The sequence below is a fragment of the Anatilimnocola aggregata genome, from assembly GCF_007747655.1.
GTDB classification, from domain to species: Bacteria; Planctomycetota; Planctomycetia; order Pirellulales; family Pirellulaceae; genus Anatilimnocola; species Anatilimnocola aggregata.
On the sequence record NZ_CP036274.1, the window covers coordinates 5,304,204 to 5,534,889 of the forward strand.

General features: G+C 57.4%; 170 protein-coding genes and 1 pseudogene (2 of these 171 only partly in view). 88 read left to right on the plus strand and 83 right to left on the minus strand.

The genetic code is table 11. The annotated features are described in order from the left end of the window. The 3 genes in view from rbsK to ETAA8_RS19800 are tightly spaced (at most 22 nt apart) and all read right to left on the minus strand, a layout consistent with a single transcriptional unit that may run on beyond the window. Window positions 1–818 carry the 5' portion of a ribokinase gene (rbsK, locus tag ETAA8_RS19790; RefSeq protein ID WP_145092236.1) on the minus strand. 115 nt of this gene lie to the left of the window's left edge, so only the first 818 of its 933 coding nucleotides appear in the window; the start codon lies at window positions 816–818; its stop codon lies off the left edge, out of view. A gap of 9 nt (window positions 819–827) precedes the next feature. Continuing rightward, entirely contained in the window at window positions 828–1,568 is a 741-nt protein-coding gene (locus tag ETAA8_RS19795) for a 3-keto-disaccharide hydrolase (RefSeq protein ID WP_145092239.1), read from the minus strand. A gap of 22 nt (window positions 1,569–1,590) precedes the next feature. Beyond that, entirely contained in the window at window positions 1,591–1,869 is a 279-nt protein-coding gene (locus ETAA8_RS19800) for a DOMON domain-containing protein (RefSeq protein ID WP_145092242.1), read from the minus strand. Between the two features lie 67 nt (window positions 1,870–1,936). On the opposite strand from ETAA8_RS19800, the gene ETAA8_RS19805 reads away from it, so the two are divergent. Then, window positions 1,937–2,455 carry a hypothetical protein gene (locus ETAA8_RS19805; protein WP_145092245.1) on the plus strand — a complete coding sequence of 173 codons (519 nt, stop codon included), beginning with the start codon at window positions 1,937–1,939 and terminating at the stop codon, window positions 2,453–2,455. On the opposite strand, the gene ETAA8_RS34780 is transcribed toward ETAA8_RS19805, so the two are convergent. Further along, window positions 2,439–2,579 (minus strand): hypothetical protein, encoded by a 141-nt coding sequence (locus ETAA8_RS34780; protein ID WP_202921112.1) that lies wholly within the window; start codon window positions 2,577–2,579, stop codon window positions 2,439–2,441. The two genes, ETAA8_RS19805 and ETAA8_RS34780, sit on opposite strands and share 17 nt — an antisense overlap. Before the next feature lie 92 nt (window positions 2,580–2,671). Between ETAA8_RS34780 and ETAA8_RS19810 the strand changes: the two genes are divergently transcribed. Beyond that, entirely contained in the window at window positions 2,672–2,911 is a 240-nt protein-coding gene (locus ETAA8_RS19810) for a hypothetical protein (protein WP_145092248.1), read from the plus strand. 25 nt (window positions 2,912–2,936) lie between these two features. Here the strand turns inward: ETAA8_RS19810 and ETAA8_RS19815 are convergent, their stop codons facing one another. The 8 genes from ETAA8_RS19815 to ETAA8_RS19850 form a co-directional block, all read right to left on the minus strand. Further along, a complete protein-coding gene (locus ETAA8_RS19815) occupies window positions 2,937–4,205 on the minus strand; it encodes a DUF1552 domain-containing protein (protein WP_145092251.1) in 1,269 nt (422 codons plus the stop codon). A 43-nt stretch (window positions 4,206–4,248) separates the two neighbouring features. Continuing rightward, window positions 4,249–7,626 (minus strand): DUF1592 domain-containing protein, encoded by a 3,378-nt coding sequence (locus ETAA8_RS19820; protein ID WP_145092254.1) that lies wholly within the window; start codon window positions 7,624–7,626, stop codon window positions 4,249–4,251. 11 nt (window positions 7,627–7,637) lie between these two features. Next, window positions 7,638–7,904 (minus strand): hypothetical protein, encoded by a 267-nt coding sequence (locus ETAA8_RS19825; protein WP_145092257.1) that lies wholly within the window; start codon window positions 7,902–7,904, stop codon window positions 7,638–7,640. A 68-nt stretch (window positions 7,905–7,972) separates the two neighbouring features. Further along, the gene (locus ETAA8_RS19830; protein ID WP_145092260.1) at window positions 7,973–9,067 is read right to left on the minus strand and encodes a WD40 repeat domain-containing protein; all 1,095 of its coding nucleotides are present in this window, start codon (window positions 9,065–9,067) and stop codon (window positions 7,973–7,975) included. Window positions 9,068–9,069: 2 nt separating this feature from the next. Further along, window positions 9,070–10,347 carry a DUF1501 domain-containing protein gene (locus ETAA8_RS19835; RefSeq protein ID WP_202921113.1) on the minus strand — a complete coding sequence of 426 codons (1,278 nt, stop codon included), beginning with the start codon at window positions 10,345–10,347 and terminating at the stop codon, window positions 9,070–9,072. 51 nt (window positions 10,348–10,398) lie between these two features. After that, entirely contained in the window at window positions 10,399–12,036 is a 1,638-nt protein-coding gene (locus ETAA8_RS19840) for a DUF1549 domain-containing protein (RefSeq protein WP_145092263.1), read from the minus strand. 71 nt (window positions 12,037–12,107) lie between these two features. Continuing rightward, window positions 12,108–13,343: a M14-type cytosolic carboxypeptidase gene (locus ETAA8_RS19845; RefSeq protein ID WP_202921115.1), complete on the minus strand. Its 1,236-nt coding sequence runs from the start codon at window positions 13,341–13,343 to the stop codon at window positions 12,108–12,110. A 258-nt stretch (window positions 13,344–13,601) separates the two neighbouring features. Then, the gene (locus ETAA8_RS19850; RefSeq protein ID WP_145092266.1) at window positions 13,602–14,348 is read right to left on the minus strand and encodes a 3-keto-disaccharide hydrolase; all 747 of its coding nucleotides are present in this window, start codon (window positions 14,346–14,348) and stop codon (window positions 13,602–13,604) included. Between the two features lie 112 nt (window positions 14,349–14,460). Between ETAA8_RS19850 and ETAA8_RS19855 the strand changes: the two genes are divergently transcribed. From ETAA8_RS19855 to ETAA8_RS19865, 3 genes are all read left to right on the plus strand, one after another. Beyond that, window positions 14,461–14,922, plus strand: coding sequence for a sulfatase/phosphatase domain-containing protein (locus ETAA8_RS19855; RefSeq protein ID WP_145092269.1), 462 nt, complete (start codon window positions 14,461–14,463; stop codon window positions 14,920–14,922). A 177-nt stretch (window positions 14,923–15,099) separates the two neighbouring features. Next, complete coding sequence (locus tag ETAA8_RS19860; RefSeq protein ID WP_145092272.1) at window positions 15,100–16,458, plus strand: sulfatase family protein; 1,359 nt, start codon at window positions 15,100–15,102, stop codon at window positions 16,456–16,458. 128 nt (window positions 16,459–16,586) lie between these two features. Next, window positions 16,587–18,059, plus strand: coding sequence for a sulfatase family protein (locus ETAA8_RS19865; RefSeq protein ID WP_145092275.1), 1,473 nt, complete (start codon window positions 16,587–16,589; stop codon window positions 18,057–18,059). Window positions 18,060–18,117: 58 nt separating this feature from the next. Here ETAA8_RS19865 and ETAA8_RS35950 read toward each other — a convergent pair whose 3' ends face one another. The 3 genes and pseudogenes from ETAA8_RS35950 to ETAA8_RS19880 all read right to left on the minus strand — a co-directional run bounded on the left by ETAA8_RS35950 (window position 18,118) and on the right by ETAA8_RS19880 (window position 19,780). Next, window positions 18,118–18,249, minus strand: coding sequence for an SUMF1/EgtB/PvdO family nonheme iron enzyme (locus tag ETAA8_RS35950; RefSeq protein ID WP_145092278.1), 132 nt, complete (start codon window positions 18,247–18,249; stop codon window positions 18,118–18,120). A gap of 95 nt (window positions 18,250–18,344) precedes the next feature. Further along, window positions 18,345–18,896 (minus strand): annotated as a pseudogene (locus ETAA8_RS19875) (formylglycine-generating enzyme family protein); the annotation flags it as partial. After that, the gene (locus ETAA8_RS19880) at window positions 18,893–19,780 is read right to left on the minus strand and encodes an alpha/beta fold hydrolase (RefSeq protein WP_145092284.1); all 888 of its coding nucleotides are present in this window, start codon (window positions 19,778–19,780) and stop codon (window positions 18,893–18,895) included. The pseudogene ETAA8_RS19875 and the gene ETAA8_RS19880, both read right to left, overlap by 4 nt. 852 nt (window positions 19,781–20,632) lie before the next feature. On the opposite strand from ETAA8_RS19880, the gene ETAA8_RS19885 reads away from it, so the two are divergent. From ETAA8_RS19885 to sdhB, 11 genes are all read left to right on the plus strand, one after another. Then, window positions 20,633–21,697 (plus strand): integrase core domain-containing protein, encoded by a 1,065-nt coding sequence (locus tag ETAA8_RS19885; protein WP_145092286.1) that lies wholly within the window; start codon window positions 20,633–20,635, stop codon window positions 21,695–21,697. 363 nt (window positions 21,698–22,060) lie between these two features. Then, window positions 22,061–24,469 (plus strand): cytochrome c peroxidase, encoded by a 2,409-nt coding sequence (locus ETAA8_RS19890; RefSeq protein ID WP_202921116.1) that lies wholly within the window; start codon window positions 22,061–22,063, stop codon window positions 24,467–24,469. Next, entirely contained in the window at window positions 24,466–24,867 is a 402-nt protein-coding gene (locus ETAA8_RS19895; protein ID WP_145092292.1) for a TspO/MBR family protein, read from the plus strand. The genes ETAA8_RS19890 and ETAA8_RS19895 overlap by 4 nt, the downstream gene beginning before the upstream one ends. Window positions 24,868–24,911: 44 nt before the next feature. Then, complete coding sequence (locus ETAA8_RS19900) at window positions 24,912–25,850, plus strand: helix-turn-helix domain-containing protein (protein ID WP_145092294.1); 939 nt, start codon at window positions 24,912–24,914, stop codon at window positions 25,848–25,850. Window positions 25,851–25,907: 57 nt separating this feature from the next. Beyond that, window positions 25,908–26,531: a DUF417 family protein gene (locus tag ETAA8_RS19905; protein WP_145092297.1), complete on the plus strand. Its 624-nt coding sequence runs from the start codon at window positions 25,908–25,910 to the stop codon at window positions 26,529–26,531. 23 nt (window positions 26,532–26,554) lie between these two features. After that, window positions 26,555–26,713, plus strand: a complete 159-nt coding sequence (locus tag ETAA8_RS35645) for a TspO/MBR family protein (protein ID WP_145100755.1) — start codon at window positions 26,555–26,557, stop codon at window positions 26,711–26,713. Window positions 26,714–26,828: 115 nt separating this feature from the next. Then, complete coding sequence (locus tag ETAA8_RS19915) at window positions 26,829–27,233, plus strand: response regulator (protein ID WP_202921117.1); 405 nt, start codon at window positions 26,829–26,831, stop codon at window positions 27,231–27,233. Window positions 27,234–27,429: 196 nt separating this feature from the next. Continuing rightward, a complete protein-coding gene (locus ETAA8_RS19920; RefSeq protein ID WP_145092303.1) occupies window positions 27,430–27,972 on the plus strand; it encodes a c-type heme family protein in 543 nt (180 codons plus the stop codon). Window positions 27,973–28,074: 102 nt separating this feature from the next. Then, window positions 28,075–30,297, plus strand: coding sequence for a nitric-oxide reductase large subunit (locus ETAA8_RS19925; RefSeq protein ID WP_145092305.1), 2,223 nt, complete (start codon window positions 28,075–28,077; stop codon window positions 30,295–30,297). Further along, window positions 30,297–30,626, plus strand: coding sequence for a cupin domain-containing protein (locus ETAA8_RS19930; protein ID WP_145092308.1), 330 nt, complete (start codon window positions 30,297–30,299; stop codon window positions 30,624–30,626). The genes ETAA8_RS19925 and ETAA8_RS19930 overlap by 1 nt, the downstream gene beginning before the upstream one ends. Beyond that, on the plus strand, window positions 30,627–31,544 hold the full coding sequence (sdhB, locus tag ETAA8_RS19935; protein ID WP_238397429.1) for a succinate dehydrogenase iron-sulfur subunit: 918 nt from the start codon (window positions 30,627–30,629) through the stop codon (window positions 31,542–31,544). 37 nt (window positions 31,545–31,581) lie between these two features. Here the strand turns inward: sdhB and ETAA8_RS19940 are convergent, their stop codons facing one another. Continuing rightward, window positions 31,582–32,145 (minus strand): Rossmann-fold NAD(P)-binding domain-containing protein, encoded by a 564-nt coding sequence (locus ETAA8_RS19940; protein ID WP_202921118.1) that lies wholly within the window; start codon window positions 32,143–32,145, stop codon window positions 31,582–31,584. Window positions 32,146–32,444: 299 nt separating this feature from the next. Between ETAA8_RS19940 and ETAA8_RS19945 the strand changes: the two genes are divergently transcribed. Both ETAA8_RS19945 and ETAA8_RS19950 read left to right on the plus strand, forming a co-directional pair. Continuing rightward, complete coding sequence (locus ETAA8_RS19945; protein ID WP_145092311.1) at window positions 32,445–33,509, plus strand: integrase core domain-containing protein; 1,065 nt, start codon at window positions 32,445–32,447, stop codon at window positions 33,507–33,509. Window positions 33,510–33,911: 402 nt separating this feature from the next. Continuing rightward, a complete protein-coding gene (locus ETAA8_RS19950) occupies window positions 33,912–37,685 on the plus strand; it encodes a protein kinase domain-containing protein (protein WP_145092313.1) in 3,774 nt (1,257 codons plus the stop codon). Between the two features lie 1,241 nt (window positions 37,686–38,926). Here ETAA8_RS19950 and ETAA8_RS19955 read toward each other — a convergent pair. Further along, window positions 38,927–39,208, minus strand: a complete 282-nt coding sequence (locus ETAA8_RS19955; RefSeq protein ID WP_145092316.1) for a hypothetical protein — start codon at window positions 39,206–39,208, stop codon at window positions 38,927–38,929. 25 nt (window positions 39,209–39,233) lie between these two features. Here ETAA8_RS19955 and istA (ETAA8_RS19960) point away from each other — a divergent pair, with 25 nt between their 5' ends. The 7 genes from istA (ETAA8_RS19960) (at window position 39,234) to ETAA8_RS35655 (ending at window position 46,068) form a co-directional block, all read left to right on the plus strand. Beyond that, window positions 39,234–40,748 (plus strand): IS21 family transposase, encoded by a 1,515-nt coding sequence (istA, locus tag ETAA8_RS19960; protein WP_145086469.1) that lies wholly within the window; start codon window positions 39,234–39,236, stop codon window positions 40,746–40,748. Beyond that, window positions 40,745–41,566: an IS21-like element helper ATPase IstB gene (gene istB / locus ETAA8_RS19965; RefSeq protein WP_145086466.1), complete on the plus strand. Its 822-nt coding sequence runs from the start codon at window positions 40,745–40,747 to the stop codon at window positions 41,564–41,566. Before istA (ETAA8_RS19960) ends, istB (ETAA8_RS19965) begins: the two co-directional genes overlap by 4 nt. A gap of 159 nt (window positions 41,567–41,725) precedes the next feature. Then, entirely contained in the window at window positions 41,726–42,943 is a 1,218-nt protein-coding gene (locus tag ETAA8_RS19970; protein WP_145092319.1) for a calcium-binding protein, read from the plus strand. 776 nt (window positions 42,944–43,719) lie between these two features. Continuing rightward, complete coding sequence (locus tag ETAA8_RS34785; RefSeq protein WP_202921119.1) at window positions 43,720–44,088, plus strand: hypothetical protein; 369 nt, start codon at window positions 43,720–43,722, stop codon at window positions 44,086–44,088. Window positions 44,089–44,382: 294 nt separating this feature from the next. Then, window positions 44,383–44,781: a hypothetical protein gene (locus tag ETAA8_RS19980; protein ID WP_145092325.1), complete on the plus strand. Its 399-nt coding sequence runs from the start codon at window positions 44,383–44,385 to the stop codon at window positions 44,779–44,781. Between the two features lie 311 nt (window positions 44,782–45,092). Further along, on the plus strand, window positions 45,093–45,530 hold the full coding sequence (locus ETAA8_RS35650) for a DUF1559 family PulG-like putative transporter (protein WP_202921120.1): 438 nt from the start codon (window positions 45,093–45,095) through the stop codon (window positions 45,528–45,530). Next, window positions 45,499–46,068: a DUF1559 family PulG-like putative transporter gene (locus ETAA8_RS35655; RefSeq protein WP_202921121.1), complete on the plus strand. Its 570-nt coding sequence runs from the start codon at window positions 45,499–45,501 to the stop codon at window positions 46,066–46,068. The genes ETAA8_RS35650 and ETAA8_RS35655 overlap by 32 nt, the downstream gene beginning before the upstream one ends. Window positions 46,069–46,237: 169 nt before the next feature. Here ETAA8_RS35655 and ETAA8_RS19995 read toward each other — a convergent pair whose 3' ends face one another. Next, on the minus strand, window positions 46,238–47,173 hold the full coding sequence (locus tag ETAA8_RS19995; RefSeq protein ID WP_145092331.1) for a YihY/virulence factor BrkB family protein: 936 nt from the start codon (window positions 47,171–47,173) through the stop codon (window positions 46,238–46,240). 745 nt (window positions 47,174–47,918) lie between these two features. After that, on the minus strand, window positions 47,919–48,680 hold the full coding sequence (locus ETAA8_RS20000) for an SdiA-regulated domain-containing protein (protein WP_202921122.1): 762 nt from the start codon (window positions 48,678–48,680) through the stop codon (window positions 47,919–47,921). Between the two features lie 426 nt (window positions 48,681–49,106). On the opposite strand from ETAA8_RS20000, the gene ETAA8_RS20005 reads away from it, so the two are divergent. Then, window positions 49,107–51,170 (plus strand): alkyl/aryl-sulfatase, encoded by a 2,064-nt coding sequence (locus ETAA8_RS20005; RefSeq protein WP_202921123.1) that lies wholly within the window; start codon window positions 49,107–49,109, stop codon window positions 51,168–51,170. Window positions 51,171–51,325: 155 nt separating this feature from the next. On the opposite strand, the gene ETAA8_RS20010 is transcribed toward ETAA8_RS20005, so the two are convergent. After that, on the minus strand, window positions 51,326–52,741 hold the full coding sequence (locus ETAA8_RS20010; protein ID WP_145092336.1) for a sulfatase family protein: 1,416 nt from the start codon (window positions 52,739–52,741) through the stop codon (window positions 51,326–51,328). Window positions 52,742–53,943: 1,202 nt separating this feature from the next. Further along, entirely contained in the window at window positions 53,944–54,765 is an 822-nt protein-coding gene (locus tag ETAA8_RS20015) for a hypothetical protein (RefSeq protein WP_145092339.1), read from the minus strand. Between the two features lie 296 nt (window positions 54,766–55,061). On the opposite strand from ETAA8_RS20015, the gene ETAA8_RS20020 reads away from it, so the two are divergent. The 6 genes from ETAA8_RS20020 to ETAA8_RS20045 all read left to right on the plus strand — a co-directional run bounded on the left by ETAA8_RS20020 (window position 55,062) and on the right by ETAA8_RS20045 (window position 60,293). After that, complete coding sequence (locus ETAA8_RS20020) at window positions 55,062–55,634, plus strand: hypothetical protein (RefSeq protein WP_145092341.1); 573 nt, start codon at window positions 55,062–55,064, stop codon at window positions 55,632–55,634. A 282-nt stretch (window positions 55,635–55,916) separates the two neighbouring features. After that, window positions 55,917–56,846 carry a D-alanyl-D-alanine carboxypeptidase family protein gene (locus tag ETAA8_RS20025; protein WP_202921124.1) on the plus strand — a complete coding sequence of 310 codons (930 nt, stop codon included), beginning with the start codon at window positions 55,917–55,919 and terminating at the stop codon, window positions 56,844–56,846. A 243-nt stretch (window positions 56,847–57,089) separates the two neighbouring features. Beyond that, a complete protein-coding gene (locus ETAA8_RS20030; protein WP_145092347.1) occupies window positions 57,090–57,392 on the plus strand; it encodes a hypothetical protein in 303 nt (100 codons plus the stop codon). Between the two features lie 217 nt (window positions 57,393–57,609). Beyond that, complete coding sequence (locus tag ETAA8_RS20035) at window positions 57,610–57,948, plus strand: hypothetical protein (protein WP_145092350.1); 339 nt, start codon at window positions 57,610–57,612, stop codon at window positions 57,946–57,948. A 468-nt stretch (window positions 57,949–58,416) separates the two neighbouring features. After that, window positions 58,417–59,439, plus strand: a complete 1,023-nt coding sequence (locus tag ETAA8_RS20040) for a peptidoglycan-binding domain-containing protein (RefSeq protein WP_145092352.1) — start codon at window positions 58,417–58,419, stop codon at window positions 59,437–59,439. A 365-nt stretch (window positions 59,440–59,804) separates the two neighbouring features. Beyond that, window positions 59,805–60,293 carry a macro domain-containing protein gene (locus ETAA8_RS20045; RefSeq protein ID WP_145092355.1) on the plus strand — a complete coding sequence of 163 codons (489 nt, stop codon included), beginning with the start codon at window positions 59,805–59,807 and terminating at the stop codon, window positions 60,291–60,293. A 162-nt stretch (window positions 60,294–60,455) separates the two neighbouring features. On the opposite strand, the gene ETAA8_RS20050 is transcribed toward ETAA8_RS20045, so the two are convergent. Continuing rightward, window positions 60,456–61,439 (minus strand): universal stress protein, encoded by a 984-nt coding sequence (locus ETAA8_RS20050; RefSeq protein WP_145092359.1) that lies wholly within the window; start codon window positions 61,437–61,439, stop codon window positions 60,456–60,458. 713 nt (window positions 61,440–62,152) lie between these two features. Beyond that, the gene (locus ETAA8_RS20055; protein ID WP_145092362.1) at window positions 62,153–63,361 is read right to left on the minus strand and encodes a DNA polymerase Y family protein; all 1,209 of its coding nucleotides are present in this window, start codon (window positions 63,359–63,361) and stop codon (window positions 62,153–62,155) included. A gap of 601 nt (window positions 63,362–63,962) precedes the next feature. Between ETAA8_RS20055 and ETAA8_RS20060 the strand changes: the two genes are divergently transcribed. Then, window positions 63,963–64,151 carry a hypothetical protein gene (locus tag ETAA8_RS20060; protein WP_145092365.1) on the plus strand — a complete coding sequence of 63 codons (189 nt, stop codon included), beginning with the start codon at window positions 63,963–63,965 and terminating at the stop codon, window positions 64,149–64,151. Window positions 64,152–64,638: 487 nt separating this feature from the next. Continuing rightward, complete coding sequence (locus ETAA8_RS20065; RefSeq protein ID WP_145092368.1) at window positions 64,639–64,971, plus strand: hypothetical protein; 333 nt, start codon at window positions 64,639–64,641, stop codon at window positions 64,969–64,971. 43 nt (window positions 64,972–65,014) lie between these two features. On the opposite strand, the gene ETAA8_RS20070 is transcribed toward ETAA8_RS20065, so the two are convergent. Together ETAA8_RS20070 and ETAA8_RS20075 are read right to left on the minus strand one after the other, a co-directional pair. Next, on the minus strand, window positions 65,015–66,103 hold the full coding sequence (locus ETAA8_RS20070; protein WP_145092371.1) for a formylglycine-generating enzyme family protein: 1,089 nt from the start codon (window positions 66,101–66,103) through the stop codon (window positions 65,015–65,017). Beyond that, the gene (locus ETAA8_RS20075; protein ID WP_145092374.1) at window positions 66,100–66,543 is read right to left on the minus strand and encodes a hypothetical protein; all 444 of its coding nucleotides are present in this window, start codon (window positions 66,541–66,543) and stop codon (window positions 66,100–66,102) included. Before ETAA8_RS20075 ends, ETAA8_RS20070 begins: the two co-directional genes overlap by 4 nt. Window positions 66,544–66,724: 181 nt before the next feature. Between ETAA8_RS20075 and trxA the strand changes: the two genes are divergently transcribed. Further along, complete coding sequence (gene trxA, locus ETAA8_RS20080; protein WP_145092377.1) at window positions 66,725–67,024, plus strand: thioredoxin; 300 nt, start codon at window positions 66,725–66,727, stop codon at window positions 67,022–67,024. Between the two features lie 127 nt (window positions 67,025–67,151). Beyond that, window positions 67,152–68,660 (plus strand): hypothetical protein, encoded by a 1,509-nt coding sequence (locus ETAA8_RS20085; protein ID WP_238397430.1) that lies wholly within the window; start codon window positions 67,152–67,154, stop codon window positions 68,658–68,660. A 219-nt stretch (window positions 68,661–68,879) separates the two neighbouring features. Here ETAA8_RS20085 and istB (ETAA8_RS20090) read toward each other — a convergent pair whose 3' ends face one another. Next, a complete protein-coding gene (gene istB, locus ETAA8_RS20090; RefSeq protein ID WP_145086466.1) occupies window positions 68,880–69,701 on the minus strand; it encodes an IS21-like element helper ATPase IstB in 822 nt (273 codons plus the stop codon). Next, complete coding sequence (istA, locus tag ETAA8_RS20095; RefSeq protein ID WP_145086469.1) at window positions 69,698–71,212, minus strand: IS21 family transposase; 1,515 nt, start codon at window positions 71,210–71,212, stop codon at window positions 69,698–69,700. Before istA (ETAA8_RS20095) ends, istB (ETAA8_RS20090) begins: the two co-directional genes overlap by 4 nt. Window positions 71,213–71,425: 213 nt before the next feature. Here istA (ETAA8_RS20095) and ETAA8_RS20100 point away from each other — a divergent pair, with 213 nt between their 5' ends. Beyond that, window positions 71,426–71,902 carry a CAP domain-containing protein gene (locus ETAA8_RS20100; protein WP_202921125.1) on the plus strand — a complete coding sequence of 159 codons (477 nt, stop codon included), beginning with the start codon at window positions 71,426–71,428 and terminating at the stop codon, window positions 71,900–71,902. Between the two features lie 58 nt (window positions 71,903–71,960). On the opposite strand, the gene ETAA8_RS20105 is transcribed toward ETAA8_RS20100, so the two are convergent. Then, complete coding sequence (locus ETAA8_RS20105; protein ID WP_145092382.1) at window positions 71,961–75,179, minus strand: WD40 repeat domain-containing serine/threonine protein kinase; 3,219 nt, start codon at window positions 75,177–75,179, stop codon at window positions 71,961–71,963. Between the two features lie 1,108 nt (window positions 75,180–76,287). On the opposite strand from ETAA8_RS20105, the gene ETAA8_RS20110 reads away from it, so the two are divergent. The 4 genes from ETAA8_RS20110 to ETAA8_RS20125 all read left to right on the plus strand — a co-directional run bounded on the left by ETAA8_RS20110 (window position 76,288) and on the right by ETAA8_RS20125 (window position 78,829). Continuing rightward, entirely contained in the window at window positions 76,288–76,857 is a 570-nt protein-coding gene (locus ETAA8_RS20110; RefSeq protein WP_145092384.1) for a hypothetical protein, read from the plus strand. Next, complete coding sequence (locus tag ETAA8_RS20115) at window positions 76,854–77,075, plus strand: hypothetical protein (RefSeq protein WP_145092386.1); 222 nt, start codon at window positions 76,854–76,856, stop codon at window positions 77,073–77,075. Before ETAA8_RS20110 ends, ETAA8_RS20115 begins: the two co-directional genes overlap by 4 nt. 336 nt (window positions 77,076–77,411) lie before the next feature. Further along, on the plus strand, window positions 77,412–78,401 hold the full coding sequence (locus ETAA8_RS20120) for a DUF1559 domain-containing protein (RefSeq protein ID WP_202921126.1): 990 nt from the start codon (window positions 77,412–77,414) through the stop codon (window positions 78,399–78,401). Between the two features lie 29 nt (window positions 78,402–78,430). After that, window positions 78,431–78,829, plus strand: coding sequence for a PLP-dependent aminotransferase family protein (locus ETAA8_RS20125; protein WP_145092392.1), 399 nt, complete (start codon window positions 78,431–78,433; stop codon window positions 78,827–78,829). A gap of 526 nt (window positions 78,830–79,355) precedes the next feature. Here the strand turns inward: ETAA8_RS20125 and ETAA8_RS20130 are convergent. Continuing rightward, entirely contained in the window at window positions 79,356–80,591 is a 1,236-nt protein-coding gene (locus ETAA8_RS20130; protein ID WP_145092395.1) for a hypothetical protein, read from the minus strand. Between the two features lie 406 nt (window positions 80,592–80,997). Then, window positions 80,998–81,174 carry an SEC-C metal-binding domain-containing protein gene (locus ETAA8_RS20135; RefSeq protein WP_145092398.1) on the minus strand — a complete coding sequence of 59 codons (177 nt, stop codon included), beginning with the start codon at window positions 81,172–81,174 and terminating at the stop codon, window positions 80,998–81,000. A 150-nt stretch (window positions 81,175–81,324) separates the two neighbouring features. On the opposite strand from ETAA8_RS20135, the gene ETAA8_RS20140 reads away from it, so the two are divergent. After that, window positions 81,325–81,789 carry an NUDIX domain-containing protein gene (locus ETAA8_RS20140; protein WP_145092401.1) on the plus strand — a complete coding sequence of 155 codons (465 nt, stop codon included), beginning with the start codon at window positions 81,325–81,327 and terminating at the stop codon, window positions 81,787–81,789. A 71-nt stretch (window positions 81,790–81,860) separates the two neighbouring features. On the opposite strand, the gene ETAA8_RS20145 is transcribed toward ETAA8_RS20140, so the two are convergent. The 4 genes from ETAA8_RS20145 to ETAA8_RS20160 all read right to left on the minus strand — a co-directional run bounded on the left by ETAA8_RS20145 (window position 81,861) and on the right by ETAA8_RS20160 (window position 90,141). After that, on the minus strand, window positions 81,861–82,910 hold the full coding sequence (locus ETAA8_RS20145) for a WD40 repeat domain-containing protein (RefSeq protein WP_145092404.1): 1,050 nt from the start codon (window positions 82,908–82,910) through the stop codon (window positions 81,861–81,863). A 248-nt stretch (window positions 82,911–83,158) separates the two neighbouring features. After that, complete coding sequence (gene istB / locus ETAA8_RS20150; protein WP_145086466.1) at window positions 83,159–83,980, minus strand: IS21-like element helper ATPase IstB; 822 nt, start codon at window positions 83,978–83,980, stop codon at window positions 83,159–83,161. Beyond that, window positions 83,977–85,491 carry an IS21 family transposase gene (gene istA, locus ETAA8_RS20155; protein WP_145086469.1) on the minus strand — a complete coding sequence of 505 codons (1,515 nt, stop codon included), beginning with the start codon at window positions 85,489–85,491 and terminating at the stop codon, window positions 83,977–83,979. The genes istB (ETAA8_RS20150) and istA (ETAA8_RS20155) overlap by 4 nt, the downstream gene beginning before the upstream one ends. 678 nt (window positions 85,492–86,169) lie before the next feature. Beyond that, a complete protein-coding gene (locus ETAA8_RS20160; RefSeq protein WP_145092407.1) occupies window positions 86,170–90,141 on the minus strand; it encodes a DUF6797 domain-containing protein in 3,972 nt (1,323 codons plus the stop codon). 214 nt (window positions 90,142–90,355) lie between these two features. Between ETAA8_RS20160 and ETAA8_RS20165 the strand changes: the two genes are divergently transcribed. The 9 genes from ETAA8_RS20165 to ETAA8_RS20210 all read left to right on the plus strand — a co-directional run bounded on the left by ETAA8_RS20165 (window position 90,356) and on the right by ETAA8_RS20210 (window position 107,259). Beyond that, window positions 90,356–93,550: a DUF4838 domain-containing protein gene (locus ETAA8_RS20165; protein ID WP_145092411.1), complete on the plus strand. Its 3,195-nt coding sequence runs from the start codon at window positions 90,356–90,358 to the stop codon at window positions 93,548–93,550. A 39-nt stretch (window positions 93,551–93,589) separates the two neighbouring features. Further along, on the plus strand, window positions 93,590–95,161 hold the full coding sequence (locus tag ETAA8_RS20170; RefSeq protein WP_145092414.1) for a DUF6807 family protein: 1,572 nt from the start codon (window positions 93,590–93,592) through the stop codon (window positions 95,159–95,161). A gap of 11 nt (window positions 95,162–95,172) precedes the next feature. Then, on the plus strand, window positions 95,173–95,934 hold the full coding sequence (locus ETAA8_RS20175; protein ID WP_145092418.1) for an SGNH/GDSL hydrolase family protein: 762 nt from the start codon (window positions 95,173–95,175) through the stop codon (window positions 95,932–95,934). Between the two features lie 29 nt (window positions 95,935–95,963). After that, the gene (locus ETAA8_RS20180) at window positions 95,964–97,307 is read left to right on the plus strand and encodes a hypothetical protein (RefSeq protein ID WP_145092421.1); all 1,344 of its coding nucleotides are present in this window, start codon (window positions 95,964–95,966) and stop codon (window positions 97,305–97,307) included. Window positions 97,308–97,343: 36 nt separating this feature from the next. Next, complete coding sequence (locus ETAA8_RS34795) at window positions 97,344–100,295, plus strand: DUF1553 domain-containing protein (protein WP_202921127.1); 2,952 nt, start codon at window positions 97,344–97,346, stop codon at window positions 100,293–100,295. Between the two features lie 96 nt (window positions 100,296–100,391). Next, window positions 100,392–101,090, plus strand: coding sequence for a hypothetical protein (locus tag ETAA8_RS20195; RefSeq protein ID WP_145092424.1), 699 nt, complete (start codon window positions 100,392–100,394; stop codon window positions 101,088–101,090). A 55-nt stretch (window positions 101,091–101,145) separates the two neighbouring features. Then, window positions 101,146–102,609: a DUF1501 domain-containing protein gene (locus tag ETAA8_RS20200; RefSeq protein WP_238397432.1), complete on the plus strand. Its 1,464-nt coding sequence runs from the start codon at window positions 101,146–101,148 to the stop codon at window positions 102,607–102,609. Between the two features lie 24 nt (window positions 102,610–102,633). Further along, entirely contained in the window at window positions 102,634–103,254 is a 621-nt protein-coding gene (locus ETAA8_RS20205; RefSeq protein WP_145092427.1) for an ECF-type sigma factor, read from the plus strand. A 126-nt stretch (window positions 103,255–103,380) separates the two neighbouring features. Then, on the plus strand, window positions 103,381–107,259 hold the full coding sequence (locus ETAA8_RS20210; protein ID WP_145092430.1) for a WD40 repeat domain-containing serine/threonine protein kinase: 3,879 nt from the start codon (window positions 103,381–103,383) through the stop codon (window positions 107,257–107,259). A 34-nt stretch (window positions 107,260–107,293) separates the two neighbouring features. Here ETAA8_RS20210 and ETAA8_RS20215 read toward each other — a convergent pair whose 3' ends face one another. Together ETAA8_RS20215 and ETAA8_RS20220 are read right to left on the minus strand one after the other, a co-directional pair. Continuing rightward, a complete protein-coding gene (locus tag ETAA8_RS20215) occupies window positions 107,294–108,508 on the minus strand; it encodes a cytochrome P450 (protein WP_145092433.1) in 1,215 nt (404 codons plus the stop codon). A gap of 45 nt (window positions 108,509–108,553) precedes the next feature. Further along, window positions 108,554–109,501, minus strand: coding sequence for an alpha/beta hydrolase family protein (locus tag ETAA8_RS20220; RefSeq protein ID WP_202921128.1), 948 nt, complete (start codon window positions 109,499–109,501; stop codon window positions 108,554–108,556). A 240-nt stretch (window positions 109,502–109,741) separates the two neighbouring features. Between ETAA8_RS20220 and ETAA8_RS20225 the strand changes: the two genes are divergently transcribed. After that, on the plus strand, window positions 109,742–111,331 hold the full coding sequence (locus tag ETAA8_RS20225; protein ID WP_145092440.1) for a sigma 54-interacting transcriptional regulator: 1,590 nt from the start codon (window positions 109,742–109,744) through the stop codon (window positions 111,329–111,331). 23 nt (window positions 111,332–111,354) lie between these two features. Here the strand turns inward: ETAA8_RS20225 and ETAA8_RS20230 are convergent, their stop codons facing one another. The 4 genes from ETAA8_RS20230 to ETAA8_RS20245 all read right to left on the minus strand — a co-directional run bounded on the left by ETAA8_RS20230 (window position 111,355) and on the right by ETAA8_RS20245 (window position 116,545). Then, on the minus strand, window positions 111,355–112,614 hold the full coding sequence (locus tag ETAA8_RS20230) for a glycosyltransferase (protein ID WP_202921129.1): 1,260 nt from the start codon (window positions 112,612–112,614) through the stop codon (window positions 111,355–111,357). A gap of 156 nt (window positions 112,615–112,770) precedes the next feature. Then, window positions 112,771–113,886 (minus strand): tRNA 2-thiouridine(34) synthase MnmA, encoded by a 1,116-nt coding sequence (gene mnmA, locus ETAA8_RS20235; protein WP_145092448.1) that lies wholly within the window; start codon window positions 113,884–113,886, stop codon window positions 112,771–112,773. A gap of 89 nt (window positions 113,887–113,975) precedes the next feature. Continuing rightward, window positions 113,976–115,325: a Gfo/Idh/MocA family protein gene (locus tag ETAA8_RS20240; protein WP_145092451.1), complete on the minus strand. Its 1,350-nt coding sequence runs from the start codon at window positions 115,323–115,325 to the stop codon at window positions 113,976–113,978. 176 nt (window positions 115,326–115,501) lie between these two features. Further along, window positions 115,502–116,545 (minus strand): alpha/beta hydrolase, encoded by a 1,044-nt coding sequence (locus tag ETAA8_RS20245; protein WP_145092454.1) that lies wholly within the window; start codon window positions 116,543–116,545, stop codon window positions 115,502–115,504. Window positions 116,546–117,058: 513 nt separating this feature from the next. On the opposite strand from ETAA8_RS20245, the gene ETAA8_RS20250 reads away from it, so the two are divergent. Next, window positions 117,059–119,071 carry a vWA domain-containing protein gene (locus ETAA8_RS20250; RefSeq protein WP_145092457.1) on the plus strand — a complete coding sequence of 671 codons (2,013 nt, stop codon included), beginning with the start codon at window positions 117,059–117,061 and terminating at the stop codon, window positions 119,069–119,071. Between the two features lie 84 nt (window positions 119,072–119,155). Here the strand turns inward: ETAA8_RS20250 and ETAA8_RS20255 are convergent, their stop codons facing one another. Then, the gene (locus tag ETAA8_RS20255; RefSeq protein WP_145092460.1) at window positions 119,156–120,058 is read right to left on the minus strand and encodes an Fpg/Nei family DNA glycosylase; all 903 of its coding nucleotides are present in this window, start codon (window positions 120,056–120,058) and stop codon (window positions 119,156–119,158) included. A 17-nt stretch (window positions 120,059–120,075) separates the two neighbouring features. Further along, entirely contained in the window at window positions 120,076–122,973 is a 2,898-nt protein-coding gene (locus ETAA8_RS20260) for a serine/threonine-protein kinase (protein WP_145092463.1), read from the minus strand. 456 nt (window positions 122,974–123,429) lie between these two features. Between ETAA8_RS20260 and ETAA8_RS20265 the strand changes: the two genes are divergently transcribed. Beyond that, complete coding sequence (locus tag ETAA8_RS20265) at window positions 123,430–124,599, plus strand: Lpg1974 family pore-forming outer membrane protein (RefSeq protein ID WP_145092466.1); 1,170 nt, start codon at window positions 123,430–123,432, stop codon at window positions 124,597–124,599. Window positions 124,600–124,674: 75 nt separating this feature from the next. On the opposite strand, the gene ETAA8_RS20270 is transcribed toward ETAA8_RS20265, so the two are convergent. Next, window positions 124,675–125,847: an acyltransferase family protein gene (locus tag ETAA8_RS20270; RefSeq protein WP_145092469.1), complete on the minus strand. Its 1,173-nt coding sequence runs from the start codon at window positions 125,845–125,847 to the stop codon at window positions 124,675–124,677. 169 nt (window positions 125,848–126,016) lie between these two features. Between ETAA8_RS20270 and ETAA8_RS20275 the strand changes: the two genes are divergently transcribed. From ETAA8_RS20275 to ETAA8_RS20285, 3 genes are all read left to right on the plus strand, one after another. Beyond that, window positions 126,017–126,232: a hypothetical protein gene (locus ETAA8_RS20275; protein ID WP_145092470.1), complete on the plus strand. Its 216-nt coding sequence runs from the start codon at window positions 126,017–126,019 to the stop codon at window positions 126,230–126,232. Window positions 126,233–126,422: 190 nt separating this feature from the next. Continuing rightward, complete coding sequence (locus ETAA8_RS20280) at window positions 126,423–128,891, plus strand: PSD1 and planctomycete cytochrome C domain-containing protein (RefSeq protein ID WP_145092473.1); 2,469 nt, start codon at window positions 126,423–126,425, stop codon at window positions 128,889–128,891. Between the two features lie 12 nt (window positions 128,892–128,903). Next, window positions 128,904–130,316: a DUF1501 domain-containing protein gene (locus tag ETAA8_RS20285; RefSeq protein ID WP_145092476.1), complete on the plus strand. Its 1,413-nt coding sequence runs from the start codon at window positions 128,904–128,906 to the stop codon at window positions 130,314–130,316. Between the two features lie 15 nt (window positions 130,317–130,331). Here the strand turns inward: ETAA8_RS20285 and ETAA8_RS20290 are convergent, their stop codons facing one another. The 4 genes from ETAA8_RS20290 to ETAA8_RS20305 form a co-directional block, all read right to left on the minus strand. Next, a complete protein-coding gene (locus tag ETAA8_RS20290) occupies window positions 130,332–131,573 on the minus strand; it encodes a DUF6340 family protein (RefSeq protein WP_145092479.1) in 1,242 nt (413 codons plus the stop codon). 56 nt (window positions 131,574–131,629) lie between these two features. Further along, window positions 131,630–131,986, minus strand: coding sequence for a hypothetical protein (locus tag ETAA8_RS20295; RefSeq protein WP_145092482.1), 357 nt, complete (start codon window positions 131,984–131,986; stop codon window positions 131,630–131,632). Between the two features lie 243 nt (window positions 131,987–132,229). Next, window positions 132,230–132,562: a hypothetical protein gene (locus ETAA8_RS20300; RefSeq protein ID WP_145092485.1), complete on the minus strand. Its 333-nt coding sequence runs from the start codon at window positions 132,560–132,562 to the stop codon at window positions 132,230–132,232. 510 nt (window positions 132,563–133,072) lie between these two features. Further along, window positions 133,073–134,059: an NAD-dependent epimerase/dehydratase family protein gene (locus ETAA8_RS20305; RefSeq protein ID WP_145092488.1), complete on the minus strand. Its 987-nt coding sequence runs from the start codon at window positions 134,057–134,059 to the stop codon at window positions 133,073–133,075. 282 nt (window positions 134,060–134,341) lie between these two features. Between ETAA8_RS20305 and ETAA8_RS20310 the strand changes: the two genes are divergently transcribed. The 6 genes from ETAA8_RS20310 (at window position 134,342) to ETAA8_RS20335 (ending at window position 147,526) form a co-directional block, all read left to right on the plus strand. Next, window positions 134,342–137,566 carry a tetratricopeptide repeat protein gene (locus tag ETAA8_RS20310; RefSeq protein ID WP_145092491.1) on the plus strand — a complete coding sequence of 1,075 codons (3,225 nt, stop codon included), beginning with the start codon at window positions 134,342–134,344 and terminating at the stop codon, window positions 137,564–137,566. Between the two features lie 60 nt (window positions 137,567–137,626). Next, the gene (locus tag ETAA8_RS20315; RefSeq protein WP_145092494.1) at window positions 137,627–138,577 is read left to right on the plus strand and encodes a MotA/TolQ/ExbB proton channel family protein; all 951 of its coding nucleotides are present in this window, start codon (window positions 137,627–137,629) and stop codon (window positions 138,575–138,577) included. 27 nt (window positions 138,578–138,604) lie between these two features. Beyond that, window positions 138,605–139,021 (plus strand): ExbD/TolR family protein, encoded by a 417-nt coding sequence (locus ETAA8_RS20320; protein ID WP_145092496.1) that lies wholly within the window; start codon window positions 138,605–138,607, stop codon window positions 139,019–139,021. A gap of 48 nt (window positions 139,022–139,069) precedes the next feature. Continuing rightward, window positions 139,070–144,115, plus strand: a complete 5,046-nt coding sequence (locus tag ETAA8_RS20325; protein ID WP_145092499.1) for a hypothetical protein — start codon at window positions 139,070–139,072, stop codon at window positions 144,113–144,115. Between the two features lie 191 nt (window positions 144,116–144,306). Next, window positions 144,307–145,722, plus strand: coding sequence for an MFS transporter (locus ETAA8_RS20330; protein WP_145092502.1), 1,416 nt, complete (start codon window positions 144,307–144,309; stop codon window positions 145,720–145,722). 109 nt (window positions 145,723–145,831) lie between these two features. Further along, window positions 145,832–147,526, plus strand: a complete 1,695-nt coding sequence (locus tag ETAA8_RS20335; RefSeq protein ID WP_145092504.1) for a hypothetical protein — start codon at window positions 145,832–145,834, stop codon at window positions 147,524–147,526. Between the two features lie 17 nt (window positions 147,527–147,543). Here ETAA8_RS20335 and ETAA8_RS20340 read toward each other — a convergent pair whose 3' ends face one another. From ETAA8_RS20340 to ETAA8_RS20355, 4 genes are all read right to left on the minus strand, one after another. Beyond that, window positions 147,544–148,644, minus strand: coding sequence for a prenyltransferase/squalene oxidase repeat-containing protein (locus ETAA8_RS20340; protein ID WP_202921130.1), 1,101 nt, complete (start codon window positions 148,642–148,644; stop codon window positions 147,544–147,546). A gap of 74 nt (window positions 148,645–148,718) precedes the next feature. Then, window positions 148,719–149,795, minus strand: coding sequence for a prenyltransferase/squalene oxidase repeat-containing protein (locus ETAA8_RS20345; protein WP_145092509.1), 1,077 nt, complete (start codon window positions 149,793–149,795; stop codon window positions 148,719–148,721). A 540-nt stretch (window positions 149,796–150,335) separates the two neighbouring features. Beyond that, the gene (locus tag ETAA8_RS20350) at window positions 150,336–151,712 is read right to left on the minus strand and encodes a Gfo/Idh/MocA family oxidoreductase (RefSeq protein WP_238397438.1); all 1,377 of its coding nucleotides are present in this window, start codon (window positions 151,710–151,712) and stop codon (window positions 150,336–150,338) included. A 94-nt stretch (window positions 151,713–151,806) separates the two neighbouring features. Continuing rightward, window positions 151,807–153,288, minus strand: a complete 1,482-nt coding sequence (locus ETAA8_RS20355) for an alkaline phosphatase D family protein (RefSeq protein WP_145092512.1) — start codon at window positions 153,286–153,288, stop codon at window positions 151,807–151,809. An 85-nt stretch (window positions 153,289–153,373) separates the two neighbouring features. On the opposite strand from ETAA8_RS20355, the gene ETAA8_RS20360 reads away from it, so the two are divergent. Beyond that, on the plus strand, window positions 153,374–154,657 hold the full coding sequence (locus tag ETAA8_RS20360; RefSeq protein ID WP_202921131.1) for a right-handed parallel beta-helix repeat-containing protein: 1,284 nt from the start codon (window positions 153,374–153,376) through the stop codon (window positions 154,655–154,657). Here the strand turns inward: ETAA8_RS20360 and ETAA8_RS20365 are convergent. The 4 genes from ETAA8_RS20365 to ETAA8_RS20380 all read right to left on the minus strand — a co-directional run bounded on the left by ETAA8_RS20365 (window position 154,644) and on the right by ETAA8_RS20380 (window position 159,181). After that, window positions 154,644–156,017, minus strand: a complete 1,374-nt coding sequence (locus tag ETAA8_RS20365) for a sulfatase-like hydrolase/transferase (RefSeq protein ID WP_145092518.1) — start codon at window positions 156,015–156,017, stop codon at window positions 154,644–154,646. The two genes, ETAA8_RS20360 and ETAA8_RS20365, sit on opposite strands and share 14 nt — an antisense overlap. A 2-nt stretch (window positions 156,018–156,019) precedes the next feature. Continuing rightward, complete coding sequence (locus ETAA8_RS20370) at window positions 156,020–157,405, minus strand: sulfatase family protein (RefSeq protein ID WP_145092522.1); 1,386 nt, start codon at window positions 157,403–157,405, stop codon at window positions 156,020–156,022. A gap of 122 nt (window positions 157,406–157,527) precedes the next feature. Next, on the minus strand, window positions 157,528–158,817 hold the full coding sequence (gene mtaB, locus ETAA8_RS20375; RefSeq protein ID WP_145092526.1) for a tRNA (N(6)-L-threonylcarbamoyladenosine(37)-C(2))-methylthiotransferase MtaB: 1,290 nt from the start codon (window positions 158,815–158,817) through the stop codon (window positions 157,528–157,530). A 13-nt stretch (window positions 158,818–158,830) separates the two neighbouring features. Continuing rightward, on the minus strand, window positions 158,831–159,181 hold the full coding sequence (locus tag ETAA8_RS20380) for an ATP-dependent Clp protease adaptor ClpS (RefSeq protein WP_145092529.1): 351 nt from the start codon (window positions 159,179–159,181) through the stop codon (window positions 158,831–158,833). A 92-nt stretch (window positions 159,182–159,273) separates the two neighbouring features. Here ETAA8_RS20380 and ETAA8_RS20385 point away from each other — a divergent pair, with 92 nt between their 5' ends. Both ETAA8_RS20385 and serS read left to right on the plus strand, forming a co-directional pair. Then, a complete protein-coding gene (locus tag ETAA8_RS20385) occupies window positions 159,274–160,695 on the plus strand; it encodes a dipeptidase (RefSeq protein WP_238397440.1) in 1,422 nt (473 codons plus the stop codon). A 115-nt stretch (window positions 160,696–160,810) separates the two neighbouring features. Continuing rightward, a complete protein-coding gene (gene serS, locus ETAA8_RS20390; protein ID WP_145092532.1) occupies window positions 160,811–162,100 on the plus strand; it encodes a serine--tRNA ligase in 1,290 nt (429 codons plus the stop codon). Between the two features lie 10 nt (window positions 162,101–162,110). Here serS and ETAA8_RS20395 read toward each other — a convergent pair whose 3' ends face one another. The 8 genes from ETAA8_RS20395 to ETAA8_RS20430 form a co-directional block, all read right to left on the minus strand. After that, the gene (locus tag ETAA8_RS20395) at window positions 162,111–162,941 is read right to left on the minus strand and encodes a class I SAM-dependent methyltransferase (protein WP_145092535.1); all 831 of its coding nucleotides are present in this window, start codon (window positions 162,939–162,941) and stop codon (window positions 162,111–162,113) included. A gap of 89 nt (window positions 162,942–163,030) precedes the next feature. Continuing rightward, window positions 163,031–164,119: a flagellar biosynthesis protein FlhB gene (gene flhB, locus ETAA8_RS20400; RefSeq protein ID WP_145092538.1), complete on the minus strand. Its 1,089-nt coding sequence runs from the start codon at window positions 164,117–164,119 to the stop codon at window positions 163,031–163,033. A 6-nt stretch (window positions 164,120–164,125) separates the two neighbouring features. Beyond that, window positions 164,126–164,938 carry a flagellar biosynthetic protein FliR gene (locus ETAA8_RS20405; RefSeq protein WP_145092541.1) on the minus strand — a complete coding sequence of 271 codons (813 nt, stop codon included), beginning with the start codon at window positions 164,936–164,938 and terminating at the stop codon, window positions 164,126–164,128. A gap of 9 nt (window positions 164,939–164,947) precedes the next feature. Next, a complete protein-coding gene (gene fliQ / locus ETAA8_RS20410; RefSeq protein ID WP_145092544.1) occupies window positions 164,948–165,226 on the minus strand; it encodes a flagellar biosynthesis protein FliQ in 279 nt (92 codons plus the stop codon). A gap of 89 nt (window positions 165,227–165,315) precedes the next feature. Beyond that, the gene (gene fliP, locus ETAA8_RS20415) at window positions 165,316–166,191 is read right to left on the minus strand and encodes a flagellar type III secretion system pore protein FliP (RefSeq protein ID WP_145092547.1); all 876 of its coding nucleotides are present in this window, start codon (window positions 166,189–166,191) and stop codon (window positions 165,316–165,318) included. Beyond that, window positions 166,184–167,044, minus strand: coding sequence for a FliO/MopB family protein (locus tag ETAA8_RS20420; protein ID WP_145092551.1), 861 nt, complete (start codon window positions 167,042–167,044; stop codon window positions 166,184–166,186). The genes fliP and ETAA8_RS20420 overlap by 8 nt, the downstream gene beginning before the upstream one ends. A gap of 127 nt (window positions 167,045–167,171) precedes the next feature. Then, window positions 167,172–167,816: a flagellar motor switch protein FliN gene (gene fliN / locus ETAA8_RS20425; RefSeq protein ID WP_145092555.1), complete on the minus strand. Its 645-nt coding sequence runs from the start codon at window positions 167,814–167,816 to the stop codon at window positions 167,172–167,174. Between the two features lie 77 nt (window positions 167,817–167,893). Next, window positions 167,894–168,583, minus strand: coding sequence for a flagellar basal body-associated FliL family protein (locus ETAA8_RS20430; protein ID WP_145092558.1), 690 nt, complete (start codon window positions 168,581–168,583; stop codon window positions 167,894–167,896). A gap of 140 nt (window positions 168,584–168,723) precedes the next feature. Between ETAA8_RS20430 and ETAA8_RS20435 the strand changes: the two genes are divergently transcribed. From ETAA8_RS20435 to ETAA8_RS20455, 5 genes are all read left to right on the plus strand, one after another. Continuing rightward, window positions 168,724–169,293, plus strand: a complete 570-nt coding sequence (locus ETAA8_RS20435; RefSeq protein ID WP_145092561.1) for a hypothetical protein — start codon at window positions 168,724–168,726, stop codon at window positions 169,291–169,293. Window positions 169,294–169,304: 11 nt separating this feature from the next. Further along, entirely contained in the window at window positions 169,305–170,243 is a 939-nt protein-coding gene (locus ETAA8_RS20440) for an HTTM domain-containing protein (protein ID WP_145092564.1), read from the plus strand. After that, the gene (locus tag ETAA8_RS20445; RefSeq protein ID WP_145092567.1) at window positions 170,240–171,451 is read left to right on the plus strand and encodes a Tm-1-like ATP-binding domain-containing protein; all 1,212 of its coding nucleotides are present in this window, start codon (window positions 170,240–170,242) and stop codon (window positions 171,449–171,451) included. The genes ETAA8_RS20440 and ETAA8_RS20445 overlap by 4 nt, the downstream gene beginning before the upstream one ends. Before the next feature lie 27 nt (window positions 171,452–171,478). Beyond that, entirely contained in the window at window positions 171,479–171,721 is a 243-nt protein-coding gene (locus ETAA8_RS20450) for a hypothetical protein (RefSeq protein WP_145092570.1), read from the plus strand. Window positions 171,722–171,798: 77 nt separating this feature from the next. Continuing rightward, window positions 171,799–174,945, plus strand: a complete 3,147-nt coding sequence (locus ETAA8_RS20455) for an efflux RND transporter permease subunit (RefSeq protein ID WP_145092573.1) — start codon at window positions 171,799–171,801, stop codon at window positions 174,943–174,945. Window positions 174,946–174,963: 18 nt separating this feature from the next. Here the strand turns inward: ETAA8_RS20455 and ETAA8_RS20460 are convergent, their stop codons facing one another. The 3 genes from ETAA8_RS20460 to ETAA8_RS20470 all read right to left on the minus strand — a co-directional run bounded on the left by ETAA8_RS20460 (window position 174,964) and on the right by ETAA8_RS20470 (window position 178,260). Beyond that, window positions 174,964–176,154: a M24 family metallopeptidase gene (locus ETAA8_RS20460; protein WP_145092576.1), complete on the minus strand. Its 1,191-nt coding sequence runs from the start codon at window positions 176,152–176,154 to the stop codon at window positions 174,964–174,966. Window positions 176,155–176,692: 538 nt separating this feature from the next. Further along, complete coding sequence (locus tag ETAA8_RS20465; RefSeq protein WP_145092578.1) at window positions 176,693–177,226, minus strand: HEAT repeat domain-containing protein; 534 nt, start codon at window positions 177,224–177,226, stop codon at window positions 176,693–176,695. A 191-nt stretch (window positions 177,227–177,417) separates the two neighbouring features. Beyond that, window positions 177,418–178,260: a hypothetical protein gene (locus tag ETAA8_RS20470; RefSeq protein ID WP_145092581.1), complete on the minus strand. Its 843-nt coding sequence runs from the start codon at window positions 178,258–178,260 to the stop codon at window positions 177,418–177,420. A gap of 345 nt (window positions 178,261–178,605) precedes the next feature. Here ETAA8_RS20470 and ETAA8_RS20475 point away from each other — a divergent pair, with 345 nt between their 5' ends. The 6 genes from ETAA8_RS20475 (at window position 178,606) to ETAA8_RS20500 (ending at window position 183,897) form a co-directional block, all read left to right on the plus strand. Further along, window positions 178,606–179,544, plus strand: coding sequence for a hypothetical protein (locus ETAA8_RS20475; protein WP_145092584.1), 939 nt, complete (start codon window positions 178,606–178,608; stop codon window positions 179,542–179,544). 1 nt (window position 179,545) lies between these two features. Then, on the plus strand, window positions 179,546–180,235 hold the full coding sequence (locus ETAA8_RS20480) for an SDR family oxidoreductase (RefSeq protein WP_145092587.1): 690 nt from the start codon (window positions 179,546–179,548) through the stop codon (window positions 180,233–180,235). 129 nt (window positions 180,236–180,364) lie between these two features. After that, window positions 180,365–181,411 (plus strand): flotillin-like protein FloA, encoded by a 1,047-nt coding sequence (floA, locus tag ETAA8_RS20485; protein ID WP_145092590.1) that lies wholly within the window; start codon window positions 180,365–180,367, stop codon window positions 181,409–181,411. Between the two features lie 9 nt (window positions 181,412–181,420). Then, window positions 181,421–181,930 carry a hypothetical protein gene (locus tag ETAA8_RS20490; RefSeq protein ID WP_145092594.1) on the plus strand — a complete coding sequence of 170 codons (510 nt, stop codon included), beginning with the start codon at window positions 181,421–181,423 and terminating at the stop codon, window positions 181,928–181,930. Window positions 181,931–181,976: 46 nt separating this feature from the next. Beyond that, window positions 181,977–182,894, plus strand: a complete 918-nt coding sequence (locus tag ETAA8_RS20495) for an NAD(P)-dependent oxidoreductase (RefSeq protein ID WP_145092597.1) — start codon at window positions 181,977–181,979, stop codon at window positions 182,892–182,894. Window positions 182,895–182,976: 82 nt separating this feature from the next. Further along, window positions 182,977–183,897 carry a formylglycine-generating enzyme family protein gene (locus ETAA8_RS20500; protein ID WP_145092599.1) on the plus strand — a complete coding sequence of 307 codons (921 nt, stop codon included), beginning with the start codon at window positions 182,977–182,979 and terminating at the stop codon, window positions 183,895–183,897. A 23-nt stretch (window positions 183,898–183,920) separates the two neighbouring features. Here ETAA8_RS20500 and ETAA8_RS20505 read toward each other — a convergent pair whose 3' ends face one another. Further along, the gene (locus ETAA8_RS20505; protein WP_145092602.1) at window positions 183,921–186,485 is read right to left on the minus strand and encodes a M1 family aminopeptidase; all 2,565 of its coding nucleotides are present in this window, start codon (window positions 186,483–186,485) and stop codon (window positions 183,921–183,923) included. 220 nt (window positions 186,486–186,705) lie between these two features. Here ETAA8_RS20505 and ETAA8_RS20510 point away from each other — a divergent pair, with 220 nt between their 5' ends. The 5 genes from ETAA8_RS20510 to ETAA8_RS20530 all read left to right on the plus strand — a co-directional run bounded on the left by ETAA8_RS20510 (window position 186,706) and on the right by ETAA8_RS20530 (window position 195,771). After that, a complete protein-coding gene (locus ETAA8_RS20510; RefSeq protein WP_145092605.1) occupies window positions 186,706–187,968 on the plus strand; it encodes a hypothetical protein in 1,263 nt (420 codons plus the stop codon). 68 nt (window positions 187,969–188,036) lie between these two features. Next, window positions 188,037–189,269: a hypothetical protein gene (locus tag ETAA8_RS20515; RefSeq protein WP_145092607.1), complete on the plus strand. Its 1,233-nt coding sequence runs from the start codon at window positions 188,037–188,039 to the stop codon at window positions 189,267–189,269. A gap of 126 nt (window positions 189,270–189,395) precedes the next feature. After that, a complete protein-coding gene (locus ETAA8_RS20520; RefSeq protein WP_202921133.1) occupies window positions 189,396–191,294 on the plus strand; it encodes a flagellar basal body P-ring protein FlgI in 1,899 nt (632 codons plus the stop codon). Window positions 191,295–191,336: 42 nt separating this feature from the next. After that, window positions 191,337–195,053, plus strand: coding sequence for a chromosome segregation protein SMC (gene smc, locus ETAA8_RS20525; RefSeq protein ID WP_145092613.1), 3,717 nt, complete (start codon window positions 191,337–191,339; stop codon window positions 195,051–195,053). Window positions 195,054–195,093: 40 nt separating this feature from the next. Then, window positions 195,094–195,771 (plus strand): Uma2 family endonuclease, encoded by a 678-nt coding sequence (locus ETAA8_RS20530; RefSeq protein WP_145092616.1) that lies wholly within the window; start codon window positions 195,094–195,096, stop codon window positions 195,769–195,771. Between the two features lie 12 nt (window positions 195,772–195,783). Here ETAA8_RS20530 and ETAA8_RS20535 read toward each other — a convergent pair whose 3' ends face one another. From ETAA8_RS20535 to ETAA8_RS20570, 8 genes are all read right to left on the minus strand, one after another. Beyond that, window positions 195,784–196,746: a hypothetical protein gene (locus tag ETAA8_RS20535; RefSeq protein ID WP_202921134.1), complete on the minus strand. Its 963-nt coding sequence runs from the start codon at window positions 196,744–196,746 to the stop codon at window positions 195,784–195,786. Continuing rightward, complete coding sequence (locus ETAA8_RS20540) at window positions 196,746–199,124, minus strand: hypothetical protein (RefSeq protein ID WP_145092619.1); 2,379 nt, start codon at window positions 199,122–199,124, stop codon at window positions 196,746–196,748. Before ETAA8_RS20540 ends, ETAA8_RS20535 begins: the two co-directional genes overlap by 1 nt. Next, entirely contained in the window at window positions 199,121–202,951 is a 3,831-nt protein-coding gene (locus ETAA8_RS20545) for a DUF4175 family protein (protein WP_145092622.1), read from the minus strand. Before ETAA8_RS20545 ends, ETAA8_RS20540 begins: the two co-directional genes overlap by 4 nt. Further along, window positions 202,948–205,041 carry a BatA domain-containing protein gene (locus tag ETAA8_RS20550; protein ID WP_145092627.1) on the minus strand — a complete coding sequence of 698 codons (2,094 nt, stop codon included), beginning with the start codon at window positions 205,039–205,041 and terminating at the stop codon, window positions 202,948–202,950. The genes ETAA8_RS20545 and ETAA8_RS20550 overlap by 4 nt, the downstream gene beginning before the upstream one ends. After that, window positions 205,041–206,027 (minus strand): DUF58 domain-containing protein, encoded by a 987-nt coding sequence (locus ETAA8_RS20555; RefSeq protein ID WP_202921135.1) that lies wholly within the window; start codon window positions 206,025–206,027, stop codon window positions 205,041–205,043. The genes ETAA8_RS20550 and ETAA8_RS20555 overlap by 1 nt, the downstream gene beginning before the upstream one ends. Before the next feature lie 9 nt (window positions 206,028–206,036). Further along, the gene (locus tag ETAA8_RS20560) at window positions 206,037–207,005 is read right to left on the minus strand and encodes an AAA family ATPase (RefSeq protein ID WP_145100784.1); all 969 of its coding nucleotides are present in this window, start codon (window positions 207,003–207,005) and stop codon (window positions 206,037–206,039) included. A 70-nt stretch (window positions 207,006–207,075) separates the two neighbouring features. Then, complete coding sequence (locus tag ETAA8_RS20565; protein ID WP_145092631.1) at window positions 207,076–207,903, minus strand: DUF4159 domain-containing protein; 828 nt, start codon at window positions 207,901–207,903, stop codon at window positions 207,076–207,078. Next, a complete protein-coding gene (locus ETAA8_RS20570; RefSeq protein WP_145092634.1) occupies window positions 207,900–210,662 on the minus strand; it encodes a tetratricopeptide repeat protein in 2,763 nt (920 codons plus the stop codon). Before ETAA8_RS20570 ends, ETAA8_RS20565 begins: the two co-directional genes overlap by 4 nt. 169 nt (window positions 210,663–210,831) lie before the next feature. Between ETAA8_RS20570 and ETAA8_RS20575 the strand changes: the two genes are divergently transcribed. The 4 genes from ETAA8_RS20575 to ETAA8_RS20590 are packed head-to-tail and all read left to right on the plus strand — an operon-like array spanning window position 210,832 to window position 214,660. Beyond that, window positions 210,832–211,767: a hypothetical protein gene (locus tag ETAA8_RS20575; RefSeq protein ID WP_145092637.1), complete on the plus strand. Its 936-nt coding sequence runs from the start codon at window positions 210,832–210,834 to the stop codon at window positions 211,765–211,767. Beyond that, a complete protein-coding gene (locus ETAA8_RS20580) occupies window positions 211,764–212,774 on the plus strand; it encodes a hypothetical protein (RefSeq protein WP_145092640.1) in 1,011 nt (336 codons plus the stop codon). The genes ETAA8_RS20575 and ETAA8_RS20580 overlap by 4 nt, the downstream gene beginning before the upstream one ends. A gap of 43 nt (window positions 212,775–212,817) precedes the next feature. Continuing rightward, entirely contained in the window at window positions 212,818–213,918 is a 1,101-nt protein-coding gene (locus ETAA8_RS20585) for a hypothetical protein (protein WP_145092643.1), read from the plus strand. Further along, window positions 213,902–214,660 carry a hypothetical protein gene (locus ETAA8_RS20590; protein ID WP_145092646.1) on the plus strand — a complete coding sequence of 253 codons (759 nt, stop codon included), beginning with the start codon at window positions 213,902–213,904 and terminating at the stop codon, window positions 214,658–214,660. Before ETAA8_RS20585 ends, ETAA8_RS20590 begins: the two co-directional genes overlap by 17 nt. A gap of 143 nt (window positions 214,661–214,803) precedes the next feature. Here the strand turns inward: ETAA8_RS20590 and proS are convergent, their stop codons facing one another. The 3 genes from proS to ETAA8_RS20605 all read right to left on the minus strand — a co-directional run bounded on the left by proS (window position 214,804) and on the right by ETAA8_RS20605 (window position 220,369). Then, window positions 214,804–216,309, minus strand: a complete 1,506-nt coding sequence (gene proS, locus ETAA8_RS20595; RefSeq protein ID WP_145092649.1) for a proline--tRNA ligase — start codon at window positions 216,307–216,309, stop codon at window positions 214,804–214,806. Between the two features lie 992 nt (window positions 216,310–217,301). Continuing rightward, on the minus strand, window positions 217,302–219,557 hold the full coding sequence (locus tag ETAA8_RS20600) for an ABC transporter permease subunit/CPBP intramembrane protease (protein ID WP_145092652.1): 2,256 nt from the start codon (window positions 219,555–219,557) through the stop codon (window positions 217,302–217,304). Beyond that, window positions 219,554–220,369: an ATP-binding cassette domain-containing protein gene (locus ETAA8_RS20605; RefSeq protein ID WP_145092655.1), complete on the minus strand. Its 816-nt coding sequence runs from the start codon at window positions 220,367–220,369 to the stop codon at window positions 219,554–219,556. Before ETAA8_RS20605 ends, ETAA8_RS20600 begins: the two co-directional genes overlap by 4 nt. 280 nt (window positions 220,370–220,649) lie before the next feature. Between ETAA8_RS20605 and ETAA8_RS20610 the strand changes: the two genes are divergently transcribed. Then, window positions 220,650–222,038: a P-loop NTPase family protein gene (locus ETAA8_RS20610; protein ID WP_145092658.1), complete on the plus strand. Its 1,389-nt coding sequence runs from the start codon at window positions 220,650–220,652 to the stop codon at window positions 222,036–222,038. Here ETAA8_RS20610 and glnD read toward each other — a convergent pair. The 3 genes from glnD to ETAA8_RS20625 all read right to left on the minus strand — a co-directional run bounded on the left by glnD (window position 222,035) and on the right by ETAA8_RS20625 (window position 226,867). Further along, on the minus strand, window positions 222,035–224,701 hold the full coding sequence (gene glnD / locus ETAA8_RS20615; RefSeq protein ID WP_145092660.1) for a [protein-PII] uridylyltransferase: 2,667 nt from the start codon (window positions 224,699–224,701) through the stop codon (window positions 222,035–222,037). The genes ETAA8_RS20610 and glnD overlap by 4 nt on opposite strands. Window positions 224,702–224,820: 119 nt before the next feature. After that, window positions 224,821–225,159 (minus strand): P-II family nitrogen regulator, encoded by a 339-nt coding sequence (locus ETAA8_RS20620; RefSeq protein WP_145092663.1) that lies wholly within the window; start codon window positions 225,157–225,159, stop codon window positions 224,821–224,823. 202 nt (window positions 225,160–225,361) lie between these two features. Then, complete coding sequence (locus ETAA8_RS20625; RefSeq protein WP_145092666.1) at window positions 225,362–226,867, minus strand: ammonium transporter; 1,506 nt, start codon at window positions 226,865–226,867, stop codon at window positions 225,362–225,364. A 581-nt stretch (window positions 226,868–227,448) separates the two neighbouring features. Between ETAA8_RS20625 and ETAA8_RS20630 the strand changes: the two genes are divergently transcribed. Then, window positions 227,449–229,686: a bifunctional diguanylate cyclase/phosphohydrolase gene (locus ETAA8_RS20630; protein WP_145092669.1), complete on the plus strand. Its 2,238-nt coding sequence runs from the start codon at window positions 227,449–227,451 to the stop codon at window positions 229,684–229,686. Between the two features lie 33 nt (window positions 229,687–229,719). Here ETAA8_RS20630 and ETAA8_RS20635 read toward each other — a convergent pair whose 3' ends face one another. Together ETAA8_RS20635 and ETAA8_RS20640 are read right to left on the minus strand one after the other, a co-directional pair. Beyond that, window positions 229,720–230,508 carry a metalloprotease gene (locus tag ETAA8_RS20635; protein WP_145092672.1) on the minus strand — a complete coding sequence of 263 codons (789 nt, stop codon included), beginning with the start codon at window positions 230,506–230,508 and terminating at the stop codon, window positions 229,720–229,722. A 72-nt stretch (window positions 230,509–230,580) separates the two neighbouring features. Next, a protein-coding gene (locus ETAA8_RS20640) for a DUF58 domain-containing protein (protein ID WP_145092675.1) crosses the window boundary here: on the minus strand, window positions 230,581–230,686 show its 3' end. The gene runs 1,319 nt beyond the window's last position; the window shows 106 of its 1,425 coding nt (coding positions 1,320–1,425); the start codon falls outside the window, past its right edge; it ends in the stop codon at window positions 230,581–230,583.

Sequence of the window (230,686 nt, forward strand, 5' to 3'; positions counted from 1 at the left end):
CGCAACATCGCTCCTTCTCCCAGGCGCACGGCCAGCGCTCCGGCAAATGCGTCACCGGCAGCCGTGGTATCAACCGAATCTACAGGAAATGGTTCACACCACTCTGGCTGTCCGCCGTCGCTCAGGACGGCTCCCATGCTTCCCATGGTGATCACTACCGACTTTGGCCCCATGCGGCTGAGTTGCCATGCTGCAGACACCGCGTCATCTAGTGATTGAATGGGCCGACCGGCAAGTGCGGATGCCTCGATACGATTAGGGCACATAACATCAACTTCCAGCAGATTCCTGGGAAGCTGGTCGACCACCGGTGCCGGATTAAGAATCGTCCGCACGCCTTTCTGTCGCGCGACAGCAATGGCGGCAGCAACGGCATTTGTGCAGACCTCCAGTTGAAGCAAGAGTATGTCGCACGATCCAATCGCGTCAGTGGCCGCCGCGACGTCGTCCTCCGTAAAACGACCATTCGCACCAGGTACGACGATGATTGAGTTCTCGCCTGACTGTTCGACGGCGACGATGGCCATTCCGCTGGCGCAATCCGCCGTTTGCCACACGAGCGACGTATCCAGTTTCTCGCGGACGAGGCCCGTCAATAAACGCTCACCGAATACGTCGTCACCGACGCGTCCGATCATCGTCACTTGACCGCCGAGCCGCGCAGCCGCCACCGCCTGGTTGGCTCCCTTTCCGCCCGCTACCTCAGACGACGAGTCCGCAAGCACGGTTTCGCCTTGCTGTGGCAGCCGCGCACAGCGAATGACGATGTCGCGGTTAATTGAACCTAAGACGGCAATTCGAGGAAACTTAGGAACCATTTCGCTAGCTCAATCGGTCAGCTTCGTAATGGGTGTCAGTTCGAGCTTGCGAAACTCAACTTCGGAACCTTCAGCTTGGAGGGCGATTTGCCCTTTCGTGGCAGTGCATTTGGCGCCGTGGTTCACAAGGTCGCCGTTGACCCACACTTTGACTGCGTCCTCCACGCATTCGACGACCATCGTGTTCCACTCGCCGGGCTTCTTTTCTGAATCGTCTGTCAGGTTCAGAATGCGTCGAGTCTTACCTTCGGTGACACCCCAGGTCTCCTGGGGGCCGCGGCGCTTGACCATGTCGGGCACGGTGATGTCTTCGACGATGCACCAGAAATCGCCAGCGTGACCGGAATTCATCTGCACCTCAATCGACTTCGGGAACATCTTGTAAAGCGCCCGGGGCGTGGAGGCATGAACCAGCACGCCGCAATTGCCGGGTTGGGCCGCGAAACGGTACTCGACTGCCAGCCGATAGTTCTCGTATTTCTCCTTCGTAATGAGGTGGCCAGCCGGTTGGCCCAGACTGACCAGCAGCCCGACGCGGACGATAAAGGTCGCTTTGGCGTCCGGGTTCTTATCCAGTTCCGGAACATCGACCTGCCAGCCGGTCAGATCCTTGCCATTGAACAGGCTGACCGATTTAGCAGTTGCGGGCGCAGGCGGGGAGTTCGTTACGGCCGGCGGGTCCGCTTGGAGCACGCCATTGCAGCAGCAGAATACGAAGAATGACAGATAGCAGCAGATTTGTTTAGACATGATATTACCTCTTGTGAATCCATCAGAATTGCAACGTGCCCAGGTGCGTCGAACTCTTGAAATCGGCGTACGTCATTACCCACTGAGCATAGCGTTCCCACTTCGGCTCGCGTGTGCTGCGGCCGCGCAAGATGTTCAATGCCCATTTCTCTCCCGGCTGGGGAGCATCCGTTCCCAGAGCGGCATGGGGAATCGCGAATTCGACAACGTACTGATTGTCTTCAAGGCTGACGCAGGCCTTCCAGTCTGCATTCCACTCCGCATCGCCCTCGAGTGCATCGAACTGCAGGCCGGACCGCACTTCGGATACCTGGGATAACTTTCTTGAGCGCCACGGCGCATCTCTGTGGGGCTGCGACTTCTTTTCGGTGAAATCAGTCACGGCCCGTGGGGTCGAGACGCTGTTCGTGCTGGTGTTTCTCTGCATCAAGTCAAGGGAAGTGATCTTTTCGAAGTCCACCACGAACCCCAACTCGGCGTGGGTTGTTGAGCAGACGGAGACCTTCCTCGATCAAACCATCAATCGTGATGAGAAACCCTCGATTGTGCTGCGCGTCACAACATTATGGAGTTTCATGCGCGAGTTCTCGCCACCCAATCCAAAAAAGGGGGGCTGGCCGGAAATACCACCCAGCGATTCTGCTTCAGACCCTTATTGCCGTAACGCGTTGTCCTCATTCAAGAACGGGCATATCGCAGTCACCCATACGTGGGGTGGCGAGAACTCGCGCATGAAACTCCATAATGTCGTGACACACAGCAAGGCAATCTTGCACAACGAGCCAGTAGGAATTCTTTGTTACGACGTTGACATCCTGTGGTCTTTGATCCGGAGCCTCAGCGACGTCTTGCAAATCACTGCAGCCGGGATCACGGTCCGGCGATGAAATCCAGGTCGTCGGCAAACTCGGAAGCGTGCAGGTCGGTGATCTTGTCGAGCACGCCATTGTCGAGATTCGCGAAGAACCAGTCGCGCCCAGCGCTGCCGGTGGCCACCTTGGGTTCACTCACCTATGCCGATCTTTGGGCCGACTATTGGGCCAATCCCGACTAACTCCCATAAACCATGATCGCACCCCTCATCGCTCATCGGCGAACGGCTTGTGCAACATCGTCTCGATCGTCCGTTGCAGGAATCGCGCAACGCCGGCATTGTCGGCGTAGATACGCGGCGTGTCGCCTGCGAGGGGACTTTCGAGCAACAGCACGTGTCCCTGCCCGGCTGGAGACCAGAGCACGCGCCAGTGACTGGTGCGGTGGAGGAACGTCTACCCGCCGTCGGTGGAGAGGCGAAGGAACGAATTCTCCCCGGTCAGTACCGGGTCGTGCGGATCGACGAGTAGTGGGTCTGGCATGGGTGAAGGCTCGCTAAATATCGAGTTGCTGCGTCGAATCGCCAAAGCTGTCGAGCTTCAGTCCCATGCGGTCGGATACCGTCATCAGCAGGCTGGAAAATTTGCGGTTCTGGCTCTTCTCGAATTCCAGCGTCCGACCGGTGGCGAATTCACCACCCAGGCCGCCCGCCATCAGCAGCGGCACCTTCTCCGCACTGTGGGCGACCCATTGTTCGTTGGCCAGCATGATGCACGAGTTGTCCAGCACCGTCCCGTCGCCCTCCTGAGTGGCGGCCAGCTTGCCGACCAGATAGCCATACTGCTCGACCCAGAAACGCGAGATCGACGCGAATTCCTTCCCCTGCCAATTGTGCGAAAAGCTGTGGTGGTCGTCGCGCAAACCGAGGAACGGATACACCTGCCCGGAGAGATTGTTCGTCAGCAGCATGGTCGCGATCCGCGTGCGGTCGGCCTGAAACGCCAGGGCCACGATGTCGCACATCAACCGCGCGTGGACATCGAGCTGCGTGGGCAGGCCGTTGGGCGGTCGCTTCGCCTTGAACGCGTCATTCGCGGCGTCCTTGTCGTTCGCCTGCAACCGCGACAGCCGACCTTCCACTTCGCGCACGCTGCTGGCGTATTCCTCGATCTTCGCCTGGTCGGAACGGGATGCTTTGCGAGTCACATCGCGGAGCTGTTCGCGGACGTGATCCAGAACACTCGCGTGCGTCCGATTCCCTTTGCTTTCGAACAGGCTGTCGAACGCCAACGAGGGGTACAGCTCGGTGGGCACCGGCGACACGGGCGAACTCCACGACACGTGCGAGGCATACATCATCGAATTGCCCGACTCGTGAAAGCCGCTGATCGGGCGCTCGCAGGCCAGCACCAAGCTGGACAGCGCAGTCGCATCGCCAATGCGTTTCGCGAGCACTTGGTCCAAGCTGGCGGCGGCGCGAATTTCTCGGCCGTTCTTCGGTCCAACGCCGCTGAGAATGGCGGCCGCTCCTTGAGCGTGCCCGCCGCCGTAGGGGTTGCGCAAGCCGTGGAGGAAGTTGACCTTTTCCTTGACCGGTTCCAGCGAGGCGAAGGCGGGGCCGAGTTCCAAATTCGCGCCGTCTCCCTTCGACCACCATTCGGCTGCATGAATGCCGTCGCCGAAGAACAGGAACGCGAACCGCTTCGGCGGAGCGTTTTCAGAGGGGCGATCACCGGCTGCCGAACAGATCGATTCGAGCCACGGCAATGCCACCGTCGCTCCGAGACCCTTTAAGACAACGCGACGCGAGAATTGGGATGCCATGTGAAATTCCTTTCGAGGTTTTGTTGGTGATTCGAATCGTTTCTCAGTTGCTGGCCACAGGATAATCCCGGCCGCGCTGCTGGCGAAACTGCGGACTCAATACAACTGTCTCAAACAACGTTGAAAATCGTCCATCCGCTTGCAACCGTTTTTCCATCTCCTGGAGCAACGGTTGGTCCGACAGCAACACTGAGCGGCCAAGTGCATAGCCTAAGAACTTGCGGCACAGTTGGCGATCGAAATCCGAACGGCGCTGCTTTTCCACGTACTCGATCAAGCCGGAAATTCCCTCCACATTCTCGCTGCCGTGAATCTGACCGGCGGTCTGGATCGTGCGGCCGGCCAGGTCCTTCGACCGCGAGCGGCCGATCGCATCGAAACCTTCCATCGTCAGCCCCAGGCCATCGAAGTGGACGTGGCACATCGCACATTTCCGGTTGGCAACGTGGTCGGCCAGCAGTTCGCGAATCGTCTTCGATGCCTCCTTCTCTGTCTTCGGCAATTCCGGTACGTCGGCAGGAGGCGGCGGGAAATGCTGGCCGAGCAAGTGATGCACGACCCAGAACCCACGCTTCACGGGGCTCGTGCGCTGACCGGCCGAGTTCTTCGCCAAGATCACCGGCATGCCGAACAAACCGCCGCGGCCGACGCTCCGCAATCCCTCGACACGATGCCACTCGGATCGCTCCGTCGAAAGCTTTCGGTATTGGGCCTCGATCGCGCCGCCGTAGTACTTGGCGAGGACATCGTTGACGAACGTCGTGTCGCTGCGGAGCACTTCGCCGACCGGTTGGTCCTGCTGAATCAAATGCATGATCAGCCGCGTCGGCTCGTCGAACATCGCCTGCCGCAGGGCCGCGTCGTAGCCGGAAAATGACCCGGCCGGGATCGGGTCCTTCGCCAGGTAATCGCGATATCGCAGCCATTGGCCGAAGAACTCGCGAGCAAACGCCTCGACCTTCGGGTCCTTGAGCATGCGCCGCGTTTGGCCTCGCAGTACGGTTTCGTTCTGGAGCTTCCCGGATCGAGCCGCCGCCGCAAGTTCTTCATCCGGCAACGACGACCAGAGGAAATAGCTTAGCCGCCGAGCAAGCGCGTCGTTGGACAGCGGGTAGACGCCGTTGCCCGCGGGCGATTCCGGAATGCGGTAGAAGAAGTCGGGCGACATCAACACGGCCGTGAACACGCCACGCAGCGAATCCTCGACGTCTTGGCCTTGCTTCCGCAGCCGCTGGTAAAGCCCCCGCAACGCGGCCGATTCGTCCGGCCGCAGCGACCGGCGATACGCCCGCTCAGCCAGCCGTTCCAGATCGGCGAGCGCCGGCTGCTCCGCCTGCTGCAAGGTCCGACGATGTTCGGCCAGCCCGGCCCGAACTTGCTGAAAGAATCCGTGGATCAGATCGAACTGCGAATTCGGCTTCTCGGGCTGAATGGCGTCCTCGACCAGTTTCACACCGAGTTTTTCCAAATAGACCCGTTCGAACTTGGACAGCAGTTCTTCCTCGACGAGCAACGGATCCTCGGCCCGCAGAAAATCGAATCGCTTGTCGTGCAGCACGTGCCGCTCGGCCCGCTCGAACCAGACGAAGCCGCGAAGCAACGTCTCGACGCTTTCCGTGACGAAGTCGAGTTCCTTCCACAGGCGATTCAACTCGGCTTGCTCCGCCTCGGTCAGCACCTTTTCCACGAGCGGCCGGTCGTCGCGAAAGAAACCTTCGACGAGGTGGAAACCGGCGGCCAAGCCGCGACTGTTGTCGACGTAAAAGAAGCGATTGGGAAACGCGAAGCAGAAACGCTCGGCCGAACTCGCGAGGTCCTTGGCCAGTTGGCTGTCGGGCCGAATCAACAGTTCCGCACCGGTCGCTTGCGGTGAGTCGGGACGTTTGCCGGTCGCCGTCTGGACGGAAACGGCGGACTCCGGAGTGGCTTGCACGTCCAACTCGCACTCCAGCAAGAACTGTTTTCCCTGGAGCGCCGTCGCCGTTTCCGGAGTGAGCGGGATTTCGATCATCGCCGGTGTCTGCACGGCCAGCGAATCGGGAGCGAGCGTGCCGCCGCGCGGATGCTTGCCGAAACCGAGTTGCCGCGCGACTTCGGGAGCGTCTCGTTCGAGCACCGCTCGCAGCGTTTCGACTTCTTGGCTTTGTTCGTCTTTCTCGTTTCGCGGCGGGTTGTCGGACTTGCTGAACAAGGGCCGATGGATCACGACCACGCCGGGCGGACCAGCGTCAAACGCCGGATCAACGCGCAGATAAAACGTGACGCCCGACACCGGAGTGTCACCTTTCTTTGTCGGCAACTTCCCGACCTTGAACTCGTGCCGTGTCTTAAACACGCCCGCTTCAAACTTATCCCGCGCCGCCGCCGCTTGAGCCCGCAACTCGAGATGGCGAATCGGCCAGTTGCCGGCATTCGAGTTTATGAGGTTGGAATCCTTCTTGGTCAGTTTGCTCTGCACAAAAACGATGAGCTGCTCCAACTCCCGCAGTGGCTGCGGCACCTCTTTGGCATCGGTTGGGGCGGGCAGCGACTCCCACTGCGTGCCGAGTTGTTTGACGTAGCCGCTGCCGGACTTCGCTTCGTTCAGCGTTTTCCAAACGAGCGTCAGATACTTCCCGCTCAGCCCGCGCCTCGCGGCCCAATCATCGAGACTCGCGCCGCGATCGGGCTCGCCGCGATGTCGAAATCGCCAGGCCGCTTCCAGGTACTCGCCGACCCGCACTTCATGCCGGCGATAGAAATCGATGATCGCCTGCTCGGTCAGTTTCTTGCGTTCGTTGTACGACGTGACCGGTAACGGAGCGAACGCGATCCCGTGCGGCTTAAGCACCAGATGTTGCGAAGCGAACTGTGCCGCCCCGAGATACTTGTTGAGCAAGCTGGGCGTCATCCCGAGTGCTTCGCCCGTGTTATCGAACCCCTCGCCGCCGGCCGGATCGGCGGGAAATTCCGCAGTGGCTCGGATCGCCACGCCGGTCAGATCGCGGAGTGAGAGTTCGTATTCCGTGTTCGAGAGCCGACGCGGCAGGACGATGCCCGGGTCGCCCGCATGCTTCTTCGCTTCGGCGATCAGAATCGTCTCGATCGCCGCGACGACCGCGTTCCGTTCTTCGAGCGTCGGCTGCGGCTCGTCCTCGGGAGGCATTTCGCCGCCGCGAATGAACTCGACGACACTGTTCCAGCGGCGGAAATCGCTCGTCACATCGCGGTCGCGACCGTACCGCGTGAGGTCCAGTTCGCCCTTGGCTTGCTGCTTGCTATGGCAGTTGTGGCAATATTTCTTCGCGAACGGAGCGACCCGTTCCTGAAATAAATCGGCCGCTGTCGCTCGCGGCGCGAAACACACGGCGAGGCCGGCTAGCCAGACGATTGCTGGAAACGCATTCCAATTTAGTTGTCGCTGCTTCACGATTTGACTCACGTTGGATTCTTTCAAAACAACTCGGTAATCCGCTGGCCGTCGAGGAGCACCTTGGCCACCTCGGGAGGCACGCGGTTGGGCGAGATGCGAACTACTGGGTCGTAACCGAGCGACGTTTCATAACTCAATCCCGGTGACGGCGGAGCCGAAGGGAGTGGGCTCCGCTTCACCCAGGTGTTTGCATCTTGGGGTAGATAGGCCCCTTCTGCTGCCAGAGACAACGACGCACACCCGAGGACGAACACGAATGAATATTGACAGGAAGGCGACGGCAACATGGTCGGTGTGTTTCCTGTTTTTAAGGAACGTCTCATAGCCTGGTGTACCAACGAATCGGCGGTGATCGCTAGGCCTTGTAGACGACCACCTGGCCGGACATGTCCGCCGCGGCGAGCCATTGCCGGTCGGCTGACAGACTGAAGGCGTGCCAGATGTCCTTGAATTGCCCGCCGCGCGGCTTGCCCACTTCGGCCAACTGTGTGCCGTCGGCCACATTCCAGACGCGGACCAGCGTGTCTCGTCCGCACGAGAATATGTAGCGACCGTCGGGCGAAAACCGGACGTCATGCACGCCCCCCGGCGCATGACCAGGGAATTCGCGAACCGGCTTGCCGCCCTCGCTTTCGATCAGAAAGAGTTTGCCGTTGCTGGTCTCGTTGCCTTGCGCCAATACCAGCAGTTGGCCGTCGGGCGAGAACGCCGCTCCGCCGATATACACTTTGTACTGCGCCGACAGATCGTGTTTGACTTCACCCTTCTCCACATCCCAGAGCTTCACCCCGCGATGATGATCGGCCGGCGTGAAGACGAGCGGGAAACGCTCTGCGACCAAGGCCAGGCCGGCATCGGGCGAAATCGCCAGTCCAAAAACCCACCCCTTAACCTTCCAGCGGCGCAGTTCATTGGCGGTAGCACGATCCCACACGATCACTTGCCCCGCGTCGTCGCCGCTGAGCAGCGTGTTGCCATCGGAACTCAAGCTGAGTCCGACGATCCACTCCTGATGGGCAGTTAATACTTGCTGCGCTGTTTGCGTTTCGACGGTCAAGCCGGGTGCCGGTGGCGGGGCTTTGTCTCCCAGTTTCTTCGCAGCCGCGGCCCGGTCTTTGGAATCGAGAATGATCTCCGCAGTGCCCGAGGCGGGTTCGTCCACATTCCAATAGCGAATGGTGTGATCGTAGCTGGACGAAATCAGTGTTTTGCCATCCGGAGTCGCCAGCAGTCGAGTGACCTCGTTGGTGTGGCCACCCAAGCAACGCACGGGAACCGGTGGTTCGCCTCCCGGAGCTTCTGGCAGATCCCAGACAAGGATTTGACCGCGACGATTTCCCGCGGCCAGTTTTCTGCCGCCGCCAATAAATGCAATAGCCGTAACCCAATCCGTTTGCCAGGGCAACGTCCAGGCGAGAGTCGCTTTGTCGAAGGTCGGTGTTTCGCTCATGGTTATACCAACACCTCTCGAATAACCTTCGAGTGATCCGGGGCAACAGGGATCGGTCGAGGACCGACAAAATGCTGGGTATCGGGTTTGATTCCGAGTGCGGTGTAGATCGTGGCGAACAGATCCCCTTCACTTACCGGGTTGTCTTGGACGCCGACGCCGTTCGGGTTCGTCGCCCCATAGACCGTTCCACCCCGCACGCAGCCCCCCGCGAGGACGATCGTCCAGCCGTTGATGTAATGATCGCGTCCAATGCGATTGTTCACCGACGGCGTGCGGCCGACTTCGCCCATCCAGATGACGAGGGTGTCATCCCATAAACCCCGTTCTTGCAAGTCGATCATCAAGCCGGCCCAGGCCGGATCGAGCACGCCCAGAGACGCCTTGTGAACGGTGAAGTTGTCGGCATGGCTGTCGTAGTTTTCCTGACCGATCTCAACGAACGGCACGCCGGCTTCGATCAGACGCCTGGCCATCAAGCAGCCTTTGCCGAATTCCGTGTCGCCATACAGTTCCTTGTACTTCGACCACTCCTCCGAACTATCGAAGACTCCCTTGGCCTTCAAGAGTCGCCAGGATTTCTCCTTGGCGAGCCGATGTGCTTCGAACGGATCAGCCTGATGGTTGGTGCGGAACTCCCCTTCCATGAAACGGAGCAATTCATTGCGGCGGACTTCGTTTTCCGGCTTCAAGTAGCTTTGCGTGAAACTGGGCAAACGACCGTCACTACTGACTCCGAAGGGCTGGTACTGCGGACCGAGGAAGCCCGCGCCGCCGTTGCCAGTTGAACCGGTGCGGATGAATGTCGGCAAATCGGAATCCGGGTTGCCATGGTACTTGGCGATCACCGCGCCCAATTCAGGATGATTGATGCTGGCCTCGAGTTTGTGGCCAATGTGCATCGAGCGGATGCCGTCTGGATGATCGGGCTGCGTCGTCTTCATCGACCGGATGATGGCCAGCTTATCGGCCTGCTGCGCGACTTTCGGTAAGTATTCACAGACTTCCAGGCCCGAAACTTTAGTCTTGATGGGGCGGAACGGGCCGCCGTTATCGGTGCCTGGCTTCATATCGAACGTGTCGATCTGGCTGGCGCCGCCGTTCATCCACAGCAGGATGCAACGCCTGGCCGTCCGCTTGAGTTCTGCGGCAATTGTCTGCGAGTGGAAAAGACTCCCGAAATTGCACAGCGCGGCGCCGCCAGCGGTGACGGCGGTCCCTTTCAGCAGCGCGCGGCGCGAGATGTGTTCCGCCGGCTTACAGAGTGGATTCGATTTCATGTTTATCTCGGTGAATGTCAAATCGGGTGGATCGTGACGGCGTTCTGCGGATCAATGATTGAAGCGAAACTCCGAAGTGTTCAGTAACACCCAAATGGCTTCTTCCACGGCGGGCGCTGAAGCTTTCTCGGCGGACAGATATTCGACGAACTTCTTCCGCTCCACCTCCAATGGTCGACGCGACAGGATCGCGAGGAACAAATGATCGACTCGTTCCTCCCAGGGAGCCGTCGAGTTGTTCAGGCTATCGGCGAGGTTCCCTTTTTTCATCTGGATCAGCGACTGTCGCAGCGTGCCACTGTTGTTAAAGAACAGGTGCTCGTTCAGGTTGGGCTGGAATTCTCCCCGGCCATTGAACGGCTCGCCGAACGACGAAAGAAAATAGTTTCGCTCCGGCAGCGCGGTCGTTTCTGGTTTGGCGCCGGCAGCGCGAACGGATTCGTCAAAGTTCGTCGCTTGCCTGATGGCGGCCATGATTTCTTCCGCAGTGAGCGGACGAACGCGCGCGCGTTCATACCATTTCGGCAGAGCGTCGGTTCCTGAGCCTGCCGACGACAGTTGATAAGCCTGCGTATGTACCAGTTCGCGAATCAGCCATTTCAGATCGTATTGGTGCGCTACCAGCTCTTTCTGCAGCGTTTGAAAAACCCCCGGCAAGCTGGCGACATGGCTCTCACGTAAATCGTCTACAGGATCGATGATTCCGCGCCCCAAGAACTGCGCCCAGACGCGATTGACGATGGCTTTCGTAAAGTACGGATTTTCGGGACGAGTCGCCCAATCGACAAACTTCTCGCGGCGCGAAAACAATGGCTTGGGTGGGTCCTTGACCCCTTTGAGATCGGGTTCCTTGAATCCTTCCGGCAGATGCGGCTCCTGCAAATCCTCGCCGCCCAGGAAACGCGGCGCGACCGGCTCCCCCTTCTGTCCTGGTGTTTGCTTGGCAGCGGGCCCGGTGAACAACACCTCTCCGCTGCTCTTCTCGGCGAGGATGTAATGTCGTTTGCCATCTTCTTTCGCGTCGATGAACGTCAATCGGGCAAAGAATCCGGCAACGCCGTAGAAATCGGTTTGTGTCCATTTGTCAAACGGGTGGTCGTGACAACGGGCACAGTGAATCTGAGTGCCGAGGAACAACCGGCTCACTGCTTCCGCGGCATCCTCCGGCCGCGAGCGAAACTGGGCGAAGAACATGGCTGGACCTTCATACGTCCCGCCTTGGGCCAGCAACAAGTCGCGAGCCCAGCGATCGTAGGGTTCGTTCGTCGCGAACTTCCCCTTCAGCCATTTTTGAAAACCTTCGCGCCGGCTCGTCAATTCCTGATCAGCAGGGCGGCGACCAAAGAACAGCAGGTCCCAGTGATTGGCCTGCTGTTCAGCAAAACGAGGATCGTCCAACAGCTTGTCGATCAACTTGCTCCGTTTGTCCGTCGCGGTGTCATCCAAGAACACGGCTGCTTCGTCGGCAGTCGGGATCACGCCGACCAAATCCAGATACACACGACGGAGAAACTCGGCATCAGTGGCGGGGTCGGCCGGTGTAAACTTCTCACGCATCCAAGCTGCGGAGATTTCGGAGTCGATTACCGTCCGCAGCAGCTTTTCCTGAGCTGCCAATTGCACGGCGCAAAGCGCCACAGCCATGATCGTAGGCAGGATTAGCCATCGAGTCGGCGCTTGAGTTATCATTGCGATGGCTACCTACTGCCTTCTTCTCAACGGGAATCCGGGGTTCATCGTAGCCGTCGAAATACCTTCGATCAACAAGCATTGATACGATTTGAGAGGTGCTGCTGATTGTCGAGTATCGGTGTGGCGTAGCGAACTGGCGGCCGTAGTCCTTCGCCAGGAATATGATTGGGCAGTGCTCGGCTAATTGTGGGCGTCAGTGCCTGGCGGGTCTCTCCGCCAGGTATTCGCGGACCGAAGCGGCGAGATTTGCGTCGACGGCGCGGTAACCTTCGGTGTTGCTGTTCTTGTAGTTCCAGATTGTCTCCAGGCACAGACTCACGGTGTGCGGATTGCCATTCATGCTGACCCAGTTGGCGCTGATCTGTCGCCAGATTCCGGGCATAGGACAGCTCGATGAAGCGATCCCGCAGACCGATCATGGGTTCCTTTAGAGAACTGTTTTCCAGAATGTAAAAGAAAGTGGGATCTCCCGGCGCCGGATTGTGCAGGTCGAGAAACACATCCATGCGACCTTCGTCAATCAGGCCGCCCACCATCTTTTGCGCGGCCTGGACCTCGTTCCAATGAGGCTGCGGCGACCAGTCGCGATTGTGATCCTGCGGCTGGGCGTCTTTGCCGCCATTGCCCGTCGCGGTGTTGTCCACATCCATGATCGGCACCAGGAAAATCTCCGCGTGCTGCCTGAGCCAAGCCGCGTCTGCATCGTCGCTCAGCAACCACTCGCCGAAGCCTTGTGCCACCCAACTCGATCCGCTCTCCCAGGCGTGTTGCCGCGCCTGTACCCAGACGCCGAAGCGCTGCTCCTTCTTTCGCTCCCCCTCCTGCACATGCAGCAGGGGGACGCTACGACCCTCGCGTGAACGGCACAACTCCTTGGCGGTGGCATGCGGCGACTTCTCGCTCATCGCTCGTACAAAGGCCGTTGCAGCACTCGGAGTGTAGGGCGGTCCCCAGGCGACAAAAAACGACGTTGTCTCCGGCTTGAGCGTGTAAATCATGAATTCGTCCTGGCGCGTGCCTTTCTCCGTGCGGAGCCACGTCTTGCCATCGTGCGAATACGTGGCCTGCTCCGGCATCGCCCAGGAAGAAGCAAGTGGCTTGGCCAATGGCCCACCGGCCGTTGTCGCTTTCGTTCCCTGCAATTGGAGCGAGATCGTCTCGCCCGGTGTGATTCCCTTCACGCGAAAGTACCACCAGCACGGCCAGCCCCGCGTCGGATCGCCGCCCGGCCGGAAGCTGATGCTCCGCGCCGTATTGTCGATTTTGACCTCAATGACTGAAGCTCCCTCGAAGTCAGACTCCACTGTCAACTCATTCGCCCCCAAGGCGATGCGGCAAAAGAAGAACACTGAGAAAGCGACCGCAAGAACGGGGCGATTTCTAGGAATCCGAATACATCCGCGGTTCATGGGGGCTTTCTTACACTCGCAGTCGTGTCGTGCAATGCGATTGAGGTAATTAGTCGAATAGGTCCGCGATGGGGGCGCCGCTTCCATTCGCTGCGGCCGACTTGGCGAATGGGCCGAATTGCAGCGTCGCACGGCAGCGTGGGTCCGGACGCATTAAGGTTCGGTCAACTTCGTAATCGGTGTCAGTTCCAGCTTGCAAAACTCGACTTCGGAGCCTTCCGCTTGCAGGGCAATTTGTCCTTTCGTCGCAGTGCATTTGGTTCCGTGATTCACGAGATCACCGTTGACCCACACCTTGACGGCATCCTGAACGCATTCGATGACCATCGTGTTCCACTCGCCGGGCTTCTTTTCTGAATCGTCCGTCAGGTTCAAAATCCGTCGGGCCTTTCCCTCGGTGACACCCCAGGTCTCCTGCGGGCCGCGGCGATTGACCATGTCGGGCACGGTGATGTCTTCGACGATGCACCAGAAATCGCCAGCGTGACCGGAATTCATCTGAACCTCAATCGACTTCGGGAACATCTTGTAAAGCGCCCGGGGCGTGGAGGCATGAACCAGCACGCCGCAATTGCCGGGTTTGGCCGCGAAACGGTACTCGACTGCCAGCCGATAGTTCTCGTATTTCTCCTTAGTGATGAGGTGGCCAGCCGGTTGGCCCAGACTGACCAGCAGCCCGTCGCGGACGATAAAGGTCGCTTTGGCGTCCGGGTTCTTATCCAGTTCCGGAACATCGACCTGCCAGCCGGTCAGATCCTTGCCATTGAACAGGCCAACTGTTTTTCTGACGGTTGCAGACGTAGGCGGCGTTTTCGTCACGGCCGGCGGGTCTGCCGGAAGCCCGCTACTGCTGCAGCAGAACACGAAGAAAATCACACAACTGCGAATTCGCTTTGGCATGGATGGCTTCCTGGTTCGTCTGGCGGTTCCCAATGTTGGGCTTGAGAGCATGATAGGTGGGAAGCTCACCCGTCGAAATCCCTGGCGGCACCGGTATTCGTGTGGCCACCGCATGAGCCAAGTTGGGTTGCTCGAAGGTGGCAGCCGTGTACCACTCATCGCCAACTGGCCCGGTACCACGCCAGCGGGAGTCGTGCGAAAGGAACTGGTGGATTTCAGCGACGTTCACCCAACATTCGTGGCGTTTGCCGGTGCAAAACCGGCCGCGGACCGCAAGCTCGATGGGCAAAGTTTTGCTCCGCAGTTGCTGGGCGAAAAGGGTGAGCCGCGCGAATGGGTGTATGTGCAACTCGACGATCGTCGCAACGTCCGCAGCGATCGTTGGAAGCTGACCAGCAACGATGAGTTTTTCGATATGAAAGAAGCTCCTCACCGGCAGATCCCCGTCACAACAGACACCACCGACGCTGACGCGCTCGCGGCACGAGCCAAGCTCCACGCCGCTCTCGTTCGGCTGAAAGCGGAAGACGCGGGCGATCCACCAACGAAAAGGAAAAAGGGTAAGAAAGGCTAAGCCGCCGGGACAACCACTGATTGAAACCATTTCTGCCTTGGCCTTCTCACCGGATGGCTCCGAATTGGCCGTCGGCGCTGTGCGAGGTAAAGTGGTGCTTTATCAAATGCCCGTCGGCGATCCAGTGCCGAATCCACTGAAGTCGTTGCCCCCTTTTTCATTGAATGGTGAATCGCCATGCCTGGCCGAACGAATTACTTGGCTATGTTTCTGCTCATCGCGGCCTGTTCAGCGCCTGCGTATGCTGCCGAGCGGCCCAACATCGTGATTGTGATGGCCGACGACATGGGCTGGCGCGATACCAGCTACGCGGGCAGTCCACACGCGAAAACGCCTCACCTGGATGCGATGGCCGCAGCGGGACTACGGTTCGACTACTTCTATCCCGGCGGCCAGATGTGTTCGCCGGGTCGCTTCGCCACGATGACCGGCCGCACCCCAATTCGCACTGGTTTGCATCATTTGGGCTCGATCCGCCCTCAGGAGTTCACACTGCCTCAAGCGCTGAAGACGGTCGGCTACAAAACCGCGCAATTCGGCAAATGGCATTTGGGAGGAAACCAAACCAGCCCGGTGAAGATGGGGTTTGATGAAGCGACTTGGGCAATCAACTACTTCGATCTCGGCGCGAAACTGCAGATCGGCGATACGAAGGAATTCGTCACGCTCGAAGGCGACACGTCCGTCGCCACGATGGACCTAGCACTGAAGTACATTCGGAAACACGCTGCAGAGGAGGAACCATTTTTCACTTACGTCTGTTTTGGTTCGCCGCACAGCCCGCACCAAGCCAGCGAAGAATTCAAGGCGATCTACAAAGATCTACCCGCCAAGCAACAGGATTTCTATGGCGAGATTTCCGGGCTCGATGCGGCCGTTGGCAACTTGCGGGCGGAACTGCAGAAACTGAAGATCGCCGACAACACCCTCGTTTGGTTCACGAGCGACAACGGCGGCATTACTCCTCAGTCGCAAGACCCTGCAGGCAAGGGAAAGATGAACGTCGGTGTGCGGACGGTTTCGGTCCTCGAATGGCCGGCGAAGATCAAGCAGCCCCGCATCACCGAAGTGCCCTGCGCCCATATGGACATCTATCCCACGCTCCTGGCGATCAACAACATCGAACGGCCGAATCAGCCGGTGCTGGATGGCCAAAGCCTGCTGCCATTGTTCGAGGGCAAATTGACCGCCCGCGACAAGCCGCTGGGCTTCTTACTTTGGAACGGTTCCGGGAATTTCGACAAGGTCGATTTTGAAACCGAAATTCAAGGAGTCTGGATCGACGGTAAGTACAAACTGATCGTGCCGCCGAGCAAAGTTGCTGAGACGGAACCTAAGGCGGGCAAGAAGAAAAATGGCAAGCGGGCGAATCAACCACAGGAAGTGCAACTGTTCGATATTTTCGCTGATCCTGCGCACAAGACGAACCTCGCCGACCAACATCCCGAAATCGTCACGCGCATGCGCGCTGCGCTCGTCGCCTGGCAGAAATCGGTGCGGTCGAGTTTTGATGGAAACGATTTCTCGAAGAAGTGAACCCCTTTACTCGCATGACGCCACAGCCCTTTCTGCCGAACACTCTTCGCGCCGCGAGTTGCTCCGCCATTCGGCGTCCGGCTCGTCGCTCGGCAATGTCAACAACCACAAGAGGTGAGCCTAACACCATGCGCCAGAACCTTTGTTTGATCTTTGTGGCCCTGATCGCGATTGGCAGCGGCGGTGCATCTGCTGAGACGAAGCGTCCCAACATCCTGCTGTTGCTGAGCGACGATCACAGCTATCCCTACTTGAGTACCTATGGCAGTCCGAATGTCAAAACGCCAGTGCTCGATCAACTGGCTGCGGAGGGGATGAAGTTCCATCGGTTTTTTACCGGCGCGCCGCAATGCGTTCCGTCGCGCGCGACCCTGATGACGGGTCGATCGGCAGTCGCCGCCCGCATGACACGGTTCTCGTCACCTTTACCTCGCGACGAAGTCACGCTGCCCGAGTTGCTGCGCGAGAAGGGTGGTTATTTTACGGGTGTCTGCGGCCGGAATTTTCATCTGGATGGTTCGGCGCGAACGGGCGCTGCAGTGGCGCAGGTTTTTGAAACGCATAACCTGAAGACATTCAAAGACCGGGTTGATTATCTGAACACGTGCAGCGATGCGGACGTGGCCGCCAAAGTCACCGAGTTTCTGGATCAGAAACCGGCGGACAAGCCGTTTTTCCTCTGGGCGAATTTCAGCGACCCACATCACGTTTGGAATGCCCCAGCCAGGTTCCGTCCCGATACGGCCACACTCGTACTGCCTACCCATTGGCCTGATTTGCCGGGACTTCGTGAGCAGCTGGCGGATTATTTCGCTGAGATCAACCGCTTGGACGAGACAGTCGCGGGAGTGCTCGACGTGCTGAAAACGCGTGGGCAGATGGACAACACGATCATTGTTTTCTGCGGCGACAATGGCGCCGCTCTGCCGCATGGCAAGGGCTCGCTGTATGACCCGGGCTCCAACGTCCCATTTTTCGTGCGCTGGCCTGGCGCGGTGAAAGCGGGCGGTGAATCTCGCGCTCTGATCAGTGCCGAAGACCTCGCCCCCACCTTGCTCGCCGCGGCGGGACTGGACCCCGGAATCAAAATGAGCGGCCGCAGTTTCTTGCCGCTGCTCAAAAGTGAAAGGTACGAACCGCGCAAGCATGTGTTCATCGAACGGGGCCCGCACGGCTCGGCTCCGGTAGCTGTCAACATGACAAATGCCGGTTATGACCTGGGCCGCGCGGTGCGCAGCGATCGTTACAAGTTCATCTACAACTGCACGCCGTGGCTTCCCTATTCGCCGGTCGACTCCGCCGGCGGCTCGGGTTGGAAGGAGATGCAAGCGGCCAACACCGCCGGGAAGTTGCCCGCTGGTTTACGAGCGACCTATTTCACTGTCCCTCGACCAGTCTACGAACTGTACGATTTGCAGGCCGATCCATCCGAGTTGCAAAACCTCAGCGGCAAACCGGAAGTCGCTGCCATCGAGCGAGAACTGCGAGAAGCGCTCGCGGAGAAAATGATTCTCGATTTCGATTACCTGCCACTCCCAGCCTTATTCGATGGCGACGACCAGCCTGCCAAGAAGGGCACGCGGCAACGCTCAGGGAAATAGTTCGAAATCTGCCGCCGAGCGACTCGGAACCACGTTTGATACCGATGTTCGCTTGTTTTCACCCCATACGAAGCCGGCCTCGTGTAGTTTCACTGCGCCAAGATCCGCCGCGCATCACTGGATCCCGTGATTCTCCGGTCCGCTCGTCAATTTGCCGATCATCGCACCACTCCCAGACGTTGCCGAGCATGTCATGCAATCCCCAGGCGTTCGCCGGCAACTGCGCCACGCCCGTCGCCCACGGCCGTCAATCTCATGTTTCGGGTTGGGAGTGTAAGTGTGGTTGAACCAGCAGAATTCCTTCTGCCGTTTGTCGTCATCGCCGAAGTAGCGGGTGGCGGCGCTGCCGGCCCGAGCGGCCCATTCCCACTGTGCCTCTGTCGGCAGTGAATAGCGGTACCCTAGCTTTCGCTCTTCTGGCTGATCGGAGAGCCACTTGCAGAATGCTTGAGCTTCGTCCCAAGACAATATGGCTGCTGGCCGATCATCCGCGTTGAACTCATCTGCGGCACCCTCAATCCGATGCTCGGCGGCGAAGCAGCGATACTGCCCAAGCGTGACTTCGGTAGCGACAATGTAGAACGGCTTACTGATCGTGACCCGATAAGTGCTGCCATTAGGTCCCATCGAAAAGTGGCCAGGTGGAATCAGCATCAGCTTTGCTCCGATGCTATTGGTCATCTCCACGGGCACGCCAGCAGCGGTCGCCCAGTCTTGCTGATGGTATTTAGCCTTAGCTGGCTCAAACGGCATCCGCGGCAGTAGGGGCTCAGCGGCTTGAAGTTCCGTGATTTGGAGCATTACAAAGACAATCAGAAGGCGAGACTTCCAAGTCATCGTGTCACCTGTTGGTCAGTTGCTTGATTCAGAATGGCTTCAGCAAAGAAGTCGATCAAGAGATTGTTCACGGCTTCTGGTGAGTCATTTTGGACCCAATGACTGGCGGTGGGAAGGCGCGCGATGCGCAGATCTGAAACCCAGCGATTGAGGCCGCGGGTCAGCTGATTGCTGAGATACAAGTCGCGCTCACCCCAGATCAAAAGAGTTGGCACGCTAATTATCTGCGGTGGTCCAAAGAGAGGCCGGGAATGCCAGAATGCCGCGCGATAGTAATTGAGCGCGGATGTGAGGGCCTCCGGTTGTCGAAGGGCTGCTTTGTAACGCTCGATGTCAGCAGCCGAAAACGCGGCTGGGCTGGCTTGCCGTTTGAAGGCTCGCTCAATCAGCCAGAAGTCGCCGGCTCGAATAATCCATTCGGCGAGCCACGGAATCTGAAAAAGCAGGATATACGAAGATCGGAGCCACTGCAGGGGATTGTTGCCTAAGACTCTTCGATACGCGGCCGGATGGGGTGCATTGAGCACGGCCAGCTTGCGGACCAAATCCGGACGAAGAGCGGCCAACCGCCAGGCCACCACGCCGCCCCAATCATGGCCGACGACGAACGCGCGGCCTCTTGCCTGCTGCTCGATCAGATTGGCAACATCGGCGACTAATTTGTCGAGCGCATACTCACTGAGCCCGTAGGGTTTGTCGGACAGGTTGTATCCGCGCATGTCTGGCGCGATGGCTCGTAACCCCGCTGCGGCGAGCGCCGGAATCTGCAAACGCCAGGAGTACCAAAACTCGGGAAAGCCGTGCAGCATAATTACTGCCGGACCTTGGCCAGCGGCTACGACGTGCAGCGACACTTCGCCGAGTTGTAGCTGCAAATGTTCCATGGTTAGGTAACCCCGGCTGCACAAGCTGCTATCCGTAGGAAAGAATGGTCGCAGCGTCACGCGGTCAGCTGCATCGTATATCCTGGCTTCGGCGGCAATGGTCCAAAAGCCGTGAGATTCAATGAGAATTCACAGTCGGCTCGTGAGTGCCGGTAACGGTCGCAATGAAACTGGGGCCTGCTGTGTTAAATCAACGGCATCACGATCAGGAACACTCGCTCGTCGACACCACGCGTATATCAGCGGGCAATAGACATTGACAAAACGCTCCCACGCACGTTCCTCTTTCAATTGAACAGCCGCAATCAAGCTTTTATTTGTTACGGCGGAATCATCGTCAGGTGAGTTAAGGTCCATTCAGTTGCTTCCATTTCTGAACGCGCTGCATGTCATAGAGCTACCCCAAAAGAGGTCTCGGTACCTGCGACATTCGCGTGAATCGTGAAAGTGCCTTCGGTTCCGAAGTTTGATCGTGCCAAATTTCGCAAGTTGTTTGCTCAAAGCATCTTGTGGCCGAAACGTCTTGCGAGCCTTAGCTTTGCAACTGCATTTGGTTTCACCGGCTTCGCTTTCTTTTGCGACTGGCATCGAGTGAAGAAGGTACATCTCTGTGAATTCACAGAGGACTCGATGCTAAGTGAACCGTGCTGCGGCGGAAGGTGAATCACATTTCCCAAATGTCTTCGCAGCTTTTTCTACCCGGCAAATCGCTCCCTGATTTCCGTTGTTCCACGGTTGCCGAAGCACTTTTCAATCAGTTCTAACTGAGCAAAACAATGCGTCGAAATTGGCGAGCAAGCGGTGTACAACGGATGTGCAACTCCCTGCCTTTATACGACTTTCGACAATACCATGCCCGCCATGATTTTCCACCCCTTGCTCGCTTTGATTGCCTCGGCCACGGATCGGGAATTGGCGAAGTACATCCAGTATCTCAAGGAAGAAAACAAGATTCTGCGGGCACGTATCCCTGGGCAAATCCACACTCGACAAGACGAGCGGCAAAGGCTGATAAAGTTCGGCAAAATGCTCGGCAAAGCCATCGAGGAGTTGATCACCATCGTGACCCCTTCCACCTTCTATCGCTGGCTCCACCAGGAAGAGAAGAAGGACGACAAAAAGAATCTCAAGGGTGGGCAACGCAAGCCGAGAGAAGTGCGGGAGCTAGTGTTAGAGATCGCCCGCACCACGGGCTTTGGCTACACCCGCATCATCGGTGAGTTGAGAAAACTGGGTATCAAGAAGATCAGCCGCCAGACGATTCGCAACATCTTGAAGGAAGAAGGGATCGAGCCGGGGCCTGACCGCACTTCGGACACCTGGAACAATTTCCTCGAACGCCACGGTGCAACTCTGTGGGGCTGCGACTTCTTTTCGGTGAAATCCGTCACGGCCCGTGGCATCGAAACGCTGTTTGTGCTGGTGTTTCTCTGCATCAAGTCACGGGAAGTGATCTTCTCGAAGTCCACCACGAACCCCAACTCTGCATGGGTCGTTGAACAGACGGAGACCTTCCTCGATCAAACCGTCAATCGTGACGAGAAGCCGTCGATTGTGCTGCACGATCTGGATACGAAATTCACCAAGGAGTTCACGGCCAAGCTCAAGGAAAAGGGAGTACGAACCAACCCTTTGCCAAAAACCAGCCCGAATCTGAACGGCAGATGTGAGCGATTCATTGGGACAATCAAATGGGAATGCCTCCGTAAGTTCATCATTTTCGGCAGACGGCATTTGGATTTTCTGGTGAGCGAGTTCTGCGAATACTACAACAAGTTCCGCTCCCACTCGGAACGAGACAACCTGCCGCCAATTCGGGAAGTGCCACCAGAAGTTGAGACGCTAACGATGGAACAACTGGAAGTGAAATCGTATGTGGGCGGATTGGTGAAGTCGTTTGAACGGAAGGCAGCGTGATCCACAAGCTGGCAGCGGACAAAACAAAGTCGGCAGGCTTCGCTGGTCCACCGGTGCCCACCATGGAACCGACTCCGCAGGTTTTTCAAAATAATTGATTAGCTTGGAACTTTGCAACTCGAATCAAATCGGCTCACTCAAGGCTCGGTTGGGTTCTTTCGAACCACCGGCAGTACATCGTGAAGACAACGGGATCAACCCTCTGCGACTCTCACCGATCGTGCCTTCCAAATCCAAGCCGATCAGCTTGCACTTGTCGCAGTCGTCCACAACAAACGAGCGAGTGGCCGCCGTTAGCCAAACGGCTAAACTGATGTTTTGCCTGACATGCAGCCACATTGGGTTTCCGCAATGTTCCGCACAATGCTCGCCGTGCTTCTGACTCTGTTGGCGTCATGCCCATTGTTCGCTCAAGACAAGAGCGTTAATCCCGGCATCAACAAAGCCTTCGATGCCCCCAACGTCCCTGAGTTCGTCGAACGATTTGAGATCGAGGGCCGGGATGTCTTCGACCACCGCAAGGAAGTCGTTGCTGCCTTGGGCATCAAAGAGGGGATGGCCGTGGCCGATGTCGGGGCCGGGACTGGTCTCTTCACCCGCATGTTTTCTCCGTTGGTTGGGGCCAAGGGGAAGGTCTATGCCGTGGACATCTCGGACGAGTTCGTTTCCTACGTTGAGAAGATTGCTCGTCAGCAAAAGTTGGAGAACATCGTCGGCGTCGTGTGCAAGCCGGACTCCGTTGAACTTCCGCCAAACTCGGTCGATCTCGTATTCATCTGCGACACGTACCATCACTTCGAGTTCCCGCACAAAACGATGCGCTCGATCCACAAGGCGCTCAAGCCCAATGGGCAGGTCGTACTAGTCGACTTTCATCGCATTCCTGGCAAGAGCAGCGAATGGGCCATCGGCCATGTGCGTGCGGGACAAGAAGTGTTCACCAAGGAGATCGTCGATGCCGGGTTTAAGCAGATCGAAGAGAAAAAAGACATGCTCAAGGAGTCGTACTTCGTGAGGTTTGAGAAGCAGGATGGCAAAGCCAAAGACGACGAACCACTGGTTCCCTTGCCCAAGGCGGCACCTGCGCCGCTTGACAATCCCACGACACCAGAGAAGGTTTCCTTGGGGAAGCAACTATTCTTCGACCATCGACTTTCGGGCGACAACACCATCAGTTGTGCGACCTGTCACTTGTTCGATAAAGCCTTCGGCGATGGGGTTGCCCTGGGGCAAGGAGTAGGCGGTAAGAAGTTATCCCGAAACACGCAGACCTGTTTGAACTGCGGCTTCTTTGACAACTTTTTCTGGGACGGTCGGGCAGCAACCCTCGAAGAACAGGCGCTTGGCCCCATTCTGTCGCCTGACGAAATGAATCAGGGCTTGAATCAGCTTGAAGAGGAACTGAATGCGATTCCGGCCTACGTCCGTCAATTCAAGAGTATTTTCGGCACGAAGCCTCATCGAGACGGAATCGCCAAAGCCCTTGCAGCGTATCAGCGAACGCTAGTCACTGAGCCATCGCCCTATGATCGTTACTTGAAAGGCGACAAACAGGCTTTGTCGTCTGACGCCATCCGTGGACTGGAGTTGTTCCAGGGCGAAGCAGGCTGCACCCAATGTCATCATGGCCCGCTGCTGAGTGATAGTAAGTTTTATCGCCTGGGAACGTCCTATCGGGATGAAGGTCGAGGCAAGATCACGGGCAAGAAAGAAGATCGCTATCGCTTCCGCACTCCGACGCTGAGAAACGTATCTGAAACAGCACCGTACATGCACGATGGCACGCTCAAGACGCTGAACGATGTTGTGGAGTTCTATTATCGGGGCATCCCCAAAACTGGCCCCGATGGTTTGCTTCCCGATACCGCCGCCCTCTCCGGGCAAAGTTTTTCGGAAATTCCCCTGCTGGTTGCTTTTCTCAATTCACTTACGGGTAAGTCGCCTATTGAGACACCACCAGTGTTGCCAGCGCTTCTCAAGGGCGAGCCTGAGACTTCAATCTCGCCCGCTGTAAGCGACAGCAATGGATTCTTGATTCATCGGATTGAATCGCCCTACCAAGCAGAGCAAACGAGCGTCAGGGTGCTGCTTCCAGATCGCCTCGAACAAGGTCGAAAATTGCGGGTTGTCTACGTGTTGCCGGTCGAAGCAGGCAACGGCAACCACTACGGCGATGGGCTGTTGGAGGTTAAGAAGCACGACCTGCACAACAAACTTCAGACGATCTTTGTCGCACCGACATTTTCCCGTGTCCCTTGGTACGCCGATCATCCAACCGATCTGAAGATTCGTCAGGAGACCTACTTTATCAACGTCGTGCTGCCGCTTATTGAGCAAACGTATCCGGCTCAAAAGTCTGTGGATGGGCGACTGTTAATTGGATTCAGCAAATCAGGCTGGGGAGCATGGAGCCTGCTGTTGCGGCACCCCAATCTCTTCGGTCGGGCCGCTGCCTGGGATGCCCCCATGATGATGGCCGATCTTGGGAAGTACGCCACGAAAGTGATTTTTGGCAATCAGGAGGCATTTGAGCCGTACCGTATTTCCGACCTTGTAGCGAAGAAAGCAAGCGCAATGGGAGAGGGTAAAAGGCTGTTGCTCACTGGATACGGCAGTTTTCGACAGGACCATCAGCGAGTTCATGCCTTGTTGGATGAGTTGAAAATCCCGCACGAGTATCGTGATGGCCCGCAACGCAAGCACGACTGGCATAGCGGGTGGGTTACGGAACTCGTCGAGTTATTGGTTAGCACGAACGGAGGCAAGAATTGAACTGGCTCGACTGGTACAACTCTCTCGCCAAGCCCTCGTGGACGCCCGCCCCGGCCACCATCGGCCTGATCTGGCAGATTCTCTACCCCGTTATCATCGTCACTTTCGGATTCGTGTTCGTGCAGGCGGCTCGGCGTAAAGTGCCGTGGCTCGTGGCGCTGCCGTTCGCCATCAACCTCGTCGCCAACTTGATCTTCACCCCGATCCAGTTCGGGATGCGGAATCTGTCGCTGGCTTCGGTGGACATCCTGGTCGTGTGGGTCACAATCATCTGGATGATGGTTGCCATCTGGCGGCACTACCGCTGGGTTGCCGTGGCCCAGGTCCCCTATTTCGTGTGGGTGTCACTGGCGACCGTGCTGCAACTGTCGATCACTGCGATGAATTGGGGGAAATGAAGCTCGCAACTCAGGGAAGTGAATAATTCCCGGCTATCGTCACGATGAGCAAACGCAATATCGGCAACTTGTACGATCCTCGTCAGGGCGATCAGGCGATCCGTATGGAAGGCCTGCGGCTCCCCTGCAAACCGACCGAGCCGCCACGCACGAACTACTTCTCGATTTACTTCATCGAATCTGGTTCCGGCTCGTTCTGGGCCGATGCTTCTAAGTTTTACTTCCATCCCAACTCACTGCTATTCTTTGTTCCCTACCAGCACATCCGATTCGCACCGACTCGTTCAGTTCACGGAGAACTCATCCAGTTTCATGCGAACTTTCTCTGCGTGGAGACGTTTCACGCCGAGGTTGGCTGTAGCGGCATTCTGTTTAACGATCCCTACGGCGATCCCGTCGTCACCCTGGACGAACATGCGAGGTCGGAAGTCTTGGGTCTGGTCGAACGCATTCGGAACGAACAAGGCAGGGAAGAGCTTGCCTTTGGCGAGGTCATGCTCGCCTATCTGAAAGTGCTGCTGATCCTCGCCACTCGTCTTAAGACGCCGCAGGCGGCAGCCTGTGGACCAGGGCTGGCAGACTTGCGACATCCCGTTCTCGCTCAGCTTCGTGACCTTATCGAAGCGAACTACCAAACCCTGCATTCACCCGCCGACTACGCCAAGCGACTGCACGTCACCCCCAAGACTCTCGGCAGGATTGTGCGGGATCATCTTGGGACCACGCCTAGTGATCTGATTCGTAATCGCATTCTCATTCACGCCAAATGGCAACTGCTCCACACGTTGAAGTCCGTGAAAGAGATTTCACGAGAGGTTGGCTTTTCCGACGAACTCTATTTCAGTCGCTTGTTCAAGAAGGCCACCGGCTACTCTCCGACCTTCTTCCGTGACTTCGAGACGGAAATTCGAGGCGGGAGCAATCTGTCCATGCTTTCGTCCCATGCGCCCATTCTGCGTTCTGGTGGGGCATCCGATAGTTGAAGTAGGGCGGTGAGAGAATCGAAGCTCGCCGTTTCTGACTCTAAACGGAGAAGCAAAATGAGCGTGCTGAAACTGTTTGAACTGGCGTCTCGAATGGACAAAGTGGGCATAACTCTGACCAGAGTTGGACTCATCGTCGTGTTGCTTTGGATCGGAGGTCTGAAGGCGTTTCGGTACGAAGCGGACGGCATCGTGCCGTTCGTCGCCAACAGTCCGACTATGAGCTTTTTCTATGCCGATCCTAGCAACTACAAAGCCCACAAGAACCCCGAAGGGGCACTCGTGCCAGAGAACCGCTCCTGGCACGAGTCGAACAGAACTTACGAGTTTGCCTACGGGCTGGGGACCATGATCGTCCTGTACGGACTGCTGCTCTGCCTGCATCCGTGGCTTCCCCAGGCGGCGGCAGTCGGCAGCTTCCTGGTCTTCGTGATGTCGTTCGTCACGCTGTCGTTTCTCATCACGACGCCCGAATGTTGGGTTCCACCTCTTGGCGATGCGCAGCACGGATTTCCGTATCTGAGCGGGGCCGGAAGGCTCGTCATCAAGGACGCCATTATGATGGGTGCAGCCTTGGTGACGATGGCTGATTCAGCCAGGGCGTACCTGCTACAACGAGCGGCGTCCGACTCGCAGACATTCGATGTGAGGGAGGAGCAGCTACTCTCAACCAGCATGTGAGTGCCGAGTTGACCACTGTATGGATGATCGTTGCCGTCTGGCCGCACTTCCGCTGGGTGGCGCTGGCACAAGTACCGTATCTGATCTGGGTGGCGACGGCGACCGTGTTGCAACTGTCGATCACGGCGATGAATTGGGGCATTGAACAAGATGCGTCTCGGCCTGTGATGTCCTCGACTTGAGGAGTACAATGCGGCGTTGGCTAAAGAGTAAGCCGACGTGGTGGACTACCCTGGGGGTGCTCCACCACGTCGGCTTTTTTTATCGTCGGTGCCCAACACAACAGGGAGAATGCCGGTGATAGACACAAACATCTTGTTGGTTGACGACGACACGGACACCTGCGATTCGATGTCGGACGTGTTCTTAGACCTCGGCTACACGGTGGATACGGCCCACGACGGTGCAAGTGCCGTGGAATTATCCGGGGGCCACCACTACCTCTTGGCTTTTCTCGATTACAACATGCCCGGCATGGACGGCCTGGAACTCTGCCGACGCTTGAAGATCATGCAGCCGAACATCGTGGTTGCACTCATAACTGGCTTCACTTCCATCACCACAACGGGTGAAGCAGCCGAGGCGGGAATTAGGTGTTCCTTTCTGAAGCCGGTGGATTTCTCACTGCTGATACCGCTTGTGGAAAAGATTGTCGGAAACTTTGTTTCTCGGCGTTCGAGCGAAGGTGCGAATACCTGTTAATCCGCTGACTGCACTGGTAGTCATCGCCGAAGAAGCGAGGCGAATGGCGCTCCACCAACTGGCCCGGCCCAAACCTCGACCGGCTCAATAAAAGCCATTCTGGACATTGACATCCACATTAACCGTTCGCTACATTCCAAAATTGGATATCGTAGTCCACTTTTAAGCTCTCGCTCGTTTTGGAAAGGAAATCAACATGGGTCGAACGTCGTCAATTCTCGTTTGTGGGCTGTTGGCAGCCTTAGTTGTGACCGGACTCCTGTTTTCGGCTGAGCAAGCGCCGCCGAAGAACGAGAACGAGCCATCGGCAGCGGCTACGGAGCGGACCCGGAAGACGGTACGGATGCTGGACGACGTGTACAAAACCGCCGTCGTGCTAATCACGGATAAATATGTCAATGACGAAAATGATTTCCCCGCAGGCAGCGCAGCAATTGCTCTATTCAGTGCGGTCGAGAAAAAAGGCTGGCACGGAGTTCGACTGCTGGACGTAACAGGAAAACCTTACGACGACAAGAATGTCGCCAAGGATGAATTCGAGAAACAAGGGGTGCGTCAGTTAAAGGACGGGAAGGACTATTACGAACAGATCATCGAAAAAGATGGAAAACCGTACCTGCGTGCGATGACGCCTGTTCCTGTGGTCATGCAGAAGTGCGTCATGTGCCATCCTCACTACGGGGACGCCAAAAAGGGTGCAGCCATTGGAGCGATCAGCTACACACTGCCCATTGAATGAGGTCGGTAGGAATTGCAGAAGCGGGAGTGATCCATACGGATCGCTCCCGCTAAACGATGATTGTCCTTCAGATTGCCCCTGCGAAGAGCGAGTAAGTGGACCATGAAAAAACTTTGGATCGGATTCACACTCGTTCTGTTTGTTTCCTTTTCCATCCTCGGCTGGATCGGCACTCGGATTTACGAAGAAGCGCCGCCGATTGTGAAGCAGGTAGTCACGACCGAAGGCAAAGTGGTTATCGACGAAGGTGAGATTCAAGCTGGCCAAAATGTTTGGCAGACGCTCGGCGGCATGGAGGTCGGCTCAGTCTGGGGACACGGCAGTTATGTCGCACCGGACTGGACAGCGGATTGGCTACATCGTGAAGCCATTTTCATCCTCGACCGCTGGGCCAAGAGTGACTACGACACCGAGTTCGAGAAACTCAACAATGAGAGGCAGTCGCAGTTGAGCGGTCGCTTGGCTACGCTCATGCGGACCAATACCTATGATCCGAAAACGCAAACGGTCACGGTTGCTCCGATTCGTGCCGAAGCGTTTGAGTCGAACTTGGCCCACTATTCAGATGTGTTCTCGAACGGAAAAACCGACTACGCCATTCCAACTGGAGCCGTGACTGATCCGGTTCGCCTGCGTCGGCTTTCGGCTTTCTATTTTTGGACCTCGTGGGCAGCTTCGACCAATCGACCGAACGCTCACATCAGCTACACCAACAACTGGCCTTACGAGCCGTTGGTCGCTAACCGAGCCACTGGTGATGCAGTCGTCTGGACGGGCGTGAGCATCATCATGCTACTGGCGGGAATTTCAGCGATGGCGTGGTGGTATGCGTCTCGACGAGAGGCCGAGCAAGAGCCAATTGCGCCGGAAACCGATCCACTCGGCAGTTGGCAAGCCACTCCTTCTCAGAAAGCGACCGTCAAATACTTTTGGGTCGTGTCCGCCTTGATTCTGTTGCAAATGCTCTTGGGAGTCATCACGGCGCACTACGGCGTTGAGGGCGATGCGTTCTACGGCTTTCCACTCTCAAAATGGTTGCCGTACAGCGTGGCTCGAACATGGCACATTCAATTGGGCCTCTTCTGGATCGCCACGGCTTGGTTGGCTGCCGGTTTGTTCATCGGCCCGCTGGTGAGCGAGAAGGAACCAAAGGGCCAACGCCTGGGCGTCAACATCCTGTTTGTGGCATTGCTGGTCGTGGTGGTCGGCTCATTAACCGGCGAATGGTTGAGCGTTCACAACAAGCTGTCGGACACGGTGTCGTTCTATCTCGGCCATCAGGGCTACGAGTACGTGGACTTAGGGCGAGCGTGGCAGGTTGGCCTGTTCGTCGGTCTGCTGCTCTGGCTGTTCTTAATGATTCGAGTCTTGCTCCCAGCCTTGCGAAAAGAAGGGGAGCAGAAACAGCTTGTGGCTTTGCTGGCCGTCTCCACGGGCGCTATCGCTCTCTTCTACGGTGCGGGGCTGACTTGGGGGCAGCATACGAACCTGACGATAGTCGAATACTGGCGCTGGTGGGTGGTTCATTTGTGGGTCGAAGGATTCTTCGAGGTTTTCGCCACCACTGTCATCGCCTTCATTTTCATGCGACTGAATTTGATCCGACCGGGTATCGCTGCGGCGGCGGCTCTGCTGTCTGCCACCATCTTTCTTTCGGGCGGCATCATCGGAACGTGCCACCACCTGTATTTCTCCGGTACGCCGCCCGTAGCCTTGGCCTGGGGATCGGTTTTTAGTGCGCTGGAAGTGGTTCCTCTGGTTCTCGTCGGGTTCGATGCAATGGAGGATTTGCGACGGTCGAGATCATCCCCATGGGTGCAAAGGTACAAGTGGCCGATCTATTTTTTCGTGTCTGTCGCCTTTTGGAACATGGTCGGGGCCGGGTTGTTCGGGTTTATGATTAACCCGCCGATTGCTCTCTATTACATGCAGGGTCTCAACACGACTCCGTTGCATGGTCACGCTGCGTTGTTCGGCGTCTATGGCATGTTGGGGATCGGGTTGATGCTGGTCTGCTTGCGAGTCCTGATTCCCGGTGTGGAGTGGAAGGATGGGCTGCTGCGGTTCTCGTTCTGGTCTTTGAATGGCGGTTTGGCGGCGATGTGCCTGCTGAGCTTGTTGCCCGTAGGTCTGATGCAGACCTGGGCCTCCGTCGAGCATGGTTACTGGTACGCCCGCAGCAGCGAGTTCTTGCAAACGCCACTGATGCAAAACTTGCGGTGGATGCGAGTTCCAGGCGACACAATCTTCTTTCTCGGAGCCGTGGCGTTGGTCTTATTTGTCGCCGGTCTCAAAACCGGACACTCTTTTCGGAGGAATGCTTAATGTCGATTCACCATGCCAAATCGGGTGAGATCATCGAATTGCCTCTCGGCGCTGCCCTGAGCGATTCCAAGACGGAGACTCTGGTTAAGACTGCCACGCTGGAGCTAATCCGCTTGGTCTTGCCAGCGGGCAAAGATATTCCCTCGCACAAAGCTCCCGGCGAGATCACTGTGCAATGCTTGGAAGGGCGAGTCACCTTCACAGTCGGGGAGAACGCAGTCGAACTCTCTGTGGGACAGTTGCTTTATCTCACCGCAGGCGAGCCACATGCGTTAAAGGCCAGCGAAGATTCTTCGTTGCTGGTAACACTTCTGTTGGCTAAGAAATGATTGTCTGCCCAATGCTTCTTCATTCTGGCCGACATGGGGAACATGAACGGTCCCGCTGCTCGTCAGCTATTTGAAGGGACTAATTCTGTGAATGACGCTGAAGGTTGGGTGAGCGTTCGCATTCTTCGGCAGGATCATCCAGCCGAAGCGAGCTACTGGCAGAGTTTTCTGATTCGTCGTGAACCTGGGCTGAATGTCACGGGAGTTTTACAACGCATCGCAACTGAGCCGAAGACCACCAGCGGCGAAATCGTTGCTCCCATCGCCTATGAAGCCAATTGCCTCGAAGAAGTCTGCGGCTCCTGCACGATGCTAGTCAATGGTCGCACTCGACAGGCTTGCAGTGCTTTGGTGGAAAGGCTCGTGGCCGATCAACCCGGTGAAATCGAGCTTCGCCCGCTCAGCAAGTTTCCCGTCGTTCGTGATCTGGTGGTGGATCGTCGTCGGCTCTTTCGAGCGTTGGAAAAAGTCGAAGCCTGGATTCCGGTAGATGGTTACTACGACCAAGGGCCGGGGCCTCGACAGTCTCAGCAAGAGCAGCAGCAAGCGTACCCGCTAAGCGAGTGCATGAGTTGTGGCTGCTGCTTGGAAGCGTGTCCGCAGAACAACTTGGTGCAGATTCAACAGTCCGAAGGTGAACCGGAAGCAGAGTTCAAGGCAAAACAGGACGCCCACTTTGATCGAACCTTTATCGGGGCACATGCCATGAATCAAGTGGTGCTGATTAACTCGCATCCAACTGGTCGGTTCAATGCGGGCGAGCGACTGGATGCAGCGACCGCCGAGGGAGGCATCCAGCAGTGCGGAAATGCTCAGAATTGTACGGCGGTTTGCCCTAAACGCATTCCGCTAACCGACTCCTGGGGACGCATCGGACGTGCGGCTACGCTGCACGCCATCAAGAAGTTTTTCGGCTGACGATGTGGGTGTAGGTGGTCATGGTTGGCCTGCCCTATTATTTTGAACTTGCGTCCTTTGCGAGAGCCTGCTCAATCGCTTCCTTAACACCCATTGGTCGTATCGCAAACGCCTTGCTGGCTGAGTGGTCTTGAACGACAGTCGGATTCTTTAAGCCTTCGATCAAGTGACGACCAACCTCGTAAGTGGCAGGCGTCACGAGCGCCAGCCACAGTCCAGAAAGATAGGGCGTTAGGACCGGGACGAAAATCAGCAGCCGCCGCAGCCCTTTCTGCCGAGCATATTCTCGAATCAAGTCGCCGTAGGTCATAACATCTGGACTGCCGATCTCGAAGGTTTGGCTCACACCAACCGGCAAGTCCTTTGCCGCCAGAAGATACGCCAATACATCGTTGATGGCGATGGGCTGAGTGGGCGTCGAGAGCCAGCGAGGACAGATCATCACCGGCAGTCGGTCGGTCAACGACTTCATAAGCTGGAATGACAGACTGCCTGCTCCGACAACCATCCCTGCTCGAAACTCGATCGTCTCCACTCCCGACTGACGCAGAATTTCGCCCACCCCTTCGGTTCCGAAGGTCTTTAAGTTTGAAAATCGCATGATCAATCGGGCCAATGACTTGCGCTCATAACCATCAGCGTGGCAACGATTTCCAAGCGATTTCAGTTCGGGGAGATCGGCGGTTATCGGGTTGCGGGACTGACTGAACGAACTCGAAATATCTGAATTCAGAAACGAGTTTTTGGCTCGTTGCCGCCTCGCTTCGACGGCGGTTTCACCCTGAATCGCAAGCGGTTTTAAGGCGGAAAAAACGAGCAGAAAATTGCGTCGAAAGCGGCGAGCAAGCGGTGTACAACGGATGTGCAATTCCTTGCCTTTATACGACTTTCGACAATACCATGCCTGCCAAGATTTTCCACCCCTTGCTCGCTTTGATCGCCTCGGCCACGGATCGGGAATTGGCGAAGTACATCCAGTACCTCAAGGAGGAAAACAAGATTCTGCGGGCACGCATCCCTGGGCAGATTCACACTCGGCCTGAAGAGCGCCAACGGCTGATAAAGTTTGGCAAGATGATCGGCAAGGCCATCGAAGAGCTGATTACGATTGTGACACCTTCCACCTTCTATCGCTGGCTCCACCAGGAAGAGAAGAAAGACGAAAAGAAGAATACCAAGGGTGGGCAACGCAAGCCGAGGGAGGTTCGGCAGCTAGTGCTGGAGATCGCCCGCACCACGGGCTTCGGCTATACCCGGATCATCGGCGAGTTGAGGAAGTTGGGGATCAAAAAGATCAGCCGCCAGACGATTCGCAACATCTTGAAGGAAGAAGGGGTCGAGCCGGGGCCTGACCGCACTTCGGACACCTGGAACAACTTTCTTGAGCGCCACGGCGCAACTCTTTGGGGCTGCGACTTCTTTTCAGTGAAATCGGTCACGGCCCGTGGCATCGAAACCTTGTTCGTGCTGGTGTTCCTCTGCATCAAGTCACGAGAAGTGGTCTTCTCAAAGTCCACCACGAACCCCAATTCTGCGTGGGTCGTTGAGCAGACGGAATCATTCCTCGATCAAACCATGAATCGTGACGAGAAACCGTCGATTGTGCTTCACGATCTGGATACGAAATTCACCAAGGAGTTTACGGCCAAACTGAAAGAAAAAGGGGTACGGACAAACCCACTGCCGAAAGCCAGCCCAAATCTCAACGGCAGATGCGAGCGGTTCATCGGGACCATCAAAATGGAATGCCTCCGCAAGTTCATCATTTTCGGCAGACGGCATCTGGATTTTCTGGTGAGCGAATTCTGCGAATACTACAACAAGTACCGTTCGCACTCGGAACGAGAGAACCTGCCGCCAATTCGAGCGGAGCCACCAGAAGTTGAGACCCTAACGATGGAGCAATTGGAAGTGAAATCGTATGTGGGCGGATTGGTGAAGTCGTTTGAGCGGAAGGCGGCGTGAACCCAGAATCTACGCCCACAGTTTTTCGGAGTCGTTCTTCAAAAAGACGAAAGCCGGTGGCACAGAGTATCTAACCAGAGGAAAACTTAGCTTTAGGCTTTTTGAAAATAGTTTCCGAGTTTTCGGATATGAAACGAGATCGCTTCTGAATCGTTGTCGCCGAGGATAGATAAACCGGATCAGGAGGCGCAGTCTTTCAAGCAGAGCGATAACCTCCATAATCGCCACGATTTTCTTCGGCGGCGGGATTTTTGGGAAGCCACTTTTGCATGGTCCTGGGCGTGAGCGTCCCCGACGACTTCCAGGTGGGACTTAGCCGGGACAAGCCCGGAGCGAGCTTCGCTGATTGCTTTTCGCAAAGCAGATTCCACCATTACGAGCGGGTAGCTATACTGGCCGACTATGGCCGTTTCGCTCGAAAACATCGTCAAGCAGCTTGGCGACTCCGGCATCGTCGCTCCGGGGAAGTTAGAAAACTTCGTCCCGCCGAAGGCTCATCCCACGAGCGTTGAAGAACTCGTTGCGGAGTTGGTCAAAGAAAAGCACCTGACCAAGTTCCAGGCGACGCAGGTTGCCGCAGGCAAAGCCAAGGCTTTGATCCTCGGCGGCTACACGATTTTGGATCGCATTGGCGCTGGCGGCATGGGGCAGGTGTTCAAGGCACTGCATCGTAGGATGCAGCGGGTGGTCGCCATAAAAATGCTTCCTGCCGCACTGCTCAAAGATGCAGCGGCAGCGGCTCGCTTCCAACGTGAAGTCGTGGCGGCAGCGAAGCTGAATCACACAAACATCGTTACAGCGTACGACGCCGACCAAGCAAATGGCGTCCATTTCCTGGTAATGGAATGCGTTGAAGGCCAAGACCTCTCGGCCCTGATCAAGAAAAATGGGCCGTTGCCTGTTGCAAAAGCCGTCAACTACATCCTTCAAGCCGCCCGTGGTTTGGAATTCGCTCACTCCGAAGGCGTCATCCACCGAGACATCAAGCCCGCCAACTTGCTCTTGGACAAAAAAGGAGTGGTGAAGATTCTCGATATGGGGCTAGCCCGCATCGAGAGCGACGGCAACGCCGCTACCCAAGCCGAATTGACCGGCACCGGGGCCATTATGGGAACCGTGGATTACATGGCTCCCGAACAAGGACTGAGTACGAAACACGCTGATGCTCGTGCCGACATTTACAGCCTGGGTTGTTCGCTCTACTTCCTCATCGCCGGTAAGGCGACATATGACGGAGAAACCGTGGCGGCGAAGCTAGTCGCTCACCACAATAAACCAATCCCTGATCTTCGGGCGATCAAGGCCGACGTGTCCGAACAACTGCAAGCCGTCTTCAACAAGATGGTCGCCAAAAAGATCGAAGATCGTTACCAGTCGATGGGTGAAGTAATCGCTGACCTGGAGCGTTGCATCGGCGGCTCGCAGGTATCGCTTGGCACCCAGCAGTCAGTCAGCACCAGCATTGAGAACAGTGCATTGACGTTTTTCAAGGGTATGCCTGCGCTGACGACGAACAAGACAAACGCTACGAAGAACGTTGCTGCCGCCAAAACGAGCAAGGACCAGTCACCGCCGAAGAAGATCATCAAAGTACTCGTCGGTGCAGCGATCCTCGGCGTGCTGATCCTGGCGGGGATCGTCGTCTCACTCCAGACGAAAGACGGCACGCTCATCGTAGAAGTCGATCAACCTGATGCGATGGTGCAGGTGTTAGATGCCGCTGGCAAGATCGAGGTCAGCCAAAAAGGCGGCGTTGGCAAATTGGCAATCAGCGTCGATCCCGGTAAGCATCGGCTGCGTGTGGAGAAAGATGGGTTCGTGGTCTTCGGACAAGAGTTCGAGATGGAGTCCGGTGGGAAAAAGGCGATCACGGCGAAGTTGGTGCCGGTGAAGATTGATGAGATTGCCATTCAGCCAAACCAGCCCTGGAACACCCCGGCCTTTCAAGCATGGATGAAGACCGTTGCCGCCATGCCTGCCGAGGAGCAAGTGAAGGCTGTCGTGAAGAAGTTGCAGGAATTGAATCCTACCTATGACGGCAAGGAGGAACATACAGTCGAAGGTAATGAAGTAACGGTCCTTAGAGTAGATGGCGTGGCCGATCTTATGCCAATACGTGCATTACCCCGATTGAAGGTTTTAACAAGTTACGGTGGCCTGAAACCAGAAAGCAAAACATCTGATCTTTCACCCTTGCAAGGGATGAGTTTGACGAGCCTGAAACTCCGATATAACTCATTTACCGACCTGTCTCCATTAAGGGGAATGCCGCTTCAAACGATTGATCTTCAAGGAACGCTGGTTTCCGATCTGTCGCCGCTCAAAGGAATGCCTTTGCATTCTATCAATCTAAGTCACGTCGTATTTGACCTATCGCCCCTTGAGGAATGCAAATCTCTCCAATTCGTAGATGGTTATCCCAAAAGCATTCCTCCAGCGAACGTCGCCGCCCTGTTAAAGGCCCTTCCGAATTGCAGAATCAATAATTGGCCTGTTCCAACCAAGGCGACGACGCCCACACCCACTACTCCTCTCGGCCCCACTCCACCCCTCGCCAAAGCCCCCTTCGACGCCGCTCAAGCCAAACAGCATCAACAAGCCTGGGCCAAACATCTCGGCAGCGAAGTCGAGACGACCAACAGCGTTGGCATGAAAATGATCCTCATCCCGCCCGGCGAGTTCATGATGGGCAGTACGGATGAGCAGGTCGAGGCGGCGTTGAGGGTGGCCGAGGAACTGAGAATCAATCAGAGTGGGAAGGATCAAATCTCAAATGAGCGACCGCAGCGTAGAATACTCATCCCTCAGCCGTTCTGTATAGGTACAAGCGAAGTCACGGTAGGTGAGTTCAAGAAGTTCAGTGCAACAGGCTACCAAACCGAAGCGGAAAAAGCAGCCGAACCAAAAACCTATATGAATCCTCCCTACTCCGTGGCGGAAGATTCCCCAGCGGGCTTCATCACCTGGAACGATGCGGTGGCCTACTGCAAGTGGCTCTCAGATAAAGAGCAGTCTACCTACCGATTGCCAACTGAACCGGAATGGGAATACGCCTGCCGGGCAGGGACATCGACGCAGTACTCATTTGGCGACAACTATGCCGAATTGGTGAAGTACGGTTGGTACAACCAGAACACAGGCGGCAAAACATCGCATCCGGCGAAGACGACGCTTCCGAATCCGTTCAGCCTGTTCGACATGCATGGGAATTTGCAGGAATGGTGCGGAGATTTCTATGACCCGAAGTGGTACGCCGCATCCACATCTAGCGACCCTAGCGGCCCTTCCACCGGCAACCGTCGTGTTCTTCGTACGGGTAGCTACGTAAGTAACGCCTCGGAATGTCGCTCAACATGCCGTTACGGCCTCCCGCCGTCGAACCGTCACGTTCATCTAGGCTTCCGCATCGTCCGTGAACTCACCGCCCCATCAACAACGGCGAGCGTCACGCCGCAGCCCACCGTCCCCGCTCCCGCCAAGCCGATCACGGATTTCAACTCTCCTGAGTTCCAAGCGTGGATGAAGGAAGTTCAGTCGATGCCCGCCGAGGAGCAGGTTAAGGAGGTATCGAAGAAGTTGGTCGAGTTGAACCCCGGTTTTGGCGGCACTCCCGCCAAGATCATTGATGGCGTCGTTACTGAATTAGTATTCAGCACCAATACTGTGACGGACATCTCGCCGGTTCGAGCTTTGCCACGATTGAAAGTTTTGTCCTGCGGCGGTGGTGCGAAGGGGCAAGGCAAACTCTCTGATCTCAGCGCACTGTCAGGCATGTCGCTTGAGAGCCTGGAGTGCGGCAATAATCTGATTCGTGATTTGCGGCCCTTGGCAGGAATGCCGTTGACGTATTTGGGCTGCAAGCAAATGAGCGTGAGTGATTTGGGTCCACTCAAAGAAATGCCGCTAACCGTTCTTAACTGCGCCGGTACGGACGTGAGCGATTTGTCGCCGCTGCAAGGTATGCCATTGAAATCGTTGGATTGCAGCGCAACCCCGGTCACAAATGTTTCGCCACTAGACCGCTGTATGAATCTCGAAAGTCTGAGAATCCGTGTAACCAAGGTCGGTGCCGCAAATGTTGCATCCCTTCAATCGAAGCTGCCGAATTGCAAGATCGAATGGGACGATCCGGCGAAAGCGACGAAGCCTCAGCCCGCCGCTTCCGGCAAGAAGTAACTTTTGAAAGTCTGGTTGTTGATTCACGAGGAGTACAGTCCTTCATTCGCAACGCAAGAATTCACGAAACACACAATCGAGAACGTGCTTGGCCGGCTTGTTCCAATGCTGCAAGAGCGCCGGGCGTTGCAAGAGTTTGCCCAAGGTCGAACATACGAGTTCTCGGATGCGGGGTAGATCGTTGAAACCAACGATTTGGAGACGCCCGTCGGGACGAAAGCGAATGCGACCGAAAGTGGGTAGCTGGGAGTCCCAGGTCGCTTTTACCCATTTGGGAATTCGGGATTATTTAACCGAATTCAAAACTCCGGTTTCATTCACCCAGCGAGTGATCGTTCGGAGTTCGTCCGCTGTTAGATCGTCGGGAGAGCTTGCCTCAGATTTTTGACGCCCGTCGTCGGTGCAGAATCTAACTGTTGATCAGCAGTTGAAGCAGGCCGAACAAATTCGGGGCTGCTTACTCGTCAGGGCGAGAGCGGCGGTCCTGAATACCCTCCCGTGCAGTGCTAGTCCAATCATTGGGAACTTGGAGAATGGGCGACTCGGCAAGTTCTGTCATTTGCTGCTCGCATCCGATCCCTGGTACTTCGGACGTGAGGTTCGTCCAAGAGGCCGTTTCATTTTCCGATTGTGTGGCCATGTGTTCAACTCCTTTTGTGGCGGCGTGGATCATCCACGTTGTCCATCTATAGCATGGTCATGCGAATCACAACACCCGTTGCTAGCAGCGAGACATGCGCCAACATTCAGGTTGCGCTGGCTCATCTCCTTTCAGTATTCAAGGTCACTGAATCCCACGTTTTGAAGACGCCCGTCGGATGAAAGCGAAAGCGACCGATAGCGGCTACCCAGGAGTCCCCGGTCACTTTTGAGCTATTGGGAAAACGGGATTATTTAACGGGGGTCGAAAAATGAAACGGTAGTTGAGAAGCAAGAGCGAACTCACCAGCCGCTCTCAGTTTTTTGACACCCGTCGTAGTAGCGTCTTGCACCGTCGCCTCTCGATTCATCCGTTGTGGTCACTTTAGCCCAGGCCACAGGCTGGGAATCTAGCAGTCGGTTCGCATTCGGTTGTCCCCAAGTCGTAGGCCACGCTTCTGGGACGCCCGTCGTTCGCTTCGCTCACTCGGGCTGATACGCTCACTTGGGCCTATCCGCTCATCCGGCTGCTGCCACTACCGAAGCTTGTCCACAGTGCCGAGCGGGTTGGCCCGGTCAACCAACCCGCTCCGGCATCCGACTCACTCAACCCGCTTGTATCCAAGCGCCTCGAATGCCGCCGTCAGGTCGTCTTCATCGGGCCAACCGCCTTGATCATCCGTGTTCTCAAGTGAGTTGGGGCGATTGTTAGAGAGCCACGAATAAACGGCGTCCTGCCAATTCTCGGGCAGGTCGAAATCTCTCTTGTAAACGACGGTCGAATAGTGCAGCGCGCGGCGGAGCCGATGGTCGGTCGAAAAGTGCAGCGCTAGCCCTGCTCGTGAGAATCCGTAAGGCAGATTTGAGGCTTCCCAGCGTCTCAAGCCTTACGATCCGCGAGCGTAGCCCATGCTGCGAGATATGCATAACTGGACCGAAATCCGTCGTCTTGTCCTGACCGAGAAGAAATCCAAACGAGCGGTTTGCAGGGAATTTTCCCTTCACTGGCAGACCCTCGAAAAGATCCTGCAGCACCCTGAGCCGCCCGGTTATCGACAACGTCTGCCCCGGGAGCGGCCCAAACTCGATCCGTTCCTGCCGATCATCCACGAGATCCTGGAGCAGGACAAAACGGCGCCCCGCAAGCAGCGCCACACCACTAAACGGATCTTCGACCGCCTGCGTGCCGAGCATGGCTACACCGGCGGGATCACGGTGGTCGGCGAGGTCGTGCGGGAGTGGCGAACGACCACGGCGGAGGTGTTCTTACCCTTGTCGCATCAACCGGGCGAAGCCCAGTTCGACTTCGGCGAAGCGGAGGTGGTGCTGCAAGGCATGCCGACGAAAGTCGCGTACTGCGTCATGTCGTTGCCGTACAGCGACGCGTTCTTCGTGCAGGTCTTTCCTCGCGAATGCACCGAGACGTTTCAAGCGGGCCATCAGCGGGCCTTTGAGTTCTTCGGCGGCGTGCCCCGCCGGATCAGCTACGACAACAGCCGGATTGCTGTGGCCCGGTTCGTGGGGAAACGGGGTGACACGCCGACGCGTGAGTTCCTACGGCTGCAGAGTCATTATCTGTTTGAGCATCACTTCTGCCTGGTGCGACGGCCGATGGAGAAGGGGCATACGGAGAACCTCATCGGTTTCGCGCGGCGGAACTTCCTGGTGCCGGTACCACGGACCGGCAGCCTGGAAGTGCTGAATGCCGAACTCGAGCGGCAGTGCTGTGAAGATCTGGAACGCCAGTTACGCGGACAACCGGCGAACAAAGCCACGTTGTTGGCAGAGGAGCAGGCTGCGTTGTTGCCGCTGCCGAAGTCGGGCTTTGAAGCGCGGCGAGTCGAACCGGCCCAGGCCAACTCTCTTTCCTTGGTTCGCTTCGACGGCAACGATTACTCGGTGCCGACGCAGTATGCTCATCAGAAAGTGACCGCAATTGGCGGCCTGGAGGAAGTTCGGCTGGTCGTTAACGACAAGTTGGTTGCCCAGCATCCACGCGACTGGTCGAAGGAGCAGGTCCATTACAACCCGCTGCATTACCTGGCACTCTTGGAGCGGAAGCCAGGGGGCTTGGACTTCGCGAAACCCCTGGAAAACTGGGGCTTGCCGGACTGTTTCGATCTCCTCCGGCGGCGTCTGGAAGCAGATGGCGGCGCACACGGCCGCCGGGAGTTCATCAAAACCTTGCGGCTGCTGGAGACTATCTCGCTGGCTGCATTAACTGCGGCGATTGAGCGGGCACTGGAGATCGACGTTCTGGCCGTCGATGCGATTCGGCTGCTCGTGCAGCAGGGACTGGAAGAGCCGACGCGGTGGTTTCGGCTGGACAATCATCCGCATCTGCAGTCGCACTCGATCCCTCCTCCCAATCTCCTGTCTTACCGTGAACTGACCTGCGCGCTGACGACGGGAGGTGTGTTATGAAATCTCTCGAAACCAAAAGCACGGTGCTGCTCAAGCATCACTTGAAGGCCCTACGGTTGCCGTCGTTCCTGGAGGGCTGCGAGAAAACGGCCCAGCGGTGTGCGACGGAGAACGTCGATCATCTGGGCTTTCTGCTGCAACTGTGTGAGCTGGAGTTACTCAACCGTGAGAAGCGTGCCAGCGAGCGGCGGCTCAAGTCAGCGCGCTTTCCCAACCTGAAATCGCCTGGTGATTTCGACTTCGCCGCCCAGCCCTCGCTCAATCGCGTGCTGGTGGCAGAACTACTGCGGTGCGAGTTCGTGGAACGCCGCGAGTCGGTGATCTTTCTCGGGCATCCGGGCACGGGGAAGACGCACCTGGCCATCGCGCTTGGCATTGCCGCCTGTCAGCGGGGCAAACGGGTCCGCTTCTGCCGCGTGACGGAACTGATCACGCAACTTATGGAAGCCCGAGAAGAACGGACGCTGCTGCGGATGAAGTCGTCACTAGCCAAGTTCGATCTGCTGATCCTCGATGAGCTGGGTTACGTCCCCGCCAGTAAGCTGGGCGCGGAGTTGCTCTTCGAGGTCATCAGTAGCGCTTACGAACGCCAATCGTTGATCGTGACCACCAATCTGCCGTTCGAGCAATGGACCGAAGTCCTGGGCAGCGAGCGCCTGACCGGCGCCGTGCTCGATCGGCTGACACACCGCTGCCACATCCTCGAATCGACCGGCGAAAGTTATCGCTTGCAAGACGCGCGGCGCCGCCGCAAAGGATCGCGCCCGAAACCGGCGACCTCATCCTTGTCACCCGCCGATGAAACGGCAGAATCCTAGCCGTCGTTACAACCGTCGCAATCCTTCCTCCTCCGGAGGAGGAAGGATTCTTACTGGAATGCCCCAACACCCTGATTTAGACTGAGACCCTTCCCCACCTCAGCGCCACACTTTTCAACCGCCGCGCGCTGCACTATTCGACCGTCGTTTACAGGCGGAGTGGGAAACGACACTTTCACCGCTTCGAACAGTGTCAACACAACTCGCCCGGCGATTCCGATGGAAGTCGATGGTGGCGATGGTAATGACAGGCTGTACGGCGGCCTGCTCAACGACGTCATTCGAGGCGGCGCGGGGAACGACGTACTCGATGGTTTCGACGGAGCTGACATTATTCTGGCGGGTAGCGGGCGAGATACGGTTTACGGTGGCGAAGGAAATGACTTTATTTGCGGAGACGCCGGAAACGATTTTCTAATCGGCGAGAATGGAAACGATATTTTGTTCGGCGGTGGCGACTCTGCCGACGATCTACGGGGAGGCAACGGCACTAACTTAGTCGTTCGCGCCGCTTGTCTTACATCACCCATACTTGGTGACTGGAATGGCGACGGCCGTGACGAACCGGCCAGTCATATCGCAAGCCATGGGATTTTCCTACTCTTTGATCCGGTACGTCCATTCTTCCAGTTCGGTCAGGCGGGCGCCAAACCGCTGGTCGGAGACTGGAACGGAGACGGCAAGGACGACATCGGGGTCTACCAACAAGCTGCCACCCCTACGCAACAGAACACATACATCCTGGACGAAGGCGTGCCTGGTTCGAGTGGTGAATCGGCCTATTCGTTTGGCTTGCCCGGAGACCTTCCGCTGATTGGTGACTGGAACGGCGATCGGAGAGACGATGTTGGGGTCTATCGGGCCAATGCACCCGGCGGCCCACGTTATTTCCTGGACGAGGGGCCGCGGGGCTACACGGGGATGTACCCAGGAGAGATTGGATACCAATTCGGATTAGCAGGCGACCAGCCGATCATTGGTGATTGGGATGGCAATGGGACCGATGATTTCGGCATCTTCCGCACCGCCAGTGGTCGGTACTTTCTGGATGAAGGCGCTCGCGGATATTCTGGGCAGACTGCCGGCGAATTGGGCTATCAGTTCGGTCTGGCCGGGGATACTCCACTCGTCGGCGATTGGAACGGTGATGGCAAAGATGACTTTGGCGTATTCCGAAACAACGCGAGTGGCTACACCACATTCTTCTTTGATGTGGGGGCACGTGGGTGGACCGGCCAATCTCAAGATGAACTGGGCTATTCCTTTGGCCTGGTCGGAGACAACCCCTTAATCGGCGACTGGAATGGAGACGGCAAGGACGACTTCGGCGTCTTGAGGTCAACAACGGGAGTCGTCTACCGCCGGAATCGCGCCTAAGTTCCGTAAAGCACCCGGGCGAAGTCGCGCAGCTCGAACTGGGGCGGACGAAATCATTGGAATGACTTGTCCGTATCTGTTTTCGGTGTAGCTGAGGCAGACCTCCGGCCACTACGTGAGTGCTCGCGGAATGTGGAGGTAGCTGCGGCGCAGGGCGTCGAGAGCCGCGAGGTTCCCGATGTCCTGCCCGCTCACACCCAATGTGCGGAATATTTGTGCGACAAAACGTTTCTGTTCTTCAACACGTTGTACACGAACTCGTAGGAGACATATCAATGCTTATCCCCTCATTTGCGCTGACAAGTGAGTCGCCCTCTCTCTCTCTCTCTCTGACACGCCGGGGGTTCTGGACGACGACCCGGGTGCGACCGCGTTGTGCTTGATGGGTGCGGCAAGGGGTGGGTAGCGGATATGCTGTTACCACTGACAAGAGAACCACAGAACCTGCATAAGTGGACGTGGATGATCCACCCCGCCGCAAAATGGATTTGAATACATGGCAACACAATCGGAATCTGCAAGGGTTAGTACGACGAAGCTTACGTCTGAAGAACGACGGATCGTAAGCGAACAGCAAACGCCACAACTTGCCGGGTCCCCACTTCTCCGACTCCCCACCGATTGGACCAGAACCGCACGAGAAGGCATCCAAGACCGTCGCTCTCGCCCTGACGAGTAAGCATCCTGTGTGGAGCTCGTCGTCACTGCGTTGCTGCCAACTCTAAGCGACCGATCTTGATGGCCTATCCGCCGAACTTGAAGCCAAAATTCTTGCTTTGGAACTGAAAGCCATTGTGGTGGTGATTGTTGTTGAAGTTGTGGTTGAAATTGCTGCCGCCGTTTTGGTGCCCGTGGTTGTGGTGTCCGTGGTTGCTGTGCCCGTGGTTCTGATGCCCGTGGTTCTGATGCCCGTGGTTCTGATGCCCGTGGTTGTGGTGCCCGTGGTTGTGGTGCCCGTGGTTGCTGTGCCCGTGGTTCTGATGCCCGTGGTTTTGATGGCCCCCGCCGTGTTTGCTGCCACCATTGCCACCACCGTTGCCGGCGAGAGCGGACGACGCAAACAGGCTGGTCAGCGAAAGGAAAGCACCCGCAACCAAAGTAACGACAACACGATTCATGGCACAGACTCCAAGGCAAGATGGTGAAGACTAGGGCTACCTGAACTAAATCGCTGAGGTAGCTGAACTTGTCTAAGGCTGTGAGCGTGAGATGGCGTGAAATGTTTCAGGGCAAAACGGAAGCTTCTGTGAAATGCTGGCAAACGGGCAAAAACGCCCATGTTTCGCTGTGAAAACAAATTGATCGGAACTTCGGGCAACCCAAATCGTCTGAAGTTTGGCAGTACATAGGGACGCGTCCGCGTACGATGAACGGAGTTATTTGGCTGCAGTGCCGCGACGCACATCGAGCGGCAGCCCATAACAGAAGGAGTTACGAAGATGAGAAATGCGTTCTTGGCGGTCTTTCTAGCAGCGAGTGGTCTGGCCTTACTCGCGGCCGAGGAAGAGAAAGGCAAGTTACCACTGGAGGTCTTCAACTCTTGGATTAATTCGAGAGAGGAGGACGAAGGTGCAATACAAGCGTATCGTCCGAAGGGCTTCAAGTTCCCGCCGTCACGTGGCAGAGCCGGCTTCGAGATCGAGAAGGGCGGCGAGTTCATCGATCATCCGATAGCTCCGGCCGATGGCAACGAGACGGTGCCCGGCAAATGGGAGTCGGCGGGAGAGGGAAAGATCGCAGTGACCTTCCCGAAAGACCCCAACCGCATGCCGTTCACGTTGGAGATCGTCTCCTGCGACAGCAAGGTGCTGCGGGTGAAGCGAACCGAGGCAAAATAAGCACTAACTTCGGTGCCGCCGCTTCTGATTAATCTCGTACGGCAAAAGGAAACTTTCGCTCCCGACTCCGCAGCAAATCGGCGAGTGGCTGTCCGGGGGTGACAAGCAACGCGACAAGATGGCGTGCGCGATTCCGTGCTAAAGGTTTAATCGCCGCTCGCCAAAATCGCGACCACAATTTGAGTTGTCTTTTGCGCGGTCGCCCGGCATACTGCGGACGTCCAGAGCGGCATGCCGGAAGCGGCCTTGAAACCTGCTCAGGCTTGCGATGATAGCGCATAAGTCTCCAATTCTCCTTGGAGGTCACCGGCATGGAATCAACCATTTTTGCTTCGCGAAAGTTGCCCGGCTTCACCTTGGTTGAATTGCTGGTTGTGATCGCGATTATCGGCGTCTTGATCGCGCTCTTGCTGCCAGCTGTACAGGCCGCTCGCGAGTCCGCACGGCGGATGTCTTGCACGAATAATATGAAGCAGATTGGCCTGTCGCTTCACATGCACCACGACGCGAAGCAAGTGTTGCCTCCAGGTACGACGGGAGGCGGAGGAACGGGGACCGACATTGGAAAGCCGCTGGGGCCGAGTGAAGCGACTTGGGTGGCGTATCTGTTTCCTTACATGGAGCAGACTAATCTCGACGCCCTCATCAACTGGAGTCAACTCAACGCGAATTTCTACAGTAGCGGAGGGCTGAAAAATCACTCCGCTAAAAGTTCCCTTGTTCCTCTGCCCCTCCGACACGCGGCCTGAGCCAAACACAACGTACCCTCCGTCTGTGTTCGGGCGGGGGAACTATGTCGCCAATAACGGGATTGGTCCCGCGATTGAGTATCGACTGGGGCCAGGGCATACAACGCCGCCGATGATGGACCGCCCCGGAGGCGTCTTCTTTATCAACAGTTGGTTGGGCTTGAAGCAGTTGACGGATGGTACGACTCACACCGTCATGATCTCTGAGATCCGCTGTCCGAAGAATCCGCTCGATGGTCGCGGCATCATGCACTATCCCGAGGGGCCGCTCTTTCACCATAATCGCACGCCCAACAGTCTCGTACCCGACGAAATCCGCACCGCTTGGTGTCAGACTACGGCCCAAGCACCGTGCATCGGCGCATACGCGGCATACAACTCGATTCGAGATCTGCGAACGGCCCGTAGCAGTCATTCTGGCGGCGTGAACATTTTGCTGGCCGACTGCAGCGTGCGGTTCGTAAGTGAAGTGATCAATTTGAGCACTTGGACCGCGCTGTCCTCACCAGATGGCGGGGAAACAATTGGCAACTACTAGTGGTCCGCTCCATCTTTGGTCGGACCGGTCGCAGTTTAGAAAATGGCAACGATAGTTATGTGGTAGCGACGGCGGATCTGATTTACTTACGCGAAGAAGCAATCGGGCAACGTGGTGCCCCGAGAGATCGGCTATTAGTCTCCGCGCCACTAAATTCCAGGGTCCGATTCTACTTCGGGTGATCGTAGTCCCCGGCAGTCATTCCTTGCTTGGCAAGTTCGACCGGCAGCATCGGCTCGGCTAGTTCCGTAGGAACGATTGGGGCCGGATCGAAATATTTGGCATAGGCCCGGATCAGTTCAGCACCGAAGAAGAGGATTTGCGAAGAGTAATAGGTCCAAACAAGCACTACTACCAGCGAACCCGCCGCACCGTAGACCGACCCAACGCTCGCACTCCCGATGTATAAACCAATCAGAAACTTGCCGATCATGAACAAGACTGCGGTGAAGACGGCTCCGATCCACACGTCCTTCCAACTCACGGTCACGTCGGGTAGCAGCTTGAAGATTAACGCGAACAGGAACGTGATAACCAGGAACGATACCAGCAGGTCCAAGAAATAAGCCGTCCAGACGGGCACAGGGAGCCACTGGGCAACCCAGTGTGCGAAGGCCGTCAACATGGCCGTCAGTAATAGTGACACCAGCAGCAGGAAGCCTGTCCCCACGACGACCGCAAATGCCAACAACTGGGTCTTCACGATTAGCCAGATCCCTAGACCTGGCTTGCGCTTCACTTCCCAAATGGTGTCCAGCGAATCTTTGAGTTCAGCAAAGACACCTGTGGCGCCGAACAACAGTAGGACAATACTGATCACGGTGGCAAAGCGGCTTTGCTGGGGTTCGCTAGCTTTCTGGATCATTGCCTCGATCGCGACCGCACCATCCTTTCCGACGAGATGTTCAATCTGGGCCACGATTCCACCGCGGGCGGCCTCTTCACCATAGAAATAGCCAGCCACCGCGATGGTGATCATCGACAGCGGCGCGAGCGCGAGTGTCGTGTAGAACGCCAATGAGGCCCCCAGCCTTTGAGCCCGATGCTCGATCCAGCCGCGAGCAGCCTCCCGAAGTAATAATCCCATCACCACGATGTGCTTCATCGATTCGCTACGGCCTTGCTAGACTGAAGAAATGGAAACAACCCCACTAAGCCTGATTTGTAGCAACGGAACCATCGACGTAAAATTCGAGCCGACGCTTACCGCAGTCCAGACGCAGGAATTGGCCGCAAAATTGACTACCATAGCGACAGTTGAACATCGGATAGCCCAGCTCGAACAAGTCGCCGCGGATTGGAAAGTGGCGGCAATCATCAAGCCACACATTCACGGCAGCGCGCTGGTTTAATGCTAGCTTGAGCCGCGAAACCTCACGTCCACGGCGTCCTCAGGTCGCGCAGCATTCACGTGGGGCCATTCACAATCGTCGTCAGCGTACAGGGTCAGCTCGGTAGTTGTCGGACAGACGAACTCGTAGGCCTGGTCTCTGGGCAGGACATCGGCATCTCGAAAATGAAACGTATGTCGCTCACCGCAACAACTGCAAGTCGATTTCCAGACCGCGCTCATAGAGTCTCTGCTTCACAAGGAATCCGGAGCGAGTGACACGAAGGATGAGCCCGCAGCGAATAGGTTGAGGGTTCAGCTTCCCTGAGCTGTGAAAAGAATGCAAACGAATTGCTCAGTTGGGTAAATCAGTGGAGCTCGCGGCTCTTGAAAAAATGCTCAGTGCTTCGTAGGCCCGGGTTAGGTCAACCCACTAGCTTCGTTCCTTCCTTGGCACAATTGCCAGCTGCTTACCGGCGTCCGCCAACCGGTTCAGGCTCTCTCAGCGACCAACTCGACATCAAACGAGTGATCTCCGTTGGCAGCTCGGGCGAAACCGATAGATGTGGTTCGGCTCCGAGCAGATGTACAGCATGCCTTGCTTGTCGCGAGCAATGCCCTCCGCTTGTTCGACATCTTCGAGCAGACCGTGGTGCCCTTTCTTCAATATAACCTCGGTGACACGCGCACCTTGCGGATCAAACGCGGCGGCAATCTGCGATTCATGACTGAGTAGCCATAGCCAACCAGTGGCAGGATCGAAGAAGGTATCGGACAGGTCGTCAAATCCATCCAGGTCAATTGACCATTCCTCAGTCCTACGGTGTTCGCTGTCTTGCATTGAGTAAACGCGGAATACCGTGGGTGGTTTGCCTTCGCGCACCGTGAATAGCGTATCCGTCTTCGGGTCGTAACTTACGCCCTCCAGCCCCTTGTTCTTCTTCGACTTCACTTCGATGTCGATGCTGGGCCCATCGACTTTGAGCTTGGTCACATCCGGAGGCACATTAACCAGAGTAATGCGCATTCGCTTTTCCTCTGCGATGAGGAATCGATTGCCGTCGACATAAGACAAGCCCTCCGCATCGTCGATACCATTCAGTTTCACCTCCCTGACGAATTCCCCGCGATTGGTGAACTCGACCAGACGTACTTTGTCGTCGGTGATCGTCCACAGGTGCCCGGTATCAGCATGCACGGCAAGCGCCGAAGCGTCGCGGCGGACGCCAGGAATCTCGAACATGCCGTCAAACTGAAATTTCAAGCTGTCGATGGGAAGCATTGTTGGCAATGTAGCCGATGCATTGGCAGAACAGGACGCCGAGGGCCAGAATGACCCCGAGCTCATCGCAACGCCGCTCGGGCTTCAGATCGGGCTGTGAGTCAGATTATTCGGGCCAAGATTTCGGACAGGATGTAGCACCAGCCAAAACGAGCGAGCGAAGAGTTGCCCGCAATTGATCTGGCGGCGCGCGGGAGCCGCTCACCACCACACAAAGTGTGCGTAGTCGCTCACCGGCATGTGCTCATTTGGTTTGCTGCCACTCGTTCACTCGTACCGGAGTGAGTCCACATAGGCCTCCCATCAATTGAGCTGACGGTGGCATAGGATGTGCCTTCATCAGCCGATTGTACTACCCCTCTCGATGTCTCAAGCCAGGACCAGATAATGACAACCAGACGGCAATTTGTGCAAGCCCTTCCATCTATGGGCGCAGCGTTCGCAGTAGCTGGTCATATGGTCCTTGAGCAGAGCCCGGTACGTGCTCAAGACTCCACTCCGTTGACCGGGCATTTCCATCCCAAAGGCAAAGCGCCTTCGGTATTCACGCGGGCGGTACTTCAAGAAGCAAAGGCTACGCTACCGTTTGCCGACAAACGGGATTTCGAGGAGCAGAAAAAGGGCCTCATCGCTCCGATGAAGGATCTAAAGATCACGGCGGATGCGGGTCACGTTGCCTGGGACATGGAACGCTTCCAGTTCCTCGACAAGCAGGCAGACTTCGATAGCATTCATCCGTCGCTGCTCCGCCAATCCCAATTGAACAACAACTATGGGCTCTACGAAGTAATTCCTGGGATTTATCAAGTCCGCGGATTCGACCTCTCCGACATTTCCTTTATCCGGGGCAAAACTGGCTGGATCGTATTTGACCCCCTGGTGTCGGCGGAACCGGTTCGCGCGGCGTGGGAACTGTTCCAGAAGCATGTGGGCCAGGGTCTACCAGTCTCTGCGGTGATCTATTCCCACTCGCATGCCGACCACTGGGGCGGCGTGCGCGGCATCGTTAAGGAAGCGGATGTGCGATCCGGGAAGATTCCCGTCATTGCCCCCCGCAACTTCATGGAGCACACGATCGCCGAGAACGTCTATGCCGGCAATGCCATGAACCGGCGGCTGTTCTACCAGTATGGACTCTTGCTACCTGCCAGCCCACACGGTTACGTGGGGCAGGGACTCGGTCAGGCAGTGTCGGCCGGTGCCATGGGTTTGATTGCGCCAAACCGGCTGGTCGAAAAGGAGATCGAGGAAATCGAGGTTGATGGCGTGAAGATGATTTTCCAAGACACGCCCAACACCGAAGCGCCGACGGAAATGAACACCTACATCCCCGAGATGAAAGCGTTGTGGATGGCTGAAAACGTCATCGCATCGTTGCACAACATCTACACGCTGCGAGGCGCTCCGGTGCGCAACCCCTTGAACTGGTCGAAGTACATTGCTCAGGCGCTCCATCGTTTCGGCCTGGAGGCAGAGGTAATGTTTGCCTCCCACCACTGGCCGCGGTGGGGCAATGCGCGAATTCAGGAAGTGCTACGCGGTCAGCGCGACCTTTACGCGCACATGAACAACCAGGTATTACACTTCGCTAACCAAGGCGTGACCATCAACGAGATTCACAACGTGTATGAGCTGCCGAAGGGTTTGCAAAGTAAGTGGTACTGCCGCGGTTATCACGGCTCAGCCCAGCATAACAGCCGCGGTGTTATCCAACGCTTCCTCGGATTCTGGGACTGTAATCCGGCGACCCTCGTTCCGTTGTCGCCTGCCGACTCCGCCCCTCTTTATGTTGAAATGATGGGTGGCTCCGAAAGAATCCTCGCTCGCGGGCAGGAACTCCACAACGAAGGCAAGTACCTCCTCGCCCAGGAAATTGTCAACAAGCTAGTACAGGCCGAACCGACAAACGCTCCCGCCAAGAATCTGCTGGCCGACATTTTCGAGCAGCTTGGCTATCAGCAGGAAAACCCCGGCTTGCGGAACAGTTACCTTGCCGCGGCGTATGAGCTCCGATCCGGAATCCCGCAGGGAAAAACCGCCGATTCCAGCAGCCCCGACGTGATCCGCGCGATGTCCACGGAGTTGTTTCTCAACTTCCTCGGCATTCGCATGGACAGCCGCAAAGCAGAAGGCATGCGGTTTACGATCAACCTAGTCACGCCCGACAACGGCGAGAAGTTCCTAATCGAAATGGAAAATGCGACGCTCACGAACATTCAAGGCTTTCAAGCCGAAAATCCTGACCTAACCGTCAACATCAATCGCGTCGATTTAGAGCAGACGATGATGGGTGCCAAGACCCTCGAAGCTCAGATTGCGGATGGGACCGCGAAGGTGACGGGTGACGTCGGCGTCTTGAAAAAGCTCGCTTCGACGATGATCGAATTCGACCCGCGCTTCCAGATCATGCCCGGCACGAAGGCAAGGGGGACTGACGGGACAGGGGCCGATCCCTACGAGGCCATTCCGCGCCAGTCAATTGCGGAATAGCATTTTTCTACAAGGTCAGTTTGTGTAAACGACAGTTGCATGGTGCAGCCGGATCACTGCAGAATCAATACCGACCGAGCGCAGTCGCACTGTGTTCGGGGTTCATCAGGCCATTTGCTCTTTCCCCACAGACTATGGCGATTGTCCAACTATTCTTACTTTGCTTGCCGCTCAGCCACAGCGCGATTCATCTCATCGAACAGTGACTTGAGCTGCTGGACAACTTCTGGATTGCCGGCAGCAATATCTTTCTGTTCGCCTGGGTCAGATTGCACGTCAAAGAGCTGCATTGCTTTCGCCGGATCGCCCGACAAGGTTCCAGGATACGCATCGGGCTGGTACTGTTCATGCGGGGCCAGAATCGTCACACCGTCAGGCCCACGGGCATCAATCCACCGCTGACCCGGCTTATTCAAACTGGCAAAGAAGTCCTTCGGCGGTAGCACGTGTAGTTTGTAACGCTCATTGCGAACGACGGCCAATTGTGCTCCTTGCTGCCCAAATATAGCCGCGTGCGGACTCTTCGCTTTGCTGGTAAAGAGTGGCAAGATATCGCGCCCGTCAATTACACGGTCGCCGGGCGCGGCAAGCCCCGCAGCCGCAAGCACCGTAGCAAACAGGTCCATCATCACAGCTGGCGCATCGTTCACGTGACCCGCTGGGATCTTCCCCGGCCAGCGGGCAATGCAAGGGACTCTATAACCACCCTCGTAGCTGCTGCCCTTCATCCCCCGCAACCCGCCGGTACTCCCTCCGAACCATGGACCGTTGTCGCTCGTGAACAGGACCAGTGTGTTCTCATCCAGCTTCAGCTCCTGCAACTTGGCAAGTAACTCGCCGATTCCCGCGTCCAGATCCATTAGCACATCGCCGTAGAGGCCAACGCCACTCTTCTTGTAGTAAGCCTCGGTCGTGGCCAGCGGCTTATGCGGCATGACATGGGCCAAGTACAAAAAGAATGGTTCTGTCCGATGCCTCTCGACGAACTTGATGGCTCGGTCGGTATACCGCCTTGTGAGCGTGGCCTGTACAACGGGGTATTCGATGGCTTTCAAACCCTCGACGAGTTCCACTGGCCGCATGTCGTTGCTGTAGAGGATGCCCAGATACTCGTCGAATCCGCGGGATGTGGGCAGGTGCTCCGGTTGCTTGTGCCCCAAGTGCCATTTGCCCACCATTCCCGTGGCGTATCCAGCCTTCTTGAACAACTGGGGGAGCAATACTTCGCTGGCCGGCAGCGCCACAGCATCCGCGTTCGGCCCCCCGTCAGGTGCAGGATTGTTGTTCATGCCACAGCGGAAGGGATACCTGCCCGTGAGGAGCGATGCCCTCGTTGGAGCGCAGAACGCCATTGCAGTATTGAACTGAGTAAGTCTGGCTCCTTCGGCCGCCATCTTGTCCAGGTGCGGTGTCTTAAACTTGGGGTGACCGTAGCAGCCCAAGTCGCCGTACCCGAGATCATCGGCCAAAATCACGATTACGTTGAGCCGGTCAGCAGCCCACGACCTAACGGTAAACGTCGGGAGGCAAAGTAGGGCGATCAGAGTGAGGAGAGACTTGAGTTTGAACATGTGGCACTCGTTTCGGGTGCTGCAATGCTGGCTTGGAAGTTGGCGGAGAGCATTCTACTCCCCGGTATTGATGGCGGGGACAGTGCCGGCAATGTTCGCTCCGAACCTCTGGTAACAGAGGCAAGGGCGGAGTGTACAGTAGGCCTCGCAGCGACTCACCTACCCACTGGCGACCCCGTCAATTCCTCGATCTCGCGGTCACGTCGCTCGGTCTCCTGACCCACCGCGTCCAGGCTTCGTCGCAGCCTGCCGGCCTTGGTGTTGGGGTCGTTTCGGAGCCAGCTAATGGCAACGGCAATACCGGCCAAACACACTATCAGCACGCCGGCTGCGAGTATTACTGAACCGTCTCGCAAAGCGAATTTGAACATAGCTGCCTGCCCGTTTTAGATAGGCTTCAGCATACTTGTTGACGGGTTCTGCGACGTCACTCAGGCCAGTGTGGTTAAGCGGTTATCGGCGGTTTGTCCCCGGTACTCGGCTGGCATGTAGGGGCATTGAAAACCAATTTGGATGCTGGCCTACGAGCACGAATTCATTCGTCCGAGCCCCCTACGGAACGGAAGTTCAGCGGCACCCGCCTGCCATACGGACAGGCACCCAATTCGACTTTCCCACATGCCCAGTGCCCTGGTCACTGACACGCCTTTGGGGCCCAGCAAACCCATTCGGAAGGTTAAACTCCGCAACTCCGAATCCACGATTCTGATGAGTGCAGCGGCGGCCAAATTGCTCAGATCAACCAGGGCTGGACCACTCGCCTCCGGCACCAATACTGGGCAACTACCTCGAATCAGCGACTACGATCACTACTGCCCACGGTCCTTCGTTTTGCCCACCTAACTCGTCCCACAAGTGGCATTTTGGATCAGTCTTAAGCGAGCGTTATACCGATCAAATGAGGCTTTCAAGTGGCGACCAGGGGCTTCTCTGAGGCAGCTCAGCCTTGCCGAATCGACACATGCAGCTCACGTTCGCAACGGCTTCTGTACACCCCGTTGACTCGTCCGGACGCCCTTAACGGCGCTCGGCGGTCCAGGCGATTAACACAGCTATCGGCCTGGACGCGGATCACGCAGGTCCCCAAACCGAGCCGCAAGTCCGTGTACCTGGTTAGCTTCCGCCGCGCATGAAAAGACTCCCGGATGTGCTCCGGGAGGTCGTGTTGCGTTTGCTGAGTGGAGCGAACGTACTCGTGGGTACTAGTTCCACACCCGATTGTTGCCGCGGAAGTCGGTCAACTTCAGGCCTGATTGTCCGCGAGCTTGGCTGAACGTGACTTGGAACGTTCCTTCGTCGCCCAGCTGCAGCATGCCGGTGTTGCGATTGTATTGGCAAGCTTGCGGCGGGCTGACGGCGACCACTCGGCCATTCTGCAGTGTAGTGACCGTGCAGGTGAGTTGGTTGAAACCAGCTCGGTCAATCTTGTAGACCAGTATCTGACCGACCCGAGCTTCGTGCCAAAAGCTGCCCGCGAGTTGCGTAGTGCTGGGCGACGGGATAACGACTGGGGCCGGAGGAAACGGGCTGGGAGCAGGCCCTGGCGCCGGACCTTGACCGAAGACTTCGACCACCACTTCATAAATGCCCAGGTCACCGAGGGTCGGATCCTGATGTTGCACCGTGAAAGTTTGCGGCCCCAGGCCGGCGAGATCAGCCGAGATCGTCAGGGGTTCGAAATAGTCGTCGCCGCCGCGGCCGATGTTGGCCAGTCCTTGATCGTCTTCGACAACCTGAATGACGGCTTCGCTGGTGAAGTTGATCGTTTCGTTGTAGTTATTCCGGGTGCCGACGCTGAACGTTTGGTGCCGGAGCTTTTTCGTCTGCTGACCATCGGCGGTCGTGAGGACGTAGATGTTATCGAATCGAGTCCCTTCGTCCTGCATGTCGACGCAGCGGATCGACTTCACCACTGCCTGGAGGTTTGGGGGAAAGAACTGAGCGGCGGCTTCACGAGCCGAAGAAACACACAGGCCAACGGCAACAGCCACGGCGACGACCAGGGAAGTGAGGCGAGTTTTCACGACTGGGACTCCAAACGTTCGTTGTACTTTGAGTTTTCAGGTCAACAAAAGACCCGTTACCTCAAGCCCGCAAAGTCGAGCTGCAACCCGCCAACGAAATCTCAGAATCCTGCGAAACTGCGGCTGTGACATTCTGGATGTCGAGATTGGAGTAGGACGCCTCGGCGGCCCAAGCGAACGACACAGAAATGCATGTCGACCTTACCCCTGGAAAACGCTGGGACCCTCACTTTGCTTCCCCTAGAATCAAGATTTAGCGGTTGACCAAAATACCAAATTCAACAGGGCTTCAGTCCATGTTCGCTACGGCAAGTTGGTCGTTACGGGTCGGGTTGGCACTGCTCGCGGTAGCTGGACTCCAGTTACTTGGCATCGCGGAAGAGCCAAAGAAAGGGCTCGGCGTAGGCGAGCTAATTCCGATTTCGAGTATGCGGTGCGTGGTTGGCCAGCCTACGGATCGAAACACCTGTCTCGCAGGAAAGTACCGTGGCAACCAGACGATCAGCATTTACGTGCGAACGCTTGACGAACCGAACCTGAACACGTTTTTGACCAAGGTAAATGGTCAGCTCGCAAATCAAGAGGAGCTTCGCGGCTATGTACTGCTGCTGGGCGGTGGCCAGTTCGACGAGAAGCTGAAGAGCAAGATTCGCGATTGGGCGAAGGAGCAGGCATTCACCAAACTGGACGTGGCAATCGCCAACGGTGAAGCAATATTCGGAATCGCGAAAGAGGCTGGCGTGGTCGTCGTCTACTCCGAGAAACGGCAAGTAAAGTATCACCGCACGCTTGAAGCCGGCCAGTTGGATGAATCTGCCGTCAAGGAATTGGCGGAGAAGCTGGCTGAAGTCACGGCACTGAAGCCATAAGCCGTTACGAGCTCGCAGCTCCCGGTGCAATGTAGTTTGGGCGTCTGCCGAATTGGGTGTGCTTGCTCGCGCGACCACCGGCCCTGTAGGCCTAATCTTGACCCGGCGCCCCTGGTCAGCGATGGTTGTTCTGTCGATTTAACGCCCAGTCGCAGAGCATCTCACCATGCCCCTTCACCACCCGTTGGCTATAGCACTCTTCAGGCCTCTCTCACCCTCAACCGCCCTGTCCCAACACGTTGTAAGTCGTTAGTCGAAATCGCAGAATTCCGGGAGCAGTTTGTGAACGTGAAAACAACGCGGCGTGGGTTCCTAATTGCGAGCGGTTTATCCGTGGGAATTGCGACCCTCGCATCCACCAAGTTTGTTCCGGCTGACGAAGCACCGGCCAAGCAGAAACCAGATCGACTTTCAGGTCCGCCTGAAGTCTCCGCCAAGGCGTGGGCCATCATCGAAGGCGCAACGGGAAAGTTCCTGTGGAGAGATCAAGAAACAAAGCCCCAAGTTATGGCCAGTACGACCAAGATCATGACCGCTTGGTTGGTGCTCGATCTGCAGAGAAAGCAGCCGGACATCCTCGATCAGGTTATGACGGTCCCCGAGGCAGCGGCGAAGACGGACGGTTCATCTGCCAAGATTCTGCCGGGTGACCGGATCCAAGTTCGCGACCTACTGTATGGTCTGCTGCTCCCCTCTGGTAACGATGCAGCAGCTGCGTTTGCTGAGCACTGCGGCGAGCATTATCGGCAGGGCGGTGATCCGGAGTCCGCCGCCCAGGTGTTTGTTGCACAGATGAATCGCCAAGCAAAAGAATGGGGCCTGGAGCAGACCCGCTATTTCGATCCACATGGCCTCGGAAAGAACCATGCGAGTGCCCAAAACCTTGCCCAGATCGCCTGGAAAGCAATGCAGCACGAACTGTTTCGAAAGATCGTGCAAACTCGTCGTTACGAATGCGAAGTGCTCGACGCCAAAGGTGACAAGCGGCAGTTGACTTGGAGCAGCACCAATCGGTTGCTGGAGATCGAGGGTTTTGATGGCATCAAAACGGGCACCACGACTGCGGCCGGTAGTTGTTTGGTGTCTAGCGGTCATCGTGGCAAGGATCACCTGATCGTGGTCGTCTTGGGTAGCACCAGCAGCGAGGGAAGGTATGTCGATACCCGCAACTTGTACCGCTGGGCCTGGGGTGAACGCGGGCAAACAGACTGATCTGGGAAGGTGCAGCGCCCAGGAGTCTTCGCTCCGATCCCGGGTTGCCCGGGCAAGGGCGGGATGTACAGGTTGGCCCAACATGGCAGCAAAGTTTCGGCTTGTCAGTTCACAGCGAATGATGCTACCGCAAGATTCTTTGAGATTCTGTGGCGGGTGAGGATTCTGGTTTACGGGCTAAGGGTGACGAAGCAACGAACGCTTCGCAACACGAACAAAACCCTCAGATTTGGAGTCCGGACCATGAAACTTGCAACTCTCGCCGCCGCTCTGGTTGTTGCCGCTGTCGCCCTGATCGCCGTCGAATCGGCTTCCGCTCAAGGTTACGGTGGTTTTCAACAAAGCTACTCCACGGGTTACGGCTGCCGCCCAGCCCCTTATTGCCCACCACAGTTCTGCCCGCCGCAATACGGCCGGCCTTACTGCCCACCGAGCTTCCAACCGAATTGCTTCCCCCCTCGCCCCCAGCCTTGGTGCGGTACTGGGATGCAACGCCCGAACTACGGTTATGGTGGTGGCTTCGGTGGTGGTTACGGCAACCCCTAAGTTGTTGCTGAATCACAACCTAAGAAGATAGCCCCGGTGTTACAGCCGGGGCTTTTTCGCTCTTGCGATGCGCAGTTGTCCCGTTTCATTCGGCCCAAACTCCGGCCGCCAAAGATTTTTCAAAATACGTGGCGGTTGCTGCTGACCGTTTACGGGTTAAAGGTGACGAGGCGAATGACGCTTCGAAAAACAAACACTCAGGTTTAGGAACTTGGCCATGAAGCTCGCATCTATCGCCCTGTCGCTCGTCGTTGCTGTGATCGCCCTGGTAGCCGTCGAATCGGTTTCGGCTCAAGGCTTTGGCGGGTACTCCTACCGCTGGTCGAGTGGTGGTAACTGCCAGCCCGGTTTTCAACAGAACTGCTCGCCCTACGGCCAACCCAACTGCCAGCCTGGGATGGGCATGTACAACCGACCTGCGTGCCCACCGCAGTACGGTATGAATCCCGTCTACTGCCCGCCGAGCTTCCGGCCTTATGGCCAGCAGATGATGCCCCACTGTGGCACCGGCATGATGCCTCGCCAGCACAGCATGGGATACGGCTACAACCCCTAAACAAGCTCGGGTATCGATAACGACGCTATCAGCCCCGGTCACTGAAACTGGGGTTTTTGCGTTGGTCACAGCCCATTTGTACAACGCGCTGAATCCTCCCGGACAGCCTTAATGGCGACCCGGAAGGCCAAGCGAATGCTAACGATGATGCCATCTCTCCTCAACTCGCCGAAATTTGTTTCCGTTCAGGAGCGAGGTGAACTTTCTTTGGCAGCTATTACTCTCGCATCTAGCGATGCCAGTCGAGATGTCGCCAAGACTTGCTTCCCGAATTGGCGGTGACTAAACTCGCCAGAACTTTCGTGACCTGCCTGGTCGAGTCCCCCAGCAAGAGTGGGTCGCGCCTCGGCTGTGGGGACGCTACGAATAGCTCGCCGAGCTTCCCTGTTCGATCCATCAAGCGGTCCCTGCCACAGCAGCCTGAAACGCGAAAGCAGGACTGCCCAGACATAGATCAGTAGTCGAATCATGCCTCTGCAATCGCGATTGTTTAAGAACGACCCACGTCTGGCAAAGTGTCTGGTGGATGACTCTGCTCACGTGCTGCTGGGAGCTACGGGCCGCTTTGTGGGCAATATTCAAGCTGCACTTGAAATTTTGGACCATGCCGAAATTGAAATGACTGAGCTGCAGGCCATGAAATATGGCCCCTCCACCGCTGCTGCAGTTTTGCGATACAAGCAACAACGGAAGATCATTAACTACTCGTATCAAACCAAGGCGGACAACATCGTCGGGAAAATGACGATTGCTCGTCTGGATCGAGAACTCGTTGAGCGCGATCAGCAGCATCCGGCGAGGTTCATCTGCGGTGATTGTGTCAAGCATTCGACAGAGTCGGTGAAAGCTGAAACTACTGGCAGTGTGCGTACCTCGCTTCGGGCCCGCAATGTTCGCGCGAAGACAGCAGAGGCAGACAGCAAGCCGAAAGCTAACGCCCCCTATGTCCCTCCCCAACTTCCCGCCAACTTGGGAATTGTTTTTCATATCACAAAGGGAGCCTGGCAGAGTAAGAAGGGAGAGCATTTGGCTCAGATTGTGAAGGCAAACTCCCTGCTGTTTTCCTGGGGCATGCGGATCGTGGAACCTACCATGGGAACGTTGATTTGGCCCCACGTCGATGTGGTGGATCCTCGATATACAGCTGATGTCGCACGGGTGCGCAGGGCCTCAGATCGAGTAACACCGGGCTTTCCCAACCTTGTCCGGGTGATCGTCTGTCCTTTCATCGCCCACTACCCTTACTATGGAGCGACCTATGGAAATAATGGCGGTACGGGCCTCGATGCCCCGTTTATCCTGATCGACTCGAACAAGCGGCGGGAAGACAATTGCACCATGCTGCACGAGATGATTCATGCCGCAGAGACGAGATTACTTGAAGAACACCACGACCCTGATCCAACCAACGTTTTCTCGACGAGCGACAATCGGTCAGTACTGAACTATTACTACGCTGAAATCTTGAGCAGGGCGTTCTTTGCGTCGTGAGGAGCAGAGTTCAGTATTGCGGATGTGTCGGCTGTGCATGCCATCGTCGCCGGTGCAGAGCTGCTTGGGAGGCGTGGCGGGTGAGTTTTGCGAACCACACAACAACATTGTGCTCGCAAAGACAAACGAGTTAGCGGAGAAGCGCGGTTCCTTTACCCCTCGCGGCCGTTTAAGAACTACGTAACGACCTTCAGGGGTCCAAATCGTTGGCACATCGATTGCGACCGTAGTTGGATTGCTGCGTTCGCCATTTAAATCGTGCGATCTGGGCAGATGTGTGCGAACTCGCACACCGGGAATTGCTCCAATCGGTTTACCAGCAACTTCGCTACCGATTAGCTTCTTCGTTACCCATCGAGAAACCAATGATTCATGAAGTCTCTGGTGATATTCTTTTGACCAAAGCTCAAGCCATCGCCCATGGCGTTGCTCCGAACGACCACTTCGACCAAGGTCTGGCTGCTGCATTGCATGAAAAGTGGCCGACGATGGTCAAGGATTTTCGCCACTATGCGCATCAAACCCATCCGAAGCCGGGTGAGCTATGGTTCTGGGGCGCAACAGGAGTGCGGGTGTTCAATTTGCTGACCCAAGAGGGGGAGCACGCTCACGGAGCCAAACCGGGCAGGGCTACTGTCGCACATGTGAACCACTGCCTGAAAAGGCTTCGGCATGAGTTAGAAAAGGAAAAGATTAAAAGCGTCGCATTGCCGAAACTAGCGACCGGCGTAGGCGGATTGGACTGGGCGGTCGTGCTGCCACTTATCCACACCCATTTAGGCGACCTTTCCATTCCGGTGTACGTTTACACGCACTATGAGAAAGGCGTGCAGGCCAAAGAAGTGGGTGCTTAGTGCCCAGGGCTCAACGTACATTTCTCCGCTCACGTAGAATCGGCGCGGTTGCAATTGGTCCGAATAATGGCGACCACTTCACCCCTGCGATATCTGTTCGTAGGGAACGCCAAAAGGTCCGGCCGCCTTGTGGCGACCGGGATTGCTTGACGCAATCTCCCATCACTCAATGAAGGCCGCTTGGCTGGTAATTTCAGTGACCGTTTCGCCGAGCGGAATGGGGCAAAGAAAGTTAGCGGGCTTAACTGTCAGCAGGCTACTCCGGCAGCACGCGAGGAGTCGCTCAGCTGTATTGCCCATGAGCATGCCGGCTATCCCGCTACGGCCGATGCTGCCCACAACGAGTAAGTCGATTTGCAGCTGATTGGCAACGCGATTGATTTCTTTCCAGGGCGTGCCCCAAGTGAGGTGCGGCCTGATATCGCCCTGGGCTCCGAGCGTGGCTACGAATTCGTCGAACCGCTTTTTGGCGGCTTGGTTGATCTCGTCACGCAGTGATTTCCCTTCAGGTACTTTGCTGAGGATATCTTCCGGCACGTCCATTGAATCGACCACGTGCAGCATGTGCAATGGGACCTTTGCCACTTGAGAAAGGCTGCTGGCAACATCGATCGCGCGGCGACACACAGGCGAAAAATCGGTGGCCGTTAGGATGGCTGCAGGCTGCCCGACGTGTTCGGGCCGCACGATCCAAACAGGAGCAGGGCAGGTGTGAATGAGCTTCTTGGCGGTGCTGCCGACAAAGAGCTCTTGCCAGACAGTCATCGCATGTGCGCCAGCAAGCACCAAGTCGTATTCTCCAACCTGCGTGAGGCGGCAGATTTCAGCCAAAGGCTCCCCCAGCAGAACCTTGTGCTTGACCACTAGATCGGGATGGGCGACCTTGTCGGCCAATTGCTGCAGGCGCAACTCGGCCGCGCTTAGCACTTCGCGATGGAATACACTGCCTTCGCCGTACAGAAGGTCGAGTTTGGCGTCGATTGACGCCGAGTGCATGGATTTTCGTATGTTAGGCAGCACGTGTACCAGCGTGAGCGTTGCACCTGTCTTTTTTGCAACCCACACCGCCTGCTGAATCGCTGCACACGACGCAGGTGAGAAATCGACAGCAACTAGAAGCTTTTGAAAGCTGAGATGGTTTGACATGGTTCCCAAAAGAAGCGCCGAGTGTATTTGAAGACGACACAAGCAGTCAGCGGCCAATCCCGCTTGGCTTGGCAGCTGCAGGGAGCAAACACCATGCCGTCGACATTCGCCAAAGAACGCGGCCGATTGCGCAACTCTGGAACTAATTAAGGTCAGAATCCGCGCACCCAGAGGCAAAATGGCGCGCTAGTTCAAAGCGGAGGCGGGCGGTTTCAGCCAATTCGGGAAGGCCAGGCGATCACCGCTCGCAAATCCGCTGCTGGCTATATCTGTTCATTGATCAGCACCGGCATCCGCTCACTCCGAGTCATGTTCTTGAAATAGTAAGTGGCTGGCTCCACGATCACGAACGCAGCTACCACCGGATGCTCAACAATGAGCCCCTTCGCCCCCTCTCGAACCCTGAACCAAATGCCGTTTTGAAGTCCCAGTGCAGCAGGGATTGTGACCGGTTCAGCCTGGTACGGAACCCAGTCGCCAGCCTCCACTGTCTTGAGCCAAGTGAGGCCAGATCGAGGCAGTTGGCCAGTACGACAGCCCCAGGGGACGATCAGGTACTGCCCACAGTGCCAGACAGGTAAAAGGGGTTGTTTGGCCCGCCTCAGGAACCTGATTTCTCGCTCCCCACCCCGGTCATGGGCCCTGCGAGCAAGCTGATATCGGTCAATCAACTCCTCGGGCAAGGTCGACCAAGGTACGGCGATTCCGTCCATTTAGAAGCACGTCTTACCCTGTACATCGCAGATCTCGTAGCCGTGCGATTCATCCGCGTAGATCTCGGTTAAGGGCAGCGTAGATGCACTCCGCAGGGCAAAGCGGCCGTGCTGTCCGTTCAACTTGTTCTTCAGTTCACGTAGGGTGTCATCGCGAACTGCAGGTGGATCAAACAGGCTCAGTTGCCGCTTGCCGGGATACTGCAACTTGCTCGCGAAGTAGTGCATTCGGTACAGCAGGGCCCCTCGCAATTGCACCTTTGCCCATAGGTGCCGGGCTGCTGCGACCAGCAAGTCAAACCGGGTCGTGGGTACGCTCAGAGTGGTTTCGGCGGCACAGGTGGGGCCATGCTTGTAGTCGACCGAAAGCGTGAGCTTGCCTGTACACAAGCCGTAACTCTCTAGCGCCTCGATCAACCGCTCCAGGTTGCGAACTGCCCACGCCCATTGGATGCCCGCGTCGTTACTTGGCTTACCTATCGACCCGCCTCGCGACACGATCTTGTGCAGTGGCCGAGTGGTCTGAATGGCCACACACTTCTCGCCCCGCAGCTCGTAGCACAGCCGTTCGCCGGTTACGGTGAGTATCCCCTTCACTTGTGACGGTCGAGCGTTGGCCAAGTCCAAACACGTGTAGATACCAGCGGCGTTGAGCTTGGCAGCTGATCTGGCGGCGATACCGGTCACATCTGAGACTTGCCGTTCGCCAAGTAGCTTCTCTTCGGCCTGTTGACCAATGAGTGCCAGTGCTCCGAAGGGCTTCGCGAGATCAGAGACCAACTTGGCCAGTGTTCGTGTTCGAGCCACGCCAATAGTTACCGGCACTCCGACGCGGTTGAGAATCGTTTGCTGAATCTCACGAGCAAAGGGCTCAGGGTCGGAATCCACCGTGAGAAAGAATTCGTCGATGGAGTAATACTCAACGATTGGCGACCGTGACTTCACGATGTCGAGCATTGCCCGGCTCAGCACTTCGTACCAGCGAAAATCACGCTTGATGTAGATTCCCTGTGGACACTTCTCAACAGCTTCCCAAATCGGCTCGCCCGTCTTCACGCCCTCGGCTTTCATCTCGTAGCTTTTGGCAATGACACACGCACCTTGATTGCCAAGCACTCCGACTGGCTTCCCATTGAGAAACGAATCTCGTACCCGCTCCGCCGAAACGTAGAAGCAGTCCGCATCGAGATGTGCGATGTATCTAGGCATGGACTCCGTCCCATTCGTCAACGCCCAGAAGGTAGCGGCGTAGTGTACGGTTGTCAACTATCGACTTGAAGGGCCCACAGGCTTCACCGAAAGCCAAAAAGCGTACAGAAGTCGAGCATGTGCGGAAAATTCGCACTTCGAACTAACCTTCGGCAAGGGTGGCCGTCCCGCTCACCCACCGTCAACACTTCGGCCTGCAGATCTGTTCTAAGTGGTGGCCTGAATGCGACAACGGAATTCCCCCCATTAATCGGCGTATATCCGCCAATCAGCTTCGAATGTGCTAACGATTCTTACCTCACCTGCGATAATCAAAGGCAGCAAATACTGCAAGTTTCTGAAGTGTTTATCGAGTGGTCGATGCTATGGAAAATCTCATCTGGCGCGAGCGACCGGGTAGCCCTGCTCGTCACGACTTGTTTGACAATCGTACGAGCGAAATCATCGCGATTGTTCTGCAAGATCATGTTGAATTGAAGTGGCTTTGGAGGCGATACAACGTACCGCGGTTTTCCACAACAAGCGTCGAAGGTTCGGCCGATAGCCTTGCGGCAGCGAAGAATGAAGTGTATCGCGGAATGAAAGTCTGCCGAGTTGAGCAGTGAATTCCCAACGAGAGCGGCGAGACCTGCGAGAGTCCTCGCTTGGCGTGTGGAACAACCAAGCGGCCGCTTACAACGTCGGCTGCGATTCACCTTCGCTGGCGGTGCTACTTGGCTTCACGACGCACATCGTAATTACCGCTCCACACTCACACTTGAGCACCAAGGAAGCCCCCAGCCTCAACTGAATAGAGTCCGGTTCAGCGATGACGATGTTGGTCGAGCCGCAAAGCGGGCAGATGCGGACATTAGTCGGCTGAGACATTGGTTGGAAATCGGTCAAGCAGCTTGGCAAGCACGCGTTAGAACCCTAAAGCCTGCCAGAATGGAGGGCAACGGCGACTGTAAGGCAAACTCGGTGCCCCGACTGCAAAATTCCGACACTGAGAGGCTAAGACAATCAGTCTTCAGCTTTTGGACTCGGATAAGGCGGGCAAGGGCCAAGCTCGACCTCTCGTCTCCATGATTTTGCCAGCACGAGAACGTGCTTTGCTATTGAGTGCATCCTGACGCAGCGGTTTTCCTGCGTGTCATTCAGCAGTGCTGTAGACTCGTATTTCAGCTGCGAAACCAAACACATATCAATGCGGAACTCCGCCAATCGATTGACGTAATTTGATACTCAAACTAGCTTCGAATAATTCGCCTGCAAACCACGTCCTATGAAAGTCACCAATGGCCAAGAAATCAAAGAGCGGTTCGAACAAGTCCATGGCAATTCGCCAGTACAAAGACGCTAATCCAACTGCTGCCCCCAGGGAAATCGCTGAAGCCCTTAACAAGACAGGCGTCGAGGTCTCGGCTCAGTTCGTCAGCACCGTGCTTTCAAATGCCAAAAAGAAGGGCGGGATCGTTGGCAAGCGTGGCCGCAAGCCGGGACGTCCCGCTGCTGCAGCTCCAGCCAGCAATATTCAGCAACTTATTCAGGCGAAGAAGTTGGTCGATCAACTCGGCGGAGTTGATGCGGCTCGTGCTGCGGTTAATGCCTTGGCTCAGATCCTCGGTTAGATGCGGTTGGTTCTTCTGAACGCGACGTAAGATATCGCGAAGTCTATAGCCCGCAAACGACGCGAAAACCTGTGTTGCCGGTGCGTCCTATCGGGGAGTAGTTGTTCCGGTAGGCACTGCGGCAGTGAAGATCGAAGTAGTGCCAGCCCGCACCTCGCACAACTCGATTGACTCCAGTTGCTGGGCCTTGTGGATCTTTAGGCGGACTCTTGGCGTACCAATTGGCGGCGTGGTAATCCTCGCAGCGTTCCCACGCGTTACCATGCATGTCATACAAACCGAATGGATTGGGGCGTTTGCTCGCCACCGGGCGGGCTCCAATCTCACGGCCCTTCTCGGCGGTACGGTTGAACCAAGCGTGCTCATCCAGATCAGCGACATTGTCGCCGAAGGAATACTGCGTTGTTGTTCCCGCGCGGCACGCATATTCCCACTCTGCCTCGGTTGGCAATCGGCATCCATTCGCGTTGGCGATGCGCGTCCATACTTTCTGTTCACTGAGCACGTAGCAGGGATCAAGCCTCTCGCGTTTGCTTAGCCAGTTGCAGAAGGCGATCATGTCGTTCCAGGTAAGCTGTGTCACGGGTGATTGATCGGTCACCTGATAGCCGGGTGAATACCACAAAGCCTTTCGTTTCACTGGATCGGTTTCAGCTTCTTTCGACGAGTTACCGCCGCCAAACAGTTCGGTTTCTGTCTCGTATTTCGTCGCGTCGATGAACTGGCGATACTCCCCGATGGTTACCTCGGTACGGCCCATTCGAAATGGTCGCGTTAGAACTACTCGGTGATGCGGCTGCTCTTCCTTGCTAATGCGATCAGCCTCTCCGGGGGCTGCACGAGGTACAGTCTTAAGCAAGTTCAAGGCGGCCTCCGCCTGTTCGGGAGTACTGCCCATCGAGAACTCTCCTGGTGGAATCAAAACGAGGGTGCTGCCGAGTGAGTTCTTCTGTTCGAGCGGGACGGCGAGATGCTTGGCCCAGGCTTCTTGGTACGCTCGGGCTTGTTCGGCCGAGAAAGGTGCGAGTGCAGGTTGCGGGGAAGGCTCAGCTCCGAGTGCCACAACAGTGAACAAGCAGATGCTCACTGTCAGCAACAGGATCGATAATCTACGTGCAGGTTTAATCGTCATTTCATCACCATACCGTTGACCGACTTAATCCCGTGCCGGCTGATCATGGCAAACTGGTAGGCACAGGTTTTGGGATCGATGAAGCCGATCAGCGTTCCGGCATACATCACTCTCAGATCCCCTTTTTCACCGAGCTTCGCCACTGCTCCGATCTGATTTGGGTCGCTGTTCACGCCCACAAGGATGATGTGCTCCTTGAAATCAACCAGGGGAACCTTCTCGTCGCCGCGATACGTCTTCCAGAGCTTCTCCCACGACTTGGCTTCGGCGATGAATCCTGCATCTGGTGCCTGTTTACGCAACTCCAGTTTCACCTCGCCGCTCCATGATTCAACGATCTTTATCTCGGGCGGATTGTCAGCTCCGATTGCCAGGCCATAGATGTAGAACAACAGCAGTCCGGCAATGGCCGGACCTACGGTAGCTGGAAGGCGGTGCATGGCAGAGCTCTTTCGACTGCGATTGGGACAGAGACTGAATCGCCAGTGTAGACTTCCTCGTTGACGACGTCGAAGACCTCTCCGCGATTGAGTGGGCTGAAAGTTCCAAGTCGCCAAGTCGGGTAACAAGTCCGTAGAATAGCTAACAGCGATCCGAACTCCGCTCTCAGGGGGAAAGACGATGTTGCTTCATGAGTTCAAATGGAAACAGGAAGTGCTCCAAGCTGACGAGCCTGTGCTGGTCGATTTTTGGGCCGAATGGTGCGGTCCTTGCCGTGCGATGAACGGCACGCTTGAGTCGCTCGCGAAAGACTTCAAGGTTTGCAAAGTGAATGTGGACACCAATCAGGCACTGGCGGCGAAGTACAACATTTCTTCGATCCCTGCCTTGCTCATTTTCAAAGGGGGCAAGGTAGTGGGGCAACATCTTGGCATCACTGCCGAGGCTACGCTGCGAACCGAGCTGCAGAGATTCAGATGAGCAATCTGGAACTGGACGCTACCGGGATACGGCCAGTGGTCGTGCTCTTCGTCCCTAGCCGGCAAGCTCTCCTATTGTTTGCGGATAAAGGTTGAGCCCAACAACGTCTCGTTATCCGGAGGTCGTCGTGCAGTTGTCTCCAGTGCTATCGGTGCTCTTCGTGGCAAGCGTGCTATTTCAGCCGGACTTTGTCGCAGGGGAACAATTGCGTGCCGGTGTTGCCAGAATCGATATCACAGATCGACAGGCTGGCCACGTGAACGATCCTTGCTATGCGAAGGCACTGGTCCTCCAGAGTGGGAACGTGTCAGCGGTGCTGGTGACTGTTGATGCGGTTGCGATTGGCGAAATTGGTCGCCTCCGAAGCAACTTCCTTGCGACGATTCGCCAAGAACTGGAGCAGAGCCCTGGGATTCCGCCCTCGCACGTGATCGTCAACGCCAGTCATTGTCACGGAATAGTACGCGCTGACACAGACCAACTCGTCATCCAGGTCGTGCGAGAGGCATGGAAGAACTTAACCCCAGTGAAAGTTGGAGCTGGCACGGCAAACGAAACCCGCATCAGCGAGAATCGCCGCCTCAACATGAAGGATGGCAGTCAGGTCGATATGCGCCGTGCCTATTCAATGCCACCCGACGACGAGGTGGCCTCGGTGGGGCCGATTGATCCCCAGATTGGCCTGTTGCGACTGGATCGCGAGGATGGTCGGCCATTGGCCGTTGTCTACAACTTCGCCTGTCACCCGATCATGAACCCTCCAAGCAAAGGGAACTCGGCTGACTATCCCGGATTTGCTTCAGCGGTAATCGAAGATTCACTGGGCCACGGTGCTCTGGCCCTCTTTGTACAGGGCTGTGGCGGTGACATTAACCCTGTGCGATACAAGGAAGTCAGTCGGCCGCCCGATGCGGAACCACTTGGGAACCTGCTCGGCAACAGCGTGCTACGTGCCGTTCGGGAAATCCAGACTAAGGGTGATGCCCAACTGGCCGTTAAGCAGCAGCAGATTTCGCTTCCTCGTGCCGCTGATTTTCAAAAGCGGATTTCAACGATCGAGGCAGAGCAAGGCAGGCTACTCCGTTCGCTGAAGCCCACCAACATTAACTTCAAGACGTTCCTGCCACTGTTGATTCAGCAGCGAATGAGCCCCGACTTTCCCTCGCACTACTCGCAGAGCTATCTGCAAGATAAAGCCCAGGGTCGAGACGAACTCGAACGGCTCGACAAGGAGAACCGGACTCAAGTTGAGGCCTACCTGGCAAATATCCACGCGATGGAGCAGCTGACGCGACTGAACACCAATCTGGCCCTGCTCAATAAGCATCGAGCTGCGGCAGAAGCGGCAGCGGTGCAGACGATCGACGTTGAAGTATGCGCCCTACGCGTCGGTGACTTCAAGCTTTTGACGTTTCCCGGCGAACTTACGGTTGAGATCGGCCTTGGCATCAAGCAGTCAGCGAAGGACCCACACGCCTTCGTAGCCGGCTACACGAATGGCTACATCTACTACAGTCCAACGGTGGCCCAGCGTATGAACAAAGGATTCGCCCAAGAAGACTGCGACTGCATCGTCGCCCCCGAGTGGCAACGAATCTTCGAGAGCGCAGCACTGGAGATGCTACGCAAGCTTTGAACCAAATAACCGACCCGGCGACTGAGATCGTCCAAGCGTTGCTGTAATGCCTGTGAATGCTGCGGTTGTAAACGACGGTCGAATAGTGCAGCGCGCGGCGGTTGAAAAGTGTGGCGCTGAGGTGGGGAAGGGTCTCAGTCTAAATCAGGGTGTTGGGGCATTCCAGTAAGAATCCTTCCTCCTCCGGAGGAGGAAGGATTGCGACGGTTGTAACGACGGCTAGGATTCTGCCGTTTCATCGGCGGGTGACAAGGATGAGGTCGCCGGTTTCGGGCGCGATCCTTTGCGGCGGCGCCGCGCGTCTTGCAAGCGATAACTTTCGCCGGTCGATTCGAGGATGTGGCAGCGGTGTGTCAGCCGATCGAGCACGGCGCCGGTCAGGCGCTCGCTGCCCAGGACTTCGGTCCATTGCTCGAACGGCAGATTGGTGGTCACGATCAACGATTGGCGTTCGTAAGCGCTACTGATGACCTCGAAGAGCAACTCCGCGCCCAGCTTACTGGCGGGGACGTAACCCAGCTCATCGAGGATCAGCAGATCGAACTTGGCTAGTGACGACTTCATCCGCAGCAGCGTCCGTTCTTCTCGGGCTTCCATAAGTTGCGTGATCAGTTCCGTCACGCGGCAGAAGCGGACCCGTTTGCCCCGCTGACAGGCGGCAATGCCAAGCGCGATGGCCAGGTGCGTCTTCCCCGTGCCCGGATGCCCGAGAAAGATCACCGACTCGCGGCGTTCCACGAACTCGCACCGCAGTAGTTCTGCCACCAGCACGCGATTGAGCGAGGGCTGGGCGGCGAAGTCGAAATCACCAGGCGATTTCAGGTTGGGAAAGCGCGCTGACTTGAGCCGCCGCTCGCTGGCACGCTTCTCACGGTTGAGTAACTCCAGCTCACACAGTTGCAGCAGAAAGCCCAGATGATCGACGTTCTCCGTCGCACACCGCTGGGCCGTTTTCTCGCAGCCCTCCAGGAACGACGGCAACCGTAGGGCCTTCAAGTGATGCTTGAGCAGCACCGTGCTTTTGGTTTCGAGAGATTTCATAACACACCTCCCGTCGTCAGCGCGCAGGTCAGTTCACGGTAAGACAGGAGATTGGGAGGAGGGATCGAGTGCGACTGCAGATGCGGATGATTGTCCAGCCGAAACCACCGCGTCGGCTCTTCCAGTCCCTGCTGCACGAGCAGCCGAATCGCATCGACGGCCAGAACGTCGATCTCCAGTGCCCGCTCAATCGCCGCAGTTAATGCAGCCAGCGAGATAGTCTCCAGCAGCCGCAAGGTTTTGATGAACTCCCGGCGGCCGTGTGCGCCGCCATCTGCTTCCAGACGCCGCCGGAGGAGATCGAAACAGTCCGGCAAGCCCCAGTTTTCCAGGGGTTTCGCGAAGTCCAAGCCCCCTGGCTTCCGCTCCAAGAGTGCCAGGTAATGCAGCGGGTTGTAATGGACCTGCTCCTTCGACCAGTCGCGTGGATGCTGGGCAACCAACTTGTCGTTAACGACCAGCCGAACTTCCTCCAGGCCGCCAATTGCGGTCACTTTCTGATGAGCATACTGCGTCGGCACCGAGTAATCGTTGCCGTCGAAGCGAACCAAGGAAAGAGAGTTGGCCTGGGCCGGTTCGACTCGCCGCGCTTCAAAGCCCGACTTCGGCAGCGGCAACAACGCAGCCTGCTCCTCTGCCAACAACGTGGCTTTGTTCGCCGGTTGTCCGCGTAACTGGCGTTCCAGATCTTCACAGCACTGCCGCTCGAGTTCGGCATTCAGCACTTCCAGGCTGCCGGTCCGTGGTACCGGCACCAGGAAGTTCCGCCGCGCGAAACCGATGAGGTTCTCCGTATGCCCCTTCTCCATCGGCCGTCGCACCAGGCAGAAGTGATGCTCAAACAGATAATGACTCTGCAGCCGTAGGAACTCACGCGTCGGCGTGTCACCCCGTTTCCCCACGAACCGGGCCACAGCAATCCGGCTGTTGTCGTAGCTGATCCGGCGGGGCACGCCGCCGAAGAACTCAAAGGCCCGCTGATGGCCCGCTTGAAACGTCTCGGTGCATTCGCGAGGAAAGACCTGCACGAAGAACGCGTCGCTGTACGGCAACGACATGACGCAGTACGCGACTTTCGTCGGCATGCCTTGCAGCACCACCTCCGCTTCGCCGAAGTCGAACTGGGCTTCGCCCGGTTGATGCGACAAGGGTAAGAACACCTCCGCCGTGGTCGTTCGCCACTCCCGCACGACCTCGCCGACCACCGTGATCCCGCCGGTGTAGCCATGCTCGGCACGCAGGCGGTCGAAGATCCGTTTAGTGGTGTGGCGCTGCTTGCGGGGCGCCGTTTTGTCCTGCTCCAGGATCTCGTGGATGATCGGCAGGAACGGATCGAGTTTGGGCCGCTCCCGGGGCAGACGTTGTCGATAACCGGGCGGCTCAGGGTGCTGCAGGATCTTTTCGAGGGTCTGCCAGTGAAGGGAAAATTCCCTGCAAACCGCTCGTTTGGATTTCTTCTCGGTCAGGACAAGACGACGGATTTCGGTCCAGTTATGCATATCTCGCAGCATGGGCTACGCTCGCGGATCGTAAGGCTTGAGACGCTGGGAAGCCTCAAATCTGCCTTACGGATTCTCACGAGCAGGGCTAGCGCTGCACTTTTCGACCGACCATCGGCTCCGCCGCGCGCTGCACTATTCGACCGTCGTTTACAGCGGTAGATTGAGATGATACGTGCGGTAGGTCCACAGGCGTTGACAGCAACTTCAGCGAGGCGTCACTTAATGAACCTGAAAGCCCAGCTGCCGATGATCTGCGTGATTCTGGCCGCTGCTCTGATAGTGGGAGTTACTTGGTCGCAGGCAGCCGAGAAGCCCAGACCAGCGGCGATTCGGGAAGAGCTACTGAAGTTGCACAACAAGGAACGCGAAGAAGCTGACTTCGAGCCACTGTCGCTCAATGCCAAGCTCACCAAGGCCGCTCAGTCGTACGCAGAGTACTTGGCCAAGTCAGGAGAGTTCAGCCACACGGCCAAAGGGACGATGAGATCACGAGTCGAAGATGAAGGCTACGATGCCAATGAAGTCGGCGAGAACATCGCGAAAGGTCAGGCCGCAGCTTCGGACGTCGTGAAAGGCTGGATGGAGTCCGAAACTCACAAGGGGAACATTCTCAGCGAGGAGTTCTCTGAAGTTGGCTTTGGGTTCGCGACGGATGAGAAGGGACAAATGATCTGGGTCACGGTCTTTGGCGGAAGCTGATGATTTTGGATTGCATCGGACCTCGAACCAACAAATGTTGCCCGTACCTTTGCGTCAACTATTTCCACGTGTAAACCGCACCTAGCCGATCAACAGCGTTAAGCGAAGTTCCGTCTGCTGAAAACGAAACTGCAATAATCGGTTGAGTGGTGCGGAGCAGAGTGCATAAAGGCTCACCGAAGTCGGTATCCCATAGTACGAATGTGCCGTTGTGATAGGCAACGACTACGCGACTGCTTTCGGGATGAACAGCCGCACAGATCACCTTTTCGGCGCTCGCGAGGCTAATCTCCTGTCCGGTCTTCCAGTCTCTAACGATCACGTCACCGGTGCCAAAAGGATTGATGACCGTAACCCCAGGACGTGCGGCCAGCAGCTTCGCCTGCTTGCCAGAAGTGAACGAGTTCAATGCCTTAGGCACGGGCACCGTTTGCAATTCCAAGATCGTTGACGAAATGCTTGTGTTTGCGAATACGGTGTCTTTGGCACTCATCAGATCCTCGTACGGCCCAGACGAACCTTCGGCTGTGAGTTTCAGCGGCGTGCTGCTCCCAAGAGCTTGGATATGAAGTCCTTCAAAGTGTGCAACCATCAGCATGTCGTTCTGTGAAAGCAAGACGTCCAAACGTCCCGAAGTGGCGGCATAAGGCTTGCCGTCAATCGAGTGCCACCGCACTGGAAACACGTCCTCTACCCGCTGAGTCGTTTCACCAGTTGTGACATCGAGGATCAAAGCCTGACCCCCTGCTGGTTCTTTGCTTCCGAACTGGAGAGCGACAATCGATTTGCCGTTATCCGAGAACGAGAGCTTCAGCACGTTGGTCAACTCCCGCGCCCAAACCATGCGGTTTTGAGATAAGTCGAAGAGCTTGACTCGTTTATCGGCGAGATCGAACATGCAGACATGGCTGCCTGCCGGCGAGATGTCGACCATACTTGAAATTGAACTTGGTTCCTGCTGTTCAGAATACTCTTTGAAACGCGACGGCAATGACACTCTGCGTGCCAACGAGAAATTGCCGAGTGAGTCGTCCTGTAAGCGAATGGCTTCACCCCTCATGATCAGCAGCACGCCATCTTCGACAGCCAGAACAGCTGGAACGCCCCACTCATCGCAAGCAACTCGGTTCCAGTCAGTAAGTGACTGCGAAGCAATATGCAGGTCACGACCGCACGCGAAGTGGACTCGTGCCTTCTGCGCGGTAATCCCCCGAACGGCATCGCCAGCAATTCTCTTTTTGAACTGAGACTTCATCTCGCCACTTTCAGTCACGCCCCAGCGAAACACAAATCCCCGATAATCTCCCGAGAGTAGGTCTCCATCTGAACCAAAGTGAAGACTGGTCACAGCCGTCGCATGACGGTCTATGCCTGTTGCTAGTGTCTCAAACTGAGCAGAGTCTTGTCCTACGAGCTGATACGAACAGCCAGGGAACTGCACAATCACCCGGTCGCGAAACTCGCCAGCAACGTAAGAAAGCTTCTCAAGCGAAGCGACCTTGGCAACCACAATACGTCCGGACATGTCGCCAGTTGCCAGCAACGTCGCATCGCAACTAAGGGCCAGGGCAGTGATCGAATCTCCGATTTCCAAAGTTTGGGTACAAGCCCATTTCGTTGTTTCCAAGACGCGGATGACAGAGTCCTCGCAAAGCAGAAGTTTGTCGCCTTCGTGTGTGAACTTTGTGATGGCGATCTTTTCGTAGGTATGCGGTATCGCCTGCTGCTTGCTTGTATCGACGTTAATAACGACGAGGTTGTCCTTGTAGAAACAGGCCAGGGTTCGTCCATCGCGTGAGAGTGCAACCGACCATGGAGCAAGCTGAAGACTTGTCCCTTCCTGCAAATCGGTCGACGGTGCAGCGTAGGAGGTTAGAATCTTTAGCGAAGAGCAGTCCACCAAGTAGGTCGTAGTACCGGCAGCAATTGCGACGGTATTGCGATTGGAAACGTCGGATAAAGCCCCAAGTTGCTTTCCATTCGGAGGCGACCAAGCCAAAGGAATCTTTTTCTTCAGAATGTTGGCTTCCCAGGTCTTCTTGGCGAGCACTGGCAAGGCGGCGGCTCTGCTGAGTTCGAGATCCGATTCAACCGTCCCCAACACCAAACCTAGTTGAGATTGATAGCTTCGAAAATCGGCGACCTTTCGAGCTCGCTCTTCCTGCTCAGCAAGTTGACGGTACTCGTCAGCCTTTTTCTTGTTTTGCTCAGCAAGGCCGGCATTGCTTTTTGCGAAGTAACCACTTACACCGATGCCCACTACCAACGAAACCAAAACAGCGGCGATCAAACCTGCTACTAGGGGATTTCGTTTTGCCAATCGCCAAGCACGTTCCGAATGGCTGATTGGCCTCGCCAGGATCGGCTCGCCTTTGCTGAAACGAACCAGCTCTTCACTTAATGCAATCGCGGACGGATATCGCTGCCTCGGATCCTTTTCCAAGCACTTGAGGCAGATCGTCTCCAGGTCCTGCGGTACCTGAGCATTTAGCTGCCGTGGTGATACCGGTTCTGCCGCCATAACCTGCAGCAGTGTTTCGACCGACGTGGCCGCCTGAAACGGAGGCCGTCCTGTCAGTAGGCAGTACAATATGGCCCCGACTGAATAGACATCAGACAAAGGACCGACTGTCTGTAGATCTCCGCTGGCTTGTTCGGGAGGCATGAAGCTTGGTGTCCCCATCACCATTCCAGAGCGAGTCAGTCCACTATCATTTTCGATATTCTTTGCCAACCCGAAGTCACTGACGCGGGGAACCCCCTGTTTGTCCAGCAGGACGTTGGCAGGTTTCAAATCTCGATGAATCACTCCTCGTTCATGGGCGTAGGCAATTGCTTCCGCAATCCGCCGCACCAGCTCAACCGCCTCTTGCGGAGGTAACGGACCGTCAGCTACTCGGGCAGCCAAGCTCTTTCCATCGACAAAGCCCATCGAGAAGAAATGCTGCCCTTCATGCTCGCCGACCTCGTAAACTGGAACGATCCCGGGATGATCCAGTTTTGCGGCCGCTTCAGCTTCGGTATAGAAACGTTTGACATCCTCTGGAGAGGCAAACCGCCCAGACAGGATCATCTTTAGGGCGACTATGCGGTTGAGCTTACTTTGTTTAGCTCGGTAGACCACGCCCATCCCTCCCCGAGCAATCTCAGAGAGCAGTTCGTAATCGCCAAAGCGACGTGCTGCCGAGCCGGTGATGGGAATGGCGGGTGCGTTCGATTCCAATGGCAACGTGTCTAATTCGGCTCGGTCGTTGTTGGAAATGACTGGTTCGTTCATGATCGCCGCCGAAGTTTGGGTCTGAGGCAAGTTTCGCCAGTTTGTCGTCAGATTAGCCGCTTCGTCAATCAGAAGACGCTGGGATCTCTTCAGCGGGCGACATTTGCAGTTCTGCACGTCGTGAATATGCCCTACGACCGCGTAGGTGCGAATCGTAAATGTGGTTTCGCACCTTTGGCCCGTTTTGAGGCGGATCCACTGTCCGATTGCGTCGACTCGGAAATTTGTAGTTCAGGCCAAGTATAGACAACAAATGTTGGTCACTGAGCACATGAAAGTGGCCGCTGTACAGGGCTGGCCAGGAACTCACGTTTAAGGCCTCTGCAAGAAGCTGCAGGGCGACGCATGGCCGAGGTCGACTTCTGGACCACCAAGCAATACATGCGTTTAGAACCGCTCACGCAGCGTTACAGCCGGCTCGCACAAATTGCAGGCTTTGTTGGTGTACAGAGCTGCTTGAAGTGTACAGGACGGACCAGCTCGGCAGGCACTTTCGGGATGTGGAGCTGTTTGCCCAGATGCGGTAAAGACGGAGTGAGGTAGGTAGGGTGGGTGCCTATATATAGGCACCACCTCCCACCTCCTCCTCATCGCATCTTGTTGACTGTTAATACCTTATAGTTACTGATAAGAAATACCAACTACTGCTAGTGACAATAACAACACAATATTGCCTTTTAGATAGTACTTTCCTTCGCGACCTGCATTTACATTCAGCAACAGCGAGGCACCTGCCTTTTAAGGGCCCTGGGAGCCCTTCTAGGCAACGCTGTGCGGGCACCTGGCGTCTTTGGGGGCCGTTTGCGCTGCAGGGCCTTCCAGGGGCCTTCTTGGGCAAATCGGCATTTGCACGTGTTGGTACCGCTGGCTGCTTCGACCAACATTTGTTGCTTTGGGACGGATGAACACGAAGCCAATCGAATTGCCCCGGTAACGCCGACAAAGCGGCAAGCCGGGGAAGCTTCGCCCAACTGCTGCGATGATGGCGAAGGTCACGGACAAGCTCTGGTCATTCGCCGATCTGTACAAAGAAGTGATCCAGAACGGGTAGTTGGATTCAGCCCTGCGAACCTAGCGGGGCTTTTTCGTGCGCGGGTAGAATTGGGGAATGAAATTCACAATACGAGATTTGATTTCGTTGACCATCGTAATCTCGCTTAGCCTTGGCTGGTGCGCCGACAATCGCAAGCTCCACCGAGCGAACGAACAACTCCAGCTTGAAAACTTAACGCTCCAATTTGAGATCAACAGCCTGAAATCCTACCCGGCCGACAAGAGGAGGATTGAGGAGATTCATGACGCCGCCAAGGATGGCGAACTACCTCAACATCACGCAGAAGAGATCCTCTTCACAGTGCAATGCGAGTCTGATTTTCGTGTTCGTGTGAGAGCGATGGCTGTGCTTCCCCTGCTTCCCGAACGAGAGCAAGCGATTGATGTGCTAGTCGCTGCCCTTAGAGAGCGGAATCAAGCATCGGCTGGCGACGGTGTCGTCCCAATGTATGCAGTGAAGTACCTGTCCGCGATGAAGGCGACGAGAGCATTGCCGGAAGTTCAAGCGTGGCTACACTATCTCCGCAGCGAGCAACCGTTTGAGCCCAGGGAGAATGGGCAGTTCATTAGCCGCACCGAACTTTTCATCGCTGAATTAATGCTTGAACAGAATGGTCGCCCATGACCAACCGCGCTCCCCTCATTGTCGCCATCGTCTTGCTGCTGCTGCCGGTGCTGTATGTGGGGAGTTATTTCGCACTGCTTAGCGAAGGTCCAAAGCTGCGAATGACGTCGAGCGGCTTCTGTGCCCATGTCGGCAAATATCGCGTGGCTGAGCCGTGGTGCCGGTGTGTTTTCTGGCCCTTGGAGCAGATCGACCGAATGATAAGACCGGAACTGTGAAAATAGCTGACGTCCGGCGACACCTAAGGTAAGCACTCAACGGTCGATCTGCCCTCTTCACCCTTTTTCCGACCCGGGCACGACTCTCGACTCAAATCGGTCGCGATCCAAATTCGCTTAGGAGTCAGCGACGTGAGCAGACAGCATTAGAGCGGTGCCACTACTCTCGACCGCCACTCACCCCTCAGAAGAATGGGAATTGTCGGGTGGTTCCCGGAAGTTCGAAGAATGGTTTGCGAAAGCAGACTTAGCGAAACAACGAATGACTGGCTCGGGTTTCTTTGGCAGGGTAAACTCCCCTCTCCAGACGCAATTTCAAACTTTCGGAGCTCGCCGGTGTTTCTTCCTCTCCGGGAACATCGTCCGGGGGCCTGTGCCCACCGCGCGGTCAGCAGTAACCGAGCCTTCACGCTCGTAGAACTTCTCGTTGTAATCGCGATCATTGGCGTCCTGGTCGCACTCCTGCTCCCCGCAGTTCAAGCAGCCCGCGAGGCTGCGCGGCGAATGAAATGCCAGAACAATCTCAAGCAGATCTCGCTGGCGTGGCATAACTACCACGACACGTACGGTAGTCTTCCTCCAGGCTGCCTGTCGGCTAGTGGGCTCAGCTGGGGCGTTTTCATTCTACCTTTTGTCGAGCAGAAGCCTCTCTACGACAAGTTCACATTCAGTGCTGGAGATTACAACAATCCGGCTGCGACTAAGAACCACTTGGCGATGAATAAGGTCGCCTTCTATCTGTGTCCCAGCTCCCAGGCACAAAAGATGATGCTGGGCACGCCTAACCACGTGAACCCCGCTGACTTTATTAACGATCCTGCTGGCTATCCAGCAGGTCAGTATGCACCCTATACCAACCATTACTACGGATCGATGGGCCCGCTTGGGGCTAGCGTGTTGGGTGGATCGTATCAGCAGCGAGGCGGTCCAACGCATGGCTACATGAGTACGGAAGGTGTCTGTATCGCAGACGTTCCCTACAAGCTCCGCGACATTCAGGATGGGACTGCATTCACCTTCATGCTGGGCGAAAACTCCAAGCATGATCAGAAGTTCGGTTCACGATTTCGCAGCTGGGTCCGTGGCTGCGCCAATGGTGGAGATGAAGAAGTTTGCGGTTGCCGTAACTACGTTAACGGAATTAATGTCCCCACTCCTGCTCTTTCGACACAGTTCAACAACATTGCGATGGCGAGCCATCATCCAGGTGGTGCCAACTTCGGGATGTGCGATGGTTCGATCCGCTTTGTTGCGGATAACATTGACTTGGCCGTTTACAAGTCGACCGCCAGTCGAAGCGGCGGTGAGCCGAAAACTATCGACTAACGCCGGATATCTACGGCAAAGGATCGCGAATGCTACGCAGCGGATTATTGGTCGCGTTGTCGCTCATTGGACTGCTGACTGCGGGCTGCGAAAAAGTTGTCAAGCGGTACGAGGTCTCCGGAAAGATCACGTATCAGGGGCAGCCGATTCCTGCTGGAATCATCTATTTCGATCCGGATATTGCCGCAGGTGGCAAAGGACTACAAGGTTTCGCGGTCATCAAGGATGGCACGTACGATACCCGTGTCGAAGGTGGCTTGGGACCGGTCGGGGGTAAGTACGTGCTAAGGATCCATGGGAACAATGGCATTCCCGAGCCCGAACTCGTAATGGGCCGCCCGTTGTTCGGGGAAATCACGATTCCCAAAGAACTGCCCGCAGCAGATACGCAGCTGGAAGATATCGACGTCCCACTGCAGAGTCCCTAGCTCGACACGAAAGTAGCTTCTTTCGAATGCGCGAGAGCTATTTAGTAGCCGCGCCTTATCAACTGCATCAAGTGACAACGAAGGCCGCAGTTTGCGTAAAGCCTCAGCCAAAAACAGCAATGAGCAAGGTGACTAGCGATGCGATTGCCAACGCTCCGTGCCCCAAGACAAGCGGGATCGGGAGCGCAACGCTGCGTAAGTGAAAGAGGGTGAACAAGGCGATGCCACCAAACGCAGTACACACGAACATTGCTAGTGCGACCAACACCAGCCACGGAGGGTCTTGAGTTGAGGCTGAGTACGCCAATACGGCCAGTCCAGTTACTGCCGCGCCTCCATGTCCAAGTGCCAGCCACATCGGAGGATATGGCAAACCGCAAATACGCAGCGCTGCGACGACGAGCCCGCCAATCGCAGTCAGCGACAATATGATCGCGGCAAGTTCCATAACTCATCATCTTTCTTAGCCAGCTTGTCCGGTCGCAGAAACGCAGCTCGGCTGCAAGAGTCTCTGAAACATTTGAATTCAACGTGTAGGACGTACGGTCAACGCGACCACTCCTTCGTTATCTGCAATGGCACCCCAAGCATCGTCACAGCGAACGTACAGATCGCCCGTTTCACCTGGCGTGAATTTGGCTTGGTGTCGAATTGCAAACTCTGCCCCCAGGCGACCGTCGACGAGCAGAGCTCCCATCATTTTGCTGCCGCCTTCGTCTTTAGCTTCAATGGCCTTACCAGGCTCGATCGTCCAATTGCCATCGGTCTCAAACAGGTACTCCGTACCTGCGGTAAGCGTCGCACCAGTGGCCTGCCAGCCCCGGCGAGCTTCAACGCGTTTCGTCACCGTGGTGTCGACTTTGAGTGGGGCAAACTTCGTCTTCCAATCCCAAGCACAGAGGTCGACCCGGTAGCCTGGGCACGCGTCGGCCAAGAACAGCCTGTACTCAAAGTCGAGCTGAGCCATCACAGGGCCGTACGTTTTGTCAAAGCTGACCGGTTGCTTTAGCATGAGCGAGATACCCAGGGGCCGAAACTTCGCTGAGTAATTCGGATTGTTCGCCAGCAAATGGCACAAGGCCCAGCGGGTTGCGTAAGCTTGCCGCGAATCACCGGTTAGCTGATTGGATTCAACTACTTCTTTGCTCGACTTGGGCGAATGCTTTTTCAGGAAGCCAATCACCTCGTCCGGAGCATTGACTCCTGGATCGCCCTTCTTCCAGTACTGCCCCATCTCCGCCATTCCTTCTGCGTACCAGACTGGCCCCACGCCGTGGAACGTCTGCCGGCAATAGCCGTGAACTGATTCATGCAACAAGGTGCGGCGATCCGCGGGAGCGTAAATGGTGGCTTGCGTCGAAGACTTGCCGCCAATGCGTGCCGTAACACTGGTGGTGCGACCGAGGCCGGCGAGAATTCGCGACTTACCTCCTTCCTCCATCGCTCCAAGAGTTTTAGCCGGCCAGCCTTTGAGGTCGCGAGCCGCATAGATCTGAATCAGCCCCACCGGCTTGCGGTCGTAGTACCCCGCCACAAGTTCGAGCATCTGCTCTATCTCAGAAAGCATTGCCTTGGCTTCGTCAGCCGGAAGATCAGTCAGCATGAGGATGTGCTGCGACCGATGCTCTTTTGGTCCATCGCTGGTCTGCTGAGCTGTCGCTAAGGTAGCGACGGTGAGTACCTGGATGATGGCGACCATCCCCAAGTACAAAAGAGCGAAGGGGAATCGCCCCTTGGTTAGCTGCGTTCGACACAGACTCATCGAGGTCCTCCTCTGGTTCGTGGCTCCTGGTTCGCAAGCCTTTCGATCAGCGGTTCGCGTAACGCCACCAACAACCACTGCATCTTCCGCCCGCACTTCGTCAGCCACAACCCACAATCAGTTGGTATTTCAAGATTGCCGTCGCCAGAGTTTCGCGAAAACCCGAAGACGAGCATCTGCAACACTCGACGACAACCACTTTTGCTTGTTTCGCTGTGGCCGACTTTGCTTTATCGCACGCGAGACTGCGATTTCAGAACGGGGTCCCACAGTACCGGTGCCACGAATAGAGTCCCTATGGGACCCGTTTCTTCGCTTATTTCTGTGAAACGGATGTCAAAAGCCCCGACGTCTTAAGAATTCAGACTGGCCAGTGGCGAGTCAATCTTTGAAGTAATCGTCGCGATTAGCTCCGTCGAAACCGGCCCGAGGCGAGACAGCAATGTTTGAATACCTTGCCGCTGCCGCAAGGGCATAGATCTCTACGTCCGAGCTTCTCTTCAAGTTGCTTGTCACCGTGTACGATTCGGACGCCCCGCTTCACCTTTGTTTCAGACGGGTAACCTCGACGGCGTTTGCTCATGGGGGTAAAAGGAGTCTTCGTCGTTGGAATCTTGGTTGAACATTGCACACCGTCCTTTCTCGATTGGATGCACGTCAGACGCAATTCAGTTCGGAAGGTTCGGAGTGTTGATCGTGCATTTCCATTGGTGGCATTGTGGTGGAGCCGGATATGCCCAAGGTTAGTGCTGGCCTGCTGATGTACCGCGTTCTGAATGGGAGAGCACAAGTGCTCCTGGCACACCCGGGTGGACCGTACTTCCGCCAAAAGGACGAAGGGGCATGGACTATCCCCAAGGGTGAAGCTGATGACGGTGAAGACTTACTGGATACGGCTCAAAGAGAGTTCACTGAGGAGACCGGCCACAAGCCAACAGGGCCGTTTGTTGTCCTGAGCCCAGTGAAGCAAAAGGGAGGTAAAGTAGTTCACGCTTGGGCATTCGAGGGTGCCTTCGATCCAGCCCAACTCGTCAGCAACACCTTCAATCTGGAATGGCCGCCTCGGTCGGGGCAGCAAGTGACGTTTCCGGAAGTGGACAGAGCCGAGTGGTTTGATCTGACCACTGCGAAATGGAAGATCAATTCCGCACAGGTAAAGTTGCTCGAAGAGCTGGAAATGACGATCTCCCAGAAGTGAAGTCTGCCTACAGAATGGCACCAATCTTCGCTCATGAAGCGTCGATTCAGCATGCATCCCAGTATGACCAATTATTCACGCGGTTCGAAGACTGCAAGGCGCCCTGCTTGATGAACTGCAAGCTTCCGGCCATCAGGGCTCATCGCGCCAAAGTCGGCTCCACGGAATTCGAGTAACCTTTCGCCCACAATTGGATCCCACAAGGTAACACTCTCACGGGAAGACACTAAAAGTCGGTCGGCATTTTGCACGAACTGTAGATTCGTAATCGTGGGCACATTCGCTTCAAAAGACGTACTGCGCTCTCCCTGTAGGCGACGCTCAGTAAGGCCGAGCAGTTGTTCTTCTTCCCATCCAAGCGAAAAGAGAACCTCAATTCCTCCAGAATCACTGGCGACGGCAAGCGTCGAACCGTCTTTCGCAAACGCGATTGCTGTTTTGTGGCCAACCGTATGTGTACCGAGTTTAAACAATTCAAGTGCCTCAGTTGCCTCCAATGGGACAACCCCAGTGCCGCCTGGACCCACGGTAACGACGCAATTCTGAACATTACTCGCAACGAGCTGATGGACCATCGGCCTTCCAGGAACGGTCGACTTGGAAACCACCTTGCCGGTGTTAGTCTCTAGGAAAAGCAACGCAGCGGATGCGCCTATGTCGCGGCTCCTGCTGGCTCGTGAAGTAACGATGTGCTTGCCGCCATCTAGGACGTCAACACCCCCATCGACATCGCCCACCTGCCACCTTTCAGTGCCCGTCCTTGCGTCGAAGAGAGTTAGCCCCTTACCGGGTACGATCACCGCGAGTTCGCTTCCCGTTGGAGTAAATACTATGGATACGTGCGAACCATCACTGGGAGAAGTGTGTGACCACAATTGCTTCCGCAGCAATCGATCCCACGCGACCAGATGACCATTGTGCTGACACCACGCCATAGTAACCCCATCTGGAGACCATTCCATTGCTGCAATTGGCGAACTCGTCTGAGTCTGGGGCAAGCGCTCCGTATTCCCTTCAGCCCTCTTCTCTAAGTCGGAAATGTCTATTTCTTCGGGTCGATAACCACCTTTGGTCTTGGCCTGCTTCGAAAGATAAAACCACTCCCATCCTCGTAGTTGCATCCACTTACTATTTCCATCCGCGGCGTTTGCCAAACGACGGAATGAAAGCCTTTCTTCTGCCTTGTCAAAGTCTCCTTTTTCGATGTCTCGACTTGTGTAAACGACGGTCGAATAGTGCAGCGCGCGGCGGTTGAAAAGTGTGGCGCTGAGGTGGGGAAGGGTCTCAGTCTAAATCAGGGTGTTGGGGCATTCCAGTAAGAATCCTTCCTCCTCCGGAGGAGGAAGGATTGCGACGGTTGTAACGACGGCTAGGATTCTGCCGTTTCATCGGCGGGTGACAAGGATGAGGTCGCCGGTTTCGGGCGCGATCCTTTGCGGCGGCGCCGCGCGTCTTGCAAGCGATAACTTTCGCCGGTCGATTCGAGGATGTGGCAGCGGTGTGTCAGCCGATCGAGCACGGCGCCGGTCAGGCGCTCGCTGCCCAGGACTTCGGTCCATTGCTCGAACGGCAGATTGGTGGTCACGATCAACGATTGGCGTTCGTAAGCGCTACTGATGACCTCGAAGAGCAACTCCGCGCCCAGCTTACTGGCGGGGACGTAACCCAGCTCATCGAGGATCAGCAGATCGAACTTGGCTAGTGACGACTTCATCCGCAGCAGCGTCCGTTCTTCTCGGGCTTCCATAAGTTGCGTGATCAGTTCCGTCACGCGGCAGAAGCGGACCCGTTTGCCCCGCTGACAGGCGGCAATGCCAAGCGCGATGGCCAGGTGCGTCTTCCCCGTGCCCGGATGCCCGAGAAAGATCACCGACTCGCGGCGTTCCACGAACTCGCACCGCAGTAGTTCTGCCACCAGCACGCGATTGAGCGAGGGCTGGGCGGCGAAGTCGAAATCACCAGGCGATTTCAGGTTGGGAAAGCGCGCTGACTTGAGCCGCCGCTCGCTGGCACGCTTCTCACGGTTGAGTAACTCCAGCTCACACAGTTGCAGCAGAAAGCCCAGATGATCGACGTTCTCCGTCGCACACCGCTGGGCCGTTTTCTCGCAGCCCTCCAGGAACGACGGCAACCGTAGGGCCTTCAAGTGATGCTTGAGCAGCACCGTGCTTTTGGTTTCGAGAGATTTCATAACACACCTCCCGTCGTCAGCGCGCAGGTCAGTTCACGGTAAGACAGGAGATTGGGAGGAGGGATCGAGTGCGACTGCAGATGCGGATGATTGTCCAGCCGAAACCACCGCGTCGGCTCTTCCAGTCCCTGCTGCACGAGCAGCCGAATCGCATCGACGGCCAGAACGTCGATCTCCAGTGCCCGCTCAATCGCCGCAGTTAATGCAGCCAGCGAGATAGTCTCCAGCAGCCGCAAGGTTTTGATGAACTCCCGGCGGCCGTGTGCGCCGCCATCTGCTTCCAGACGCCGCCGGAGGAGATCGAAACAGTCCGGCAAGCCCCAGTTTTCCAGGGGTTTCGCGAAGTCCAAGCCCCCTGGCTTCCGCTCCAAGAGTGCCAGGTAATGCAGCGGGTTGTAATGGACCTGCTCCTTCGACCAGTCGCGTGGATGCTGGGCAACCAACTTGTCGTTAACGACCAGCCGAACTTCCTCCAGGCCGCCAATTGCGGTCACTTTCTGATGAGCATACTGCGTCGGCACCGAGTAATCGTTGCCGTCGAAGCGAACCAAGGAAAGAGAGTTGGCCTGGGCCGGTTCGACTCGCCGCGCTTCAAAGCCCGACTTCGGCAGCGGCAACAACGCAGCCTGCTCCTCTGCCAACAACGTGGCTTTGTTCGCCGGTTGTCCGCGTAACTGGCGTTCCAGATCTTCACAGCACTGCCGCTCGAGTTCGGCATTCAGCACTTCCAGGCTGCCGGTCCGTGGTACCGGCACCAGGAAGTTCCGCCGCGCGAAACCGATGAGGTTCTCCGTATGCCCCTTCTCCATCGGCCGTCGCACCAGGCAGAAGTGATGCTCAAACAGATAATGACTCTGCAGCCGTAGGAACTCACGCGTCGGCGTGTCACCCCGTTTCCCCACGAACCGGGCCACAGCAATCCGGCTGTTGTCGTAGCTGATCCGGCGGGGCACGCCGCCGAAGAACTCAAAGGCCCGCTGATGGCCCGCTTGAAACGTCTCGGTGCATTCGCGAGGAAAGACCTGCACGAAGAACGCGTCGCTGTACGGCAACGACATGACGCAGTACGCGACTTTCGTCGGCATGCCTTGCAGCACCACCTCCGCTTCGCCGAAGTCGAACTGGGCTTCGCCCGGTTGATGCGACAAGGGTAAGAACACCTCCGCCGTGGTCGTTCGCCACTCCCGCACGACCTCGCCGACCACCGTGATCCCGCCGGTGTAGCCATGCTCGGCACGCAGGCGGTCGAAGATCCGTTTAGTGGTGTGGCGCTGCTTGCGGGGCGCCGTTTTGTCCTGCTCCAGGATCTCGTGGATGATCGGCAGGAACGGATCGAGTTTGGGCCGCTCCCGGGGCAGACGTTGTCGATAACCGGGCGGCTCAGGGTGCTGCAGGATCTTTTCGAGGGTCTGCCAGTGAAGGGAAAATTCCCTGCAAACCGCTCGTTTGGATTTCTTCTCGGTCAGGACAAGACGACGGATTTCGGTCCAGTTATGCATATCTCGCAGCATGGGCTACGCTCGCGGATCGTAAGGCTTGAGACGCTGGGAAGCCTCAAATCTGCCTTACGGATTCTCACGAGCAGGGCTAGCGCTGCACTTTTCGACCGACCATCGGCTCCGCCGCGCGCTGCACTATTCGACCGTCGTTTACACAAGGCACACTCTGGCAGGGAGTTACGCCGCCTGCATGCTCCCTACCTCCTTACGGACGAGCGAAAACGTCCAAATTCAATTTCCATAATTTCCACAATCACATTCCGAGCACGTTGGTCCTAGTTATGAAATGCATATCGCCTAGTTATTGTGCCGCTTTCGCCTGCGTCGCCGAGAGTTCGCCAACAAAGTAGATGCGCACTCGTTGACTAGTCTGGTCCGCAGCTCAAAAACAAAATAGCCATGCGCACTGGCACCTCTTTAGCACACCCGCAGCGTGAGCGAATAGTCGCTCCCCGTTGGTCAGTCACTCCGTGACTGACGCCCCGACCACTGCCCCGGGCGCTGCCAGTGCTGTTGGCCGTTGCGGCAGTGCAGTCCCCAACAGGTGGACGTCTGGCCTTCTTGCGCAGGGCGGTCCATTGCTAGAAGGTCGCTTTTCCCACCGCAACGATTCGCTTTGCCTTGCGTGCCGATCTAGCACTGGCCGAGGCCAGTGGCACACGGCGGGGTGGTTTGAGTACCGCTGTTGCTTCACTCCGCCAGTTGGTGAATGGTGTTGTGAATGGTCCCTTGCACCGGTGTGCCGCTGGCGCTGCGCAAGAGGAACTTGATTTCCATGCACCAGGTGGGGCGCAGGTCGGCGGCGTCGATGGTGACCGTCTTGGCGTCGGCCGAGAGCTTGGCACTTTTGATCGTCAGGGGGAGTTCGTCGTAGTGCTTCGACCCGTAATTGGCGGTTCGCTTGAGCGACCAGGTCTTGATCTGCAGATTTTTCGTGTCGAGCGAGGCAGGATCCAGCGGCTCGGTAAAGGTGAGTTGCAGGCCTGCCTTGGTGGCGTGCAGACCGATGGGGAGGTGGATGGGCTGACCTGTCGCGCGCAGGCGATAGAGCCCGCCCGGATAGGAGGCGTTCCCCGCCCAGGCAAACATGCCGCACAAATAGAGCTGGCCATCGTGCGGATGAAAGCGACCGCGCATCACACCCGTGGGGAACGTGGGGATTGGTAGTTCGATCATTCCTCCCTGCATCGAGCCGCGGACGTTCTCGTGCGGTACCAGAAAGACTTTGCCATAACCGTACGACAAGTTCAGGAGCGAACCTTGCAGCGGTCCCCAGCGCTGGCTATCGACCCACAACAGTTCGGCGGGGGAGCGGTCGAAGGCGTTCGTGATCCAGCAGAGCGGCGGTGTCATGGCCGCATCGGACGAATCGGTGACGTCGTGATAGCCGAGCATGTTGCCGTAGAACTTGGGCTTGCTGCCCGGTTCGACCGTCACCCAGTTGATGCGGTTCTTGGGATTCCAAAAGCCTTCCTGATCGGTAACCACAAACGAACCATCCGGATTGAGGCAGACGCCATTCGCGGCGCGAAAGCCCGTGGCCAGCGTGTCGGTGCGCGAGCCATCGTGGCTGATGCGCAAGAGTGTGCCGTGCTGGGGCACGATGGCTGGCCGCCCATGGCAACCCGACTTGGCGTAGTAAAAGTTTCCCTCGGCATCGGTTTGCAGACCCATCGCAAATTCGTGAAAGTGCTCGGTCACTTGATGGTCGTTGTTGAGGCACTGATAAAAGTCGGTCTCGCCATCCCCATTCAGATCGTGCAGCACCGCCAGCTGATCGCGACAGGTCACGTGAATCTTTCCGGCGACGATCTTCAGCCCCAGCGGCTGATACAAGCCCGAAGCGATGCGCTGCCAACGAAGCGTAGGTGATTTCGCCGGTTTCGTTTCGACGAGCCAGACGTCTCCATCCCACAAGCAAACGGCAATGCGCCCATCGGCGAAGAAATCGAGCCCGGTGAAGCGCGTCTGCGCGAGCCACGGGTTGGCTTCGGGAGCGGTGAGAATATCAGTGGCAAAGCTGCCACTATCTGCTCCCATTACAACTTGTGTCTCGAGTTTCTGCGGCCAACGCGCCGGTCCGCCGCTGGTCAGCACGCTGAGATCGCGCGCGGCTTGTGGAATGGGCAAATCAGCAAACTGCTTCGCAAAATCCGTTGGTTGGCCCGCGCGAATGGTGGCAGAGTCGGAGGGGAGCCAAACCGAAAACCGCAGCGGCTCTTGACCCGCGGGAATTTTTAGCCGCAGTTTGCCACGCTCTGAAGTCCAGTCAGCCAGGATGCTGCGCGGCGCGAACCCGGCCACCAGCGGCGCGGCAGGCGAACTGACCGGAGCCAGGCCGCGGCGCACAACGCCGTCGTGCCGATTTCCCGCAGCATTGGCAACGGTCGAACTCTTGGCCTCACTGAAGATCCAGCGGGCGACCAACGACTTTTCTGTTTTGGCCGGTGCGGCGAAATCGCGCAGGCCGTCGGTCAGACGCTCGGCATAAAAGCGGACTTCGGCCATCTCACCCTGAAAGAATGTGGCGGGGCGGGGGAAGTCGGGTGTCGTGAAGCCGATGCGGACCACGCTCTTGGCCAGCGGGGCCTTCGCGGCCAGTGTTCCTTCACCATCGAGCCTGCCGTCGACATAAAGCCGCACACGACTGGCCGCTTGCTCCCAGGTCAGGGTGACGTTGTGCCACTGGCCATCGTTGATTTTAGTTTTTGCCGAAACAGCGCCGACCCAACCGATATCGAAGCAGAGTCGCCCATCGCGAATAAAAAACGTCTGCCCGTTGGGAGTCCACTTCGGCCCCTCCTGGCTTAAAGACCAAATGCTGCCGTCGGTTTTTGTTTTGACGCGGGCGGCAAGGGAGAAGTCCTTGCTCGTTAAATTGAAGGCGTCGCTACCAGGCACTTCGAGGTAGGTGTTGCCGTCGAAGGCCAGCGGCTGGTCCGGTGTCTCAAGCTGCTGGGGTGCAGGGGACGCGAAGTGGACGACCGCTTTGTCTACACCGTTGACAAGTGTCGGGCGGGCATCTTGCGCGGGATGCTCGGCAACTTGCAGAACCAGATCACGATCGCGCGGGCCGATGTTGAACGTCCGCAAAAATAGAGGTGCTTGTTGATTCTCGCGCGAGAGCAGGCTGGGCGATTCGAGCACTTGGGTATTGCCAATGGAATACGACAGCACTACTTGCTGGCCGTGATGATAGAGCCCGTGGAACTTTCCCCACGCGCGCGGCAACGGGCCATATCGTTTGCCGTCGCGACCTTCGACGCGCTGATCGTCTTGAAACTCGCCAGTCTGGGGATTCCCCCAGCCGGGCCCCGTTGAGTTCGCAAACGCCGTCTGACCAACCACGCGCGGGTGAACTCCATGCGCGCCGTTGAACTGAATTCCCTGCCAGTCGATAAAGTTCTCGTTGGTCTGCCCCGAGCCATTCCAGCCCGCAGCGGCACGGAGCGTGTCGGTATCGAAGATGACCCAATGCCGACCGCGCGAAACGCCCCCCGCACCAGAATCGAGACGAATCGCGATTCCTTTATAGGCCAGGTTGTGCGACAGCCCGGGGATTTCGTAGGTGTGCGTCAGGCTCGGGCCATAATCCATCGCCGACCAGGGGACGATTTTGCTCGGCTCGGGCCCGCGCGTGTTTCCCTTGGGGAGTTTGCCCAAGTAGGCCGCGTCGACAGTCACAAACTGCGTCGGGTTATGGGGCTTAAGATAGGTTTCGCGCAGGTAGTGGATGACGTCGTACTTCTGCGACGGAACCATCCAGGCCTGCGGAGTCATCAAACCAAAGCCGAACGTCAGCGTGCGATAGATGGAAAGCGGATCGCTGCCGTTTTTGAACTTTCCCTCTGCAAAACGGAGCGAAGTGGGGAGCGAACCGGGCTTGTCCTTGGTGCCGTGGCAATTGGCACAAACCCGTTGATAAATGGCCTCGCCCCGCTTAAGCGCGTCGTTGTTCCAACTGCCGATGAGACCCGCGTGATCGAGCTGTTTTTCGTACTCGGGAACGGTGAACGTGAGGAGTGCGGCCGAAGGTTGCAATTCAGCTGCGCGGAGTGCTCCGCCGTCGCGAATTTCGATCAGGTAGCGAATCAGATCGAGAAACTGCTGCCGGCTGTTCAGTTGATTGACCTGCGCGGCAGGCATGATCGACGTTTCGTTCGTCTTCATCTCTTCGATGTCGGCTGCAGCGATGGTGGTTAATTCGCCGGCTCGCTGTAAATCGCGTACGACGAGCTTGTCCTTGGTTCGTTCGACCAGCAGCGCCGTCAGCGACTTGCCAGCGGTGGTCACGACCGTGACCGATTCAAAGCCCTTGCGAATCGTCTTCGAAGGGAGGAGCACCGACTCGACCAGTGCTTCATCGGCGATCTCTTTGCCAATTGCCGCCAGGTCCGGCCCCAGCCCATTCTGATTCGCCTGGCCAACAACGTGGCACTTGCCACACGCCATGTGGGGCTGAAAGAAAACCACTGCGCCGCGAATCGCGTCTCCTTCGGTCTTCGCCAGTTTGGCCAACTCGGCAGCTGGCGTTTGCAGCAGTTCTGCTTCGAGCAGTTGCGCACTGGCAGGTGAAACGGAAAGCACCAATGCCACGATGAGCGCGAAGAACAGAACGATTCCGCAATGGCGATTAGCGCCGGCAGGCTGGAAACTATTCATGAAAGGCTCGGGAGAAGCTCAAGGAGAAGCGGCGAAACAACTGGGTGCAGGTCGCACCCGGAAAAACGCCATCCTAGCAACTTCTGAAATGCGTTTGCATCCACAAGTTGCTAGGATGTAGCCGATCTTCTGCCCCCAACTCCCACCCGCACCAGTGCTGTCCGCAGTTGCAACCTGCGACTGTCAGCAAACCACACCGCCAGGGTCATTTGCGATGAAGCTTCCGCTCCTGCTGTTCGTTTCGATTTTGGGCCTGGCAAGCCACGCCGCGCAAGCTGCCGATCTCGTGCTGGCCACTGCCGGCAAATGCGAATATCAAATCGTGCTGCCCGATGCGCACCCAAGTCCCGCGGTTGGTGAAGGCTTGCAGCAGACCGCCCGCTTGCTGCAGGTGGCCTTTCAAGCCAATGGCTTTCAAGTGCCGGTCGTCGCAGAAGGCAAACGCGAGATCGGCAAACCGGCCATCTACTTGGGTAGCACCGACTTTGCTCATCAGCAGAAGATTGATTTCACGAAGCTCACCGGCTGGGGATACGTTCACAAAGTTGCCGGGCGCGATGTCATCATTGCGGGGCGCGACGAGTCTTCGCCGGCCAAGCCAGTTCAAGACCGCCGGCCAACGTGGGATCGCATTGGGACGGCAAAAGGTGTCGTCGATTTCCTGCGGCAGTACGTGGGGACGCGATTTCTCTATCCCGATCTCGGCCCTTATGCGCCCATTACAGCAGCGGCCAAAATCGATCTGCTGCAATCTCCCGCATTCGAATTCCTGCCGATGCCCACCATTGCGGTTCCCGCAGAACTCGACCTGACGAAAATCCCGCTCATCGAATTCAACACGGCGCACCCAGCCCGCGGCAGCTTCTACGACATTGCCAACAATCGCTTCCCTTTGGTCGATGCCATCTTTGGCGGGCACACGTACGAACGGGCAATTCCCCGCGAACAGTATCGCGAATCGCACCCCGAGTACTTCGCCCTGATCGGCGGCCAGCGCACTGGCAACGGAACCGGCAACGCGCAGTACTGCATCTCGAATCCGGAAGTGCAAGAGCTGTTCTATCAAGATCTGATCGTTTCGATCGATCGTGGCTTCAATTCCGTCGATCTCGGCCAGCCCGATGGCTTTCGCGCTTGCCAGTGCGAAAGTTGTGCAAAGTTGTATGACACTGGAAACGACTGGGGCGAGAAGCTGTGGATTCTGCATCGCAGGCTGGCGGAGCGAGTCAACGAAGCTCGGCCCGGCAAGCTCGTGACGATGATGTCATACATTCAGACCGAGCATCCTCCGAAGTCGTTTCAAAAGTTCCCCCCGAACACGCGCATCTTGCTCACCGGGACCAACGACGAAGATATCGCGCCCTGGCGCAGCCACGAAGTGCCCGCGGGTTATTCGTCGTACATTTACAACTGGTGCCCGAACCTTGGCACTCGTTACACGCCGATGCGAACCCCGCGGTACGTCGAGACGCAAGTTCGCCGGCTGAGCCGCAACAAGTTCCAGTCGATCTATCGCGACGGCACCGGCGACCTGTTTGGCTTGGAAGGCCCCGTCTATTACACCATGGGCCGCATGTTTGACGATCCAGAGAATCTACAAGCCAAACTGCTCGTGCATGAGTTCTGCGGCGCGGCGTTCGGCAAGTCAGCCCCCTCGATGCTCGCCTTTTACGACCAGCTGTATCACGGCATCGAGCTCTACTCCGAGTTTTTGGGAACGCGCAACCCGGCCTGGTCGTATCAAAACATTTACGGCCAACGGCGCAAGTTCCTCACCGATCCGTTTCAATTTCTCGGCTTTCTCTATACACCCAACCTGCTCGGATCGCTGGAGACGCAACTAGCCCAGGCAGAGAAGAATGCCAACAGCGAGAAGGTAAAGATTCGTCTGGCGGCAGTCCGTCGCGAATTCGATTACCTGAAGGCACTGGCCAAAGTCGTACACTTGCATCATGCCTATCAGGCACAACCTGATTTGGCGTCGCGCGACCGCTTGCTCACTGCGATCGACGCTCGCAACGCCTTCGTCGATTCGCTCTTTGATGCCGGTGGATCACGCCCCAAACCAGCGATGAGTTGGGCGTTTGTGATGTTCCCGCCCCTGGGGCACGACGCCAAGCATCTGCGCCTGGCGCACGATGGCTACCAGGAGCCGTATGCCAACTCCCCCATGAATTGGGATACCAAAGCGATGCGACTCGCGCCATTGCCTGGCGCCAAACGGTTGACTGTAAGTATGCAGAAGAATGAGGTCACACTCGATTCACCCCACTGGAAGCAAGCGACGAAACACGACCTGCTTCGTCTGCCAGTCGGTGCGAGCGCCAATCCGACAGCTGCCGTTCGCGCCATGTCCGACGCAGCTCACCTATATTTGCGAATTGAAGCTGACCGGCCAGTTGGTGCTGCCGATCAGGAGACGTTCGATATCTACCTGGCACCCCCCAGCGGGCGCGAAGTGACGTATCGGTTTACCGTGGGACTCAAGAGCGATTCAAAACAAGAGGCCGCTAACGGCTTCAATAGCGATCTTCTGGACCCACGCTATGGCCGGTTCGATCCCGATTGGAATGGGGATTGGAAGTACGAAGCGAAGCTCGATAGCGAGAACTCGAAGTGGATCGGACTCTTAACGATCCCCTTCAAGACGTTGAGTGTTGAGCCACCCACTGCGGGCACGTTTTGGCGCGGCAACTTCGGTCGGACCCACGTGGCGAGCATGGAGCGCGTCGAGCGCGCACTTTGGTCGGCAAGCGTCGGCACCAAAGTGCTGGACGACCGGAATGATTTCGGCGAATTGGTTTTCGAAGCAGCTGTGGAGGCTGGCGAGACGAATCCCATGCAGCCCGCCAAGTCGGCGAACCATGCCTTACGCGAGCTTCGCGAACAGCTTTACACGACCAGTTTCGAGATACCTGCCGATTGGAAGAAGCTGGCCGATACGCAGGCACTACCCGCCGAGGGTTGGCTGTTTCGCGCCGACCCACTCGAAATCGGTCTGAAAGAAGCGTGGCAACGTGCAGAATTCGTGACCAGCGATTGGCTGCCGCTTCGTGTCCCGTCGTTTTGGGCAGAGAACGAAGCGGTTGGCAAATATGTCGGCTACGGTTGGCAGCGGACCACGTTCGAAGTTCCGCAGGCCGGGAAGGGGCGCAGCGTTCGTTTGCTGTTTGGTTCGGTCGATGAACAAGCCTGGGTCTATCTCAACGGTCACTTGATTGGGGAGCATACGGAGAAGTCCACCCGCAAATCCCTCAACGAACTGTGGGAAGAGCCCTTCGCGATCGATCTCCCCGCCGAGCACCTCAACCAGACAAAACCGAACGTCCTCACCATCCGCATTCACAACTCCCTGGCCAACGGCGGCATCTGGCGGCCCGTACTACTGCAAAGTGTGCCCGCCAAGTAGCGTTCGCTCTTGCTCCTCGACCTGCCCGAGAATCGTGTCATGCTGAATGCCACTCTCCCGCTCATCATCGCCTGCGTACTTGTGTTCACGCGCACCGCAGCGGCCGAAGTGTCGATTGTCGAACTCGACGATCGCCTGCGCGTTTCGATCGATGGTCAACTCTTCACCGAATGGCGGCATAAGGAGTGGGTTGCACCGTTTCTTTATCCGGTCGTTGGGCCCAACGGCGAAACAGTGACTCGCCACTTTCCCATGCGGGCCAATGTGCCGGGGGAAGATGCGGATCATCCGTGGCATCGTTCGATTCGCTTTTCGCACAGCGATGTCAATGGCTTCAACTTCTGGTGGGCGCCGGGCAAAGAGCGGGCAGGGCATACGGCAGAGATCAAGTTAGAACGTATCGAACGGATTACTTCGGGCAAGACTGGCGAAGTGGTCTTTTGGAATCAATGGTTGGGGGACGGCAAGATAGTCCTGCGCGAGAAGGTGCGGCTTGCATTTCTTCCGTTAGAGAATTGGCAACTCCTGATGGACTACGACCTCGAACTGCAAGCCGCCGATCAGCCCGTGCTCTTTGGCGACAAACGCGATGGCGGGCTGCTGGTGCGTGTTGCCGGCAGCATGAAGGTGGAAGACGAAAAAGGGAATAAGTTCCAGGGGTCAATTCTCAATAGCCGCGGCGACCGAAATGCCGACGCCTGGGGCAAGCAGGCCGAATGGGCCGACTATGTTGGTCCCGATGCCAGTGGTAAGACGGTCGGCATTGCGATGTTCGATCATCCGTCGAATCTGCGTTTCCCTACGCATTGGCACGCGCGAATGTACGGCCTGATTACGGCCAATCGCTTCGGGACAGATCACTTCAAGGCGAAGTACGACGATCACAAAACAGTCGTCTGTGCTCCTGCTGGCAAAGCCTGCCCTGCTTGCCTTTCGCATTCGGGCGATTACACCATTCCCGCGCAAAGCAGCCTCACGCTCAGGCATCGCGTGTACTTTCATCATGGCGATTCCACAGCGGCTAAAGTTGCTGACCAATACCGCGTCTACACTGCAGATCCTGCAGCGATGTTGGTTCGCCTGCGCGTGCTCCAGCGCGACCGGAAGTGGAAGGAACTCATCGAGCAGTTTGGGACCGAGAACTTTGAAACCTGGCCCGCTGAAGATGCCAGCGACGCGCTCCATCTCCGTGGTCAGGCCCATTCGATTCTGAAGAACGGCAAGCTTGCCGAAGCTGACTTCAAATCGGCACTCAAGCTAAATCCGTCAGCAGACCTGGTGCTGCTCAACCTGGCGGACAACTATGCAAATAATCTTGGTAACGAGGAGCAAGCGCTTGCTACGTATCGCCAACTTCTGACGAAAACGGGCAAGTCCAACGGCTGGCTGCCGATTCACACCACGATCGCCATCGCTCGCCTGCTGACCGACCAGGTCAAGCCCGACGAGGCACTGGCCACGCTGCAGCAATATGGAGACATGCCAGGCATGGCACCGGTATGGCGAATCAAGATGCTTCGAGCCTATGGCCATGCCTATGCAGCCCAAGGCAAAGAACAAGAATCGTTGGCGAAGTTTCGTGAAGCGCTCGAACTCGAATCGCAACCGTAAGGGACCGCCTGATGAAATTCACGTTAAAACTGGTGCTTGGACTGTTGCTAGCCACCACACTGACGACCGCTGAATCGCGGGGCGAGGGTGATGCCGCACCCAAGCCGCTCAATGTCTTGATGATCGGCAACAGCCAATGCCCGACGATTGTCAACAGTCAGTTGATCGACAAGTTGGCTGCCTCAGACAAAGGCGCTCGCCCGATCAAAGTCACGGGTTGCATTAAGGGTGGAGCATCCCTTCGCTCGCACTGGGAAGCCGGCACAGGACCAACCACGGCCCGCGGCATGATCGCGGCTGGCCCCTGGGACTTCGTCATGCTGCAAGATATTTACCACGTGCAACCAGCCGCCTTTCAACCGTACGCCCGCCAATTTCACGAGGCGATCAAAGCCGCCGGAGCACAAACGGTCCTCTTCGGAACTGCTTCGATTCTGAGTGACTATCCTGCTGGCTTCGAGCGGTTGCATACAATGCACTTCGCCATGGGGAAAGAACTCAACGTACCGATTGTGGATGCCAGTCAGGCTTACTTTCGTTACTTCGGCGAAAAGCCATCGAGTGAGAAACTGGAAAGCCTGTTCGCTAAGGACCGCGCCCACCCGGGGTTGCAGGGCTCGTATCTCTACTCGTGCGGAATCTACAGCGTGCTCACTGGCCGCAGCCCGGTGGGGCTCGCTGCACCAGAAGCCATTCCCAGCGATGTGGCCAAAGCGTTGCAAGAAACCGCGTGGGCTCAATATCAAGAAACCACTGCTGAGCTGAAAAAGTAGGGATTAGCATTCACGGAATTGAGAGTTCGATGAAGAACAACTTCGTTGTTACCGTTTTTGTAATTTCAATCGTGCTGGTCTCAGGCAGCTTGGCAGTCGCTGCCGACGCGCCAACGTTCTCAGCTGGGACCGCCAAAGTCGAGATCACGCCTGCCGAAGAGACTGCCGTCAATTTGGTTGGTCAACGGCTGAATCTCCGCGATCCCCTCTTTGCCCGCGTGCTCGTGCTAAAAGACGAAAAGATCTCACTCGCCATTGTCTCCGTCGATTTGATCGTCTTTTCATCACACAAAGTCATTGCCGAAGCGAAGGCCAAGTGGGGTATCGATCATGTCATCCTCTCTGCCACCCATACGCATGCCGGCATGGCTCCGCGTGGTCTCATCATCAAGCCCCCCGCAGCGCCCGATTGGACCCGCAGTGGCAAAGCACCGGCCGACTCCGTCGATTGGCCTGCTCTCTCTGCCGATCCGTGGTATGCCGAAACTGAAACCAAGATCATCGCAGCGATTGGCCAGGCGATGCAGAATCGGTTTGCCGCGCGAATCGTCGCCGGCAAAGGTCCCTTCACAAGCGCTTACATGGCACACAATCGGCGGCTCGTTCGCGATGGACGAGTGACCGCGTTTTGGGAGAATCCCGACCGGCGACCGACGCAGCCCATCGACCCCACGGTGGGTGTAATCCGCATCGAAGACCTGGCGGGCAAACCGCGCGCGATGGCGGTGCATTACGCCTGCCATCCGGTGACCCTCATGGGGGCCGGTGTCGTCTCGCGCGATTTTCCGGGAGCGATGGTCGACTATCTCGAAGAGCAACTGGGCAAAGATTGCCTGGCGATGTTCCTGCAAGGAGCGCAAGGAGACCTCGATCCGTATGATCTGCACAATCTTCGTGGCGAGAATCGCTTTAACATTGCGCGGCAGGCGGGCATCTCGCTCGCCAAGGGCGCACTTCACGTTGCGGCCGAGTTGAAGTCCACAGCCAGCGCCAAGCCTCCACGAATTCAAGCCAAGGAAAGCCTGCTCACCATCCCACACCGCAGCGGCAACGCCACCACCGATGTAGGTCTGCTCACGGTCGTAATCAATGGCGATCTCGCCTTGGTGGCAATCCCTGGCGAGCCGTTCATTCAGCATCAGTTGGATTTAACGGCGAAGTCGCCGGTCGCCAACACATTCATCCTGGGCCTGGCTTATCATGGACGAGGAACTCCGTTTGTCGTTTACATTCCTACCGTGCAAGCGGTGAAGGAAGGTGGCTACGGCGCGACCGAGTGCAGCTTTCTGGCTGCCGATGCCGGCCAGCGGATGGTCGACGAAGCAGTCAGCCAGATTCAGGCACTGGTCGGCGAAGCGGTAGTACCAAAATAGTAACGGCAGGCTATTGCGCAATACGGCTGGGCGATCATGCGACGGACTCTCCACTTTCCTCGAATCCTTCTCAGTCTCCTCGGCGGCACGCTGCTGTTCGTCACGATGGGACTCATCGTGCGTGCGGCAGAGGTGACGCAGCAGGCACAACTCACTCAATTCACCAATTCGATTGGTCCAGTTCTGGCGGCCAAGTGTGTCTCCTGTCATCGCGCCGATAATCTCAAGGGGAATTTTGATCTGACGACGCGCGAGGGAATGCTGCGCGGCGGTGATAGTGGACCAGCTTTGATTCCGGGCAAGCCCACGGACAGTCCGCTTTACGCGCGCTCGATTCCCGCGAATGGCCAGCCACCTGAAATGCCCGAGAAAGGGGAAACGCTCACCGAGAAAGAAGCCATTGCTCTCAAGGAATGGATCGCTGCTGGTGCGGCCTGGCCCGAAAAGTTGGTGCTCAAGGAAAAGGCCAAGGCCGACGGCAGCTTCTGGTCGTTTCAGCCCATCGCTAAGGTCTCGCCACCGGAAGTACTGAATTCTTCGCCTGCGTGGCGTGTTAATCCGATCGATGCGTTCCTTGCTCACAAGCTCCAGGAACGCGGTCTCACGCCGAACAAGCCAGCCGATGCGCGCACTTTCATTCGCCGCGCGACGTTCGATCTGCTCGGACTACCGCCGACTCCCGCGGAAGTTACTTCATTCGCACGAGAATGTGCCGAAACTGCAGCAAATCCGCAGGGCGGCCTGCCCGATGCCGCGGTCGAGCGCCTCATCGACCGCTTGCTTGCGCGGCTGCAATATGGCGAGCGTTGGGGGCGACATTGGCTCGACGTCATTCGCTTTGGCGAGAGTCGCGGCTATGAGCGCAACGAGATCATCACCAACCTTTGGCCGTTTCGCGATTACATCATTCGTTCGTTCAACGAAGATAAACCGTTCGACCGCCTGATACTGGAGCATCTGGCCGGTGATGTCATTGGCAAGGACCAGCCTGAGGTCGAAATCGGCTCAGCCTTTTTGGTAGCTGGTCCCTACGACGATGTTGGCAATCAAGATGCAGTGCAGGCGGCTCAGATTCGTGCCGATCAAATGGACGAGATGATTCGTGCCACTTCCGAAGCCTTCCTGGGTCTTTCCGTTGGCTGTGCCCGCTGCCACGATCATAAATTCGATCCGCTCAAGGCGAAGGACTATTACGCTCTGTATGCTACCTTTGCCGGCACGGTGCATGGTCCGCGCGAAGTGGCCTCTGCTTCGGCGCGGCAAGAGCGAGTCACCAAACTGCAGCCGTTGCAAACGGAAAGAACGAAGCTGGTCGCCGAGCGCAACACCCATCAGCAAGCCTTGTCAGCCCGAGCGAAGCAAAGCGAAGCCGAGGCTGCCAAGATGTGGACGCGCCCACGCCTCAGTCGCTACGGCACGGAAGAACGGTTCGACGCGACAGACGCGAAGTTCATCCGCCTGACCGTGGAGGGAACTGACAGCAAAGACGGCAAACCTGCGCAATTCCGGCTCGATGAGTTTGAAGTCTGGACCGATGAACCAACTCCGCGCAACGTGGCCCTTTCAACCGCTGGTGCAACCGCTACCGGCCCCTCGCGCGATGCGAAGGACTTCGCCGGTGCCTATAGCGCCGCCTTGGTGAACGATGGCAAGTTCGGCGAACGTTGGTTCGCTGCTGGCGAGCAGTTGGTAATTGCACTATCGAAAGCAGAGCGAGTCAATCGCGTCTTCTTTTCCAGCGATCGAACACGCGCACTGGGCGAAGATCATCCGCTGACGGTATTCGTCGGGGACTATCGAATCGAGACTTCGGCCGACGGCAAAGAATGGACACAAGTTGCCAGCAGCGACGATCGCGCACCGCCAACCGACTTGCGCAAGCAGGCGCGGCTGATGAAGCTGGTCACTACCGCAGAGGATGTGGCTCAAACCGCAAAGTTTAACGCCGATCTCGCCGCACTCGATACCGAGATCGCCAAGTATCCCCCGCTCCCTGTCTGGTGGATCGGCACTCACAAGGCCATCAATGCTCCACAGCATGTGTTTGTCGGCGGTAATCCACAGCGCAAAGGAGATGAAGTACTTCCCGCCAGTCTCGAGGTACTCGCGCAACTCCCCTCTGCCTATCAACTCGATGCCAAGCAAGACGAAGGTACTCGTCGACTTGCCTTGGCCAAGTGGCTAACCGCTGCTGACAATCCACTCACACCGCGAGTTCTGGCCAATCGAGTTTGGCAGTACCATTTCGGCACCGGGCTCGTCGATACTCCCAGCGACTTCGGTTACTTGGGAAGTCGGCCCACGCATCCCGAACTGCTCGACTGGCTGGCGACGGAACTGCAACGCACAGGCTGGCAGCTCAAGCCGCTGCATCGACAGATCATGCTCTCGCAGGCTTATCGCCAAAGTGGCGAGTGGCACGCCGCTGCAGCGGAAGTCGATGCCGATAGCAGACTCCTCTGGCGATTTCCGCCACGTCGGCTCACGGCAGAGGAAATCCGCGATACGTTGCTGCACTTCGCTGGCAAGCTTGATTTGACGATGGGGGGCCCGGGTTTCCGCCTCTACGAATATCAGCAGGACAATGTTGCCACCTATGTCCCGCTCGATGTGTACGGCCCCGAAACTTATCGACGCACCATCTATCATCACAACGCCCGTGCCGCGCGCGTCGACTTGCTTACCGATTTCGATTGCCCCGATCCGGCCTTTGCCGAAGCGCGCCGGGCGAGCACCACGACTCCGCTGCAAGCCCTCACCTTGATGAATCACAGTTTTTCGAACGAGATGACTCGGCTGCTCGCTGAACGTCTGCAAAAAGATTCACCTCCCGTCGCCAGTCAGGTGAATCAGGCGTTTGAACTGGCCTACGCTCGCGGCCCGAGTGAGCGAGAACGAACGGCCGGCATCAAACTTATTGAAGCCCACGGCCTGCGCGCATTTTGCCGGGCAATTCTGAACTCGAATGAATTGATTCACATTAATTAAGTGGGATAGGCTTCCAGCCTGTCATGTCTATTTGAGCTATAACGCAAAGAAGATATGACAGGCTGAAAGCTTATCCCACGAGAGAAAGAACCCCTGATGCACGACGGACTTTTTCGACGGCGACATTTGCCGCACTGGGATGTGGACGGAAAGCCGATCTTTATCACTGCTTGTCTCGAAGGAAGCATCTCAGCTTCTGGCCTAACGCAGATCGAGCGGTACAGAACCGAACTTGAAGCACGGCCATGCCCAGAAGAAATGTCGCCCACCGAATGGAAGCATTACAAACTCAAACTTCTATTTGTGCTCATTGATGACCTACTCGACAACCACAGCGCAGCAAGGCATCTGGCAGACGATCGCCAAGCACAAATCGTACAGAACGCATTTTTGCACTTTGCCAACATTCGCTACGCGTTGCTGGCGTTCGTGGTTATGCCCAGCCATCATCACTGGCTGTTCTGGCCAGATGAAAAGTGGTCGCTTTCCGCAGTTGAACAAACTCGGAAGAATGGATCGCCGCGCACACCAAGAGAAATCATTTCACACAGCATCCAGAGTTATACAGCTACGATGTGCAATCGGGTTCGTGGAGCTACCGGACCCTATTGGCAAACGGAAACGTTCGATCATTGGGTGCGCGACGAATCTGAGATGTTTCGAATCATCAGTTACATTGAGCAAAACCCGGTCAAGGCGGGGCTGACGAAACGGCCAGAGGATTGGAAATGGTCGTCGTTCCGTTTGCGAGCACAAGCGGGGCTGAGGCCAGGCGATCCTATTTTGAATCCGTAAAGGGATTGGACTGTTGCTTACCTACATTCAAAACGCTTTCTCCATGAAGAACGAAATGCAAATTAGACAGGCTAGAAGCCTATCCCACGAACGTCGCTCGTTTCTGAGCGGATCGTTTGCAGCGCTGGCGGGAATGGGGCTAATCGATTTGATGCAGCGGGACGGCCTGACGGCTGAAGCGACCACGAGAGGGGCGAAGAACTGGCAACCGGGACTCGGCCAGACTCATTTCCCTGCCAAGGCCAAACGAGTGCTGCAGATCTTCTGTCCCGGTGCGGCGTCACAAGTAGACCTATGGGACTTCAAGCCGGAACTCTTCAAGCGCAGCGGGCAGCCGTTGCCGGGCGAAGAGAACCTGGTTTCGTTCCAGGGAAAGAACGGCAACCTCATGGCGCCGCCGTGGGAGTTCGCGCCCTGCGGCGAAAGTGGCAAGCGGATTTCATCATTGCTGCCCCACATGGCCGAGCACGTCGACGACATAGCCTTCATTCACTCGATGACATCGAAGACGAACACGCATGGGCCGGGCTGCGTGCTGATGAATACGGGGCATGCGCAGGAAGGCTTTCCCAGCGCCGGTGCCTGGCTGGGCTATGCCCTCGGCAGTGCCAATGACAACCTCCCCACGTATGTTGCGCTTCCGGACCTGCGCGGCGAGCCACCAAACGGCAAAGCGAATTGGAGCAATGGTTTTCTCCCGGCCAAGCATCAGGCGATGGTGATGGCCGCGCATCTGGCCATTCGCAATCTAGAGCGACCGAAGGATATCAGTGCTGCGGAAGAAGCAGCAGCGCGCGACTATCTCAAGTTGCTCAACGAGCAGCACATTGCCGCCAATCCGGGCGATAGTTCTCTCAACGCCCGCATGGCTGCCTATGAGTTGGCGGCGCGGATGCAAGTATCCGCGCCAGAAGTCGCGGACCTAAGCTCCGAGACGGAACAAACCCACAAGCTCTATGGCACCGATAGCAGCAACAAACTGCTCGCAGCCTATGCGCGCAATTGCTTGCTCGCCCGCCGATTGCTCGCGCGCGGAGTGCGGTTCGTGAATCTCTACTGTGCCTCGCGCGCTAGCGGCGTTGACGGACTATTGAACTGGGATGCCCACCGCACGCTCAAGCCCGACTACGAACGGCATTGTCCGGTTTTCGATCAGCCGACAGCAGCGCTCCTTACCGATCTCAAACGAAGTGGCATGCTGGAAGAAACGCTCGTGCTGTGGACGACCGAGTTCGGCCGCATGCCCACCCATCAGGCCAATACCACCGGCCGCGATCATAATCCCGATGCCTTCACGGTCTGGATGATGGGAGCTGGTGTGAAAGGTGGCGTCAGCTACGGTGCGACCGACGAGTTCGGTCGCCGCAGTGTCGAGAAGGTGACGAACGTCTGGGAGTTCTATGCCACGGTGCTCCACCTGCTCGGCATGGACTTCGACAAGCTCAGTTGGTACCACAACGGCTTCGATCGCAAACTGACCGACGTCCATGGTCGCGTCTTGCGCGAAGTCTTGGCGTAATGACGCTGAAAGAAGGATGAACCTGTGAACGAATCGCACGAACATTCGGTCTCGCTCTGGATCGCCAAGCTCAAGGAAGGCGATCAGGCAGCCGCGGGGCCACTTTGGAATCGCTACTTCGAACGACTGGTCGGCGTGGCTGGACGCAGAATGGGCTCTGCCTCGCGCCGCGTCGCCGACGAAGAAGACGTCGCGGTTAGCGTGTTCGATAGCTTGTGTCGCGGTGCTGCAGCCGGCAATTTTCAGCAATTGTCCGATCGAGACGATCTTTGGAAACTGCTCGTGGCAATTGCCGGGCAAAAAGCCGTCGATCAAATTCGCCGGCAGATGAGCCAGAAACGCGGCGGCGGGGAAGTCCGGGGCGATTCCATCTTTGCCCATCCCTCGGACGATGGTCCGCAGGGTTTCGAGCAATTTCTCTCCGCCACTCCAACGCCAGAATTTTTGGCCGTGATCGACGAACAACAGACTCGGCTCTTCAGCCTGCTGCGCGACGATGTCCAGCGCGATATTGCTACGTTGCGTTTAGAAGGTTTCGCCAATGAGGAAATCGCCGAGAAACTGGGGATATCGATTCGCACCGTGGAACGCAAATTCTCGCTGATTCGCGATGCCTGGGGCAAAGAACTGACTGCTGCGGGATGATGCACGTCCTTTCAAAGCGCACCAGCAAACAACTTGCGTGGGACGCGCGCTGGCTCGATAATCCAGCGGAACTCGTTCCTGCCACAATTCCCGCGCACGAGTTGCGCGCTCGCGAGTCATTGTTTCATGGCCGACCTGCAAACCCTCTTGCGCTGGAACCTCGATGAACGTTGCGACCACTTCGAATCGGAATGGAAGTCGGGCCAGCGCCCCAGCTTGAGCGAATACCTGGCAGGGTGGAACGAGTCCGGCGCGGATCAACTCTTTCGGCATCTTTTGGAATTGGAGGTCGATTATCGTGAGCGCGCGGGCGAAACAGTCGTCGGTGCCGATTATCACCCCCACTTTCCCAACTTCCAAACCATCATCGACGAAGTCATTGCCGGCCCTTCGGTCACCAAGACCTACGCCAAGAGGCAAGCCGACACGCGCCCGCGAGCGACGGCCCCGACTGCTGAAACACCTGCCAGTTTAGGTGGCTACGAACTGCTCGAACTGTTGGGCCAAGGTGGCATGGGGGTCGTCTACAAAGCCCGGCAAATCAGTTTGAACCGGCTCGTCGCTTTGAAAATGATTCGCTCCGGCGAATTGGCCGACAATGAAGAGCTGCGGCGCTTTCGGGCAGAAGCAGAAGCAGCAGCCAAGTTGGAACATGCCGGCATTGTACCAGTGTTTGAAGTTGGCGAAGATCGCGGCCGGCTGTTTTTTTCGATGGGGCTCGTCGAAGGTGGTAGTCTCGACGGCCTGCTCGCGAATGATCCTCCCGATATCGACCACGCAGTGCGATTGCTTGAGCAAACAGCCCGGGCCGTGGGCTATGCGCACGAGCGTGGCATCATTCACCGCGACTTGAAGCCCGCCAACATTCTGATCGATCGCGCCGGTGCGCCGCGCATTACCGACTTTGGTCTCGCAAAGTCGTTGCATGCCGACCAAGAATTGACAACGACCGGACAAGTATTGGGAACCCCCAGCTACATGCCGCCCGAACAGGCGCGCGGCGAAGCCAGTGCCATTTGTCCGGCGAGCGATGTCTACTCGCTGGGGGCCGTGTTGTATCGCACGTTGGCTGGCCGCACACCGTTTCAGGCCGCTACGCTCGTCGACATGCTGCACGAAGTGGTGAATGCCGAGCCGGTGGCTCCGAGTCGCCTGGTCCGCGGCATTTCGCCCGACCTCGATACGATCTGTCTCAAGTGCCTGGAGAAAGCGCCGGCCCGCCGCTATACGTCTGCCAACGATTTCGCCGATGAACTGGCGCGCTACCTGCGCCGTGAGCCGATTCTCGCCCGACCCATTTCCCGACTCGAACGAGGCCGTCGCTGGTGTTCGCGCAATCCGGTCATCGCTTCGCTGCTGGCTGTGGTGGCGGTTTCGCTATTGCTCGGTACAGCCATCTCATCTTACTTTGGCTATGCGGCCACGCTCAGCGCGGCCGCTGCGCGCACGAGTGCCACCAAAGCACGCGATGCTGAAAAGCTGGCCGAAACTCGGCGGAAAGAACAGGAGCGCGAAGCTGAGCGGGCAAAGGCAGCCACGGCACTCGCGCAGGAGCGCGAGCGTGTGAATCGCGAACGGCTCGTCGGTATTTATGTAAATCGCGGCTGGGAAAGTGCTCGCAGTGGCGACCTGGGAGCGGCCTGGCTCTTCCAAGCTGAAGCATATCGCCTGGATGCTGAAGCGGCAGAAGCCGCCGCGCGCGAAGCTTCAACATCGGACGCTGCCGCATATGAATCAGCCAAGCTCGAGTATCATCGCATTCGGCTGGGGCAATTGCAGGGGGCGATGAGCCGGGTACCGGTGGTAGTCGCGCATCAGAAGCAAGTCAAAGCGGCCAAGTTTCTGCCCGGCGACCAGCAATTCGTCACCATCGGTGCCGATGGGATTGCCCAGGTTTGGAACGCGCAAACTGGCGAAGCCATTGGTGCCCCCATGAAGCACAACGACGCCGTGGAATGTGTTGCCGTCAGTGGCGACGGTACCATCGTCGCCACAGGTGACGTCACGGGGGTGGCCCGCACCTGGGATGCGGCTACCGGCCTGCCAATTTCGCCAGAGCTGAAACATAAGGGTTGGGTGCTGGCAGTTGCCATCGACCGCGATGGTAAGAGCCTGCTCACCGGGAGCGGTGGCAATCAGGCTCGATTATTCGATACTCGTAGTGGCGCGCCGTTGATGGAGCCGCTGATCGAATCGGCCGATGCAGCTGGTCAGGTTCGCCTTGCGGCCTTCAGCGGAGATGGCAAGCGCTTTTTCACTGCCATCCGGGGTGCGGATGGGCTGCGAGTTCATGAGACGGCGAGCGGCGAGTTGCTGACACCGCCCATCGTTACTGGTGGCGACCCCAACACCGCGCAGCTCAGCCCTGACGGCCAGTCGATGCTAATGGGATTTCGCTGGGGCGGGATTCGGTTGTTCGACGTGGTAACTGGCAAGGACCTATTTCCGACGATTCAAGTCGTGCCGATTGGCAATGGTCTCGGGCCGATGACCATTGACTTTAAGGACGATGGTTCGCGATTCATTGTGGGCTGCAATAACTTTGCTCAGGTCTATGTGACCTATACCGGCAAGCCAGAAGGTAGTCCGATCACGCTCACGGCCGACGTCACGCATGTCTCCTATCGCCCCGGCAGTGAAGAAGTCCTGTTAGCCGATCAAGCAGGCCAGGCCTATACCTACTCGCTGCGCGAACGACGGCCTACATCGGCCGTTTTTCAGCACGGAGGTTCGATCGCGACCGCAGAGTTCAGCGCCGACGGCAAACAGATTCTGACTGCGAGTCTGGATGGAACCGCGCGGGTGTGGAACCTGAGTTCGCCGCAATTGCCGATCAGTCGCGTTGCGACACCGGCTTCCATCGTGACGAGCGAGTTGTTCGCTGATGGCGAAACGATCGCACTTGCCTGCAGCCATCAGGTCATGCATTTCTTCGATCTGCCCACAAGTAAACTGCTCCCCCAGGAACTCAAGTGCGGGACGGTGGAGTTGCTCGCGGTGCGTCCCGACGGTCAACAGATCATCACGGTGTCTCCCCCTGATCCAAGTACGCTGCGAGCGGTAGTACAGGTCTGGAATCGCTCCGAACAAGGTGCCTGGCAGGCCACTCCGCTGCACAACGTGTTTGCCTCGGTGATCAACTATTTGGAAAATGGCCAGCAGTTTCAGATTTGTGGCGGCTCGACGGTAAAGTCTTACGACAGTTCTACACTCGAATTGATTGTGGATCGTCCCCTCGGTTCGCTGGAATCGCGCACGATGGTGCTGCACGGCAAAACAAAGCGGGCCTTGAGTGCCAACGGCGGCAACGTCTTTCTGCGCGATGTCGAAACTTGGAAAGAGATCGTCCCTCCGTGCCAGCATGGAGCAGATGTCGAACACTTGTGCTTCAGTCCCGATGGACGGAATGCAGTCAGCTCGGGGCGAAACAGCCAGGTGTGCGTCTGGGATACGACGACCGGCAAACTGCGATTTCCGCCGCTCGAACATCCTCGCATTCATTGGGGCGCGCGCTACCTCGCCTATAGTCCCGATGGCACGCTGCTGGCCACGGGGGGCGAAGATGGAGTTGCTCGCGTGTGGGACGCCACGACCGGCAAGCCGCTAACACCACCCATCGCGTTTCAGCAGTCGATCGTCAGCTTGCGATTTACGACCAACAGTCGCATTCTGTTAGTTTCGGCATTGAACGAGCAAACAGCAGCCTACGAAGCACGCACTGGGCTGCCCCTCTCGAACCGACTTCCCTTCAGCGGCAAACTATTCTCGCCCGGCGCTGGTCACGACGCTTACGTCGCGGGGAAATCTAACCAGGTTGTGCATTGGAAGTTTGCGCCGCTGGAAATGAATCACAGCGAGGCTGTTGCCATGGGCCAGCTTTACTCTCTGCGGCAACTCGATAACACAGGTTCGCTCGTACAGATGCCGCTGCCAGAATGGTCTCGCCTGAGGAAGGAATACCAGGCAAAGTTTCCCGATTTATTCCGCGAAAGCGGAGCAAATTAGCCGGTTAGACGTGTCCGACTTGCCGCGCGTAGTCCTATTGCCAGGTTACATGCAACTGCAGATCCACTAGACCACGAAAAACAGGATACGACCTCCAGCGAGGAGTGACAGCCAGCCGCGGCGAGCGCCACACCTTGCTAAGGCAAGCGAAAGCTTCCACGGTAATCATTCTTGCCAGTGCAGCACCAATGCAAAAGTGGGGGCCGAAGCCAAAAGCCAGGTGTCGCGCTCCCTGCCGCTGAATGTCAAACTGATTGGCTTGCCAGAACAGCCTGGGGTCGCGGTTTGCGGCACCTAAGAACAAGAGCACATTCGCTCCCGCGGGGAGGGGCACGCCGTGCATCTCGGTTGCTTCCGACAGTTGCCTGGCAATGATTTGAACCGGACTCTCGTAGCGCAGCACCTCCTCGACAAACGACGGCCAGAGGGATCGATCGTGCGACAGCAGCTGCGCTTGCTCGGCATGGGTGAGCAACAAGTACATACCATTGCCCAGCAAATTGGTTGTCGTCTCGTGTCCTGCGTTCAACAGTCCCACAACGTTTGCAATTATTTCAGTGCGCGAGAGTCGCTCACCCGCCTCGCTCGCGGACTTAAGCACACTCAGTAGATTGGGTCCACCACCGACGGCGCAGTCGTCGAGTTGCCGATCGAGATAGCGCTCAATCTCTACTGCGGCAGTACTAGCGATCTCGGCTCGCGTCGTCCGATCGACCGGACTTACTCCCATAAACTGATAGATGTCGTTGGTCCAGGACTTGAACTGCTCGTAGTGTTCGGCTGGCAGTCCCAGAATGCGCGTAATCACGCGCGAAGGTAGTGGATCGGCGAACTCGCGAATGAATTCCACGCTGGTTCGTCCCTGCATTTCCCCCAGCAGGTCTTCGATCACCTGCCTGATTACCGGCCGTATCAAGTCCATGTGTCGGGGAGCAAACGCGGTGCTAATCAACGAGCGCAAGCGCTGGTGATTCGCGCCGTCGGTCAGGAGCAAGCGTGACTCCAGTAACCGAGTCAACGGAGTGAATCGCGACAAGCGCTCCGGGGCAATGCCGTCGAACAAGGCGTGCAATCGTGCTGACTTGAATTGGGGTTGCCGTAGGGCGAAATGGACATCGTCGTAGCGTGTCAACCACCAATAGGCAGTTGCTTCATGCCAGTAGACAGGGCATTCTTCGCGCACGTGGGCATAGTCGCGATATGGATCTTGCAGGAAGTCATCATTCAGTAATTGGATGTTTTTGCACATGCGACTCTCACTTTATGCAATCGAATGGGCCATTGAGTTTGGTGATTAGCGTGCCATTCCCCAGAAATCGCGATCCGAGAATGTGAGCCCATTCCACGCCGGTTCGAGGGATATTTGCTTCGCCATTCGGCGTTTAGCCTGCAGGTGGCGATCGAGAAAGTCTTTCGTTCTCGCCAAAGAGTCAGCTGACGAAGCGGTATGGCCGCCGCCTGGAACGACGACAAACTCTGCATCGCATTCGACTCGCCGAAGCAGATCGAAAGTTGCCCGGGCGTCCTTCATGGGCACAACCGAATCGCACTCCCCATGCACGAACAGCGTGGCGGGAAAGCCACGCTCGAGCCTGGTATCTTCAAACATGGCTCCCCAGTGAACAACGACAGCTGCAATTTCTGGAAGCGTCATCGATTCGACCTGGGAAGACGTCGCTGCCAGGGCGAGATAACCGCCGAGCGAAAATCCTTGAATTGCAATCGCATCGTGGTCGATGTCCTCACGGTCGCCAATATCGGCAATCACCGCCACGACACCCTCCGTCCAATTCGCCGAATCAGCCGCGCAAAACTTGCCGATCGCCTTCGTATCCAAGCATTTTTGGTCATCGCACAGCCACAGATCGTCGTAGGCTACGGTGTCGAAATAGTGTACGTAAAACACCGCATAACCTTCGCGGTTCAAGCGCCGGGCGGTTTGATGATATGACCGCTCGTACCGCTCTGCTCCCTCAACCCCGTGCAACAAGATGATCGCCGGGTGTCGCGCCGCCACGCGATGCTTCTCGTCGGGCAGAAAGACGTCATAGTGAACTTGCCGGCGGTGTCCTTGAATTAGCATTTCGATAAACCGCTCCTCGTTTGGCAAGGGCATCGAGAGACTCCACCAACCTGCAGCAGCCACGGTGACAGTCAGCAGTCCGAACGCAGCTGCCAGCCACCGAGCCCGCGAACTGATCCAGGCTGCATTCGAAAGCACATCGCGAATGACGGCAGACATCGTTCGCATCCTTTCTAGAGAACGGGAATCTGCGGGCGAACCTAGCTGAGCCCGCCGCGAGGCCGGAACTGTTCCGATCTGAGTACGGGTCTAAAGCATGCGGCATGCCGCATGTATACAAATTCCTTAAGTGGCTTCTGCAGAATGACTTAGAGAAAACCGCCCAGAATGCACTAGATATCAGAAACCGTTATTGGCTATCATTTTCTGATAGGCGCGCCATCACTTTGTGGTAATCCGATGCTTTTTACGCCCTTAGAACGCGACTTTGTCGACTTAGTACGCCAGCTCGCGTACTCCAATCCGTTTGATCCCGATGAACAAGCCAGGATTCGACAGAAGCTTGACTCATTCGACCTTGGCTTGCAGGCGGAAGAGAGCAAACGACCAGCTGTCGTTTCGCCACCCGACGAATTCACGACGATCTACTCGCGCCGCATCGAAGCCCTGCTAGTTGAACTCGGCAAGCGGGTCAGATGCGGGCAACACGACGTTTCGCCGACAGAGGTGGAGCGATATGAAGACCTCGTAATCACCGTGCTGCATCTGCGGCACTTTGCCGCGGGGCGTGTGGTAGCCGACGTTCGCCAGGCGAATCAAAGGATTTCGCAGTACGCTGACTATCTGCGCGACCTGAAGGAGTGGACCAAAGTTCCGCTCAGGCTGGGCTGGTTTCTGCAACGCCCCGAACATTCCTTCGCGGTCTACTTTCAGTATCAGCTGGCGATCCAACTAATCCACACGTTGATCCAGGGAAACTCGCGCCCCATCGCCCGGCTGAAGGCAGCCACCTGGCATTCGATCTTTCCCCGCGAACTTCGTCTGTACGGCGTGTTGCTTTACGAACGGATGCACGAAGTAACCACCTTGATTCTCGGGCCATCAGGCACTGGCAAAGAGCTGGTAGCAACCGCCATTGGCCTAGCTCGGTTTGTCCCCTTCGATCCGAAACGCGAGCGTTTCACGGAGCCGCTATCGGGAGCTTTTCATCCGATCAATCTCTCGGCATTGCCTCGCGATTTGATCGAGTCCGAAATGTTCGGGCATGTGGCCGGCGCGTTTACTGGCGCGACAAAGGATCGCGAGGGCTGGTTCGAAAAATGTCGCCTAGGGCACACTGTGTTTCTCGACGAACTCGGCGAGATGGACGAGTCGGTGCAGGTCCGTCTGCTGCGAGTCTTGCAGAACCGCGAATTCTACCGTGTAGGCGAGACCGAGCCGCGCGGCTTTGCGGGCCGGGTAATTGCCGCTACCAATCGCGATCTGTCGCAATTGATTGCAGATGGACGGTTTCGCGAGGATCTCTATTTTCGTCTCTGCTCCGACATCATCCGCACCCCCACGCTACGCGAACAACTCGACGATTCGCCCGAGGAGCTCCCCGCGCTCGTCGCGCATGCCGCTGGACGCTGTTTGGGAGACAAGGCTCATGGTGAGTTTATAGAACGACTCACCAAAGAGACGTTGGCATGCATTGAGATGTCCCCAGCGATCGGCCCAAGTTACAACTGGCCGGGGAACTTTCGTGAACTTGAACAATGCGTGCGCAGCGTAATGGTTCGCGGCGAGTACCATCCGCCAACAATGGCCAGTTTTGCCAAAAAGGAGACTTTGCTACCCAGCCCGTCGGTTAGCACCACCGCACTGGATCAATTTTTACACGCGGTCCGGAACGGAACGCTGTCGCTGGAAGAGTTGCTAACTCGCTACTGCTCGCTGATCCAGTCCCGCACGGGCAACGTGGCGGAAACAACCCGCCGACTCAAAAAACATCGGCTTACAGTGCAAGGCCGCATCGACCCCAACTGGGTCGAACAGTTTCGTCAATGAGCTACCAAGCCGGCCTTGCATGCTTATCGCTGCGAAGCGCGCGACTTGCTGGTGAGGGGTGAATTTTGTAGCCGCGGTGCAGGGATTGCGGAAGGAACTGATTCATCCCTGCGGGTTCGTTCCGACTTGTTCTGCTCGGTAACGGCGCGGAGCGTCTCAGGTTCCGCAATCGAGACTTGTTGCGTTCCCAGCAGCTTCTGCCGCTGCACAATCAGCCGCTGCGAATGAGGATAGCGCGTGAGGGCCTGATCGAGCGCGAGGAGCGCGCCTTCGAGTTGACCGTTTTGCAATAACAGTTGAGCCTGGCACGATGTGGCAATCTCGCGGATATCGGGTAAGTGCCATAACTGAGTATTCACCTGCCCATGCTCGGCCGCCAAGGTGAACGAGCGAATGGCCAGTTCAAACCGCTGCGTTCCTTGCAAATAGCCACCGAGAGCGCATAGCAGTTGAGCATCGAGCGGAAACTGTTCGAGCGCTGCCAGGCAGAGTTGCATTTGTTCGGCTGCTGACTCGGGACTATTCAGGCACGTTAGCAGCCCATAATAGGCCTCGAGCATTTCAGTGGAATTCGCGGGGGCAAGTTCCTGAGCCCGTTGATAGTGCTGCGCAGCCCGCGCTGAATCGCCGAGCGCTTGCATGCTTTCGCCCAGGCAATTGAACAGATCAGCTGTTGGTCCGCGCTGAGCGATCTGCAGGTCGGCCAGGCGAATGTTCCGCTGGGCACGGGCTGTTTTCACGGCCGGATCATGCTCGCGCGTGCCGCGCTGAATCGTGAGTGGCAGATGCTCTGCTTCCAGGTTGAACGCATTGAGCGAGCGCTGCAGCGACTCACGCACACGGCCATGAAAAATCAGGCCGGGGCGATTGGGATGCAGTCGCAAGCGGGCGATTTGCTCGCCGCCAATTTGGCCGGGACCGGGGGGTGTGGCAATCCGCAAGTAATAGCCGCGAGTGTCATCTGCGTATTGCGAAACAAACTGCTGCAGCAACTGTGCATCCTCGGCAGTGATCGTTTCGCCTGCATCGAGCCACAAAATCCATTGTGCCCGCAAATGTGGCAACAGGGCGTTGCGTGCGGCAGCGAAATTGTCGTCCCACAAATGTCGCACAACCTGCGCGCCGCCGAGGGCTGCTGCTTCCGCCGTGGTGTCCGTCGAACCTGTGTCCAGCACGACAATTTCGGCTGCGAATCGTCGCGCGCTCTGCAACGTTTCGTGAATCAGCGGAGCCGCGTTCCGGGCGATGATGGCGATGCTAATTGGTGGATTGGTAGACTTCATCGTGAGTGCCTTCCCTGGCAGGCTGAACGACAGGCGCATGATGCATGCGCAGAAAATCCGGGCATGCCAGCGCGGACTGTAGCAACCGCGCGAAGTTTCTCCTAGACGAGCTTTTGCGACCGATTGCTAGCGTAAAACTCGCAGGCAAGATGCGTGCTACGAACTTTCGATCCAGCCGCCGCCGAGCACGCGCGGACCGTCGTAGCAAACGACGGCCTGACCTGGCGAAACACCGTGCCGCGGTTCGTCGAACACCACCCGAAGCCGATTGCCGGGAAGTGCCTCCGCCACCGCTGCTGCTGGCGGGCTGTTGTAGCGGATTTTCGCGGAGCAGCGAAACTCTCCAAGGGGCGGATCACTTTGCCAATTGCAGTTGTCGGCCGTTAGGTCGGTTCGCGCCAGTTCATGCTGTTGCCCGATGACGACCCGCTTCGTATCGGGTTCGATGCGAATGACGAAGTAAGGTTCGCCCATGGCCACGCCGAGTCCCTTCCGCTGACCGATGGTAAAGCCCTCGATGCCCGGATGATCGCCCACCACTTTGCCGGCAGTTGTGACAATCTCACCGGCCGTCGATTGATCGGGCCGCCGCTGACGGACGAACTCGTCGTGCTTGCCGCTAGTGACGAAGCAAATTTCCTGGCTATCGCGCTTGTCGGCCACGCGCATGCCGACCTTCGCTGCCAGTTCACGAATCTCCGGCTTTTTGTATTCGCCAATGGGCAGCAACATGCGCGGCAACAAGCGGCGCTCGATGCCAAACAGTACATACGATTGATCTTTGCCATCGTCGACACCGCGGCACAGCGCTGGACCTGCTGCCGTGGGCTGCAAGCGGGCATAGTGACCGGTGGCTACAAACTCCGCGCCCACGCTGTCTGCATAGTCGAACAGCTTGCCGAATTTCAGCCAGTTGTTGCATTGCACGCAGGGATTCGGCGTGCGGCCGCGCGTGTATTCAGCGACGAAATAATCGATGATTTGTCGAAATTCAGCCTTGAGATTCAACGCGTAGAAGGGAATGTCGAGCCGATCCGCAACGCGCCGCGCATCCTCGGCATCGCTGGAACTGCAACAGCCTTGCTTGTGATCGGCCCGCGGATTGAAAATCGGCAGCGAGAAGCCGGGCGCTGCATCGGTCTTGCAAGCTTCAAGCGCTTCTTCGCCATGCCGCATGAAGACGCCAATGACATCGTGTCCCGCTTCGCGCAGCAGGTAAGCGGCGACGCTGCTGTCGACTCCGCCTGACATGGCTAGCACGATTCGAGACATTTTTCGGCCTCAATGTGAATTGAAAAAAAGAGCCCCGGGAAAACTTGCTTCCCAGGGCTCGAAGTTGATCGAAACGTTCGACTGAGGAACTACAGTACTTTGGTCTTGCCCGGGTAGGGAGTGGCGTAGGTGCCATCTTCTAGTGGCTTGACGGGGGCTTCGTCCCCAAACGTGGCCAACTTGGCGTAATCGGCCAGTTGAGTGTTTGCGGACATAGCTGCATCCCACTTGATCACCTGGCCCGAGTAAGTGGCCATGCGACCGAGAATCGCCGTCATCGTGCTCTTGGCTCCCCATTCCCCTTCGTTGGGAACGCGGCCCGCACGCAGGTCGGCAAAAAGATCGTGGTGTTCTTGCTGGTGGCCATCGCCGCCGAGCTTGCCAAAATCGTGCAGCATCTTGCCCGATTCGTCGTAGATTTTCGAGCCGCTGACATCGGCGCGGCCCTTGGTGCCATGCACGTGTTCAGCGACTGAGTTCCAACAGCCGGGCTGATGGCGGCATTGGCTGTACATGATCGTTCCATCGCCGTAGACGTATTCGACGAAATGATGGTCGAAGATTTCGCCGTACTTCTGTTCGTTTCGATTTTCCAACCCGCCCATGCCCTGAGCGCTAACGGGAAAACCATTCTTGATCCAGTTGATCACGTCCAGATTGTGGATGTGCTGCTCGTTGATATGGTCGCCACTGAGCCAGTTGAAGTAATACCAGTTGCTAATCTGGAATTGCAGTTCGCTCATGCCGGCTTGGCGTTGACGAAGCCACGGACGCGAGCCGTTCCAATAAGCGCGAGCGAGGACGATATCGCCAATGGCACCTTCTTGAATCTTGGCGACCGTTTCCATGTATTTGCGTTCGTGGCGACGCTGCAGACCAACTGCCACGGCCAGGTTCTTCTTCTTGGCTTCTTCTGTCGCCTTCAGTACTTGATTTACGCCGAAAACGTCGGCGGCAACTGGCTTCTCCATGAAGACGTGCTTGCCAGCCTTCACTGCAGCCTCGAAGTGCACCGGACGGAAGCCGGGGGGGGTGGCCAGAATCACCATGTCGCAATCGGTGCCGAGCAGTTTTTCGTAGCCATCGAGTCCGACGAACATCCGTTCCTTCGGAACGTCAACCTTCTCGTTATGCCTGCCCTTAATGGTGCGGAAGGCGGTTTGCACGCGGTCTTCGCTGACGTCGGCCATGCCGACCAACTTGACGTCGCCGCCAGACGTGTTCATGGCTTGAATCGCGGCACCCGTGCCACGGCCACCGCAACCAACGAGACCGATCTTGATCGTGTCGCTACCTGCGGCATGAGCGGTGCGAGCTACCGACAACTGACCAGCGGCAATGGCGCTCCCAGCCACCAGCAAACTGGACTGACGAATAAAATCGCGCCGTGAGGCGGCAGCGCCGCTCGGATCAGTGTTCTTACCGGATGCTTGACTCATTACTTGCTACGCTCCGCAAAATAAACAGACGATTGCCAGAAATAAAGGGGAAAGGGGACCATCCGGCAAGCGGGAAAGGAACTGCTACGTCCCTGCAGCATACCGCCGCAGGCTTGGGCTTTCAATCATTGAAACTGGTAGTGCGACGGCGAAAATTAAACAACCAAGGTCGTCACTCACTCCAGCGGATTCTTACGATCGCTCCAGCTGTACTGATCCTGCTTTTCTACGAGACGCAGACTCAGGAAGTTCGCGATGTTGTTGTTCACGACGAGTGCGCGGCTGAGCAACTTCGAACCTTGCAATTGAGTGTCTGGGGTTACCAAAAAAAGATCGAGATTCTTACGATCTAAGTCGCGGTCTCCTGAGGGCTTGGGGTGAAACTGCTGCAGCTTCGATTGCAGCCGCTTCGCTTCGCCAAGCGATTTCGATTCCTCGTTGCCGGCCACCAGCATGATCGATAGGAACTTGCGGGTACTTTGATTGGCCATGAAATCAGTCCCCGACAGCCCCTTAAAGCTGTTCACGGGAGAAAGCAGCACGAGCGCTTTCACGTCCTGTCCTTGTTTGAACGACGGCAGAACTGGTGCGCTCCAGTCGAGAATCGACCACCGCATCGCCAGCAAACAGCTGACATCGCAGGCGACGATTCCAAGCGCCTCGATGTTGCACTCGCCAGCGTTATTCTTTTCCAGCAGGAAGCGTTTCGCCGTTTCAATATCCTGCGTCATGCTTTGCACATCGACCGGACGGAACGTGTTGCGGTCCAAGTCTTTGTAGACAATCTCTCCCTTCTCGATCGCCTTGTACTTCATGCTCTGTCCATGCCCGCGCAGATCTAGAGTGACGACCGCGTGACCCAGCGACTGCAGTCGCAAAGCGAGGGCTTCCATATCACCACGCTGGCCATCCCAGCCGTGCAGCAGGATCAGCGGAACCGACTTCTTGCCGTGCGTACCGGCAAAGTAGGTCATTTTCAGAGCGACGCCGTCCTTGGTTTCGCGGTTGATATCTTCGGGCTCTGGCAGTTTGGGGGGCTTTTCTTGGGCGGTTGCCGAAAGCGCACTTACAAGCAGTAAGCCGCAGGTGAACAGGAAGGGTGCTAGCCCGTTGCGATTGAATGCCATGCGGAATCCCCCACGGAGGGAAAGTGTTACCAGAGATGAACCTGGGAGAGACAGCGATTGGGCCGGGTTCTTGGCCCCGAACAGTCGAGTCATGAGCGATTTCTCGGTGGAAGGCTCTAGTTAGAAATGTAAGTGGGGGAAGGAGTAAGGTCAATCATTTTTCGACAGCATGGCTGGAAACGCTCGTTTCAGCAGTCGGTGGTAACGATCGAAAATGAGCTGCAAGAAGTTTTTATTTCTCACTCGAACCGTCAAGTGACAGCAAAGGCAAGAAATGTTGGCCTCGTAAGTACTTTTGACGAATCAAAGCGTTTAATCGACAGAGGGAATTAGGTGGCTGGCCTTGCCAGGGGCCAAAAGCCAGGAGTTTCCTCTCACATCGGGTGATTGTAATGCTTGCATTCTAATCGAATCTCGGTGAGAATACCGATGCTTTGAGGAGACGCCGTTGATCGTAAGCCATTTCGACGACAATGGTTTTGGCTTGCGGACTGGGTAATTCTCTGCGAAGTCTGAGAATGAAGTGTGAAGAAGGCAAATTGACAAGTCAGCATTCTGGCTTGGCAGCACGATAAGGTTGGGTCGGACGGAACAGGAGAGTCAACCGTGAAGCTGTTTGAAAATCTGAAGCAGTACTGGCGACAACAAACGGGCGAAGACGAAACGCCACTCGATGGCGATTCGCCAGCGTTTTTTGTCAGCTTCTTTGTCCACCTGGTGATTCTCATGCTGATGGGCTTTCTGGCCCTGCCTGAGCTCAACAACCAGGTGACGTTGACGATTACTCAAAACACGGAAGAGAAGGAAAAGGAACTCGAACTGGAAGTTCCCGAGGAATTCTTCTTCAGTGAGCAGGCATCGGAAGAAGTCGGGGCGAATAGTGTCGGCGGCGTCGCTGTCGCGCTTTCCGTTGCTCCGGTAGTTGCTGATGTCTCGGATATTCCCAATCAAGAACAAGTCGATGAAGCCGAAGTCGGCAATGTCGAAGTGAACGAGGCAATCGCCGTCGCCACTGGCTTGAACTACAGTCAGAACCAGGTAGTGAAGGGTGCCGCTGGCGTTGGCGAAACCGGCGCTGAAGGCGCAATTGATCGTATTACGCACGAGATTTTGCTCTCGCTAGAAGAGCGTAAAACGCTAGTGGTTTGGCTCTTCGATTCCACTGCCAGTCTGGTGCCACAGCGAAAGTCGATTCACGATCGCTTCGATCGCATCTACCGAGAACTCGGCATCATTGAAGCCTCTGGCAACGAGAATTTCTCGAAGCACAGCGAACCGCTCCTCTCGTCCGTAATTGCTTTCGGCCAGGGTGTCGAAGCATTGACGAAAGAACCGACGGCCAACCTATCGGAACTGAAGGAAGCCATCGCGAGCATCAAGAATGACGAGTCGGGAACAGAAAACGTCTTTTACGCAGTGCACGAAGCTGCCAAGAAGTACGCTTCTTTTCGTTACACAACGGAAGAAAAGCCAAAGCCGGATCGCAACGTGATGATCGTGGTTGTCACCGACGAAGTTGGCTCCGACTGGAAGCAAGGCTTGGAACCAACGGTTCGCATGTGTCGCCGCTGGGCGATGCCCGTGTACGTCGTTGGAGTTCCGGCACCGTTTGGTCGTCAAGAGACGATGATGAAGTGGGTCGATCCCGATCCCAAGTACGATCAGGCGCCACAGTGGGGCGTGGTCGAACAAGGGCCGGAAACGCTTTATCCAGAACGAATCAAGCTGGCCTTTTCAGGCAGCAAGATTGACGACGATCCGATCGACTCGGGTTTCGGTCCTTACGGTTTGACGCGACTCGCAGTCGAAACCGGCGGCATTTACTTCGCCGTCCATCCAAATCGTTCGGTTACCAAGGAAGTCAGTCGTAAAGATACGGCTGCCTATACCTCGCACATCAAAAGCTTCTTCGATCCATCGGTGATGCGAAAGTACAAGCCCGACTACGTGTCGGTGCAGGAGTACGACAAGCGCGTCAGCGCGAATATGGCTCGCCGTAAGCTGATTGAAGCGGCTTTAAGTCCGCAATTGCAACAGATGGAAGCCCCCGAAACGAACTTCGTCAAACGCGACGAAGCATCGTTCTCGAACGCACTATCGGAAGCACAAAAACAGGCAGCCGCTTTGGAACCACGGGTGAATGGTCTGTACGAAATCCTGCGCCAGGGTGAGTCAGATCGTGAAAAGGAAACAGTGCTCCGTTGGCAGGCCGGTTACGACCTGGCGATGGGCCGAGTTCTCGCCGTGAAAGTGCGAACCGAATCGTACAACGCGATGCTTGCGGCTGCCAAACGCGGTCTGAAGCCCAAGGATCCGAAGAGCAACACTTGGACGCTGAAGCCCGATGACGAAATCAGCGTTGGTAGTGCCCTGCAGAAGGTTGCTGACCGTGCCCGGATGTATCTGGAACGTGTGGTGAAAGATCACGAGGGAACTCCTTGGGCCATGTTGGCTCAACAAGAGTTAAAGGATCCGCTCGGCTGGAAGTGGGAAGAATCGTTCACCGACGTCTCTCCCATGCGTCAAGGTGCCGGCGCCGGCAACGCTGCTGCCCCGGCCAACGACGCGATGAAAATGCTCATGAAGCCCGCACCTAAGCGACCAGCTCCCAAGCTGTAGTTCGCACACGCGAATATCAACCAATCGAGAAGGCCGGCATCCCACGATGCCGGCCTTTTTTTGGAGTTCTTCTCTAAACAGGCCCTAGCTGCGACCGCGCTGCTCTTCCCATTCTTCGATGGTGCGTGGCCAATCGTCCTTGAGTAGCCTCGACAGGGAGCGATCGGCCAGCAATCGCCCATCGGTCTGGCAAGTGGGGCAGTAGTTGCATTCGTTCTCCGCATAGACAATCCGCTGCACCGTGTGCCCGCACGCAGGGCAAGGCTGGCCAAACTTGCCGTGCACAGCCATCTCGGGGCGGAATGCGGTCACCTTCTCGGGAAATCGCTGGGCCGCTTCCGCGCACAATCGATCGCGCCACTTCGCTAGCACCCGTTGCACCGCGGCGAACAGCACGGCAATCTGTTCGTCACTCAAGCGCGAAGTCCATTGCAGCGGCGACAAGCGGGCAGTGTGTAGAATCTCGTCGCTGTACGCGTTGCCAATGCCGCTAAAGAGGCGTGGATCGGCGAGCGAGCGTTTGAGAGTATGATTCTCGCTCCGCAGCACCGCGCAGAACTCCGCCAGCGAACAAGCCAGCGGTTCAATCCCGCCTCGGTGCAGCGCTTGCACAGCGGGCCAGCCCTGCAACACGTGCAGCGAGGCTCGCTTCTTCGGACTGGCTTCGGTTAGCAATAACGTTCCGGCGGCGAAGCGAAAGGCAGCCAGATCGTTCTTTCCTTTGGCCGCCACATGTCTGTCTTTCCAGTGAAAGCGGCCCGCGATCATCAAGTGAACGACGAGAAACAACTCGTGGGGAAAGTGCCAAACAATGCGTTTGCCGAGTCGCGTCAGCCGCTCCAGCGGCAGCCCAATCAGGCTTTCGATCGGTGGATCGAATGTTCGCAGGACGAACGGGCTGCGAACAGTCACCTGCTCAAGCGTTTGGCCTTCGAGTCGTTTTCGGAGGGCAACCAGGTAGCTCTCGAGATCGGGCAGTTCAGGCATGCGACGCGTGTCTCGGCTTACTCAGCCGCAGGTTCGGGCGGAGCAGGCGGCACGGGATTGCCCAACATCGGTTTGGGGGAGGGCGTCCCACTGGGAAGTTCCACTTCTGGCGATGTCGCCTCAGTTGCTGGCTTTACTGCTTTGATTTGCTGCTCGACGGGGCGAGGAAGGTCATCCAATCGAAACCCGGCAGCATGGGGTGATGAGTCTGACAGGCGATAATTTTCTGGTAACTGTGCGTGCGCGGGTAGGTCGGCAGCTGGTGGTGACTCCCAAACGACTCCCAGGTCCGGGGACCGTTCGCTTCCTGCCCAGCGGCCGCGATCGGCCAGATTGAAGTCGATTGGCCCTTCGCCTGCACCCAAGGGCTTGGCTCGCAAGAAGATCATTTCTTCGCGCGGGTAGCAGTTGTCGGCACCACTAAAACTGAAGTGGATGTCGTCGACACTGGGCATGCCCGCGAATTCGAACAACGGAGCTTCGCTGCCAACACTAAAGATGCTTCGGTCGCTCGTGACTTCCAAATCGAGTTGATGGGCGGCATCGGGTTGCCGCTTCATTTGGAATAGTCCCTGCTGGGCTGCGATGGTAACGCGATCGAGCGCCAACTCAATCCGGCCATGCCAACGAGGCTTGGCAATTGCACCACCCGTTTCAATCAACCGCTTCGAGGAAATAAACAAACCCTGATCCCATTTCAGGCGAACCGGCAGTTCTTCCGGTACGCTGAGAAAAGTGGCTTCGCCGCGCACGAGGCAGTCGGATAACTCGATGGCAGCGGGGGCAATCATTGTCATTTCGTCATCCATTTTCATGGTTTCGGTCAACCGACGTGTTAACAGTTGCACGAAGAACACCTTCTCGTGAACGGGTGCGCCCGCGTTGCCGCGGTCGGCAACGGTCAGCACGCAATTGTTCAATTCCAGGGTCTGGCCTTGGTGAATCGAGAAGAGGGACCAGCCATACGACGGCTCCGATGGAAGTTCCAGGCGGACATCAAGATCTTGAAACCACAGCCGCGAAGCCCCACCAAGTAGATGAATCATTTGCCGCTGATCGGCGACGGTCGATAGCTCAGGGCGAAAAACAACAACTGGCTTACGTCCTGGTGCGGGATGCACCAACATCCGACCGGCAGGGACCTCAAACGGGTATTCCACCATTTCGCCGTTGAAATCGAGTTCAACTTCGGCAATTCCCTTTTCCGCAGCACGGCGAATTGCCTGCGAGAGTGAACCAGCCAGGTCGTTAGTTTCGGTCGAGATCGCACCTGGGCGAACGACGATTTTTGGCGCGGGGGGTGACGGTATGGCAGGTTTAATATCAATCTTCGGTGCTTCCCCAGGTGTTCCGCGGCTGGCTACGGAATCGGGAGGCGGGCCAACATCCAGCGGCCGATCGATGAGCGTATTTACCGGGGCCGGAACGGGCGGCGGAATTTCACCATTACCTGTCACTTCACCGGGATTGGGACCCGCGGAACCATTTCCTGTCGCACCATTCGATGTCTTCGAATTCGTCACATCGCCGGGCGTCGCTTCCGGCACACTATTGCCAATGAGCTTGCTCGGAATCTCCAGCGGTATCATTGCGCCACTGGGGCGCAGTTGCACTCGAATTTCTTCGGCCGGGGGCTTGGTTGCGACTTCGATCCCGATCAAAACCAAGACCAAAACGGCAATCGGAACTGCGATCGAAGCAATCAAACCAGACCAACCTGGCTGCGTTGCCGGCAATGTCGCAGCATGATCGGCGACCGTCGGCCCCACATCCAGACCGAGATCGCGAGCAATTCGTTCGATGTCGGCAACTAACTCTTGAGCCGTTTGATGTCGTTGAACTGGCCGTTTGGCCAGCATTTTCGCCAGCAGTGGCGTAACGGCAGTGGCAATTTCTGGACGGAACAATCGCACATCGGGCGGATCTTCGCCGCTGTGGTTCAGCAGTTTTTGCATCGCGCTGCCATCAGGAAACGGCGGCTTGCCGACCAGCATGAAGTAGAGCGTGCAGCCGAGCGAGTAGATATCGCTGCGGACGTCAGCAACGCGAGGATCGCGGGCTTGCTCGGGCGAAATGTAATCGAAGGTTCCCAGCGTTACACCGCTGGCAGTTAGATCGTCGAACGAGGAATCGACCTGGTGAAGTCTAGCCAGGCCCATATCGACCAGTTTGACATGCCCTTCGGGAGTCACCAGCACATTCGAGGGCTTGATATCGCGGTGGACCACATCGCGCTGCGACGCATGCGAGAGGGCTTCCGCTACTTGCATCGTATAGCGGAGTGCTTCATCGAGTGGCAGCGGACCCCTTTCCTGCACCAATTCGCGAATATTGATGCCCTTGATGAACTCGAACACAATGAAGTTCAGCCCGGCATCTTCACCGACATAATGCACACGGGCGATGTACCGGTGATCGAGCCGGGCCGCACTTTGGGCTTCGTTACGAAAGCGGCGAACGTTTTCTTCCGACGACTGGTCACGCGAGAGAACTTTCACGGCGACGGTACGGCCCAGTCGCGTATCATTCGCGCGAAACACGGCACCCATGCCGCCGCCGCCGACAAATTCCACTAATTCGTAGTGCTCGAGTCGGCGGCCAATGAGCGTTTCGCCCAAGTATTGAGCGGCCCTTTTAGCGCCGGCAGGAATGATCAGGTCGGCTGGCGGAGGCAGCGACTTCGCGGCAGAAATAACGGTCTTTTCATCCGGCAGAACGTCGGCCGGATGTACACCTTCGCTGCTGGAGGGAATAACGACGACGCGTGAATCGACCTGCCGAGGCGCAAAAATATCGCTGCCACCGTTTTGGCTGCCCAAGACAGGGGTGCTGAGATCCCGCGTAGCGGAACCATCTCCGGTGAGCTTACTCCCTGGAAAATCCGCCGTCCCTGAGTCGGGCGGGTGGCTGGCCATTCCCGTTTCCTCCGCAAGACCTTCTTGATCGGCCGGTTGCTTGAACGGCAACCCAGCAAGCGGCCTCCGGCCGCGCATAAATGCTCCTGGACCCGGACTCGGGTGCCGAGGAGTTCCAAAAAATCGATGAGACGCGTGAAAAGACTTAGTTGAATTATAGTTGCCTCGCCGAGCGAGGGTCAATCATTCCCGCTTTTGGAGGCATTCAATTCAGAAACTTGTCTTTGCCTTTGAATGGTCTCAAGTGCAGTGATCGTTACCGACGCCAGTACGCACGCTAGCGCCCCCCGGAAGTGAGGTTCCAAGGCCAGAGCCTGGCGGATCAATGACACTATGGGAAGTTTGCGTTGAGTTGATAGTTTGCGGTTACTTTGCGGCTTGTAGCAGTCGAACTCGATTTAACGCCTGTGCTGGTCGAATTGAGTTATCGGGCACCAGTTCATGGGGGAACAATCAATGCGTATCAATCTTTTCTCGATCGTGGCGACATTGTCTGTCGCTTTGGCGTTCGGCGGTGAAATGGCTTCGGCTCAGTATGGGCCTCCCGGAATGTCTCCTTATGGAGCTCAGGGTATGGCGCAATCGGCCAGCTTCTACCAGGGTGGCGAAGGAGCCGCTCCGATGGGTGCCGGGGGTGGAATGCCCGCCAGCTATGGCTGCAGCGACGCCATGGGCTGCGGAAATGGTTGCGGCGATGGCTGCGACTGCTGCAGTGGTTGGAATCACCGCTTCCATGTGTTCGGTGAGTTTCTGTACCTCCGTCCTCGCGACGTCGATATCGCCTACGCTTCGATCATCGATGGTCCCATCGTCGCTGGTGCTCCTGGCCTACAGGCCGGACCTATTGGCGTGCTCGACCAAGACTTTCAGCCTGGCTTCCGCTTCGGTGTCGGTTTCACAACCGATAACTGCAACCAGGTCACCGTTAGCTATACACAACTCGATGCTTCTTCGACTGACGCCATCACCGCGACGGGTACGAACGTGATTCGCGGTCTCGTGTTGCATCCGAACTCGGTCAACGCGGGTTCTAACTGGCTCGACGCCGATGCCGTCGGTGACATCCAACTGAAGATTCTCGATGCCGACTACCGCGGACTGCTCGCTCACTGCTGCGACTATCAAGTCGGGTACCTGGTCGGTGTTCGTTACGCCCGGCTCGAACAGAACTTTGCCGCCCAGTTCAACAACGTCGGCACCGAGTTCGTCGCCTCGACGGTGGACTTTGACGGTGTTGGTATGCGACTCGGCTTGGACTTCGAACGCTATGGCCGCAACAAGCAATGGTTTGTCTACGGCAAGGGCTACAGCAGCTTCCTGGGTGGCGAATTCAAAGGCACCTATTTGCAAGGAAACCAGGGCGATCCGGTGATCGCGAACACCAGCTGGAATGCTGGCCGCATCGTCTCGATCCTCGATCTCGAAACCGGTATTGGCTGGCAAAGCTGCTCGGGTAACGTCCGCTTGTCGGTCGGTTACTTGTACAGCGGCTGGTACAATATGGTGAAGCAGAACGAATTCATCTCGGCTGTCCAGAACAACGACTTCGTTGCGAATGGCCTCAGCACTTACGACAGCGGAATCACGTTCGATGGACTCACCGCTCGCGTAGAAGTGCGCTGGTAAGCACTGAATCAGCCCAACTGATTGCCCAGCCGGGGTGGCTTCACCAGCACCCCGGTTTTTTTGTTTCTTGATCGGCTACAGCCGCAAGAACACTCGTTGACTATAAAGCCACCAAGCCAGCAGCCAGAGCACAATCAGCACACCCGTTCGCTGCGTCATCGACTGATAGTCGCCGGTGAACCAATCTTGCCCCAGGTGCCTGGCCAGCGTCTCGCGAATCCAACCCGAGCTGAGTTGAAAGCCGAGATAGACGAAGATCGAGTTCATGCCGATCACGGTCCAGGGAATCGACCACGTTCGCCAGCCCTTCACGTCGATGACGTAGTAAAACACGGCGAGCATCAGCAGCACCCAGCCGCCGCTGTAGAGCACCCACGACGGCGTCCAGATACGTTTGACCAGCGGACAAATCGTGATCCCCGCGAGCCAACCCAACAGCAGACTCGCCAAGCCAGCGATCACAAATGTTCGTAGCTTCTGGGCAGGCTTTCTGGCTTGGCGCAAGACTTCGCCGGTCAGCAATCCCATCAACATGGTCGCGAGCGATGGCACAAAGTTGAGCGTCTGATAGCCGCCCCGCGTCGCGATATATTGTTCGCTGCGCGGGAACTCATTGAGGAACCAACGATCAAAGGCTGCGGCCGGATTTGTGTGGGGATTCCAGCGTGCAAAGAACCCGGTGAGCCAGTCCTCGTTGCGCATCCAGGACACATCCGCGTTTTCTGGCATTGGCGACGGCGGCCAAACTGCGAATAACAGCCAATACCCGCACAGAATCCCAATCAGCACGCCCCACTGCACGCTGCGAGTACTTCGCGAAAGCAGCACTAACACAAAATAGCCCAAACCAATTTGGCTGAGCACATTGGTGAAGAGCCAATTCGTTTGCTTATCGCGCGATGAATTCGATGCGAGCAACACGCCCAAGAGTACGAGCGCAAGCGCTCGCACAAACGCGTGCCACAGCACCTTTGCAAGTGAGTCCCCCTTCTCAATTCGCTTCGCCGTCGAATAGGCAGCAGCGACTCCAACCATGAACATGAACGCCGGTTGAATCAGATCCCACAGCACGCAGCCCACCCAGGGCACATGGTCTACATGCGGCGCAATACTCGCCCAAATGCTGTCGGGCAATTTCTCGGCAACAGCGGGAATACCAAAGCCCGCGCTGGCCATCAAAAACATGATGAAGCCCCGATAAGCATCCAGGGAAGCTAGTCGCGGCGCGGATTCCAGCGGTTTGTTCATGGGATTTCAACGTCCTATTCGCCTGCTGGCAAAGTTAGCTGTTCAAGGTGCGAACAGAATAGCGGATCGCTCTGCCAGTTTCATCCTTTGTTTCTGCCGGCGCGCCGCTTGCTGTTGTTCGACGTGAGGTTACGGGCTTTTGGTCATTCACAGCAACAGGAGATCAATCATGACTCGCAAATCGAGCAAGGTGACGGGAAGTCAGTCACAGGAAGCGTCGAAAGACACTGCCATGCAAAACGGGGCACCACCGAATCAGCAAGATATCAAACGCCGCTTAGGCAACTTCACCACGGCTGGCGAGCATGCCCGTCAGGGTGGCCGAACTGCGGGCATCGTGGGACAAACGAAGCAAAAGAACCACACCGATAAGAAGTCGAGTTAGTCCCAAAGTTATCCGTTTTCTAATTCGCTCTGAGCAGCCACTCAATGGGCTCGACCAATGGTCGGGCCCATTCTCATTAAGTTACGACGAGTCGGTGTTTGCGGTGGCGGACTGCCCCTCGCTATACTAGCGATGCCCCGCACACGAACCGCCTCCGTAACCCGCCCAAAACCTGCCGATCGATTTCGCTATGGTTCTCTCTCGACCCTGCGTCTCGAAGCCCAACGGTTACTGGCTCAAGGTCTTGCCCGCGATGGCTGTTGTGTGCGTACTCTCTCCGCTCGCGCACGGTGCCGAACCCGCAGCTGATGCTCGTGGCATAGAATTCTTCGAAAAGAAGATTCGCCCGGTCCTCGTCGAGCATTGTTACGAGTGTCATTCGGCGAAGTCCAAGATCGTACAAGGAAACCTCTATCTCGATTCGCGCGAAGGTTCTCGCCGCGGCGGTGACTCGGGGCCTGCCGTGGTTCCCGCCAAAGGTGACGAGAGCCTGATTCTGGAAGCCTTACGGCACGATAGTTTTGAAATGCCACCCAAGGGCAAACTCCCCGACGCGGTGATAGCCGACTTTGTGAAGTGGATCGACCTAGGTGCTCCGGATCCCCGCGAAGGAGCAGCTCCGGCGCTCAAGGTCGTCGATATTGAAGCAGGTCGCAAATTCTGGTCATTTCAACCGCCCCAGCGCCACTCGTTACCCTCTGTGATGAACGAAGCTTGGACCTGGACGGATATCGATCGCTATGTGCTCGCTAAGCTAGAAGAGAAGTCGCTGCGGCCGGCACCTGACGCCGAGCGGGCCCTGCTCATTCGACGATTGACGTTCGACCTGATCGGTTTGCCTCCGACGCCGGAAGAAATCGCAGACTTCCTTGCCGATCGTTCGCCGCTGGCCGTGGCCAAGGTCGTCGATCGCCTGCTAGCGACGCCTCAGTTTGGCGAACGCTGGGGGCGACATTGGTTGGACGTCGCGCGGTATGCAGAATCCAGCGGTAAGGAGCGCAACGTTCCTTACCGAATGGCTTGGCGCTATCGAGACTACGTGATCGACGCGCTGAATGCCGACATGCCCTACGATCAATTCATTCGCGAACAAATCGCCGGCGACTTACTTCCCGCGGATTCAACCGCCGAGCGCGACCGGCAGTTGATTGCGACGGGTTTCTTGGCGATTGGTCCCCAGGCTCTGACGGAGCGAGTTCCCGAGCAGTTTTTGCTCGATGTGGCCGACGAACAACTCGATGCCACCTGCCGCGCTTTCCTGGCCAGCACGGCTGCCTGCGCACGCTGTCACGACCATAAGTTCGATCCGATTCCCACCACCGACTACTACGGGCTGATTGGCATTTTCCGCAGCACGGAACTGCTCGCTGGGGTGCAGCCGCTGCGGCGCGAGTTCTCTTATGCGCGGGCTGCTGCGCTGGGGGATGAAGCGCAGCGTCTTGGCCCGAGTCGCGACCTGCAGACGCGAATTGCCAAACTCGAGAGGGAACTTGACGTTTGTCGCAACAAAGTTCGCGATGCCAACAAAACAAAGGATCCGCCTCAAATCGAGTTGGCCAAGCAAGCCGAAGCTAAAACATTTGCCGCGTTAACTGACTTGCGATCGCAGGCCGAGGGAGCGGAGATTCGTTATGCCATGGCCGTCCGCGATGTTGCTCAGCCCGTCGATTATGCGGTCCGCATACGTGGCGAGTTGGACGACCTTGGACCTGTCGTGCCGCGCCGGTTTATTTCGGTACTTACCAGCGAACGAACACGGTCCGTCAATCGCCAGCATAGTGGTCGGTTGGAATTGGCCGCGTGGATTGCAAGTCGCGATAACCCGTTAACTGCGCGAGTTATGGTGAATCGCCTCTGGCAACATTTATTTGGTACGGGACTTGTCGAATCGACCGATAACTTCGGGCTCACGGGCGAGAAGCCCAGCCACCCTGAGTTGCTCGACTATCTGTCGCTCCGGTTTATGGATGAAGGTTGGAGTATCAAGCGTGCGATCCGCACCATCGTCTTGAGCCGCGTCTATCAACTTTCTGACCAGCGCGATGCCGCTGCCTATGCGCTCGATCCCGGCAATCGGCTGCTGTGGCGTTTTGGTCGCCGCCGCTTGGAAGCCGAAGCGATTCGCGATGCCATCCTATTTGCCAGCGGAGAACTCGACCTCCGTCGTCCCGTCAACTCGGAGACATTAAAGTTGCCCAACTTGGAGCTCGGCTCGACGGCCCGCTTGATGGCTGCGGACGATTCGCTCCGTTGCCGCGGTGTCTATCTGCCGATGCTACGCAACAACGTGCCGGGAATGCTGGGGCTGTTCGATATGGCAGATCCCAGCCTAGTGATTGGCCGCCGCGAAGTGACTTCCGTCGCCACCCAAGCCCTCTACCTCATGAATAGTAAATTCGTGATGGATCAGGCGAAATCTCTTGCCAGGCGTTTGCTCGACGAAGAGCCTGCCGATGTCGCTGCCCGGTTGGAATTGGCTTATCGACGTACTTTGACTCGCAGCCCAACGGCAGAAGAGCAGCGGCAGGTCTGGGAGTTTGTCGAACAGGCACGTGCGAATCCGAGTAGTAAGGTCGCGAAGAGCCAAGTCGAAATCGAAGCCTGGGCGAATGTCTGCCAGGCACTGTTTGGTTCCGCAGAGTTCCTCTACGTTCACTAACGAGAGCTAGCGATGATGATTCCCCCACTCACTTTTTCGCCAAGCCGTCGTGAGGTTCTGAGGCGCCTGTCGTGCGGCTTCGGCTACACGGCGCTCGCAGGACTTTGCGGCCAGCAAGCCCTGGCGGAGTCGACGAAAGGAAGCCCACTTACTCCTCATTTTCCGCCGAAGGCCAAGCGCGTCATCTTCATGTTCATGGTCGGCGGACCTTCGCACGTCGACACGTTCGATTACAAACCGCAATTGCAAAAGGACGATGGCAAGTCGGCACCGCGCCAGGATGTGGGGGGCGATCGCGTCTGGTTGAAGTCGCCGTTCAAATTCCAGCAGCATGGCGAAAGTGGGCTGTGGATTTCAGAATTGTTTCCGCACCTCGCCAAACGGGCCGACAACCTGTGCCTGCTCAACGGCATGCACACCGACTTGCCGAGCCATGCGCAGGGGACAGTCCTTTGGCACACCGGCAGTTCGCAGTTCGTTCGTCCATCGGTTGGTGCCTGGGTGCTTTATGGCCTGGGAACAGAAAACAGTGATCTTCCCGGCTTCATCACTTTGAATCCCACTTCGAGCTTCGGCGGCGCGCAAAATTATGGCAGCGCGTTCTTGCCAGCCTCATTTCAAGGCATGCGAATCGGTGGCGGCAACAATAATTCGATGGCGCAGGCCAAGGTCGCGCACATTGCAAATCCCAAGCTGTCGCCCAGCGAACAACGCCGCCAACTCGACTTGATGCAAGCCATCAATCGTCGGTGGTTGGCAGAAGATGCAGTGAACCCGGAACTCGAAGGGGTGATCGAGTCGTTCGAAATGGCCTTTCGCATGCAGAGTGCGCTGCCGAAGTTGATGGACCTCTCCAGCGAAACGCAAGCGACGCTCGATCAATACGGCATCGGAGCCAGCAGCAAACCGACCGACAATTTCGGCCGGCAGTGCTTGCTCGCGCGGCGCTACATCGAAGCTGGCGTGCGCTTCGTCGAAATCTCATACCCCGATTGGGACCAGCATACCGATCTCCGCAGCAAGCACTCAGCCAATTGCCTGGCGACGGACCAACCGATTGCTGCATTAATTGCCGACTTGGAAAGTCGCGGTCTGCTCGAGGAGACGTTGATTGTCTGGGGCGGTGAGTTTGGTCGCACACCGGGAACCACAAACAGCCGCAGCGTGAATGACGGTCGCGACCACAACGCGCAAGGCTTCACCATGTGGATGGCCGGGGGCGGCGTGAAAGGCGGGATGTCATATGGCGCTACCGACGAGCATGGCTATGCCGCCGTCGATGGCAAAGTTCACATTCATGATCTGCACGCGACGACGCTGCACTTGCTCGGGCTCGATCACGAAAAGCTGACCTACCGCTATTCAGGTCGCGACTTCCGCCTGACCGATGTGCATGGCCGCGTGATTAAAGAGATACTGATTTGAGTTGTCACCAGGCAACTACTGCGGCGGCAGTTGCGAATGCGAAGCTGGCATTACTTGCGGCCCGGTTGGTGGCGGCGGGCCATAGGCGGGCATTTGCGGCGGCACATTGTGGGGTGCGGCGGGCTGTTGCGGCGGGCCATACTGCGGCGGTTGCTGAACGAATTGTTGTTGCGGCGGGAACTGCGCGTTAGGTGCCATTGGTGGCGGCTGATTCCGGGCTGCTAGCGCCGCTTGAGCCGTGGGTCGCGACTGAGCCTGGGCAAACGCGAGTTGAAACTTCTGTTGGCCGGCCGTCATTCGTTTCTTAGCCGCTTGATAGTCGCTGGCAGCGTAGCCTTTAATTGCGTTATCGAGGTGTTGCATTGCAGCCGGATAATCGAGCCGCGCTTCGGCGGCCAAGGCCAGATTGAACTGCGCGGCATGACTCTGCGGATTCTCGCGCAAGGCCGTCTGCCAGTGTTTCTCGGCCTCTGTCCAATTTCCCTTCATGGCCGACTTATTGCCGGCGCGAAGCTCGTTCATTCCCTTCCCATAGTACTGCCGCGCCAATACTACTTCCTGCGGCAGATAATGCGGCGCGATCATCCGCACCACGTCTTGCGAGCATTCGTTGAGCAGCTTGGTCAGGATTGCTTCGCGCGGAGGTAGATCCCCCTGCCCATTAACGCGCTTGCCATGAAATGTGTGCGAAAATTGCCGGGCCGCGCGGATCTCGCCGGTGCGGACATCGATCAGTTTGGCTGCGACCGAAACCGAAGCTTCCCGCGTTAACGTCTGCGTGCTGTCGAGTCCGAAGCCCACACCGCTGCTCGTATCACCTTTGGAGCTCTTGCTGGTCGAGCCGCCAAGTTCGATGTGATGATCGGTTTGCAAATCGTCGAGCACGTTATAACTGACGACCTGCCCGCAAAGGATCGCATCGACCCCCATCGTCCGGGCTGCTTCCATGGCCGCGGTCAGATCGGGATTTCCCTCGGGCGTGGTCACAGGTCGGACACGGGCCAGTTCAGCCTGGTCGATTAGGTTGTAGTACTTGTTCTCGAACAGTTGGCTTTGCAGGGCCGAGCGTGCGATCTTGCCGCTTTGCTGGTCCCCTTCAAAATCGAGAATGGCCAAGCGCTCGAGCCCGGCGATATCGAGTTCAGCCGGTCGCCAAACCATCATTCGCGCCTTGGGAGCACAGCCAGAAGCAAGCAGCAGCGTGGCCAGGAGCAACAGCCCCAATTCAGGCAAACGCGTGCAACGGCAGAAGGTCATGGGCAGGCTTGATTGGCTTCGTGAGTTGATCTACTGTCTTTCGCAGAACTGCTCGCTTATTCCTGCGGCAAATATTCGTCGACTCGGCGGAGCTTTGGCGTTCCGGTCATGTGGGTTTGATTGCGCCGCGGGACGCTGGTTGCTTCTTCCATTTCGGGAATTGCCTGCGGAGCGTTGTCAGGCTGAGCCGGTGTTGGTTCGGTGGCGGTCTCGGTCACCGCATCGCCGGTCGCTTTGTAGCCTGCCGGTTCAAACACGGAACCGACGCGGCCCCAACTCGGATTGTCGCGTACCCACGCGCCACCGGTGTAACCGAAGTCGCAATCGAACGGAGCACAGCACATGGTGCAACCGCTTGAACAGGCCAGCAGGGCGGCGAAGAATACGCCAAACGCAATTTTCAGGCAATGCATGAGCTTCGTCCTTGACCTGCTACCACGCGAGTGCTGGCGAAGAACTTGCCAGCTGCAGCCGAACGACATCCGTTCGCTACGGTCCGCTGCGACGTGTATTCGGCAAGTGCCGGTTAGGAGCTTTAGAGCGACTTTGCGGGCCGCAGAGAATTTGCCGTGAATGTCCGGCGGCAACCACCGCTGACCTCAGAGAAGCTGAGACTGAGCAGCGGCGGTATCGAGATGGAGTTTTCCAGCAGCGACTTAGAACTCGCTGGGCATTTGAATCTGTTCGCGATCAGCTGGGGGCTGAGTGCGGCGGCGCGGCTTGCGATTGGCCTTGGCCGAGGACCATTCCTTCGTCAGCGATTCGAACACTTCGGGCGTTTCGTACCGAATGACCGTCTTGCCATCGGGCATGGGGCCGATCAGGCCACGAAACACCGGCATGCCGCGGAGGGCCAGGTCGGTGCTGCAATCGTCGATGCCAATCTGAGTATGGGTCTCTAACAGCGATTCCGTGGTCGGATAATCGCGGATGCGGAGCGAACCATCGGTACCGCGAGTGACGACGCGGACAGTGTTTTTGGTAGCCATGAACTTGTTCCCGCTGAAGTCGCCGACCGGTGAATGGGCCGATACGGCAGAATCGGAACCGCCCCCAACCGCCTGTGGGTACCACGGGCCGAAACATTTGTCCGGCAAATCGCGGCCAACCCAACAGACGCAGGGCGAGTACTTGCCTTCTATCGACCAGTCAGCCGCGCCAGCACTGGAATGCTGTCTGGCACCTTACGACACACGCTTCCCTCATCACGGGCGTTACGGGCACGAAGCACAGGTCCCGAACCAGACCTACGAGCGCCCTGACACACACGGCAGTCATATCCTGAACATCTGCTGCGACTGACGGCGCCTTTGCCCACGATATGCAACAGAAGTTCGCTGCGGAGCAAAATCGCACGACACCCTTACAGGGGGTGTTCAATTAAGGGGGCGATATTTGAACAGCGGCGTGCGTAACTCTCGGGTTTCCGAGCGATTGGTGTTCAACAAAGGAGGCAATTGTTGAACATCTAGGTTAAAAACGGACGCTGCTTCTGACGACTACCGCGCGGCCAGGCAGTCCCGAATGATGTCGTCGAGCGTGAGTTGCGCTTGCCAGCCGATAGTGGTGCGAATGCGGGTCAGGTCGGGAACGCGGCGGCGAATATCTTCAAAGTCGGCATCGTAAGCATCGCGGTAACTTTGAAAGTCGACCTGCGACTTCGAACCAGCCAAAGCAATCACCCGCTCGGCCAGTTGCAAGATCGAGATGGGCCGATCGCTACCGATGTTAAAGACCCGGCCGATGGCGTCTGGTGAATCCATCAGTCCGAGGATTGCGCGAACCACATCGCTCACATGGGCGAAGCACCGAGTCTGGTTGCCGTCGTCGTGCACCGTGAGTGACCGGCCGGCCACAGCCGCCTCGACGAACCTAGGCAACACCATGCCATAGGCACCGGTTTGTCGCGGGCCCACCACATTGAAGAACCGAGCAATCACCACCGGCAAGCCAAACTGCCGGCTGCATGCCAGGGTCAGGAATTCGTCGATCGCCTTGCTGGCTCCGTACGACCAGCGGGGCTTGGTGGTGGCCCCAAAGACCAGGTCGTCGTCTTCGTTCCAGACCGGTTTGGGGTTCTTACCATAGACTTCGCTTGTACTGGCGAGAAAGAACTTCACCGGTTTGCCTTGCTGATGCTGGGCACACAGTTCGTCGAGCAAGATTTGCGTCGGATAAATGTTTCGCTCGATCGTCTGGCGTGGCTGACTGGCGATCAACGCCACCCCAACGGCTGCCGCCAGATGATAGACCTCGTCGACGTCGGTCAAGCACTTTTGGACCAGTTCGAGGTCACCAATCGAGCCGCGCACAATTTTTAACTGGTCCGACTTCTTCGCCTGCACAAGACTGGGGCGCTCAAGATTTGCGAACCGGCCGGTCGATTCGTCATCGACAACGGTCACCCGATTGCCGGCGGTCAGCAGGGCCTCGACCAGGTGCGAACCGATGAATCCCGCTCCGCCAGTGACTAAAAGATGCTTCACAGACCAACTTCTTGGGGAAACGGGGACCAGTCGGACGAAAATCACGTCCGCGCCGTAACACCAACTAGCTGAGCAGCCAACAAGTTGCGTAGAGGGCGGGGCGGAAGCAGTGACTTTACCACCCCGCGGGCTGGTTATAAACTGGATGATGTCGCCAACCTCTTTTTCGGCGGCAATTCCGAGCCTGAAAGCCGTCGCCAGCGGTCCTTCGTGCAGGGCGACGACTACGGGCTGGCAGTACAGCGACCGGCGAACAAGTCAACGAGCGGGGAACCGACGATCATGCGGCAGTATCTGGTTTTGAAATATGGATTTGCGTTTGTCGCCGTCAGCTTCTTAGCGGCGCTGCTGACCCCTGCCTCAGCCCAAGAGAAAGAGAAGAAAGCTGAATCGTCCGAAGCTGCCAAGTTGGCGTTCTCGGATGCAGGTTCTTTGCAGAACAATAGCGCCTTCGAGGCCGCGTCGGAAGATTGGGAGAAGTTCCTCAAGAACCATCCCCAGGATCCTCTGGCACCAAAGGCTCAGTACTATCTGGGAGTCTGCCGGCTGCAACTCAAACAGTTCGACAAGGCAGCAGCTGCTTTTGAGGCCGTGGCCAAAAGCACTCCTAAGTTCGACTTGCTCGAGGACTTGCTCCTCAACTTGGCTTCGGCTCAGTACTCGCTCGCCGGACAGGGTGTGGCTGGTCTGCACGAAAAGGCCGCCGCCAGCTTTGGCCAACTCGTGAAGGAATTCCCCAAAGGCAAGTACATCGAAGAAGCCCTCTACTATCAGGGCGAGGCACTCTATTCGGCCGGTAAAAAGGTCGAAGCGGTTGCGGCCTACGAACAGTTGGTCAAGGATCACGAGAAATCGGGCCGCCGTGTAGATGCGCTCTACGCCCTCGGAACGACGCAGGAAGAACTCGGCAAATATGCCGAGGCGGGAAAGGTTTACGACACCTACCTGAAGGAATTCGATAAGAATCCGAACGCCACCGAAGTCCGGATGCGCAAGGCCGAAACGCTGCTGCAAACCGATAAGTTCGCTGAAGCCGAGAAGTTGTTCGCTGAAGTCGCACAGGTGAAGGACTTCAATTCAACCGATTTTGCACTCTTTCGCCAAGGTGCCGCGCTCGCTCGTCAAGACAAGTACGCCGAAGCGGGAACCGTCTATGCCAAGGTGGCTGCTGATCACAGCAAAGGTCCTTATGCTGCCGATGCGGCCATTTCGGCCGCGCGGGCTTTCTATCGAGCCGAAAAGCTCGACGATGCCGCCAAGTGGTTTGAGCAGACGCTAGATAAAGGTGGCGCGAACGTCGCCGAGGCAGCTCACTGGCTTAGTCGCATCTACCTCCGTCAGAAGCAACCTGCCAAAGCTGCCGAACTCGCCGGCAAGCAGATTGCCGGTGCGAAAGACAGCCCCTACTTCGTCAATCTGAAACTCGATGAAGCGGATGCTTTTGTCGAAATCCCTGAAAAGAAGAAAGACGCCCTAGCGCTTTATGCGGGCGTTGCTAAGGATCACAGCAGCCACGAACTGGCTCCCCAAGCGCTTTACAACGCCGCCTTCACGGCGCTCGAACTGAAGCAATACGACGATGGCGTGAAGTACAGCGCTGACTTTCTCAAGTCGTTTGCCAAGGACAAGCTTGTTCCGGACGTGCAATACGTCGCCGCTGAGTGCGATCTGCAGTTGAAGAAGTATGCCGAAGCGGAACAGGCGTTTGCGGCGCTGGTCAAAGATCAGGCTTCGCACGCAGAGATCGATACCTGGCGCGTTCGGCTGGGATTGACGCAGTTCCTGCAGAAGAAATACGCCGAAACGGTCGCCACTTTGGAGAAGGCTGCCGCCGATCTAAAGTCTGCAGATGCGAAGGCTGAAGCGAATTACCTTGTCGGTGCGAGCCAGTTTTTTCAAGACAAATTTGCCGAAGCCGAGAAGCACCTCTCGCAATCGCAGACTGCGAATGCCAAATGGCGACAGGCAGACGAAGTATTGGTGCTCCTCGCGCGGGCACAACGCAAGAACGACAAAACTCCTGCTGCCAAGCAGTCGCTCGATCAACTGATTAAGGAATTCCCCACCAGCACGCAGTTAGACCAGGCACACTATCGCCTCGGTGAAATTGCCTTTGCCGAGGAGGACTTCAAGACCGCTGGTACGCAGTACGAACTGGTCGTCAGCAAGTGGCCGGAATCGACCTACGCTCCCTATGCCCTCTACGGCCGGGCCTGGTCGCAATTGAAGACCAAAGAATATGCCGCTGCGAACGAAACCTTCACGTCTCTTCTCTCAAAGTATAAAGATCACACCCTTTCTGCCGACGCTCACTTTGGCCGCGGCATGAGTCGACGCCTGGCCGGCGACTTCAAAGGTACCGTCGAAGACATTGATGCCTTCCTCAAATCAAACCCCAGTGAACCGAACAAAACCGACGCTCTTTACGAACGCGGGCTGGCCGAAGTTTCGCTCAAGGACAATGCGGCTGCGGAAAAGACCTTCGCCGCGATTCTCAAGGACAATCCCAAGTACTCGGGTATCGATAAGGTGCTCTATGAATTGGCTTGGGCAGTGAAGTCGCAAGACAAATCAGCTGCGGCGGTTCCCTTCTTTGATCAACTGGCAAAGGAACATGCCGACAGCCCGCTCGCTGCGGAAGCTCTCTTTCATGTTGGTGAAGATCAATACGACAAGAAGGCCTACGCTGATGCTGTCAAGACTTACACCACCGCCATCAGTAAGAAGCCTGCGGGCGACTTGGGCGAACGAACCAATCACAAACTGGGTTGGGCCAATTATCAGCAAAAGCAATACGACGCGGCTGCAGCTGCCTTCGATGCCCAGCTGAAGAACTTCGCCAACGGAGCGCTCGCCGGCGATGCCGCCTTCATGAAAGCGGAATGCCTGTTCAAGCAAGAGAACTATAAAGATGCGTTGGTCGCATTTACCGCGGCTGGCAATGTGAAGCTTTCGTCGCCGACCATGGAAGCATTGCGGTTGCTGCACGGCGGGCAAAGCGCTGCTCAGCTGAAGCAGTGGAAAGAGAGTCTGGCCCTGCTCGAAGAAATTCCGGTGAAGTTCCCCGATTCGCCAGTACTTTCCGAAGCGATTTATGAAACGGCCTGGGCCAAGCAAAACTCTGGCAAGATCGATGAAGCGCTCAAGGACTACGAAGTCGCGGCGACGAAATCGCGCGATCATGTCGGCGCTCGAGCGCGGTTCATGATGGGCGAAATCCAATTCGAAAAGAAAGCATTCGACGACGCGATTCGCGAATTCCAACGGGCCATGTTCGGCTATGGTGCCGATGCAGCCACGCCAGAAACCAAGAATTGGCAAGCCAAGTCTGGCTTCGAGGCTGGTCGTTGTGCCGAAGTGCAGATCAACGAGACCAAAGACGCTGCGGCGAAGACCAAGCTGATTAACGACGCTAAGCGATTTTATACGTTTGTTGCCGATAAGCACTCCGGGCACGAATTGGCCGGCGATGCTAAGAAACGCCTGGAAGTTCTGAATAAGCTGTAATCATTGCCCGCAGTTTCTCCCGCCGCGAAAATTCCCCCGCAACTGTGCCAGACGGTTAACATGAAACAACGCTCAACGATCGAGATCAATACGCTGCATTCGCGCCCGTGGGTGCGTCTGGCGATTTACAGCACCTTTGCGATCGCTATTCTCTCAAGTGTGCAGCCCATCGCTCGCAGCTTGAATGCGCAGGCACCGCCCGATGCGGCAGCAGGTCCCAGCGGCGAAGCTGCCCCAACTGGCACGCCCAATGCCGCCGATCAGCCTACGGCTCCGGCCAAGAACAGCCTGAATTTGATTGACCTGGCCAACCAGGGCGGTGTCTTCATGTATCCGCTCTACGGCCTTTCGATGCTCGGAGTCTTGATGGGCGTCGAGCGGGCCATTGCCATTCGACGCAGCCGCATCATTCCGCAAGAATTTGTCGATAGTCTTGGGCAACTTGGCAATAGCGGCGGGTTTGATCCACGTAAAGCCTATCGTCTCTGTCAGCAGTATCCATCCGCCGCTGCCCGCGTGGTCAAGGCCATGCTGCTGAAGGTCGGACGACCCGTTTCCGAGATCGAGCACACCGTTGCTGAAACCAGCCAACGTGAATCAGAACGATTGTACTTCAACGTTCGCTGGCTCAACCTGGCCGCTTCGGTGGCTCCGCTGCTAGGGCTCGTCGGTACGATTCAAGGAATGATCCTCGCTTTTCACGGCCTGACCACGCTCAAGGCCGGCGACAACCAAATGGTAATTTTGGCAAACGGTATCTATACCGCACTCGTCACAACCTTCGCGGGTCTCTTGGTGGCGATTCCTGCAGCCATGGCCTCGCAATATTTCGAAGGACGGTTAATTCTGTTCTTCCATGAAGTCGACGAACTTGCCTTTAACTTGCTTCCCCAGGTCGAACGTTACGAAGGTCGTGTCCGATTCACTCGCCAGGGGGAAGAAGAAGCGATGAAGGACGAAACCAAAGTGGTTCCACCTGCCCCTGCTCCCGTCTCGGCCGCCGCCAAATAGCTCTCCAGCAAGAAAAGGTGAGCCGAGATGGCACTTAAAGTTAGCAAAGGCAAGGCCGACGAGCTGTTTAACTTCACGCCGATGATCGACGTGGTGTTTAACCTGCTGCTGTTCTTCATGGTTGCCGCGCGCTTTGCTCAGGAAGAACGCGAAGTTCCCGTGCAACTGCCATCGGCCAGCGAAGCCCGTCCACTCACGGCCACTCCCACTGAGCTATTTGTCAACGTGAACCAGGTGGGACAGATCTTCGCGGGTAATCGTGAAGTGACACCAGCGGAACTCGATACCTACCTGCAACAAGCAGCAGTCAACAATCCGGCCAATCAAACGGTCATCATTCGCGCCGATAAGCGAGTGCCGTTCGACCACGTGGTAACGGTGATGAATGCTTGCAACAAAGCCAAACTGTTCGATTACAAGATTACGTCCGCCAACGAAGAGTAACCGGCGCACCCCACCGAAGTCGGCAGGAGCCGATTTCAGGAGCAACTTATGGCCAAGATACGACGCGTGGTTCGCAAGCCCCAGGGCGAGCACCACGGCGATATCTTCGAAGAACAGCTGTGGCCGACGTACATCGCGCTCGTGGTGCTCGCAGCGTTCTCGATGGGCGTGAGCGCGGCCTATCTCAAATTCAACGATCCCCGCATCTTGCACAACGCGGTCACCTGGCTGATTCTTATTCCGCTTGGTACCGGCACGTTTATGCTGGCTTTCTACCTGCTCGATAACCGCACCCTGCGACGCTCGATGCAGTTCTCGGCCGTCGTCTGCGCGATCATTCACCTGGCGCTGATCGTGCAAATGTACGAGACGGGTCTCTTCACAGTGGAGATCGTCCGCAATCCAGAAGCCAAGCCGGTCGAACGGCGTGCCCCAAAGCCGATTCCCGAATATCGCCCGCAGCAGATGATGTCGGCAGAAGACCGTCCACAGCAGGATTTTGAAAAGCCGATCGAGACGAAAACACCAGAACCTAAGAACGAGCCGGAAGAAGTCGTTCGGCAGGAAACGCCCAAGGATGTGGCCCCTCCCCAGCCGCAACCGATTCCCGTGCCGGAAGTGCAACCCACGACCGAACCGAACATCATTAAGAAGCCACAGCCCAACGAGGCTGCTCCAAAACCAGCCGAAACTACTGCAAAATTAAGTCGTCAAGTCAAACCGGTCGAGACCAAGATCAGCCAACTGATCGAAACACCCAAGATTCCACAGGCGATTGCCAAGCCCACGGAAGCAACTGCCAGCGCAGCTGCCGTCCAAAGACAAAATACGGCTGCCAACGCAGCGCCGCGCGAAGTGAAGGAACCTACGACTCAGACCGAAAGTACGACGGCCAATGTGGCCCGCCGCACAGAGCAGAAAGCCCCGACGACAGAGACTACCGCACAGCCGACACTGCAGCGCCAAGTGGCTCGCCCCACCGAAACGCCCAAGTCGCAAGTGGCCGCAGTGCAAACTCCGGCGGCCACCAAGGAGACGACTCCGCAAGAACTCAAGCCGGCGAATACAGCCTCGACGAAGACGACCAATTCAAGCCCGTCGCTCGTCCGCAATCAGACCGAACCACTTCCCGAAGTGAGCAGCCAGCCAACGCCGCAACCGCAGCGCCGACAGCAGGAAAGTCCGCAGCAACCGACGGTCGCGCAGACGCAAACACCAGTACCGAATCGCCAACCTCGCACCACGGAACGACCTGATGTAAAGACTCAGGCCAGCGTTGTCACGCCCAGTTCGACGGCCGGTCAGACTTCGCCGACCGAAGCGAAATTGACGCCGCAAACAAACTCGGTTCAGCGGGCGACTGCACAAGTCACAGCGACTCGTCCGACCGAACTCCCTTCAACAATTCCGAATTCGTCGCGCACCGATCAGGTCGCTTCGCAAATTACGCGCACCACAGGCCAGATGGCCCCCACGGCCACCGCGAATCCTACACAAGCCCCGTCTCTCACGCGCAGTACCAATAACTCGCCGAGTGTTCCCTCTGCCACCAAGGTTGAAACGACAGCAGCCGCTGCGACGCAAGTCGCCACGTCGGGTGAACTTTCTCCGGCAAGCACTGCCACCCAACGCACCGCGGTGGCGGCGGCTCAACAAGCTCCGGCAACTGGCAATCCACGGCCGACAACGGTCGCTGCCAACACGACCACGGCATCGCCCACGGCAACAAATGCCCGCCGCTCTACCGATTCAAACAATCCCTCCGATGCACCGTCAGTAACGCCGGGCACTACCCAAGTTGCATCAACTCGGGCAACCCAACCCGTACGCAGCAACACGGTCACCACGGTTGCTGATGTGCCAGCAAATGCCGGCCCCCAAACATCGTCCTCCGCAGCGCTTGGTCCATCGTCGGCCACCGTCTCGCGCCAGACCGCTGCAAATTCACCCAGCGCGACTCGTACTCAGCCCACCGCGAACACGAATGTCGCAAGTCCGACAGCTCAAGTCTCGCACGGCGGCGCAGCCCGCGCGCAAAACTCGACAACCCCGACTATCGATCCCACTGCTACACCCGGGCGCGCACCATCGCGTGCCGTCGCCAGTGCGACCCAAGCGACTTCTCCCACTGCTGTCGATAGTCCGGCTCAATCCGTGGCCGCTCAAGGTGCCGGCGATCCCTCGGCTCAACCTGCCCGCATGGCACTTAGCCGCTCGCTGGGTGGAGTTGCTGGCGTGGGGAAGAGCCCGAATATGGATCGCTCAACTCCAGGGGGTTCTGGTCCCGCGCTTGTTGCTTCGTCAGCTGCGCGCCGTGCGGAAGCCACTCAAAGCGGCCCGACGGGTGACGCCCTGGCCCCCAGTGCACCGGCTCAGATCGCTCGTGCTCGTGCCGGCGCGCAAGCTCCGACTGCTTCCCTCAAGGCGGAAGCTGTGGAACACGCAACCTCGCCTGGTGCCAATGAAGTTGCAGCTGTGAATGCCAGTTCGAGTGCCGCACTCAGTCGCGCGGACTCCGATGCTCGGCATGCAGAAGTCACGGGTGCTAAGGGTGCTGGTGAAGTCGATCTTGGGCCAACGCAGATCGTCGCGGAAGCGGGGGCCGGTCGTGCGGCCGGTGGTGGTCAGGCGGAACTTAATTTTGAAACCAATGCACCGCAAATCGCACGCAAGACCGAAACCGGCGGCAGCCCACTGATGTCGCTTGCTTCTGCCAAGGTCGACGAGTCGGTCGCCGCGCCGATGGGTACAAGCGGTGGTCAACCTGCCGCCAGCGATCCTGGCCCAGCCGCAGTCTCTGCTTCGCGCACCCTAGCCGGCGGCCAATCGCCAGCTTCTGGCGGCCCCTCGAAGGCCAGCGAAACCGGCCCTTCGGCTGAAGTGAATTCAGCCACGATGCTCGCCGAGTCGGCAGTCAGTCGCGCTGACAATGCAGAGGGCGCAAGTGGCGGCGCTGCTGCAGGGGGACAACCCGATATTGAAGATGAAAAAGAGAAAGCTCTGCGGCTGGCACGGCTCGCAGCAGGTGGCGGTCCTCAACTGGCGATTTCTGGTCCGGTAATTGCCGAAGTGACACAGTCTCCGATGGGGGCAGGCAGTGATGGTGGCACACCGAACGCGCAGCCTCAAGTGACAGCCGTGGCCATGTCATCGGGTCGCCAAAATCTCACTGGCGGTGCTCCTGCAGGCGGTGCCGCGATTGCAGCTGGCGAACCAGGTGAATCCTCGCGCGGGGGTGCCGAACAAATCGGCAGCGTCACCGTGAGCCGGGCTGAGGCATCGGACGGCGCGCCAGGCGAACCAGCACTTGGCGGCGGAACAGGTTCTCCCTCGCGCGCGGCCAAGGGGATTACGCTCGCCGCCAACACCCAAGCCGAAACGATCGAACTCGCTGGGTCAGCGCAATCGGGCGGAGCACCGCAAGGTCAGATGATCGAAGCCCAAGGGACCGAAACCTCACGACTCGCCGGCGGAGCAGCGGGCCCGGTCAGCGATGGCCCGACCGGTGCAATCGCTGGCGCGCAATTGGTTGATGCTTCGTCCGCGGGAACTCCCGGTGAAGCTTCGGGCAAACGCAATTCCTCCGCTGCAACCGGCGATGGTCCGCAAGTCGGAGGCGAAACGAATACTGGAGCCCCGGGGCGACGTGCCTCGACCACCGAGATTGCAGGGGGTGCTTCGACGGTTGCGGAGATTCCGCAGATGGGCCCGACTTCGGCACTCGCTCAAGCAGAACTCGATCACGGGATGGGCCCCATGGGCGCTGCTCCCATGACACGCCAGGATGCGGGTGAATCCGTGGCTGTGAACATCGAAGCGCCAAGTGGTCCCGGCGGCTTAGGTGCCGAACATGCTCCACGCGTGGGTCTCAACACTCGCCAGGCGCGAGAAGACAGCGTCGAGCTGCAAGTGCAGACGGCCCGTTTCCTAAGGCAAAAAGCCGGCGGTTTGCCCTCCGTCAGTACGTCGGTAGTGATGGCGACAGATCCCTTTGCTAAGCGAGCAACACGCGATAAGGGAGATGAGAAAGCCGGTGGCAAGGGCTCGCCGCCGCCACAAACGGAACAAGCAATCGAAATGGGGCTGCAATTCCTCGCCCGCTATCAACAAAACGATGGCCGCTGGAGCCTGCAAGGTTTTGGAGAGGACACACAACTCCAGTCCGATACGGCCGCCACCGCGCTGGCCCTCTTGTCGTTTCAGGGGGCCGGATTTAATCACCGTGAGCATCAGTACAAAGACGTCGTGCGCTCGGGAATCGATCATCTCCTCGCTCATCAAAAAGAGAACGGCGATCTGTTCGTCGCGCTCGACGACAACAGCAATCGCAGTGTGTGGCTGTACAGTCACGCGCTAGCCACAATCGCCGTCTGCGAAGCTTACGGCATGACGCAAGATCCGGAACTCCGCATTCCTGCACAAAAGGCCATCGACTTCATTGTCGCCGCTCAGCACAAAGAGCGCGGCGGGTGGCGGTACGCGCCGGGCGTCAGTTCCGATACCTCCGTCAGCGGTTGGATGATGATGGCGCTCAAGAGTGGTGAGCTTGCCAACCTCACGGTTCCCAAAGAAACGTATGTCAAGATAGATGCCTGGCTGAATGCTGCCCAGAAGTCGAAGAGCGAAGCATCGGAGTTCCGCTACAACCCCTATGCTGAAGACACTCCCGAGCAACGGCATGGCCTCGCTGCCAGCAAGACGATGACCTCAGTAGGGTTGCTGATGCGGCTTTATTCCGGCTCGAAGCGAGATCAGACCGTGATGCTGCAGGGTGCTGACTACTTGCGAAAGAATCTGCCAGCCATTGGCGACCCGCGCAATCCCCAGCGAGATACCTACTACTGGTATTACGGCACGCAAGTGATGTATCACATGGGCGGCGAACACTGGAAGGCTTGGAACGGCAAACTACATCCGCTGCTGGTGGGTTCGCAAATTAAACAGGGACCGTTGGCGGGAAGTTGGCAACCGCGTGGTCCGGTGCCGGACCGCTGGTCAGCACATGCCGGTCGCTTGTACGTGACGACGATGAATCTCCTGTCGCTCGAAGTCTACTACCGCCACTTGCCGATCTACGAAGATACGGCGAAGTAGGCTCGGCATGATTCTGATCGCGGCCAGCGACGGATGAATGGGATGGACAAAATGGCGCGAACTTCTCTAAGCCCCAGCCATACCGGGGGTCGTTGACGTCCTCTCGTCGCTTTCGTCACTGATTTTGGTTGACCGGAAGCCTCTTCGCGGCGAAGCTGTTGCCAGCCATATTTTCGCCGCGGAGTTTTTGCATGTCTCGCTCGGTCGACCAAGCGTACGCCTCGCCGCAAGTCCACGATGCTGAGGTTCGGTTGTTGCAACCCGGCGGTTCACCGACCCGGGTCCGCTATTACATCATCGCCCTGTCGATGTGCATGTCGCTGATCCTATACCTCGATCGGTTTGCGCTAGCCCCAATTACTTCGACCTTGCTAGTTGACCTCGATCTGACGAAGGAAGAGTTCGGCCGTCGCAGCATGTGGTTCTTTTGGCTGTATGCCATTTTTCAGGTTCCAGCTGGGGCCCTGGCCGATCGCTTTGGCGCGCGGAAGATGCTGGCCATTTATGTGGTCGCCTGGTCGCTTGCCACAATGGCTCTTGGTTTTGTGCAGGGACTTGTTGGGCTAATTGGACTCAACGCCGTGATGGGCGCGGCACAAGCCGGGGCATATCCAGCGGCAGGCAGCTTTCTCAAACGTTGGGCAAATCCCACCGCGCGGGCCAAAGCAAACAGCCTGGTAGCAGCAGGTGGCCGAATCGGAGCTCTCGTTGCTTTCGCGATTACTGCCTGGTTGGCTGTAAAATTGAAGGGCACCTTCGGCGTCGAGCAAGGTTGGCGGTTGACGCTGGCAGTCTATGGGATATTGGGAATCGTTTGGGCAACTGCATTCTGGCTCTTCTTTCGCGATCATCCCAGCGAGCATCCTGGCTGCAATCAAGCTGAAATTGACCTGATTGGTCGCGAGCCTCCGGCACCGGTAAGAGCCCCATTTCCGGTGGCAGGTCTCCTGCTCAGCAGCAATGTTTGGCTACTAAGTCTTTCGGGCTTCCTGGTCAACGTGGGGTGGATCTTTCTGACCACGTGGCAAACGGTTTACATCATGGAGAAGTTCTCGCCCCAACTACGCGAGATGTTTCCGAATCTTGCGGAGGGAGCGAATCTCCAGGATATGAAGCAAGTGATTGCCGGACGACTCACGGCGTTTGTGTTGTTCGCGGGAATGACGGGAGGTATTGTCGGCGGAATTGCGGCCGACATCTTTCGTCGTAAGCTGGGGCCGATTTGGGGTCGGCGCGTGCCGGGCATCATTGCCGGGTCGGTGGCAGGTACCGCTTATTTGTCGTTTCAGTTTGTCAACGATATCTGGATCTTCGTCGCGCTGATGCTGGTCGTTTCGTTCACAGTCGACTTCGGCCTGGGCTCGCTGTGGGCTACTTATCAAGACATTGGCGGGCGGCACGTGGGCAGCGTGCTTGGGTTTGCCAATATGTGGGGAAATTTTGGCGCGGGGCTCTGCGGTTGGTATTACGGTTGGCTGGCCGACAACAAAAACTGGCCGCTGGTGTTTACGATCTCGGCCATCGCACTGTTTGTCATGTCGGCCAGTTGGTTTTTGGTGGATCCGACCAAGACATTGCAAAAAGAGGTTGAACCCGACCTTCAATGAGCGTCGCTCGCTGCGAGACTGGCAGCTAGAATAGAACCAGGCAATAAAACGGCCGCTGTCCGACGCATAGATGGGCAGTGCCCCGCGCGTTCATCCCGGTTCGATTTCCATGACAGGTCTTCGCGTGCTCAATCGTTTTGTACTAACTCTCGTTTACTCGGCGCTCTTGGCAGTGATGGCCAGCCCGTCGCTACAGACCTTGGCTGCCAAGCCTGAAGAGCCGTCCGCAAAACCGGCCACCGTTCCTGCTCCCGCCGCGCTTGAAGCAGAACCGGCCGTACCCGAAACTGCTCCGGCAAACCCCACTCCCGAAAAACCGCCTGAGAAGTCACTAACTCCCCGACCCGGTGGCGAACTCCCTTGGCTGAAACGCCCCAAAAGCAGCGATCCCTTGCCGGTCATTCGCCCACCTTCCAGCGTGCGCGAGATCCTGGATAAGTACGAAATTTCCGAGAGCCAGCTGGATGGTTTCTTTAACGGCCAACCCGTTTCCACCGACGAGCAGGACATGCTCGTACGGATCCTGTATCGCCTGCCGCGGATCGGCCTCGACAGCCTGCAAAAATGGCGGCGGTCTGATCTTCCGCTCGATCAACTCGTAATCAACACCAAGCAAAACCGCTTGGAGGTCATTCCCCTGGAGGGTCGCCTGGTCGGGCTCGAACAACAGGAAGTCAGCCCCGAACTGGGCCGGCGTCTAGAGATCAAGCACTTTTACCTGGCGCGTGTCGACCTGACAGGTCAAGGTTCTGGCTATGAGGCTCTCGTGGCACTGCGCCGCGTGCCGAAAGTATGGGAGGAATTGCCGGTCCTCAATGAGCCAGTGAGCTTCGACGGCATCTTCTTGAAAGTGGCTGATCCAACTGGCGACAAGCCCCAACTACTTTTCCTCTCGCGCCGCTTGCGCTGGCAACCCGATCAGGCTATGCCTGAGCATTTCATTGGCCCCGATCAGTTACGGCTCGCGAGTTTGGGCTTCGACCTCAGTTTGCTGGAAGATTTACGCACCACAAACCGGCGCGACATCGGTGACCTCGACCGCGAGCCACTCTATCAACTGCTGGACCTGGTTGGCCGTACAAAACAGGACCAGCTTATTCCCGCACCGCCGCGTGTTGTGGATGTCGTCCCGTTGCTCCAAGAACCCGAAAAACATCACGGCGAGATCATGACCGTCACGGGCTTTGCACGGCGAATCACCAAGGTCGTTGTCGACGATATCGACATTCGCAATCGCTTCCAGATCGATCATTACTACGAGATCGATATGCAGGTGAATTTAGGGGAGCAAAGCATTCGGTTCGGCAACGATCCGACGGGCGAAAAGAATCCAGTGTTTTACAACGACTATCCGGTCACTCTCTTGGTTCGCGAATTGCCCCCCAACTTAAAACCGATGGACAACATGCGCGAGTTGATTTCGATCAGTGGCATCTTCATGAAGACCTGGTCGTATCGTTCGACCTACATGGCTAGGTTCGATAACAAGCTGCAACTCGCGCCGCTCTTTGTCGGCAGAATTCCGCATCGCGTCGTGATCGAGCGCGTGCACAATTGGGTGTCTGATCTGCTCGTGGGGTTTGCCATCTGCACTGCGGCCTTCATCATTGGGGCCGTCTTCTGGTGGTTTCGATCGAGCAATCAATCGATGCAACAGACCCTTAAAGAACTGTCGGACCGCGGCGAGCAGCCCAGCTTTGAGGGGCTGGAGAACGCGCCGACCGGACCAGACTTCTCCGCACTTCATCAGGCAGATGTCCCGCTTCAGCAACCGCAGAATCCCACGGCACCGCCGCGAGAGTAGCTGTGTTAACTTGCCCGCTAACGCCCCAGTTCGCAGAGCGTGCCGATCGCGAGTGACGTAGCAATGAGCGGGTCGTTCTCGCGCATGCGGTCGGACTCATTCTGCCAGCGGCCATCGCTCTTCTGTTCGGCAAGCAAGATGCGCTGGATCTCTTTGCTGCGCGAAATCCGTTCGCTGGGGGGCAGCAGTGGAAGCACTCGCGCGAGTGAATGGTAGTAGTAAAAGCGCAGGCCGCGCCGCCAATCAGCTTCAGCCGGTTGCTCCTCAAAGCCGGGAACCACTTCCAGCGCCGGTCGCTTGCTGAGCCAGGTGATCACCCGCTTGATCGGCTCGTCGTCGCTCTTCATTCCCGTGGCAAGCAAACCACGAATGCCATCGCAGGTCGCGGTGCCGTACGATCTCGGCTTGGTGCGGCCTTCGTCGCTGAATTCGGCTTTATTATTGAGTGACATCGGCTCGGGTGTGAAGCAAAAGCCGCCATCGGCTTGTTGACAGCGGAGCAACCAGCCGCGCGCGGCCAGACGCGCCTTATCTGCCGCCGCCGAACGATCGGCGGCAAGTGCTTCAAGGACGTGAGCCACGATCGACACATTAGTGCCGGTCGTGATCCCTTCCGAGTCCCCCGCCCCGAGAAAATCCCAGCCTCCGTAGCTGGCATGGTCAACGGCAAACCCGCGCGGCTCGAGCAATTGCGCTTGCAACAGATAATCGCGCGCAAGAGCCTCGCGCGTGGCTTCCTGGTCGCGCTTGAGCCGGGCTTTCGTCGTTAGCCACAACGCGGCACCGTAAGTGGGAAAATCGAGCGAGCCATCGGCTGCTGCGACCGTTTGCTTTTTGGCAAAGCCTGCCTGCAAGAATTGAAAGCCATTGTCGATTGCGTCAGCGTGAGACTTACGCAAACCGTCTGGCAACTGGCTGAGCGTATCGAGTGCCAGCGTTGTGACTGCCGATCCACCCTTCAACTGTCCATACGTCTGGGAGTGCCAGCCACCATCCTTGCCTTGCTGCGAAGTCAAATAGGCCGCGCCTCGTTCGATAGACTTGGAAATGTCGTCGTCAGCAGCATTTACCGTTTGCACTAAGAAGCTGAAGAGCGAAAGCGCTAACAGGCCCAACATGGTTCTAAAGTGCTTTTTCATTCAACCCGCTGAAAACATGGCAGTACTGGAAAGGCCTGGTCATCCGCACCTTCTTAAGCCTGTGAAATTGGCAGGTAACGATTCGGCGCGGTGAGCACCAGAATCGCAGCGGCAGTGCAGAACGTGCGGCTGGTGATGCAATGGTGTCCGGTCCAACTGCCATCGGCATTTTGCACGCTGATGATTTTGTCCCGCACGGTTGGGTACCAGGTGGCCCAATCGTTGCCCCCCTTTTGCAACATCGTCTCGGTAATGAGGTGAAAGGCAAGATACTCTTCACCACCAGCCTGAGAAAACGCCGTGTTGTCTTTGGTCACCAGGCCGGCCACGTCTTGAAAGGCCTTCTTGGCAACCGGTTCGTTTTCCATCCCCAGTGCGTACAGCACGCGAATGCCGGTGGCATTCTTATACAGCGTGTGCATCCAACTCCCTTGGTTCTGATTGAGCGACGTGCTCATCTGCTGCACCAGGTGCTTGGCCGTAATATCCGGGGAACTACCCACTTTCATACCGGCATAGTGCGAAGCCCGCAGCGCGACCCAGCCCATCACGGTGCCCAGGGTCGGAGCCCACGATTGATTGCCCCAATGGCCATCGGGAGTTTGCGTGCCGACGATCGCGGCGATGATCTTCTTCAGACCGTCGCGCACGGGTTCGGTGTCCCAACCTTCGCCAATGACTTCGGCCAGAAACAGGGCCGCAAAAAACGAATGTGCGTGGCGACCGATCTTGTTCTGCAACTGCGTTCCCGTTTGCGAAGTGATGTCGTCGTTCGGCATCACTTCAGTAGCGCGCAGAATGTACGACACAATCCGCTGAACTTCGCGACTACGATTTCCTTCGACGGGCGTATTCCCCTGCGCCATCAAGGCGAGGCCCACCATCGCCGAGCATCCGATATCTTGAGGCTGACCAACGTCGACGCCGCAACCGCCGTCGCGGTGCATGGTCTTCATCAGGAACTCTTCGCCTTTGCGAACTGCCCGCTCACTTTGCGGCGTGAACTCGTTGAACGACTTTCCTTCAGCGGGTTCAACGGGCTTCGTTGCGGCGGGCTCTTGTCCCCAAAGCAGACCGGGGAGTGCCAGTGCCGAAGCGCTGGCCAACAGAGTGCGGCGAGAAACAACCATCGCGACATTCCTTCCTTTAACTGGAATTTGCGCAGAACCAGCTTGAGACGTCTGGCGTCGTTTCTCCAGCCTGCCACCATTATCAGCGGTATTCGAGGCAAGGTCAACGGAAAGACGACTTGGGATCGCAGTTGAACTCACTTTGCCTCTTCACCGTTGACGCTCGAACCGATAGCTCGCAGTTCGCTCGGCGTCGCACTCTCTCTGTGGCCTCGCAGTTCCCTGAGGTTTATCAACACCCCCCTTTTGCGAGCATCGTCGTTAAGCCGTTCCGCAGCAATGGATTCCGTCCAATTGTGCGACTCTCAAAACATCCTATTTGTTGATTAACTCCATCGATGAACCTCCGTGACGCATCTCGCCACGCTCGGTTCATTCTTTGAATTGCCAAGAAACAGTTCTTTTTGACGGCGCGAACTGTCCCCGCCGCGCAGACCCCGCTCCTTCCACCAGGTTGCCAATGCAGCAACCCGCATTATCGACAAGTCGTGAGCAATTGTCAAGTAACTGCTGTTTATATTTTGGGGTCGCGCCGGCCGACTAAATCAATTTCCAAGGAGCCCGATACTCGCGGCGAATGATCGGGTCAGCTTCGGGACACCCCGTTGCTTTGAGGTTCACTGAGTCCCACTCAATTCGTTTGCCGGTGCGATAGGCAACGTTTCCTAAGTGATTGGCTTCGGTCAACAGCCCGGCGTACTCGAAGTTGCATGTCGTAGGAGAGCCGGTCCGACAAGCTTGCAGCCACTCTTCGTGATGCCCGACCGACTTCGGAATGAACGGCTCTGGCGGCTTGAAGTCTTTGAAGTTGCTTTCGGGGAGCAGGACATATTTTCCGTAGTCCGATAGCAGCATTCCCTTGTCGCCGATGAAAAGCACTCCGCTGGCCCATTGCGGAATCCCCTTCTCAGTCCAAATCGTCGGCTTGTTCACCCCTTGATACCAGGTGAGCTTGACCGCCGGCATATCCTCGCGCGCATCGTATTCATAAGTCGCCTGCATCGAAGCCGGAGCAAGCTCGACGTGCGGCGGTGGACCGGAAGCTTCGATCGCGCGGGGAGTTTTCAACTTCAAGGCCCAGAAGGGAAGATCGTTCCAGTGACTCCCCAGGTCCGACATTGTCCCGCTGCCAAAATCCCACCAGCGATACCACTTGGGGCCCGGATAATAAACTTCATGAAACGGTCGTTCTGGTGCTGGGCCGAGCCACAGGTCCCAATCGAGTCCCGCGGGAATCGGGGACGAACCTGCGGGCCGTTCCATTACCGAAACGATGTCTTTGTGGGTCTTCGCATCTTCAGCCGATTGCCGCCCCCAGGCGCGAGACACCCACACGTGCGCTTCGCGCACCGGGCCGATCGCACCGGTTTGGATCAATTCGACCACGCGGCGGTAGTTGTCACCCGCGTGAATCTGCGTTCCCATCTGGGTGGCCACTTTCGCCTTGGCAGCCGCCTCACGAATGACGCGTGCTTCCCAAATGCTGTGGGTCAGCGGCTTCTCGCAGTAAACGTGCTTCCCCAACTGCAATGCAGGCAAGGTGGCAAACGCATGGGTATGCTCGCAGGTACTCACGACGACCGCGTCGAACTCTTTCGCGCGTTCGTAGATGCGGCGATAGTCGGTGAACTTAGCCGCACCCGAGAACTGCTGGCCGACGCGATCGACGGTCGAAGCGGCGACGTCGCACAGACCCACAATGTTCTCGTGCTTCACTGACGACAAATTAGCGCCACCTCGGCCACCGCAACCGATAATCGCCAGGTTCAACTTGCTGTTGAGGTTCTGCCCACGCAAGAACGCGGGAGGGCCAAGCAACAAGCTCGCAGTGGCCGCTGCGGTGCCTTGCACGAACGTGCGGCGCGAGAGTGTCAGACGGCTGACTGCTGAAGAGTTGGCTAGCATGCGTCGCGACATTACTTTCCCTTTGGATGAAGGCAGAATTGCGTTAGTCGTCCGAGAATCACATCGTACGTGCCGGCATCGTAACAGCCGACCGAGTACTCAACCATCAGCCGCAGGCTCGCTGCTTCTTCCACTCATGCACAACGTTTCCGTCCAGATCGCGATGGGCAACGGTGATCTCACTCTGGCCACCAACTTCCTTGAGTGTGACCGACACAAAGCCCCCCTTCACGCGATGAAACTGGTGAAAGGTTTTGTCCTCACCGGGCGTACCCCCGGCATGTTCGTTACTGGCTGCGCCGACGCTGAACTCCCGCACGCCCGTCGCCGGATCGACCGAATGATATTGCCAATGCCGATCGCCGCAGAGAATCAGGAAGTTCTCGGGAACATTCGCCTGCAGCCAGGTTCGCAACTCGTTCCCTTCATGAGCAAAGCCCTTGTTGGCATGATTGTCATTTTTGCCACCCCGATCGGGGCCGACGAGCGGCGTTGGACTGATGAGTATCTTCCAAGTCGCGTCACTCCCCTTCACCGTTTCCTTGAACCACGCTTTTTGTTCGTCGCCCCAGATGGTTTTTTCTGGACCGTCGGCCATGTTGTTGGGCGAGCGATAGTCGCGACCGTCGGTCAGCCAAATTTGCAGATCGCGGCCCCAGCGAAAGGTCCGATACCCTTTGCCCGCCAGCGGCGCTTGCTGCAGAAAAATCTGCTGCCCTTCCGCAAACGACAGCAGCCCTTGTTTATTGCCCGGCCACGTATCGTTCTTGAGCGTGTCGTGATCGTCCTTTAGCCAGTAGGTCCCGGTGTTCCGCAGCAGTTCGACCTGGCGCGGCAGCGAGAACATCCGTTCCCAGTGCAAGCGCGCCAGTGCCGGTGTTACCGCGCGAGGCGGATCATTGTCGTAATAAACCAGGTCGCCGGTGAGCGAAACGAACTTCGGCGCGAGTGCGAGCATCGACGGATAAATGCCGTGCCCATCGACATGCCCCCGGTCGGGATAGCCTTGGCAGGTCATCACGCAGAACGTGAAATTGCCGGGCGTTTTTTCTACAGGAGCCGTTTCGAACTTACCAGCGAACGACGGGTGCAGCGGCGCAGTCGCTGAATCGCGCGACTCGATCTGGTAGTGATAAACGGTGGCGGGGTTCAGGCCGGACAACGCGAATTGGGCGATGAAGTCACCTGCTTCGTCGACATCGCGCCAAGCTGTTTCTTTTGCGTCGCTCAAAGCGATCTCGGTACCATACCGCACGCGTACTTGACCGGCGGCACCAGGACAGGCTCCTTCGATCTCTGCTGGAGACAATTCAGTTGGCGCTGTCTCTTGTTCCTTTCCGCGACCGCGGAGGATTAGCCCCTTGTTGTTGCGCGTGGAATGCTTCGTCAGCCTTGCCCAAACGATGGCCGAAGTCGGCGTGATCTCGCCCACGCGCGAGCCGGTCGCCTGTCGGGGCTGGTCCTTCTCCGCTGCACTGGCTTCCGCAACCTGCAGCGCAAGCGCTGTGCCGGCCGAAGTTGCCAAAAAGCCGCGTCGCGTCAAGCTATTGTCGGTGTTGTTCATGGCTGGGCCTTTGTTGGTTGTCATGGGAGGTGCGAGGCAACGAAAGACGCTATTATCGCGATTGGCAGCTGACGTGAAACAAAAATTATCCCTGGCAGAGAAAACGATTATGTCTCAGCGCATTGGCTTCATCGTCTTGGCCGTCGGCCTATTCCTGCTCGCCGGATACGGTTGGTTCGGAAGCCCCGCTACCATACCGCTTCAGCAAGCCCGAGCTCAAGATCGCGCGGAACCTCGAATTGCCCTGCCAGGGGCGCGGCCGGTGATCGAAGCGATCCATTTTCCATCGCTGCAGGCAGCGATTGACGCCCTGCCTGCACAGGGCGGGGTCGTTCGTTTGCCACCTGGCACGTTCGAAATCACGCGGCCATTGATCATCTCTCACTCCGACGTCCTGCTCACTGGTGCCGGTACGGCCACCCACATCAAGAATGTAAATACCGCGGGTGAACCAGCGCTCGTTATCGAACACCCGGATGGCGAGAAGGTGAAGGCCGACGAGAAGCTGTGGCGCGTCATGCTGAGTAACTTCCGCATCACTGGCAATCCGAAGAGTGGTGACGGCATCGAAGCTGTGCTGGTGAACGAGATCTTCATCCAAGGCGTGACCGTCAGCTATCACGGCGGCGATGGGATCAAGCTCGATCGCTGCTACGAAGACCCGCGCGTGAACGACTGCTTGATTACCTACAACAAGCAGACCGGGCTCAGTGTGCCGGGCTGTCACGACATTGTCGTGTGCGGCAATCAGTTCGAAGAAAATATGGATGCTGTGCATTGCTTCGATGCCTTCAATCTCTGCTTTACCGGCAATTGCATCGACGATCACTTGGGCGATGGTGTTGTGATCGAGAACACTTACGGCTCGGTCCTCGCGGGCAACATGATCGAAGAGTGCGAAGGCCGCGGCATTGTCCTCGCGCGAGATTGCTATGGCATCACGCTCTCGGCCAATGTGATTGCCCACAATGGCGGTGGCATCGACCTGATGGACGCTCACGGCTGCTCGGTCTCGGCCAACACGTTCGTCCTGCTAAAGCCGCCGCCGATGAAAGATGGAGTAGCGCAACCGCAACTCGATACGCGCTGCTTAAAACTCGGCCGGGATAGCAGCCGAATCGCCGTCTCCGGCAACAGTTTTTGCGATAGCTACATCGGCGAAGGGGCGGTCAAGCGAAAGGTGAACGATCAACTGGCCGGTGGCATCGTGCTCGACGGCACGCGCGACGTGAATATCTCGGGCAACACTTTTTCCAGCGTACCCAAGGCCATCGAAGTGGGCGAATTGCCGAACTCCAGCATTCTGTTCGGCAACAATCTGCTCACTGACGCCCCGAGTGAGCACGAGCAACTGCCGAAGACGGGCGTCAACAACAATCTCACTTCGCCATAGGCAACTTGGGAAGCGACTTTTTCCAAGCTGATAGTTTTTCGCCCATCTCGACGGCACGCTCGAGTTCAAACTTCACTTCGTTAAGCATTTCCGTTTCTCGCGCCAGGTTGTAGAGCTCAGCTCCGCTACCATCGGCTTGCATCAACAACTTCCAGCCATTGTGCAGCATTGCTAGGGGTGGGCTTCGATCCGCTCCAGCCGGGTACTTAAAGCTGGTTTCGTTTCTTCCGTACTCCCAATACAGCGGTTGCTCGCGCGGAATAGGTTTGCCGAAAAACGACGAGACCATGTTTTCGCCATCCAGCTTGAGCTTGGGCGGAATCTGTGCCTGGGCGATATGCGCTAATGTGGGGAGCAGATCGATTCCGCATAACACCGATTGATTGTCGACTACTGTCGCTGGCACCTGTCCTGGCCAGCGGACGATCAGCGGCACACAGAGGCCGCCTTCGTACAGACTCAACTTGCTTCCCCTCAGTTTGCTGCCGCCGCGAATCTTGGTCGTTCGTCGCGCCTGAAACGTGGGGAGCGGGCCGTTGTCGGAGAGAAACAGGAGGAGGGTGTTTTTCGGGAGACCATCCATCAGGCGGCCGATCTGCCAGTCCATTTCCGTGAGCACGCGTTCGAGCTTTTTAGGAGTGGCACCCATCGCCTCTGCTTTGCCGGGAATGGGCTCGGGAACCCACGGTGTGTGCGGATCGTCGAGCCACAAGTTGACGAAGCAAGGCTGATTGGGATGTTTCGCAACAAACTCCAGCGTGCGATCGACGAAGAACTTCGTCCTGTCCCAGCGTTTCACTTCATCCTTGTCGGACCAGATCCAATTGGTTGCCGTAATTTTGGGATGAGGTTCCGGGCTCTCATAAGTGCCGATGCCGACGTCGTACCCATACTCGGCAAACTTCGGTGGATTCACCACATCGCGACCGCCGCCGAGATGCCACTTCCCCACGTGAGCCGTGGCATAGCCGGCACCCTTCAGGATTCTCGGCAATGACGGTGCAACTGGATCGAGAAAGTCCGCCTGTTCACATTCACGATTTCCTTTCCGCTCCTGCAAAAAGCTCGTGATGTTCCAGCGGGCTGGATACTGCCCGGTGATGATACCGCACCGCGCGGGGGAACAGATTGGTGCGGGGCTGTAGTACTGCGTGAAGCGGGTTCCGTCGCGCGCCAATCGATCGAGGTTCGGCGTCTCGGCAATATCGCCACCGTAGCAACTCAGATCGCCCGGCCCCAGATCATCGGCCAGGACAAGCACAATGTGAGGCTGCGGTTCGGCTGCATGGCTCGCGTGAACGAAGATCGAACCCAGCGCAACGACGGCAATAATGATGGCAATCGTAAGTCGGCGCTGCATCTTTATTCACTCGCTTTGGCTTGGCCCGCCGGGCGCTGATTGGCTTTGATCTCGGCGAGATGCTTTTCGGCGGCTGTTTTCAATCGCTCTACAATTTCAGGATTTTCCGCAGCCACGTTCGTGGTTTCGGCCAGGTCTTTGGTCAGGTTGTACAGCGAAGGACCGACAAGTGCTTCCCCTTTTTTCTTCTTGTTTCCCAGGGCCGGAATTCCACCCAGGAACAGTTTCCATTCGCCAGTGCGGATACCCACGAGTTGACTGCCACCGTTGAAATAAAGGTGCGTATCGCGAACCGCCGGCGCATCTTTGGTAAACATTAGCGAGGTGATATCGCGGCCATCGAGCACGCGGTCGGTTGGCACTTGAGCACCCACAATCTTCGCGAGTGTGGGAAGCATGTCGATGTTCCCAGCAATTTGATTGCAGCTGCTGCCAGCTTCAATCTTTCCCGGCCAGCGCATGATGCAGGGCTCGCGCACACCACCTTCGAACGACGTTCCCTTATTACCTCGCAACGGCGCGGCAGTTCTGGCTGCGGGGCCATTGTCCGACGTAAAGATCACCAGCGTGTTGTCGTCGAGCTTCAGCTCTTGCAGCGTTTGCATGATCTGTCCGACGGACCAATCGATCTCTTCGATAGTGTCACCGATGAGTCCCATTTTGCTCTTTCCCTTGAAATCGGCTGAGGCAAAGAGGGGGAAGTGAATCATGCTGTGCGGCAGGTAGAGGAAGAACGGATTATCCTTTTGCTCGCGAATGAGCTTGACCGCTTCTTCGGTATAGCGCTTTGTCAGTTGCGATTGATCGGGCTCGGTCTCGACGATCTTGTCGTCTCTCATCAGCGGCAGAGGTGGGAAGTTAGGCCTGGCCGGTTTCTGGCCCATGTCGTTGCTGTAGGGAATGCCAAAGTACGAATCGAAGCCTTGCTTCGTCGGCAAGAACTCGGGCTGAAAACCCAAGTGCCACTTGCCGATCGCTTTGGTTGCGTATCCCTTTTGCTTGGCAATATCACCCAGCGTGACTTCGTCGGGATGCAACCCGACCGTGCTATTAGGAAACAGCACACCCGGCACCGACACCCGCACGTTGTAGCAACCCGTCATCAGGCATGCCCGCGACATGGAGCAGACAGGCGTGGCATAAAACGAAGTGAACTTCATCCCCTCCTTGGCAAACTTGTCCAGGTGCGGCGTCTTCACCTCGGTGTTGCCGAACGGGCCGATATCGGCATAGCCCATGTCATCGATGAAGATCAAAATCACGTTGGGCGATCTGCCAGAACTCGACTGCTCGGCACCGGTGGCCAGCAGCGTGAACGCAGATACCCAGGCTGCGATAAGTGCCAGGAAAGTGCAGCACGGAATAGACCTGAAGAGAAGTTTGGGCATTGATTCACCGAGGGGAAGAAGGAGAGGTATAGGTGGGCTGAAGTATCCGCCACCGGAAAACGCCGGTCAACTCTCGCCCCGGCCAGTTTGCCTGTACCGCATCTTGCAAATGCGTTGCCGCGCTAGGAAGCGTCGGCTGGCAAGCGGGCGATAATGCGTCCGTCGCGAACGTCATGGCCAATGGCGTCGACCAGCGTGCTGGGCTGCAAGCCTTCGGCTTCGATCTCAACGGGAGCATAACGGCAGGAGGTGCCGGCGAAGCCATGGGGCAGGTATTCACTCTGGCCTTCGATCATCACCTGCAGTTGACGGCCCAGCAGGCTGCGGTAGTAGTCGTCTCGCACTTCCGCGGCGACTGTTTCCAAGTGATCGAGTCGCTCTTGCTTCACTTCGTGCGAAACTTTGTCCGGCATGTCGTAAGCCGGCGTTCCTTTCCTCGCGCTGAATGGGAAGATGTGAATCTTTGAGAAGCCGCAGTCGCGCACGACCTGACAAGTGGCAGCAAAATCGTCTTCGGTCTCGCCCGGAAAACCGACGATCACATCGGTCGATAGCCCGGGCTGATCGAGCGACTCGCGCACCAACCGGCAGCGATCAACAAACAGCTTGCTCCCCCAGCGGCGCTTCATTCGTCGCAGCACGGCATCGGAGCCACTCTGCAGGCAGATGTGCAAGTGAGGAGCAATCTTGCCGGGATTTTCAGCCATCACACCGATCAGGTCGCGGGTGACTTCAGTCGCTTCGATGCTCGATAGACGAATGCGAAACTCACCGGGAACCTTGCACAATGTGCGCACCAGCGTTGCCAGTCGCAGCCATTCCTCGCGCGGCCTATTGTGATTGAGTTCGACACCGTAGTGCCCCAGATGCACGCCGGTGAGGATGATCTCGCGGTGGCCGTTGTCGACCAGGCGGGCCACTTCGTCGCGAATGTGTTCGAGCGGCCGGCTGAAAACATTCGGGCGCACATAGGGAATGATGCAGTAGCTGCAGCGGAGCAGGCAGCCATCTTGCACTTTTACATAGGCCCGCTTGCGACCGGTGAACCGCGAAATGCCAGTGGGGATATCGACCACGCCGAACCTGCCGAGCAAATCGGGAATCTCCCGCTTGTCGGTCACCACTTCGCTGACGTTCGGCAGCGAGGCGACTTCTTCCGGCGCTCGCGTAGCATAACAACCCATCACCACGATGCGTGTTTGGGGATTATCGCGCGCCAACTTGCGGATGACATGCCGACTCTTGCTATCGCCTTCGGCAGTCACGGTGCAGGTATTCACCACACAGAGATCTGGCGCTTCATCGTCGGCCGCATCGTGATAGCCAATCCTGCGCAGCCCTTCGCGCACCAGTTCGGTTTCGTACTGGTTGACTTTGCAGCCGAGAGTGATGGTTTTTAACGAAGCGGGCATTGTGGGGGATGTTCTAGCCTTCCACCGGCTCAATCGTCGAGGACATGCTCCCCTTGCAGCGGGCGATGAGCTTGTCAGCACCGAAGGCGTGGATCTGCTCGCGCTTTAGTTCGGCGTGCTCGCGCGTGGTGGTCAGGCAGATGGCTTTGCCCAGCTTGTCGACCTGCTCGGCGATTTTGAAGCCCTTTTCGACCGGGTAGCCGAATAAGTCCTTCATCATCTCGATGACATATTCGTACGAATGGTCTTCGTCGTTCCACAGAATGACGTTATAGCGGGGCTGACGCTTGGGGCGTTTGCGCTTGTCGGTCTGGTCTTCCTGCTCGGGTTCGGCGACTGCTGCGGCGTGTTGATGCTCGGACAAGGGGAGCCTCCTGCGAAGTTCGTCCGCGGGTTGACCGGGAATAGGCGAGGCGAACTAGACGCATTATATTGCCCGGTCGGCAAAGAGGCGAGATGCTGTCGCCAATCGGTGGGAGAAAGGGCCAGGGCTGCGAAAACATGGATGACGTGCTGAAATATCTCGATGCGGATCGCGACCAATGCCAGCGCGACCTGTGCGAGTTGCTTGCCATTCCTAGCGTGGCGGCCGATTCGAAGTATCATCCCGACGTTCGCCGGGCTGCAAGTTGGGTCGCGGGGCAGTTTCAATCGTTGGGGTTGAAGACCGAGCAGATCGAAACTATTGGCCAGCCCTTGATTTATGCCGAAAGTCCCGCGGTGGCCGGGGCTCCAACCGTGCTGGTCTATGGCCACTATGACGTGCAGCCCGCCGATCCGCTGAACGAATGGATTTCGCCCCCGTTCGAGCCCACAATTCGTGCTGGCAACATCTATGCCCGCGGGGCGACCGACGATAAAGGGCAAATGCTGACCCACGTTCTCAGCGCTCGTGGCTGGCTTAAGAGCCGCGGGGAATTGCCGCTTCAGATCAAGTTTTTGATCGAAGGGGAAGAGGAGGTCGGCAGCAAAGGGCTGTATGACTTTTTAAAGCAGCCCGGGGCGAGCGAAAAGCTAAAGGCCGACATAGTCGTCATCAGCGATACTTCGCAATTTGGCCCCGGTCAGCCGGCCATCACCTATGGCCTGCGCGGCATCGCCTATTTCGAAATTCGCCTGAGCGGACCTAAGCAAGATCTGCATAGCGGCACCTTTGGCGGAGCGGTCACCAATCCACTTAATGCACTCAACTCGCTTCTTCACTCACTGCGAGATGCTGACGGTCGCGTGCAAGTTCCCGGTTTCTACGACGACGTGCTGCCATTGACCACGCGCGAGCGTGAGCAGTTTGCAGCACTCCCCTTCAGCGACGCGGCCTTCCAAGAACAACTGGGCGTGGAGGGACTGTTTGGCGAAACAGACTTCACGACGCTCGAACGCCGCTGGGCTCGCCCCACCTACGATGTGCATGGTTTGTGGGGCGGCTATCAGGGCGAAGGTGGCAAGACGGTGTTGCCCGCCAAGAGCGGCGCCAAGTTCAGCTTTCGACTGGTTCCCAATCAGGACCCGCAGAAGATCGCAGCCTCGCTTGAGAAGTTTCTCAAGGAACGCTTGCCCCCCGGCATCACAATGGAATTGATCTACATGAGTGGTGCCCCGGGTTGCGTGGTACCGCTCGACAGTCCTTACGTGGCCGCTGCAGAAAAGGCCATTGAAGGTGGCTTCGGTCGCCGCCCCGTCTTTATTCGCGAAGGTGGTTCGATTCCCATCGTCACCAACTTCAAACAACAACTGGGCATCGATACCCTGCTGCTCGGTTGGGGTCTCGATGACGACAATACACACAGCCCGAACGAAAAGTTCTGCCTGGCCGACTTCCACCGCGGCATTCGCGCCAGTGCCCGCCTGTGGCAAGAATTGGCAAGCATCAAGAAGTAATTGATTTAAGTAGCCCGACGCGTCAGCGAGGGTGATTCGTCGAACACAGTTCCCCCTCGCTGACGCGTCGGGCTCCATTAAAACCTGACACCTAACCTCTGGCCCCTTCCTCACCATGCTCGATCGCAAGTTCATCGTCGAAAACGCCGACAAGATCATCAAAAACTGCACGGACCGCGGTGTGACCTGCGATGTGCCGCGCTTGGTCGACCTTGAAACGCACCGCCGTCGCTGCTTGACCCAAGTCGAAGAGTTGAATCGTCAGGCGAACGACACTGCCAAACAAATCGGCAAGGCAGATCCTGCCACGCGCGAAACATTGAAGGAAGAAGGCCGCAAACTGCGCGATCTGAAGGATCAAGCGCAGGCGGAGCATGATCGACTCGAGACGCAGATTCACGCACTACAACTTACCATCCCCAATCTGACGCACCCGGCTGCACCGATTGGCGGTGAACACGATGCTGCCGAAGTGAAGCGCGGCATCACCCCGATTCGAAAGCTGGATTTCAAGCCACTCGATCACGTGGAGCTAGCCGAAAAGTATGACTTGATCGACTTTGAAGCGGGCTCGCGGACGACCGGGCACGGCTTTTACTTTTTGAAGAACGAAGCAGTGTTGATTGAACTCGCGCTGCAGCGTTATGTGCTCGACATCTTGATGCGCCACGGCTTTACGATCACCACCACGCCCGATCTGGCCCGCGACGAAATCCTCATTGGCATCGGCTTCAATCCTCGTGGCAGCGCCGAGACGCAGATTTACTCGATTGAGAACAGCGATCTCAGCCTGGTCGGAACTGCTGAAATCACGCTCGGGGGCATGTACTCGAAACAACTACTGACCGAAGAGCAATTGCCGATCAAGCTCTGCGGCATCAGCCACTGCTTTCGAACCGAGGCGGGTGCCCACGGCAAGGCAACGCGCGGAATCTATCGCGTACACCAGTTCACGAAGGTTGAAATGTTCGCCTTCACCGCGCCGGAAGAGAGCGACGCGACCCTCGAACAGCTGATGGCCATCGAGTGCGAAATTTTCGATGGCCTGGGCATTCCCTACCGCGTAATCGATACGGCCTCGGGCGATCTCGGCGGCCCCGCCTATCGCAAGTACGATCTCGAAGCGTGGATGCCTGGTCGCAACAACGGCCAGGGCGAATGGGGCGAAGTGACCAGCACGAGCAATTGCACGGACTATCAGTCGCGCCGCCTCGATGTTCGCTACAAGAAGAAGACCGAGAAAGGGACGCACTTCGTCCACACACTCAACGGCACAGCGGTCGCCATCAGCCGGGCGATGATCGCGGTGCTGGAGAACTATCAGCAGGCCGACGGAACGATTGCGATTCCCGATGCCCTGCGCACTTGGGTCGGCAAGGATCGGATTGTGCCGCGCGCACAATAGCCGCAGCGATTCAGCGTCGCACGAACACAAACTCATTGCAGCCGTGACCACGGCCACAGTCGGTGTGTTTTTCAATGCGAAAGCCAAGCGATTCGCAGTGCGCAATCACTTGCTGGGGACTTGCAACTTCGAAAGGCAGTCCCCCAACCCAATCGACGACGTCGTGCCAGGCCGACATGCCGCGGGTGCTTTTCTCGGCGTAATTTTGCCACGTGAATCCGGGTTTTCCCCGCAGCAAGTCGCGGAGCATCGTTGGCCCCCAAAGTCGCACGAACGCGGGATACAGCACTACCCAGCGGAGTGCGCGCGGCAACCGATTATACAGTTGCTTCACGCGCAGCCACGTTCGACTAGCCCGTCCCTGATCGTTGTAAAGTGCAATGAAGAGCGATCCATCGGGGGAGACAAGCGAGGCCGCGTTGTCGATGGCTGGCCACATCTGCCCCGTGTGATGCAATACGCCCCACGAGTAAGCAATATCGAAGGTACCAAGCCCGCCGAGATAGTCACGGTCGAGAATCGATCCTTGTTCGATTCTCCAGCGGTTGTCGTCAGCCGCATACCGGCGTTTAAGTTCCTGCGTGCAAGCGACCGACTGGGGATCGAAGTCGAACGAATGAACTACCGCGCCAAGTTGCCGGGCAGCGAGGCTAAAGAGTCCGCTGCCACAGCCAATATCAAGGAACGACTTTCCAGCCAGTGATTCGACACCGAGCATTGTCTGGAGAGATTCCCGTGCTCGCTCGATCCGCTGTGGTGTGAGCACTTGCAGGAATCGCTGCCAGTTCTCGCCAAAGGCAAATCGCTCACCCGCTTGAACTTCGCTTGCCTGATTGTTCAATGCGATGTTCCTCAACAGAATCTGAGCCACGGTACGAACATCGTGTTAAGGTACTCCCTGGCCAATTGGCTAGAGAGTTGGAACCGTGGCTAGGCGGCAGCCCGTTGGCCCGGGAGCTTCTTGCCCTTGAGCTGATAAATATAGCGAATCACTTCGGCCACTGCCGCGTATTGATCGGCGGGCACAGCTTCGTTCACTTCAACGGTGGCATACAGCGCGCGGGCCAGTTCTTTGCGTTCCACGACTGGAACTTGATTCTCGAGCGCTAGCCGGCGAATGCGCTGCGCCAGAACGCCAGCACCTTTGGCCAGCAGCACGGGGGCCGCCATTGTCTCTGGGTCGTACTTGAGGGCGATGGCCAGCTCGGTGGGGTTGGTGACAATGACATCGGCCTTGGGGACAACTTCACTCAGTCGATTGAGTGCCAACTGACGTTGTATCTGGCGACGGCGTGACGCAACCTGCGGATCGCCCTGTTGCGATTTGATCTCTTCACGCATTTCCTGGTGGCTCATCTTCAGGTCTTGCTCGTGCTTCCAATAAGCGTAGCCGTAGTCGAACACGGCTAGAATCAGCAGTGAGGCACCCACCTTCAAGCTGGTCCAGAACGTCACGCTGAAGAGGTACGTCGCGATTGGCCCCGCCTCTTGATCGGACAAGATCATCACTCGCTCACGCTCGCCCCACAAACTGATTCCAGCAACCGTCGAAATGAGCGCGACCTTGAGCAGACCAAAGCCCAGTTGCACCGCTGAGGTGGTCGAGAAGATCCGATTTGCGTTCGATAGCGGATTGATCCGCTGCCAATCCATGGCCAGCTTCTGAGGCAAAAACAAGAAGCCGACTTGCCCCAGGTTGACCAAGACGCCAGCCAGAACGAGCGTACCGAGAACGGGTAGCAGTGCCATGCCAACGTCGGCACTTAAGGTGACGATATGACTTAGAAATAAGTGCACATCGACACGCATCCAGGCTTCTCCCCCCAGATGCTCGCGGGTGATGCGGGCAAATGAGGTGGCCAGACCATTGCCGAGATACCACATGGCCAGCAAGCCAACGACGAGCATCGTCGCCGAGCCCAGATCCTGGCTTTTGACGACTTGCCCTTCCTCGCGCGCCTGCTGGCGACGATGCGGGGTCGCGTCGTGCTGTTTATCACCGTCGTCGTCGTCAGCCATGTCAACTTAGTGAGTTTGTTGTATCGCTGGACTGGTGTCCGTGATGACATCGCGCATGCGCTGTAGCACTCCACCAAGTTCCTCTTGAAACGTGATTGCCGCGGAGCCGATGGTGATGGCAATCATTAACGGAACGATGATGGCGTTGAAGTTCAAGCCGATCGCCACCGCGTTTAATTGCGGCAAAGTGCGGCTGATGAGTGCCACGACAAGCACGGCGAGGAAGAGCGCGACCATCACCGGGGCACTGGCGCGAATGCCCACGTGAAAGCTATGGGCAGTTACTTCGACGAGTGCCATCGGCAATTCGTCCGGCAACGTGGCTGCGCCAGGCGGCAGCCAAGTAAAGCTATCGAGCAAGGCAGCGAGGACCAGGCGATGGCCACCAAGCAAGAAGAACAAGGCGATTGCGACCGACTCGAGCAGCTGCGATAGGATGGGAACCGTTGTATCGAACGTGGGATTGGCGACATCGGCGAGTGAAAGCCCACTCATCTGACTGATGACCTGCCCGGCCAATTGCATGCCACTGAGCAGAATCATCACCGAGGTTCCGAGCGCGAGCCCGAGGATCATTTCGCGGGCCATCAGCAGCCCGAGCGCGCCCATGTTTTCGATTTCTGGTAGCTGATGTCCCCAATGCAAGGGCGCGATCAGAAATGCCACAGCAACTGCGAGAAAGGCCCGAATCTGAACCGGGATCGTGCTACCACCCAGGACGGGCAGCGTCATGATGAGCGCGCCAATGCGCGTCAGCACCAGAACGAAAATCAGGAACTGATTGAGGTAGAGCGTGAGTAGGGGAGAAAGCATCGTCATCCGAAGTCATCAGCCCCCCATCATCATTTTGGGAATGCCTGCAATCAGCGTTTCGCTGTATTCCATCAACCGTTGCACGAGCCAAGGCAAGCAGAGGAGCAAGCAGACAACCATCGCGACCAACTTGGGCACGAAGGCGACCGTTTGATCCTGCACTTGAGTGAGCGCTTGAGCGAGGCCAATGACCAGGCCAACCACCATGCCCACGATCAAGAGTGGAGCAGATAAAAGCAACGCCATGATGAGCGCTTGCTGGGCAAGCAGGACGGCATCGTCGGGAGTCATCATTTTTTGGGGCCTCGCCAACGATTAACCAGATACCGAGTCGCAACCGTCAAGAACATTAAAGTTAGCAAGCAAGAAGTTCCTCTTTGTCATCACCCTGTGCCGAAACTGCTCAGCAGCATGCTGACGATCAAAGTCCAGCCGTCGACGAGGACGAACAACAACAGTTTCAGTGGCAGCGAAATGATCACTGGTGGCAACATCATCATGCCCATCGAAATCGTCACGCTGGAAACGACCATGTCGAGAATGAGAAACGGCAAGTAAATCTGAAAGCCAATGAGAAATGCAATTTTCAATTCGCTCAGCATGAAGGCGGGCAGAATTGCCTGCAGCGGCACTTCGTCATACGATTGCGGCGGTTGACTGCGGCGCTGTTCGGCAGGCAAGTAGTCGTAGAACAGCCAAACATCGTCGCTGTTGCCCGCCAGTTCAATTTGGCGGCTCATGAATCGCTTGATCGGCATTACGCCAGCATTAAAAGCGTCTTCAGGATTCGTGATGCGACCTTCGGAATAAGGCTTGACCGCCTGCTGATAAACTTCGTTCCAGGTAGGTGTCATGACTAGCAGGCTCATGAAGAGCGCGAGTGCGGTCATGACCTGACTTGGAGGCAACTGTTGTGTACCAAGTGCCTGACGCAACAAACCAAGCACTACCACGATTCGCACAAAGCTGGTCGTCATCAGCAGAATGGCGGGAGCCAAACTGAGAATGGTCAGCAGCAGCATGATCTGCAACGAACCACTCAGCTTCTTCGGGCTGGTGAATTGTTCGGGTCCGCCGCGCAGCAGTTCCGTTACCGCATCAACGGCTGGCGCTTGGACGGTTGTGGCGTTGTCGCTGGCTTCGCCATCCATGGCAGTCGCCTGGCGCAGAGCGCTGCCAGAGTACTGTGCGCTGGCCTGGTCAGCAATGAATCCGACCAGCAGCAAACTGACTAGTAGCAAGCGAATGAACTTAACCATGCAAAGGCCTCCCTGGCTGCGGACGGGCAGCTGATTGAGTGGCCGATGACGGCGAGGTAGTTGGGCGAGCGGGACGAGGATCGGTATCGACAAAGCCGCGAGCGGGCTGACGTTCGAGTTCGTTAATCACCTGGCGAAAGGCCTGCGTCGAGCTGCCTTGCTTCGTCCGCCGACAGATCGAACTCAATCGCTCGACTTCGGTTGGTTCGGTGACTTCGCTCAGCGCTTCGGCGCTGCTGCCGGGAGTGATGGCGAGCAAAACCAGTTTGTTGCCAATCCGCACCAGGTGCATTTGTTGTCGACCTGCGAGCGGAGCCCAGCCAAGTTGCTCGACCACTTCTTTGGGCAATGGTCCCGCTGCTTTAGGCAGATATCGTTTCGATAGCCAGGCAACACACAAGAAGGCGGCCAGCACAAAGCCGAGACTTGCACCCACATTGGTCAACGCTCCCCAACCCGAAGCAGGTGTGCGAAGCAACGCCTTGTTCGTGGTACTGCCGCGCGGAGTCAATGCGATCGGCTGCGGAGCAATTGGATTCAGCTGCGCAGGTGCCTCGTGCATTGCGGGCTCAACGAACTGACCCGCGCGATGAGCAGGAGCGTAGTTCGGTGCTATTGGTTCATTCGAATTCAAGGCTACCGGGGCATTGCCGCCGGCAGTGTAATGCGAGCGAGCAGGGACAGCGCCTGTCGGCAAAGGTGCGGGAGTTACGCGGCTGGCTTGCAGTGCCGGAGCGCGAACTGCGCCATACTCTTCACCCATTGCCGATAGCGGGCAGCACCAACCGGCACCGCTCAACACAGCGGCGAGCAGAGCAGCGGCAATCGATGGTTGGTGACGAACTACGAGCATCCATGCTCTCCGCAAAATAAAAACTCAAGCTGGTGGCGGTCAGGTTCGATAATCGAGGTGGGATGGTCGGTGAATGAAGCAAATTGAGTCAGACATAAGTCTGCCGGCTCTTTCACGGCAAAGATTGTTACACGTCGTCGCTCGATAGCAACTCCGCCACGCGAACGCAGAAGTTGTCGTTGAGCACCAAGACTTCACCGCGGGCAATCAAGCGGCCATTGACGTAAACGTCGACCGGATCTCCCGCCAGCTTATCGAGCGGAACAACGGCTCCGCGTTTAAGCTTGAGGACGTCTTCCAAATACATTTGCGTCCGACCGAGTTCGATGCGCACATCGAGGTCGACGTCGCGAAGCAATTCCAGGGTGGCCTTCTCGCCTGAGGCTGGGCTACCGCCGAAATCGCGGAACTCAAAGGGCTGGATGCCGCTGATTGCGGGATCGACGGGTTGATCGACCGAAGCAATCGCTTGCTCGGCCTGATTTAGCAGATATTGAATATCGTCGCCGACGTTGCCAATGGGTTGCTTGGCTTTCGGTGCCGAACGATTGGCCGGTGCGGGAGGGGCCATGGTCGCTGTGGCAGTTTCCGCAGTCGGTCGCTGTGCAGGAGCTTGCTTGAGGAGCGCTTCGATTTCGCTCTGGCCGATGGTCGCACTGGCAGCAGCCGGATTGGGCACGGCCGGCGGCGGAGTATGACCAGCAACTTGCTGCGCCTGGCGAAGCAGATCTTCGATTTCGTCCTGTGAGACTTTTTCGCTATCGCTGGCCATCGGATTCCTTTCCTGCTGGCTGGCCGTCAATCCTTGACGAGCTGCACGCGAACTATCCTCATCAGCGAGACAGAGATTTACTGTTCGATGAACGAGAACTCGCTGAACACGACATTCCTGAGAAGGGCGTGCCCCAGTAGGTCGTTACTTTTCGCCAAAATGCGCCGTTTAATCAAGCCCAAACCGGGATCGGTCAGGTCGCTCATCTGCGCATTGCGAATCTCAAAAATGATCTGGTCGCGCATCCGGTGTTGGTTTTTCTCGAGCAAATGCGAGACTTCGCCACTATCAGCATCGTCGACGGTGGCGACCAAATGAAAGTTTACTCGGAGGGTCACATTGCTAGCAGGCTCGTGAACCATGAGGTTGAACTTGCCCAGTTCCACTTCCACTTCGCCGCCGGTACCGGATCCCGCTGGAACTTTGGCAGTGCTGGCTCCGTGGCCACCCCCGTGACCGCCTCCATGTCCGCCGCCACCATGTGCAGCGGCTTTCGCCGCCGGTTTGGCTGCGTGTGCATCCTTCTTGGCATGGCTGCTAGCTCCATGCGCATCCTTCTTCGCGTGGCCGTCGTCTTTTGCCCCATGCGCATCGTGTGCGCCGTGGTCGTCTTTTTTCGGCTCACCGTGCGCATCGGCTGCAGGCACGTCATGCGACTCCAGCCGCGCTTGCACGTCGGCCGCGCTGGGAATGAGCATGTAGGCGAGAACACATTCCGTCAGAATGACGATCGCAACAAGGGCAGTGACGAGAATCGGCTTGACCATGGTTCTTGTCCGACGGGAATACTGAAAAACAACGTAGCTAAGCAAACGTAGGTTGCGGCCAGCGAGCGCTCTATATTGAAGCTGTTAGCGAACCTGTTCTTGGCGGCAATGCACGACTACCTGTAACACTTGTAACGATCATGACGAAGCGGTTTCCGACTATTACCACGTTGCGATATGCGGCCATCAACGGCCTGATCGCCGTTTTCATCCTGCTGATGGTGCTGCAAGGCATGCCACTCAACATGCCGGCCGCCACGGTCCACGCGCGTCTGACAGCAGACTGGCTCGGCATTGGGAGCGGTGCGTGGGACATGTACGCCCCGGTTCCCGATCGGCAGAATCATCGCTTGTCGGCTGAACTGATGAGCAGCGAATCGCACGTCGTCGCCAGGTGGTCGTCGCCGGAATGGCGCAAGCAATCGGCCTATCAGCGTTTCTGGGGACATCGCTGGGCCGAGTACTACGACAATGTCTGGGGCAACAACAACGCCGCGCTCTGGCCCGCGCTGGCGCAACATGTGGCGGATCAACATGCGGTGAACTCGGCGCTGGGAAAGGTTCAGGATGATGAACCGCTGCGGCAAGTGAAACTAATCGCCGAAACGAAGGGCCTCGCTCCTCCCGCGGGCGAGCGCTGGCCAAAACCGGTCCCGCCTGAAGGGTACGACGATAACTGGGTTCTCTCTATCGAGCCGCTCCCCTTTTAACGAGTGACTCGATGAGTACCATCGCAGAATCTTGGGGCCGTTTCGCGGCCGGTTGGCAATCGTTCTTTCATGCCCGCATCGATGCACGGCGCACGGCAATTGTGCGCATCGGCTTTGCGGCGCTGATGTTGATGTATCTCGCAGTACTCTTTCCCGATCTGGACACCTGGTTCGGCCCTCACGGACTCTATCCGGCCGAGATTGACGAACAACGCAAACTGCCGCAGCAGTGGTCGCTGTTGCGCTGGATCAATCCCGAGGATCGTGATGCAAGCTTCTGGTTGCGCAGCTTCTTTTGGGCCAACATCGCCTGCGTATTGATGTTGCTGGTCGGCTTTGCTACTCGACTGAATGCCGTTGCCGTGTTTGTGCTGCTAGTCAGTTGGCAAAATCGCAACCAGGTAATCACCGAGGGAGAAGACGTGGTATTTCGCCTCGTCGGGTTCTATCTCATTTGGATGGAAAGCGGCCAAGCCTGGTCTCTTGATCGGCTGCTTTGGCATCGCAATCGCGATTGCTGCCCGTTGGTTCCCGCCTGGGGTCTGCGACTACTGCAGTTGCAAATGATGGTAATTTTTATGGCTGCCGGCCTGTTTAAGCTGGGGGGCATGGCGTGGCTCAACGGCACGGCTCTCTCGTATGTTGGTCGGCTGGACGACACCTTCGGGCGATTTCCGGTTCCTCACTTTTTGTTCGAGATTCCGCTGATTGCCCGGCTGATGACCTGGACCGTGCTCGCGGCCGAACTGCTGCTGCCGGGATTGTTGTGGTTCAAGGACACTCGCCGCTGGGCGCTCGGCGCGATCGTGCTGTTTCATCTGGCGAACGAATACGCCATGTTCCTGTTCCTGTTCCACTGGATCATGCTCGTGGGCTGGTCTACATTTTTGACCAGCGACGACCTGCAAGCGATCTCAAATCTCTTCCGCCGAAGAACCAACGGGCCATGACCATTTACGTTCTCGCCACGCTCGATACCAAGGGGCCCGAAGCGGCTCTCGTTTGTGCTCGACTGCGAGAACTCGATCTGCCAGTGACGCTCGTCGATACCGGTTGCCTCGGCGAACCGCTCACTAGTGCCGACATCTCGCGAGAAGCTGTCTTCACCGCCGGCGGCGTGTCGCTCAGCAACTTTCGCCAGCAGAACGATCGTGGCGCGGCCATCGCTGCTGCCGCGCGTGGGGTTGAAGTGCTCGTTCGCCGAGCCTGGGATGAAAAGCAACTCAGCGGCATACTGGCGATCGGTGGATCGGCTGGAACGACGATTGGCACTGCGGCCATGCGTGTCCTGCCGCTCGGCGTGCCGAAGGTCATGGTCAGCACGTTGGCGTCGGGGCAAGTCCGCTCGTACGTGCGCGACAAAGACATCCTGATGCTGAACTCGGTGGTCGATATTGCGGGCATCAATCGCATCAGCCGGCAGATTCTAAATGAAGCTGCTGCTGCAATTGCGGGGATGATTAAGTTCCGCCGCCGCGACGAAGCCGCCCAAGACCGGCCAGTGATCGCCGCGACGATGTTCGGCGTTACAACTCCCTGTGTGCAACATGCCCGCGAAATACTGGAACGCGCCGGCTACGAAGTGCTCGTGTTTCATGCGACTGGCAACGGCGGCGAGGCGATGGAGTCGCTGATTCGCGATGGTCTCATTGCCGGTGTGCTCGATATCACTACTACGGAACTGGCCGACGAACTCGTCGGCGGAATCCTCTCGGCCGGTCCCACTCGCCTCACAGCAGCGGGCGAGCGCGGCATTCCGCAAGTCATCTCCGTCGGCGCGCTCGACATGGTGAACTTCGGCCCGCGCGAAACAGTTCCCGCAAAGTTCGGTGCTCGTCAGTTCTATCAGCACAATGCCAACGTTACGTTGATGCGGACCACACCTGCTGAGAACACCGCGCTCGGAGAAGAAATCGGTCGCAAAGCAGCTGTTGCCAAGGGGCCGATCGAGATCATCCTGCCAAGGCAGGGCGTATCTGCTCTCGACCGTGCCGGCGGCCAATTCGACGATTCGGCTGCCCGCGAACAACTTTTTGCTGCCATCCACCAGCACTGCGGCGCAGTTCCCGTGACGGAACTCGACCACCACATCAACGATTCAGCCTTTGCGGAAGCGGCAACCGAGCGATTGCTTAGGATGTTGACGACGCGGGCGTAATGTCCCTCGCGGGAGAATGAATTCTAGATGTACACAATTCTCGTGGAGGTAGCTTTGGCCATCGCACTCTGGACCTGGGCTTATTGGGGACATCTTAAAACCAGCAAAGTGTCGCTCTTTTCGCTGTTCATGTTGATGGTCCTTATTTCATTGGAATTGATGGTGGCCATCGATCACTTGCGTTGGGCACGACCACCTTCCGACGGGGGTGAGGTGAAACTGACCATCAACAATGCCCCGAATTTCTCGCTGTTTGTCCCACTTGTGTAAGGTTCGCATCCCCCGGCCGGTAATCCCTCGCAGAAGCCATCCGTCTGCCAGCGCACCGCCTGCCGAGGACTCCAGTCATGTGGATCGTGCAACTCGCCCTGAAGCGTCCGTACACGTTCGTCGTCATGGCCCTGCTGATTGTCGTGCTCGGGGTAACGGCCATCCGCCAAATGCGGACCGACATTTTCCCTGAGATCGACATTCCCGTGATTACGGTCATCTGGACCTACAAGGGTATGGAATCGACCGAGGTCGAGCGGAGAATCACGACCTACAGCGAATACGCCATCAGCTCGAATGTGAACGACATCAAGCGGCTGGAGTCGCAGACTCTCAACGGCGTGGGAGTGATCAAGATTTACTTTCACCCCGGCGTCAACGTGGGCGTGGCGATGGCCCAAGTAACTGCGGTCACGCAATCGATTCGCGCTCTCATGCCGCCAGGCATTCAGCCCCCCGTGATCGTGCGCTACAACGCGTCGAGCGTGCCAATTCTCCAAATCAGCCTCAGTAGCGACACGATGTCCGAGGAAGAAGTCTACGACTACGGCCTGTACATCTTGCGTACCCAGCTGTCGACCGTGCAAGGCTTGACGATGCCAACTCCTTACGGTGGTCGCGAGCGGCAGGTGATGGTCGACCTCGATCCGCAGTTGCTGCAAGCCAAGGGCATTTCGCCCAAGGAAGTGGCCGACGCGATCAATGCCTATAACCTGGCCTATCCCACCGGCGTGGCGCGCATCGATACGCACGAATATCCGGTGGCACTGAATAACAGCCCGCTGACTCCGGCCTTGTTCAACGAGATCCCGATCAAGGTCATCAACGGAGCCACGGTCTACATGCGCGATGTGGCGCAGGTCCGCGATGGCAGCACTTCGCAAACGACCATCGTTCGTCGCAATGGTAGCCGCGGAGCGCTCGTCACTTTGCTGAAGAACGGCAATGCTTCGACGCTCGAGATTGTGAACCAGGTGAAGGCCAAGATGCCCGATATTCAGGCTTCCGCGCCAAAGAACCTGCGGGTGGAACTGCTGTTCGATCAATCGCTCTTCGTCACTGCCGCCATCGAAGGGGTGGTCGTCGAAAGTATCATCGCCGGGCTGCTGACTGCAGCGATGATCCTGGTCTTCCTTGGTAGTTGGCGCAGCACACTGATTGTGGCGGTCTCGATTCCGCTCGCGATTCTTTCGTCCATCGTCATGCTCTATCTGCTCGGTCACTCGCTGAACGTAATGACGCTCGGTGGCTTGGCCCTGGCAGTCGGCATCCTCGTCGACGACGCAACGGTCGAGATCGAAAACATCCATCGTAACCTGGGGCTCGGCAAACCGCTGCGACAGGCCATTCTCGATGGAGCGATGCAGATCGCGGGGCCGACGTTTGTGTCGACCCTGACGATCAGCATCGTGTTCGTGTCGGTGCTCTTCCTCGAAGGACCGCCGAAGTATCTCTTCACTCCGCTCGCGTTGGCTGTCGCGTTCGCGATGATGGCCTCGTACCTGCTTTCTCGCACAATCGTGCCCACGATGGTCGACTATCTGTTGCCCGCCGAACTGGCACACGGCCACGGAAATAGCAATGGCTTCTTTGGTCGCTTTCATAAGGGTTTCGAGCGTCTCTTTGAGCAATTTCGCAGCCTGTATGTCTCGCTGCTCGAATGGAACCTGCAGCATCGGTTCATCGTCTTCGCCGTCTTTGGGCTGATCGTGGTCAGCGGGTTTGTGGCCTTGCCGTGGGTCGGTCGCGACTTCTTTCCCACGGTCGATACCGGTCAGTTCCGCCTCCACGTGCGTGCTCCAGCGGGCACGCGCGTGGAGCAGACGGAACGCTACTTCACCCAAGTCGAAGAGGCGATTCGTGAGATCATTCCGCAACACGAAGTGGAACTGGTGCTCGATAACATCGGCTTGCCGAATCGCACCTATGCCATGGCCTTCGGCGATAGTGCCACGACCGGCATGGCCGACGGCGAAATCCTCGTCTCCTTGTCGCATCATCGTGCCAAGTCGACTCCGGACTACATTGCCGATCTGCGCCGCGAGTTGCCGGGCCGCTTTCCGCAGTTGGTCTTTTTCTTTCAACCGGCCGATATCGTCAGCCAGATTCTGAACTTCGGTTTGCCCGCGCCTATCGATATTCAAATTGCTGGTATGAACCGCGCCGAGAATCAGGCAATGGCCACGGAGATCGCCGGCCGGATTCGCCAGATTCAAGGTGTGCAAGACGTCCATTTGCACCAGGTGATGAACGTTCCCAAGTTTCAAATCACGGTCGACCAGACTCGGGCTCGCGAACTGGGACTCACCCAGCAAGACGTCGCCAATAGCTTGCTCGTTTCCCTTTCGGGCAGCGGGCAAGTGCAGCCCAACTATTGGGTCGATCCCAACATGGGCATTTCGTACCTCGTCGAAACGCGTACTCCCACGCACAAGCTCGACAGTGTCGATTCCATCGAGGCCCTGCCTTTGACTTCGCCCGGCAGTGGCGGCGTGCAACTTCTCTCGAATCTCGCCAAGGTCGAGCGGGGCGTAACGCCCGAAGTGGTGAACCACACGAACGTGCAGCCCGCGTTCGACGTCTATGCCAACGTGCAAGGTCGCGACCTTGGCAGTGTGGCCAGCGAAATCAATCGCGTGCTCGAGGAATTCCGCAGTCAGCTGAAACCCGGCAACACCATCAGCATGCGAGGCCAGGTCGAAAGTATGGAGTCGGCCTTCTTCCGGCTGGGGCTTGGGTTGGTGTTTGCTGCCGTGCTTGTCTACCTGCTGATGGTTGTGAACTTCCAAAGTTGGCTCGATCCGTTCATCATCATCACCGCCTTGCCCGGTGCCTTTGTCGGCATTGTCTGGTCGCTCTTTCTGTGGGATACCACCTTCAGTGTTCCTGCCCTGATGGGAGCGATCATGTCGATTGGTGTCGCTACCGCGAACAGCATTCTGCTAGTCACTTTCGCCAACGAACAACGGAGCGAAGGGAAGAACGCCTGGGATGCGGCCCTCGAAGCTGGCCGCACTCGCATGCGGCCCGTGCTGATGACCGCCGCTGCCATGATCATCGGCATGTTGCCCATGTCGCTCGGTCTCGGTGAAGGTGGCGAACAAAACGCTCCGCTCGGTCGGGCTGTGATCGGAGGCCTGTTGATCGCCACACTGACGACGCTGCTCTTTGTGCCGGTTGTCTATAGTTTGCTACGAACGGGAAAAGTTCAGGTTAGTGAGTGAACGGCTTCATACGAAGTGTCAGGAGTATTTGAGGATTGGCACGACACTGGTCTGCAACTCGCCGCCAGTGACGTGTACCTGGCTATCGGGGCCGACGAAGACATCGACTTCGCTCCGAATGCCGAACTCCGGCAGATAGATGCCCGGTTCGATCGAGAAACAGCAACGGGGCAATACCAGCCGGTCTTCGCGCGTTTCCAGGTTATCCATATTGGCACCGTTGCCATGCACTTCTTGGCCGATGCTATGCCCCAAGCGATGCACAAATTGCGGACCGTAGCCGGCGGCCGTAATCACCTGGCGGGCTGCATCGTCGACCTGCCAACCTGCCAGTGGTTCTTGCTTGGCGAATGCGTCGCGCACTTTAGCAATCGCCGCATCGCGGCCCGCGGAGACAATTTGAAACACCTGCTCGTACTTCGCCGGCACTTGCTCGCCCACGAAACCAACGCGAGTCAGATCACTGTAGACGGCCCGCGGCCGATTCATCTTGGCCCACAGATCGATCAGCACAAAATCGCCGTTCGTAATCGCCACGTCGGTTGCTGAACAGGTTTCGAAATGAGGATCGCCGCTGTGAGCATTCGCGCCGACGATCGGCGGATGATACGTCGTCAAGCCATGCTCGGCAAAGTGATTCATAATCAGCTGCTGCACTTTCGTTTCCAGCACGCTCCCCTTGGTCCGCACTTCGCTGGCGATGAACTTCCAAGCGCGGTCAAACGCGCTGTCCGTATGTTGGGCCGCCTCCAGATGCATCTGCCACTGTTCGTCGTCCCAGGTGGCTTCGAACCGTTGAATGAGATTTCCGGACGACAACACCTCTGCCCCTGTCGCCCGCACCACTTCCAACGTTCCCGCATCGACACGTGAGACATACGGATTTGCATTGCGGGGCGAATACTCCATCGCGACTCGCTTCGCCGTCGCCGCCAGCTTCGTCACGCCCGCATCCCACTCCTGCCACTTCAAATAAATGGTCTTCGCGCCCGGCAGATGATCGAGCATGCCGGGCTCAATGCGGTGCACCAACTTCTGCGGCTCGCCTTGCGCGGGAATGAGATAGTGCCAGCGCCGCGACCCCATTTGATCGTCGGGGATTCCCAGAATTCGCCGCGCGAGCACATTGCTGCCGCGAAAATCGCCGAGCAGCCAGGCGTCGAAGCCAAACTCACGTAGCGCGGATTGAATCGCAGCAATGTCGACCATAGGAGTACGTGCGGAATATGGATGGCTGAACAGGGATGAGAAGTTGCGTTCGGAGCCGCGATTGTAAGAGATTTTTGAGACCACCGCCTGCCTCACCCGGCTGACACGTTGCCGGCAATTTCCATCATTGGCTCCAGACCTTGAACAGGGCCGAAAAGGGTCGTTGAACAGTCGAATTCAGGAAGGTTTACGTCGCCAGGCAGCAATCACAGTCTCAACGCAACATTTAACCGGAAAATGAGTTGCGGCGATTACATTCGCCATCGCGGCGACCGAAACAGCCTGTTCAACGCACAATGCTGAACAGTCCTCTTTCAGGGGGCTGTGCAGTGCGGAGCACTGCACGTTTTTTAAGTGCCCAGGCCCGTTCAATTCCAGTAAGTTCGAGCGAAAGTTTGCCCGCGCAATCATGACTGAGGCTCCAGGCGAAAGAGAGAAATTGTTTCCCCCATTCAACCACCAGCCTTTGACACGTCTGGTCACGGCGCGCGTGGGCTCGCGAGAAAAAGAAGCGGTGCGAAAAGTAGCCTGTGCCGTGTTATTTGCCGGCGATGGCATCGAGCGCGAAAGTCGCCGCATCGCGCACGTTGGCGTTCTCGTCCTTCTCGGCCAGAACCTCCAAGCGGTCGCGCGCTGCGGCAGACTCTTTGCCAAGCTGGCCGAGGGCAAACACGGCAGCTGCGCGGACCTGCCAATCTTGGTGGTCGAGCGCTTTCAACAGCGCGGGGACAGCTTCGGGCCCTTGTTTGCACAGCGCGACGGCTGCTGCTTGGCGTTCGTCGGGAATGGCCAGCTTCGCGACCAGTTCAGCCACGCTAAGGACTGGCAGCGGCGGTGTTACGTCTGTGGTTGTGGGTGGCGGAGCTTTTTCGGGGAGTTTTTCGGGTGACGTTGCTAGTCCATCGATCGCCGGTTGGGCGGGTGCATCTGACAAGGGATTGTCGGGAGCTGCGGTCGAATCGTTCGTAGGGAGTGGCTGAGCCGGTACGTTCACGGGCTGCGAAACGCCACATCCCAGGGCCATGCCGAGAATCGCCGCGCTCGCCAGCAGACCGAACCATGATAACTTCATCCGTCCACCTTTCTTCTGCCCGCACACCCGTAACCGGCACTCGTTATAGCTGCGACGACGGAAACCGGGCAATCGTTTTCGCAATTTCACCCAAGAAACGAACAAAGCCGGTCGGGTCAGACCGGCTTTGCGTGTTGTCAATTCGTGATGAGATTCAAAGCGACGAGGCAGGTGGCACAACAGCCTCGCGGCTACTTCAAACTCCAAGGGATGTAGCGGTTGAGCATTTCGCGGCGAGCACTTTTGGCGTCATCGGCCAGCGGTGCAGCGTTGTCGTCGGCGGCAGGAGTGGGAACACTTTCGGGGCTGCTCATGTCGCCGACCGGTGCAGCACAGCCACACGACAGGTCGCCGTCGCAAGCGTTGCACAGATTGGCAAACCAACCGCGATGCTTGCCGCTGAACAGACCATGACCATGGCCACAGCCTGTGCCGCAAGCGTCACCGCAGGAGCTGCAACTATTGCCGCAGCTCAAGCCGGTGTAGCGATGGCGTCCTGAATGCAGGAAGCAGCCGTGGCACGAGCGGGCAACTCCGCAGCCACTATCGCAACTTGCAGCCGAACCGGTGTCGCATGTCGCACACCCGCTCGTCGCAATTCCACAACTCCCTCGCAAATGACAATGGCGATGGCCGTGGCCGTGGCAGCGGTGCGGTCGCTGACAGTAACCATTCCACAGATGATCGACGCAAGGGGGAGTGTAATCGCAACTTCCTGGGCCAAAGACATAGCCCGTGTACTGGTGCTCATGATTCCACGAGGTTTGCGAGATCATGGCTCCGTCGCCAATCACTTCGCGCGGGCTGTTCATGCCCACACCAGCGTGCCCGGTAATAGCCGGGGCCAAGGCAGGTGCAGTAGGTGCCGCCGTCTCTTGTCGCATGCTGTTCACCCAAGCATGAGCTGCGGGGAACACAGGGGTGCGGGCAGCACTGCTGCGCACCTGGGGGTTGGACCACGGCTCGGCAGCATGGCCGGCCAGGCCCGCCACAGCAACCAGCGCGGTTGCCGAGGCTAAAATCCATGACTTCATATCGGATCCTCCTTCAAGGCTGAAACTGCCGAAGGCACTGCGGGTGGGACAACTGCGTTTCAATCGGTGGGTAAACGCGGCAGTGCGACAGCAGCAAGACTCCACTGCTGAACAATGCGCGGCGTTTGACTGCACTGCAAACTGGCTGGCCAACTTTCTCACGATTTTCTCAGCCTTTGCTAGCTGAGATGCACGCGGCGAAAACTTTGCCTGCTACGGTAAGTTGAAGGTCTGAACGCGATCCGCTCGCCGCGCCGGTTAGCAGGCGCGATGATGCAGCTCGGGCAATTTGCGACCTCTCGACGGTCCCTTCGCAGCGCAGTTCTATCTTCTATACTCGGCAACATGGACCTTGCAGCTCTTGCCACGAATGACAATCAAACCGCTTACGTGGCCGCGACCGTAGTGTTCGCGGCAACCTTGCCGGCTGCGGTAATTCTGCTGCGCTCTTTTCACGCCTTACGCGGGACCACGCTTGTCATTCCCTGGGCTTGGGCGCTCGGCAGTGGCGCGCTCGTCGCAACGACTTGCCTGTTTGCGGCGCTCACTCCGCCGTCGCTCCGGCCGAGCAGTTTCGCCGCCATCCAATTCGTTGCGGCTTGCGGCACACTCTGCCCGCTAGTCGCGCTGATTGGTGCCAAACGTCCGCAGCACAGCGCCTGGAGTTTTGTCGTGCTGTCGCTGTGGGGTGTGCTGGCACTGCCGGCGGCTGAGGTTATCTTTTTGCAGCCCGGCCAACGCTTAGAAATCAACGCCTTCCGCAGCTGGTTCCTGGTCGGGCTGTTGTTTGCCGAAGTCATTAATTTTGTCGCCACGCGCTACACCATTGCCACCTTGCTGCTCGTTAGCGGGCAAGCGATTTGGTTACTCGATTACTTGCCACTCATTTCACGAACTCTTTTGCCCGTCTGGCTCATCGCGCAGCCGGAAATCGCGGGACTCGCACTGGTTGCTTGTTCAATCGTCGCTGCCTGGCTGGCGGCGAGTCGTCAGCCGGTGGGTGGCGCGTACGATCGACTGTGGTTCGACTTCCGCGACTCATTTGGGCTCTTCTGGGCGCTGCGATTAAGCGAACGCGTCAGTGCCGTAGCGCTGCAAGAGAACTGGAACTTCGATCTGGGCTGGAATGGCTTTCGCACCAAGACCGACTTCGCGCCGCTCGGCGAACTTCCCACGGAGATCGATCGCCCGTTGCAGCACAACTTGCAAGGACTGTTGCGGCGATTCGTCTCGCCCGAGTGGATCGCCGCCCGCTTGAATCGATCTACTACAGCAAAGGAATGATATGGCTCCTGCTCGTCGCATTGTGCTCACCGGTGCTACTCGCGGACTTGGTCGCGCGCTGGCGGACAAGTTTATTGCCGCGGGGCATACGGTTATCGGTTGCGGCCGCTCGGAGGGGGAGATCACGAAACTACAACAGCAGTTTGGTTCGCCTCATCGCTTCGACGTGCTCGATGTGAGCAGCGAACCGGACGTCCGCCGTTGGGCCGAAAGCGTACTGGCGAATAGTGACGCGCCCGACCTGCTAATCAACAACGCGGCGACCATCAATCCCAATGCACCACTGTGGGAAGTGGAGCCCGCCGATTTTGACCGCGTGATCGATGTCAACATCAATGGAGTCTTCTACGTGCTGCGGCATTTGGTCCCCGCCATGGTGCAGCAGCGCAAGGGGGTCATTGTGAACCTCAGCTCGGGTTGGGGAAGATCGACATCGCCCGATGTGGCAACGTACTGTGCGACCAAGTACGCCATCGAAGGCCTCACGCTGGCGCTGGCCCAGGAACTGCCGCGCGGCATGGCTGCGGTGCCGCTCAATCCGGGTGTGATCAATACCGAACTGCTGCGAAGCTGTTTTGGTGGCTCGGCAGGCAGTTATCCCACACCGCACGAATGGGCCCGTCAGGCCGCGCCGTATATCCTGGCCCTCGGCCCGCGCGATAACGGTCAGTCCCGCACCGTGCCCGGCTGATTCGCCAAGGGCCAGTTTGCCAAAAGATGTAAATAGCCGCTGGGCAACTTCCTCCGACCGCTGCACGAGCCGCGCGAAGTGGTTATGATAAGCGACGAATGAATTCCGTCCCCCTTGTTGAGGGCTACCATGTTTCTACTCGCTCAAGAAGAATTTCCCTGGGGTGCAGCCGCGGCACTCGTCGGCCTCGCCGTCGTGGCGGTCATCTTGCTGGTGATTGTCGCTATTTTCGCGAACTTCTTCCGCCTGTGGATTCAGTCGTTCCTGACCGGTGCCGGCATTTCGCTACTCGACTTGATCGGTATGACGTTCCGCAAGGTGAATAAAGACGTCATCGTCAAATCAAAAATCATGTGCGTACAGGCCGGCCTGCCCGATGAAATCTCGGGCAAGGCGCTCGAAGCCCATTATCTTTCCGGCGGCAACGTTCCTCTCGTCATTCGCGCACTCATTGCCGCCAACAAAGCCAAGATCATTCGCCTCAGCTATCGCGAAGCAACTGCCATCGACTTGGCTGGCCGCAATGTGCTGGAAGCTGTCCAGACCAGCGTCTATCCCAAGGTCATCGATTGCCCAGCTAAAGGTTCCGGCAAAGAGTTTTTGGAAGCGGTTGCCGCCAACGGCATTCAGTTGCGGGTGCGAGCACGCGTGACGGTGCGGGCCAACCTGCAACAGCTGATTGGTGGTGCCACCGAAGAAACGATCATCGCCCGCGTGGGCGAGGGGATCGTGTCCGCCATCGGCTCGGCCGAAGATCACATGGAAGTGCTTGAAAACCCCGACCGGATTTCGAAAGCCGTGCTCGCCCGTCGGCTCGATTCGCAAACGGCGTTTGAGATTGTCTCCGTCGATATCGCCGATATCGACGTCGGCGAAAACATTGGTGCCCGCGTGCGGGCTGACCAGGCCGAAGCCGATACGCGTGTGGCCCGGGCCCGGGCCGAAGGTCGTCGGGCAATGGCCGTTGCCGCCGAGCAGGAACAGATCGCGCGGATTGAAGAATCGCGCGCCAAGCTTGTGCAAGCCGAAGCGGAAGTTCCCAAGGCCATGGCTGCGGCCTTCAACTCCGGCAAACTCGGCATTCTCGAATATTACAAGATGCGAAACCTGGTCGCCGATACCGATATGCGACGGGGCATTGCCACTTCCAGTGGTTTGGCCGGCAAGACGGGGTAGGGGTGAACCATGCGTGACGAAGTAGAAGAATTTCTTCGCCGGGCTGCCCAGCGCCGGGCGCAGGCCGAAGCCAAGCGTCGCGGCGAATTGCAGCAAGCTGCGCAGCCCCAACAACCTCGTCCTGCGCCCATCGATCGCGCGCCGCTTCGAACCCAACAGTCGGCCATTGAACTCGAACCAGTGGTCGAAATCATCGAGGCCGAAGAGGCACCGACGCAAGACCGATTCTCAGCTTCGGTTCAGAAGAATATGCGAGGCTCGGCCGAAATTTCGCGGCATGCCAGCAACCTTGGTGCTGAGGTCGATCTGGCCGACGACAAACTCGAAGCCCGCCTGCATCAAACGTTCGATCACAAACTGGGTGCATTGAAAGATACGACAACTGCAGCCAAAGTAATCGTCGCCGGCGGCACAGCGGGGGCGTTTAGCGTGACGGAGATGCTTGCCAGTCCGCAAAACATTCGCAATGCAATCATCTTGAACGAAATCTTTGCCCGGCCCGAACACCGCTGGGAATAGCGTCTTCATTCCACAACATTGAGTCCTCGCGCAGGAGAGTTTTCTTATGGCAGTTTCGCGTATTGTTCCCGGGCAAACCCGGTTGGGCTGGATCGGCACCGGCGTGATGGGTTCGAGCATGTGCTCGCATCTGATCGCCCGCGGTTTTCAAATGACCGTTTCGACCCGTTCGCGCAGCAAAGCTCAGCCGCTGCTCGACCGCGGCGCGACCTGGGCGAGTACTCCCCGCGATGTCGCCGCCCGCAGCGACGTGGTCTTTGCCATTGTCGGTTTTCCTCGCGATGTGCGGGAAGTGTTTCTGGGGACCGAAGGGGCGCTCGCCGGTTCGAAGCCCGGGAACATTCTCGTCGATATGACCACGAGCGAACCTTCGCTGGCCGTCGAGATTTATGACGCGGCCAAAGCCCGCGGGTGTTACTCTGTCGACGCACCGGTTTCGGGCGGCGATGTTGGTGCCAAGGAAGCTCGGCTGTCGATCATGATTGGTGGCGATCGCGACGTGGTCGAGGCGCTGCATCCTTGCTGGGAAACGATGGGCAAGACCATCATTCACCAAGGTGCTGCCGGTGCTGGTCAACACACCAAGGCCGTCAATCAAACGTTGATCGCCTCGAACATGGTCGGCGTTTGCGAAGCGCTCCTCTACGCGTACAAAGCGGGGCTCGATCTCAACACCGTGCTGCAATCGGTCGCTCCGGGAGCAGCGGGAAGTTGGTCGTTGTCGAATCTGGGACCGCGGATCATTGCCAACAATTTCGACCCCGGCTTCTTTGTCGAACACTTCATCAAAGACATGGGCATCGCCCTCGACGAAGCCAATCGCATGGGGCTCGCCTTGCCCGGTCTGGCACTCGCGCGGCAATTGTATGTGGCGCTCAAGGCGCAAGGTCACGGCCGCGATGGCACGCATGCTTTGATGCTCGCGCTCGGCCAACTCAGCGGCGTCGAATGGCGTCGGCGATAGGCACCTGGCAATCCAATGCTTGCCGCGGCGATCCCATCGTTTTTGCCGCGGCAATTGTCCCCTCTCCAGGGAAAGCTCTGTCATGTCCCGTACACTCACGCTGCTCACGCTCCTTGTATTTTTCAGTTCGGTCAGCAGCGCGGAGCCTGCTGCCAAGCCCGAAGTCGTGACCAATACACTCGGCATGAAGCTGGTGAAGATTGCAGCGGGCGAATTCACAATGGGTTCGCCAGAGTCTGAAGAGGGGCACACCGATGTGGAGGTGCAACGAAAGGTGCGAATCACCAGGCCGTTCTACCTCGGTCAGCATGAAGTAACGGTGGGCCAGTTTCGCAAGTTTGTGACGGAAACGGGCTATCGCACGACTCTCGAGCGTGAAGAGAAGCCCGGCTTCGGCTTCGACGCAGAACTTGGCGCAATCGAGATTCTCCCCAAGTTCACGTGGAAGAATACGGGCTTTGGCACCGACGAACACCCTGTTGTGAACCTCAGCTGGGACGATGCGCAGGCCTTCTGCAAATGGCTCAGCGAGAAGGAAAAGCAGACTTATCAGTTGCCGACCGAAGCGCAGTGGGAATATGCTTGCCGCGCAGGAACCAAAACACGTTACTCCACGGGGGAGTCCGAAGAATCGCTACTCGGCTTTGCGAACCTATCGGACGCAGCCTTTCAAGCTAAGTACGCGAACGCAACTTGGAGCGGCGAGTGGAATGACGGTCATGCGTTTTCGGCACCGGTCGGCAGCTTGAAGCCCAATGCTTGGGGTCTGTACGACATGCACGGCAATGCCTGGGAGTGGTGCAGCGACTGGTATGCCAGCGACTATCACAAGGTTTCACCTGTGGACGACCCCGCCGGTCCTAAGACGGGCGAGAAACACATTGTTCGTGGCGGTGCATTTACTAATCGCCTCCGTTTCGTTCGCTCGGCCGATCGGAACGCCAACAAGCCCGGCTATCGCTATAACTTCACGGGCTTTCGAGTTGTCAAAGTGATGGAGTAGTTGCTCGCTGCAGACAGGCCCGATTACTTCTTCTCTTCCAACTTCTTCAGCCGTTCTTCCAATTGCAGGTTTTGTTTCCGCAGACGCTCGACTTCTTTCAACAGAGCTTCGGTTCCCTGCTGCTTCTCGCGAATCTTGGCAATCGATTCGTCGATCGAGCGGATCATCCGCGGCATGACCTCCTGACCGCGGCGCGCTTCGAGCGTGGCGATGGAAGTGGCATCGGCCACTTGAGTGACGGCTTCCAGAGCCGAGCGGCGAACATTTTGCCGCTTGTTGCCCAGTTGATCGTGCAACAACTTGAGCGTGGCAGCATCGCCAGACTTGAGGCGGGCGAGCGCTCCGATGATCGCCACGCGCCGCTCAGGTGCCGTCGTCGTTTCGAGCATCTTGGTCAATGAATCCGCCACCGTCGTATCGCCCTGCGCCGCCAGGGCTTCGACCGCGGCCTTCAGGATCACTTCGCGATGGCTGGGCTGCTCGCAAGCTTTCAGGAGCAATTCGCGACTGCCGCTCTTGTCGATGGCGGCCAGCGATTTCAAGGCTTCGGCAACTGCGTAGTACGACTGATCGCTGTCGATAGCCTTGCGAAGTGCTGTCTTCGAATCATCATGTGAGAACTTCGCCAGCGCTTGCAGGGCTTCGCGGCGAACGAACGACTTTTCATCGCTGCACGCTTGAATCAACTTGGCGCGGGTCGCGTCGCCCGGAAATTTCTTCAGCCCTTTCACTGCTTCTTGCCGCACTGCCCAAAACTTATCGTCTGTAGTGGCTGCCGAAAGCCCAGCCTGAGCATCTTTGTCTTCTTCCATGGCGGCGAGTGCTCTTACCGCCTGCACACGGCACATCAGGTATTCGCTATTCGTCAATTGATCGAGGAGTTCGTCTTTTCCTTTTTCCGCCGTCAGTTTTTTCAGGATCCAGTCGCGCGGATCGAAGCAGACTCGCGTGGGCCGCTCGGGCGAATCGAAGTGAAAGGTCTCTTCGGCTTTGCTGAGCGTAACTCGGCGAATGCGCGAGGCCTGGCCGCTGGCAATTTCAATTTCGGCAGATGTGCGAAAGAGAGGCGTGATCTCGTCGACCTTTTGCGTCTGCTTGATCGTGATGCGAACCTGCTTGGCGGCTGCGTCGTAGTCCCAAGAGACGTTGAACTCAGGATGTCCTCCCTTGTAGGCCCATTGATCGAAGAACCAGTTCATTCCCTGGCCGGTGGCTTCTTCCACGGCAATGCGCAGGTCTGCAGTCTCGACGGTGCGAAACTGATTGACCTCGCAATAACGGCGAATGGCCTTCCAAAACATTTCGTCTCCCAACTCGAACCGCAACATGTGCAACACGCGGCCCCCCTTGGGATAGGAGTGTCCATCGAACATGTTCTCCGGTGAGTTGTAGCGGTAGTTGACGATCGAGCGGCGATAGCGCGCATCTTCGTTTTGATAGTTGGCTGCTTCTTCGGCCCGTTGCCAGGTCGCCTCGTCCCCACCTTTATCGTGCTCGGTCCAGAGCGTGGCGAAGTACGTGGCAAAACTCTCGTTTAACCAGAGTTCGCCCCAGTCCTTACAAGTGAGCAGATCGCCCCACCACTGGTGGGCCAGTTCGTGGGCAACGAGGTTGTCGCTCGAAACATCCAGGTGCGCCCGCGCGTCGTGCAACGTATCGAGATTGAGCGTGGTAGCGGAAGTATGCTCCATGCCGCCCCAAGCGTACTCGTCGACGCAAATCTGGGCATACTTCGGCCAAGGATAGCGATAGCCAATTTTCTGGGTGAAGTACTTCAGCATAGCGGGCGTTTTTTCAAAGCTCCGTTTCGCATCCGGCAGCCTGCCGCGCGGCACGTACGAAACAACGGGAATGCCGTCCCAGGTTTCTTCCAGCGTTTCGAATTCACCAGCTACGACCGACATCAGATACGGCACGTGCGAACGAGCTTGAGTCCAGTGCCAGGTCGTTTGTTCGCCAGCGACAGGTGTCTTGCTGGTCAGTGTGCCATTCGAGAGGACGACGTACTTGCTGGGAACAGTCGCGATGATCTCGCTAGTGATGCGATCGCCAGGGGCATCGATGCAAGGAAGCCAATACCGGGCATATTCAGGTTCGCACTGCGTCCAGACCATCCGCAGGTGAGCTTCTTCACTTTGATCGGGTTCGACGAAATGGACGCCATGCTTCGGCCGCGTGATCGAGTAATCGATCTCCAGCGTGAGCGCGGTCCCGGCGGGGCATTCTTCCGGCAAGTCGATCGTCAGCTGGTGGTTTTTGTGCGTGTGCTTGAGTCTAACGGGTGCTTGCGACTCGGTGCCGCTGCGGCTGAGCAGCATCACATTGCCGATTTTCATATCGGCCGCATCGAGCTGAATGCTGCTCGTGGGGCGAAAGAGTTCGAGTTGGTGTCGGGCTTTACCGTTGACCGCCTGCTTGTCGAAGTCGAACTTCAACTCCAGCCGGATGTGCTGCTGATCGACGTCGCGCGAACGGAGCGACTTCGGCGGCGCTGTGAATGGCCCCGGTCGAGCTTGTCCATAAGCCAGCGAGTAATCCGCTAGCAACAGTCCCGCGATGAGAAGTAAGCCCTGAATTGAATGCCGCATAAGTGTATCGATCTTCGTTCACAAGCAGGTGGGAATTCACGCTTCACGAGGTATCTACCAGCCTAAATGGCGACTCGCTCGCTTGATAGCAGGCCGCTCGTCGGTTTTTCGGTCCGCGAACTTGAGGAAATCGGCTGCTGATCTTGACGATTTTGACAGGCACTGATATTTCCCCGCTTGCTTCTCAGAGTTTTCGGTCTCTCCAGGATTGCCGCTCACAGTGCCACGTTTGGCTCTTACCATCGTCGTTTGCCTTGCGGCGTTTTTCGCCGCGCGGTCTGCGCATGCGCAAGGCTCCGTGCAATTCCCTCGCGGCGGCATGCTGCCGAGCAGCAATTTTCCCACCGCCCCAACGATCAGTGTGCCTCCATCCAGTTACGGCGCGGTCCCTAGCTTTCCCACCGGTCCCACTGCTGGCCCAAGTCCCTATGGCACCGCCATTGGTACGACTCCACCGGGTACGTTTGGTCCACCCCTGGCGTTCGATCCTTACTCGCCCAACGGTCAAGCCGCGGCGCAGTTCTGGGGAGGTTCTCAGCCTCCCGCGTTTCCGAATTCTGCTTTGCCGCCCAACGGGGCTGCCGCTCCTTATGGCTCGCAATGGGCACCTCCCGTGGCCAATCAGCCGCAGGGGCAGTACCTGTTTCCTAATGGCTTCAACGATCCCAACGGCGGAACAGCTAACCTGTACGAAAGCCTGCGCCTGGTGCACGACGTCCGCTTTCGGCAAACCTATCTGGCCGGCGGCGACGACGGCAATGACCTGGGAATCACCGATTCGGAAGTCAGCGTGTCGTTCGCCTTTCCGAACTTTTTGACGACGGGCCAGCCGCTGTTCATCACGCCCGCATTTGCCATTCACTGCTGGGATGGACCGAAAGACGGCATTCACAACCTGCCCGGTTCCGCTTACAGCGCGTATCTCGATTTTCAGTATGCGACCGACCCGAATTTGCAAATCGGTGCCGAGCTGGGCTTTCGCGCGGGCGTCTATACCGACTTCGAAACCCTCACGAGCGATAGTTTGCGGTTTCAAGGTCTCGCCTTGGGGCTGGTGCGATTGACGCCAACCATGACGGCCAAGCTGGGAGTGATGTACATCGATCGCAACGACATCAAACTGTTGCCGGCCGGTGGTCTGCTTTGGCAGCCGAATCCGCAGTTGCGGGTGGATCTGTTTTTCCCGCAGCCGCGCATTTCGCAATACATTTCGACCGTCGGCACTTACGAAGTCTGGTGGTACCTGGCGGGCGAATACGGCGGTGGTGCTTGGACGGTGCAGCCAATCTCGGGTGACCCCGTAAATCGAATCGATATCAACGACATGCGAGCTTCGTTTGGACTCGAATGGAGCAGCCCACGTGGCTTGAACGGCTTCGCCGAAATCGGCTACGTCTTCGAACGCGAACTCATGTATGTAGAACTGAATCAAACACTCGATCTGTCCGACACTTGGATGGCCCGGGCTGGCTTCTCGTTCTAAGGCCTGAGACCAGGCTTGATTCGTCCGCACCTAACCTTCCTGCCGTATGCAGAAAACCGATCAACCGCATGAAAATAGTCGCGCATTGCCGCTGGCTCCTCGCTCGCATCTGTCAGATGCTGCGCGCGAATGCCATCGGCAGTCTGCTGGGCTGGGGAGTGCTTGGTTGGTGTGGCACCGCGACCGCGCAGCATGAAGTGGGGCGCTATCCGCAATCTGGGGTCGCCGGCGGATACCTGTCGATTCAGACTCAGCCCCGTTCGTTCACGCAGCCCAGCTACCTTTCAGAGGAGCATTATCCCGGCGGGATTCGGCTCGCTTCAGAATACGAACAACCCGAGCGTTTACCACAGCCGAGCGCAGAATTATTGCAGCCCGTCAGCCCTGGTGCGGGCTACGTCGTGCCCGAGGGAATGGAGTTCGAAGAAGGAACCTACGACCCGCTCAATTTGCCCGAGGCCGCTGTCGTGGGGGGGACCGAGTACAACATCGATGGAACGCAGAAGTTAAGTCCCTATAAGAGCGGCTTCTTTCAGAAGCTATTCCTCTCGGCTGCCTGGCTCGGCGATGGTAACGATCCGACCGATTTGGGAATCACCGAAATTGAAACGGGGGTCACGGTAGCGCTTCCCGCGCCGATTCGCGACTGGCCGCTGTTCATTACGCCCGGTTACAACATGTACCTCATTTCCGACCCTGGCGGCACGCGCGACTTACCCCCGCGTTTAAACACCGCATATCTCGATCTCACCTGGGCTCCCCTTTTTTTTCAACATCACCGCCTGCTCTTGTCGGTGGCCCCGAGCGTTTACTCCGATTTCGAAGCGCCCGCGTCCGATGGCTTTCGTGTTACCGGCAAGGCAATTTATGCTTGGGACTACGTGCCGGATCGCTTGCAGTTCGTGGCTGGCGTCCTTTACCTCAATCGCGATAACATCCGCGTGCTGCCGGCGGGTGGTGCCATCTGGAAGCCGACGCCGTATTTCAATTTCGAGTTGATATTTCCGAAGCCCAAGCTTGCGACGCGCGTGAATGTAGGTACCGGCTATGAAGACTGGGTGTTTGTGACCGCAGAGTTTGGTGGCAACACCTGGTCGATCCTGCGGGACGACGGCACGCCCGACAATGTTACGTGGCAGGACTATCGCCTGATGGGTGGTTACGAACGCCGCGTCGACGGTGGCGGTGGCTATCGACTGGAAGTGGGCTACGTCTTCGGCCGGAAGTTAGAATATTCTTCCGGCATTGGCAACTTCGACCCGCATAGCACGTTCATCATTCGGGGCGGCATTACGTTCTAATCGCGACGTGCGAGTAGTCACTTCGCTCTTGACCGTGTAGCTCACATCCGGTACCGTCCGCCACCCAATGGGGATTGCCTCGCGCACGATGCGCTTCGGTATCACAGCTAGCAAATGAGGGTCGGCATGACGCCGCACACTGCTCGCCAGTCGCTCTACAATCGCCGCGCCTTCCTGGCTGCCAGCCTTGGCAGCTTGGGGCTCGGTGCCATTTCTGGCTGCGCCAATCCGCTCTTTCGTGGTCAATCGCCCGAAGTGGATTTGCCGGTTGAAGAAATCAAAGAGCGCAAGCTTGTTGGCGACTTCACGCGCCCTTGGGGCTTGAACTGGATCAAGGTCGAATCGGTCGCTCTCGTTACCGGGCTCGATAACACCGGCAGCGATCCACCTCCTTCCGAACAACGGCGACTGCTGATTGCCGAAATGCAATCGCACGAAGTGCCGAACGCCGACAAAATTCTGGCTTCGCCCGCGACGTCGATGGTCATCGTCCGGGGCTATTTGCCACCCGGTGTGCAAAAAGGCGATGCCTTCGATATTGAAGTCCGCACGCCCAAGAACAGTGAGACCACCAGCTTGTATGGCGGTTGGCTGATGCAGACTCGCCTGCGCCGTATGGAAGTCCTGGGGGGCGTGATTCGCACCGGCGATGTCGATGGTATCGGTCGCGGCAACGTGCTCATTAACGGTGTGATCACTGGCGAAAACGACAAGGTGAGCAAAGCGCGCGGGCGCGTGCTCGGTGGCGGTCTGGCCCTCGAATCGCGGCCTCTCGGGCTGATGCTCAGGCGCGAAGACGCTTCGATTCGCATTAGCACGCTGATTGGCAAAGCGATCAACACGCGCTTCAACACGATGGATCACGGGCAGAAGAAAGGTGTCGCCAAGCCGATGCGCGACAATTTCCTTGAGCTCGTTGTTTCGTCGCGATACAAGCACAATTTGGGGCGTTACCTGCGCGTTGTCCGCAATATCGTGTTGCAAGAGTCGGCGCTCGAAAAAACCGAACGGTTGCAAACTCTGGGTCGTAAAATCCAAGAACCCTCAGCAGCACCGCTGGCAGCCCTGCAGTTAGAAGCCATCGGTCGCGAAGGTGTCGATACGCTGAAGGCCGGCCTGACGAACAGCGATCCGGAAGTTCGCTTTTACGCCGCTGAGGCACTGGCTTATCTGGATGAAGCCGATGCCGCCGCGCCATTGGAACTGGCCGCGCGCGAATCGTCGGCCTTCCGCTGGCACGCACTGACCGCGCTGGCCTCGATGAATCAGCCCACCGCGTACGACGCGCTGAGCAATTTGCTTCACGCGCCAAGCATGGAAACCCGCTACGGTGCCTTCCGCGCGCTCCGGTTGTATAACGCGGCCGACCCAGCGACGAAGGGGGAACTGCTCGAAGGGAAGTTCTACTATCACCTGGTGAGCACGACCGCTGAACCACTCGTCCACGTAACCCGCAGCAAACATCCGGAAGTGGTCCTCTTCGGTCATGAGCAGGCAATCAAGCCGCCGCAGTTTCTCAATTGCGGAAAGGCGATTCTCGTGAAGGGGCAGGCAGACGGTCAGATTAAGGTTTGCTGTTTCAAGCCATCGCTTCCGACTGGCGAAAGTCAGGATGTGACGGAATATTGCCCGCCGCTGCTCGATCAGTTGATTCGGACTGTCGTGCGCATGGGTGCCAGCTATGCCGACGTCGTTTCGATGCTCAAGGAAGCGCAAAAGCAGAATCTGCTGACTGCCCGGTTCGCTGTCGAGGCGCTCCCCGAGCCAGGCCGCAAGTATTATCGCGATGCCCACGACCCCACCGACCAGCCGCCAGCCGAAATGGTGGCCGAAGGGGATGAAACGGCAACTTCGGTCAGCAATACGGGCGTCGCGACGCCGGAACCGGAGCTCTATATCGACCGGCTGAGCCAGGACACCGAAAGCGACCGTGAGGAGTCCGTCGACCAAACGTACATTGCGCCGGAATATCTCAAGAAACAACCCGGCGTTTTGGATAAACTGAATCCATTCTCGGGCAAGTAGTTGCCCGCCCGCTCGTAACCCGTTTGTCGTGTTCGTCATCCCATGCTCAAAGCGTTGGAAGTATTCGGCTTCAAAAGTTTCGCCGATCGTACGCGCTTCGAGTTTCCCCAGGGGATTACGGTGGTTGTCGGGCCGAATGGCTCGGGCAAGTCGAATGTTGTCGATGCCGTCAAATGGGTTCTCGGCGAACAATCGGCCAAGAGCTTGCGCGGCAAGGACATGGCCGACGTCATCTTCAAAGGCTCTGGCGGGGCCACAGGGCGTCGTCCGCTCAACACGGCCGAAGCGACGCTGATCTTCGACAACACCGAGCGGCGTCTGCCGATCGATGCGCCCGAGGTGCATATCACGCGGCGAGTGTTTCGGGGCGGCGAAGGCGAGTATCTCATCAATCGCCAGCCCGCGCGGCTCAAAGACATCAAGGACATGTTTCGCGGTACCGGCGTGGGTGCCGATGCGTATAGCATTATCGAGCAAGGCCGCGTCGATAAGTTGCTCAATGCGTCGTCGAAAGATCGCCGCGCGATCTTCGAAGAAGCGGCTGGCATCAGTCGTTTCAAAGCCAAAAAGGTGGAAGCTCAGCGACGGCTGGAGCGGGTCGATCAGAATCTGCTCCGCCTGACCGATATTGTCGAAGAAGTCGAAAACCGCCTGAAGACCGTGCGGAATCAGGCCGTCAAAGCCCGCCGCTATCGCGAACACACCGAGCGCTTGCAGCAGTTGCGTACGCAAGTCGCCATGACCGACTGGCGGCGACTCACGGAAAAGCTGCGGGGCATCGAGCAGGATATCTTCGAGCGGCGTGAGCAATCGGAGACTGCTGCTGCCACGGCCGAACGACTTGAAGCTTCAATTCTGGAGTGCGACACTTCGCTAGCCGTTCGCACCGAAGAGATGCGGGCCGCGGATAATCGACTGGCCGCCAATCGAGAACAGATCTCGCTGCAAGAAGCGACCATTCGCGATCAGCGCGCTCGGAGTCAGGAACTGGCAGACGAAGCGGAGCAACATCGCCGCAATCTGGCCGCCATGCAGGAGCGAGCGGGCGACCTGGTCGAACGGCTGAAGCAGACCGAGGCCGAGTTTCATGCCGCGGAACTCAGCCATGCCGTGGTCGAAGAGCAGGCGACGACGCACGAGCAGCAAGCCGCCACACTAGCCGATTCGCACCGCCAGTTACACGAGCAAACCGAAGCTGCCCGCCGCGACTATTTGAGTCACGTGCAGTCTGCGGCCACGGTTCAAACCCAACTCAGCGGCCGGCAAACGACCTGGCAACAAGCGGCGACCCAAATCGACCTGCTCGCGCGACAGACCGAAGACTTGCTCGCTGCAGCTCAGTTGCTCGATGTGGAACTCGAGCAAGTGCGCCTTCGCGAACAGGCTTTTCAGCAAGAGCTAGATACCCAGCATCGTCAGTTGGAGGCGGCCCAGCTTGAATTGGCCGACAATCGTCGACTGCATACATCGCGGACGCACGATGTCGCTCAACTCGTCGGCCGACATCACGCCACCGAAGATCGTATTTCGGTACTCGAAGAGCTCGAGCGGAACTTCGAAGGTTTCGGTAGCGGCGTGCGCGAGATTCTGGATGCGGCCGTGGATGCCACCGCAGCGCCCTGGGCGAAGGTGAAGGGGATCGTCGCCGACTTGATTCAAACCGAACTACAGCACGCCACCGTCATTGACGCCGCCCTCGGTGAATCTGCTCAGCATGTGGTGCTGGAGTGTTCGAGCGAACAGGCCGCCGCAGTGCTGAAGCGAGCTCAGCAGGCTTCCAGCCGTGTAACGTTGCAGTTCACGAGCGAAGGAACTGATGCTGCGCCTTTGGCGAAGCATGCTTGGGAAACGGATCCAGCGATTCTCTCGCGACTCGATCGCTTGGTGACTTTTCCCCCAGCAGCCAAAGACCTGGCCGAACGGCTACTGGGGCAGACTTGGCTGGTGAAGAGTTTGGCCGATGCATTGCGCCTGGCCGCAATGGCCGCCCCTCATTGCCGATTTGTGACTAGCGATGGTGAAATTGCTGCCGCCGATGGAACGGTGACAGCTGGTGCACGACAGGCGGCGGCGAGCCTTGTTTCTCGTCGCAGTCAACTGCGTCACCTCAAAGACGACCTGTTGGTAATTCACGAGCAGATCACCAACGCCCAGCGCGAAACCGATCATCTGCGCGGCCTGGTCGAACTGCAGGACGAAGATGTCCGCAAGCTGGTGCTTGCCCGCTCAAACGCCAATGAGGGGCTGGCTGCCGAGCGCCAACGACTGGGGCAGTTGCAAGAGAGACTCGAACAGAATGAGCGCGAGCGCCAACAGGGAACCGCGCAGCGTAGCGAGTTAGTCGCGCAGCAAACACAATTGCAAAGCGAGATCGCCGCGTTTGAGAAACAACTCGCCACGCACAAGTCGGCCATCGACGCTTACCAACAAACGGGCGAAGCTCAGCAACAACAGCTGCTGCGACTCGAACTCGACCGACAAGAAGCGTCTCGCCTGGCAACGGCTGCTCGCGTTGCCTTGGCTCGCAGCGAACAGAGATTGGAAGGCTTAAAGCACCGGTTGACGCAATTCGTCGACGATCAGGCTGAACGTGAACGGGCCGTCGCGCAAGTCGAACAACAGCTGCAGTCGTGTACCAGCCGGCATCAGGCCGCCGAGCAGACGATTGTCTCGGTGACCGCTGCCGTGGGCACGCTGTATGACCAAAAGCAACTGCTCGAAGCCGACGCTGTCAAGCTGCGTGAAGCGCAGGCTGCCGCTCAATCGCAGCGACAACAACAGGCTGAAGAGTTGCAAAGCCTGCGCAAGGATGTGCGCAAGCTGGAAGAACAGTTACATCAATTGGAGTTGGGTGCCACGCAAGTCGGGCAGGAACGGACAACGCTCGCCGACCGGATGCGCGAGGACTACAACATCGACTTGTCCGGTGCAGACCAGGAGACTTCGGCCGAAGAAGAACTGGCCCGCGTGGAAGTCGAAGCCGAAATCGAATCGCTCCGCCGCAAGATTAATCAGATCGGAGCCGTGAATCTCGACGCGCTCGATGAACTCGACGATCTCGAATCTCGCTTCGGCACACTTTCTGGCCAGCATAAGGATTTGACCGAGGCCAAGCAGGCTTTGGAGCGGATCATCGTCAAGATCAACGCCGATAGCCGACGACTGTTCCTCGATACGCTCGAAGCAATCCGCGTCAATTTCCAGGCGCTCTATCGCAAGGCCTTCGGCGGCGGCAAGGCAGACATCATCCTGGAAGAAGGGGTTGATGTGCTGGAATGCGGCGTCGAGATTATCGCGACTCCGCCAGGCAAACCTTCGTTCAACAATTCGTTACTCTCGGGCGGCGAAAAGGCCCTCACGGCGGTCTCGTTGCTGCTGGCAATCTTTCAGTTTCGCCCCAGCCCGTTCTGCATTCTCGACGAAGTCGACGCGCCCTTCGACGAAGCGAACATCGGCCGGTTCATCGACGTGCTTAAGGACTTTCTCGGCTGGACGCGATTTGTCGTCGTTACGCACAGCAAGAAAACGATGACTGCTGGCAACACGCTTTACGGCGTGACGATGCAAGAATCCGGCGTTTCGAAACGTGTCTCTGTCCGCTTTGAAGACGTCAGCGAGGATGGCGAAATTCGCCGCGAAGCCATCGAACGCTCTGCCGCTCAAGAGCGTGCCTCCCGCGCTGCCATTGCTGCCGAAGCTGCTGCCGACGACGAACTCGATGCCGACAATCTGCCCGCTGCAGAAGAAGATGCGGCGTAGGTTGCTTCGTGCCGGGCAGTTCTGCAACTAGAGCTTCGTTTTGTTACTGCGTACAATAGAGGCAGTAGGTTTAGAACACAAACGAGTCTTTGCTATGTCACTTTTGGTATCGACCGACACCTCGCTTGAGCCGCTGATGCCGCCATATCCGGTGCAGCGTTTCACGGTAGAGCAGTACCTTGAGATTGCCGCCGCAGAAGTCCTTGGTGACGAACGAGTGGAGCTCCTCGAAGGTTGGATCGTTCCCAAAATGGTCAGAAACTCGTTGCACGATGGAACGGTCGACTTAATCGAGCAACTCCTCCATAAGTTGCTGGCCGACGGGTGGTATGCCCGCAGTCAGAAGGCACTCGTCTCAGAGGACAGCGTTCCTGAACCCGACGTCGCCATTGTTCGGGGCACACCGCGGGACTATTTTTCAAAGCACCCGCAAGGATCGGACGTTGCAGTGGCCATTGAGGTCGCCGTTTCTTCGATCAATCGTGATCGTCGCAAAGCGAGTATCTATGCACGAGCTGGCGTAGCGGCGTATTGGATTGTGAATCTGCAAGATCGATGTGTGGAAGTATTCGATTCTCTTCTCTCGAACGATGGCAAGGCACAATACAGTCGGCAACGAGTGCTGAAAGATGAAGAGCGGCTCGAAATTACACTCGACGGAAGAGAATGCAGCCTTACTTGCAACCAAGTTTTGCCTGAGCCTGTATCCGGTTCTTAAATGGTCCAACAACTACTTACCCGCTGACGACCGCGACAATTTCGCCAGTTGCACCAGAATGTGTTCGAGGCGGGTGAAGTAATCGGCTTCAGCGATATTCGCCTTGCTCGCCCGCAATTCAGCCAATTCCTTTTCCAGCAGCTCGCGCTGCCTGCGAATCTCGGCGGGAATGGCTTGTTCTTTCTCACTGCGGACCAGCACGAACTGGCTCGCGAGAGAGCCATCGACAGGCGCGCCGGCCTTCGTCTGTTTGACGACTCGCAGGCCTTGGAACCAGTCAGCGGGGGTGCCCAACCGATCGCCATTGTCATCGAGCAGCGCGTGCTCGGTCGCTAAGCGCGCTTCGCGCGCGTAGAACTCTCGCAGCTTGGCACTCGCGGCCAGGTAAGCCTCGAGCAGCGACGTCTGTTCATCCTTGTCGAGATCAGCTGCTGGGTCAGCAATGCTGGTGGAGAGAAACTCGCCAAAACGGGCGAAGTTATATTCGTGGCCGCTCTTGGTGGCGGTGATCACGACGCGCTGCGGAGCCGATAGCTCCGCCAAAAACGGGCCGCTGCACGACGAGCAATCGACCACAGCCACCGGCCCGGTCAGCGGTTTGAGCATCTCCTTGAGTTCAGTGGTGCTTAGATCGGGGCCACGCAGATTGAACCGTGCCGTCTTGCCATCGAAGGTGCCATGACCAATCAAGGCGAGCCAGATGGGGCCCACAGGCGACTTGGCAGCTAGCTCCTCCAGAGTTTGTTTCAACCGCTCGCGATCTGTGGTCTCGCCCGCGGAATCTAATCCAATCACGGTGCTGTGCAACTTGCCGCTCTTGCCAGCCGACGTCCACCGCTGGGCCCATTCACGAAAGGGCTGTTCGAATTCCTCTCCGCCGCTGGCACCCACAACGACGATCAACTGCTGGTCTTGGGCCAGAGTCACATTCGTGCCGACCAAGAACAGCAGCAACGTGAACAGTGCAATACGCATCAGGCCAGTCCCTTCCAGCGGCGCAGGCCCCATTCACCCACGAGACAACCGAGCGCGACGGCCAGCACGCCCCACTGATGCCAAAGCGGATAGGTCCAGGTTTCGACATGCGGGATCTTGCGATTCGGCAAGCTGGCGACGAATGATGACAGGCCGCTGAGCGACACGACTTCGCCGCCACTTTCCGCCGCCAAACGCTGAAGCAACGGTAAGTTGCCGGCCAGTTCACGAAACTCGTCGGTTTCTGGTTCCACGCTCCAGCCGGTTTCTCGCCGACCGACTTCGCTCCCATCGGGAGCCGTCACCGTGATCGTGGCCCGATATGCACCAGCAATCCGCGGTACAAACTGCGCGCGATACTCGCCCGCGGTCTGTTCACTGCTTTCGGCTACAATCTTCAAGTCACGCTCATCGGGAGTCTTGATGGAGATTGCCACCTGTGCATTGTCGAGCGCCAGGAACTTGGGATCGCGAGCTCGCACGATGATCTCGCGAGCGGGAAGCCCGGTCCCCATAATTCGCCTGGTTTCAACTTCGACCAACTGCGGAACATCGGCCACCAACCAGCGCACCGTTTGCCGCCAGGCTTTCTCCAAATCGCTGGGCTGATCTTCGGCCCGGCGCAAATCCCAGCGCCAAAGATCGCCAATCAACAATGCTCCGACGCGGCCGCGACCGAACGGTTGCACGGCCAACGCCGGCCGCGCGTTCCCTTGACCGGTCTCTACTTCGGCGAGCACCGACGCACCCGGCTTGATAGATTCGATTCGGTTGAGGGAACGAAAGCCAGGCATGGCGGTCAATCGTTCCTGTTCGTCTTGCTCGTTAGCGCGCACGCGAATCCACGGTTGCAGCCACCCTTCGCGAGTAAGCTTTAAGTGCAACGGTTCGGTATTGGCCTGCGGAGCGCCACGATCTAAATACACGGGTAATAACTCGGCAACAGGAGTGCGTGCGTAGCCACCTTCGCCGAACGAGCCCTTGCCTCCCATCATCAGCAGGCCACCGCCACGCTGGCTGACGAACTGCTGGAGCAGCGAAAGTTGATCCTGCGTGAAGAAAGCGGCCTCCATGTCGTCCAAAATGATCGCGTGAAACTTGAAGAGATCTTCGGGATCTTTGGGAAAACCGCCGCGCAGTTCCTCTTTGTCTGCGGTTCCCAACCGTAACAGGACCGGCTCGTCGTATTGCTCCGCCTGCTCGTCCGACTTATTGCCAAAACCACGAAACAGTGGGTTCGTCCGCTCGTCGCTGCGGCTGAGGAAGTTGAACTTCGGTTCTTTCTTAGCCACTCGCACCAGCCCCACCAGATCGACCTCGTCGTCCTTGGAGACCGCGCGCCGCAAGAATTTAAACTCCCAGTTTGGCAGTCCAGAAACATACAGCACGCGATACGGCCCGCCGCCGCGGTCAACGGTTGCCAGGCGATTGTTGTTGGCGAGCGTAGCTTCCGTCGATTGCTGCGAATCGACTGCTAACTCTTCTTCGCCGGGCAAAGCCAGCTGGACTCGGTAGAAACTGATGCCGGGCTTCTCGGGTTTGATGAGAAACCGATGTGACAACGACTCGGCGTCTTTTTTGACCGTGAGCGTTTGTCGTTCGACCTCTTTGCCACTTTCGTCGAGCACGCGGGCGATGAGCTGCTTGCCGGCGAGCGACTGCGTGGCAATTTCGGCAGCGATGGTCACCGGTGCTGCCTCGAAGTTGGTTTGACTGACTGCAATGCTCGTCAGCGAAGCATCGAGCGACAACGAAGCGGACGCCAGCGGCACGGGATAGATCGGCGGCAGGTCTTTCACACTCAGTTCGTTACCATCCAGATCCGTGGCGTTGCCATCGGTAAGCAGCAGGATGCCAGCAACAGGTTGCCCGCGATAGCGATCGGATAGCTGCGAAAGAGTCGTCGATAGTGCCGAGGCTTCGCCCACGAAGGCAAGTTGCGAGAAATCTTGCGTGGGCTGCAGCTGAGTATCGAAGGTGTATTTGCGGACGTCGAAGTCCTGCGCTAACCGGGTGAGCCAGGGGGAATCCTTGGACAAACTCGCTTGCAACTGCGCGCCGCGCGATTCGCGCTGGCCGGCGTTGGCCAGTTGCAAGCTGCGGCTGTTATCGGCGACGACGAGAAACAGGTTGCTGCCCGGACTTGGTCGCGAACCACGAAAGAGTGGATCGAGCAAACAGGTCGCCAGTAGTATTACAGCGACCGCTTTGAGGATGAGGCAAACGAAGCGGAGCCACGCAGCACCTAGAGTGCGCTGGTACGACCAGACGAGCACGCCAATGGCAACTGCGGCGAGGGCAATCGCTCCGCCGAGCCACTGCCGCGCGCCAAGGATGATCTCGGCGAGCAGCGGACTGGACTCAAGTCCGTCGATCATTTACCGCTCCCGAGTCGTTCGTAGTACTTGCGCGTCTTTTCGGAATACTGGGGCGGAACCGGGTCGCGGTCGAGCGGCACCAGCGCTTTCTTCGAAGTCCGTTTGAGAACTTCTTCCGACACGCGCTGTTCCAATTCGGCCAGCGGGTTCACCAGTTGATCGCGGACCAGATCCCAATTGGGGGGTGCGGAATGGCGCTTCGATTCGGCGCGCACTGCCCGTGCCCGCTCGCGAATTCTGGCCGCATCGGCTCGCAGTTCTGGATCGCCGACCATTTCTTCGACATCGCGCAATCGATCCGACCACTCGCGAAACCGGTCGCCCGTCAACGGACCAGCCTGCTCCTGCGCGTCACTTTCGAAAGGTCCACTAAAACCACCCAGCTGCTCACCTTGATTGCCACCGCGCTTAGTGGGCTGCTGACCTGCTTGTTGAGAACGACCCGGTTCCCCTTGTCCAGGTTGCTGACCGGGCTGTTGCCCTGCTTGTTGACCAGGTTGTCCCTGTCCAGGCTGCTGACCATTACCCTGCTCTCCAGGTTGCTCGCCCTTCGGCGAACCCTGACTGGGTTGTCCCTGCTTGGGCTGACCTTGGCCACCCTGTCCTTGCTTCGGTTCACCTTCGCCCCGCTTGCCCTCGCCCGATTTTGTGGATTGACCTTCACCCGGCTGCGGTTGGCCAGTTTGGGCCGCTTGTTGTCCGGGCTGACCACCCGTGGGTTGCTCGCCCCCCATCGGCTGACCGGCTTGGGGCTGCCCACTTTGTTGCGATTGTGGACTTCCCGGCTCGTTCCCTGCCTGCTTGGGTGCTTCGCGCTCGAGTTCTCGATTCAACTCGCGCGAGAGCTGTTGCAGTTCTTCGCGAGCCCGCCGAAGTGCTTCGGTTTCATCACCGAGCACTCCTTCGGCAGCGCGTTCGATACCCTCGCGCAGTTGCTTTAATCCCTCGCTGGCAGCAGCCTCTTGCTTTTGCGCATCCTGCGTGAGCCCTTGGCGAACCGACCGTTCGGTCGATTGCAGGGCTTGCTCGATTTTTTGATCGCGCAGATTGCGAGCTGTCTCATAGAGCCGTTCCGAGAGAATTGGCTCCGTGGCTTCGGCCCGCTCGATCGTGTCGCGCATCTGATCCTGCAAATTCGTCAGCCGCTGGCGTTGATCGGCCAACTCTTGCGCGAGCGGTTCGCGCGAAGTCTCTTTGTCTTCGAGTGTCGGGCGTTCGGGCGGTTTGTCGGTAGTCTCCCGCAATTGCTCGGCGATCTGCTCTTCCTTCTGTTCCAGCTCGCGAGCCGATTGCCGCAGTTGTTGAACTTCCTCACCGAAGCGATTGGCGGCCCGGCGACGGAACTCTTCTCGCAATTCGTCGAACTGTTGTTCGGCGCGTGTTCCCGCCGCAGCTGCCTGGCCGACTTTTTCTTGTTGCAATGCCTCAGATGCCCGGCGAACCTGGTCGCGAGTCTCATCCAACTGCTGTTGCTGCTCGGCCATCCGCTCCTGATTTTCAGGCTGATCGAGCCGCGACTGTAGCTCATCGGTGTCTTGCAGAATCTGTCGTTGCTCGTCCTGCAATCGCTGCAACTGACGCCGAATCTCTTCTTTTTCGGCGGGCGTTTCGGCTTCTTCGAGCGCAGATTGCAGTTCCTTGAGTCGATCGTTCAAGTCGTGTTGCCGCTGGGCCAACTCGCGCAGGCGATTGAGTACCTGCCGATTCTCTCGATCGGCGGCCGACTCTTGTTGTTGCTCCTGAGCAGCCTGCTGTGTCTCGTAGCGGTTTTCCTCTTCCTTCAAGTCGAGCTGCTGCAACTGTTCGCGTTGTTGTTGCGAACGCGAAGCAGACTGCTGCGAACTTTGCTGCCCTTGCTGCTGTTGTTGCTGCTGACGTGTGACCTCATGCTCGCGAGCGCGCAACTTGAGGAGTGCCTGATAGGCGGCCTGTTCTGCGGCGAGCGCGACAGGCAATGGCTCGCGCGCCGGCCCCTCTTGGGCCAGTTGCAATTGCTGCGTCGCAGCCTGCATGTGTTCTAGAACCGCTTCGACGTGGGCCAGCGACTTCTCATCTTCCAATCGTTCGGCCAAGGCCGCTGCCTGCTCTTGGGCTGCAGCCTGGGAGAGGCGAATCTGCTCCACATCGTCGGCGAAGGCTGGTGTTAGCTGGGTCGTGATCTCGCGGCGGATGATCTTCCAAGTCGCGTTGATAATGTCTTTTTGCAGTTTGGCCAGTTGCTGCGCGTCTTGAGCGTTCTGTCCTTGCCCCTGTTGCTGCTGTTGTTGGCGTTGCTGCTGCTGGCCACCCGGAGGCTGTTCGCCTTGGCGAAAGATCTCTTCAAACGGGCGCACTTCGGCAAAGTACATGTCGCTTTGCGTGCGGCGCACATTCCCCTGCGGATCGTGATCCTCGGCCCACCAGTAATAAGACAACAGTTGATCGGGCTCTGCTTTCAGTTCTTCGAGTTTAAGTTGATGTGCCAAGTCATGCTTCTGCTTGGCGGCCGCTTGTTCACTTAGCACAATGTCTTGCGAGGGCTGACCTGCAATCGAAAACGTAATGCCAACCCGCTGCAAGCCAAAGTCATCGGTGACGCTGGCCCGCACATCGAGTTCTTCGAGGGCCGATACTTCCACATCGCGGGCGGGAAATGTCGGCTTCAGGGTCGGCGGTAGGTTAGGCAGCACGTTGATCGTGAACTGTTCTTGCTTTTGATTCTTCCGTCCGGCGTCGTCGACCAGTTCCAACTTCAGCCGGCGCGACTGCTGGGCGGTAAGTTTCGCTTCATAAACCAGCGGCTCGTCGGCGCTCGCCGTGAGTTCGATTGGCTCACCAACGGCGTCGCTGCGACTGTTCGTCAGCCGGGCTGTAACAACGGGCTTATTCAGCCGAAATTGCAGCGTCAGTTTGGTTCCCTCGACGGCCGAAAGGGTCCGCACATCCTGAATCAGCTTCTTCTCCAGGCCGGTGTACTGCGGGTAATCTAACTCGGCATCGGCCCGGTCGAGCTTGGGATACTCGAACACCGTAACGCGGTACTTGGGAGACGTTTGCTGATCGGCTGTCACGAAGTATTCGAGCGGTTCCAGAACAACCGGAATCCGCGCGCCAAACACCGGATCGGCCAGGCTGGGTGGCATGGGCATCGTTTGTTCTTCGCCACTAGCCAACGTGTAATGCAACGTCGCCTCAGCAGGCATGCGACCTTGAATGCGGGCCAGCACCAGCAGACTGGTACCACGTTCGACTTCGGTATTGCCCGGTTCGATGGTCAGGGCAAACTCTTGCCCGGCGGGTAGTGCGATGGTCGGTGCGACGATACTTGGCGGACTGACGGAACTGACCGCGCTAAAGAGCATCGCGAAGAAAGTGAAAACGAACACGGCGAACATCAAGACATTCACGAACGCGCCGAGCAACAGCTTGCGCTGCGAAATGATATCGGCCCAGCGATGACGATACGCATGCTGCAGCGCTTCGCGCATCACGCTGGTTTGCAAATAGCCGAATTCACCCGCCGGCAGATCGGGCTGTTGTTGAATGGCCGCCAGCAAGCTGGTGCGAAGTTCGGGAAAGGCCGCTTCGACCTTGGCCGCTAACCAGGCATAGTTTCGTGGCGAACCGATGACCTGCCAGGTCACCAATACAACCAGGCCAATGACGCTCACCCCCAGCAGGGCGGCGGGAATCGTCGTCGAGCCTGCGGTTTGCAATTTCCAGGCGAGTAGCAGGCCACCGGCGATTGCCGCGACGAGCCACACCAGGGCTAAAAACTGAAACAACCGAAGCCAGCGGTGACGATAGGCCACGCGATCGAGTTGCGCGAGCAATAACTGCTGGATCATGCCACGGCCTCCGGTGCGATCTGAGCCGCGCGCGATGTTCGCCCGGCCCACCACGTTTCCAAAATCAAAACGCTGAGACAACCAACAATCAACCACCGCCACACTTGCTGGCGACTTTCGAGTTCCGTATCGCGCTCCTGGCGAATACGATCGAGCCGCTCGGCGCGGCTGACCGACTTGCCCAGCTTGAGTCCCAATTGTTCCAGCTGTTCAACCGGCAGGGGCGTCGTATCACTTTCGCTGGCAGCCAGATTGACAGCAAACCGGAACTCATCTTTGCCACTGCCCGCTCGATAAATGCCCGGTTCGGTCGTCTCACGAAAATGTTCTACTCTCGGCGACACGACAACCAAGTCGCCACCGGGTGTATGAATACTTAAGTCACCGTTTCGCTGGGCCGGCAAAGTCACCGGACCGTTGACGGTTGTTGAATAGAGAGAAGTTGTGCTGCCGGCGACCTGGTCGAGAAGGCTGCCAACAAGCGGCAAAAACTTGCTGGAAACCGCCAGCTGACTGTCATCGAGTTGCCAGCCGCTGGTGAGCGCCCAAATGCGTCCCTGGCCGGTTCGGCGTTCCAACAGCCAGGGATCACCGTTATCGAAACGGGCGAGCACACTGGTGGCGGACTCTGCTTTGACCTTCAGCGGTCGATGACGCCAGAAGTGAATGCGAGTGAAATCGTTGTACTTGGGATTCGCAAAGGGCTGAAAGAGAGGATGAGTGAAATCGATTTCGCCCAGCAATTGATAGTCACCTTCGCGAGTGGTCTTGGGCTCATTCAGTTCGACATCTGGCAGAAACTGCGGCAAAACAGCCGCAGCGGTTTGATCTTGCGGGACCAACAGCAACGAACCGCCCCGTTCGACATCGCTGAGCAAGGCTTGTTGCTGAGCAGGTGTGAGGCTCTGCGTAACGACGACCAATTGCGGTGGCGCATCCGGAGCTATTTTCGCCTCATCGGCATCAGAGGCAGTGACATCCACTTGCCGCAGCGAATCGCCAGAGGTCGCCAGCCGCAGATAATATTGCGAGCCTTGCGGATCATCGGCGGCGTCGCTGCCCCAATACAAGAGAGAAATCTGCTGCTGGCGCGGAGGCACGACGTAAAAGGCGTTGTCGAACTCGTGCGAATCGCCACGCAGCACCACGCGGTCGGCCAGCAACTGAGTCAGCGGCCGCGGCAACTTCATCACACGACTTTGACCCGGTGGCACATACACGGCCACTTCTCCCTCGCGCGCTTGGGGCTGCTGCGGATTGTGCCAATGGACGAAAAACTGATCCTGCGAAGAATCGGCCGCATTGACGACGCGCACGCGCGGCTCCGCTTCGGCTTCTTCCTCACTATTGGTGAGGAGCTGGAGCGTGGCGTTGCTGTTCTGCTGGAGCGACAGTTGCCGCGGCACGACGCGAATCTGCTCGGGCCATTCAAAGCCCTGCATCGCTTCCATGCGGCTCCCTTGTTGATAGTCGCTGATGACGACCAGCTGCGATTGGGCCTGTTTCTGCTGCACATCGGCAGTGGCTGCCAGTTCGCCGGCAATCGCCGCCAAAGCACTCCCCAAGTCGCCCGCTGCCCACGTCGGCTTAATGTCGGACAGCGATTGGCGAACTAAATCGGCTGGAGGAACATTGGTGACTTTGTCGGGAGTCGCGAACCCGACGACGGTCTGCACGCGATCGGCAAAGGTATAAAGCGCGACATCATCGTGCGGCGCGAGATCGTCAAGCTCTTTGTTCGCCGCAGCCATTGCCTGTTGCCAGAGATCGCCCCGCTGCATGCTAGCGCTGGTATCGAGCACAATCGCCACGCGGCGGTGCGGCAAGTCGCTGATCGATAGGAGGGAAGACTCGCGCAGGAAAGGACGGGCGAAGGCAAAGGCCAGGAGCGCCAGCGCGGCCAGCCGCATCAGCAGCAGCAACACCTGGTCCAGCCTGCTGCGGCGCGTGAGCCGCGGCGGCGTGGGGGTCAGGAACATCAGCGAGCTGAATTGCTGCTTGCCGCGCGGCGTGCGACGAACCAGGTGAAAGATCAGCGGGAGCGCTAGGCCGGCCAGTCCTGCCAGAAATAGTGGTGCGAGAATGCCCATCAGCGAGCACCTCCGCGATGGCGGGCTATCAACCGGCCGCGCCGCATGCGGGCATGCAGCAGATCGAACAAGGCTAGTTCCAGCGGCTTGTTCGTCGGCAGATCGTACAAGTCGATTCCCAAGCGCTGGCAAATCTCTTTGAGCGCAGCTGCATGGGCAGTGAACTTGGCCTGGTACTGTTGGCGGGCCTGCTCGGGATCGATATACAGTTCGCGTCCCGTTTCGACATCGAGGAACATCGCGGCATCTTGAAAGGGAAAGTCGATCTCCGCTGGATCGAGTATCCGCAGCACCGCCACTTCGTGCCCCTGCGTTCGCAAATAGCCAAGTTCACGCTCGAGCGATTCCGCCGGCGCGAGCAAGTCGGACAGGAGGACCACCAGACCGCGCTTGCGGGCGGTCTTGGCCACTTGTTCCAGCGGAGCTTTCAGGTCGGTATTTTCCCCGGCCGTTGCGCGCTCAAGGGCGACGAACAGGCGATGCAAATGACCGGGGCGAAAACGAGCGGGGAGATACTCGCGAATGCGGTCATCGAAGGTGACGAGCCCCGCGGCATCGCGCTGAAGCGACAAAAAGTAAGCGATGGTCGCCGCTGCAGTCTTGGCGTAAGTCGCCTTGTCGTACGACAGCGAGCTGTAGGCCATTGAACGGCTGAGATCGACCAGCAAGTAACAACGGAGATTGGTTTCGTCTTCAAAACGCTTTAGATAGTAGCGGTCGCTGCGGGCATACAATCGCCAGTCGAGGTAACGCGGGTCGTCTCCAGGCGTGTATTGCCGGTACTCGGTGAATTCGACACTGAAGCCGTGATAAGGGCTGCGATGCATGCCGCTGAGAAAGCCTTGCACCACTTGCCGCGCGCGAAGTTCCAGATTCTTGATCCGCATCAGCGTAGCGGGATCGAGAAACGACGAGACCCGCGACGATGCACTTTTAGGCACATCGGCGGCACTCTTCGTCGCGGGAGTCGCGGGCAAACGAGCCATGCAGGAACCTTAAGCGGGCTTGGGAAGGGGGACGTGGTCGAGCAGGCGGGTGATTACCTGGTCGACGGTAACTCCTTCGGCTTCGGCGCGGTAACTAACGAGCACGCGATGCCTCAGCACGGGATAAACCACCGCGCGAATGTCTTCGACGGTTGCCAGGCTGCGGCCAGATAACAAGGCTCGGGCCTTTGCACCCAGCACCATGTACTGAGCCGCTCGCGTACCCGCGCCCCAGCTGACCCAATCTTTGATGAATGGGGGCGAGTTGTCCTGCCCCGGCCTGCTGGCAGCTGAGAGGCGCACGGCGTAACGAACGACTTCATCGGCAATGGGGACGCGTTTGACCACTTCATGAAAGCGGCGCACATCTTCGCCCGTGAAGAGAGGCGCGATCGGCTCCGGCTTGCGCGACGTCGTTTGCTTGACGACGCTCACTTCGTCATCTTCTGGCAGGTAATCGATCAACACGTTGAACATGAACCGATCGAGCTGCGCTTCGGGCAGCGGATAGGTCCCTTCCATTTCAATCGGGTTTTGCGTGGCCAACACAAAGAAAGGTTCTTCCAGCACATAGCGCTGGCCGGCAACCGTCACCTGATGTTCTTGCATCGCTTCGAGCAGTGCTGCCTGCGTTTTGGGTGGCGTGCGGTTGATCTCGTCCGCGAGAATCACGTTGCCGAAGATGGGCCCTTTGACGAATTGCATCCGGCGATGACCATCGGAGGCCTGTTCGAGAATTTCGGTCCCCGTAATATCAGCGGGCATCAAGTCGGGGGTGAATTGAATCCGCCGAAATTCCAGGTGAAAGACCTGCGCGATCGAGCGCACGAGCAGCGTCTTCGCCAGACCCGGTGCCCCAGTAATCAGACAGTGCCCGCCGGCAAACAGGCTGATGAGGAGTTGTTCGACGACTTCGGCCTGGCCGACGATTACTTTCGACAATTCTTTATCGATGCGGCTGCGACTGCCGCGAATCATCTCGACGACTTGCTGTTCCAACTGAAACGAATCGAGTTCCGTAGACACAGGGCGAATCCTTTAGTGCAAGCTAGTGAGTCATGGCGTAAGTCACGATGTTGATGCCCATTGGGTACGAATACTTCTCCGACATCTCTTTAAAATATTGCGGGTCCATCCCTTCTCGCTCCCAGCCGTCACCCAGGTCGGTGTTGTGGCAAATGATGACCATCATTCGCCCTTCGTCATCGAAGATGCCGCGGTAGTGAGCCTCGTCGGCATCGGCCCGCTCGGTGGTGTAACCGCTATACCAGGCATGAATGCTGGGAACTTGCGGCTTCTTTTTCAGGTCGTACACGCAGTGGAAGATCTCGTGCTCAAGCGGTAATTCGACCGGTTCGCGGTTGGGGAAGACTCGCTTCATATTTTCGTAGAGCGTGGCGTATTCGTCTTCGCCCCAAAAATCGTCGACCATTAAAAAGCCACCATTCAGCAGGTAACGGCGAAGCGCGGTGACCTCTTCATCGCGGAGCCACATGCGGCCGGGCTCGATGATGTAGATAAACGGATAGTCGAACAGTTCGTCGTCGGTCAGTTCGAGAATCTTGCCGTGCGGATCGACCTCAAGCGAAGTAAGTTCGTGCAGGCGGTACGAGAAATTGAGATCGCTGTCCGGATAATCGGTGGCCCAATTGCCGCCGCCGCGTCCACGCCCGCCCGACGACTCGTAACGAATGCGGACAAAGGTGAAAGCATCACTTTTGAACTGCTCGTCGTTCTTCCATTCAGGGACACCATTGCGGTCGACCATCTCGGGACGGACTTCACGCGACCAGCGACTGCGCTGGGCAACGGCCAAAGCGGCCGTTGAGGCGAGCGTGATGGCGACGATGAGCGTAACGAGTCGAAAGCGACTCATGGAGTTTTCTCCGGCGCGGCGGGCAAGTCGGATTGAGAGGCAGATGCGGGCTTATCGGCAGGGAGAGGTGGTGTGGGGACTGCGGCGACCAATTCCAGCAGCAAGTTTTGGGCGGCCTGATAGCGGGGAGTCTCTTCGAGTGCCAGTAGCGCTTCGCGCTTGGCAGCGGCGAGCTGACCCTGTTTTTGCAAGGCAGTGGCCAGCTTGAAGTGGAGTTCAGCGCGGTCGAACGGATCGAGCAATAGGAGCGCGCGATAACTGTCGGCAACGAGGCGTTGATCGTTCAGTTGTTCAGCCGCTGTCGCAGCCTGGCGATGAATGGCGGGGAGGAGCGGATTCACCGCGAGTGCGCGAAGCGCGTACTTCTTGGCTGGCTCCCAATCCTTCGCTGCTGCAGCCAGTTCATTCAACCGCGTGAGCATGTCCAAATCGCTGGCCGAGAGTGCGGCCAACTTCTCGAGCACAGCGCGCTCTTGTTTGGCATCTTTCGCTTCGCGATGAATCCGCGCGAGGAGTGCATAAGGACCGCCGGGGCTAGCGTCATGGGGATATAGCTGTGTCATCTTGGTCAGGGTGGCCTGTGCGGCCGGCCAATCCTTGGCCTGTAATTGCTGAGCGGCTAACCGCCCCAGCGCAATGTAGTTCGTCGGGTGATCCTTGAGCCAGGTGCTGATTTCGTCAGCAGTTGCGCGCTTGGGCAACTCGGGCTCGGTCCAATCGGCCAGGGGAGCCATCGCTTTGGCTTGTTCGCGGGCATATTTGGCGAACTCGTCGTCTAAGGTCGCAATGGAGCCGGTATAGCGGCCGAGTGATTCGTTAATCGGCATGCCCACGCTCAAATCGACAAGTAAGCGCTCGAGCTTGTCGCGGCCATATTTCTCCAGGAAGAACTTCACCACCAGCGACGATTCGAGATAGGCGAACTGCAGATGGGCGGGCGAAGCCGGGCTGAGAAAAGCACCGCTCAGTTTGCTGACCGGCGTGAGTTCATCGCCGAGCAACATTTCGCGATAGCGGGGCGTAATCGCCTGCCCCCAGGTCGGGTCTTCGGCTCCTTCTTCATAGACCGAGATTCCTTCGCTGAGCCAGCGCGGCATTTTGTTCTTGGTTTTCGTCAGCGTGACAACGTGACAGAACTCATGCCAGAGCGTGGCTTCCCAGCAGGCGGGCGAAGTACCTTGCGAAGCGGGACTCGGGGCAGTGATCACCGTGCCAAAGCAGACGCCGAGAAAACCACTGCCGCCGGGCATGCCAAACGTCCGAATGGCAAAGTCCTGCTGCTTGGGAAACATCTCGACAATGATCGGCTGCTCGAGCGTGACCTTATACTTCTCGCAGAGTTCCTTCTTAGCCCGCTGCAACAACGCGAGGACTCGCTGGCCATAGATGTCGGCTTCGCGCGCGTCCATTCGCACCTGCAAGCCGTCCGCTTCTAGAGTGCGGAACTTCGCCAGGTGCTCCTGCAGCGTGACGAGGTTATGCGCGAGGACGTTGTAGCCATCGGCGGCGTACACTTCCTCGGCCAGTTTCAATCCTTCTTCTTCCTGCCCTAGCCGGAGTAAATCTTGCGCGAGTTGAATCTTGGCGACGAGATACTTGGGGTCTGACTTAAGCGCCTGGCGCTGATAGGCCGAGCCTTCGGCGAAGCGATACTTTTGCGATAACTTCTGCCCGATGACGTAATCGACTTCCGGATTCGCCGGCCACGATTTGAGCGCTGCGGCCCGCAGTTGTTTTTCCTGATCGAGCTTATTGCGAAGGTGGGCGATCACCGCTCGATAAGCGAGCGCCCGCGGCTGTTGCGGGTTGATGGTGAGCACCTGCAGCAGCTGCTTCTCAGCTTCGTCGTATTGCTCCGAATCGATCTGTTCGTCAGCGACCATTAGCAAGGCAGCCACATGACGCGGATTGAGCGCGAGTGTGGCTTGCAGGGCCGCATCGGCCTTTTTCGAATCGCTGGGGGCAAACGCCCGCGCGACACCAAAGTGGGCCGCGGGATTTTCAGCATCGAGTTTGACCCCCTGCTGAAACGAGTCGCCAGCCAGTTTGTAGTCGTGCTTATCGAGCGCCAGGTCGCCGATAGCCAACCAGACATCGACATTCGTCGGCTGGCGGCGCTTGGCCTCGTTATAGATCTTGGTCAGGACCTGTTTCGGATCGGTTTGCTGGCTGAGCATCCAGCGGCCAATCACCAGCTGACTCGTCAAGTCTGAGTAGCGCCACGGCGCTTGCTGCAGCAGGCCCACGATCTCGGCATTGAATTTGTCCGCCCGTTCCAATTGCTGCGTGTGGCGACAAACGTCGCGCCCCAGCCAGCGCAACTGCACGCTGCCGTTTAGCTTGGCCAGCGCGGCATCGAGCGATTTGGCTGCGTCCGCGTAACGACCAACGGTCATCTCGGCCTGAATCTTCAGCACCCAGGCCGGCTCGTGATAGTCGTTCTGCGTGACGAGTTCGGTCGCCTGTTCGATGCACTCGGCATACTTGCCCGTGCGAAATTGAGTGGTCGCTTCGACAAGATCGGCAGCTGCAGATACACCGGCCGAGACAACGAAACCGAGGCAGCAGGCAAATGCACAAATTAGTCCGCCGCGTAAACGAGCTAGAAGTGCCCGGCCGAGATGAACTGCAACTCTCCCTTGCTGACGCGTCGGGCTACTAACTCTCCCTCGCTGATGCGTAGGGCTATTAAAGACAACTTCGCCCTGGCCGCGAGTTAAGCGGCTAACCACGTATCCCTTACGTTGGCGAGCGAGCATGCAGTCGATCCTTGGAGCCGCCGAGGGCTAGACCGAGACGAATCAATTCTATTTCATAGAACACCACACGACTACCCGCGGCCTGCCTGTGGCCGTGAATTTGTCAGCTGTCGCGGCGAATATTTTCAGCGGGGATTCATTCGCCTCCGAACTTCGCTAACTTGTGGACATGTCCGACCAAGCTGCCGAAACACCTCCTGAGCCTGAGTTCAATCCCGCGGTTGAGCCAGACAGATTGCCGCGCTCGGTTGTGGTACCGCTCGCGCCTGTGTTGCTGGTGGTCGCCATTGCTAACCTGGCAGTCGCGCCGCTGATGAAAGCGATTTCACCGCACGATTCCAGTTCGTTCATTGTCTACACGAGTTTCGGCGTGATCGCTTCGCAACTTGGTTTGCTGAGTCTGGGAGTCGTTCTCGGTCAGGAAGAATTCTGGCGGCGAACGGCAGTGAACTGGGGAGTGGGGCTGCTACTACTATTCTGCTTGTCGGTAGGCTCTGCCGCGGCCGATCAGACTAGCCACGGACGGTCGCACGAACCACTGGGGCCGCGACAGGTGGTCTGCCTCGTGCCCCTGATCTTTCTTGGCGCACAGGTACCTTTGTGGATCGCCCGCACTATGTTTGGCTGGCGCTTGGTGCGCGCGGCGAATGGGCCACTGGGGGAAAGTAAGCCGAGCGCGTTCAGTCCCGAACCTCACCTGACACTGCGCGATCTCTTCAGCGGAACCGCGATTGTGGCCATTACCTTGGGAATTGCCCGCCTGGCAACGGGCGAACAATCGGCTCTTAGCCGCTCCGAGTTTTGGCTGGCAGCTGGCCTGGGGAGTCTGGGCGCAGCTGCGATTTCGCTCATTAGTCTATTACCGTTGCTCCGCCTCTTTTTTTCGGCCGAGCTAGGCAGCGCCTGGTTCTTTGCGCTCCCCTATGGGTTCTTCATCGGCGTGATTCTCCTGGCCCTGCCCCTGTCTCGACTCATCGGAGCCAGGCCCGATGCGATGCAAATCTTCGGCTTCTTCTGCGCCATTTTCGGACTCATCGCCTCACTCGGCGCTGGCCTGACGCTCATCTGCCGGTCAGGCTGGCAGTTGCAACGAGGTAAAGGATGACCAGCAATTTGTTAGCTCCTGAGAAAGCACCCGTGATTAGCCAGAGCGAGACTCGACCGTTGAAGGTCAACGACAAGCAAAAGTGGTATCAACGATCCTTCGACCGATCCATGGGACTACTGCTGCTTCCTACCGGCCTGGTGAATTTGACGCTGGTGATTCTTGCCGATGAACGAGGCTCAGGGCGAGACTCCGCCACCGGGCAAGGATTGGCGGTGGGCTTGGTCATGGCGCAAGCTTGTCTGATCAGCATCGGAATTACCCTCGACAGTCAGCCATTTTGGCGTCGACTGCTCATCTACTGGAGCTACCTCTTCGGACTACTCGCGTGCTGGAGCGCCGGTTATGCCCTGTGGTTAATCGGTGACGCCAGCCGCGACACGACAGAAAACTGGATTGAACTCAGCAAGGACACGGGCCTGCTCTTGTGCTTAGTGCCGCTCGTCTCAATCGCCATGCAAGTGCCGCTCTGGATCGCACGCGCACTCTTCGGCTGGCGAATTGTGCTGCATGGGGAAGGAGCCTCATCGAATCACTCGGCTCAAGATGATCGGCTGGCCTTGAGTCACTTTTTTATCGGCACAGCGATTGTGGCCATCGCCTTCGCTGGCTGGCGGGCCGTTGGCAGTTTTACGCCTGTAGCGCCACAACAATTGGTACGCGCCCATCTCACAGGCTGCGGATTCGCTTTGGTAACGAGCCTGTTGGCGGCCGTTCCTTTCAGCCGCCTAGGCTTGGGACCGCTTAAAACCGACAGTGCATTTCTGATTCTCGGCAGCAATTCGCTCGCAAGTACAATCGCCCTCACGATTTTTCTCAGCAGTACCAGCGGTGACATTGACGTATCAGCACTGTCCTTGTGTCTCTTCGGCTCTTTCACCGGCAGCCTGCTGTTATCCATGATGATCCTGCGCAACTGCGGTTGGCGCATGATCTGGAACGGAGCCACTTGGCCCGTGGTGAACGCAACGAGCAGCCCAGAGTCCGCTAATACGACTTCGCAATGATCGCCCGTTTATTGGTGGGCTAGCAGTTGCAACGAGGTAAAGCATGAGCGAAGTACCCATCGGCGGTGAAGTGAGTGAAGCAAGATTTCCGTTAACCTGGCGAGAACGTGTTGCAGCGCAATTGAAAAGACGTTCGTATTGGTTTCCACTCCTCGCCGTCGTGCTCTTGCTAATACCGGCTGACTTCGTAGTCACGAAGGGAGTTTGGAGCGGCGAGCCGATCACTTTCCTGTTGATTCCACTGGCGATGATCGCCGCCCAGATCAGCTTGGGGTCTTTGGGGCTTGTGCTCGGAGCCGGTACGTTCGGCAAGCGCCTGCTGATGTTTGGCACAGGCTTGCTGCCGTGCATCGCGGCCTATCTGTGCGGTTGGCGGGCTTTCGACAGCTACTCGCGAGAATGGCCCAGCACACCTTGGAGTTGGAATGGCATCTTGATGCTGATCTTTGTGATCAGCGCGATGCTCGGTGCGCAGTTTCCCTTGTGGCTGGCTCGGCTGTCGTTCGGCTGGCGATTCGTGCGCTGCGGTACCGATCAAGCCAGTGTGCCTGACGCCAAGCTTTCGATTCTCGATCTGCTGATGACAACGACTATGTTTGCAATCGCATTGGGCGTGGTGCGGTTTAGCGTCGTCTCGATCCAGGCAGATCTGCAAATGACGGCACTGATGATTGCCTCCGTTTTGGTCGCTGGTTTCAGCGCCCTGCTCACAGCAATCATCACGTTACCACTGACGGTCTACTTCCTGGGGAACCACTCACTGAAGACGGCTTGGTGCGTAGCGCTGCTCACGTATCCGTTAGGGTTTGCAGTGCTTTGTCGCGTTTGCACCTTCTTCATGCCGCTGCATTTTGCAATGTCGGTGGGGGCCGCCGCGCTCCTCATAGGGCTTGCACACACCGTTAGTTTCGCGGCCGGCCTGCTCCTGCTGCGAACTGGCAATTGGCAACTGCTGCGTCGCGTCCGGACCGAGCCTTCGCGCTGGCGCGTGCGCGCTCAGCAGTTGTGTGAGCGCGGATACTCGCGCGGATACAAACTTTATCAATCGTACGACTGGACGAATTCGGTGTGGCCGTTGCTATGGCAATGGTGGTGGCCGCTCGTGATGCTGAACTATGTGATCCACATTGCAATTTTTTTTTAACTTGTCGCTCAATATCGACTTCGCGAACCACTTTGTGTCTGCGCAAATCGTGATTGCCAGTTTTGCGTTGGTGTTCAGCGGCGAGCCGTTTGGCCGTAGGTTACTCGCTCACTGGAGCTTGTTGCTCCTGTGCGCTGCGGCCTCGCAGGCAGGCAGGTTTACATTTGAAGACGGTTCGTACTACGGTGGCAGTCACTTTTTGCTGTGGCTTCCGCTTTACTCGCTGGCCGCTCAATTGCCATTCTGGATCGCGCGAATGGGATTTGGCTGGCGCCTTGTTCGACTACACGCCAAACCGCCGCTCGAAGCTAAATTGCGCATTGCCGATCTGATGTTGGGGACGGCAATCATCGCGCTGGTGCTGGTATTTGTGAAGCCGTACTTGTCGAGGTTCGACATGATTCTTGGCTACAGCGCGATTTACGTATTCTGTTCTCTGGTAATCGCTTCTCCCCTGGCGCAGCTGTATCTCCGAGAAAGTCGTCACCACCAATGGGCGTGGGCGGCCGTAATCGCCTATCCGGTGATCGGTATAACACTGGTATTGGTGATCTCTGTGATAAGTGCTGTTTCGAATGGTATTGTGCAGCAGGTCTTGTCCTTTGTGGTGTTAGTGATTGTCATTCTCTGCCCGACAGTGGTGATGGCATTCACGTTTTCCCAGCTACGCACTGCAGGTTGGAGATTGGAGCGTGTTGAACGTGGAGAGCGACTTAGTTACACCGGAGCCCACGAAGCCTGAGCAGGCGGGCTCTGCTCCAGCGATGAGCATCGTGTTGTCGCGAATCGAGCGGTCTGGAGTTGCAGTTACTGAGCTTCCATGAACAGAACGCTGCGACCGCGTACTGAGCGCCCCGAACAAGCTCCGGTGGGCGCAATCGCCCGCTAATACGACTTCGCAATGATCGCCCGCTTGCTGGTGGGCTGGCCGGTGAAGATGCACTTGCCGGGAACATCTTCGAGACCGAGAGGCATGTTGCGGATCGTCAGCTTGTGCTGCTTGAGGAGCGCGTCGACTTCTTTGTTCTCGGTGAAGTGGCAGAGGGCGTAGCCGCCGTGAATCTCGGGATCTTTTTCGTTCTTGGGTGTGAACCAGGCAAGTAGTTCGTCGAGATTATCGATGGTGCGCGTGTTTTCTTCGCGCATCTTCAAGGCCTTTTGAAACAGGTTGTCTTGAATGGCTTGCAGGCGGGCGGCGATGGTGGCGACCAGTTCGCTCCGTTCGACGCCGGCCTTTTCGCCCGTATCGCGGCGGGCGAGAAAGACGCCGTTCTTGGCTATGTCTTTGGGGCCGATCTCGGCTCGCAATGGCACACCGCGCTTGATGTGATACCAGACTTTATCGCCGCCGCGGATGTCGCGGTCGTCGATATGCACCCGAATCTTTGTCTCCGCGAACAGCTGCGCTTCGAGTTCTTTCTTCAAGCTTTGCACGTACGGCAGTACCGCAGCTTTTTCTTCGTCGTTGCGATAGATGGGGAGCAGCACGATGTGCTTGGGGGCGAGCTTCGGCGGCAGCACCAGGCCATCGTCGTCACTGTGAGTCATGATCAGCCCGCCGATGAGCCGGGTCGATACACCCCACGAAGTGGTCCAGGCCAGTTGCTCGGTGCCGTTCTGATCCTGAAACTTGATCCCCTGAGCCTTCGAAAAGTTCTGACCCAGGAAGTGGCTGGTGCCGGCTTGCAGGGCTTTGCGATCCTGCATCATCGCTTCGATCGAATACGTCGCGACGGCACCGGGGAAGCGTTCGCCAGCAGTCTTCTCGCCTTTGATGACGGGCATCGCCATGTAGTTCTCGGCGAAGTCGGCATAAACGTCGAGCATCTTCATCGTCTCTTCGCGCGCTTCGGCCTCAGTGGCGTGGGCGGTGTGACCTTCCTGCCAGAGGAACTCGGTGGTGCGCAGGAAGAGGCGAGTGCGCATTTCCCAGCGAACCACGTTGGCCCATTGATTAATCAGAATTGGCAAGTCGCGATACGACTGCACCCATTTGGCGTACATGGCACCGATGATCGTCTCGCTGGTGGGCCGAACGATGAGCGGTTCTTCGAGCGGGCTGGCCGGTTGCAACTTGCCGTTGGCGTCGGGCTGCAAGCGGTGGTGCGTGACGACTGCGCATTCCTTGGCAAAGCCTTCGACGTGGTCGGCCTCTTTTTGCAAGAAGCTGAGGGGAATGAACAGCGGGAAATAGGCGTTTTCGTGGCCGGTGTCTTTGAACATGCCGTCGAGGACGCGCTGGATGTTCTCCCAAATGCCCCAGCCCCAGGGCTTGATGACCATGCAGCCGCGGACATCGCTGTTTTCGGCGAGGTCAGCCGCCTTGATGACCTGCTGATACCACTCGGGATAATCGTCGGCACGGGTCGGTGTAATCGCGGTCTTGGCCATGGCCATCCTTGCTTTCGTAACGGGCAAAAGTGATTGGCCCGATTGTAGATGCAAGGGTGAAAACGAGGGAGAGGGGAAGGTGGCGGCGATTGTCGGTTTCGTCCGTCTTCAAAGCCAGGCCCTGCGCCCAGTCGCTTGCTGCTGGTCATGTTTTTTTGCGAGGAGCGATTTGGTATGCGTTCATGCCAGTGTGACCGGGGTACTGACACGCAATTTTGCCCCCTTTCAGGAAACCCGAAGCGTGAGCGAGGCGCGTGCTGATCGCGGTTAAGAGCCGTCGCGGCCGCTAGACCATTCGCTCTTACCCGCGCTTTGGCACCGCCCGAGTCATCCCAACGCATTTCGCGAGTCTTGCACTTCCGTACCTCGCGCTCGCTTTCCTCGCTGACGCTTCGGGTCTCCTAAAGAGGTGCCAGCATGGATGGATACAGCGATTTGCGTGCCGTGACCGGACTAGTCAACGGTCTGGTGTCTAATGGTTGCGGGCTGCTCTTTGTAAGTTTGGTGGCAAGTGTGTTCGATAGGCGCAGACACTCGTGCGCATATCGCACGTATGTATTAATTTAAAACATATTATTAATGGCGTAGATGTTCACCTAGCCAGCACGCTTGTTGGCGGGTAATCGATGGCTGCAGCGTGGCGAGGCTGGGCAAACGCGATTTGGAAATTATGGAAATTGAATTTTCAGGTTTCCGAGCCTTGGTAAGGACTTATGACGAGGCGCATTACGGCAAGTGGTTATGGGGCAGCAGGTTCGGCAACGTTCTGAAAGCGCGCAAGAAATGAAAATAACGGAAAGTTCCTGTTTCCGGCGGCTCGGTTTGAAGACAACTTCTGCTCTCTCAAACCGGAAATTGATTTTGGAAACTTTTCGGTCGTGGTAAAGACTTACGACGAGCGATTGGGTGGCAAGTCGCTGCCAGATTGTGACTTGCGGGCGATGCGAGCTTTGCGCGCAAGTTGCGAATAACGGAAATTTCCTCGGCCGGCCTTAAGTCGGCACGGGCACCGATTGTCGCGCGAGGGCTTGCTGCAGGCGCTCTTCGGCACACGGGTGATAAGGGAGCCGTTTGATCCATAGCAGAATCAGCACGCCAAGGAGGGCAGCGATGACGGTGGCGGTCCAGCGGTACTCGATGCCCCCTTCGTTGGAGATCGATACGACGGCGTCGAGGACGTACCAGCGGTCGAGCAGTTCCGGCGTGATGCGGCTGTGTAGGACGCCCAGTCCATTGTGGACAAAGTGATAGGCCATGGCAGGCAGCAAGCTATTGGTCTTCACCGCGATGTAGCCAATCACCATGCCCACCACGGCTGCGGCGAGCGACTGTTGGAGCAAACCGTGGGCGACGCCGAACAGCACACTGCAGATGGCGATGGCCGTCCACTTGTGACCGAGACGGCGAAGGCCAGACAGGATGAATCCGCGGAAAGCGAGTTCTTCGCAAATGGCCGGAACCACGGCGACAAGGAGCAGCAGTTCGGGAAGTGTAGCGTGGGAGAGTAACGATTCGAGCGGTGCCAAGGCACGGAGTGTTTCTTCGCTAAGTGGATAGACTTCGCGAATGCCCGCACCGAGCAACATGAGGGCGGGGTGCAGCAGCATTGCCAGGAGCATCGCGGCGGGCACGGTGGACCAGAACGAAGGAGCTTGGAGCAGCAGCGTTTGCCGCGGCTTGCGCGTGAGCATGATGGCCATTAAGCAGGCGGGAGTCGCAATGAGAGCGACCTGCACGACGAGCGTCGTCACGGCGAACTGCGTCCAGTCGCTGGGCATGGGAATCGTAAAGCTGGCAATAAAGCGAATGAAGAGCAAGAGAATGCCGCAGGCAATGGCTTCGGCCGGCGACGGAGTATCTTGCCGGTCGCGGACCAAGTGTCGCAGCCAAAGACCGAGTCCAAAGCGTTCGCTTTCGCGGAACAAGACGGCTTCGCTATTGAATTGTCGAATGGCCCAGCGGATCGACAGCCAGCAACAGAGCGCGGTGATGCCGATGACGAACGGGCTATAACGGAGCGCTTCGAGGTATTGCCCTTCCATGAGGGCCCGCAGGAGCAACATCACACCGGTGACGGGAATCAAGCTGAAGCCAAGATCGAGGCGAACTTGCGGTAGCAGTGGCAGGACCATCAGTGGCAAACTGACTAGCAGCAGCGGCATCAAATAGTACTGGCCTTCTTTCGTGCTACGAGCGAAGGCGGCAATCGCCAAGGCGAGAGCGCTGAACAAGGCGGAGATGGGGGCAAGTGCCAGCGCGAGCCAGCAGAGCGATGACAAAGGGGGCGGGCCCAAGTCCATCATCATGGGCGATGCCATGTTAGAGGCCATCTGCATGAAGAACAACGAACCGGTCAGTCCCATGCAAACCAGATTGAGCAACGACGTCGCCATGCTGAAGGTGGTAACGCAGAGGAGTTTGCCCCACACGATCTCATCGCGCTGAGCGGGACTCACAAGGAGCGTTTCCAACGTGCCGCGTTCTTTCTCGCCCGCGCACAAATCGACGGCGGGATAGAACGCGCCGGTTAACGCCCAGATCAACAAGACAAACGGCAACACCTTCGACCAGATCGCAGCGCGACGACGAAACGTTTCGGCAACATCGGTGTTAACTAGTTCGAACGGCCGAGCCGCTCCCAGAGGAACATCGCTTTGAATCAAATTGTCGTGCACCATCACTTCGCGCCAGCGGCGCAGCACAAGGTCTACTCGATTGAGTGCGACGCGCGAGGCATCACTGGCAGAGTCGGCAAAGATCTCGGGCTGAGGAATGGCATCCAGATCGGTGACTTGCAATTGATCGGCAGCTGTTTCTTCTTTGCCGCGGCGCAAGCGGTCGATATTCTTGCCGAACTCGGGCGGGAAGTAAACGACGGCATCGTAGAGCCCCGACTTGATGTCGCGCTCGGCCGCTTCACGCAGGTCGTCGATGGTGAGTGGTTCGCTTGGGACGGCGGCATTGTCATCAATTTGCAAGGTGAGCAGTCGCCGCTCGTTGTCGCTGCAGAGAGCAAGTGGGAACTCGCCGTTTTCCAGCAGAGTTGGCTGTTGCGGCAAATTGACGACACCGACGATGCGGACCTTCGAAGGTTGTTCCTTCAAGAACTGTTGCATCTGGCACCAGACCATCGCCAGCAGCGGATACATCAGCAGCGGCAAGATGACGATGGTGAACAACGTGCGGCGATCGCGCAGCTGGTCGCGCAGTTCGCGCAGATAGATCAGCCTGATGTTGGTCCAGCTCATACGGGACTCGATGGTGACGTGGTGAGGGGGGCAGTAGCAACAGGGCTGCTGAGAAGGCTGGTCGTCAGTGGCACGTCACTCTGAGATTGAATCAGGCGGAAGAAGAGCTCTTCGAGATCGCGCTCGCCATGGATTGCAGCGAGTTCTTTGAGAGTCCCTTCGGCGAGAAACCGACCGCGGTGCATGATGGCAATGCGATCGCACAGTCGCTCGACTTCACGCATGATGTGCGTCGAGAAAATGATGCACTTGCCCATGTCGCGCAGGTGAGCCACCGTCTTGAGGAGCGCGCGAGCCACGAGCACATCGAGGCCAGCCGTTGCTTCATCGAAAATGAGAACCGGCGGATCGTGCACCAGAGCGCGGGCAATGGAGACCTTCTGCTTCATGCCGGTCGACATCTTCGCGCCGAGCACATCGCGAATCTCTTTCATCTGCAATCGCTCGAACAGTTGATTCATCCGCTCGCGCAGTTCGTCGGCTGGCAGGCCATACAGGCGGCCGAAGTACTCGACCATTTCCCAGGCTGTCATGCGGTCATAAACGGCCGTGTTGCAGGAGACGATGCCGATCTGCCGGCGCACGAGAGACGGCTGCGTGAGGACGTCGTTGCCATTCACGGTGGCCGAACCACCCGTGGGACGCAGCACCGTACTAAGGATGCGGAGCGCCGTTGTTTTGCCGGCGCCGTTGGGGCCAAGCAGGCCGTAGATCTCTCCGGCGCGCGCCTGAAAAGAAATGCCGGCCAAGGCCACGCGCGGGCCTTGATGCAAATCGGCATACGACTTTTCGAGTCGGCTAACGTGAATCATGCGCCGCTGTTTTCAAAGGTGAGAGGAGATGAGTCGCTGTGGGGGCATCCTTATTCAACATACGTCACGCGACTGCTCACGCAGGCCGAAGATGCGGGACGAATTGTCTTTCGAGTGAAATGTCGATTGATAGGGACGTAGCGATTGCAACGGAGCAACGTATGTTACGGTTGCGAATGATTGGGTCTGTCACTCGTGATGTCAGTCCGAATTGCCGCGCATGAGCTACGTTCCAATAGCGATCTCTGCGCCTCTCCATCCTTTGTAGCCGGAACCAATCATGTCGATTTCTGCCGAGAATTCGCCGGGCGTCAGCGAAATGCCAGCGTCTGCAGCGACCCTGCCGGTTCCGGGCAAGTCCACGTTTCCGGCCGATCGTTTCTTGCCTGCCGAGCCAACCACGCTCGAAGAAACAGGCCTCACCCTGCCCGAGATTGAGTCGCTCATTCTCAAGCAACTGCTCACGACAGGCTCGTGCGTAGGTCGCCGGATTGCAGATCAAATCAAGCTGCCGTTCGGCATCTTGCAAGAGGCGCTTCGCAGCTTGAAGAGCCAGATGTTGCTGAATTACAAAGGGCAAGCAACCGTTGGTGACTTTGAATACGACCTGACCGACGAAGGCGAGAAGCGAGCCCGCTTCTACTTGGAACGCTGCACTTACTGCGGTGCTGCGCCGGTTCCGCTGAAGGACTACGTCAACAGTATCGAACAGCAGTCGGTCCGCAAGTCGAAGCCGAAACTTCCCGACTTGTGCGCGGCCTTCAGCGACCTGTTGCTACCGCCGGCAATGATCAGTCAGATTGGCCAGGCCATTCACGCCAGTAAGGCGATGTTCCTGTTCGGCAAGCCCGGCAACGGAAAAACCAGCATCGCCGAACGCGTCATTCGTTCGGTCGGTCAGTATGTGTGGATCCCACGCACGGTAACTATCACTGGCGAGATCATTCGCCTGTTCGATCCAGCCAATCACGAAGAGGCTCCTCCAGTCGTGAATGGCGCATTGCTCGACTTGATGCACTACGACCGTCGGTGGGTGCGGATTAAGCGGCCGTCGATCATCGTTGGTGGTGAACTCCGCATGGAGCAGCTGGAAGTCGTCTTTAATCCAGCAACCGGAATTCTCGAATCCCCCGTGCAATTGAAGGCCAATTGCGGCGCGCTGGTGGTGGACGACTTCGGCCGCCAACGGATGAGCACGGCGGACCTGCTGAATCGCTGGATTGTCCCGCTCGAAAAGGGTTATGACTATCTGTCGCTCCCTTCTGGCCGGCAGGTGCAAGTCCCGTTTGACCAACTGTTGGTATTCTCCACCAATTTGCCACCGGGAAAACTCGTCGACGAAGCGTTTCTGCGGCGGATTCCCTACAAGATTGAAGTCAGCGATCCGCAGCCGCGCGACTTTCGCGATCTGATGAAAAGCTGCTGCCAGAAAGCAGGGATTGAATTTCGAGACGATGCGTTCGAAGCATTGCTCGCGAAGCACTACATCGAAGTGGGTAGGCCGCTGCGGTTCTGCCATCCGCGCGATCTGGTGCAACAAGTGCGCACGTTCTGCGAGTTTCACGACTTGCCACTCGTGCTCAGCACGAAGGCCTTGGATGTGGCCGTGAAGAACTACTTTGCTGGACTAAGCGAGCTAAATCCTGCCGCGAAGCAGTCGGCTAGTTAGGGCGCACCCTGTTCGAGGTTTTCAATCTCGGCTAGCAGGCGCTCGTGGATGTGCGCGAGATAGCCGGGATCGGTGATTTTGCCGCCGCGCTCACGGTCGGTCACATAAAACACGTCCACAACCTGGTCCAAGTGTGTGCCAATCCGCGAAATACTGACCGACAGATTCACGTCGAACAGCGTACGCGTGATGGTGTAGAGCAGGCCCATGCGGTCGTAGGCGAACACGGCGAGAATCGTCGAATTTTCGGCAGTCGTGTTGTCGAACGTTACTCGTGTCGGCAAATGTTTAACGACTGCCTGCTGTTCTTGCTTTCGTTCGTGCCACAGCTTGCGAAAAACCGGCGGTTTGTCGCTGGGGTTCTTCAATGCTGATTCTAAGGCCTGGCTTACTTCATCCATCCGCTGCGTCGATGGTGCGCCGGTCGCATCCTGATCTTGCACATAGAAGCGATCAAGGACGAGACCGCGGCGCAGCGTGTTGATCTCGGCCGAAAGGATCTGCTGCCGCAGGCTGGTGAGCGTGCCTGTCAGCCGATGAAAGATCCCCGGGGTGATTTCTTCGTAGGTACCCACGGTGTATTCAACCACATCGCGCTGGGGAATGTATCGCCCCCAGGCCATCGCTTGATGGTGCGGCAAATTACGAAGTCGATCGAGTTCACCAATCACTTGCTCCGACGGGCCAGCAAACAGGCAGCAGGAAGGGAGATTGGCAATTTGCTCCTGCCACCATGGCTGATCGGGATATCGTTCGGCGAGAAGCAACAACTCTTCGCGCTGGGCCTTTTGTCGCTGTTTGGCCTGAGCGGCAGGGGATTCGCTTGAGATGAGGGTGAGCGTATGTTCGTACAAATCGGTAAGAAGTTGCTGCTTCCAATCGTTCAACACACCAGGGCCGACCGCAGTCAGATCGGCCAGTGTGAGGATGTACAACATTTTGAGCATTTCGGGAGAACCCACCTCAGCGGCGAATGGCACGATGACTTGCGCGTTGTTGATATCGTGCTGCTGCGCCAAATGAGACATTCGCAAGTGCTTGAGAACCAACAAGCTGAGTTGTTCGGTCTCAAACAAGGGCAACCGAAGTCGCTTGCCGAGTTGAATCGCTTGCCGCGAACCAAGCTCGCTATGATCTTCGACATATCCTTTGCCAAGATCGTGGATCAAGGCGGCCAGGTGCAAAATGCGTTTGTCGTGCAAGCTGCGATAAACCTGGCCAGGCGTCCCCGGATGCTGTTGAAACGATGCGACTGCCTCTACGGTTCGTAGAGAATGCTCGTCGACCGTATAGCGATGGTACGCATTAAATTGCAATAAACCTCGCGCGTGACTCATCGCAGGAATGATGCGATCGAGGACGCGCAACTCGTGCAAGCGGCGCAAGGAAGCGCCCAATTGCCCTGGTGTCGATAGGAGCGATAGGAACCGCTTGGCGACGTCATCTGGGACGGGTTCGGTGGCATCGACAGGTGGTTGTGTGGCCATCGATAAGCGAATGGCTTGCCAGGTTTTTTGATCGACCCGCTTGTTGTAGAGGTTTGCCACGTCGAGCAGACGAAGCACTTGCGAAGTATCACCGCGCAACTTTTTCAGGCCGCGGCCCGTGGCATAAATGGTGTTCGGACCAATTCGATAGTCACCTTCGAACTGGTGGCTGAAGAGAGGATCGGTAAGAATTCGCCACCATTGGCGCGGTGCAGCATTGGCACAGACATTACCAGCAATCTCGCGAACTGCGCTAGTGTGCGTGAAGTATTCTCGCATGAACTGCTCGACCGGCAACAAACCTTCCTGCTTTGGGTATTTGCGGCGTTCGGCGACTCGAAGTTGTTCGTGACGTTCCAGCAGATCGTTCGCTTTGTCTGCCTGAAAATGCAAGTCGTTCCGTAGCCAAAGCAGGAAATCGCGAGCGTTGCGCAGTCGCTTGAACTCTTCTTTGGTCAGCACTCCAGCGCGCATTAGCGCCTCGGGATCGCTTTCGCCATAACGCGTGAAACCGACCCACCGGATGAGTTGAATATCGCGCAGCGCGCCGCGCGACCGCTTGATGTTGGGCTCGAGCAAAAAGACAGTTTCACCGAACTTCGATCGCTCTTCTTTGCGAGCTGTTTCAAGCGTATGAAGCAACGCTGGCCAATGCCAGCGCGCCTGACGGCTGTACTTCTGGCGAAAGTCTTCAAAGAGTTCGGTGTTGCCGGTGACTAATCTGGCTTCGGAAAGCGCTGTGAAAATGGTGGCATCTTGCCGGGCGAGTTGAAGTGCTTGTTTGGGATGACGGGCCGCAAAGCCCACTTCCATTCCCGTATCGTACAGATGCTGAGAAAAGCGTCGCACGAGCGGTGCCAATCGCTCTTCATCTGCCGCCCGATGGAGAAACATCACATCGATGTCGGAGAACGGGGCCATTTCGCGGCGGCCAAAACCGCTGTGGGCCACAACGCAACTTTCGGCAACAGCCAACTGCCTTAGTGGCTCATCGAGATCGGCCACGGCGGCGTGAAACAGATCGAGCACGACTTCGTCGAGTGACTCGGCAAAGTGAGTACAGACTTGCACTCCGAGTGAGCCACTTTCGTGCTGACTGCGCAGCTTGCTGCGCACCTCGGTAAGGCGTTCTTTGGCTGCAATGACGGCAGGATGCAAACGTAGTCCACTAGACATGCGCAGGGCAAGCTTTCGACTGCGGCACTAAGGCGAGAGATCCGCATGGGAAGTGATTCGCCGGCAGTCTCGCCAAAGTGGTTGACTGCCGAAAATGTCTCATCCCCATGCAACTCGCATTAGAGCGCGTCTTCACCAGTTTCGCCCGTACGAATGCGAATGACGTTGGCCAATTCGTGGACGAAGATCTTGCCGTCACCGATCTGGCCCGTTTGTGCTGACCGCATGATCGTATCAAGCACTAGCGGCAAGTTAGCATCGGAAACGACGACCTCAATCTTTACCTTTGGCACAAAGTCGACCGCGTACTCGGTACCGCGGTACATCTCGGTATGGCCCTTTTGGCGACCAAAACCACGCACTTCGCAAATGGTCATGCCATGCACACCCCGCTCGGCCAAGGCGTTCTTGATGTCTTCCAGTTTAAAGTGCCGAACGATTGCTTCAACTTTTTTCATGCTGCTACTCCTGGAGGGCGAGCTGTGCAAAGCACTAAATCGCCCCTTGGCCTCGTGCCGACTGAGATTGGCTTTACTCGGGAAGATGGCTCAAACCTTATCGGCGCAAAGCCAACAGAGGTCTGAGCAAAAGGGTGAACCAACCAGACGAGTCTGGCTGGTCTACCCGAATTGTTCTACTTACTCTTAGTCTAACCAGCGGTTAGAGCGAGATGTAGCCCTCTTCGCCGTGCTGGCTGAGGTCCAGACCTTCGATTTCCTCGTCCTTGCTGACGCGGAGGCCCATTGTGACGTCGAGGATCTTTAACAAGATAAACGTCACTACCGCAGCGAAAACCCAAGTTACCGCGGTGGCAGCAATTTGCCCCACCAATACCCGCGGGGCACCTTCGAGCAGGCCCATTGGATTGGTCCCATCGATATTCCAGCAGGCCTTTGTGGCGAATACGCCAGTCAAGATGGCACCGAGAGTGCCGCCTACGCCGTGCACACCGAATGCGTCCAGCGAATCGTCGTAACCCAGGGCCGTTTTTAGTTTGGTGCAAGCAAAAAAGCACAGAACGCCGCCCGCTGCGCCCATGATCAGGGCAGGCATCGGCTGAACGAAACCAGCAGCTGGCGTGATAACCACCAGACCAGCTACAGCACCTGAGCAGGCACCGAGCACGCTCGGCTTGCCGCGAGTGATCCACTCCATCAGCGCCCAGGCCAAAGTGCCAGCAGCGGCCGAGAAGTGAGTGACGGCAAACGCGCTCGAAGTGAGTTCATCGCTGGCGAGTTCGCTGCCGGCGTTAAAGCCAAACCACCCTACCCACAACATGGCAGCGCCCAGTGTGGTGTAGGTCAGGTTGTGTGGCGGCATCGGTTCGGTGCCAAAACCCAACCGCTTACCAATCACCAATGCACAAATGAGTGCCGACACACCTGAAGAGATGTGTACGACCGCACCACCGGCAAAGTCGAGAGCTCCGCCCATCAAGCTTTGAGAAACGTCAGCTGTTGGCTTGAAGGCTAAAAACCCCCCACCCCAAACCCAGTGGCAGAGCGGGCAGTAGACAAGCGTGCCCCAAAGAATGCTGAAGACCACCATCGTGCTGAACTTCATCCGTTCAGCAAAGGCACCGCAGATGAGGGCGGGAGTGATGATAAAGAACATGCCTTGAAACAGCATGTGCGTCAGACGTGGAATGGCAGCGGGAGTTCCTTCCGCGAACATGGGTGTAACCGGCGCGCCGGCCTTCTCATCCCAATATCGTTGCACACCATTCATAAACAAATAGTCACCGTTGCCGATGTACCGGTTGGTTCCACCGAACGAAAGCGAGTAACCGTAGAGTGCCCACAGGACTGTCATCAAACCCATTAGAAAGACGCACTGCATCATCACGCCGAGGACGTTCTTTTTGCGGACGAGACCGCTGTAAAACATGGCCAAGCCAGGTGCGGTCATGAACAACACCAGCGCTGACGATGTCAGCATCCATCCGTTGTGGCCAGCAATCAGCGCCAAGTTGGCCTTTGCATCAACGGACTCGACGGTAGGTGCCGGAGCAGCAGGAGTTGCTGCTGTTTCGGCTGGGACTGCCGCGGGAGTGTCCGCACCTGGATTTGCCGGAGCAGGCGTCTCTTGCGCGCCAACCAGGCAACAGGAGAGGGCGAGAACTACTAGCGCGCATCCCTCGCTCAGCCATGAAAAGCGGGTCGTCATCGTAAAAATTCCTCTAGGTGACAAAAGTCACGAGAACTCAAGACATCATGTCGCCTGTCGGCTACCACCGACACATGTGTCTTTCGGCCCGTCGCCAAATCACACGTCGCCCGAGAGTTCAGCGTGAGTTGTTGCCTGGTGCAACGGGTCGAATTCAAGCTGAACAGATTAAGACCCATCGACTAACGCGTAAACCCCTTTGCTGACTTAAATCAGATCAGCCGATAGTCGACAGCAGGAACTGCAGGTTTCTTAATAGTCGAATTCTCACCAAGGGCGCATTCTGCGCCCTTAGTCGGGTCCATTTGGCTCACCCGACTCCCTTTCCGATGAGTTTCGCTGAATAACATTCCTGTAATAAGCCTGACGCCGGCTGGTGGTGCAATCGTCAGGATCGCTCTCTTCGCGTTCAACTGGGGTGCTTTTGGCTGCGAAATCAGTTCACTCGCCTGTTTCGTTTGCTCCCTTCCCTTACGCGCCCTACCTTTCGATAGACATCACTCCAAGTCCCGGCACCGGCGTGCTTGTTTGGCAACTGCCAGACTCCGTTCACCTGCATACCTAGAAACTCGCCCTGCTCCATGGAAAAGGCTTACCCAACTAGCGCTTCGCACTCGTCCGCGAGCCCTGCTTCGCGCGATGCCGATGCACGATTGGAGGCAGTCTCCAGCCTGATCGACCAACTGGAACCAGATCACTCGGAGGCCGATTCGGTTGAACAGGCCTTCGAAAACCAGTTGGTCCAGGTGCGCCTGGGCCTGGGTAGCAGCTTGTTCTCTGCGCTGCGAGCTAAGCATGCTCCGACGGCTGCACACTCCCTACGCGTGGCGATGGGTTGTTCATCCTGGGCCTCGCTGCTGCAATTGCCCGATCAATTGCGAGATGAGATCGAACTAGCGGCATTGCTGCACGATATCGGCAAGATCGGTGTCCCCGACCGCATTCTGCTCAAGCCCGGCAAGTTGACTCGCGATGAGTTCTTGGTCGTCGAAGGACATCGCCGGATGGGCGTTGAGATCCTTCGTTCTTGTGCTGCGTCGCCGCCGATGCTCAACATCGTGCATTACGCGGGCGCATGGTATGACGGCAGTCGCGAGGGCTACGATCTTCGCAGTGAACAACTTCCACTTGGGGCACGCATTCTGTCGATTGTCGATGCCTTCGATGCGATGACCAGTGACCAGGTATATCGCCGGGCCTTGTCGCGCGAACGGGCAGTAGCCGAACTCTTTGAGTTCGCCGGAGTACAGTTCGATCCCCAACTGGTCCGCGAGTTCTGCAGCTACTTGAGTGCCGACCTGGTCCGCCTGCACGGCGGTGCCGCTCGACGCTGGTTGAAGCAATTGCATCCCGATCACGTCAATACGTTCTGGCAACTATCCCAATCGACGGGAGGAGCCGCCTCATCTGCCGACCACGTTTTCCAGCAACGCCTGCTCGAAAACATGCATGACGCGGTGATCTTCGTAGATAGTACTCTTCGCATCGTGCTTTGGAATCGGGCAGCCGAGCGCCTTACCGGCATTGCCGCCTCGAGCATCGAACACAAACATTGGTCCCCCTCGCTCCTGAGCTTACGTGACGACCGTCACAAACTGGTGGACGAAGACGATTGCCCCGTCATTCAGGCGATTCGGCAGAGTGGTCAAACGCTCAAGCGCCTATCGATCACCGGGCGTAATCAGCAGGTGGTCGAGGTCGACGCGCATGTGGTGCCGGTACACGGTAAGAATGGAATTACCTTCGGCGCTGCAGTGCTATTGCACGACGCTTCGTCTCAGATCACGCTCGAACAACGGGTGCAGTGCCTGCACGAGCGGGCCACTCGCGATCCTTTGACGCAGGTGGCTAATCGCGCTGAGTTTGATCGCTTCTTCACGATGACCGTCAGCGATCACATGAAGCGTCAGTTACCGTGCAGCTTGATCATTTGCGATATCGATCACTTCAAGAAGGTCAACGACACTTTCGGCCATCAAGCGGGCGATGAAGTACTTGTGAACTTTGCTGCGTTGCTACGTCGAAACTGCCGCGCGGGTGACCTTGTCGCCAGGTACGGCGGCGAAGAATTTGTGATGCTGTGCTCGGACTGCGACAACAGCAGTGCGACGCGAAAGGCCGACGAAATTCGCGCCGAACTTGCCGAACTGCCATTGCCGGCTTTGAATGGCCGCAGTGTTACCGCCAGCTTTGGCGTGACCGAACTACAAAGTGGCGATACTACCGACACGATGCTCCGGCGGTCGGATCGTGGCTTGTATCAGGCCAAAGAAAATGGCCGCAACTGCGTCGTGCAGCTTGGTTCGGGCTTTACTGGCACCGAAGAACCCGCGGCGAAGGCCTGGAGTTGGTTCAGTTGGTTCCGCGGCGAAACAGCCGATCAATTGCTCGAACGGACGCTTGCCACGGCGGTGCCGCTGAACGTTGTCGTCGAGAAAATGCGTGGCTTCGTTTCCGACTACCATGCCGAAGTCGAGAAAATCGAAGAAGGGCATCTCTTGCTGCGAATTAACGGCGAGAACTCGCCGCACATGCGCCGCAATTCCGATCGGCCCGTCGCCTTCCTGATTGAGATGTGGTTCGAAGAAGGCAAACTGAATCTCGGTGGTCGCACCGGCATCGCCGACCGGACCATCGTGCGAGTATCGGTTCGCCCCGTTCGCAGCCGCGATCGCCGCCAGTCCGACGTGCTCGAGCGCGCCCGCAAGATGTTGGCCAATCTCAAGTCTTACCTGGTTGCACTGGAAATCGACCGCAAACAGGTTTTGCCCCCAAATGCCACGGCGGAAAGCGCCGCTGCCCAAGTTGTCGATTCGTAGTCGCGTTAGTGCTGTTGTTTAACTGCAATGCAACTACCAGCGTCCGCCACGCCCGCCTTGGCCGAAAATCTGCATGTACATAAAGTAGTTCGAGACGCCGAGCGATCCGAACAGCAGCATCAGATACCAACCATCTCCACCCATGGTAACCAGTGCGAAGAGCACCACGCTAACGGCCACTGCGATGCTTAGCTGAAGTGCTCGCACCATCCCTCCCTCAGAATCTCGCAACATGAATAATTGCATGGCGATCTGCCCGCCGTCCAATGGATAGACCGGCAGCAGATTCATCAGCGCCCAGCCCACATTCACTTGCAGGGCAATAAAGAGAAAGCTGGCCAACTCGGCGCTTATTTGGGCTGAGGGAAGTACTACAAAATTCGGCACCACCTTGTGCTGCATCACTACGACAGTCTCACCGCCAAGCAGTTTGACAAGGGCTAACATCGCGCCCGCCAAAAGCAACTGAGCCACTGGGCCCGCCAACGAAATGTAGATTTGCTCTTGCGCAGTCCGGCGTTCACCACGTGGATGATAGTAGCCGGAATACTCGTTATTCGAACCTTCAATTGCCAGGCCGCCCATGCCGTACAACACGATATGAGCCTCGCGACCATAGCGCCGCATCATGAACGTATGGCCAAGCTCGTGAATCAGGATTGAACCGAAAAAGATGGCGGTTACCATCAAGATGTGCGTTGCATCGTTAGCTCCACCCAGCATCAGGCACATCAGCCAAAAAAATGGATGCACGCGCACGGAAAACCCAAGCACAGAAAAGTTCAGATCCCACGCGGTGCGTGGCGGCTCGGCTAAAAACACGGCGCTAGGTTCTCCGGCGAGTAATCGATGGCAGCAACGAGATGTCCTGTTATATCGCTAGCCGCGATCGTGCTACAGGAGGTGCCGGGCTTTGATGTTCAAGTACTGGTTCACGAGGGGCGCGGTCATATCCTCGGGAAATACGTCGAGGCTCAACACGCCAGTGTGCTCCAAATCG

Excerpts from the sequence above, each read along its gene's own strand:
- ETAA8_RS20180 (WP_145092421.1), top strand. The coding sequence starts at position 95,964 with ATGAAGAACAACTTCGTTGTTACCGTTTTTGTAATTTCAATCGTGCTG.
- ETAA8_RS20445 (WP_145092567.1), top strand. The coding sequence starts at position 170,240 with ATGACCATTTACGTTCTCGCCACGCTCGATACCAAGGGGCCCGAAGCG.
- ETAA8_RS19890 (WP_202921116.1), top strand. The coding sequence starts at position 22,061 with ATGCTCGCCGTGCTTCTGACTCTGTTGGCGTCATGCCCATTGTTCGCT.
- ETAA8_RS20360 (WP_202921131.1), top strand. The coding sequence starts at position 153,374 with ATGTCTCAGCGCATTGGCTTCATCGTCTTGGCCGTCGGCCTATTCCTG.
- istB (WP_145086466.1), top strand. The coding sequence starts at position 40,745 with ATGAAATCTCTCGAAACCAAAAGCACGGTGCTGCTCAAGCATCACTTG.
- ETAA8_RS20535 (WP_202921134.1), bottom strand. The coding sequence starts at position 196,746 with ATGCGTATTGCACTGTTCACGTTGCTGCTGTTCTTGGTCGGCACGAAT.
- ETAA8_RS19850 (WP_145092266.1), bottom strand. The coding sequence starts at position 14,348 with ATGCCAAAGCGAATTCGCAGTTGTGTGATTTTCTTCGTGTTCTGCTGC.
- ETAA8_RS20560 (WP_145100784.1), bottom strand. The coding sequence starts at position 207,005 with ATGATTCGCGGCAGTCGCAGCCGCATCGATAAAGAATTGTCGAAAGTA.
- ETAA8_RS19900 (WP_145092294.1), top strand. The coding sequence starts at position 24,912 with ATGAGCAAACGCAATATCGGCAACTTGTACGATCCTCGTCAGGGCGAT.
- ETAA8_RS35645 (WP_145100755.1), top strand. The coding sequence starts at position 26,555 with ATGATCGTTGCCGTCTGGCCGCACTTCCGCTGGGTGGCGCTGGCACAA.
- ETAA8_RS20470 (WP_145092581.1), bottom strand. The coding sequence starts at position 178,260 with ATGAAGTCATGGATTTTAGCCTCGGCAACCGCGCTGGTTGCTGTGGCG.
- ETAA8_RS20310 (WP_145092491.1), top strand. The coding sequence starts at position 134,342 with ATGCGGCAGTATCTGGTTTTGAAATATGGATTTGCGTTTGTCGCCGTC.
- ETAA8_RS20130 (WP_145092395.1), bottom strand. The coding sequence starts at position 80,591 with ATGAGTCTGTGTCGAACGCAGCTAACCAAGGGGCGATTCCCCTTCGCT.
- ETAA8_RS20350 (WP_238397438.1), bottom strand. The coding sequence starts at position 151,712 with ATGTCGCGACGCATGCTAGCCAACTCTTCAGCAGTCAGCCGTCTGACA.
- ETAA8_RS20465 (WP_145092578.1), bottom strand. The coding sequence starts at position 177,226 with ATGAAGTTATCATGGTTCGGTCTGCTGGCGAGCGCGGCGATTCTCGGC.
- ETAA8_RS19840 (WP_145092263.1), bottom strand. The coding sequence starts at position 12,036 with ATGATAACTCAAGCGCCGACTCGATGGCTAATCCTGCCTACGATCATG.
- ETAA8_RS20255 (WP_145092460.1), bottom strand. The coding sequence starts at position 120,058 with ATGCCTGAACTGCCCGATCTCGAGAGCTACCTGGTTGCCCTCCGAAAA.
- ETAA8_RS19865 (WP_145092275.1), top strand. The coding sequence starts at position 16,587 with ATGCGCCAGAACCTTTGTTTGATCTTTGTGGCCCTGATCGCGATTGGC.
- ETAA8_RS19885 (WP_145092286.1), top strand. The coding sequence starts at position 20,633 with ATGCCCGCCATGATTTTCCACCCCTTGCTCGCTTTGATTGCCTCGGCC.
- ETAA8_RS19925 (WP_145092305.1), top strand. The coding sequence starts at position 28,075 with ATGAAAAAACTTTGGATCGGATTCACACTCGTTCTGTTTGTTTCCTTT.
- ETAA8_RS20630 (WP_145092669.1), top strand. The coding sequence starts at position 227,449 with ATGGAAAAGGCTTACCCAACTAGCGCTTCGCACTCGTCCGCGAGCCCT.
- ETAA8_RS20545 (WP_145092622.1), bottom strand. The coding sequence starts at position 202,951 with ATGATCCAGCAGTTATTGCTCGCGCAACTCGATCGCGTGGCCTATCGT.
- ETAA8_RS20330 (WP_145092502.1), top strand. The coding sequence starts at position 144,307 with ATGTCTCGCTCGGTCGACCAAGCGTACGCCTCGCCGCAAGTCCACGAT.
- ETAA8_RS19905 (WP_145092297.1), top strand. The coding sequence starts at position 25,908 with ATGAGCGTGCTGAAACTGTTTGAACTGGCGTCTCGAATGGACAAAGTG.
- ETAA8_RS20605 (WP_145092655.1), bottom strand. The coding sequence starts at position 220,369 with ATGATTCACGTTAGCCGACTCGAAAAGTCGTATGCCGATTTGCATCAA.
- ETAA8_RS19930 (WP_145092308.1), top strand. The coding sequence starts at position 30,297 with ATGTCGATTCACCATGCCAAATCGGGTGAGATCATCGAATTGCCTCTC.
- mtaB (WP_145092526.1), bottom strand. The coding sequence starts at position 158,817 with ATGCCCGCTTCGTTAAAAACCATCACTCTCGGCTGCAAAGTCAACCAG.
- ETAA8_RS20440 (WP_145092564.1), top strand. The coding sequence starts at position 169,305 with ATGAGTACCATCGCAGAATCTTGGGGCCGTTTCGCGGCCGGTTGGCAA.
- ETAA8_RS20105 (WP_145092382.1), bottom strand. The coding sequence starts at position 75,179 with ATGAACGAACCAGTCATTTCCAACAACGACCGAGCCGAATTAGACACG.
- serS (WP_145092532.1), top strand. The coding sequence starts at position 160,811 with ATGCTCGATCGCAAGTTCATCGTCGAAAACGCCGACAAGATCATCAAA.
- ETAA8_RS20355 (WP_145092512.1), bottom strand. The coding sequence starts at position 153,288 with ATGACAACCAACAAAGGCCCAGCCATGAACAACACCGACAATAGCTTG.
- ETAA8_RS20135 (WP_145092398.1), bottom strand. The coding sequence starts at position 81,174 with ATGAGCAAACGCCGTCGAGGTTACCCGTCTGAAACAAAGGTGAAGCGG.
- fliQ (WP_145092544.1), bottom strand. The coding sequence starts at position 165,226 with ATGATGACTCCCGACGATGCCGTCCTGCTTGCCCAGCAAGCGCTCATC.
- ETAA8_RS20520 (WP_202921133.1), top strand. The coding sequence starts at position 189,396 with ATGACGCCGCACACTGCTCGCCAGTCGCTCTACAATCGCCGCGCCTTC.
- ETAA8_RS20115 (WP_145092386.1), top strand. The coding sequence starts at position 76,854 with ATGACCAACCGCGCTCCCCTCATTGTCGCCATCGTCTTGCTGCTGCTG.
- ETAA8_RS20020 (WP_145092341.1), top strand. The coding sequence starts at position 55,062 with ATGTTCGCTACGGCAAGTTGGTCGTTACGGGTCGGGTTGGCACTGCTC.
- ETAA8_RS20455 (WP_145092573.1), top strand. The coding sequence starts at position 171,799 with ATGTGGATCGTGCAACTCGCCCTGAAGCGTCCGTACACGTTCGTCGTC.
- ETAA8_RS20625 (WP_145092666.1), bottom strand. The coding sequence starts at position 226,867 with ATGACGACCCGCTTTTCATGGCTGAGCGAGGGATGCGCGCTAGTAGTT.
- ETAA8_RS20045 (WP_145092355.1), top strand. The coding sequence starts at position 59,805 with ATGATTCATGAAGTCTCTGGTGATATTCTTTTGACCAAAGCTCAAGCC.
- ETAA8_RS20245 (WP_145092454.1), bottom strand. The coding sequence starts at position 116,545 with ATGACTCGACTGTTCGGGGCCAAGAACCCGGCCCAATCGCTGTCTCTC.
- ETAA8_RS20075 (WP_145092374.1), bottom strand. The coding sequence starts at position 66,543 with ATGCACCGCCTTCCAGCTACCGTAGGTCCGGCCATTGCCGGACTGCTG.
- ETAA8_RS20000 (WP_202921122.1), bottom strand. The coding sequence starts at position 48,680 with ATGCTTCCCATCGACAGCTTGAAATTTCAGTTTGACGGCATGTTCGAG.
- ETAA8_RS20210 (WP_145092430.1), top strand. The coding sequence starts at position 103,381 with ATGGCCGACCTGCAAACCCTCTTGCGCTGGAACCTCGATGAACGTTGC.
- ETAA8_RS20170 (WP_145092414.1), top strand. The coding sequence starts at position 93,590 with ATGCTGAATGCCACTCTCCCGCTCATCATCGCCTGCGTACTTGTGTTC.
- ETAA8_RS20100 (WP_202921125.1), top strand. The coding sequence starts at position 71,426 with ATGAACCTGAAAGCCCAGCTGCCGATGATCTGCGTGATTCTGGCCGCT.
- ETAA8_RS20340 (WP_202921130.1), bottom strand. The coding sequence starts at position 148,644 with ATGTTGGGCCTGTTAGCGCTTTCGCTCTTCAGCTTCTTAGTGCAAACG.
- istA (WP_145086469.1), bottom strand. The coding sequence starts at position 71,212 with ATGCTGCGAGATATGCATAACTGGACCGAAATCCGTCGTCTTGTCCTG.
- ETAA8_RS19815 (WP_145092251.1), bottom strand. The coding sequence starts at position 4,205 with ATGGCATCCCAATTCTCGCGTCGCGTTGTCTTAAAGGGTCTCGGAGCG.
- ETAA8_RS20610 (WP_145092658.1), top strand. The coding sequence starts at position 220,650 with ATGTCGATTTCTGCCGAGAATTCGCCGGGCGTCAGCGAAATGCCAGCG.
- ETAA8_RS20055 (WP_145092362.1), bottom strand. The coding sequence starts at position 63,361 with ATGCCTAGATACATCGCACATCTCGATGCGGACTGCTTCTACGTTTCG.
- ETAA8_RS20010 (WP_145092336.1), bottom strand. The coding sequence starts at position 52,741 with ATGTTCAAACTCAAGTCTCTCCTCACTCTGATCGCCCTACTTTGCCTC.
- ETAA8_RS20505 (WP_145092602.1), bottom strand. The coding sequence starts at position 186,485 with ATGCGGCATTCAATTCAGGGCTTACTTCTCATCGCGGGACTGTTGCTA.
- ETAA8_RS19880 (WP_145092284.1), bottom strand. The coding sequence starts at position 19,780 with ATGGAACATTTGCAGCTACAACTCGGCGAAGTGTCGCTGCACGTCGTA.
- istB (WP_145086466.1), bottom strand. The coding sequence starts at position 69,701 with ATGAAATCTCTCGAAACCAAAAGCACGGTGCTGCTCAAGCATCACTTG.
- ETAA8_RS20365 (WP_145092518.1), bottom strand. The coding sequence starts at position 156,017 with ATGCAGCGCCGACTTACGATTGCCATCATTATTGCCGTCGTTGCGCTG.
- ETAA8_RS20230 (WP_202921129.1), bottom strand. The coding sequence starts at position 112,614 with ATGAAGTCTACCAATCCACCAATTAGCATCGCCATCATCGCCCGGAAC.
- ETAA8_RS20070 (WP_145092371.1), bottom strand. The coding sequence starts at position 66,103 with ATGACGATTAAACCTGCACGTAGATTATCGATCCTGTTGCTGACAGTG.
- ETAA8_RS35950 (WP_145092278.1), bottom strand. The coding sequence starts at position 18,249 with ATGCTCGGCAACGTCTGGGAGTGGTGCGATGATCGGCAAATTGACGAG.
- ETAA8_RS20275 (WP_145092470.1), top strand. The coding sequence starts at position 126,017 with ATGACTCGCAAATCGAGCAAGGTGACGGGAAGTCAGTCACAGGAAGCG.
- ETAA8_RS20475 (WP_145092584.1), top strand. The coding sequence starts at position 178,606 with ATGGACCTTGCAGCTCTTGCCACGAATGACAATCAAACCGCTTACGTG.
- ETAA8_RS19825 (WP_145092257.1), bottom strand. The coding sequence starts at position 7,904 with ATGTTGCCGTCGCCTTCCTGTCAATATTCATTCGTGTTCGTCCTCGGG.
- ETAA8_RS20200 (WP_238397432.1), top strand. The coding sequence starts at position 101,146 with ATGCAAATTAGACAGGCTAGAAGCCTATCCCACGAACGTCGCTCGTTT.
- ETAA8_RS20450 (WP_145092570.1), top strand. The coding sequence starts at position 171,479 with ATGTACACAATTCTCGTGGAGGTAGCTTTGGCCATCGCACTCTGGACC.
- ETAA8_RS20195 (WP_145092424.1), top strand. The coding sequence starts at position 100,392 with ATGCACGACGGACTTTTTCGACGGCGACATTTGCCGCACTGGGATGTG.
- ETAA8_RS20125 (WP_145092392.1), top strand. The coding sequence starts at position 78,431 with ATGCTACGCAGCGGATTATTGGTCGCGTTGTCGCTCATTGGACTGCTG.
- ETAA8_RS20065 (WP_145092368.1), top strand. The coding sequence starts at position 64,639 with ATGGCCAAGAAATCAAAGAGCGGTTCGAACAAGTCCATGGCAATTCGC.
- ETAA8_RS20460 (WP_145092576.1), bottom strand. The coding sequence starts at position 176,154 with ATGGTCGACATTGCTGCGATTCAATCCGCGCTACGTGAGTTTGGCTTC.
- ETAA8_RS20315 (WP_145092494.1), top strand. The coding sequence starts at position 137,627 with ATGAAACAACGCTCAACGATCGAGATCAATACGCTGCATTCGCGCCCG.
- ETAA8_RS20285 (WP_145092476.1), top strand. The coding sequence starts at position 128,904 with ATGATGATTCCCCCACTCACTTTTTCGCCAAGCCGTCGTGAGGTTCTG.
- ETAA8_RS20500 (WP_145092599.1), top strand. The coding sequence starts at position 182,977 with ATGTCCCGTACACTCACGCTGCTCACGCTCCTTGTATTTTTCAGTTCG.
- ETAA8_RS20270 (WP_145092469.1), bottom strand. The coding sequence starts at position 125,847 with ATGAACAAACCGCTGGAATCCGCGCCGCGACTAGCTTCCCTGGATGCT.
- ETAA8_RS20225 (WP_145092440.1), top strand. The coding sequence starts at position 109,742 with ATGCTTTTTACGCCCTTAGAACGCGACTTTGTCGACTTAGTACGCCAG.
- fliP (WP_145092547.1), bottom strand. The coding sequence starts at position 166,191 with ATGGTTAAGTTCATTCGCTTGCTACTAGTCAGTTTGCTGCTGGTCGGA.
- ETAA8_RS20005 (WP_202921123.1), top strand. The coding sequence starts at position 49,107 with ATGGGCGCAGCGTTCGCAGTAGCTGGTCATATGGTCCTTGAGCAGAGC.
- ETAA8_RS20370 (WP_145092522.1), bottom strand. The coding sequence starts at position 157,405 with ATGCCCAAACTTCTCTTCAGGTCTATTCCGTGCTGCACTTTCCTGGCA.
- ETAA8_RS20160 (WP_145092407.1), bottom strand. The coding sequence starts at position 90,141 with ATGAATAGTTTCCAGCCTGCCGGCGCTAATCGCCATTGCGGAATCGTT.
- ETAA8_RS20600 (WP_145092652.1), bottom strand. The coding sequence starts at position 219,557 with ATGAGCTGGACCAACATCAGGCTGATCTATCTGCGCGAACTGCGCGAC.
- istB (WP_145086466.1), bottom strand. The coding sequence starts at position 83,980 with ATGAAATCTCTCGAAACCAAAAGCACGGTGCTGCTCAAGCATCACTTG.
- ETAA8_RS20345 (WP_145092509.1), bottom strand. The coding sequence starts at position 149,795 with ATGGTTGTTTCTCGCCGCACTCTGTTGGCCAGCGCTTCGGCACTGGCA.
- ETAA8_RS20165 (WP_145092411.1), top strand. The coding sequence starts at position 90,356 with ATGAAGCTTCCGCTCCTGCTGTTCGTTTCGATTTTGGGCCTGGCAAGC.
- ETAA8_RS20580 (WP_145092640.1), top strand. The coding sequence starts at position 211,764 with ATGACCAGCAATTTGTTAGCTCCTGAGAAAGCACCCGTGATTAGCCAG.
- ETAA8_RS19835 (WP_202921113.1), bottom strand. The coding sequence starts at position 10,347 with ATGAAATCGAATCCACTCTGTAAGCCGGCGGAACACATCTCGCGCCGC.
- ETAA8_RS20260 (WP_145092463.1), bottom strand. The coding sequence starts at position 122,973 with ATGGCCAGCCACCCGCCCGACTCAGGGACGGCGGATTTTCCAGGGAGT.
- ETAA8_RS20495 (WP_145092597.1), top strand. The coding sequence starts at position 181,977 with ATGGCAGTTTCGCGTATTGTTCCCGGGCAAACCCGGTTGGGCTGGATC.
- ETAA8_RS20420 (WP_145092551.1), bottom strand. The coding sequence starts at position 167,044 with ATGCTCGTAGTTCGTCACCAACCATCGATTGCCGCTGCTCTGCTCGCC.
- ETAA8_RS20385 (WP_238397440.1), top strand. The coding sequence starts at position 159,274 with ATGCTGTCGCCAATCGGTGGGAGAAAGGGCCAGGGCTGCGAAAACATG.
- ETAA8_RS20575 (WP_145092637.1), top strand. The coding sequence starts at position 210,832 with ATGTCCGACCAAGCTGCCGAAACACCTCCTGAGCCTGAGTTCAATCCC.
- ETAA8_RS20550 (WP_145092627.1), bottom strand. The coding sequence starts at position 205,041 with ATGGGCATTCTCGCACCACTATTTCTGGCAGGACTGGCCGGCCTAGCG.
- ETAA8_RS20435 (WP_145092561.1), top strand. The coding sequence starts at position 168,724 with ATGACGAAGCGGTTTCCGACTATTACCACGTTGCGATATGCGGCCATC.
- ETAA8_RS20280 (WP_145092473.1), top strand. The coding sequence starts at position 126,423 with ATGGTTCTCTCTCGACCCTGCGTCTCGAAGCCCAACGGTTACTGGCTC.
- ETAA8_RS20540 (WP_145092619.1), bottom strand. The coding sequence starts at position 199,124 with ATGATCGACGGACTTGAGTCCAGTCCGCTGCTCGCCGAGATCATCCTT.
- proS (WP_145092649.1), bottom strand. The coding sequence starts at position 216,309 with ATGGCCAAGACCGCGATTACACCGACCCGTGCCGACGATTATCCCGAG.
- ETAA8_RS19980 (WP_145092325.1), top strand. The coding sequence starts at position 44,383 with ATGAGAAATGCGTTCTTGGCGGTCTTTCTAGCAGCGAGTGGTCTGGCC.
- trxA (WP_145092377.1), top strand. The coding sequence starts at position 66,725 with ATGTTGCTTCATGAGTTCAAATGGAAACAGGAAGTGCTCCAAGCTGAC.
- ETAA8_RS19855 (WP_145092269.1), top strand. The coding sequence starts at position 14,461 with ATGAGCCAAGTTGGGTTGCTCGAAGGTGGCAGCCGTGTACCACTCATC.
- ETAA8_RS20035 (WP_145092350.1), top strand. The coding sequence starts at position 57,610 with ATGAAGCTCGCATCTATCGCCCTGTCGCTCGTCGTTGCTGTGATCGCC.
- ETAA8_RS20300 (WP_145092485.1), bottom strand. The coding sequence starts at position 132,562 with ATGGCTACCAAAAACACTGTCCGCGTCGTCACTCGCGGTACCGATGGT.
- ETAA8_RS20335 (WP_145092504.1), top strand. The coding sequence starts at position 145,832 with ATGACAGGTCTTCGCGTGCTCAATCGTTTTGTACTAACTCTCGTTTAC.
- ETAA8_RS20240 (WP_145092451.1), bottom strand. The coding sequence starts at position 115,325 with ATGAGTCAAGCATCCGGTAAGAACACTGATCCGAGCGGCGCTGCCGCC.
- ETAA8_RS20585 (WP_145092643.1), top strand. The coding sequence starts at position 212,818 with ATGAGCGAAGTACCCATCGGCGGTGAAGTGAGTGAAGCAAGATTTCCG.
- ETAA8_RS20430 (WP_145092558.1), bottom strand. The coding sequence starts at position 168,583 with ATGGTCAAGCCGATTCTCGTCACTGCCCTTGTTGCGATCGTCATTCTG.
- ETAA8_RS20175 (WP_145092418.1), top strand. The coding sequence starts at position 95,173 with ATGAAATTCACGTTAAAACTGGTGCTTGGACTGTTGCTAGCCACCACA.
- ETAA8_RS19920 (WP_145092303.1), top strand. The coding sequence starts at position 27,430 with ATGGGTCGAACGTCGTCAATTCTCGTTTGTGGGCTGTTGGCAGCCTTA.
- ETAA8_RS19945 (WP_145092311.1), top strand. The coding sequence starts at position 32,445 with ATGCCTGCCAAGATTTTCCACCCCTTGCTCGCTTTGATCGCCTCGGCC.
- ETAA8_RS19860 (WP_145092272.1), top strand. The coding sequence starts at position 15,100 with ATGCCTGGCCGAACGAATTACTTGGCTATGTTTCTGCTCATCGCGGCC.
- ETAA8_RS20220 (WP_202921128.1), bottom strand. The coding sequence starts at position 109,501 with ATGTCTGCCGTCATTCGCGATGTGCTTTCGAATGCAGCCTGGATCAGT.
- ETAA8_RS20565 (WP_145092631.1), bottom strand. The coding sequence starts at position 207,903 with ATGAGTCGCTTTCGACTCGTTACGCTCATCGTCGCCATCACGCTCGCC.
- smc (WP_145092613.1), top strand. The coding sequence starts at position 191,337 with ATGCTCAAAGCGTTGGAAGTATTCGGCTTCAAAAGTTTCGCCGATCGT.
- ETAA8_RS19795 (WP_145092239.1), bottom strand. The coding sequence starts at position 1,568 with ATGTCTAAACAAATCTGCTGCTATCTGTCATTCTTCGTATTCTGCTGC.
- ETAA8_RS20490 (WP_145092594.1), top strand. The coding sequence starts at position 181,421 with ATGCGTGACGAAGTAGAAGAATTTCTTCGCCGGGCTGCCCAGCGCCGG.
- ETAA8_RS20620 (WP_145092663.1), bottom strand. The coding sequence starts at position 225,159 with ATGAAAAAAGTTGAAGCAATCGTTCGGCACTTTAAACTGGAAGACATC.
- ETAA8_RS20215 (WP_145092433.1), bottom strand. The coding sequence starts at position 108,508 with ATGTGCAAAAACATCCAATTACTGAATGATGACTTCCTGCAAGATCCA.
- ETAA8_RS19830 (WP_145092260.1), bottom strand. The coding sequence starts at position 9,067 with ATGAGCGAAACACCGACCTTCGACAAAGCGACTCTCGCCTGGACGTTG.
- ETAA8_RS19940 (WP_202921118.1), bottom strand. The coding sequence starts at position 32,145 with ATGCGATTTTCAAACTTAAAGACCTTCGGAACCGAAGGGGTGGGCGAA.
- ETAA8_RS20555 (WP_202921135.1), bottom strand. The coding sequence starts at position 206,027 with ATGGCTCGTTTGCCCGCGACTCCCGCGACGAAGAGTGCCGCCGATGTG.
- ETAA8_RS20570 (WP_145092634.1), bottom strand. The coding sequence starts at position 210,662 with ATGCTCGCTCGCCAACGTAAGGGATACGTGGTTAGCCGCTTAACTCGC.
- floA (WP_145092590.1), top strand. The coding sequence starts at position 180,365 with ATGTTTCTACTCGCTCAAGAAGAATTTCCCTGGGGTGCAGCCGCGGCA.
- ETAA8_RS20050 (WP_145092359.1), bottom strand. The coding sequence starts at position 61,439 with ATGTCAAACCATCTCAGCTTTCAAAAGCTTCTAGTTGCTGTCGATTTC.
- mnmA (WP_145092448.1), bottom strand. The coding sequence starts at position 113,886 with ATGTCTCGAATCGTGCTAGCCATGTCAGGCGGAGTCGACAGCAGCGTC.
- ETAA8_RS20325 (WP_145092499.1), top strand. The coding sequence starts at position 139,070 with ATGGCCAAGATACGACGCGTGGTTCGCAAGCCCCAGGGCGAGCACCAC.
- ETAA8_RS20515 (WP_145092607.1), top strand. The coding sequence starts at position 188,037 with ATGAAAATAGTCGCGCATTGCCGCTGGCTCCTCGCTCGCATCTGTCAG.
- istA (WP_145086469.1), top strand. The coding sequence starts at position 39,234 with ATGCTGCGAGATATGCATAACTGGACCGAAATCCGTCGTCTTGTCCTG.
- ETAA8_RS19950 (WP_145092313.1), top strand. The coding sequence starts at position 33,912 with ATGGCCGTTTCGCTCGAAAACATCGTCAAGCAGCTTGGCGACTCCGGC.
- ETAA8_RS20295 (WP_145092482.1), bottom strand. The coding sequence starts at position 131,986 with ATGCATTGCCTGAAAATTGCGTTTGGCGTATTCTTCGCCGCCCTGCTG.
- ETAA8_RS20030 (WP_145092347.1), top strand. The coding sequence starts at position 57,090 with ATGAAACTTGCAACTCTCGCCGCCGCTCTGGTTGTTGCCGCTGTCGCC.
- flhB (WP_145092538.1), bottom strand. The coding sequence starts at position 164,119 with ATGGCTGACGACGACGACGGTGATAAACAGCACGACGCGACCCCGCAT.
- istA (WP_145086469.1), bottom strand. The coding sequence starts at position 85,491 with ATGCTGCGAGATATGCATAACTGGACCGAAATCCGTCGTCTTGTCCTG.
- ETAA8_RS35650 (WP_202921120.1), top strand. The coding sequence starts at position 45,093 with ATGGAATCAACCATTTTTGCTTCGCGAAAGTTGCCCGGCTTCACCTTG.
- ETAA8_RS20110 (WP_145092384.1), top strand. The coding sequence starts at position 76,288 with ATGAAATTCACAATACGAGATTTGATTTCGTTGACCATCGTAATCTCG.
- ETAA8_RS34795 (WP_202921127.1), top strand. The coding sequence starts at position 97,344 with ATGCGACGGACTCTCCACTTTCCTCGAATCCTTCTCAGTCTCCTCGGC.
- ETAA8_RS20405 (WP_145092541.1), bottom strand. The coding sequence starts at position 164,938 with ATGACGATGCTTTCTCCCCTACTCACGCTCTACCTCAATCAGTTCCTG.
- ETAA8_RS20265 (WP_145092466.1), top strand. The coding sequence starts at position 123,430 with ATGCGTATCAATCTTTTCTCGATCGTGGCGACATTGTCTGTCGCTTTG.
- glnD (WP_145092660.1), bottom strand. The coding sequence starts at position 224,701 with ATGTCTAGTGGACTACGTTTGCATCCTGCCGTCATTGCAGCCAAAGAA.
- ETAA8_RS20040 (WP_145092352.1), top strand. The coding sequence starts at position 58,417 with ATGCCTCTGCAATCGCGATTGTTTAAGAACGACCCACGTCTGGCAAAG.
- ETAA8_RS20290 (WP_145092479.1), bottom strand. The coding sequence starts at position 131,573 with ATGACCTTCTGCCGTTGCACGCGTTTGCCTGAATTGGGGCTGTTGCTC.
- ETAA8_RS20140 (WP_145092401.1), top strand. The coding sequence starts at position 81,325 with ATGCCCAAGGTTAGTGCTGGCCTGCTGATGTACCGCGTTCTGAATGGG.
- ETAA8_RS20320 (WP_145092496.1), top strand. The coding sequence starts at position 138,605 with ATGGCACTTAAAGTTAGCAAAGGCAAGGCCGACGAGCTGTTTAACTTC.
- ETAA8_RS20145 (WP_145092404.1), bottom strand. The coding sequence starts at position 82,910 with ATGCAACTACGAGGATGGGAGTGGTTTTATCTTTCGAAGCAGGCCAAG.
- ETAA8_RS20480 (WP_145092587.1), top strand. The coding sequence starts at position 179,546 with ATGGCTCCTGCTCGTCGCATTGTGCTCACCGGTGCTACTCGCGGACTT.
- fliN (WP_145092555.1), bottom strand. The coding sequence starts at position 167,816 with ATGGCCAGCGATAGCGAAAAAGTCTCACAGGACGAAATCGAAGATCTG.
- ETAA8_RS19995 (WP_145092331.1), bottom strand. The coding sequence starts at position 47,173 with ATGAAGCACATCGTGGTGATGGGATTATTACTTCGGGAGGCTGCTCGC.